General features: G+C 37.2%; 202 protein-coding genes, 4 tRNA genes and 2 riboswitches (2 of these 208 running past the window's edge). Of the genes, 110 read left to right on the top strand and 96 right to left on the bottom strand.

The window, feature by feature from the left end; translation table 11 throughout:
* Window positions 1-18: the start of a 30S ribosomal protein S12 gene (gene rpsL, locus AC3FI7_RS18480; protein ID WP_002983146.1), read on the bottom strand. Its footprint begins 396 nt before the window's first position; only the first 18 of its 414 coding nucleotides appear in the window; its start codon is at window positions 16-18; the stop codon falls past the left edge of the window.
* A gap of 450 nt (window positions 19-468) precedes the next feature.
* Between rpsL and AC3FI7_RS18475 the strand changes: the two genes are divergently transcribed.
* The 6 genes from AC3FI7_RS18475 (at window position 469) to AC3FI7_RS18450 (ending at window position 4,752) form a co-directional block, all read left to right on the top strand.
* A complete protein-coding gene (locus AC3FI7_RS18475; RefSeq protein ID WP_079240229.1) occupies window positions 469-945 on the top strand; it encodes a Dps family protein in 477 nt (158 codons plus the stop codon).
* Between the two features lie 95 nt (window positions 946-1,040).
* Complete coding sequence (gene pncB, locus AC3FI7_RS18470; protein ID WP_343660144.1) at window positions 1,041-2,219, top strand: nicotinate phosphoribosyltransferase; 1,179 nt, start codon at window positions 1,041-1,043, stop codon at window positions 2,217-2,219.
* Window positions 2,220-2,222: 3 nt separating this feature from the next.
* Window positions 2,223-2,690, top strand: a complete 468-nt coding sequence (locus tag AC3FI7_RS18465) for a YciI family protein (protein ID WP_343660146.1) — start codon at window positions 2,223-2,225, stop codon at window positions 2,688-2,690.
* A 46-nt stretch (window positions 2,691-2,736) separates the two neighbouring features.
* Window positions 2,737-3,438, top strand: coding sequence for a hypothetical protein (locus tag AC3FI7_RS18460; protein WP_491460663.1), 702 nt, complete (start codon window positions 2,737-2,739; stop codon window positions 3,436-3,438).
* A gap of 230 nt (window positions 3,439-3,668) precedes the next feature.
* Window positions 3,669-3,923 (top strand): hypothetical protein, encoded by a 255-nt coding sequence (locus tag AC3FI7_RS18455; protein WP_142725322.1) that lies wholly within the window; start codon window positions 3,669-3,671, stop codon window positions 3,921-3,923.
* A 73-nt stretch (window positions 3,924-3,996) separates the two neighbouring features.
* Window positions 3,997-4,752, top strand: coding sequence for a DUF5995 family protein (locus AC3FI7_RS18450; RefSeq protein ID WP_491460662.1), 756 nt, complete (start codon window positions 3,997-3,999; stop codon window positions 4,750-4,752).
* A 74-nt stretch (window positions 4,753-4,826) separates the two neighbouring features.
* Here AC3FI7_RS18450 and AC3FI7_RS18445 read toward each other — a convergent pair whose 3' ends face one another.
* The 5 genes from AC3FI7_RS18445 to AC3FI7_RS18425 form a co-directional block, all read right to left on the bottom strand.
* Window positions 4,827-7,913: an efflux RND transporter permease subunit gene (locus tag AC3FI7_RS18445; protein WP_142725320.1), complete on the bottom strand. Its 3,087-nt coding sequence runs from the start codon at window positions 7,911-7,913 to the stop codon at window positions 4,827-4,829.
* Window positions 7,913-9,028 (bottom strand): efflux RND transporter periplasmic adaptor subunit, encoded by a 1,116-nt coding sequence (locus AC3FI7_RS18440; RefSeq protein WP_491460661.1) that lies wholly within the window; start codon window positions 9,026-9,028, stop codon window positions 7,913-7,915. The genes AC3FI7_RS18445 and AC3FI7_RS18440 overlap by 1 nt, the downstream gene beginning before the upstream one ends.
* A 3-nt stretch (window positions 9,029-9,031) precedes the next feature.
* Complete coding sequence (locus AC3FI7_RS18435) at window positions 9,032-10,306, bottom strand: TolC family protein (RefSeq protein ID WP_491460660.1); 1,275 nt, start codon at window positions 10,304-10,306, stop codon at window positions 9,032-9,034.
* Between the two features lie 146 nt (window positions 10,307-10,452).
* A complete protein-coding gene (locus AC3FI7_RS18430) occupies window positions 10,453-11,814 on the bottom strand; it encodes a sensor histidine kinase (protein ID WP_491460659.1) in 1,362 nt (453 codons plus the stop codon).
* A 2-nt stretch (window positions 11,815-11,816) separates the two neighbouring features.
* Window positions 11,817-12,491 (bottom strand): response regulator transcription factor, encoded by a 675-nt coding sequence (locus AC3FI7_RS18425; protein WP_142725316.1) that lies wholly within the window; start codon window positions 12,489-12,491, stop codon window positions 11,817-11,819.
* A gap of 224 nt (window positions 12,492-12,715) precedes the next feature.
* Here AC3FI7_RS18425 and AC3FI7_RS18420 point away from each other — a divergent pair, with 224 nt between their 5' ends.
* The 4 genes from AC3FI7_RS18420 (at window position 12,716) to AC3FI7_RS18405 (ending at window position 16,744) form a co-directional block, all read left to right on the top strand.
* Window positions 12,716-14,221 carry a DNA recombination protein RmuC gene (locus tag AC3FI7_RS18420; RefSeq protein WP_491460658.1) on the top strand — a complete coding sequence of 502 codons (1,506 nt, stop codon included), beginning with the start codon at window positions 12,716-12,718 and terminating at the stop codon, window positions 14,219-14,221.
* Between the two features lie 12 nt (window positions 14,222-14,233).
* Entirely contained in the window at window positions 14,234-15,073 is an 840-nt protein-coding gene (locus AC3FI7_RS18415) for a LytTR family transcriptional regulator DNA-binding domain-containing protein (RefSeq protein ID WP_491460657.1), read from the top strand.
* A 91-nt stretch (window positions 15,074-15,164) separates the two neighbouring features.
* On the top strand, window positions 15,165-15,956 hold the full coding sequence (locus tag AC3FI7_RS18410) for a CPBP family intramembrane glutamic endopeptidase (protein WP_491460656.1): 792 nt from the start codon (window positions 15,165-15,167) through the stop codon (window positions 15,954-15,956).
* Between the two features lie 20 nt (window positions 15,957-15,976).
* Entirely contained in the window at window positions 15,977-16,744 is a 768-nt protein-coding gene (locus AC3FI7_RS18405) for a TrmH family RNA methyltransferase (protein WP_491460655.1), read from the top strand.
* Between the two features lie 111 nt (window positions 16,745-16,855).
* Here the strand turns inward: AC3FI7_RS18405 and AC3FI7_RS18400 are convergent, their stop codons facing one another.
* Complete coding sequence (locus tag AC3FI7_RS18400) at window positions 16,856-17,197, bottom strand: hypothetical protein (protein ID WP_142725311.1); 342 nt, start codon at window positions 17,195-17,197, stop codon at window positions 16,856-16,858.
* A gap of 183 nt (window positions 17,198-17,380) precedes the next feature.
* Here AC3FI7_RS18400 and AC3FI7_RS18395 point away from each other — a divergent pair, with 183 nt between their 5' ends.
* The gene (locus AC3FI7_RS18395) at window positions 17,381-18,562 is read left to right on the top strand and encodes a hypothetical protein (protein ID WP_491460654.1); all 1,182 of its coding nucleotides are present in this window, start codon (window positions 17,381-17,383) and stop codon (window positions 18,560-18,562) included.
* Complete coding sequence (locus tag AC3FI7_RS18390; protein WP_142725309.1) at window positions 18,546-19,127, top strand: hypothetical protein; 582 nt, start codon at window positions 18,546-18,548, stop codon at window positions 19,125-19,127. The genes AC3FI7_RS18395 and AC3FI7_RS18390 overlap by 17 nt, the downstream gene beginning before the upstream one ends.
* On the opposite strand, the gene AC3FI7_RS18385 is transcribed toward AC3FI7_RS18390, so the two are convergent.
* Both AC3FI7_RS18385 and trhO read right to left on the bottom strand, forming a co-directional pair.
* Window positions 19,076-19,654: a 5-formyltetrahydrofolate cyclo-ligase gene (locus tag AC3FI7_RS18385; protein WP_491460653.1), complete on the bottom strand. Its 579-nt coding sequence runs from the start codon at window positions 19,652-19,654 to the stop codon at window positions 19,076-19,078. The genes AC3FI7_RS18390 and AC3FI7_RS18385 overlap by 52 nt on opposite strands.
* A 47-nt stretch (window positions 19,655-19,701) precedes the next feature.
* Entirely contained in the window at window positions 19,702-21,063 is a 1,362-nt protein-coding gene (gene trhO, locus AC3FI7_RS18380; RefSeq protein WP_491460652.1) for an oxygen-dependent tRNA uridine(34) hydroxylase TrhO, read from the bottom strand.
* A gap of 341 nt (window positions 21,064-21,404) precedes the next feature.
* On the opposite strand from trhO, the gene AC3FI7_RS18375 reads away from it, so the two are divergent.
* Window positions 21,405-22,937: a trypsin-like peptidase domain-containing protein gene (locus AC3FI7_RS18375; RefSeq protein ID WP_142725307.1), complete on the top strand. Its 1,533-nt coding sequence runs from the start codon at window positions 21,405-21,407 to the stop codon at window positions 22,935-22,937.
* A gap of 63 nt (window positions 22,938-23,000) precedes the next feature.
* Here the strand turns inward: AC3FI7_RS18375 and AC3FI7_RS18370 are convergent, their stop codons facing one another.
* From AC3FI7_RS18370 to AC3FI7_RS18360, 3 genes are all read right to left on the bottom strand, one after another.
* Window positions 23,001-23,453, bottom strand: coding sequence for a hypothetical protein (locus AC3FI7_RS18370; RefSeq protein ID WP_142725306.1), 453 nt, complete (start codon window positions 23,451-23,453; stop codon window positions 23,001-23,003).
* Entirely contained in the window at window positions 23,453-23,833 is a 381-nt protein-coding gene (locus tag AC3FI7_RS18365) for a RidA family protein (RefSeq protein ID WP_027380362.1), read from the bottom strand. The genes AC3FI7_RS18370 and AC3FI7_RS18365 overlap by 1 nt, the downstream gene beginning before the upstream one ends.
* A gap of 142 nt (window positions 23,834-23,975) precedes the next feature.
* Complete coding sequence (locus AC3FI7_RS18360; protein ID WP_291904566.1) at window positions 23,976-26,561, bottom strand: putative LPS assembly protein LptD; 2,586 nt, start codon at window positions 26,559-26,561, stop codon at window positions 23,976-23,978.
* Window positions 26,562-26,614: 53 nt separating this feature from the next.
* On the opposite strand from AC3FI7_RS18360, the gene AC3FI7_RS18355 reads away from it, so the two are divergent.
* The 9 genes from AC3FI7_RS18355 to AC3FI7_RS18315 all read left to right on the top strand — a co-directional run bounded on the left by AC3FI7_RS18355 (window position 26,615) and on the right by AC3FI7_RS18315 (window position 31,693).
* Window positions 26,615-27,901 carry an N-acetylmuramoyl-L-alanine amidase family protein gene (locus tag AC3FI7_RS18355; RefSeq protein ID WP_172617103.1) on the top strand — a complete coding sequence of 429 codons (1,287 nt, stop codon included), beginning with the start codon at window positions 26,615-26,617 and terminating at the stop codon, window positions 27,899-27,901.
* Between the two features lie 58 nt (window positions 27,902-27,959).
* Window positions 27,960-28,031, top strand: a tRNA-Glu gene (locus tag AC3FI7_RS18350).
* Window positions 28,032-28,384: 353 nt separating this feature from the next.
* Window positions 28,385-28,705 carry a hypothetical protein gene (locus tag AC3FI7_RS18345; RefSeq protein WP_047380487.1) on the top strand — a complete coding sequence of 107 codons (321 nt, stop codon included), beginning with the start codon at window positions 28,385-28,387 and terminating at the stop codon, window positions 28,703-28,705.
* Between the two features lie 66 nt (window positions 28,706-28,771).
* Window positions 28,772-29,026, top strand: coding sequence for a 30S ribosomal protein S20 (gene rpsT, locus AC3FI7_RS18340; protein ID WP_002983073.1), 255 nt, complete (start codon window positions 28,772-28,774; stop codon window positions 29,024-29,026).
* Window positions 29,027-29,036: 10 nt separating this feature from the next.
* Window positions 29,037-29,108: transfer RNA gene (locus AC3FI7_RS18335), tRNA-Glu, on the top strand.
* Between the two features lie 76 nt (window positions 29,109-29,184).
* A tRNA-Glu gene (locus AC3FI7_RS18330) sits at window positions 29,185-29,256 on the top strand.
* A gap of 63 nt (window positions 29,257-29,319) precedes the next feature.
* Window positions 29,320-29,391, top strand: a tRNA-Glu gene (locus AC3FI7_RS18325).
* 520 nt (window positions 29,392-29,911) lie between these two features.
* Window positions 29,912-30,685, top strand: a complete 774-nt coding sequence (locus tag AC3FI7_RS18320; RefSeq protein ID WP_142725304.1) for a T9SS type A sorting domain-containing protein — start codon at window positions 29,912-29,914, stop codon at window positions 30,683-30,685.
* Between the two features lie 219 nt (window positions 30,686-30,904).
* A complete protein-coding gene (locus tag AC3FI7_RS18315) occupies window positions 30,905-31,693 on the top strand; it encodes a T9SS type A sorting domain-containing protein (RefSeq protein ID WP_142725303.1) in 789 nt (262 codons plus the stop codon).
* A gap of 159 nt (window positions 31,694-31,852) precedes the next feature.
* On the opposite strand, the gene AC3FI7_RS18310 is transcribed toward AC3FI7_RS18315, so the two are convergent.
* The 19 genes from AC3FI7_RS18310 to AC3FI7_RS18220 form a co-directional block, all read right to left on the bottom strand.
* Complete coding sequence (locus AC3FI7_RS18310; RefSeq protein ID WP_491460651.1) at window positions 31,853-34,111, bottom strand: DUF5074 domain-containing protein; 2,259 nt, start codon at window positions 34,109-34,111, stop codon at window positions 31,853-31,855.
* 32 nt (window positions 34,112-34,143) lie between these two features.
* A complete protein-coding gene (locus AC3FI7_RS18305; protein WP_491460650.1) occupies window positions 34,144-35,337 on the bottom strand; it encodes a cell surface protein in 1,194 nt (397 codons plus the stop codon).
* 14 nt (window positions 35,338-35,351) lie between these two features.
* Window positions 35,352-36,485 carry a YncE family protein gene (locus tag AC3FI7_RS18300; protein ID WP_142725300.1) on the bottom strand — a complete coding sequence of 378 codons (1,134 nt, stop codon included), beginning with the start codon at window positions 36,483-36,485 and terminating at the stop codon, window positions 35,352-35,354.
* A complete protein-coding gene (locus AC3FI7_RS18295; RefSeq protein WP_343660197.1) occupies window positions 36,482-38,515 on the bottom strand; it encodes a TonB-dependent receptor plug domain-containing protein in 2,034 nt (677 codons plus the stop codon). The genes AC3FI7_RS18300 and AC3FI7_RS18295 overlap by 4 nt, the downstream gene beginning before the upstream one ends.
* 109 nt (window positions 38,516-38,624) lie before the next feature.
* Window positions 38,625-38,810, bottom strand: a riboswitch (cobalamin riboswitch).
* A 91-nt stretch (window positions 38,811-38,901) separates the two neighbouring features.
* On the bottom strand, window positions 38,902-39,849 hold the full coding sequence (locus AC3FI7_RS18290; protein ID WP_142725298.1) for a transporter: 948 nt from the start codon (window positions 39,847-39,849) through the stop codon (window positions 38,902-38,904).
* Window positions 39,850-39,861: 12 nt separating this feature from the next.
* Complete coding sequence (locus AC3FI7_RS18285; RefSeq protein WP_491460649.1) at window positions 39,862-40,911, bottom strand: cytochrome-c peroxidase; 1,050 nt, start codon at window positions 40,909-40,911, stop codon at window positions 39,862-39,864.
* The gene (locus AC3FI7_RS18280) at window positions 40,904-41,734 is read right to left on the bottom strand and encodes an MbnP family protein (RefSeq protein ID WP_343660202.1); all 831 of its coding nucleotides are present in this window, start codon (window positions 41,732-41,734) and stop codon (window positions 40,904-40,906) included. The genes AC3FI7_RS18285 and AC3FI7_RS18280 overlap by 8 nt, the downstream gene beginning before the upstream one ends.
* A gap of 202 nt (window positions 41,735-41,936) precedes the next feature.
* The gene (locus AC3FI7_RS18275) at window positions 41,937-42,305 is read right to left on the bottom strand and encodes a hypothetical protein (RefSeq protein WP_343660203.1); all 369 of its coding nucleotides are present in this window, start codon (window positions 42,303-42,305) and stop codon (window positions 41,937-41,939) included.
* Window positions 42,306-42,309: 4 nt separating this feature from the next.
* Complete coding sequence (locus AC3FI7_RS18270; protein WP_142725295.1) at window positions 42,310-42,984, bottom strand: superoxide dismutase; 675 nt, start codon at window positions 42,982-42,984, stop codon at window positions 42,310-42,312.
* 180 nt (window positions 42,985-43,164) lie between these two features.
* On the bottom strand, window positions 43,165-43,842 hold the full coding sequence (locus AC3FI7_RS18265) for an SCO family protein (RefSeq protein ID WP_172617102.1): 678 nt from the start codon (window positions 43,840-43,842) through the stop codon (window positions 43,165-43,167).
* Window positions 43,829-44,104: a YHS domain-containing protein gene (locus AC3FI7_RS18260; protein ID WP_343660206.1), complete on the bottom strand. Its 276-nt coding sequence runs from the start codon at window positions 44,102-44,104 to the stop codon at window positions 43,829-43,831. The genes AC3FI7_RS18265 and AC3FI7_RS18260 overlap by 14 nt, the downstream gene beginning before the upstream one ends.
* Before the next feature lie 201 nt (window positions 44,105-44,305).
* Window positions 44,306-44,668, bottom strand: a complete 363-nt coding sequence (locus tag AC3FI7_RS18255) for a hypothetical protein (RefSeq protein WP_142725293.1) — start codon at window positions 44,666-44,668, stop codon at window positions 44,306-44,308.
* A 506-nt stretch (window positions 44,669-45,174) separates the two neighbouring features.
* Complete coding sequence (locus tag AC3FI7_RS18250) at window positions 45,175-46,824, bottom strand: heavy metal translocating P-type ATPase (RefSeq protein WP_373995767.1); 1,650 nt, start codon at window positions 46,822-46,824, stop codon at window positions 45,175-45,177.
* A gap of 377 nt (window positions 46,825-47,201) precedes the next feature.
* Window positions 47,202-47,621, bottom strand: coding sequence for a Fur family transcriptional regulator (locus AC3FI7_RS18245; protein ID WP_142725291.1), 420 nt, complete (start codon window positions 47,619-47,621; stop codon window positions 47,202-47,204).
* A 17-nt stretch (window positions 47,622-47,638) separates the two neighbouring features.
* Window positions 47,639-48,535 carry a cation diffusion facilitator family transporter gene (locus AC3FI7_RS18240; RefSeq protein WP_491460648.1) on the bottom strand — a complete coding sequence of 299 codons (897 nt, stop codon included), beginning with the start codon at window positions 48,533-48,535 and terminating at the stop codon, window positions 47,639-47,641.
* 16 nt (window positions 48,536-48,551) lie between these two features.
* Window positions 48,552-49,433 (bottom strand): bestrophin family protein, encoded by an 882-nt coding sequence (locus AC3FI7_RS18235; RefSeq protein ID WP_142725289.1) that lies wholly within the window; start codon window positions 49,431-49,433, stop codon window positions 48,552-48,554.
* A 132-nt stretch (window positions 49,434-49,565) separates the two neighbouring features.
* Entirely contained in the window at window positions 49,566-50,795 is a 1,230-nt protein-coding gene (locus tag AC3FI7_RS18230) for an efflux RND transporter periplasmic adaptor subunit (RefSeq protein ID WP_142725288.1), read from the bottom strand.
* Window position 50,796: 1 nt separating this feature from the next.
* A complete protein-coding gene (locus tag AC3FI7_RS18225) occupies window positions 50,797-55,158 on the bottom strand; it encodes a CusA/CzcA family heavy metal efflux RND transporter (protein ID WP_491460647.1) in 4,362 nt (1,453 codons plus the stop codon).
* 148 nt (window positions 55,159-55,306) lie between these two features.
* Window positions 55,307-55,630 carry a DUF6660 family protein gene (locus tag AC3FI7_RS18220; RefSeq protein ID WP_306596389.1) on the bottom strand — a complete coding sequence of 108 codons (324 nt, stop codon included), beginning with the start codon at window positions 55,628-55,630 and terminating at the stop codon, window positions 55,307-55,309.
* Between the two features lie 149 nt (window positions 55,631-55,779).
* Here AC3FI7_RS18220 and AC3FI7_RS18215 point away from each other — a divergent pair, with 149 nt between their 5' ends.
* Together AC3FI7_RS18215 and AC3FI7_RS18210 are read left to right on the top strand one after the other, a co-directional pair.
* The gene (locus AC3FI7_RS18215) at window positions 55,780-56,154 is read left to right on the top strand and encodes a hypothetical protein (protein WP_491460646.1); all 375 of its coding nucleotides are present in this window, start codon (window positions 55,780-55,782) and stop codon (window positions 56,152-56,154) included.
* Window positions 56,155-56,264: 110 nt separating this feature from the next.
* A complete protein-coding gene (locus tag AC3FI7_RS18210) occupies window positions 56,265-56,597 on the top strand; it encodes a hypothetical protein (RefSeq protein ID WP_142725285.1) in 333 nt (110 codons plus the stop codon).
* A 114-nt stretch (window positions 56,598-56,711) separates the two neighbouring features.
* Here AC3FI7_RS18210 and AC3FI7_RS18205 read toward each other — a convergent pair whose 3' ends face one another.
* Together AC3FI7_RS18205 and AC3FI7_RS18200 are read right to left on the bottom strand one after the other, a co-directional pair.
* Complete coding sequence (locus tag AC3FI7_RS18205; RefSeq protein WP_491460645.1) at window positions 56,712-58,205, bottom strand: RagB/SusD family nutrient uptake outer membrane protein; 1,494 nt, start codon at window positions 58,203-58,205, stop codon at window positions 56,712-56,714.
* A 17-nt stretch (window positions 58,206-58,222) separates the two neighbouring features.
* Window positions 58,223-61,156 carry a SusC/RagA family TonB-linked outer membrane protein gene (locus tag AC3FI7_RS18200; RefSeq protein WP_491460644.1) on the bottom strand — a complete coding sequence of 978 codons (2,934 nt, stop codon included), beginning with the start codon at window positions 61,154-61,156 and terminating at the stop codon, window positions 58,223-58,225.
* Between the two features lie 82 nt (window positions 61,157-61,238).
* Window positions 61,239-61,338, bottom strand: a riboswitch (SAM riboswitch).
* Window positions 61,339-61,583: 245 nt separating this feature from the next.
* Here AC3FI7_RS18200 and AC3FI7_RS18195 point away from each other — a divergent pair.
* Together AC3FI7_RS18195 and AC3FI7_RS18190 are read left to right on the top strand one after the other, a co-directional pair.
* On the top strand, window positions 61,584-61,991 hold the full coding sequence (locus tag AC3FI7_RS18195; protein ID WP_142725282.1) for a type II 3-dehydroquinate dehydratase: 408 nt from the start codon (window positions 61,584-61,586) through the stop codon (window positions 61,989-61,991).
* Window positions 61,992-62,059: 68 nt separating this feature from the next.
* Window positions 62,060-62,497: a hypothetical protein gene (locus AC3FI7_RS18190; protein ID WP_142725281.1), complete on the top strand. Its 438-nt coding sequence runs from the start codon at window positions 62,060-62,062 to the stop codon at window positions 62,495-62,497.
* 50 nt (window positions 62,498-62,547) lie between these two features.
* Here AC3FI7_RS18190 and pckA read toward each other — a convergent pair whose 3' ends face one another.
* From pckA to rimP, 12 genes are all read right to left on the bottom strand, one after another.
* Window positions 62,548-64,164 (bottom strand): phosphoenolpyruvate carboxykinase (ATP), encoded by a 1,617-nt coding sequence (gene pckA / locus AC3FI7_RS18185; protein ID WP_491460643.1) that lies wholly within the window; start codon window positions 64,162-64,164, stop codon window positions 62,548-62,550.
* A 127-nt stretch (window positions 64,165-64,291) separates the two neighbouring features.
* A complete protein-coding gene (locus AC3FI7_RS18180) occupies window positions 64,292-65,197 on the bottom strand; it encodes a GYDIA family GHMP kinase (RefSeq protein WP_142725279.1) in 906 nt (301 codons plus the stop codon).
* Window positions 65,198-65,207: 10 nt separating this feature from the next.
* Complete coding sequence (gene fabD / locus AC3FI7_RS18175; RefSeq protein ID WP_089692754.1) at window positions 65,208-66,083, bottom strand: ACP S-malonyltransferase; 876 nt, start codon at window positions 66,081-66,083, stop codon at window positions 65,208-65,210.
* A 70-nt stretch (window positions 66,084-66,153) separates the two neighbouring features.
* Window positions 66,154-68,124, bottom strand: a complete 1,971-nt coding sequence (locus AC3FI7_RS18170; RefSeq protein WP_491460642.1) for an amino acid ABC transporter substrate-binding protein — start codon at window positions 68,122-68,124, stop codon at window positions 66,154-66,156.
* Between the two features lie 38 nt (window positions 68,125-68,162).
* Window positions 68,163-69,749 carry a bacillithiol biosynthesis cysteine-adding enzyme BshC gene (gene bshC, locus AC3FI7_RS18165; protein WP_491460641.1) on the bottom strand — a complete coding sequence of 529 codons (1,587 nt, stop codon included), beginning with the start codon at window positions 69,747-69,749 and terminating at the stop codon, window positions 68,163-68,165.
* 12 nt (window positions 69,750-69,761) lie between these two features.
* Entirely contained in the window at window positions 69,762-71,702 is a 1,941-nt protein-coding gene (locus tag AC3FI7_RS18160; RefSeq protein WP_491460640.1) for a putative porin, read from the bottom strand.
* A gap of 87 nt (window positions 71,703-71,789) precedes the next feature.
* Window positions 71,790-72,602, bottom strand: a complete 813-nt coding sequence (locus AC3FI7_RS18155; protein WP_491460639.1) for a hypothetical protein — start codon at window positions 72,600-72,602, stop codon at window positions 71,790-71,792.
* Between the two features lie 19 nt (window positions 72,603-72,621).
* Window positions 72,622-74,151: a RagB/SusD family nutrient uptake outer membrane protein gene (locus AC3FI7_RS18150; protein WP_491460638.1), complete on the bottom strand. Its 1,530-nt coding sequence runs from the start codon at window positions 74,149-74,151 to the stop codon at window positions 72,622-72,624.
* A 28-nt stretch (window positions 74,152-74,179) separates the two neighbouring features.
* On the bottom strand, window positions 74,180-77,092 hold the full coding sequence (locus AC3FI7_RS18145) for a SusC/RagA family TonB-linked outer membrane protein (protein WP_491460637.1): 2,913 nt from the start codon (window positions 77,090-77,092) through the stop codon (window positions 74,180-74,182).
* Window positions 77,093-77,396: 304 nt separating this feature from the next.
* Window positions 77,397-80,363 (bottom strand): translation initiation factor IF-2, encoded by a 2,967-nt coding sequence (gene infB, locus AC3FI7_RS18140; protein WP_343660231.1) that lies wholly within the window; start codon window positions 80,361-80,363, stop codon window positions 77,397-77,399.
* 78 nt (window positions 80,364-80,441) lie between these two features.
* Window positions 80,442-81,677, bottom strand: a complete 1,236-nt coding sequence (gene nusA, locus AC3FI7_RS18135) for a transcription termination factor NusA (protein WP_066691517.1) — start codon at window positions 81,675-81,677, stop codon at window positions 80,442-80,444.
* 17 nt (window positions 81,678-81,694) lie between these two features.
* Entirely contained in the window at window positions 81,695-82,162 is a 468-nt protein-coding gene (gene rimP / locus AC3FI7_RS18130; RefSeq protein ID WP_142725273.1) for a ribosome assembly cofactor RimP, read from the bottom strand.
* Between the two features lie 214 nt (window positions 82,163-82,376).
* Between rimP and AC3FI7_RS18125 the strand changes: the two genes are divergently transcribed.
* The 18 genes from AC3FI7_RS18125 (at window position 82,377) to AC3FI7_RS18040 (ending at window position 99,114) form a co-directional block, all read left to right on the top strand.
* A complete protein-coding gene (locus tag AC3FI7_RS18125) occupies window positions 82,377-83,690 on the top strand; it encodes a UDP-glucose dehydrogenase family protein (RefSeq protein WP_491460636.1) in 1,314 nt (437 codons plus the stop codon).
* Window positions 83,691-83,694: 4 nt separating this feature from the next.
* Window positions 83,695-84,774 carry a dTDP-glucose 4,6-dehydratase gene (rfbB, locus tag AC3FI7_RS18120; RefSeq protein WP_343660236.1) on the top strand — a complete coding sequence of 360 codons (1,080 nt, stop codon included), beginning with the start codon at window positions 83,695-83,697 and terminating at the stop codon, window positions 84,772-84,774.
* 1 nt (window position 84,775) lies between these two features.
* Window positions 84,776-85,237: a DUF2059 domain-containing protein gene (locus tag AC3FI7_RS18115; RefSeq protein ID WP_343660237.1), complete on the top strand. Its 462-nt coding sequence runs from the start codon at window positions 84,776-84,778 to the stop codon at window positions 85,235-85,237.
* A 1-nt stretch (window position 85,238) separates the two neighbouring features.
* Window positions 85,239-86,102, top strand: a complete 864-nt coding sequence (rfbA, locus tag AC3FI7_RS18110; RefSeq protein WP_142725269.1) for a glucose-1-phosphate thymidylyltransferase RfbA — start codon at window positions 85,239-85,241, stop codon at window positions 86,100-86,102.
* A 174-nt stretch (window positions 86,103-86,276) separates the two neighbouring features.
* Entirely contained in the window at window positions 86,277-87,125 is an 849-nt protein-coding gene (locus tag AC3FI7_RS18105; RefSeq protein WP_142725268.1) for an ABC transporter permease, read from the top strand.
* Window positions 87,126-87,170: 45 nt separating this feature from the next.
* Window positions 87,171-88,427 (top strand): ABC transporter ATP-binding protein, encoded by a 1,257-nt coding sequence (locus AC3FI7_RS18100; protein ID WP_142725267.1) that lies wholly within the window; start codon window positions 87,171-87,173, stop codon window positions 88,425-88,427.
* Between the two features lie 75 nt (window positions 88,428-88,502).
* Entirely contained in the window at window positions 88,503-88,904 is a 402-nt protein-coding gene (locus tag AC3FI7_RS18095) for a sugar 3,4-ketoisomerase (RefSeq protein WP_291901778.1), read from the top strand.
* Window positions 88,901-89,362 (top strand): acyltransferase, encoded by a 462-nt coding sequence (locus AC3FI7_RS18090; protein WP_142725265.1) that lies wholly within the window; start codon window positions 88,901-88,903, stop codon window positions 89,360-89,362. Before AC3FI7_RS18095 ends, AC3FI7_RS18090 begins: the two co-directional genes overlap by 4 nt.
* Entirely contained in the window at window positions 89,355-90,461 is a 1,107-nt protein-coding gene (locus tag AC3FI7_RS18085; RefSeq protein WP_142725264.1) for a DegT/DnrJ/EryC1/StrS family aminotransferase, read from the top strand. The genes AC3FI7_RS18090 and AC3FI7_RS18085 overlap by 8 nt, the downstream gene beginning before the upstream one ends.
* Window positions 90,458-91,432 (top strand): hypothetical protein, encoded by a 975-nt coding sequence (locus AC3FI7_RS18080; RefSeq protein ID WP_343660244.1) that lies wholly within the window; start codon window positions 90,458-90,460, stop codon window positions 91,430-91,432. Before AC3FI7_RS18085 ends, AC3FI7_RS18080 begins: the two co-directional genes overlap by 4 nt.
* A gap of 88 nt (window positions 91,433-91,520) precedes the next feature.
* Window positions 91,521-92,441 carry a glycosyltransferase gene (locus AC3FI7_RS18075; RefSeq protein ID WP_491460635.1) on the top strand — a complete coding sequence of 307 codons (921 nt, stop codon included), beginning with the start codon at window positions 91,521-91,523 and terminating at the stop codon, window positions 92,439-92,441.
* A 19-nt stretch (window positions 92,442-92,460) separates the two neighbouring features.
* The gene (locus tag AC3FI7_RS18070; protein ID WP_142725261.1) at window positions 92,461-93,585 is read left to right on the top strand and encodes a glycosyltransferase WbsX family protein; all 1,125 of its coding nucleotides are present in this window, start codon (window positions 92,461-92,463) and stop codon (window positions 93,583-93,585) included.
* Window positions 93,578-94,423 (top strand): glycosyltransferase family 2 protein, encoded by an 846-nt coding sequence (locus AC3FI7_RS18065; RefSeq protein WP_343660248.1) that lies wholly within the window; start codon window positions 93,578-93,580, stop codon window positions 94,421-94,423. Before AC3FI7_RS18070 ends, AC3FI7_RS18065 begins: the two co-directional genes overlap by 8 nt.
* A gap of 60 nt (window positions 94,424-94,483) precedes the next feature.
* Window positions 94,484-95,152 carry an NAD-dependent epimerase/dehydratase family protein gene (locus AC3FI7_RS18060; RefSeq protein ID WP_142725259.1) on the top strand — a complete coding sequence of 223 codons (669 nt, stop codon included), beginning with the start codon at window positions 94,484-94,486 and terminating at the stop codon, window positions 95,150-95,152.
* Between the two features lie 182 nt (window positions 95,153-95,334).
* The gene (locus AC3FI7_RS18055; protein ID WP_142725258.1) at window positions 95,335-96,201 is read left to right on the top strand and encodes a glycosyltransferase family 2 protein; all 867 of its coding nucleotides are present in this window, start codon (window positions 95,335-95,337) and stop codon (window positions 96,199-96,201) included.
* 124 nt (window positions 96,202-96,325) lie between these two features.
* Complete coding sequence (locus AC3FI7_RS18050; RefSeq protein ID WP_142725257.1) at window positions 96,326-97,153, top strand: glycosyltransferase; 828 nt, start codon at window positions 96,326-96,328, stop codon at window positions 97,151-97,153.
* A gap of 15 nt (window positions 97,154-97,168) precedes the next feature.
* Window positions 97,169-98,167, top strand: coding sequence for an acyltransferase family protein (locus AC3FI7_RS18045; RefSeq protein WP_491460634.1), 999 nt, complete (start codon window positions 97,169-97,171; stop codon window positions 98,165-98,167).
* Between the two features lie 8 nt (window positions 98,168-98,175).
* Window positions 98,176-99,114, top strand: coding sequence for a glycosyltransferase family 2 protein (locus AC3FI7_RS18040; protein WP_142725255.1), 939 nt, complete (start codon window positions 98,176-98,178; stop codon window positions 99,112-99,114).
* Window positions 99,115-99,148: 34 nt separating this feature from the next.
* On the opposite strand, the gene AC3FI7_RS18035 is transcribed toward AC3FI7_RS18040, so the two are convergent.
* Window positions 99,149-100,183 (bottom strand): acyltransferase family protein, encoded by a 1,035-nt coding sequence (locus AC3FI7_RS18035; protein ID WP_491460633.1) that lies wholly within the window; start codon window positions 100,181-100,183, stop codon window positions 99,149-99,151.
* Between the two features lie 167 nt (window positions 100,184-100,350).
* Between AC3FI7_RS18035 and AC3FI7_RS18030 the strand changes: the two genes are divergently transcribed.
* From AC3FI7_RS18030 to AC3FI7_RS18020, 3 genes are read left to right on the top strand one after another with little or no spacing between them, the layout of a single operon-like run.
* Window positions 100,351-100,893: an acyltransferase gene (locus AC3FI7_RS18030; RefSeq protein WP_142725253.1), complete on the top strand. Its 543-nt coding sequence runs from the start codon at window positions 100,351-100,353 to the stop codon at window positions 100,891-100,893.
* Window positions 100,893-101,732 (top strand): glycosyltransferase family 2 protein, encoded by an 840-nt coding sequence (locus AC3FI7_RS18025; RefSeq protein ID WP_343660257.1) that lies wholly within the window; start codon window positions 100,893-100,895, stop codon window positions 101,730-101,732. Before AC3FI7_RS18030 ends, AC3FI7_RS18025 begins: the two co-directional genes overlap by 1 nt.
* Complete coding sequence (locus AC3FI7_RS18020; protein ID WP_172617100.1) at window positions 101,732-102,886, top strand: glycosyltransferase; 1,155 nt, start codon at window positions 101,732-101,734, stop codon at window positions 102,884-102,886. Before AC3FI7_RS18025 ends, AC3FI7_RS18020 begins: the two co-directional genes overlap by 1 nt.
* Window position 102,887: 1 nt before the next feature.
* On the opposite strand, the gene AC3FI7_RS18015 is transcribed toward AC3FI7_RS18020, so the two are convergent.
* From AC3FI7_RS18015 to AC3FI7_RS18005, 3 genes are read right to left on the bottom strand one after another with little or no spacing between them, the layout of a single operon-like run.
* Window positions 102,888-103,646: an SDR family NAD(P)-dependent oxidoreductase gene (locus tag AC3FI7_RS18015; RefSeq protein ID WP_491460632.1), complete on the bottom strand. Its 759-nt coding sequence runs from the start codon at window positions 103,644-103,646 to the stop codon at window positions 102,888-102,890.
* Entirely contained in the window at window positions 103,646-103,879 is a 234-nt protein-coding gene (locus AC3FI7_RS18010; protein WP_047422304.1) for a phosphopantetheine-binding protein, read from the bottom strand. The genes AC3FI7_RS18015 and AC3FI7_RS18010 overlap by 1 nt, the downstream gene beginning before the upstream one ends.
* Window positions 103,880-103,905: 26 nt before the next feature.
* Window positions 103,906-104,877 (bottom strand): 3-oxoacyl-ACP synthase III family protein, encoded by a 972-nt coding sequence (locus AC3FI7_RS18005; RefSeq protein ID WP_142725249.1) that lies wholly within the window; start codon window positions 104,875-104,877, stop codon window positions 103,906-103,908.
* A 53-nt stretch (window positions 104,878-104,930) separates the two neighbouring features.
* Here AC3FI7_RS18005 and AC3FI7_RS18000 point away from each other — a divergent pair, with 53 nt between their 5' ends.
* The 4 genes from AC3FI7_RS18000 (at window position 104,931) to AC3FI7_RS17985 (ending at window position 109,232) form a co-directional block, all read left to right on the top strand.
* Window positions 104,931-105,500, top strand: coding sequence for an acyltransferase (locus AC3FI7_RS18000; protein WP_142725248.1), 570 nt, complete (start codon window positions 104,931-104,933; stop codon window positions 105,498-105,500).
* 38 nt (window positions 105,501-105,538) lie between these two features.
* Window positions 105,539-106,687 carry a glycosyltransferase gene (locus AC3FI7_RS17995; protein ID WP_491460631.1) on the top strand — a complete coding sequence of 383 codons (1,149 nt, stop codon included), beginning with the start codon at window positions 105,539-105,541 and terminating at the stop codon, window positions 106,685-106,687.
* Between the two features lie 12 nt (window positions 106,688-106,699).
* A complete protein-coding gene (locus AC3FI7_RS17990; RefSeq protein ID WP_142725246.1) occupies window positions 106,700-107,254 on the top strand; it encodes a serine O-acetyltransferase in 555 nt (184 codons plus the stop codon).
* A gap of 484 nt (window positions 107,255-107,738) precedes the next feature.
* Window positions 107,739-109,232 carry a phosphoethanolamine transferase gene (locus AC3FI7_RS17985; RefSeq protein ID WP_491460630.1) on the top strand — a complete coding sequence of 498 codons (1,494 nt, stop codon included), beginning with the start codon at window positions 107,739-107,741 and terminating at the stop codon, window positions 109,230-109,232.
* Here AC3FI7_RS17985 and AC3FI7_RS17980 read toward each other — a convergent pair whose 3' ends face one another.
* Both AC3FI7_RS17980 and AC3FI7_RS17975 read right to left on the bottom strand, forming a co-directional pair.
* The gene (locus tag AC3FI7_RS17980; RefSeq protein ID WP_142725244.1) at window positions 109,233-109,844 is read right to left on the bottom strand and encodes a DUF2306 domain-containing protein; all 612 of its coding nucleotides are present in this window, start codon (window positions 109,842-109,844) and stop codon (window positions 109,233-109,235) included.
* A 135-nt stretch (window positions 109,845-109,979) separates the two neighbouring features.
* Window positions 109,980-111,104 (bottom strand): helix-turn-helix domain-containing protein, encoded by a 1,125-nt coding sequence (locus tag AC3FI7_RS17975; RefSeq protein ID WP_491460629.1) that lies wholly within the window; start codon window positions 111,102-111,104, stop codon window positions 109,980-109,982.
* A 387-nt stretch (window positions 111,105-111,491) separates the two neighbouring features.
* Here AC3FI7_RS17975 and AC3FI7_RS17970 point away from each other — a divergent pair, with 387 nt between their 5' ends.
* The 5 genes from AC3FI7_RS17970 (at window position 111,492) to AC3FI7_RS17950 (ending at window position 115,670) form a co-directional block, all read left to right on the top strand.
* On the top strand, window positions 111,492-112,160 hold the full coding sequence (locus AC3FI7_RS17970) for a carbonic anhydrase (RefSeq protein ID WP_142725242.1): 669 nt from the start codon (window positions 111,492-111,494) through the stop codon (window positions 112,158-112,160).
* A 21-nt stretch (window positions 112,161-112,181) separates the two neighbouring features.
* Window positions 112,182-112,481 (top strand): hypothetical protein, encoded by a 300-nt coding sequence (locus AC3FI7_RS17965; protein WP_047427346.1) that lies wholly within the window; start codon window positions 112,182-112,184, stop codon window positions 112,479-112,481.
* 141 nt (window positions 112,482-112,622) lie between these two features.
* Window positions 112,623-114,215: a SulP family inorganic anion transporter gene (locus tag AC3FI7_RS17960; RefSeq protein WP_142725241.1), complete on the top strand. Its 1,593-nt coding sequence runs from the start codon at window positions 112,623-112,625 to the stop codon at window positions 114,213-114,215.
* 55 nt (window positions 114,216-114,270) lie between these two features.
* Window positions 114,271-114,906: a carbonic anhydrase gene (locus AC3FI7_RS17955; RefSeq protein ID WP_142725240.1), complete on the top strand. Its 636-nt coding sequence runs from the start codon at window positions 114,271-114,273 to the stop codon at window positions 114,904-114,906.
* Between the two features lie 419 nt (window positions 114,907-115,325).
* On the top strand, window positions 115,326-115,670 hold the full coding sequence (locus tag AC3FI7_RS17950; RefSeq protein WP_343660271.1) for a hypothetical protein: 345 nt from the start codon (window positions 115,326-115,328) through the stop codon (window positions 115,668-115,670).
* A gap of 257 nt (window positions 115,671-115,927) precedes the next feature.
* On the opposite strand, the gene pth is transcribed toward AC3FI7_RS17950, so the two are convergent.
* The 7 genes from pth to mfd all read right to left on the bottom strand — a co-directional run bounded on the left by pth (window position 115,928) and on the right by mfd (window position 124,773).
* A complete protein-coding gene (gene pth / locus AC3FI7_RS17945) occupies window positions 115,928-116,491 on the bottom strand; it encodes an aminoacyl-tRNA hydrolase (protein ID WP_142725238.1) in 564 nt (187 codons plus the stop codon).
* A gap of 87 nt (window positions 116,492-116,578) precedes the next feature.
* Window positions 116,579-117,511, bottom strand: a complete 933-nt coding sequence (locus AC3FI7_RS17940) for a hypothetical protein (protein ID WP_142725237.1) — start codon at window positions 117,509-117,511, stop codon at window positions 116,579-116,581.
* A 99-nt stretch (window positions 117,512-117,610) separates the two neighbouring features.
* Complete coding sequence (locus tag AC3FI7_RS17935; RefSeq protein ID WP_142725236.1) at window positions 117,611-118,486, bottom strand: hypothetical protein; 876 nt, start codon at window positions 118,484-118,486, stop codon at window positions 117,611-117,613.
* Window positions 118,487-118,638: 152 nt separating this feature from the next.
* Complete coding sequence (locus tag AC3FI7_RS17930; protein ID WP_142725235.1) at window positions 118,639-119,376, bottom strand: hypothetical protein; 738 nt, start codon at window positions 119,374-119,376, stop codon at window positions 118,639-118,641.
* A gap of 7 nt (window positions 119,377-119,383) precedes the next feature.
* On the bottom strand, window positions 119,384-120,208 hold the full coding sequence (locus AC3FI7_RS17925) for a hypothetical protein (RefSeq protein ID WP_491460628.1): 825 nt from the start codon (window positions 120,206-120,208) through the stop codon (window positions 119,384-119,386).
* Between the two features lie 2 nt (window positions 120,209-120,210).
* Entirely contained in the window at window positions 120,211-121,032 is an 822-nt protein-coding gene (locus tag AC3FI7_RS17920; protein ID WP_142725233.1) for a hypothetical protein, read from the bottom strand.
* Window positions 121,033-121,404: 372 nt separating this feature from the next.
* Complete coding sequence (gene mfd / locus AC3FI7_RS17915) at window positions 121,405-124,773, bottom strand: transcription-repair coupling factor (protein WP_491460627.1); 3,369 nt, start codon at window positions 124,771-124,773, stop codon at window positions 121,405-121,407.
* 252 nt (window positions 124,774-125,025) lie between these two features.
* Here mfd and AC3FI7_RS17910 point away from each other — a divergent pair, with 252 nt between their 5' ends.
* The 20 genes from AC3FI7_RS17910 (at window position 125,026) to AC3FI7_RS17815 (ending at window position 151,026) form a co-directional block, all read left to right on the top strand.
* Entirely contained in the window at window positions 125,026-125,421 is a 396-nt protein-coding gene (locus AC3FI7_RS17910; protein ID WP_142725231.1) for a hypothetical protein, read from the top strand.
* 181 nt (window positions 125,422-125,602) lie between these two features.
* Window positions 125,603-125,899 (top strand): hypothetical protein, encoded by a 297-nt coding sequence (locus AC3FI7_RS17905; protein ID WP_142725230.1) that lies wholly within the window; start codon window positions 125,603-125,605, stop codon window positions 125,897-125,899.
* A 135-nt stretch (window positions 125,900-126,034) separates the two neighbouring features.
* Entirely contained in the window at window positions 126,035-127,534 is a 1,500-nt protein-coding gene (locus AC3FI7_RS17900) for a GH3 auxin-responsive promoter family protein (RefSeq protein ID WP_343660276.1), read from the top strand.
* A gap of 69 nt (window positions 127,535-127,603) precedes the next feature.
* The gene (locus AC3FI7_RS17895) at window positions 127,604-127,966 is read left to right on the top strand and encodes a hypothetical protein (RefSeq protein WP_142725228.1); all 363 of its coding nucleotides are present in this window, start codon (window positions 127,604-127,606) and stop codon (window positions 127,964-127,966) included.
* 92 nt (window positions 127,967-128,058) lie between these two features.
* Window positions 128,059-129,294 (top strand): MFS transporter, encoded by a 1,236-nt coding sequence (locus AC3FI7_RS17890; RefSeq protein ID WP_142725227.1) that lies wholly within the window; start codon window positions 128,059-128,061, stop codon window positions 129,292-129,294.
* A gap of 303 nt (window positions 129,295-129,597) precedes the next feature.
* Window positions 129,598-130,209 carry a hypothetical protein gene (locus tag AC3FI7_RS17885; protein ID WP_142725226.1) on the top strand — a complete coding sequence of 204 codons (612 nt, stop codon included), beginning with the start codon at window positions 129,598-129,600 and terminating at the stop codon, window positions 130,207-130,209.
* Between the two features lie 27 nt (window positions 130,210-130,236).
* Window positions 130,237-132,333: an FIDD domain-containing protein gene (locus AC3FI7_RS17880; RefSeq protein WP_343660281.1), complete on the top strand. Its 2,097-nt coding sequence runs from the start codon at window positions 130,237-130,239 to the stop codon at window positions 132,331-132,333.
* Between the two features lie 101 nt (window positions 132,334-132,434).
* Entirely contained in the window at window positions 132,435-134,582 is a 2,148-nt protein-coding gene (locus AC3FI7_RS17875; RefSeq protein WP_142725224.1) for an FIDD domain-containing protein, read from the top strand.
* 153 nt (window positions 134,583-134,735) lie between these two features.
* Window positions 134,736-136,322: a replicative DNA helicase gene (dnaB, locus tag AC3FI7_RS17870; protein ID WP_142726442.1), complete on the top strand. Its 1,587-nt coding sequence runs from the start codon at window positions 134,736-134,738 to the stop codon at window positions 136,320-136,322.
* Window positions 136,323-136,390: 68 nt separating this feature from the next.
* Window positions 136,391-136,867 carry a ribonuclease HI gene (rnhA, locus tag AC3FI7_RS17865; RefSeq protein ID WP_491460626.1) on the top strand — a complete coding sequence of 159 codons (477 nt, stop codon included), beginning with the start codon at window positions 136,391-136,393 and terminating at the stop codon, window positions 136,865-136,867.
* Window positions 136,868-137,031: 164 nt separating this feature from the next.
* Window positions 137,032-139,290 (top strand): FIDD domain-containing protein, encoded by a 2,259-nt coding sequence (locus AC3FI7_RS17860; protein WP_142726440.1) that lies wholly within the window; start codon window positions 137,032-137,034, stop codon window positions 139,288-139,290.
* A 146-nt stretch (window positions 139,291-139,436) separates the two neighbouring features.
* Window positions 139,437-141,695, top strand: a complete 2,259-nt coding sequence (locus tag AC3FI7_RS17855) for an FIDD domain-containing protein (RefSeq protein WP_343660285.1) — start codon at window positions 139,437-139,439, stop codon at window positions 141,693-141,695.
* 121 nt (window positions 141,696-141,816) lie between these two features.
* Window positions 141,817-142,443: an NAD(P)H-dependent oxidoreductase gene (locus AC3FI7_RS17850; protein ID WP_343660286.1), complete on the top strand. Its 627-nt coding sequence runs from the start codon at window positions 141,817-141,819 to the stop codon at window positions 142,441-142,443.
* A gap of 31 nt (window positions 142,444-142,474) precedes the next feature.
* Window positions 142,475-144,046 carry an L-aspartate oxidase gene (gene nadB, locus AC3FI7_RS17845; RefSeq protein WP_343660288.1) on the top strand — a complete coding sequence of 524 codons (1,572 nt, stop codon included), beginning with the start codon at window positions 142,475-142,477 and terminating at the stop codon, window positions 144,044-144,046.
* A 10-nt stretch (window positions 144,047-144,056) separates the two neighbouring features.
* Window positions 144,057-144,689 carry a hypothetical protein gene (locus AC3FI7_RS17840; RefSeq protein WP_491460625.1) on the top strand — a complete coding sequence of 211 codons (633 nt, stop codon included), beginning with the start codon at window positions 144,057-144,059 and terminating at the stop codon, window positions 144,687-144,689.
* Window positions 144,690-144,699: 10 nt separating this feature from the next.
* Entirely contained in the window at window positions 144,700-145,560 is an 861-nt protein-coding gene (gene nadC / locus AC3FI7_RS17835) for a carboxylating nicotinate-nucleotide diphosphorylase (RefSeq protein ID WP_343660291.1), read from the top strand.
* 208 nt (window positions 145,561-145,768) lie between these two features.
* Window positions 145,769-148,369 (top strand): TonB-dependent receptor, encoded by a 2,601-nt coding sequence (locus AC3FI7_RS17830; RefSeq protein ID WP_343660292.1) that lies wholly within the window; start codon window positions 145,769-145,771, stop codon window positions 148,367-148,369.
* An 87-nt stretch (window positions 148,370-148,456) separates the two neighbouring features.
* Complete coding sequence (locus AC3FI7_RS17825) at window positions 148,457-148,894, top strand: hypothetical protein (RefSeq protein WP_291901646.1); 438 nt, start codon at window positions 148,457-148,459, stop codon at window positions 148,892-148,894.
* Window positions 148,895-148,960: 66 nt separating this feature from the next.
* A complete protein-coding gene (locus AC3FI7_RS17820) occupies window positions 148,961-149,953 on the top strand; it encodes an aspartate-semialdehyde dehydrogenase (RefSeq protein ID WP_343660293.1) in 993 nt (330 codons plus the stop codon).
* A gap of 56 nt (window positions 149,954-150,009) precedes the next feature.
* A complete protein-coding gene (locus AC3FI7_RS17815; protein WP_491460624.1) occupies window positions 150,010-151,026 on the top strand; it encodes a cation diffusion facilitator family transporter in 1,017 nt (338 codons plus the stop codon).
* Window positions 151,027-151,036: 10 nt separating this feature from the next.
* Here AC3FI7_RS17815 and AC3FI7_RS17810 read toward each other — a convergent pair whose 3' ends face one another.
* A complete protein-coding gene (locus AC3FI7_RS17810) occupies window positions 151,037-151,474 on the bottom strand; it encodes an exosortase F system-associated membrane protein (protein WP_142726432.1) in 438 nt (145 codons plus the stop codon).
* Window positions 151,461-151,991, bottom strand: coding sequence for an exosortase family protein XrtF (xrtF, locus tag AC3FI7_RS17805; RefSeq protein WP_343660297.1), 531 nt, complete (start codon window positions 151,989-151,991; stop codon window positions 151,461-151,463). The genes AC3FI7_RS17810 and xrtF overlap by 14 nt, the downstream gene beginning before the upstream one ends.
* A 229-nt stretch (window positions 151,992-152,220) precedes the next feature.
* Here xrtF and AC3FI7_RS17800 point away from each other — a divergent pair, with 229 nt between their 5' ends.
* The 7 genes from AC3FI7_RS17800 to AC3FI7_RS17770 all read left to right on the top strand — a co-directional run bounded on the left by AC3FI7_RS17800 (window position 152,221) and on the right by AC3FI7_RS17770 (window position 157,579).
* Complete coding sequence (locus AC3FI7_RS17800) at window positions 152,221-153,246, top strand: aminoglycoside phosphotransferase family protein (protein WP_142726430.1); 1,026 nt, start codon at window positions 152,221-152,223, stop codon at window positions 153,244-153,246.
* A 226-nt stretch (window positions 153,247-153,472) separates the two neighbouring features.
* Entirely contained in the window at window positions 153,473-153,880 is a 408-nt protein-coding gene (locus AC3FI7_RS17795) for a RapZ C-terminal domain-containing protein (protein ID WP_491460623.1), read from the top strand.
* 110 nt (window positions 153,881-153,990) lie between these two features.
* Entirely contained in the window at window positions 153,991-154,704 is a 714-nt protein-coding gene (locus AC3FI7_RS17790) for a nucleotidyltransferase family protein (RefSeq protein ID WP_343660302.1), read from the top strand.
* A gap of 8 nt (window positions 154,705-154,712) precedes the next feature.
* A complete protein-coding gene (locus AC3FI7_RS17785; protein WP_373995774.1) occupies window positions 154,713-155,465 on the top strand; it encodes an LOG family protein in 753 nt (250 codons plus the stop codon).
* A gap of 58 nt (window positions 155,466-155,523) precedes the next feature.
* The gene (locus AC3FI7_RS17780; RefSeq protein ID WP_291901580.1) at window positions 155,524-155,994 is read left to right on the top strand and encodes a DUF6702 family protein; all 471 of its coding nucleotides are present in this window, start codon (window positions 155,524-155,526) and stop codon (window positions 155,992-155,994) included.
* 274 nt (window positions 155,995-156,268) lie between these two features.
* Window positions 156,269-156,820 carry an inclusion body family protein gene (locus AC3FI7_RS17775; protein WP_343660303.1) on the top strand — a complete coding sequence of 184 codons (552 nt, stop codon included), beginning with the start codon at window positions 156,269-156,271 and terminating at the stop codon, window positions 156,818-156,820.
* Window positions 156,821-157,120: 300 nt separating this feature from the next.
* Window positions 157,121-157,579: a hypothetical protein gene (locus tag AC3FI7_RS17770; RefSeq protein WP_491460622.1), complete on the top strand. Its 459-nt coding sequence runs from the start codon at window positions 157,121-157,123 to the stop codon at window positions 157,577-157,579.
* A 120-nt stretch (window positions 157,580-157,699) separates the two neighbouring features.
* Here the strand turns inward: AC3FI7_RS17770 and AC3FI7_RS17765 are convergent, their stop codons facing one another.
* The gene (locus tag AC3FI7_RS17765) at window positions 157,700-159,112 is read right to left on the bottom strand and encodes a DUF5689 domain-containing protein (RefSeq protein WP_491460621.1); all 1,413 of its coding nucleotides are present in this window, start codon (window positions 159,110-159,112) and stop codon (window positions 157,700-157,702) included.
* A gap of 23 nt (window positions 159,113-159,135) precedes the next feature.
* Window positions 159,136-162,012 carry a carboxypeptidase regulatory-like domain-containing protein gene (locus tag AC3FI7_RS17760; RefSeq protein WP_343660307.1) on the bottom strand — a complete coding sequence of 959 codons (2,877 nt, stop codon included), beginning with the start codon at window positions 162,010-162,012 and terminating at the stop codon, window positions 159,136-159,138.
* Window positions 162,013-162,263: 251 nt separating this feature from the next.
* Between AC3FI7_RS17760 and AC3FI7_RS17755 the strand changes: the two genes are divergently transcribed.
* Both AC3FI7_RS17755 and AC3FI7_RS17750 read left to right on the top strand, forming a co-directional pair.
* Window positions 162,264-163,454, top strand: coding sequence for an endonuclease/exonuclease/phosphatase family protein (locus AC3FI7_RS17755; protein ID WP_142726422.1), 1,191 nt, complete (start codon window positions 162,264-162,266; stop codon window positions 163,452-163,454).
* A 51-nt stretch (window positions 163,455-163,505) separates the two neighbouring features.
* Window positions 163,506-163,925, top strand: coding sequence for a DUF6146 family protein (locus AC3FI7_RS17750; RefSeq protein WP_142726421.1), 420 nt, complete (start codon window positions 163,506-163,508; stop codon window positions 163,923-163,925).
* Between the two features lie 67 nt (window positions 163,926-163,992).
* Here the strand turns inward: AC3FI7_RS17750 and AC3FI7_RS17745 are convergent, their stop codons facing one another.
* Window positions 163,993-164,589, bottom strand: a complete 597-nt coding sequence (locus tag AC3FI7_RS17745) for a superoxide dismutase (RefSeq protein ID WP_142726420.1) — start codon at window positions 164,587-164,589, stop codon at window positions 163,993-163,995.
* Window positions 164,590-164,848: 259 nt separating this feature from the next.
* Window positions 164,849-166,681 (bottom strand): transcription termination factor Rho, encoded by a 1,833-nt coding sequence (rho, locus tag AC3FI7_RS17740; protein WP_491460620.1) that lies wholly within the window; start codon window positions 166,679-166,681, stop codon window positions 164,849-164,851.
* A gap of 144 nt (window positions 166,682-166,825) precedes the next feature.
* Between rho and AC3FI7_RS17735 the strand changes: the two genes are divergently transcribed.
* From AC3FI7_RS17735 to AC3FI7_RS17720, 4 genes are all read left to right on the top strand, one after another.
* The gene (locus AC3FI7_RS17735) at window positions 166,826-167,215 is read left to right on the top strand and encodes a DUF4293 family protein (protein ID WP_142726418.1); all 390 of its coding nucleotides are present in this window, start codon (window positions 166,826-166,828) and stop codon (window positions 167,213-167,215) included.
* A 174-nt stretch (window positions 167,216-167,389) separates the two neighbouring features.
* Window positions 167,390-168,310, top strand: coding sequence for a M28 family peptidase (locus tag AC3FI7_RS17730; protein ID WP_343660313.1), 921 nt, complete (start codon window positions 167,390-167,392; stop codon window positions 168,308-168,310).
* Between the two features lie 232 nt (window positions 168,311-168,542).
* On the top strand, window positions 168,543-170,381 hold the full coding sequence (locus tag AC3FI7_RS17725) for an ABC transporter ATP-binding protein (RefSeq protein ID WP_142726416.1): 1,839 nt from the start codon (window positions 168,543-168,545) through the stop codon (window positions 170,379-170,381).
* Between the two features lie 17 nt (window positions 170,382-170,398).
* Complete coding sequence (locus tag AC3FI7_RS17720) at window positions 170,399-170,746, top strand: DUF1801 domain-containing protein (protein WP_343660314.1); 348 nt, start codon at window positions 170,399-170,401, stop codon at window positions 170,744-170,746.
* 48 nt (window positions 170,747-170,794) lie between these two features.
* Here AC3FI7_RS17720 and AC3FI7_RS17715 read toward each other — a convergent pair whose 3' ends face one another.
* The 9 genes from AC3FI7_RS17715 to rsfS all read right to left on the bottom strand — a co-directional run bounded on the left by AC3FI7_RS17715 (window position 170,795) and on the right by rsfS (window position 179,804).
* Entirely contained in the window at window positions 170,795-172,597 is a 1,803-nt protein-coding gene (locus tag AC3FI7_RS17715) for a phage tail-like protein (protein WP_491460619.1), read from the bottom strand.
* Window positions 172,598-172,847: 250 nt separating this feature from the next.
* Window positions 172,848-173,168 carry a helix-turn-helix domain-containing protein gene (locus AC3FI7_RS17710; protein WP_142726413.1) on the bottom strand — a complete coding sequence of 107 codons (321 nt, stop codon included), beginning with the start codon at window positions 173,166-173,168 and terminating at the stop codon, window positions 172,848-172,850.
* A 1-nt stretch (window position 173,169) separates the two neighbouring features.
* The gene (locus AC3FI7_RS17705) at window positions 173,170-173,586 is read right to left on the bottom strand and encodes a transposase (protein WP_142726412.1); all 417 of its coding nucleotides are present in this window, start codon (window positions 173,584-173,586) and stop codon (window positions 173,170-173,172) included.
* Window positions 173,587-173,683: 97 nt separating this feature from the next.
* Window positions 173,684-174,676, bottom strand: coding sequence for a helix-turn-helix transcriptional regulator (locus tag AC3FI7_RS17700; protein WP_142726411.1), 993 nt, complete (start codon window positions 174,674-174,676; stop codon window positions 173,684-173,686).
* A gap of 447 nt (window positions 174,677-175,123) precedes the next feature.
* Window positions 175,124-175,780, bottom strand: coding sequence for a phosphatidylserine decarboxylase family protein (locus AC3FI7_RS17695; protein ID WP_343660318.1), 657 nt, complete (start codon window positions 175,778-175,780; stop codon window positions 175,124-175,126).
* A gap of 4 nt (window positions 175,781-175,784) precedes the next feature.
* Window positions 175,785-176,657: a phosphatidate cytidylyltransferase gene (locus AC3FI7_RS17690; protein WP_142726409.1), complete on the bottom strand. Its 873-nt coding sequence runs from the start codon at window positions 176,655-176,657 to the stop codon at window positions 175,785-175,787.
* 23 nt (window positions 176,658-176,680) lie between these two features.
* Complete coding sequence (locus tag AC3FI7_RS17685) at window positions 176,681-177,262, bottom strand: LUD domain-containing protein (RefSeq protein ID WP_291901531.1); 582 nt, start codon at window positions 177,260-177,262, stop codon at window positions 176,681-176,683.
* Window positions 177,263-177,396: 134 nt separating this feature from the next.
* Window positions 177,397-179,418, bottom strand: coding sequence for an ATP-dependent zinc metalloprotease FtsH (gene ftsH / locus AC3FI7_RS17680; RefSeq protein WP_291901528.1), 2,022 nt, complete (start codon window positions 179,416-179,418; stop codon window positions 177,397-177,399).
* A gap of 20 nt (window positions 179,419-179,438) precedes the next feature.
* A complete protein-coding gene (gene rsfS, locus AC3FI7_RS17675) occupies window positions 179,439-179,804 on the bottom strand; it encodes a ribosome silencing factor (RefSeq protein WP_142726406.1) in 366 nt (121 codons plus the stop codon).
* A gap of 87 nt (window positions 179,805-179,891) precedes the next feature.
* Between rsfS and AC3FI7_RS17670 the strand changes: the two genes are divergently transcribed.
* On the top strand, window positions 179,892-180,605 hold the full coding sequence (locus AC3FI7_RS17670) for a biotin--[acetyl-CoA-carboxylase] ligase (RefSeq protein ID WP_491460618.1): 714 nt from the start codon (window positions 179,892-179,894) through the stop codon (window positions 180,603-180,605).
* Here AC3FI7_RS17670 and AC3FI7_RS17665 read toward each other — a convergent pair.
* The 4 genes from AC3FI7_RS17665 to AC3FI7_RS17650 all read right to left on the bottom strand — a co-directional run bounded on the left by AC3FI7_RS17665 (window position 180,599) and on the right by AC3FI7_RS17650 (window position 184,006).
* A complete protein-coding gene (locus AC3FI7_RS17665; RefSeq protein WP_142726404.1) occupies window positions 180,599-181,711 on the bottom strand; it encodes an LptF/LptG family permease in 1,113 nt (370 codons plus the stop codon). The genes AC3FI7_RS17670 and AC3FI7_RS17665 overlap by 7 nt on opposite strands.
* A 6-nt stretch (window positions 181,712-181,717) precedes the next feature.
* Entirely contained in the window at window positions 181,718-182,848 is a 1,131-nt protein-coding gene (gene tgt, locus AC3FI7_RS17660) for a tRNA guanosine(34) transglycosylase Tgt (protein ID WP_491460617.1), read from the bottom strand.
* 67 nt (window positions 182,849-182,915) lie between these two features.
* Complete coding sequence (locus AC3FI7_RS17655; protein WP_228451338.1) at window positions 182,916-183,284, bottom strand: DUF4296 domain-containing protein; 369 nt, start codon at window positions 183,282-183,284, stop codon at window positions 182,916-182,918.
* A 5-nt stretch (window positions 183,285-183,289) separates the two neighbouring features.
* Complete coding sequence (locus AC3FI7_RS17650) at window positions 183,290-184,006, bottom strand: polyprenol monophosphomannose synthase (RefSeq protein WP_142726401.1); 717 nt, start codon at window positions 184,004-184,006, stop codon at window positions 183,290-183,292.
* Between the two features lie 238 nt (window positions 184,007-184,244).
* Between AC3FI7_RS17650 and AC3FI7_RS17645 the strand changes: the two genes are divergently transcribed.
* The 5 genes from AC3FI7_RS17645 (at window position 184,245) to AC3FI7_RS17625 (ending at window position 188,642) form a co-directional block, all read left to right on the top strand.
* Window positions 184,245-184,913, top strand: a complete 669-nt coding sequence (locus AC3FI7_RS17645) for a DUF4271 domain-containing protein (protein ID WP_142726400.1) — start codon at window positions 184,245-184,247, stop codon at window positions 184,911-184,913.
* Between the two features lie 12 nt (window positions 184,914-184,925).
* The gene (locus AC3FI7_RS17640; protein ID WP_041461971.1) at window positions 184,926-185,666 is read left to right on the top strand and encodes a uroporphyrinogen-III synthase; all 741 of its coding nucleotides are present in this window, start codon (window positions 184,926-184,928) and stop codon (window positions 185,664-185,666) included.
* A gap of 170 nt (window positions 185,667-185,836) precedes the next feature.
* Window positions 185,837-187,879 (top strand): S9 family peptidase, encoded by a 2,043-nt coding sequence (locus tag AC3FI7_RS17635; protein WP_491460616.1) that lies wholly within the window; start codon window positions 185,837-185,839, stop codon window positions 187,877-187,879.
* Window positions 187,880-187,894: 15 nt separating this feature from the next.
* Window positions 187,895-188,269 carry a four helix bundle protein gene (locus AC3FI7_RS17630; protein WP_491460615.1) on the top strand — a complete coding sequence of 125 codons (375 nt, stop codon included), beginning with the start codon at window positions 187,895-187,897 and terminating at the stop codon, window positions 188,267-188,269.
* 34 nt (window positions 188,270-188,303) lie between these two features.
* Window positions 188,304-188,642, top strand: a complete 339-nt coding sequence (locus AC3FI7_RS17625) for a hypothetical protein (protein WP_142726397.1) — start codon at window positions 188,304-188,306, stop codon at window positions 188,640-188,642.
* A gap of 109 nt (window positions 188,643-188,751) precedes the next feature.
* Here AC3FI7_RS17625 and AC3FI7_RS17620 read toward each other — a convergent pair whose 3' ends face one another.
* Window positions 188,752-189,237: an SRPBCC family protein gene (locus tag AC3FI7_RS17620; protein ID WP_142726396.1), complete on the bottom strand. Its 486-nt coding sequence runs from the start codon at window positions 189,235-189,237 to the stop codon at window positions 188,752-188,754.
* A gap of 201 nt (window positions 189,238-189,438) precedes the next feature.
* On the opposite strand from AC3FI7_RS17620, the gene AC3FI7_RS17615 reads away from it, so the two are divergent.
* The 5 genes from AC3FI7_RS17615 (at window position 189,439) to AC3FI7_RS17595 (ending at window position 195,704) form a co-directional block, all read left to right on the top strand.
* The gene (locus tag AC3FI7_RS17615) at window positions 189,439-190,983 is read left to right on the top strand and encodes a sensor histidine kinase (RefSeq protein WP_131437199.1); all 1,545 of its coding nucleotides are present in this window, start codon (window positions 189,439-189,441) and stop codon (window positions 190,981-190,983) included.
* A 154-nt stretch (window positions 190,984-191,137) separates the two neighbouring features.
* Complete coding sequence (locus AC3FI7_RS17610) at window positions 191,138-191,824, top strand: response regulator transcription factor (protein WP_002982671.1); 687 nt, start codon at window positions 191,138-191,140, stop codon at window positions 191,822-191,824.
* 79 nt (window positions 191,825-191,903) lie between these two features.
* Window positions 191,904-192,548 carry a hypothetical protein gene (locus AC3FI7_RS17605; protein WP_491460614.1) on the top strand — a complete coding sequence of 215 codons (645 nt, stop codon included), beginning with the start codon at window positions 191,904-191,906 and terminating at the stop codon, window positions 192,546-192,548.
* Window positions 192,549-192,567: 19 nt separating this feature from the next.
* Window positions 192,568-192,930, top strand: a complete 363-nt coding sequence (locus AC3FI7_RS17600) for a hypothetical protein (RefSeq protein ID WP_202841787.1) — start codon at window positions 192,568-192,570, stop codon at window positions 192,928-192,930.
* 68 nt (window positions 192,931-192,998) lie between these two features.
* Window positions 192,999-195,704 carry a TonB-dependent receptor domain-containing protein gene (locus AC3FI7_RS17595; protein ID WP_491460613.1) on the top strand — a complete coding sequence of 902 codons (2,706 nt, stop codon included), beginning with the start codon at window positions 192,999-193,001 and terminating at the stop codon, window positions 195,702-195,704.
* Between the two features lie 288 nt (window positions 195,705-195,992).
* Here the strand turns inward: AC3FI7_RS17595 and AC3FI7_RS17590 are convergent, their stop codons facing one another.
* From AC3FI7_RS17590 to AC3FI7_RS17535, 12 genes are all read right to left on the bottom strand, one after another.
* On the bottom strand, window positions 195,993-196,490 hold the full coding sequence (locus AC3FI7_RS17590; protein WP_120232480.1) for a cupin domain-containing protein: 498 nt from the start codon (window positions 196,488-196,490) through the stop codon (window positions 195,993-195,995).
* Window positions 196,491-196,514: 24 nt separating this feature from the next.
* A complete protein-coding gene (locus AC3FI7_RS17585; RefSeq protein WP_491460612.1) occupies window positions 196,515-198,797 on the bottom strand; it encodes a GH92 family glycosyl hydrolase in 2,283 nt (760 codons plus the stop codon).
* A 21-nt stretch (window positions 198,798-198,818) separates the two neighbouring features.
* Window positions 198,819-199,679 (bottom strand): ROK family protein, encoded by an 861-nt coding sequence (locus tag AC3FI7_RS17580; RefSeq protein ID WP_491460611.1) that lies wholly within the window; start codon window positions 199,677-199,679, stop codon window positions 198,819-198,821.
* A gap of 123 nt (window positions 199,680-199,802) precedes the next feature.
* Window positions 199,803-202,211, bottom strand: a complete 2,409-nt coding sequence (locus tag AC3FI7_RS17575) for an endo-beta-N-acetylglucosaminidase H (RefSeq protein WP_491460610.1) — start codon at window positions 202,209-202,211, stop codon at window positions 199,803-199,805.
* Between the two features lie 57 nt (window positions 202,212-202,268).
* Window positions 202,269-204,422, bottom strand: a complete 2,154-nt coding sequence (locus AC3FI7_RS17570; RefSeq protein WP_491460609.1) for an endo-beta-N-acetylglucosaminidase H — start codon at window positions 204,420-204,422, stop codon at window positions 202,269-202,271.
* A 108-nt stretch (window positions 204,423-204,530) separates the two neighbouring features.
* The gene (locus AC3FI7_RS17565) at window positions 204,531-205,958 is read right to left on the bottom strand and encodes a glycoside hydrolase family 125 protein (RefSeq protein ID WP_491460608.1); all 1,428 of its coding nucleotides are present in this window, start codon (window positions 205,956-205,958) and stop codon (window positions 204,531-204,533) included.
* A gap of 31 nt (window positions 205,959-205,989) precedes the next feature.
* Complete coding sequence (locus AC3FI7_RS17560; protein WP_491460607.1) at window positions 205,990-208,221, bottom strand: GH92 family glycosyl hydrolase; 2,232 nt, start codon at window positions 208,219-208,221, stop codon at window positions 205,990-205,992.
* Between the two features lie 127 nt (window positions 208,222-208,348).
* Window positions 208,349-209,320: a glycoside hydrolase family 130 protein gene (locus tag AC3FI7_RS17555; protein ID WP_142726383.1), complete on the bottom strand. Its 972-nt coding sequence runs from the start codon at window positions 209,318-209,320 to the stop codon at window positions 208,349-208,351.
* A gap of 33 nt (window positions 209,321-209,353) precedes the next feature.
* Complete coding sequence (locus AC3FI7_RS17550; RefSeq protein WP_343660342.1) at window positions 209,354-210,652, bottom strand: MFS transporter; 1,299 nt, start codon at window positions 210,650-210,652, stop codon at window positions 209,354-209,356.
* A 174-nt stretch (window positions 210,653-210,826) separates the two neighbouring features.
* Window positions 210,827-212,452: a SusD/RagB family nutrient-binding outer membrane lipoprotein gene (locus tag AC3FI7_RS17545; RefSeq protein WP_142726381.1), complete on the bottom strand. Its 1,626-nt coding sequence runs from the start codon at window positions 212,450-212,452 to the stop codon at window positions 210,827-210,829.
* A 17-nt stretch (window positions 212,453-212,469) separates the two neighbouring features.
* A complete protein-coding gene (locus AC3FI7_RS17540) occupies window positions 212,470-215,430 on the bottom strand; it encodes a SusC/RagA family TonB-linked outer membrane protein (RefSeq protein WP_142726380.1) in 2,961 nt (986 codons plus the stop codon).
* A gap of 378 nt (window positions 215,431-215,808) precedes the next feature.
* Entirely contained in the window at window positions 215,809-216,687 is an 879-nt protein-coding gene (locus AC3FI7_RS17535) for an AraC family transcriptional regulator (RefSeq protein WP_142726379.1), read from the bottom strand.
* 202 nt (window positions 216,688-216,889) lie between these two features.
* On the opposite strand from AC3FI7_RS17535, the gene AC3FI7_RS17530 reads away from it, so the two are divergent.
* The 6 genes from AC3FI7_RS17530 (at window position 216,890) to fabF (ending at window position 222,004) form a co-directional block, all read left to right on the top strand.
* A complete protein-coding gene (locus AC3FI7_RS17530; protein ID WP_142726378.1) occupies window positions 216,890-217,756 on the top strand; it encodes a helix-turn-helix domain-containing protein in 867 nt (288 codons plus the stop codon).
* Window positions 217,757-217,842: 86 nt separating this feature from the next.
* Entirely contained in the window at window positions 217,843-218,262 is a 420-nt protein-coding gene (locus AC3FI7_RS17525; RefSeq protein ID WP_142726377.1) for an OsmC family protein, read from the top strand.
* Window positions 218,263-218,440: 178 nt separating this feature from the next.
* Entirely contained in the window at window positions 218,441-219,046 is a 606-nt protein-coding gene (locus AC3FI7_RS17520; RefSeq protein ID WP_142726376.1) for a TetR/AcrR family transcriptional regulator, read from the top strand.
* Between the two features lie 10 nt (window positions 219,047-219,056).
* Window positions 219,057-220,325, top strand: coding sequence for an acetyl-CoA C-acetyltransferase (locus tag AC3FI7_RS17515; RefSeq protein ID WP_142726375.1), 1,269 nt, complete (start codon window positions 219,057-219,059; stop codon window positions 220,323-220,325).
* 9 nt (window positions 220,326-220,334) lie between these two features.
* On the top strand, window positions 220,335-220,760 hold the full coding sequence (locus tag AC3FI7_RS17510) for a PaaI family thioesterase (protein ID WP_142726374.1): 426 nt from the start codon (window positions 220,335-220,337) through the stop codon (window positions 220,758-220,760).
* 2 nt (window positions 220,761-220,762) lie between these two features.
* Window positions 220,763-222,004 (top strand): beta-ketoacyl-ACP synthase II, encoded by a 1,242-nt coding sequence (gene fabF, locus AC3FI7_RS17505; protein ID WP_491460606.1) that lies wholly within the window; start codon window positions 220,763-220,765, stop codon window positions 222,002-222,004.
* A 146-nt stretch (window positions 222,005-222,150) separates the two neighbouring features.
* Here fabF and AC3FI7_RS17500 read toward each other — a convergent pair whose 3' ends face one another.
* Genes AC3FI7_RS17500 through AC3FI7_RS17490 form a run of 3 tightly spaced genes read right to left on the bottom strand, consistent with a single transcriptional unit; the run spans window position 222,151 to window position 224,411 of the window.
* A complete protein-coding gene (locus AC3FI7_RS17500; RefSeq protein ID WP_491460605.1) occupies window positions 222,151-222,630 on the bottom strand; it encodes a cupin domain-containing protein in 480 nt (159 codons plus the stop codon).
* Window positions 222,631-222,651: 21 nt separating this feature from the next.
* A complete protein-coding gene (locus tag AC3FI7_RS17495) occupies window positions 222,652-223,071 on the bottom strand; it encodes a Dabb family protein (protein WP_343660350.1) in 420 nt (139 codons plus the stop codon).
* 11 nt (window positions 223,072-223,082) lie between these two features.
* Window positions 223,083-224,411, bottom strand: coding sequence for a hypothetical protein (locus AC3FI7_RS17490; protein ID WP_491460604.1), 1,329 nt, complete (start codon window positions 224,409-224,411; stop codon window positions 223,083-223,085).
* Window positions 224,412-224,650: 239 nt separating this feature from the next.
* On the opposite strand from AC3FI7_RS17490, the gene AC3FI7_RS17485 reads away from it, so the two are divergent.
* Together AC3FI7_RS17485 and AC3FI7_RS17480 are read left to right on the top strand one after the other, a co-directional pair.
* The gene (locus AC3FI7_RS17485; protein ID WP_142726369.1) at window positions 224,651-225,337 is read left to right on the top strand and encodes a response regulator transcription factor; all 687 of its coding nucleotides are present in this window, start codon (window positions 224,651-224,653) and stop codon (window positions 225,335-225,337) included.
* The gene (locus AC3FI7_RS17480; RefSeq protein WP_343660352.1) at window positions 225,334-226,707 is read left to right on the top strand and encodes a HAMP domain-containing sensor histidine kinase; all 1,374 of its coding nucleotides are present in this window, start codon (window positions 225,334-225,336) and stop codon (window positions 226,705-226,707) included. Before AC3FI7_RS17485 ends, AC3FI7_RS17480 begins: the two co-directional genes overlap by 4 nt.
* A gap of 28 nt (window positions 226,708-226,735) precedes the next feature.
* Here AC3FI7_RS17480 and AC3FI7_RS17475 read toward each other — a convergent pair whose 3' ends face one another.
* Window positions 226,736-227,485: a murein L,D-transpeptidase catalytic domain family protein gene (locus tag AC3FI7_RS17475; RefSeq protein WP_142726367.1), complete on the bottom strand. Its 750-nt coding sequence runs from the start codon at window positions 227,483-227,485 to the stop codon at window positions 226,736-226,738.
* A 127-nt stretch (window positions 227,486-227,612) separates the two neighbouring features.
* On the bottom strand, window positions 227,613-228,092 hold the full coding sequence (gene msrB / locus AC3FI7_RS17470) for a peptide-methionine (R)-S-oxide reductase MsrB (RefSeq protein ID WP_142726366.1): 480 nt from the start codon (window positions 228,090-228,092) through the stop codon (window positions 227,613-227,615).
* A 169-nt stretch (window positions 228,093-228,261) separates the two neighbouring features.
* On the opposite strand from msrB, the gene AC3FI7_RS17465 reads away from it, so the two are divergent.
* Both AC3FI7_RS17465 and AC3FI7_RS17460 read left to right on the top strand, forming a co-directional pair.
* Window positions 228,262-229,506 (top strand): DUF445 domain-containing protein, encoded by a 1,245-nt coding sequence (locus AC3FI7_RS17465; RefSeq protein ID WP_142726365.1) that lies wholly within the window; start codon window positions 228,262-228,264, stop codon window positions 229,504-229,506.
* A 28-nt stretch (window positions 229,507-229,534) separates the two neighbouring features.
* A complete protein-coding gene (locus AC3FI7_RS17460; RefSeq protein WP_142726364.1) occupies window positions 229,535-230,425 on the top strand; it encodes a hypothetical protein in 891 nt (296 codons plus the stop codon).
* 30 nt (window positions 230,426-230,455) lie between these two features.
* Here AC3FI7_RS17460 and AC3FI7_RS17455 read toward each other — a convergent pair whose 3' ends face one another.
* Window positions 230,456-230,686, bottom strand: partial view of a quinone-dependent dihydroorotate dehydrogenase gene (locus AC3FI7_RS17455; protein WP_491460603.1) — the final stretch only. It continues 807 nt past the right edge of the window; only the last 231 of its 1,038 coding nucleotides appear in the window; its start codon lies off the right edge, out of view; it ends in the stop codon at window positions 230,456-230,458.

The raw sequence follows: 230,686 nt of genomic DNA, 5'->3' as shown, positions 1-230,686 counted from the left end.
TTGTTGAATAGTAGGCATTTAATTGCTTTTTATTTTAGGGTGCAAAAATAGGAATATTTTTTTAATCTGCAAATACTTATATAAAAATTAAAATCAAATACTTACATCAAAAATAGAAGACATTTCAGTATGACAATCGGTGAAGCATAATATATAGGCGAAAAATCCAAAGAAGTACATCTGTTTTGACACTTAAAAAATGAATATTAAATAATTATGAAATTTATCCCGGGAAAGATTTTTCATAATTTTTTAGTTCTCAAACAGATTTCAGGAGTAAATTCGATACATCCAAACTCTTTTAAAAAACTTTCTTATAGTTATCATCTATTAATAATCAACCGTGTTCGGCATGATATTTCGTAAATTTGAAAGACAAATGATAAACGCATTGAATCACCACACACTTTTCGCTTTTAACTGAAGCCGGTGATTGAATTTAACTTTAAAAAATAAATATATACACATATGAAAAATGCTAGTATTATCGGTCTTAAAGAAGCCGACTGCAAAAAGATCTCAGAAAAATTAAATGTACTGTTAGCCAACTACTCTGTATTTTATCAGAATACAAGAGGTTCACACTGGAACATCAAAGGAGAGCAGTTCTTTACCCTTCATCCCAAATTCGAAGAATTATACAACAGTCTTGTATTAAAAATTGACGAAATTGCAGAAAGAATTCTGACATTAGGAGCAACACCGGCTCATAACTATTCAGATTATTTAAAGGTAGCAACCATCAAAGAAAGCAAAGAAGTAACAGATGGCACCAAAAGTGTTGAGCAGATTTTAAGCTCATTTAAAGTAGTGATTGATCTGCAGAGAGAACTTTTGGATATTACCGATGAAGCAGGAGATGAAGGTACCAACTCTCAGATGAGCGACTATATTACAGAACAGGAGAAAGAAGTTTGGATGTACAATTCTTATCTTGGAAAATAACTCCATCAAAAGCATGGAAATATTTCAAAAAAATCGCCTTACATTTAGGCGATTTTATTTTTTATTTTTATATTTGCGTTAAAATTACACATATTATGAACGACGTAAGACTGAATTCTATCCTGGATAATGATTTTTATAAAATAACGATGCAGAATGCTGTGGTAAAATTATTTCCCAGCTCTATTGTAAAGTACGAATTCATCAATAGAGGAAAACATCACTTCCCGGAAGGATTTGACGTTGCTTTAAGAGAAGCTGTGAATAAAATGGCCGAACTTAAACTTACGAAAGATGAAAAAAAGTTCATGGCAAGAACATGTCCTTATATAGATCTACCCTACCTTGATTTTTTGGAAGGCTATCATTACGACCCGTCTGAAGTGAAAATTCATCAGGAGGGAGGTGATCTTTCTGTTATTGTTGAAGGACTGTGGTACAGAACCATCCTTTGGGAAGTTCCGCTGCTCGCCTTGATCAGTGAGCTGCATTATGAAATGAACCACATGGAAAGAGATTCTAATGATGTGGTCATGAGCAAAACACTGGAAAAAGCAGACTCATTGGGCAGATTGGGCGTTACTTTTGCAGAGTTCGGAACGAGAAGAAGACATTCTTATAAGGTGCAGAATCTTGTAATGGAAGCCTTGACTCAGAAAAAGGATTCTACTTTTATCGGAAGCTCAAATGTTCATTTTGCAATGAAATATGGGGTAAAACCCATTGGAACGCATGCTCACGAATGGTTTATGTTTCATGCTGCTGAATACGGATTCAAAATGGCTAACGAAATGGCCCTGGAACATTGGGTAGATGTCTACAGAGGAGATCTTGGAGTGGCTTTGTCCGATACTTATACTACCGATGTTTTCTTCCAGCAGTTCGATAAAAAATTTGCAAAGCTTTTTGATGGCGTACGTCACGACAGTGGAGATGCCCTTGAATTTGCAGATAAGACCATTGCCCACTATCAAAGAAACGGTATTAATCCTATGTTTAAATACATTATTTTTTCGGATGCATTGAATCTTGAAAAGGTAGAAGAAATTACTAACTATTGCAGAGGAAAAATCGGTATTTCATTTGGAATAGGGACCAATCTTACTAACGATGTAGGACTGAAACCAATGAATATTGTCATGAAGCTGATCGGTGTGCAGGCCCCTAATAAAGAATGGATCCCTACGGTAAAGCTTTCCGATGAGCATGGCAAATATACGGGGGATCCTAAAATGATCGAACTGGCTAAAGAGTTTTTAAGAATTAAAAACTAAATTATGAAACTAAAAATTTTCCTCATCCTTCCCGTTCTGGCTACAGGACTAATTTTTGCCCAGCAGAAAACTGAAAAGCCAAAATTCAATCAGACCCTTGCAGATTCTTTAGGTGCAGATAAGTATGGAATGAGGCCCTATACAGTGGTCATGTTGACAACAGGCACTGCCAAGATTGAAGACAAAGCCCAAATGAGCGAACTGATGAAAGGCCATATGACCAATATCGGCAAACTGGCCAATGAAGGTAAAATTGTTGTAGCCGGACCTTTTCTTGAAAAGAATAAAGAGAATTACCGCGGTATGTTTATCTTCAATACAAAATCTAAGGAAGAAGCCGAACAGTGGGTAAAAACAGATCCGGCAGTTCAGGCCGGTGTGTTCAATTACGAAATCTTTCCTTGGTATGGCTCAGCTGCTCTGCCTTTGTACCTTAAACATCATGGTGAAATTGCAAAAGAAAATCCTTAAAAAAAATAAAGCACAAATACTTTTCGTACTTATCTCATTATTATTTATGCAAAGCTGTAGTAAACAGCCAGCTATTTTTGAGTTTACCACTGAGAAGGCTGACATAGACATTTTTGATGATCTTAAAAAATTAAAAGATTTACCTCCCGCCGGATTTCTTTATAGCGATACCCAATATGAAATATGGAAAACCTGCTCGGGAGAATGGGGAGGAACTGTTTATTTTAAAAATAAAAAATCAGGAAAAATATATTACGCAAAAGCCAACTGCCCTGTTTCTGTAAATAAAATTAATAATAAGTATTATATATCAAGTTCCATGTCACATCTTTTTGGCAGTTCAGATATTCTAGAAATTACTGATCCTGAAAAAATGGAACAGACTACTAAAATTCCTCTTTATCATCCTAGTATTATTACAAGGGAATACGAATCCCACTCCTCACAAGGAACAAAAGCATTGATAGATACTGCTGGAGTCATTATAATGTCAAGCTTTGTATATAAACAAAAATTATATTCAATTCTATCAAATTCTCACAATACACGAGCTACAATTTCAGAGCTTCGAAATAACAAATTCTATACAATACAGGAAATTGATAAGGACTTTTTTTCTGATGAGCCCATCATTATAAAGGAATCAGAAACTCATCAGAAAATTTATGTTCAGCATCCCCAGCCCTGTATTCTTGAAATTAAGGAAAATAAAATCAAGTTTATTTCTTATACAAAAAGTAAAAAATAAAGAGATAACCTTTCATATAATCTTCACGTCCCTTTCACACCTCTCTTTACTGGAAATCAAACACTCAACCCACACATTAAAGCATTATATTTCAAATAATTACTAATAAACACATATAAATATTTCTTGCATCAATGAATTAATTTAATTACTTTAGCTATTGAGTGATTCAACTTACTTATTTAATTGTGAGCGAGTTACCAACCAAACTATAATTAAAAATTAATCTCATGAAAAAAATGAATTTTACAAAACTTTTGAGAGCAGAACTGAAAGATGTGTTCGGAGGAACGCTGTATCCGGCAGAATGTCCCGGAGGGTGTCATGGTGAAGGCATGATCAGATGTCCTGACGGTACTACCACAATGACCAATTTTATATGCATGGGGGGAACCTGTCAACCGGCTGCCATGTGCAAACCCCTGGTTCTTGAGCCTTTTCCTGATCCGATAATCATCACTGATCCGTTGATCATTACCCCATAATCAGAATGAACAATACATAAAGTGAGCTTACCCGCTCACTTTTTTAGTATCTTTAAATCAACAAAAAACCATCATGAAAACCATTGAGGAAGTTCTGAAAAAACTGGATAAGATTATTATCTGGTGCAAGGAAAATAAAAGTACTGCAGGATATTTTGCATGCACTTACCGAATTATGACAGCACAGGTTCTGAAAGGAATTCAGCAGAAAAAATTTGAAGACAATCCGAGGATGACTTCGCTTGATATTGCTTTTGCACAGAGGTATCTTCAGGCATGGGACAGTTACAGCAAGGGAGAGAAATGTACCAATTCATGGTACATCGCCTTCGAAGCCACAAAGAATAAAGATCTTCTGATCTTACAGCATATTTTTTTGGGAATGAATGCACATATCAATCTGGATCTGGGTATTTCCGCTGCATCTATTATGCCTTACCGAAAGATAAACCCATTGAAAAGAGATTTTGAAAATATTAACAGCGTCATTGCTTCCATTAATCAGAACGTACAGGATTCACTGAATAAAATCTGCTATCCTGTAGATCTTATTGATAAACTTTCGAATGGGAAAGATAATGCCGTACTTGATTTTGCTATTTCCAAAGCAAGAGATACTTCCTGGGCTACCGCTGTGATTGCCTCCAATACTCCGAATTTCTTAAGAGAATCAGTAACCGGTATTGTTGATTATGCAGCCGCCAGAGTTGCCACTCAAATTCTGAATCCAAAAATCCTCACTCCTACTCTTCTAAAAGAGCTTAAAAAATGTGAGAGCAATGATATAGTGAAGAATATTGAAATATTGGAATTTACAAAGAATTCATAACAAAAAAAGGCCGGGATCTTCCTCACGGATCCCGACCTCATAATGAACAAAATAAAAGAAACTATAGTACTTCCTTATGCCTTTTTACGGTAGGCATAATGGAAAATAATAGGCAATATTGTGAATGACAGCAGCATACAGACAATCAATCCTCCTACAATCATAATGGCTAAAGGCTTCTGAATTTCGGAACCCATCCCGTTTGACATAGCGGCAGGAAGAAGTCCCATAGATCCCATCAGGGCGATCATCACCACAGGACGAATTCTGCTCTTTACTCCTTCTGCAATGGATTCTTTAAGAGACATTCTGTTTTGCAGGTTCTCTTTCATCACCCCAATCAGAACAATTCCGTCAATAGTTGCCACTCCGAAAAGAATGATAAAACCGATTCCTGCTGAAATTCCGAAGATAGTTCCCGTAAACCAAAGGGATAAAAATCCTCCGATAAATGCAAATGCCAGTGTAATGGACGAAATCAATGTGTCTTTTATATTTCCGAAGTTGAAATACAGCAGCATCAGAATAAGAACTAAAGAAATCGGTACAACCATAGCCAGCTGTTTTGCTGCTCTTTCCTTGCTCTCAAATTCACCGGCCCACGTCATCTTATGATTTTTCGGAAGCTTCACTTCTTTCTCTACTTTTTCTTTTGCTTCTTTGATGGTACTTCCGAGATCACGCCCTTCAATATTAAATCCTACTCCGATATATCTGCTGTTTCCTTCCCGGTAAATAAATGACGGTCCGGTATGATAATCAATGGTGGCGATTTCCTTCAGTGGAACCTTTTTGTTATCCTGAGTCGGGATAAGGATATTTCCCATCTTTTCAGGTGTATCCCGATATTGTTTTTCAAATCTCAGCATTACATCAAACATTCTTTCCTCTTCGTAGAATTTGGTAGCAGCCTGCCCGCCAATTGTCATTTCAATAACAGCCTGAGCATCCGCAGTAGAAACCCCGTATTTTGCCATTTTGGAATCATGAAGCTGTATTCTCAATTCCGGAAGTCCGATATTTTTGAAAACATTTACATCTGATATTCCGGAAACTGTTCTGATGGAACCGGCCACTTTATTGGCATAATTTTCAAGTTCGAAAAGATCATTTCCAAAAATTTTAATGACCAGCGGAGCTTTTACCCCTGCCACATATTCTTCTACATTATCCTGTATCGGCTGACTGAATCCAAAGTTGATTCCCGGATACTTTTCAAGTGAAACTCTCATTTCTTCAAGAAGTTCTTCCTTGGATATTTTTTTCTTCCATTCATTTTCAGGTTTCAGCTGGATATTAAATTCAATATTAAAGAAACCGGTGGGATCTGTTCCGTCGTTGGGACGGCCGGTCTGCGTCATAACAAATTTTACTTCATCATATTTCATTAAAATCTCTTTCATCTCTTTAGTTAACCGTACTGACTCGTCCAGATTGACACTGTTGGGAAGGGTTGCCCTTACATAAATGGCTCCTTCGTTCAGTTTGGGTAAAAACTCAGACCCGTAATTTGAAAATCTCCAGCCGCAAATGGCAAGCAAAGCAACAAAACCAATGATGAAACCTTTTTTGTGACGGTCGCTGAATTCATAGATTCTATAGATATTGACTCTGAAAAATCTTGAAATAAAATTTTCTTTCTCTTCAATATTTTTAGTCAGTAAAAGTTTACACATTGCCGGAACGTAAGTCAAACTCAGGATCAAGGATCCTAACAGTGCATATCCCAGAGTAAATGCCAGAGGAGAGAACATCTTACCTTCTACTTTCTGGAAAGAGAAAATCGGCATCAGGGCAACAATAAGAATCAACAGAGCGAAGAAAATATAGCCTGCCACACTTCCTGCACTTTTCTTGATGATTCCCAGCTTCGAAATTTTATTGAATCTCCGCAGTCCTATCTTTTTCGCTTTGAGCTCGAGGGCAACAAAGACATGTTCCACAATCACCAGTGTTCCTTCCAGAAGCAATCCGAAATCTAATGCTCCCATGGAAATCAGGTTGGCTGGCAACCCCTGAATTTTAAGCATAATAATAGCAAACAGGAAAGCCAGAGGAATCACTGAAGCTACAATGAAAGTCGTTCTCCAGTTATAAAGGAAAATAAATACAATGACAGAAACGAGAATAACTCCTTCAACAAGATTTTTGGAAACAGTATGAACCGTAGTGTTTACAAGTTCTGTACGGTCGATGATGGGAACAATCTGAACATCACCGGGAAGCTCTCCCCCGTTCAGCTGTTCAATTCTGTCTTTCAGTTTTGCGATCACTTCACTTGGGTTTTCACCACGAAGCATAATCACGATTCCTTCTACAACATCATTTTCTTTGTTATACCCTACCTGTCCTAATCTCGGTTTTGCAGAAACTTTTACCTCTGCAACATGTTTCACCAAAATAGGGGTAGAACCCTTAACCTCTATCTGAATATTCTCAATATCCTCTTTTCTCTCCAAAAGACCAATCCCCCGCACTACATAGGCCTGATCTCCTTTTGCCACTACATCTCCTCCTACATTGATATTACTTTTCGAAACCGCTTCATACACATCCAGGGGGGAAAGGTCATAATTGTGTAACTCCGTAGGATTAATTTTTATTTCATAGGTTTTCTCTTCTCCACCAAAACTTACTACATCAGCTACCCCGGGAACGGCAAGCAATTCTCTTTCAACCACCCAATCCTGAATGGCAGTCACTTCTTTAATAGGAAGTTTACTCTTGATGATATACCGGTAAATTTCACCGGTTGCCCCGGAAGGCGGTTCAATGCTGTATTCTGCTCCGGCAGGAAGATTTACGTTTCCGAGTTTATTGGAAGCGTACTGCTGTGCATAAAAATCATTGACATGATCATCAAAAATAACCGTTACCACAGATAACCCGAACAGGGAAATAGAGCGTACCGATGTTTTATTCGGAATAGCGTTCATTTCCTTTGATATAGGTAAGGTGACAAATTTTTCTATTTCTTCAGCGCTTCTTCCCGGCCATTGGGTAATAACCCTCACCCTGGTATTGGTAACATCAGGAAATGCTTCAATAGGTGTATGCATATAGGAATAGATTCCTCCGGCCAGCAAAAGAAAAGTTCCCAAAAGAACGATCAGTGAGTTTTTTAAAGAGAAGGAAACTATATTCTGTACAAATTTTCGCATTACTTCGTGGAGTTATTTAATTGGTTTTTCAGGTTTTCATAGATCAGCAGCCCATTGGAAGCGATGATATTTTCACCTGGCTTTAAATTTCCTTCTATATAAATATACCGGCTGTTGGAAGCAATTTCAGTGACAGATCTGATTTCAAGCTCACAGTCTTTTTTATACACGACTACATAGCTTTGATTGTTATCGAAGATCAAAGCCTTTGCAGGAATAGCCAATGCGCTTTTATTCTGTGAATTAATTGGCAGTACAACATCTGCAGACATTCCGGGTCTCAGCTTCATTCCGTTATTATCCATAATGATTTTGGCTTTAAGCACTCTTTCATTCTCATTAAAGACCTGGGAAATATTGTTGATTTTACCAGAGAAACTGTCATCCGGATAAGCCAGTGTTTTTACCACTACAGGCTGATCTACATAAACATGCCTCATATTGGTAGCGTATACATTCGCCATTACCCAGACTTTGTCCAGATTGGAAATGGTAAACAGCTGCTCTCCCCCAGCGGTAACAGGCATTCCTTTGGAAATATTCTTTGAAATAACATATCCGTCTGCCGGAGCTTTTATCTGAATGGTATTTCCTCCTGCTGAGTACAGCTGCATATTTTTCTGCGTTTTGGAAATATTAGATTGCAATATGGCGACTTCAGAACGTGCTTCCTGTAAATCTTTCTGAGAGGCAATATCATCTTTATACATCGCTTCTACAGAAGACAGCTTTCTTTTCGCAACCGCCAGCTGAGCCTGAAGAGTCTGGGTATCATCCTGCATTTCGTTTACAGCGGTACTCTTTACGCTCGCCAGTGTCTGCCCCTTTTTCACATAATCTCCAAGGGAGAAATAAGTATCAATCACCACTCCGTCCACGAGACTTACAAAAGGAACTGTTTTGTCCGAATTACTTTCCACTTCTCCGGTAAGCGTAATACTTTCTTCTATGGGAAGCATTTCTGCTTTAGCCAGTTTAATATCTTTCTTAAGCTCTTTGCTGATGCAATAGCCTTTTTCAGCTTCTTTATTTTCTTTTTCTCCGGTACAACCTGTAAAGATTACTAAGGCAGACAGGTAGATGGCAGCAATGTATTGAGTAGTATTCTTGTTCATATCTTATAAGTCTTGTCCTACAGCATACTGCAGGTTTTCGTAGTATTGATTAAGTTCTTTTTTAGTATCCAGTATGATCATTTTGTTTCCTATGTAAGTATCCAGAAAATCCATATACTCCAGCATGCTGATATTTCTTAGTCTGAAGTTTTTCTCATGGCTTACCAGCAAACCGTCCAGTGTAGACTCGTAATTTTCATCGATCTCTTCTGAAACTTTCTGCGTCCGGATATAGTTCCTGAAAACAGAGATAATTTCATTCTCTGATTTCAGCATATTTTTACGGGTCTCCAATTTGCTTTTCTCAATCTCCAGTTTGGCTTCCTGGATATTTCCTTTATTTCGGTCGAAAATGGGCAGATCCATAGAAATTCCTAATCCTATAAAGTCTTTCATGATATTTCCTCCCCGGTCGTATCCTATAGAAAGGGCAACATCCGGAGTTTTCATGGCATTTTGAATTTCCAGGTTTTTGGCAGCGTGCTTTTCATTATTCTTTGCGATCAGAATATCAGGACGGTTTTCTTTAGCTTTTTCCATCCATTGGGTCACTTCCAGCTCTGAAAGTTGTTTTTCAGGCATGATGAATGGATCAGAAATAATCAGATAAGACTGTGACGGCAGCATCAATAAGGCTTTAAGCTCAACCTGCTGGTCCTCAATTTCCTGTTTTAATGAAATCAGTTTCTTTTTGAATTCAATTTCCTGTGCTTTCAGACGGACATATTCAGCTTTACTGATGTTTCCAAGGCTTAGTTGGTTATTGTATGATTTCGTTAATTTTTCAATGGAAGCAATCTGTCCCTGATAGATCTTCTGCTGTTCCTGGTTGTAAAGAATTTCGGTAATGGTATTTCTCAGTGTTTTCTTAAGCTCCCGTAAGACTTCCTGCAGCTCATACTTCTCTCCTTCCACTTCTATTTTCTGCAGTTCAATATTTTTCCGTCTTTTACCCGCAGTCTGAATCACCTGTTCTATCTCAGCAGAAATCTGGCTGTTTTTCCCCCAGTTTCCAATCAATGCGGGTTGTTCTTCAATATCATAGGTCCTCCAAAGATTGACTTCGCTGATACTTAATTTGGGATTGGGCCAGTATTTAGCCTGAACAGCTCTTGCTTCAGCTTGTGAAATGTCAAGCTTTTGTGCAATCAGATCCAGGTTTTTAGTCAAAAAAAGCGTTTCAGCCTCTTTTCTGCTGATCTTCATGGTATCTGAAATCTGCGCTAAAAAGAAACTGAAACAATGAATATAAAATAGGGTAAAAAATAGCTTCTTCAAGGTCTCTTATTTTAAGACCACAAAGCTATTTGTCTAAGATTAGACGGAATTTTAAACAAAATTAAAATTCGGTTAGTTCAACATTAGAGTTTGATTAGAACTTTTTTAAAACATGAAAAACATGAACATTTTCACGAATAGCACAATCAAAAATGAACAGGAAATTTAAGAAGAACGCTTGTTCCAACATTGACAATAGAATCAATTTCCATCTGAATATTATGGTGATCAAAGATGCTTTTTGAAAGAGAAAGGCCAATTCCACTTCCTTTCACCGTATCTACATTTTTCCCTCTGTAAAAAGTTTCAGATATTTTGTCAAGATCTTCAGAAGGAATTCCTCTTCCTTCATCTTTTACCCGGATATGCAGCTGGCTGTCTTTTTCTGATAATGTAATCACGACAGGTTTATCAAAAGAATATTTGATGGCATTTTCTACAATATTATACAATGCCAGATACAACAGGGTCTCATTTCCCGGAAATTCCAGCAAAGCGGGTTTTGTTACCTTAAGCTCTATTTTAATGGATGAATTGTTTTCTTTTGCTTTGGGTTCCAGTTTTTCATAGATTTTCCAGATCAGCTCATCCACTCTCATTGGTTGATGAGAAGATTCAAGTTTTGTCATTCCGGACATCAGCAAAAGATTGTTAAGAATATTTTCAATCTCATATACATTTTCCAATGACTCTTTTGCCACCTCTCTGTATTCTTCAGGAGTCCGGTCCTTTTGGGCGAAAACTTCAAGATTTCCAGAGATAGCTGCTAAGGGAGTTTTAAATTCATGAGAAACATAATTGATAAAGTTCTGCTGTAAGAGTACATTTTCAGAAATTCTTCCCAGCAGTTTATTATAAGATTTAATAAGCTCTTCGACTTCATCATTGGTATTGGTAGAAGTAATTGCGGTAGAAATATTATTATAATCCACTTTATTAATGCGTTCCACTACATTCGAAATAGGCTTATAAACGACCTTCGAAAGATATCTGCTCAGGAAATAGATCACTAAGAGTCCCACTATCAGCACAGAAAGCATAATGATTGCCAGTCTCAGGATCTGCGACTGAAAAGAATCATTCGGGGACTTTACAAAAACGACAAAGTCACCCTGATTGTCCGGATAAAAAATACCATAATAGAATTGGTTATCAGACATAAACTGCAGACCTTTATTATTTCTTACAGCCTTCAAATGAGAAAGTTTTATATTCTTATCATTCAGATTATGTCCAAAAGTTACCTCGTTATTCTGATTGTAAACCGCAACCCTGTTGTTCTGAATCAGATGATTGTATTCTTTTTTGATCTGGGCATGCCGATCTTTAGGAAGCTCATCTTTTTCCAGATAATAAATAGCAGAAATAAGGGCCGTATTTCTCAGTTTTTCAAAATAAAAAATCTTGGTACTGTCATAATAGGCAAAGAATATCACCGCAGATGTGATGATAGAGACAATGCCAAATGAAAGGCTTGAAATAAGGGTAAACCTGTTTCTGAGAGTCATTTTCAGTCTTTAATCAAGTATCCTGTTCCTTTTACGGTATGAATAATTTTCTGCTCTGTTTCATCAATTTTATTACGCACATAGGAAATATAGACATCCACTACATTCGTCGTATTATCAAAATCAATTCCCCATACTTTATGTAAAATCTGGGTTCTGCTCAGCACCTTATTTTTATTCTCCATCAGGAAAGTAAAAAGCTTGTATTCTGTAGGCGAGAATTCTATTTCCTTATCATTCTGTGTCACTTTATGAAGATCTGTATCAATAGTAATATTTCCACATGATAAACACTGATCTTCTTTCTGGTAGCTCAGTTTATTTCTCCTGGTTAGCGCTTTGATTCTTGAAATCAATTCTTCAAAATGAAATGGTTTTGACAGATAATCATCAGCGCCCATGTCCAGCATTTTGATTTTATCATCCGGGCTGTTCAAAGCACTTAATACGAGAATTGGAGTATAATTTCCTTTAAACCTTATCACTTGTGTAAGCTGCATCCCATCCAAACCTGGAAGCATGATATCCATTAATATAATATCAAAATCATAGCTGTGAAGAAGTTCGCGTGCCTTTTCTCCTGAATCTGCAAGGGTCATATTGTAACCGGCCTCTGAAAGGCCTTTTATCAGAAAATTGCTGATTCTTTGATCATCTTCTACCAACAAAATATTCATAAGTTTCTGAAATTTCCTATAAATATAGGTATTCTAATTAAGAAAGGAGGCCGGAGGATGGAAGAGGGAGATAATGGAATCTTATATAAAACAATTGTTCTTCATTTTATACACCTTTAAAAAAACATTGACATTACTTAAAAAAACAGTCAGTTCTTACCTGCACAGAAGTAACTTCCAACATCCTTCTTCCAGCTTCCAGCCTTTTTTCATAATTTTGGAAGATGGAGATGATATATTTAATTATTGGGTTAATTGCCGGTGGTATACTAGGCGCAGTAATATTGTATTTTGTGTTGAAATCATCTATGGTTTCAAGAAGTTCTTATGATACGCTGAATAGCTTATCGATTAAAACCCAGTCTGATCTTGAAAATTCAAACCTGAAAATTCAGGAACTTCTTCAGAATATTAGCAAAGAGAAAGAGACCAATATCTTGCAGCAGGATTTACTGGATGATCTGAAAAATGAATTTTCTAAAGTCTCCGCCGAATATTCTGCTTTAAATATTCAGTTTCAGGAATTAAAACAAATCAATCAGAGACAGACTTCTCAGATAGAAAACCATATCCTGGAAAAGCAGACCCTTTTTGCTAAAAACTCTGAACTTTCTGCCAAAAATGAAGGTCTGCAACAGTCTCTCGACACTCAGAAAGAAGAAATTATCAAGATCCAGGAAGATTCTAAACTCCAGTTTGAGAACCTTGCCAATAAAATTTTAGAAGAGAAAACTGAAAAGTTTACTACTTTAAATCAAAATAACTTAAAAAATATCCTTGGGCCTTTTCAGGAGAAAATTGCTGACTTAAAAAACAAAGTCAATGAAGCCTATGAAAAGGAAAATAAAGAACGTTTCTCTCTTGCAGAAAAAGTGAAAGAGCTGGCAGAACTGAACCAGCAGATTTCTGAAGATGCTAAAAAACTTACCCGGGCTCTGAAAGGAGAAAGTAAAACCCAGGGAAACTGGGGGGAGATGATTCTGGAAAGTATTCTGGAAAAATCCGGACTGGTAAAAGGAAGAGAATATTTCCTGGAACATGAATTACGTGATGAAGACAATAAAGCTTTATTCTCAGAATTCTCCGGGAAGAAAATGCGTCCTGATGCCGTGGTCAAATATCCTGATGAAAGAAACGTGATTATTGACTCTAAAGTTTCTCTTACGGCTTTCACAGAATTGGTAGATGAAACTGACGCTGATATATATGCTATCAAACTGAACCAGCACCTTGGATCTATCAAGAACCATATTAACCAGCTAAGTCAGAAAGCATATGATGATTATGGAAAATCACTGGATTTCGTGATGATGTTCATTCCTAGTGAGCCGGCTTATATCGCAGCAATGCAGGCAGATCAGAATCTTTGGAATTATGCTTATGAAAGAAGAATCCTGCTTCTTAATCCAAGCAATCTGATCACTTCCCTGAAGCTGATTGCCGATCTGTGGAAACGTGAATATCAAAACCGAAACTCCATAGAAATTGCCGAACGCGGCGCCAGGCTTTATGACAAATTCGTAGGCTTTGTAGAAAATCTGGAAAAAGTAGGGCGAAATCTGGATCAGGCTAAAAATGTTTATAATGATGCTTACAAACAGCTCTACACCGGAAATGACAACCTTGTGGTCCAGACCCAAAAACTGAAATCATTAGGAATTAAAAATAAAAAAGATCTGCCGCAAAGTCTCATTGACAATAGTAATCTTATTGAACCATCAGAAAGCTAAATCCCGGTTTGTATGTTTTCTTTTGCATCATATCCTTACCCCAAATCCGAATCTTTCAAAGAAATTTTAGTTTCTTCGCTGGGAGCAGGAGTTTCTGTGTATTTGTTTCTGATTATTTTTCAGCCTTTTGGCACGGAAAACTTTCAACACCGTTACAAATTCTTACTACTTTTTCCCTATTGCGTAATCTTTGGAACAGTATTTTTAATGGCCAATCTTATAACTTTCCGTTTTACCCACTGGAATATTGGTGCAGAGCTTTTAAAAATAATTTTCATCTTATTTTTCGGTTCAGTTCTATCCTACTTTTACAATTCATTATTCTTAAGCCACGTAGAACTTGACCTGGGCAATTATTTTTATATGTTCCTATATTCCCTTGCCGTTGGAATACCAATTTCAATCATCTATATTTTATCCCGGTACATCTATTTAAAGAATATTCACGAAAAGAAAGCACACACTATTTCTCAACATCTTCCCGTTCCAGCTCCTGAACAACAACAGAATCTGTTAAAAATATCAGCCCAGAATACAGAGCTTAGGATCAATGAAAAAGATTTTCTTTGCGCACAGTCCATGGAAAACTACTGTACGTTTTACTTTTTGGAGAATAACAGCTTAAAAAAAACATTGATCAGAATAAGCTTTTCTAATGCTTTACAACAAATCGAAACTGATTCTGTCAAAAAATGCCACCGTTCCTATATTGTCAATCTTAGAAGAGTAAAAAATCTCAAAGGAAATGCTCAGGGTTACAAATTAATTCTTCCGGAAATTGACTTTGAAATTCCGGTTTCCAGAAGTTTTATTTCTTCAATTATTCCTCAATTACAACAGCAGAATCCATAATTTTTGTCATTCGTCACTCTTCTTTGTTATTCATCACATTAAAATGAAAGCATAGATTTAAAGCCACATTTTTGCTCAAAATTTAACAGACATGAGTAAAAACATCCGCTTCTTTTTCATCTTTATTCTAGGTTTTACAATCTATTATTTCTTCGATTTTTTCTTTTTTAAAAACATTCAGACGTTTTCAAAAAATTGGTTTCATAGCAAAGCCATTGCCCATATAATAGCTTATTCAGTAACTTTAATTCCACTGATGGCTACATTAAAAATTTTGTTACCCAAAAGAAATATTTCAGATCTGCTTTCATTAAACAGGCCTGTTATCAAAGGATTTTCTTTTGCGGTTATCGGAACGCTTCCTATGCTTATCGGATATATGATTCATTTTAAAGCAGTCAGTAAAATAAATTTGGAAACCTTGTTTATCAATACCTTTTCATCAGCATTTTTTGAAGAGATCATTTTTAGAGCTTTTCTTATTGGAGCATTATATCGTTTTACCCGACTTGGTTTTTTATCATCTGCCTTATTCGGTTCACTGCTATTTGCGCAGGTGCATTTATACCAAAGTCAAAATATAAAAGAGCTTATTGAGATATTTACCATTACGTTCTTAGGATCAATATTCTTCGCATGGGCCTATTTTGAGTCGGAATTCAACTTATGGACCGCCATATTTCTTCATTTCTTTATGAATCTGTACTGGGAAATCTTTAATGTATCGGAAAATGTTTCAGGAAATCTCTATGGAAATCTGTATAAACTGATATCAATTGTAGTCCTGATTGTAGTTATCATCTGGTTTAAAAGAAAAAATAAAATCCCGTTTAAGGTCACCTGGAAAAGCCTTTTTATCAAAACCAGAGAAATTCAATCATAAATTTTGCATAATTTTGCGGAATGTTGATAGAAAGTTTTCAAAACGATAAAATAAAAAATGTCACTAAGCTCCTTACTGACAACAGGTTTCGTAAAAAATCAAAAGTTTTTGTAGTAGAGGGCCAGCAGGAAAATGAAAGGGCAATGCAGTATAATTTTGAGCCTCTGGAGTTTTTTATCTGCGAAAATATCTTTAAAGGGAGCCTTCCCGGTGGAAAAATCCATTATGTAAGCGAGAAAGTATATGAAAAAATTGCTTACAGAGGAAGTTCAGAAGGTATTATCGGGATCTACCAGACAAAAGACATTCCACTTTCTTCATTTAACCCTAAAGAAAATTCTACGGTGATTATTGTGGAAGGGGTCGAAAAACCAGGAAATCTTGGAGCCATTTTAAGAAGCTGTGAAGCTTTTGGAATTGATGCGTTAATTGTCGCTGACGGAAAAACCGACTTCTATAATCCTAATGTGATCAGATCCAGTGTAGGCTGCCTTTTCGGGATGGAAGTATACCAGGCTGAAAATGAAGAGACATTTGAATTCCTTCAAAAAAACAGTTTCAATATTTACACAACGCTTATGGATGAAAGTGCCGAAGATCTTTACAAAAGAGACTTCAGACAACGTTCTGCCGTATTATTCGGTACAGAACATTCCGGATTAAGTGATTTCTGGATTGGGAAAGGAAAAAACACTTTGATTCCTATGGCAGGAAGTATTGATTCTTTAAATCTGAGTAATGCAGTAGCGATTACCTGCTATGAATCTTTGAAACAGAAAAAAGGATAAACAGTTGGTGTAATTGTATAAATTGCTTCGCCTTAGACTCACAATGACAAAACATAAAAAAACCGTTTCACTGGGTGAAACGGTTCTTTTATTGTTAAGCGTATGCTAGAATTATTTCTTAGCAGCGTCTTTTGCAGCATCTTTAGCAGCGTCAGCAGCACCTTTAGCAGCATCAGCAGCTCCTTTAGCAGCTTCTCCAGCTCCTTTAGCAGCATCTTTAGCAACTTCAGCACCAGCAGCAGTTGTAGCAGCAGCAGCATCTTTAGTAGCTTCTACAGCAGTAGTTGCAGCAGAATCAACAACTTTAGCAGCAGAATCAGAAACTACAGCAGCAGAATCAGCTACGTTAGCAGCAGCAGAATCAGTTGCTCCTTCAGTAGAAGTAGCTTCAGTTTTTTTACAAGCAACTAGAGAGATTGCAGCGATAGCAGCTACGAATAATGACTTTTTCATAATAAATTAAATTTAATTTTGTTAATATTGTTTTATAAAATTTTCTTCTGTTCTGTTATTTGAACAAGACAAAGGTAGAGCAGTTAGAAAATTTGTCTATGAAAAATAATTGTAATACCTTTGTAAAATAGTTTTACAAAAAAACATAACTGATAATCAACAATTTAATTATTTAAAAAAAAATTGACAGACTTAGATCTACTTCACTTTGAACAGCTAAAAAAGGATGTCCAGGGTCAATACTTAAAAGAACACACCCCTTCACAGGATGATATTTCCAAGTGGAAGGGTATTGATATCATATATTTCCAGGAAGACCTTCGCAAAAAAGCGAAAGGCAACATCAGTGAAAAGTCATTTTATACCTATTTCAAAACTTCACCGGTCACTAAATTACCAAGAATAGACATGCTCAATTTATTGAGTATTTATGCGGGGTACGGCTCATGGTATGATTTCAAGAAACAGCATCTTTTTGCCGGAGAATTATTACTGGAAAATGAAAACCTTGAGGAAGAAGAAATCAAAGAACTGGAAAAAACAGTATCTGCTGCTCTTGAACTTCCAAAAGAGGAATTTCAGCCTAAAAAAACCGACGCACACACTGCCGAAATTTCCGATTTACAAAAATCAAATACTGATAATCAATACATTAAACAAAAAACACCAGCTACCAATGAAATAACAATTTCATCCGTTGCACCTAAGAAAAACTTTTTCAAAAAGAACGCCTGGGCACTTGTCACTTCAGTTCTTATTGCCATCACAGGTCTTTTAGGATTCAAAGATGTACTTTTTTCAAAAACATATAAATATTGTTTCATCGATAAAGACAGAGGAGTTTCTGTAATCAATACCTTAGAAATAATGGTGGTCAAAGAAAATGAATCTCCATTAATGTATAAAATAAAACCAGGAGAGTGTTTTTACTATTCTACCAAAGATAAAAATCTGAAAATGCGCATCAGCGCTCCTTTTTATGAGCCGCTTGAAGTAAACAGAAATCTTGAAAACGCCCCCGAGGAGGAAAAAATAGAGCTGAAACCGGACGATTATAAGATGGCGGTCTATTATTTCTCCATAAAAGACATCAAAGGAGGAAATCCTGATGAACAGGTGGCTCTTATAAAGCAAAAAAGAAATCAGCTGGAAAACCTTATCAGCAGCAATGCGGTTATCTATCAGGTATATGACAATGATACCTATGGAATAGAAAGGCTGGATAAACAGAAATACATTACGCTGGTAACCACTCCGACAACCTCTCTGAAAAACCTGAATGTAATAGAAATGAAAAAGGATATCAAAGGTAAGATTGTATCCATTAAATTTAAAATTGCTACCACAGATGAAAAGAATAAATAATTTTTTAATTTTCACCGTGCTTCTGACTTTATTTATTGCCTGTAACAATAAAACTTCAGAGGTAAGCGACCTCGATAAACTACGAAACAGCAACAATGAAAAAAGCTATCCTGCTGTACAGATGGATAGCATGCAGGCCATTAACTCCATCACCAAACAGAAAGTTCAGGAACTTCTTGACCTGTCAACTCTTTATCTGACCGGAAATCGAAATACGGAAATAGATACTGTCATTTACTCACAAATGGAAAGCTATTTCCACAAACCGGATTCGTTGACATTCAAAAAACTGCTGAAAGAGCTGGACAGCATGAAAGTAAAGACGGCAAAAGTAAGTAACCTGAATGTTTATAAAGAATTTTACAAAAAGGATACTTTGGATTACGCCAAGTTCAATGTTGAGTATTTTGACAATAAAAACAAGTCTCTGGGAAGCTTTGAAAAGAATGCACAATACATTCTGCTGTCAACTTCAAAACTTAAAAAAGAATTTAAATTTTATTTTCTGGATTTTTATTCCAAACCGCTTAAGAAAGACAGCACTTCTGTAGGAGTGACCAAATAGTCAAGGGGAATATCATTCTCCCAGACATCATCCACATATTCATCGGGGTCAAAATAATTGACTCCGATTTTTTTGGTGTCCGGAGATATACTTTGAAACAAAACATCATAAAATCCTTTCCCGTATCCTACGCGATTTCCTTTCCTGTCACAATACAGCAATGGGGTAATGACATAATGAAAGTCATTTTCAACGGAATCTTCATTGGAAACCGGTTCTGAAATTCCCCAGCTGTTAGTTTCAAAAACAGTGTCTTTAAAGATCTCAATATTAATCAGTTGATCAGCAACAATCTTAGGTACATAAACCCGGATATTCTGCGCTAAAAAATACTGAATGAAGATTTGGGTATCAATTTCCTTTCTTGCCGAAATAGGGATGAAAATATGTACTTTTTCCCCTTCTTTCGGATTGAAATACTGAATAAAATTTTCAAAAATCTTCTGTGATAACAAGAAAGCCTCATCATCAGACAAGGCTTTTCTTTTTTGGGTATATTTTTTTCTAAGCTCAGCTTTCAGCATCATTATCAAGTTGTTTTAACTGACATAATTTTTACCCGAGAGGTTTTGGATTATGCGTTATCCAAAATTCTATACAGCTTATCAGACAAACGAACTCTGAAAGGAAGCTCGAAAGTGATTTGATCTCCAGGCTTCGCGGTTTCACAAGGACCACCATTTGCATAGATTTGAGTAATGGTAACTTCCTGCTCTCCAGTTGTCGGACCTGAAATCAATATTTTATCTCCTACAGACAGTTCTTTATTCTCAATTAAGAACTGTGCAATTTTTGATTTTGAGTAGTAATGTTCAGCCTTTCCAATCAGCTCTTTTTTCACAGCAATCTTCTGGCGGATATTCTTTGTTTCAGCTTTTGCCAGAGGTTGGTCAGGTAAATCACCAGACTTTTTAAATTTCAAGGCATCTGATTTTCCTTTTCTGAAGACTTTATTTCCGACCTGCAAGCCTTTTCTTAGTTTCACCTGTTCGTCCCAGGGCAGATGTATGGTATCCAGACATTCTGCAGAACAGCAGTTTTCCATTGCAGCTTTACATTCGTCACATTGGATGAATAATAAATGACAAGCGTCATTGGCACAATTCGTGTGGTTATCACAAGGCTTACCGCACTGGTGGCACTGTGCAATAATATCGTCTGTAATCCTCTCCCCTAAACGGTGGTCAAATACAAAGTTTTTACCAATGAACTTACTTTTTATTCCTTCTTCTTTAATCTGGCGTGTATATTCAATGATTCCTCCTTCCAGCTGGTATACATTTTTAAAACCCTGATGTTTGAAGTAAGCACTTGCTTTTTCACATCGGATTCCACCGGTGCAATACATCAATAGGTTTTTATCTTCCTTAAAGTCCTGTAACTGCTCATTGATAATCGGTAAACTTTCTCTGAAGTTTTCCACGTCCGGAGTAATCGCTCCTTCGAAATGTCCTACTTCACTTTCGTAGTGATTTCTGAAATCCACTACAATGGTATTCGGATCTTCAAGAAGATTATTGAACTCCTGAGCTTTTAGGTGAATCCCTTTATTGGTAACATCAAACGTTTCATCATTAAGACCATCAGCAACAATTTTGTTTCTGACCTTAATGGTTAGTTTTAAGAAAGAATAATTGTCCTGATCTACCGCTACATTCAAACGGATTCCTTTCATAAAGTCATAAACTTCCAGCGTATTACGAAAAGTCTCAAACTGGTCTGCAGGAACACTCATCTGAGCATTGATTCCTTCAGTAGCAACATAAATACGGCCAAGAGCATCCAGTGCATTCCAGGCTATAAATAATTCGTCGCGAAATTTTTTGGGATCTTCAATTTTGGCATACGCATAGAAAGACAAAGTAAGGCGGTCTTTACCGGCTTCATCAATAAGTTTAGCTCTTTCTTCTGCGCTTAAGGTGTTATACAGTTGCATGCTATAAACGTTTTAAGTGAGAATAAAATTTTTGCAAAGATAATCATTTTTGAATTAAGTATATTTATGACACCAATCAATGCCATAAGAAATGAATGATCAGCATGAATATTATATGATGTCCTATCTTGTGAAAGTCTGACATATTTTCCTTAATTTTTTTTTAAGTTTTGTTAACTGTGACATTAACAATTATGATTTAAGACACAAAATGATATAATAGCCGTTAAATTTTAGTTAAAATTGAAACATAGCATACTAATTGCTTACTTATTTAACATTAAATTTGTTTACTCAAAAACATAAAAAAGAAATTAATTAATAAACAAGAAAGATATACAATGAAGAGTACTTTAAAAAAACTATTACCATTTGCAGTAGTTGGAGTCATTTCCGGAGCTACTACCGTTGGAGCTCTACAATATTTCGGACACAACTCCAACAATGGAGATCAATCTTATTTTACAACATCAGCACCAAACACCTCATTCGCAGGAATGAATACGGGAGCAGTAGGTGATGATTTTGTAAAAGCGGCTAAAACAACCGTTCCAGCTGTAGTTACCATTAAAAATTACCAAAGCAGAACTTCAAGCAGAGCTTCAGAGCAAGACCTGTTCGACTTTTTCTTTGGAGATCCTTTCGGTGGAGGAAGAGGCCAGCAGAGACAAAAGCAGCAACAGGCCCCTGACAACATGCCATCAGGAATGGGTTCTGGTGTCATCATCTCTCCGGACGGATATATTATCTCTAATAACCACGTAGTAGCAGGCGCTAATAAGCTAGAAGTCGTATTAAGCAACAAGAAGTCTTACATTGCTACTTTGGTTGGAACAGACCCTAATACAGACATTTCTTTATTAAAGATTGAAGAGAAAGGACTTCCTTATTTAAATTTTGCAAATTCTGACAATATTGAAGTAGGACAATGGGTTCTTGCAGTAGGAAACCCACTTGGGTTAAATTCTACAGTTACAGCAGGTATTGTTTCTGCAAAAGGAAGAGGTATTGGAATCCTTGGAAGCCAGGGAAAAGCCGCTAATCCTATTGAAAGCTTCATCCAGACGGATGCTGCGATCAACCCGGGTAACTCAGGTGGTGCATTGGTGAACACCAATGGTGAACTTATTGGGATCAACTCGGCAATTCAATCTACTACAGGATACTATCAGGGATATGGATTTGCAGTTCCGTCCAACCTTGCCAGAAAAATTGTTGAGGATATCAAGAAATTCGGAATTGTACAGCGAGGATTCTTAGGAGTACAGTCTCTGGATCTTTCAAATGATCAATTGGTAAGCTCCTACAATCAGCAATATAAAACGAACCTAAAAGTAGGGTCCGGAATCTATATTACAGGATTTGGTGAAAACAGTGGTGCTGAAGATGCAGGCCTGAAAAAAGGTGATATTATTACCAAAGTAGATACCTATGACATTACTGATTTTGCAGATCTTTCTATGTCTATCGGAAGCAAACGTCCGGGTGATAAAGTACAGGTAACTTATCTGAGAAATGGTAAAGAAGGAACAACGAACGTAACGCTTAGAGACCAAAAAGGCGGGACTTCCACAAGAACAAAAGCAGATCTTAGCGTGACGGAAAAAATCGGAGCAGAATTCCAAAGCATTGATGACAGAACAAAAGCTTATTACGGCTTAAATAGCGGAGTTGTTGCTAAAAACGTTATAGAAGGAAGTGAGATGGCCAAAGCAGGAATTGTAGACGGTTATATCATTACAGAGATCAATGGAAAACCTGTCAACTCACAGAAAGACGTAGAAAACTTACTGACTAAGTTCTCCGGAACCGCTCAAATAAAATACATGGACGACTACGGAAGAAATTACCAGAGAGGATTCAAAATGCCTTAATTAAGAAAACAAAATTAGTTTTTCATATCAACAAAAAAACGCTGCAAAAACCTGCAGCGTTTTTTATTTATTATTCATTTTTTCGGCAATCCTCTTTTTCTTATTCCGTTCATAGATCACTTCTACAATCTTACCGCCAATCCAGGAAAAAGGGAAAAAGGTAAGGAAAATAGAAATTTTATAAAATGTAGGATGATAAGGAAAAATAATAACATCCAGCATAGCAATAAAGAGCATGATAAACCCTATCAGAATAGCATAAGCCACTTTAGCATATTTGACAATAATGGCTGTAGCGACTCCTCCAATAGTAGTTCCCAGTCCGGAAATGAATAAAAGGAAGCCAAAAAATGCCTTATCATCTTTCATGCTGAAAAGAAATCTCTGCCAATGCTCAAACGGAGCGAAAGCCTCAAAAGTTACCCATTGCGGAAAAGCCCTTATACCAAGAGTGATAATAAGTCCTGCAATACCAAGACCTATCAGAACCGCAACTGTATTTCTTATAAAGTTCATTAATCCTGATGTGCGATCATAGAAATTTCAATATCCACATTTTTAGGCAAACATGAAACCTGTACTGTTTCACGGGCAGGATAGCTTTCTGAATCTAAGTAAGATGCATAGATATCATTCATTACCGCAAAATCATCCATATTCTTAAGGAAGATGGTAGCTTTTACAACATTTTTAAAAGTCATTCCAGCCTCTGTAAGGATCGCCTCAAGGTTTTTCATTACCTGATGCGTTTCTTTCTCAATTCCCTCTACCAATTTACCCGTTGCAGGATCTACAGGAATCTGTCCGGAGATGTATAAAACCCCATTGGCCATATTAGCTTGTGAATAAGGTCCGATAGCTGCAGGTGCATTCACGGTGTTGATTATTTGTTTCATATGTGGATATTTAATTTTTTTAAGCTCATATACTGTCACTGCCCACTCTATTCTTTATAAAAAAATCTGTCTTGCAGTGATCTCATTAGAATTTATTTTGGTTGCAAATATAAAATTTATATTTACAAATGCCAATCTGATATTAGAAAGGCGCATTAGGCTGGGTAAAGCTTCTGTCTTTGTACTTTAAGGCATCACTTAAGATATTGGCTTTGATGCCAATAAAGAAGTCATACACCTTATATTGACCGAAAGGCACCCAGTTGAAGTTGATTGTAAAGCTTCGCTGATCTCTCGAAAAACCGATCCTTGTATATGCCAATTCTTTAGTCACCATATCATAATGGGTACTTCCGTTGATATTCCAGTAAGGAGTAAGCTTGATGCTGCCATCTAGTCCGATAGATGCAATTTTATTGGCAAATCTGCTCAGTCCTTTGGAGTAAGCATAGTTAGCGCTGATATTTAAAGTCCAGGCCTGATCAAAATGAGCATAATGATCATCATCAAAATAATAATTTTCATTTCGAACCTCTCCTTTTGATGAATATTTTTTAGCATAATCTGTTTTCTCTCCAAAAATCTCGCTGCTTAAAGGATATGATAACTGAACATTGAATCCCTGAACACTGAAGTGACCGAACTGTTCTGTTCTTATTCCGGTGTCCTGACCTGATGAAAAATCAATTTTATAAGGCTCCAGCGCAAGACTGGTATTTACGGTAAGCTTATTATTGAAGAAAGACGACTGTCCGTTGATGGAGAATACAGACCAAGGATGATCTTTAGCAGCAAAGTTATAGCTTCCGGCAAGGTTTAAAGATTCAAAGATTTTAATCTTTTTCACTCCTGTAGAATCACTCTTAGACTTTATTTTCATTTCAATATTGTTCCCAATGTTGAAACCTAATGCCCCCTGCATCCCACTGGAAGGACTTCCAATAATCCCTTTTTCAAAAATCGAATAAGGGGTTAAAGCTCCGGTAGCATTATAATAGTTCCTGTAGTATCCGAAATTAGGACTTGAAAAATCCGGAGAATATGTGAAGCTAACGCTTGGTGTCATCATATGTCTTACGGCCTCCACTGCGGATCCTTTTTTGAATTTCAGCATCCCGTACAATGTAGTCTGAAGGCTGGCAGAAGTAGAGAAGGTAGAGTATCCGCTGAAATTTTTCTTAATCTCATCAACTGTTACATTTTTTACAGGATCATAATATCTGTTCAGTGTTTTTGTAGTGAGGGCATTATCAATATTGGCACTTAAGCTGAATGTAAAGTATTTGGCTACTGTTGTGTTGGTTGCCAATGCGATATTATTTTTAAGACCGGTCTGCATCTTATCCCACATTTCTTTTTTAAACAGCTCATTTTCCTGAGTATTTACAAAATTGGTAAGATTGAAGCCTGTGTTCACTGTAATATTTTCAAGAAGCCCCTGTCTGATGCCTGTTCTTGATTTAAACAGATAAAACTGATTGATTGCTACGTTCATCTGCGGAAGACGCAGATCTGCCAGTCCTGTTGCAAAGTTCTGGGAATAAGAGGCCGTTCCGGTAATGGTCATCGGAAGCTTCAGGAATCTTTTGGTAAGGGTTACCGTAGAATTCTGTTGGGTATTCAGTACATTTTGGTTGAAAATGTAGTTATTGTTAAGTGGGTTATTATAAAACTTTGTACTTACAATATCCACAGAAGCACTGAACGTAAGAAAAGGATTGGCCTTGGAATCCTGGGAGTGAGTCCAGTTGATTCTATAGGTACTGTTCTTGGTATAATCGTCCAAACCTTTGATTCCTCTTACCATAGTACCGATATCTGCAGTAAAGTTACCTGAGTACCGGTATTTTTTCTGATAGTTTACCTGAGGGCGCAAGTTCCAGCTTCCTTTTGTATAAATATCCGCTAAAACCTTAAGATCAAAGTGTTCTCCAATAGGCTGGTAATACCCTATCCCGTTCAGAAAGAAACCCACATCTTCTCTTTCCCCGAAACTCGGGATCAGAATTCCGGCAGCTCTTTTATCGGAAAACGGTAAAATGGCAAACGGAAGATACAGAGGGGTAGGCACCTGTTCGATAAACATCTGGATAGGACCTGTAACGATCTGGGATTTTGTTTTGGTTTTAATCAGCTTAATATTATAAGCTCTCATAAAATAATCCGCAGCCGTATCTTTTTTCTTAATGAAATAATCATCCGTTGTATAATCCGCTTTTCTCATTGCGAATACCGAATCATTATATTTTTTGGTCTTCTGGGCTATAATTACCCCTTCGCTTTCTTCTGTACGGGCATTGAAAGCAATAGCCTGTTTCGTCTTTGTATTATAGCTGAATTCGTTGGTCTCGTATTTTTTTCCGGCCTGGGTCGTGATTACGGGCTCAATTATTTTCCCTAAAGAATCCTGTTTTCCTCTGGCATAGATAAGATTTTTATTATCATCTATTGAGATATAATCTGCATCAATCTGCATATCCTGATATTTCACCTGTGCGTTTTTATTCAGGAATGTCATTTTTTTCGGAACATCTCTTCTCTGATCGTCTGCCTTTGTTCGAAGAACATCATTTAAAGATTCTTTTTTTACAACTATGGTATCCTTTTTGGAAATAGTATCATTAACCGCATTTTTAGGCAATTTTTCAGGAGTTTTCTGTGCTAAAAAATTGTTAAAAATTAGGATAATTAAAATTTGTAATATATTTTTGAAGACGGTTTTGGCCAATTTTATACTATATAATTAAGGCCCAAAATTAATATAATTTTTATAACTGTAAGATGCACAAACAAAATTTTAAAATAATTTTATCATTTCTCCTTATCCTTGCCAGTAACTTTATTTTCTCTCAGAAGAAGTTCACTATCGTTTTGGATGCCGGACACGGAGGAAGTGATCACGGGGCCAACAGGACCTACGCAGACATCGGAAGAGTCGCAGAAAAAGACATTACCCTTGCTATTACCTTAAAGATAGGTGCGATGTTAGAAAAAAACAGGGATTTCAAAGTAATATATACCCGTAAAATCGATGAATATCCATCTCTATCCGACAGAACGAATCTTGCCAACAGAAGCAAGGCAGACCTTTTTGTTTCCATTCACTGTAATTCTTCACAAAGACCTACAGCGTATGGTACCGAAACTTATGTACAGGGACCTAACCAGAATAATGAAAACCTTGAGGTAGCCAAAAGAGAAAATGATGTGATCTTTCTGGACGAAAAAGATAAGCAGACCTTTGGATCTTACAACCCGGATTCACCGGAATCTTTAATTGCTTTGAAACTTCAGCAGAGTAAATATCTTGAATCCAGCCTTCTTTTAGGAGGATTGGTTGAAGATAATTTTGTCAATAAAGATAAAAGGTCTTCCAGAGGAGTATTTCAGAAAAACCTTCACGTTCTCCGTATGAATGCCATGCCATCTGTACTGATTGAAACAGGTTTTATCAATCATCCTGAGGAAAGCCATTATATAGCATCCGACAAAGGGCAGACTGAAATTGCAGAAAGTATTTATAATGCAATTATCGATTATAAGAAAGCGATTGACAGAAAATCAGGAGGTTCTGTTGCGGTTAGAAAACCTGAACCTGAAAAACCGGCAGAGGTTCCTCTGAAAAATGATTTCAGAATTTTACTGATGAGCTCACCTACAAAGTATAATGAGAACGACCCTGCTCTTAAAGGATTGAATTATATCCTGACTCTTAAAGAAAACGGACAATATAAATATTACTATGCTGTAACAAATATGGCCTCTGTAAAGGATATTAATCTTAAAACGGCCAAGGACGCAGGATTTAGAAATGCTTTTGCCGTAGGATTCATGCCTAACCAGAGAATCAGCATGGGATATTATACAATAGAAGTCTATTCCGGTGATAAACTGAATGGCAATTCTTATATTCTTCAGAACCTGAAAGATGTGGAAAGAGAAAAAGACAGCGGTGTATTCTATTATACCTATGGAAAAGTATACACACTGGAAGATGCTGTAAAACTTCAAAAGGAACTTGAAGCTAAAGGCATCAAAAATACAGTGATACAAAAAGTATATAAATAATTTCTAAATAAATTTTGAAGTTTAAAAGTTAATTTTTACTTTTGCAACCTCAAAATTTGGCCTATTCGTCTAGTGGTCAGGACTCAAGATTTTCATTCTTGCAACAGGGGTTCGATTCCCCTATAGGCTACAGTTAAAAACCTTTAACAGATTTGTTAAAGGTTTTTTAATTGCTTCAACAGCTAATTGATTAGATTATATTTACTTTTGATCTTGAAAAAGAATTTTTTCCCGATTAGTGGCAAATACATATAAATAATGCATAACATATCATTATAATATACTGAAGAAGAATCATATTCGATAAAAAAGACAATTGCTTTTATTTTAAAAAGAGATTCTGTTTACATTATATCTGACAAAAGCATTATATTTGCAAAAAATTTTTAACCATAATGGGTCACACCATATGGTGACACAGGTGAAAAAAAATTATTTATAAATCATGTTTGTAGCTGGCTGCAGACTATCAAATTTTATATCATGCCGGATTTAAAAATACAAGAAGCGAAATTGCTTTTTAAGAAAATCCACTCTAACCCAAAAAGTTATGATTTACAAATCAATGAAGACGGGATTACAGGCAGAGATGATAAAATCAGTTTCAGACTTTACAGGACTGGAGAAAGGGTTGCTTTTGAAGTAACAATTGACGGACTTACTTTCACCAATACCACTGGAGAATGGAACAATGCACTGATCATGCTGGGAAATACGATCAAAAAATTAGAAAAAGAACAGGAAAATTTAAAAATAGAACAGGCAATAAATAAACTTAGAAAGTACCTCTCAGAAGAAAATTAATTTTTTTAAAAAATAATTTGGTAGTTTAAAAAAAAGTTTATAGTTTTGCACTCACATTTAAACGATATGGCAAATCATAAATCAGCACTAAAGAGAATCAGACAAAACGAAACTAGAAGACTTCGTAACAGATATTATCACAAGACTGCTAGAACAGCTTTAAAAGCTTTAAGAAATGAAGAGAACAAAGCTGCTGCTACAGAACAATTGCCAAAAGTTATCGCTTTATTGGATAAATTAGCTAAGAAAAACATTATCCACAAAAACAAAGCGGCTAACTTAAAAAGCAAATTAACAAAGCACGTTAATAAATTAGCGTAATAATATAGCCGGCCCGTTCGTCTATCGGTTAGGACCTCAGATTTTCATTCTGGTAAGAGGGGTTCGATTCCCCTACGGGCTACTTACATTTTAAAAAAACACTGTATAACATCAGTGTTTTTTTAAAGAGCGTATTAAAGCTATAAATATAACTAACCGGCCCGTTCGTCTATCGGTTAGGACCTCAGATTTTCATTCTGGTAAGAGGGGTTCGATTCCCCTACGGGCTACAATAAGAGTTGATACTTATCAAAACAAAAGCTAACACATTGCCTTGGCAATGGAAGATAGAGGGCCCGTTCGTCTATCGGTTAGGACCTCAGATTTTCATTCTGGTAAGAGGGGTTCGATTCCCCTACGGGCTACAAAAGGACTTTTTCGAAAGTCCTTTTTTCGTTTCTTACTATTCTTTTTGGTGATTCTTGAATCAAGCGCAAAAGTTGGGGGCTAGTACAAAATCTATACTTTTATTGAACCGACAGGTCATTTTTTAATCGCAAAGAAAAATGATTCAAATGTTTTATTTTAGAAAGCTAAGAAGTGCGACTTTGTCGCTGAAGGAGCTTAGTGGATATGTATTTGCTTAGAAAGAATCAATGAAATTGATCCCATCCTTTGCTTCCTTGAAAATATGAGATAAGAGGCTAAAAACTTTGCGTTAGTTTAAATTCCATAAATACAATATCCCCCCAGCTTTTGAGACTGACCCCTAATAACCTTCTCAATTATAATTCCATTAATCAAAACGATAATGCTATTTTCATTTTCAACGAGAAAGCTGTATTAAATTTCATTAAAAATATCACTAATATTGGAAATATTATTTCCTATTTCTTCCATTAATCCTTACATTTGAATAAAACTATTCATTTTAAAATATATAACATGAAATTCAATCTACTTTTGAGAAACAAATTCTCCTTTAAAGCCGGTTTGATGGCTTTATTTTTCTTTTCAACCGGTACAATGTCTCTGGCTCAGAACAGAATTTACGCCCATGCACAAAATTCAGGCGTATTTGGAGTAGCATGTCTCGGATGTCGTGTAGACAATCCTTTGAATGCTATCGGAGACAACGAAGATGATTATTCAACAATGGTATTGGGTACTGCTCTTTTAGGTGGTATTCAGCAGACTTTGACCTTTCCTGATCTCAGGTCAGATACAAGATTGGTAGTAGGAATCGGAACAGACAATATTCCTTTATCTGTGCAATTACTGAGCGGGGTAACCCTTGAGACGATGAACGGCGGCACTTCAAATGAAGACCGCAGAACAATAGATGTAAGCCTGCTTAAACTGGGAGCAACTCCCAACAGAGGTACGGTTGAATTTAAACCGACAAAACCTTATGATGGAGTAAGAATAGGCTTAACCGGCGGTGTCCTGAGCCTTGGTGGAGGATTCAGAATTTATTATGCTTACCAGGATCCTTTAATCAATATTATGGCGCACAGTCAGAACGGACAGACTACTCTTAGCGGAAACGTCTCTTTAGAGGGATCCGAGATCACTTTGTTCAATACTTCAGGAAAGGAAGTATTCCGCTCTGCACTGAAATCAAATACATTTGAGTCAAGACAGTCTGAAGGTGTCTATATAATGAACATACAGACTAAAGAAGGAAAAACATATTCCAAAAAAATTATAATCAAATAATTTGGCAGGAAACAAAAAAATGCGGCGGGCTTATAGCCTGCCGTAGTTTTTCGTATTGGTATTTATAGAAATATTAAAAAAAAAATTAAATAAAACAAATCCATAATTACTAATATCAACAAACAATTAACAAATCACATAAATATGAAATAAAATAAACAACATAATCATTTTATTTATAAATTTACAAAAAAGCTAAAACCCAAAATTTTTCTACATATGAAAACTTATTTATTACTTGGCCGCCGCACTGTGAAAGCTGCAATGCTGGCATCATTCCTATTTTTAACAAGTGCAGTATCTTATGCACAGATTGTAAAAACCTATGCAAGCAGTCAGACCAATCAGGTACTTGGAGTATGTCTTGGTTGTGGTGTGTTGAATCCACAGAATGCTGTAGGGAGCAATGAGAATGACTACTCTACTTTACAAGTTTCAGTAGGGCTTCTGGCGAGAACAGAGCAGACATTGATCTTCCCTACTACCAATATCGCAAACAATACCAACAAGCTTGTTCTTGCCATTGGTTCAAACGGAACTCCTCTGTCTGCTCAGGTATTGGGCGGTGTTTCTATTGAAACATTTAATGGAGATGTTTCCAACAACGATTACACAAGTCTTGCCACAAAACTGATCAACATTGGAGCCGGCGACCCAAGCAAAGGAGAAATTGAACTGACAATGAATATTCCTTTTGACCGTATCAAGATTAATGTTAACTCAGGGTTATTGAATATTGGTGGTGAGCTTAGAGTATACTACGCTTATCAGTACAAAGATCCATTCATCAATTTCATGGCTCACAGTCAAAACGGACAGTTTACTCTTGACAAAAATGTTTCAGCAGAAGGTTCAGAGGTAACACTCACCAATACTTCAGGAAAAGAAGTATTCCGTTCCAAGCTGACCTCAAATACATTTGAATCCAAACAGCCACAAGGAGTATACATCTTGAACATTACCACAAAAGAAGGAAAAACATATTCTAAAAAGGTGATCATCAAGTAAAACAAGATGCATTATAAATCAGACCCGGCAAGCCTAAAGGCTTGCCGGGTTTTATATACCAAACTGTTATCATATCTGCAGTATTTTCCAAGTCCAATAAAAAACCCTGGCCAATTACGGCCAGGGTCAGACTAACAAGATTAACTATCTGCGATAGTATTAGTTTTTAATCAGTTTTTGCTGATATACTGCTTTATCTGTCACAGCTTTCAAAATATAAATCCCTTTCGGAAGCGTACTTACATTAATTTGTCCATTATTCAACTGTGTGTTGATTACTCTTCCTGAAGTATCGTAAATAGAAACATTCTGGATTTTCTCCTGTGTTTTAAGAGTAAGGATATCAGTAACCGGATTCGGATAAATACTGAATTCAAGCTTTTTCACCTCAGCAGTAGCTAAAGTTGATGTTGTACTGGTTACCGCAAGCGCTTTCTCCACTAACTTACCGTTTGAGTTAAAGCGGATCACAATATCAGAAGTTCCTGAAGCAAGCGGCGTCAAAACAAGCTCATCATTATTATTAATAACAGCAGAGACAACCATAGGACTGCTGTTTGATTTTATAGATTTTACAACGGATACTGTCATGTTGTCTGCATCAGAAATTACTGATTTCAGATCGATCGAAGTTGTATTTCCTACTGTAACCTGTGAAGGTAAAATATTACTTACAGCAGGAACTGAATTATTGGTAAACACCGTCAGTGCAGGAAACCAATAGTAGTCATTCAATGTTTTGGTATTGATAAGAGCCCCGGTCATATCATAGGTATGAATCCAGTTTTTCTGATAATGTGCTCCGTAGCCGCTTTCTGTTGTATTCAGAACCAATTCTCCGGTAATTGGGTTGACACGAAGAGCTGCACCGTAAGGAATTTGTTTAAACTGCCCTGTCTGACCGGGAATTGCAGCAAAATTTTCGTTAAATGTCTTGGTGGTAACATCAAATCTCACAATCTGTGTTCCTGAACTCCAGCTGCTGATGGAATTGATCCAATATAATGCATTTTCTTTGTTGCTTGCTGTAAATCTGCCGGCGTTCCATGCTCCCCAGTCACCAATATATTTAGTAGTAGGGATATTATAAACCTGTGTCGCAAAAGTGACAGGGTTGATGCTGATCAGTTTCTGATCCTGAATTCCCCATACACTTCCGTCTTTAGCCTGAACCACTGAATAAAACCCACCTGCAATAGTACTCACTACCGTATCTGTATTCGGATCAATGACTAAAATTCCTGCACCTTGTTTCACTGCAAAAACATATTGTGAAGTACGGATCATATTTCCAATCTGTCCGTTACCTCCGGTTCCGGTAATCAGAGAACCTACCTGCAAATTGTCGATATTAAACAGAACAATCCCTGTAGAAGTTCCTATATACCCTTTATGTTCGTTTACCCCTACAAATGATCTTCCGTCACCTCCTCCGATGTTATTAAAACCGGCAAGTTTCTGCATAGTCTGTGCATTGGCAACAACCAGCCTTCCTCCCGGAGTATATTGAGTATCTCCACCGTCAGCAGCCTGCTTTGACACAAAGTAAAATTTATCCCCGTAGATCGTTCCATATTGTGTAGTCGCACCGAAAGCCTGATTATTATTTACATTACTGTACACACGGTAATTGATCTGACCGTTATTATCAATAAAATTTACAGAACCATTGGTATGACCAAACCATTCTTCGTTCACCATGAAATAGCCATTGGTAAAGTTATTAGAGGCTACATACGGAGAAACCGGAGTCATGGTAGAGGAAATTGGAGTATCATTAAATCCTACATTAAAATTCCAGACATCCCATGAACCATTTACCAAAGTCCGTGAAGAGGCTCCAACACTGGAATATCCGAAATCCGCATCCGTCGGGTTCTTTACCCAATAAGCCCAGTATCCGTTAACCGTCCATCCGGACTGCCAGTGATCATTAGCTGCGTCTACAATAGTATAGCTGTCAAAATCGTAAGCTGTCGTATTGACAAAACCATTCACCGGATATAATGGATACGTGGTATTTCCACTTTTGATCAGAGCATTGGTACCCTGGCCGTTAAGATCAAAACCTATCCCTCCGACTGCAGATCCAAACTGCGTTCCCTGATATAGCAGTGTATACAGTCTGTGGTCTGCTTTAGCAATAGCTTTCAACATATCCTCCCCTGTAGCATTTCCATCCCACTTATACCCCCAGACCATGGTATCAGGATTTTTACTGTCATTCCACTGTACTACAAAAGCAGCCTGGTTGGTTCCTGATCCTACCCAATACTGAATATCAGAAAAACTGATCGTGGTGGTATTAAGTTTACTGATCCCTGAAATGTCATTTCGGGGTACACCCTGAACTTTTATCTGTGCATTCGATACGCATGCGAACAGAAAAAGCATCATAAAAAGATAAAACTTTTTCATTTTTATTAATTTAAATAGATTGTATTATTGACTTATTTGAAGTGTAAATCGTAGGCTCCTGCCACTTCTGTAGAAATCTCTCCCAGCCAGCCGGCTTCCTGATTGACCCCTGTATATATTTTCATAAAATCAACTCCCGGAAGTTTTACGTATTTTCCGCTTCTGTCTACTGCCCATGAAATATCAATATTGGAAGCATCATCATTATTCGGCGCATTATCTGCATATCCAAACTCATATGATCTTCCTACCCAATAGGATCCGTCTCCGCTCTGATCAAAGAAATTATTAGCAAGCCTGGTTCCTGAAAAACTGTAAGAAGATTCTGTAAACCATAAAGGATAATAGCTTTGTACGTGAAACGTATTTTTCGTTTTAAATCCCTGGTTTCCCAGATTGTCATTCCATTTGATATATTGTATATCTGTCTGCCAGAATTCCGTTCCGGGTATGGGTATTTTATTCTCATCAGGCTTATAGTAAGTGATGCTGTAGTCTTTTACTGTTGTATTTTTAAAGTATTCACTGCCTGCAATTTCGTACCATTCATCGTTATCCGGTTTTCCATTTTTATTCCTGTCGTAGGCTACCATAATAATTCCCGGCTCACAAGATCCTGAGCGAGGTTCACTGGCATCATTCCCAAAAAAAGCATTGCCAAGCACCTTAAAATCTCTTCCATTCAAATTGGGAATCGTATGATCAAAACCGAAAACTACATATCCGCCATATCCGCCCAGGCTGATCATGGTAGAATTACCTCCTACCAAAGATTCATTTGCTTTCTGAAGCATATTTGCTGCTGTATTTCCGGGTAAGTATTCCGGGATCTCATTCATAAACTGTCCTACAGCAGGACGAAATTCCAATACTTTGGCAATATATTTACTATATGGTATTTTTTCTTTGGTAACGATTATTTTAGAATGATAAACCTGCTCATTTCCTTTACTGTTAATCTTTAAAGTCAAAGGATAAGCATCTGCCTTCGGACTGATAAATTCGAGTTCTGAGTTTTGAGAAATAATAGAATCATTGATACTCCATGTAACCGATCCTGATGCGTGGGTCGGAATACTCAACACTTTAAAACGCTCTATGGAATAAGAATCATCAAGACCGTTAAATGTAAATTCGTCTTCATCATCGTGCTTACAGGCTACTACTCCTGTAAGGAAACATGATAAAAATCCGATTTTTAAATAAGTAAAGCTATTTCTGTTCATTTCTTAACATTTGGTTATTTATATAAAAAAGCAAAGTGGGCAGGGATATTTCCACCTTCCGTTTTCCATTTAAAATGTCCGTTTTTATCAAAACAGTACACAAATCCCATCGAAACATAATTTCTTGCGTCTGTCATATAGATATCTTCTGTGATAGGGTTTACTGCAATTCCGTAAGGCGTTTTAATGGCATCTTCATACTCTTTGTCAAAAATTCTGTTGGCGATTATTTCTTCTGTTTTCACGTCAATGATTCCGAATGATTTTTTATAGCTGTGGGTATTGTAATTGAATTCATTGCCATAGAAATAGAGTTTATCATTAACAATTGTCATTTCACTGACTGAGAGATGAAAGTTTTTCTTGACAGTTCCTGTTGCTGCATCCACTATATAAAGATTGGAAGGAACATTATAATAATCTCCTCTGGAGCTTACATACAGATCGCCATAATTGTCTTTTTTAATGTGATGAAGGTTAATGGCAACATTTATTTTTTTGAGTTCTGTAAAAGTGTTCAGATCGATTACGGAAACCGTATTGTCATAATCGGGAGCTTTGTATCCTCCGGAATTGGCTACAAATAATGTATTCCCTACAATTTCCAGTTCTTCGGGCTGGTATCCTACCACCACTTCGCGCTGGATGGAAAGAGAAGTAGTATCAATTTCCACCACTTTTCCTTTCGGTGCTTTCGGGTTAATCGCTACAGGGCCGGCATAGCTGCTGGCATAAGCTTTTCCATTTTTGAAGGCAAGATATCTGCAGTTCTGCAAGGGAATAGACGTAATACGTTTAGCCGTTTTGGCATCCAGAACTTCAATTTTGTTGGAAACATTCACAACAATATAGAGTTTGCTTCCGTAGATTTTAATATCGTTTCCTACATCTCCAAGCTCTTTTACCACATTGGGATTGATTTCTGCGTAGATATTTCTGTAATAGGTTCCTTTGGTATAATCAAAAAAATCCAGGGTACATTTATTACTTCCCATATTCCCTTCATTGAGCATATAAAACCCCTTTATTGCAGTATTTTCTGAAGGAAGTCCTTCTACCACTTCCTGGCGGACGATGATATCATCTGTACGGCATGAGGTAAGAAAAGCTAATACCAGAAATAAAAAGTAAAAGTTTATTTTTCTCATAAAGTGAAGTTTAGAATAAGTTTAAAGTTTCTTCCGGGCATAGGGTAATTGATAACAACATCATAGTATTGATTGAAAATATTATTCATCTCAAGGCTTACTTTAAATTGATGATTCGCCCAGTTGAATTTTTTCTGAACTGACAGATCGTGAGTATACCAGGGCTGCACATAATTGTACTGAATATTGTCCTGATTCACATCATATCTTTCTCCTACGTACATCGCACTGTAATTGAAGCTCCAGTCTTTGTAATCTGCCATAAGGCTGAAAGATCCGCTGTGCCATGGTGTATAAGGAATCTGATTGCGATAAAAGGTATCTTCCGGATCACTCATATCTCTTGCGCTTTGGTAAGTGTAGGAAAGTAAAGGTCTAAAGGTTACTTTTCCCAGCTGAAGTTCGGTCTGTACATTGACATCAGCTCCTATGATTTCCACCATTCCAAGGTTCATCATCAGCCATCGGAACATGCTTCCGTTAGGAGCGGCTACAATTTTATCCTGTACTTTGTTGTAGTAGCCGTCTGCTTTAGCATAAAAGGTTTTAAAGAAACGGTTGTTATAATTCTTCTGATAGGTAAATCCGAGGTCATACTGGTTGGTAAACTCCGGTTTCAGGTAAGTGTTTCCGATATTGGTATAATACAGATCATTAAAGGTTGGAAGCCTGAAAATTCTTTTATAGAATGCCCTTAGGGTAAGCTCAGGAATTTTTTCAGGCTGATAGCTCATAAAAACGGCAGGTGTCCACTCTCTGGCATCTCCCGGTCTTTTGTTTTTTCTTACTTCTTCAAACGTAAAAGTTCCTAAAAGACTTCCCAGGATTTTGAGCCTGTTCCACTGATACGTTGTCGCCAATGCTACCAATGTGGTGTAACGTGTAGGATAAGAGAAGTTATCCAGATTAGCATCGAGATTATTATACTGGAAATCTCCACTCAGACTGACATCCCAATTGGGTGTAATTGAATAGATATTCGATGAGGAAAGGTAAAGTTCTCTTTGGATATAGGTATTATCGGTATGAATAATAGACTGCGAACGAACTGTATCCATAAAATGGGTATAATCGTAAGCGAATTTTGCTTTCAGCTGTGTTTCAAATTTCGGGAACAGTTTTTTTCTCAGGTTGGCTTGCACAAAATAATTTTCATCGTAAAGTCTTGCCCCTCTTCCTCCAAAACGACCATTGACAATAGGAGCCGGCATCCCACGGTCCGAAATATAACCATATCCCCTGATATTCCAGCTTCCGTTATTTAAAGCTCCGTTGAAAGAGGTTTCAAAGCGTTTTGCTTTAATATCTGAATCCTGTCTCTTTGCAATAGTATCATACGCCTGCTGGCCGTCAGGATATTTCTTTGCATACCTAAATCTGTAAATCCCGTCACTCTGCATAAATTCTCCACTGAAACTGGCAGAAATCCTGTCTGAAATTTTCTGCTCCAACCGGAATGACGGATTAAAGAGATCAATGGAAGCACTTTTTGTCCTTATCACGAGATTGGTCTTTCTCGTTCCTTTAAATACAGGAGTTTTTGGCTGTAAATAGATGGATCCTGAGGATCCGAAATCTTTTGCTGGCTGAAAAATTTCACTTTTCTGTCCATTATATAATGATATTTCTTCCAGATCATCCAATGAATATCTTCCAAGATCCACCAGTCCGTTTTGCGCATTCCCCAATTGAATTCCATCATAGAAAACTCCCACATGCTGGCTTCCCATACTTCGGATATTAATGGTTTTCAAACCTCCTATCCCACCATAATCCTTGATCTGAACCCCTGAAAAATACCGGAGTGCATCAGCTACAGAATGACTGTTCAGTCTCTCAAGCACTTCCCCCTGCATGGTTTGTGCCGGAATGATTTCTTTAAAATTCTTTTTATAAAGATTGATTCCTTTAATGGTCTCTTCCTGAAGACTGTCTTTTTTCCTGGTTTGAGAAGACAAAAGTTGAGATGTGATCACCAATATTGTGAAAACAGCTTTATGAATTGCAGAAGTAGTTAGTTTTGCCGCCATTAGCTCATTTAGTATCATGAAGACGCTAATGGATATAAGAATACAACGACAAAGCACAGCTGTCACTGCACAGAATCATTGATGTCCTAAGCTTTATTCCACGAAAGCGTCAAACGATTATTGTCTGGCAGGTCTTCTGACTTACTCCATTTTTGAAATCCTTCCCATTAAAAAAACAGTGGATATATTTTTCAAAAACTTTGGTGTGGAGCTTACAGCAGCGGGTCTGTTCCGGATTTTCACCGGATTCCCTTTTAAGAGCTTTTTACGGCTCACCAAATTCCGGCAAAGATAAATAATTATTCCTAATACCCAACTAAAATCATGATTGATAAACAATTAAAGCTCCCGGAGGAGCTTTAACATGATTTTATTGAGGGTACACTTTAAATTCCAATATTCAGGAAAATACTGAATCTTGATTTTGCTTCAATATCTCCTCCTGCAAGATGGGTGTACATGGGAAGCATCATTTCACTTCCCAGACTCAGCTTTTTATAAGAAGCTTCAAATCCTAATTTCCCATACAAAGCACTTCCCGCAGTATTGGGCAATGCTTCGTCAAACTGTTTGTTCTGAGCATACACTTCTCCCTGAACTCCTGTTTTTACAGAAAAAATAGATTTTTCATTTCCTGCGACCTGATAAAAGCCCGTTGCAGCGTAGTTCCACTGATTTCCAAATCGGTAGTTTTTCTTATTCTCTGTTTTGACGGTATAATCCGTATTGACCAATACTGCCACTTTATTTTTCTGAAATTTATAATTCAAAGCGGCCTGATAATCCCAGCTTCCTGTTCCCAGCTGAAAACTTGGGTTAACTCCGGATGCTCCTTTTTCATCAAACTTTCCCAGAGGAATTTTCACGCCCAAGCCTCCGCTCAGATGATGGAAATTATCTTTAGAACTCATCAGCTGATAAATTCCCATCAGGTTCAGGTCTCCTATCCCATTTATTTTGATATCTCCCTGCATCGTTTTCTTCTCATGAAAATGGAAGGGCAGGCTTGCATAAACACTCAGTTTTTTCGTCACCGGAATCTTTCCCCAAAGCTGCAGGGTATTGAAATACTGATCCTGCGTAAGATCTTTTACAAATAAGTTTTCTTTGGCTTTGTAATGCTGGGCAAAGTATTTGATTCCAACAAACTGTGGATTCAGCAAAGATTCAAAGCCGGAAGATCCGTTTCCTGCCGCACAGCCACAGGCATCACAATCATCATCAAAATTGAATCTGCCAAAGGTTTCCGGGGCAATGTATGCACTGTCTCTAATGGTCTTCGCCTGATACTGACTCAACAGGATCAAACTTATGATTACTATAATCTTCTTCATGTTTTCTATAAATTATTCTGCAAATTTTGGATTGGATATAAAACTTTTATCCGATAGTGTTTTCAGGAATGCAATGATCGATTGTTTTTCCTGATTGTTCATCGCAATTCCTGTATGACCGTTCTGCTTCAGCTGCAGATCAAGATTCGGATTATCTTCCACCTGGTCCGAATAGAAATTAAGTACTGCCTCCAAGGTGTAAAATCTTCCGTCATGCATATAAGGTGCTGTATATTCTACATTTCTTAAGCTAGGAACCCGAAATTTCATCCAGTCTCCCTGGTTAAGAGTAACTCTGTAGCGTCCGGCATCTTTGAATTCCGTATTGTAATACATTCCTGTATTTCTGAAATTTTCATCAGTAAACAGTTCTCCACTATGACAGGAAGCACATTTCTGTCCAAACAAAGCCATTCCCTGAGATTCTGCCGAAGTCAGCTGCTCTTTTCCCTGTCTGAATCTGTCATATTTTGAATCTGCTGAGATCAGGGAAGCCATAAACTGTGACAATGCCTTTAGGATTCTTTCTCCGGTAATCGTTTCATCACCATAAGCTTCCCTGAACAGTTTTTTATACTTCTGGTCATCTTTTATTTTTGAAATAGCCTCCGGTATGGAACTGTCCATTTCATTGACATCTGTAATCGGGCTGATTGGCTGTTCATTCAGGTTGTGAATCACCCCGTCCCACATATATCTTTTCAAAAAAGCCATATTCTGAATGGGTGGCGCATTCCTTATTCCGATTCTGTCGTCCACACCATGGCTTACGGTATGGCCGTGATGGGTAAAGGCATTTTCCTGTATATGACAGAAACCGCATGAAATGGTATTATTTCTGGAAAGCCTGCCTTCATAGAATAATTTTCGTCCCAGTTCCACTCCGTTTTTTGTCACGGGATTCATTGATTGATCGAAAGTCATTTCCGGAAAATAAGACGGAAACCGGAGGTTATAGGCTTCATCCTTCTCAAGTGGCTGAATAACCTCATCAGAGCATGAAACGAAACTTAATACCAATACAAGCAGAACGAGTATCGTTTTGATAAAAAAATTAATCATTGTGAACATGGTCTACTTTAAACATCTTTGTAAGATTATTGGTAACATCTGCCAGATGCTGGTTGGACCCCATCAGCATATCATTGGATGTGGTAAGAGTAAGTGCTTTTTCTCCGCTCAGAAACTGGTTCAGGTCTGCCAGAATATGAACAGAAGGGCGGATTTGCCCTGTTACCCTGGCCGTTGTTGGAAGACTCAATGTGATTTCCCGATAAAGATCCGGTGTATTGTTGGCTGCAGTATTACCCATATTTCCAGTGTGGTTCATGAATTCCTGAGACGGAGCATCTGCGCCATATTTCCCTTCCAGCTTTACAAAAACATAGCCGGCAGCCCATGACCATGACATTCCTTTCTGCTTGGCCTTAGTCCAGAATTCAGCCTGTCCGTCCTGCCCTAATAAGTAGGCTTTCTGGCTGATTCCCAATCCGAATCTTATTTTTTTATAATTATTTTTCGGAACCCCATCCAGGTTAAGATAGATAATTCCTGCTACCGCATCTGCCTGATCAACGATAAAAGCACCTTTATCAGGGTTATTTTCATTGTATTTAAACTCGTTCCCGTTCTCGTCTATCAGTGCGATATTACTGATGACGTATTTCAAAGCAGAGAAATTATGTTTCTGACCATTAGAAGAAGTCTGAACCGTCTGATTCAGAACAATATCTCCAACATTATTGAACCCGTTTTCAAATTTGATCTGAAGCTTTCCGGGGGTGGTATCCTGTGGATTATCATCGTCTCTGCTGCTTTCGCAGGCTACAAAAGAGAATACAGTAAAGGCAATAAAGAATAGTGATAAAAATTGAGAAATTTTCATTGTTGATTTTTTAAGTTGAATTACAATTTTTGAATGCAAAAACATTCTTTTTTTGCCACAAAAGACACAAGAATTTTTCCACTTAAGTTTATTAAGTGATAAGCTTTATGTATAATAAGAACACTTAAGCTTTTAAAAATCTTTGATTCTTAATTGATGTAAGCTTTTGTGACTTTTGTGGTTGAATATTGATAGTTTTAACTTAAAAAAGCGGCGGTTTGAAAATGTGGGTAAGAAACAGAAAAGAATAAGCTCTTTCGTAGGTAAAACTGAAATTGAGAAACATCCTTTTTTCAGCAGTAATGATCTCTGTAATTTCGGGCAGAATATAGGTATCTAGAATTTTCTGTCCTGAGTTTTTGAGTTTCTGAAAGGGTGAAGATTCCGGATCACTGGTCTTGGCGAGTTCTTTACTCAGGTAACATTTTCCGTTACAGTGAATCTCCGGCCTGTTTTTATTGATACAGAGAACTTTTACAATATAATCATAATTTACAGCATACTCCATCAATGGCACCAAAGGTCTCAGTACCATATAAAAAGTAAAAAGTATGCTGTAAAATAATTTCATCAGATTATTTCTTGCTTAAAGCTTCGTCATATCTTCTGCTGATCTCCTTCCAGTTGGTAACATTCCAGATAGCACTAAGATAATCTGCTCTTTTATTCTGATATTTTAAATAATAAGCATGTTCCCAGACATCAATTCCGAAAATAGGAGTTCCCTTCTCTTCCACAACATCCATTAAAGGATTGTCCTGATTAGGAGTTGAAGAAACGAACAATTTTCCGTTTTTATCTACAGAAAGCCACGCCCATCCTGATCCGAAGCGGTCTGCTCCTGCCTTAGACATCTTTTCTTTAAAAGCATCCATACTTCCGAAAGTTTCAGTAATGGCTTTTGCCAACTTTGCTGAAGGCTGTGTATTTTTCTGAGGCGTAAGAACCGTCCAGAACAATTCGTGGTTGTAATGACCTCCTGCATTATTTCTCACGGCTGCCGGCAGTTTTGAAACATTGGAAAGAATCTGAAACAGGGTTTCTTTTTCCTGTGGAGTTCCTGCAATCGCTTTATTCAGGTTAGCTACATAGGCTGCAGCATGTTTTGAATAATGAATTTCCATGGTCTGGGCATCAATATTCCCTTCCAAAGCATTGTAGGCATATGGCAGAGGTGTCTGCTTAAACTGAGCCAGTGCAAACTGGGCTGCGAAAACTGCACTTAAAGCAGCTATTTTCATAATCTTCATAACGTTTTTGTTTATGGTTGAACAATGTTTTTTATTAAGATGGGAGATGGAGGCTGGAAGTAATGAATGTGGTAACATAACTCCTTCAACTTCTATTTACCTTTACAGCCTTCTCAAAATCGCCAGAGCTGCATCGTCTGGAATAACTTCCGGCTTCAAATATCCAGCTTCCCTCTTTCTCTATTTCAATAATTTCTTAATATCCTCGATCAGAATTTCTCTGTCAGGATGGTATTTTCCTGTCAGCATAGGTGTTTTACCTTCCGGATCTCCGTAATTCAATCCTGAATAATAAAGAATAGGCATATTTTCTTTGTTGTATCTGCATCGGATATTTCCATCCTGATCTACCAGGGCAATCATTCCGCTATGATTCAGACTTTCCCCTTCATCTTCTTTGTCTCCTACGTAGATATTAAATTTATCAGCAAGATCTCCTATGTATGTACGGTCTCCTGTCAGAAAATGCCAATTGGGAGATTTTGCACCTATTCTTTGAGCATGTTCTTTCAATGCTGATGGAGTATCGTTTTCCGGATCAATGCTGATGGAGATAATACCGAAGTCCGGATCATTAATCTGGTTCTGGATCGCCTTCATATTGGTATTCATCACGGGACATATCGTAGGACATTTGCTGAAGAAAAACTCAACGAGATATACTTTTCCCAGCATATCTTTATTGGTGATTTTTTTATTGTTCTGATCCGTCAGTTCAAAATCGGGAACTTTCATTACGGTATAAAGATTTTTTTTAAAATATCCCATTCCTACGCCGATTCCCAGAAAAAGCAATGCAAATACCGCAATTGGTATGATTACTTTACTTTTATTATTGGTCTTCTTATTTTTGGGCATATTTCTCAGGGCTTTTTTTAAATTCATCTTTGCAGTACACACTGCAAAAACCATACGTTTTATTTTTATATACCATGGTATCTTTAATAGATCCGGAAGTTTTCATGTGGCAGATAGGGTCTTCTTCATTCACTACCTGTACATTTTCTATTTTCTTTCCGGAAGAGTCCATATGGCTTGCATGCTTTACCTGAGGTGTTTCTTTAGCACACGCCAGTAATGATATTGACAGCACAGCAGTCAAAATAATAAGAGATTTCATTTTAATGTTAAATTGAAATTAATAATGTTAAATGATGTTATGATACAATACAAAAGTCTAAAAAAGCACAGTATTTTCTTTTGAAAACAGTACCTTCCTCACTTCTCACAAGGATGAATTGCAAAGTGTATCTTTAGGGGCCTGTTGACAAAAGCTGCAAGAACTTTCATCATTCGACTAAAAATGTAGTTGATAATAAAATTAAGCCAATGGAGGATGGAATATCCTTGAAAAGTATTCTGAGGAATGAGAATTAAAATAACTGGAATCTGGAATTTCAGTAAGTAATTCTGCGTTTAACTGAGAGGGAAATGAAAGGATATCATAAGAAATAAAAACATCTAATCCTGCGATCTTTATGGTTTGAGGGCTATTGGACTGTTTTTCTGTTTTTGCCAGCTCTTTTTCCACATAACATTTTCCCTTACAGGTTGATTGTGGTACATTTCTGTTTTCACAAAGGTTTTTCACAATATAATCATAGTTCACCACATAGTTTACCAGTGGCAAAACAGGACGTAATGCGACGGTAAAAATGATGAATATGGAAAGTATTAACCTCAACGATTTATTCTGTGTTACAAATATACTACTTCAAAACTGTTTTATAATAGATTTATGATGAATGTCATTATGCTTATCTACTGTTACCTATAAAAATCACAAAACTGTGCCTGTTTTCAGGCTCAGTTTATCCCGAACTTTGAATAAAACTTGAGATCTAAACAAAATTTAGTTCTTTATATCAAATTTAATCTTGTTGATAAAAGCTTTGCTGATGTTTTTGGCAGAGCTTTTTTATTACATGTCTTTTATTGTTGGAAATCGCAAAGACGAAAGTTTTTTTAAATACTTACTGTTTTAAGGCACAAAGATTTTATCTCAGATAAAATTTAACATATCTAATATAGAAAGTAAAAACAATCCCTTTGTCACTCTGTAGGAGTCTCAGCAGCATAATACGGATTTATACAGAATGGCTGCATGATGTATAATTTAAAACAAAAGCCCCACTGAAATTCAGCAGAGCTTTTATTGAATATAATTGAGTTGTGTTTATTATTTGCTTCCTAAAATTTCATTCTCTGAATCCTCACCGCATTTAAAATAGCAAGCAATGCTACTCCTACATCAGCAAATACAGCTTCCCACATCGTTGCGAGCCCTCCGGCCCCGAGGATAAGAACAACAGCTTTTACAGCGAAGGCAAGGACAATATTCTGCCAAACGATCTTTTTCGTTTGTTTACCGATGTTGATCGCCATTGGAATCTTACTTGGTTTATCATCCTGTATCACGACGTCTGCTGTTTCAATAGTGGCATCACTTCCCAATCCTCCCATTGCGATTCCCACATCACTTAAAGCAACTACCGGAGCATCATTTACTCCATCTCCTACGAAAGCGACGGTCTGGTTTCCGGCTTTAATTTCTTTAACCTTGTTTACTTTATCCTCAGGCAAAAGATCCCCGAATGCATTGTCTATTCCCAACTGATCTGCCACATATTTCACAACGGTACTTTTATCACCGCTCAGCATTGTAGCCTTAACATTCATTTTATGCAGTTTGTCTACGGTTTCTTTGGCATCTTCTTTTATACTGTCTGCAATCGTGATATATCCTGCAAATTTTTTATCATAAGCTACCGCAATGACTGTATAGACAATATTGGCATGGTTAAGATCATAAGTGATGCTGAATTTATCCATCAACTTAAAGTTTCCTACCAGAAGCTCTTTTCCATTAACCGCGGCTTTCAGCCCATGACCGGCAATTTCTTCTACATTTTCTAAAAGAATGGAATGATTGATATCTCCCACATAATTGTGGATCGCTGTAGCTACGGGGTGGGTACTTTTACTTTCAAGAGCATTAACGAGCTGAAGGACTTCCTCTTTGTTAAATTCAGGGCTTATGCTTACTTCCTGAACTTTGAATACACCTTCTGTCATGGTTCCTGTTTTATCCATCACTACATTCTGGATCTCTGCAATACTGTCCAGAAAATTACTTCCTTTGAACAGAATTCCGTTTCTACTTGCTGCCCCAATTCCTCCGAAATATCCTAACGGAATTGAGATCACAAGGGCACAAGGGCAAGAAATCACAAGGAATATCAATGCTCTGTACAGCCAGTCTCTGAACTGATAATCATTCACAAAAAAATAGGGAAGCAAACAGATTCCTATGGCAAGAAATACCACGATAGGTGTGTATACTTTTGCAAATTTTCTGATGAACAATTCTGTCGGTGCTTTCTGAGCGGTGGCATTCTGAACCAATTCGAGAATTTTACTCAGCTTACTGTCTTCATAAGCGGTATTTACTTTTACCAGAGCAATACTGTTCATATTGATCATCCCAGCAAGAACCACCTCTCCTTTATTTTTGGTATCAGGTTTACTTTCTCCTGTTAAAGCTGCGGTGTTGAATGAAGCAGAATCTGAAAGCAACTCCCCATCCAGCGCCAGTTTTTCACCGGGTTTAAGCTGTATGACGTCTCCAATTTTAGCTTCTTTGGCCTTCATGGTCTTTGGCTGATTATTTTCCATAACCGTTACCTCATCAGGACGCTGATCCAATAATGCTTTTATATTTCCTTTCGCTCTGGTAACCGCCATTGACTGGAATACCTCTCCTACCGCATAAAAAAGCATTACTGCTACTCCTTCAGGATATTCTCCGATGGCGAAAGCACCAATGGTTGCAATACTCATCAGAAAGAATTCTGAAAACACGTCTCCCTTGATGATACTTTTATAAGCATCTTTCAATACTGGAAATCCTACAGGAATGTAGGCCGCCAGATACCAGACCAGACGTATCCAGCCTGTAAACCATGTGGGTTTTATATAGTTGTCAAAGGCAATTCCCAATAATAAAATTACAAAAGAGATAATAGCTGGCAGAAACATCTGAAAGACCGTTTGATCTCCGGAGTCATGAGAGTGATCATGTCCGTCATGGTCATGTCCGTCTCCTTCCGCATGATGATGTTGGTGTCCTTTTGTATCTGGTTTTTCCGGGGTTGTACTACAGCATTTTTCCATAACTGATATTTTTATACAAATGTAAAGATGAGACTGATGCAATGCTATTGCAAACTTTCAAGACAGTTTTCGCAGATACCTTTGGCAAAGAGTCTAATTTCATCAATCCTGAAATTGGTCTGGATATTTTCAGGAAAAGAAATATCTTCCTTACAGGTGGTCTGTTTGCATATTTTACAGTAGAAATGCAGGTGCCAGTCTTTATGTGTTTTTTCATCACAATCGTCTTCGCATAATTTGTATTTCGTGGTTGTGTTTTCCTGAATGCTGTGAACAATACCCTTTTCTTCAAAGGTTTTCAATGTTCTGTAGATGGTAATCCTGTCAGCATTTTCAAAATGATTTTCTATTTCAGAAAGAGATAAAGCCGCATCCTGAGAACTTAAGAAATCATATACCAAAATCCTCATACTGGTGGGCTTGGTATTTTTATCAATGAGTTTGTGTTCTATGTCTTTTTTCATTGTACGCTTTTAAAATTTTACAGATGGACTTCATTTTCTTCATAACCTTCCTCTTCTATCTGAAAAGTGGTGTGACTGATCTTAAATTTATTCACAGTAGTATCTGTCAATGTTTTTAATAATTGGTTTTGAGAAGATCCCGCTTCTTTTACCACATGAGCACTCATTGCATTGACACTGGATGTCAGTGACCAGACATGCAGATCATGAACATTTTTCACGCCGGGAGTTTTCTCCAATGATTGGCGAAGTGCATGAATATCTACATCTTTAGGGGTTCCTTCCAGCAGAACATTAATGGCTTCTTTCAGGAGTCTCCATGTTCTTGGAAAGATCAACAGTCCGATGGCAGCTGAAATCAACGGATCGGCATAGTACCAGCCTGTTGTGAGCATAACCACTCCTGCGATCATGACTCCTACAGAGGTCAGCATATCCGAAAGGACTTCAAAATAGGCGCCTTTCATATTCAAACTTCCTTCTGAGTCTTTTCTCAGGATCATCATTCCGGCAATATTGACGATCAACCCTATTCCTGCGACAATCAGCATTGATTTGCTCTGTACTTCCGGCGGATTCTGAAACCGCTGATAGGCTTCAAACAAAACATAGATCGAGATGCCCAGTAAAACCACCGCATTAATCACGGCTGCCAATATTTCTGTTCTGTAATAACCGTATGTTCTGGCAGGATCTGCTTTTCTTTCTCCAATTTTGATGGCAATAAATGCCAATAACAATCCTACAACATCTGTCAGCATATGGGCTGCATCGGCTAATAATGCAAGACTGTTGGTCAGGATACCCCCTATTACCTCAGCGATAAGATAAGTTCCGCTGAGGCAGAGTACAATCAGGAGGCTCTTTTTATGTCTGCTTCCTGCAGAAACTGTTTGTGTTGGTGTGTTTTCCATAGGATGTATGGTTTATTTACATTTCGTAATAGGATGTATTTTCTTTCTTAGGGGGAACATTCTGCTCACCCGTCATCTGTCTGATATTGATCTCTATGGTCTGTGCCAGTGAAGTCATCGGTGTATCTACAGGTCCATTTTCAAAAGGATCCTGCATAATGATAGATGTTTTTTCAATGGCAATGAATGTCACCGGAACCAGGAAAGTAATGGCAATTTCTACCAACAGCTGCGAATCATCAAGCCCAAACGGAAGGATGGCCGCAAAAACATAGATCAGTATATGAACTAAAACACTGTAAGACCGTGGGAAAACGGTATTCTTCAGTCTTTCGCATTTTCCCATACTATCACAAAGCCTTGTAATGATGTCGTTCAACTGCATCTGCTGGAAATCTGTCAGCCCTTTGGCAGCTGCAATTTCTTTCAGCTGTCTGGAATGCCCGTCCAGAATTGCGTTGGGAATATTTGCTGCTTTGATCTGATGTTGATCCAGATAATGCTGAACTTTTTCAGAAAAAGGTAACTTTCTCAAAGATTCTCCAAGTGCATACGTCCAGATGATCTGCCTTTCTGCAAAATCTTTTATTATTTTGCCTTCTCCTGATGGCATAAACTGAATGATAAGCCTTACAAAAGTCCGGGAATCATTTACGATTGCACCCCAGACAGTCCTGGCTTCCCACCATCTTTCGTAAGACTGGGAAGTACGGAATGCCAATAGCAGTGATACCGCTGTTCCAAGCAATGCAGGAATATTCAAAGGCAATGATATCTTTCGAAACCATGGCAGCTCATCCAGAAGGCCAATGGCTATGGCAAACATTCCGATCAAAAGAATTTGAGTTTTTATTTCACGGATGAAATACCAGACTGATATTTTTTTGTTTAATAACATAATCAGGTCATTTATTAAAAATTCGGTGAGATACTCTTTACTTTTTTTCTGCCGCTTTCATCAATAAAAACTCTATAAACAGCTCTAATTTAAGGATAAAAATCGACATTTTACAGGTCCCGGCTACTTTCATTAATGCTCGTGTTCCCCTGAATTCACCAGTTTTGCATTCACAAAAAAGGCTCCTTTCACGACAATCTTCGCCCTGTCCGGAATATTTCCTACCGGCGTTATCGCAGTATATCCCATATCTGATGTTCCTTTTATCACTTCTATTTTCTCGAAGTTTAAGGTTTTCGGATGCGGTTTTCCTTGTTCATCGTGTTCTTCTTCAGCTTTTTTATCAGTCTGAATGAATACGTAATATTTACCGTCTGCTTCTACAATGGCTTCTGTAGGTACTGCCGGTGTTGTGCTTTTATCCAGGCTAACAATTCCGGTAATGTTCATTCCGTCAATCAGCCCGGATTTGTTCCCTATCACTTCACAATGCATAGAGATGGTTTTACTTTCGTTTTCAAAAGAAGATCCTATGCTGTAAATTCTTGCATCATATTCGGTTTCCGGATTGTTGGTTAATTTAAAATGAACAATCTGCCCTACTCTCATTTTAGGAAGATCTTTTTCAAATACCTGAAGATCTAAATGGATGGAACCGTTATCAATTACCGTAGCCACAGGAGAAGATATGTCTACATAGCTTCCGATCTGGGCTGTAATACTGCTGATTGTTCCGCTGATAGGTGAAGTGATGACCAAACCGGATTTCATATTTCCATTACTGACTTTTCCCGGGCTTATTCCCATCATCTGAAGCTGTTTTAAAAGGGATGCTCTTTTTGTTCTTAATGTTTTCAGTTCAGCATCGGCACTCTGAAGGTTTTTCTTTGCTCCTGCATCATTATCAAAAAGCTCTCTCTGTCTTCTGTATTCCTGTTCCGCATAGGTAATTCTGCTGTTGGTAGTCAGATAATCTTCCTGAAGCTGGATATATTCCGGATTGGCAATGGTGGCGATCACCTGTCCTTTTTTCACAATACTTCCTACCTGAATATTGATGGTTTTGATGATTCCTCCATACAGGGAAGTAATGGTCGCTTTATTGCTGTTGGGAACACTCAGCAAACCGTTGGCTTTTATCGTTGATGTCAGTTCTTTCATTTCTACTTTTCCCAAAGCTACTCCTACAGATTTCATCTGATCTTCTGTAAGAGAAGCTATAGTTTGAGGATCCTCGTCATGGCCTTTTCCTGACTGTTCAGTTTTAACATCAGCATTTTCCGTTACCTTTTCCTGTTTTCCGCAGCTTATGATAGAAAGGGCCGTGACTGTAAGGTATATGATATTGTGTTTTAGTTTCATGTTATTTATTGATGATTGAATTAATAGTAACGACAGATTGATTCACCTGCTGGATAGATTCCAGGTATTTTAACTGAATATTTGTAGCAGTCTGCAAGGCAAAAAGATATTCTACATAGGAAATTTCCCCTGTTTTATATCCTAGTTGAGCTGCTTTTACAATTTTTTCAGCATTCGGCAGTGCCTGATTTGTGTAATATTCATACTGCTGTAAGTCCTGCTGATATTGGCTGAATGCATTTTCCAACTGAGCAGAAAGCTGTTTTTGCTGCATTTTAGCATTGGTTTCAGCGACCTGTTTTTCATATTCCAGTGCCTGAATTCTTGCTTTTGTAGCTCCAAATGTTAATGGAATGGCTAATCCTACTGTTGCTGACTGAAAACGTTTTCCCGAATTATAAAAATTTTCCTGTCCGTTGATGGTATGAAGACCTATCAAAGACTGGTTGGTATATCCTAAACTGAAATCGGGAAGTCCAAGGGATTTTTCAACTTTTTTATTTTTCTCAGCAATTTCCATTTCCTGATAAAAAGCTTTTACCGTGGGATTATTGGCTACTACAGTACTGTCGAGCACACTTTCTGCTTTCAGAGGAATATAGTCTTTATTAAATGGGACTTCAATATCTTCTGAAGTGTTCATAAGGGTTTTTAAATTCTTATAAGCATTGTTCAGAAAGACTTCATTTTGTCTTAGCAGCAGATCAATTTCTCCTTTCTGGGTTTCCGCAGTACTTATTTCTATCTTCTTAATATCACCTGCTTTGAATCTTACGGTTGCAATTCTGATGAATTCCTCATAATATTGATCCAGACTGGTCAGCTGGGCCTTGTTATACTGAAGGTATTCAATCTGATAATAGTAGGTACGCACCTGTTTTATCAGCTCATTGGCTGTAATCTCCCTATCAATCTGTTTGCTTTTAATATTCTCATTGATTAAGTCTTTTCTCGCTTTAAAAAGTGTCGGAAAAGGAATACTTTGTGAGATGGCAAACGACTGGTCAAACTTTGGGCTATTATACTGTCCAAGCTGAGCTTCAAAGCTTAATTTCGGAAGCTCTTTTGCCGTGGGCCTTAATGCTTCGGCGGATTTAATGCTTAAATCTTTTGACTGCAGGGTTAAATTATTATTCACAGCCTGCTCTACCGCCTGTTCCACAGAGATCGGTCTGGACTGTGCTTTAAAAGTCTGCCCCAGCATCATGAATCCTGCAACAAGAACTGCAGTATACATTCCGGTACTATTATTTTTCTTTTTCAAAATCTTTGTGTTAAAAATGATATACAGCATTGGCAAAACAAATAGCGTAAGGAATGTTGCTGTTACCAGACCTCCAATCACTACTGTCGCCAAAGGTTTCTGTACCTCTGCCCCTGCTCCGGTGGAAATAGCCATTGGCAAAAAGCCTAATGAAGCCACTGTAGCGGTCATCAATACGGGTCTTAATCTGGTTTTTGTCCCTTCGAACACTCTTTTCAGGATATCCGTTTCACCATCTTTTTCCAGTTGGTTAAAGGTTCCTATCAAAACAATACCGTTCAATACGGCCACTCCAAAAAGAGCAATAAATCCTATTCCGGCACTGATACTGAACGGCATATCTCTTACTAAAAGCGCAAACACCCCTCCAATAGCACTCATAGGAATCGCAGTAAAGATCAATGTTGCCTGTTTAAATGAGCGGAATGTGAAATACAGCAGCATAAAAATAAGAAGCAATGATACCGGAACAGCGATCATTAAACGCTTGCTTGCCTCCTGCAGATTTTCAAACTGTCCTCCGTAGGTAAAATAGTATCCGGAAGGAAGTTTCACTTTATCAAGTTTTGCCTGAATATCTTTCACCACACTTTCCACATCACGATCTTTTACGTTGAAGCCAATCACAATTCTACGTTTTCCCTGTTCACGGCTGATCTGTGCCGGTCCCAATTTATAACTGATATTAGCTACCTGCGACAAGGGAATCTGAGCTCCGCTGGCGGATGTAATCATCAGGTTATTCACATCTGAAATGTCTGTTCTGTGAAGGCTGTCCAGACGGACCACCAGATCAAAACGCCTTTCATTTTCAAAAACCTGCCCGGCAGCTTTTCCGGCAAAGGCTGTACTTACCGCATTATTGACATCTTCGATATTCAATCCGTAATTGGCGATTCTTGTTCTGTCATACTCTACATTGATTTGCGGAAGACCACTTACTCTCTCAATCTGAGGCGCTGTAGCCCCATCTACGGTCTGAATAATTTTCCCAACTTTATCTGCATATATGGCAAGAGAGTCTAGGTTTTCTCCAAAAATCTTTACGGCAACATCCTGTCTGATCCCGGTCATCAGCTCATTGAAACGCATCTGAATAGGCTGGTTCTTCTCAAAGAATACTCCAGGGATTGTTTCCAGCTTTTCACTGATCTCATCGGCCAGTTCGTTATAGGATTTCTTGGTTTTCCATTCGCTTTGTGGTTTCAATACAACGATCATATCTGTGGCTTCAGGTGGCATTGGGTCAGTAGGAACTTCAGCGGAACCGGTTTTCCCAACTACCATTTTCACCTCATCAAACCGCTTGATAATCCTCGAGGCCTGCATGGAGGTTTCTATACTTTGGCTCAGTGAGCTTCCCTGCGGTAAAATACAGTGGAAAGCAAAATCTCCTTCCTGCAGCTGTGGGATAAACTCCCCACCCATATTTTTAAAGATAAAAACAGAGATAAGAAAGACTACAGCTGTTGCGGAAACAATCACATATTTTACTTTGATTGCTTTCTGCAATAACGGCTGATATATCTTTTGAAGGCGGTTCATCATTTTATCAGAGAAAGTTTCTTTGTGGGATATTTTCTTAGATAAAAACAGGGCGCTCATCATTGGGATGTAGGTCAGCGATAAAATCAATGCACCAAGAATGGCAAATCCTACTGTTTTGGCCATAGGGGTAAACATTTTTCCTTCTACACCAGCCAAGGTAAGAATCGGGATGTAGACAATAAGGATGATGATTTCTCCGAAGGCGGCACTGCTTCTGATCTTTGATGCAGAAAGGAAAACTTCTTCATCCATTTCAGACTGTGTCAAAGCACGGACAGATTTTCTTACACCTAAATGATGTAATGTGGCTTCCACAATGATAACCGCACCATCTACAATCAGTCCGAAGTCTATAGCTCCCAGGCTCATCAGATTGGCACTTACCCCGAAAACGTTCATCATTCCCAAAGCAAACAACAAGGAAAGCGGAATGGCAGAGGCTACAATAAGTCCTGCTCTCAGATTTCCTAAGAAAATAACAAGAACAAAAATAACGATCAGGGCTCCTTCGATAAGGTTTTTCTCTACGGTATTGATCGCCCTGTCTACAAGGTCTGTCCTATCCAGAAATGGTTCTATAACGACATCATTAGGAAGAGATTTCTGAATGGTTGGGATTTTTGCTTTGATATTGCTGACTACTTCATTACTGTTGGCTCCTTTAAGCATCATTACAACTCCACCTACCGCATCCACTTTTCCGTCATACGTTAATGCTCCGTAACGAACAGCACTGCCTAAACGGACATCGGCAACATCTTTTATGAAGATTGGAACGCTTCCTGTTTCGTTTTTAACAGCAATGTTTTTGATATCCTCAAGCGAAGTTACCAGACCAATTCCACGGATAAAATAAGCGTTGGGCTTTTTATCAATATAAGCTCCTCCTGTATTCTGATTGTTTTTTTCAAGCGCTGTAAATATTTCAGTGATGCTGGTTCCCATTGCTTTCAGACGATTGGGATCAATAGCCACTTCATACTGTTTTAATTCACCTCCGAAACTGTTGATTTCCGCCACTCCCGGCGTTCCGTTCAGCTGTCTTCGGACAATCCAGTCCTGCATGGTACGGAGTTCTTTGGCATTGTATTTCTTTTCACTTCCTTTTTTAGGGTGAAGAATATACTGATAGACTTCTCCCAGACCTGTACTCACGGGAGCAAGTTCAGGAGTTCCTACTCCTTTAGGGATTTCTTCCACCGCATTTTTCAGCTGTTCATTGATGAGCTGCCTGGCAAAGTACACATCTACATTTTCTTTGAACACGACTGTAATCACAGAGAGACCGAATCTTGAAATACTTCTTGTTTCCTGAATGTCAGGAACATTAGCAATGCTCTGTTCAATAGGAAAGGTAACCAGCTGTTCCACTTCCTGCCCTGCCAATGTAGGACATACAGTAATAATCTGCACCTGGTTATTGGTAATATCCGGTACAGCATCTATCGGTAATCTGGTGGCACTCCAGGTACCCCAGATGATCAGCACCAGAGTCATTAAGCCAATGACAATCTTGTTTTTGATACTGAATTTTATGATTTTATCTAACACGATTTGTATTTAATTTTTATTGAAAGATGAATGCATACAGCGTATAATGCTGCAGCAAAAATATCCTGAAAACCCCTGCAATGGTATTGCAAAGTTTCAAGCACAGTTTAAAATCAGAAAGCATAGGCTTTCTAAAAGTCAATAAAAATTAAATTTTAGGAGGCTGCCAGATAGGGTCATAAACCTGGTAAGCAAAGTCGTTTTTGTGAAATAAGATCTTCTTTGAAAAGTAAGCAGGAATCTGCTCAGGAATCTCCAGTAATGGATCCATTTTAAATGCTGAAACTGTGATCTGACAGCAGCTGCATGCACAAAGCGGAGAACAGATGTCTCCTTTTTCTTTTGAATGATTTTCCTGAACACTCAGGGAAACTATTTTGTTTCCGGAATTCTGCGGATGAGACACGTCAGCACATGGCATTAGTGATAACGCCATAAAGTAAATTGCCAGTATCCATCTTAAGATATTCATTGTTACAAAGGTAGAGATTTTTTGTAAATTGCAGGATAATTCATTTCAAAGTTCAAAAACCGAATTATAAGTTTTCATTATTTATTAATTTGTATAGTGCAGAATTCAAAATTGATAACAAATACTCTAATGATATAGAAATTATAATCATGATTAAATATATATTTTTTTTCTTTACATTATGCACAATTACAAGCTGTGTATCCACCAATTTTGAAAGTTATCGATCAATTGACAATTTAAAAAAAGATAAGAAGCATTATGAAATCATAGATGCAAATGGTAAAGTTAGTTATGTAGAAGTAGGTCTAAGTACTCTTTACAATATACAAAACCACTATTCTATATATATTTCTTTTAAAGGTAAAGATATGGCTGCTACAAGTATTCGATCTTCTACTTTTGGAGAGATTCCTCCCTCTTCTCATGAGAAGATCTATCTCAAAAAAATTGATGGAAAACCAATTTCAGACACGGTATACATTAGCTTTCCAAATAAAGTTTATACATTTTATTACAAATAATACTTATGTAATCTTCCCAAAATCCGGAACATTTAAAAACAATATCTTTATAATGTTTCAAAGTCGGGGCCTTCGAAAAGCGGGAGATTAACCAATTATTTAATAATCCAATGGAAAATAATAAACCCGAATTAAAAAAAGCAGACATTAAAAAACTTATTGAGGCTTTGCTTAATAAGTTAGAAAAATTAAATGATTCAACCTCTTTTACTTTTAATAATGACTTGTATTGGAATATTACTGATGAAGAATTATATGATCCATATAAGGATCCCAAAGAATTAACAATGGGAAGTTTAATTGAGGATTGGGAATTTTTGCAAAATTTTTTAGATGGAAAACGAGAGATAATAGATTATGATTTATATAAAATTGCATCTCTTATAAGATTTCTAGGGAAAAGTATGATTATTACAGAAGCTCAGAATATAAGTAATCCTTAAATAGTAAAAAATAATTTAAAATAAAACCGTTGCTCTTTTAGCAACGGTTTTTTAATTAAAAAACCACCGCAAAAGCAGTGGCTAAAAAAAATCAATCTAATTATGGACTATACCTCATAAATTCGGGTTATTCTCAAACTCTCTCTGCGGAATACTGAATAAATAATAAGTACTGTTTGGGGTGAAAGCAGATTTATCCGGGAAATCAAGAACAGAATGCCCTCTTCCATCTACTGTTTTTACCGTTCCGTCTGGTGTAATGACCTGAACTTTTACCGGTTTGCCGTCAGCATCCACAAACGGTTTTCTCACTACTGTTCCCTGCGTTCTGATAATATCTGAAAGGGAGAAGCCTTCTCCAAACAATTCTTTTCTTCTCTCGATCAACACTGCATCTACCACAGCATTTTGTGATAACGAGCCATTATAAATATTGGCATTTCTTGCTGATTTCAATTGGTTCAATACGGCTACTGCCTGAGATACATTTCCGCTTCTTGCTTCAGCTTCCGCTTCGATCAGGTACATTTCAGCAGCTCTCATATACACAATATCTGCAATAAGGGTGGGTTTGAATTTAAACTTGGCATATCTCAGCAATCCTTCCCTACCTTTCTGTCCGTCCCATGAAAATAACTGGTATCTGATATCATTGGTATCAAAAAGGTCCTTAAAATAAGGGTCTGCCATAAAGCTGTAATAATAGCTCCCTGAGGAAGAAACATCCAGATAATGGAAGGCATAACTTTCATCAGACTGTTCCTGGGTCTGCGCATGTCCCCAGATCCATTCTGCATTGTTGATGTCATTAAAGCCATCTTTATATTTTTCCGGAGCCATCAGCGGGAAACCTTCCCTTGCAATTTTTGCTGATGCTGAAGCTTTACTCCACTCGCCCGTATTCAGGTAAGTTCTTGCTAAAAGTCCGTTCACTACAGAACGGTTGATCTTATCTTTATTATTTCTTGTATAATTTTTCAACAGGTTATCAGCATCGGCAAGATCACTTTTAATCAAAGTATAGATTTCTTCCAGACTTGCTCTTTTCTTCCCTACCGTACTGGTTGTTGAAGGCTCCGTATAAATGGGAGCCGTTAATGCTGACTTGTCTTTCAGGTAACTAAACTGATAAAAACTCGCCAGATTCAGATAACAGAAGGCGCGTAATGCCTTTGCCTGTCCTTTTACCTGGTCTTTTTTCTCCTGGCTGCCTTCTGTACCATCAATTCTTGTAATGACATTATTCATATTATTGATAGTGGAATACAACAGAGACCAGATAAATAACGGCCGGCTTGCTGTATTATTCACCATTTCTGTAAAAGCATAAGTAGAAGCAAAACCGTATTTATTCGTCAATACTGCCACATCACTTCCCATCGCATCGCTGGCTCTTAACACTGTGGAATACCCAATATTGGCATACGTTGTCCCATCATTATTAAATTTTGCCCAGGTACCGTTCACTACTGTTTCAGCACTTTCAGCGGTTTTGAAAACCTCCACGCTGTTGGCCTGATCAGTCGGAGCTGTGTCCAGGTCATTTTCACAGCTTGTCAGCGACAAAAATCCAATGAACACAAACGATAAGTATTTTAATTTTTTCATTTTTCAATTTTAAAAGGTTAAAGCGTTGCCTGAAGACCAAAAGTGATCGTTCTCATAGCAGGATATCTGTAATAAGTTGTTCCATCCAAAGCCTGTTCAGGATCCATTCCTTTATGTTTATAGAAGGTCAGAAGATTTTCTGCCTGGATATAAATTCTGAATTTTTTAAGTCCAATTTTCTCAAAATAATCTTCAGGAAGTGTGTATCCTAAACTGACATTTTTCAGTCTTGCGTAAGTGCCGGAATACAGGAATCTTGAAGAGGTTGATGTCCAGTTATTCGTTGTTGTACTTAATGCAGGAACATCTGTGTAAGGATTATCAGGCGTCCACCTGTTCAGTATTTCGGAACTCCATGCTCGTCCTCCCGAACTTCCGTTATGCATGATGGAGGTATAATCGGTATCTAAAACTTTTCCGCCGATTTTGAATGTCAGTAATCCTGAAAAATCAAAATTCTTATAAGTAATACTGGTACTGATTCCCCCTGTCAGTTTAGGCAATGCAGAGCCTTGTAGCAGTTTTGTTGCTTTAGAATATTCTGAAGTAGTTCCTTCCACTGAATTCCCGTTAGCATCGGTAGTAACTGTTTTCCACAAAGGCTTTCCATTGCTCGGATCTACTCCTACCCATTCCGGAATAAAGAAATCATATACTGAGCCTCCTACTGTCAGCAACTTAGTTCCTACAACCAAAGAACCTCCGGGTAACTTGGTCACTTTATTATTTAAAGTACTCAGATTCACATCTACATTCCACTGGAAATCATCATTTTTAACTGGCGTTGTAAATAATGAAAATTCAAACCCTGTATTCTGAATTGTTCCGATATTCGCAGGATAATCACTGATTCCCAGCGATGGCGCCACCGGCATATTGAACAGAAGATCCTGGCTTTTTCTTTTGAAGTATTCGATATTTCCTTTAATTCTGTTATTCAGAATCGCGAACTCCAATCCAACATTTAAATTAAGATTGGTTTCCCATTTCACATTATTGGTAAATGTCTTTTCCAGCGTTGTGCCCGGCTCTCCGCCAAGGCTGATAAATCGATATAATTCCTGATATGCATAGTAAAGCGGCTGTCCGTTAGGTCTAAGCAATTTGTCATTTCCCTGACCTCCATAGCTGGCACGTAATGTCAACTGATTGAAGACGTTCAAGCTCTTAACAAATTCTTCATTGGATATTTTCCATGAACCTCCTACTGACCAGAATCTCCCCCATCTGTTATCTTTCGCAAATCTTGAAGAGCTGTCTGCCCTTCCTGATGCAGATAGGAAATAGGTATTGTTATAATCATATTCAACTTTTCCCAGGAAACTCAACAGGCTTAATTTATTGCTGTTTCCACTGAAACTTCCCAGCAGAGAAGCAGCGTCCGGCTCATAATAGTATGGCAGAGAAAATTGGCTTCTGGTCCCGGAAATCGTCTGATAATCGTACTTATAGAATTCATGTCCTGCTAATGCATTAATGTGATTTTTTCCAAACTTTTTATCATACGTCAGAATATTACTGGTTGTATACGAAAGCGTTCTGGTATTCGTTTTCGTCACCGAACCCCCAATTTCAGCCCCTTGTCCAAGCAGTGGATTTGAATAATAATGTCCGTTATAATTCACCAGATCAACAGAAAAACTCGTTTTGAATTTGAGTTCCGGCAGGAAAGTAAATTCCATGAATCCTTTTCCTGAGAAGTTATCTTCTTTATTTTCGTTTTTATCTAATGGCAGGGTCGCAGCGGCATTCTGATTCTGAAGAGCATTGGTAGGCCTGTATTTTCCAAAATCATAAACCGGATTTCCATCTGCGCCCAAAACATAAGCTCCATCTGCATTTCTTTCATAATAAGGATAGAATGAAGGAATGAATCTTGCCGCATTGATGATATTACTGGCCTTTGAATCCGAGGAAGTCGGCGCCTGCTGAATACTGTTAGTATAGCTTAAGTTTACCCCAACATTCAACCATTTTTTAACTTCAGAATTGACCTTTAATCGGGTATTATACCTTTTAAAACCAGATTCAATAGCCATCCCTTTGTCATCCAGATAACCAAGGGAAAAGAAGTAGTTACTTTTCTCACTTCCCCCGCTGATATCGAGATCTACCTGATTTCTTGATGCCACTCTCTGTAAAATATCTCTCCAGTCATCATTCCAGAGTGGTGAAGCGCCGGGCAATAGCTTTCCATCTGTTCCTACCGGTTTTGGATAGGCCGTTCCATAAGGATTGATACCAAGTGTTGAAACAAGATTGTCAGTAGCCATCTGAGCAGCTTGCTGAGCATTCACTTTACCAGACTGATATCCGTTTCTCAATGCCTCCCAGTATAATTGGAAATACTGATCCGTACTGACCTGTTGATAATCTTTTACTGCTCTTCCGGAGAATCCCTGACTGATGTTAAAATTAACTTTTGATTCTCCTTTTTTACCAGATTTTGTAGTAATAATGATAATCCCGTTTGCTCCTCTTGAACCATACAAAGCACTTGCTGTAGCATCTTTCAGCACACTGATAGATTCTATATCGCTTGGGCTTATAGAATTCAGGTTACCGTCAAAAGGAATCCCATCCACTACATATAAAGGATCACTGGAAGCGCTTATTGAGCCAATTCCTCTGATCCGTATGGTAGAAACGGCTCCTGGCTGGCCCGATGCACTTGTCGTCTGAATTCCTGCAACCTGCCCTTCTAATGCTTTGGTAATATTGGTTACAGGTCTGTTATTGATCTTATCGCTGGAAATCGTAGCCAAAGAACCGGTATAGCTGTTTCTTTTTGCTTTTCCGTAGGCTACCACCACTACTTCATCAATTTCTTTTTCATGAAGACTATCTTGTTTCAGCCTGGAATTCTGTGCCTGTACGCTGGCAATTCCAAGAAAAAATGCAGCAACCGGAGGGATCCACACTTTAGAATTAAATGAATTTTTATTAATCATAATCAATTTTATTTATCATATATTAAAATTTAGCCCTTTGCCGAATATTCAGCAAAGGGCATCGATAAATACGAAAACCAAATGCTTATTTTCCCTTAAAAGGCTGAATGTAACACCTTGCCTCCACAGGTAGGTTGTTAAGATTTCACAGGGTCAGTTCCCTCCATCTTTCTTTATAAGCCGATCGAAATATGTCTGCAAAGCTAAAAACTTTTAGTCTACAAAACAAGTAGACTTATTTATTTTTCATGATAAATTTTCAGAAATTAACTTAATTTTTGAATAAACTCCATGACATTAACGAGTTAAGCACATTATCATTTTCTTAAACATGATAAATATCATTATCAATAATTCAATTAAAAAAAAGCAGATTCCCTAGAGTTTTTTTTGAGACTTAATGGAAAAAAGTTTTTAATTTTATGGTATGAAAGTTTTGATCATCAATGGCCCTAACCTCAATCTGTTAGGCACAAGAGAACCGGAAATCTATGGTAACGTCTCCATGGAAAGCTATTTGGAAGTTTTAAGATCCGAGTTTACCTCTTATGAATTAAAATATTACCAGTCAAATATTGAAGGAGAGCTTATCAACAGACTTCAGGAAGATGACTTTGATGCAGTTGTGATCAATCCTGGGGCTTATACTCATTATTCGTATGCGATTGCAGACTGTTTAAAAAATATCAGAAAACCCAAGGTTGAGGTTCACATCAGCAATATCTACAAAAGAGAAGAGTTCAGGCAGAAATCTGTAACAGCGGCAAATAGTGATGCTGTTTTATCCGGCTTTGGGATGGCTGGATATCGATTAGCTTTACTAAGTTTAAAATAATTTACATTTTTTTATTTGCTCCTGGATTGCACAGGCTCTCACAGATGTTTATGGTTATAAAATAATTAATGAAGATAAAGGATCAAATTTACTGTAATGCTATTGGAAACTACTCCAATCAATTAACAAAGAGAAAATCTTATGTTATTGAGGAAACAAATCCGAGAAATATAAAAATCTGTAATGATGAAGGAAAACTCAGATGGTATCCTAAGTTTTATTTCAGCTTGGAGAAAGAGCCGAAAATTGTATCCATCCATATTGATGATGAAATAGAGAATACCGAATCTGATGCGATAGAAGTCACTATTGAACTTTCCAATAAAGAAAAATATTGGCTGACATTTACCACTCCAAAATATCTGGATAAAATATTGAATGAAGAATCCTATTTTTCTTCAAAACATTTTATGATCATAAAACATCTAACTGAAGCATCAATCAAATCAACAGTCCTAAAACTGGATGAACAGAATGAGTTGATTAAGAACTGTAAAAAATATTAATAAAAGAAAGCCCCATCAGTGATGAGGCTTTTTATGCTTATTGATAACTATTAGATAGTCTGTTCCTGTAACTGAGGCCCCGAAGCAACTAACTTCTTACCTTCTTCAGTATCACAGTACTGCTCAAAATTTTTGATGTATCTTGAAGCAAGATCTTTTGCTTTTTCTTCCCATTCTGAAGCATTTTCATATGTATCTCTTGGATCTAAGATCCCCGTAGAAACATTAGGTAATTCAGTAGGAATTTCCAGGTTCATGATCGGAACCTGAGTTTTAGGAGCGTTTTCAATAGAACCGTCAATGATTGCATCGATGATTGCTCTCGTATCTTTTAGAGAAATTCTTTTCCCGGTACCATTCCAACCAGTGTTCACCAGATAGGCTTTAGCACCATGTTCTTGCATTTTACCAATCAGTGTTTTAGAATACATTGTTGGGTGCAGTGTAAGGAATGCTTCACCAAATGCAGGTGAGAAAGAAGGTTCCGGCTCCGTAATTCCTCTTTCTGTTCCGGCTAATTTTGATGTATATCCGCAAAGGAAGTGGTATTGAGCCTGATCTTCGTTCAGGATAGAAACCGGAGGAAGTACACCGAATGCATCTGCTGAAAGATAAACAATCTTCTTAGCATGACCTGCTTTAGAAGGCAATACAATTTTATTGATATGATAGATTGGATAAGAAACCCTTGTATTTTCTGTGATTGATCCATCTGTGTAATCAGCTACTCCATTGTTTACCACAACGTTTTCAAGAAGTGCATCTCTCTTGATAGCCCTGAAAATATCCGGTTCCTTTTCTTCCGATAAGTCAATTACTTTGGCATAACATCCCCCTTCATAGTTGAATACTCCGTTATTATCCCATCCATGCTCATCATCACCGATAAGATACCTCTTAGGATCTGCTGATAAGGTAGTTTTACCAGTTCCTGAAAGGCCAAAGAATAAAGCCACATCACCTTTTTCTCCTACGTTTGCAGAACAGTGCATTGAGGCCATACCTTTTAACGGCAGGTAATAGTTCATCATGGCAAACATTCCTTTCTTCATTTCACCTCCGTACCATGTACCTCCGATGATCTGTAACCTTTCAGTAAGGTTGAACATAATGAAGTTTTCAGAGTTCAGTCCCTGAGCCTCCCAGTTAGGATTTGTTGTTTTTGATCCGTTGATTACGGTGAAATCCGGCTCACCGAAGTTTTCAAGTTCATAGTGAGAAGGGCGAATGAACATGTTGGTAACGAAATGCGCCTGCCATGCTACTTCAACAATAAATCTTACTTTAAGTCTTGTATCTGCATTCGTACCACAGAAAGCATCCACAACATAAATTTTCTTAGCTTCAGAAAGCTGATTCATCACTAGTTCTTTACAAGACCCGAAAATTTCCGCAGTAGTAGGTAAATTTACTTTACCATCCCAGAAAATTGTATCTCTTGTAACATCATCCTGAACAATATATCTGTCTTTAGGTGAACGACCTGTGAAAATTCCTGTTTTTACTGATACCGCGCCAGATTCTGTAAGCTCAGCTTTCTCAAATCCTTGATTTTCAGGAGAAACTTCAGCCTGATATAATTCTTCATAAGAAGGATTATACACTACTTCATAGTTTCCTTTAATCCCTAATTTTTCTAAATCATGGATGATTTTAGTGTTTTTCATTTTACTTATATTTTCTATTTCTTTATTGCTTTCAACAAAAATAATATTAATTATTTGTTAAAGGTGGTTTAAATATACTGATATAAGTCAGAATGGCAAACAAAAAAACGGTTTTGTAAATTACTGATTATAAATTAATTATATCTGACCATTCAAAAACTGCAGGAAAACCTTTCTCCCAAAAATAGTTCTTATAGCCCCCAAATTTTGCACTCATTACAAAATCTCCACCCCATGCGCCCAAACTTTTGACAAATGAGGGACAATCTGGGAATAATCTCTCTTTAACTGTGAGAATTTCAAGAAAATCAGCTATTTTTCGCTCATGAATCATCATTAATTCGGAAAAATTTTCCAATTCATCGCATAACATTATTTTCTTTGTGATTTCCGAAAATTGATTAACCAGTTCCTGGGACTTCTTCTTTGACTTGTAAAAACGGATTCCTTCCCTGCTGTCCTGTTTCTGATTCAGGTGAATAAAAATCAGTTCATTTTTAAAAGAAGGATTGAAATTGACCTTTTCATATTTAATCTCAGGTTTACTCTGGAAAAGGACAGCAGATTTTTCTTTTGCCACAGCTATATCATAACCGCTTCCTCCCAGGCTGATGGTATTAAGATGAAAAGGATCAATCTCTGCCCATTCCGCAAGGTTGGTCATCAGTGTGGAGCTGCTCCCTAAACCATAGTCTGCAGGAAACTGAAGATTCGTTTTTAAGTGATAAGTAAGATCGGTTTTGAATTTAATGTGAGAAAGCTGCTGAACATTCTTTAAGGTTTGAGTGATAAATTCAGCGCTTGATGGAATATTGGTTTCCAGAACCTGCCAGGTTTTATAATCAATGACAGCCTTCAACCATAATATGTTCTGATGATAGGCTTCCCAGATAATCAGAGAATTTTTATCATCCGTTTCTTCAAAAAAAAACTCTTGTCCGAGCCTGGTAGGTACCGCTAAGACAAGAGCTCCATCGATTGCGAAATATTCTGAAGTAAGCATAAGCTTGCCCGGTGAAAATATCGCACTCATATATTTTAAATTAGATGGCAGAAGCAGCTTCTACTGATCCGTCAATTTTTTTGATCAATCCCTGAAGGGTTTTTCCCGGCCCTACTTCTACAAAGTTAGAAGCACCGTCTTTAATCATATTCTGAACAGATTGTGTCCATTTTACAGGACCGGTAAGCTGTGCAATCAGGTTTTGTTTGATCTCATCAGGATTGGTTACCGCTGTAGTCGTAATATTCTGATATACAGGAATCGTTGCTTTTCTGAATTTCGTTTTTTCGATAGCTGCAGCCAATCTCTCCTGTGCAGGCTGCATCAATGGTGAGTGGAAAGCGCCATTTACAGGTAATAATAAAGCTCTTTTAGCTCCTGCTTCTTTCAGCTTTACGCAAGCTTCTTCTACAGCTGGTGTTTCTCCTGAGATTACCAACTGGCCTGGACAGTTATAGTTTGCCGGAACCACTATTCCACTGATCTGCGCACAGATCTCTTCTACTTTCGCATCATCTAACCCTAAGATCGCAGCCATAGAACTTGGATTCGCATCACAAGCCTCCTGCATTGCCTTAGCTCTTTCAGAAACCAATTTCAAGCCGTCATCAAAGGATAAAACTCCGTTGGCAACCAAAGCTGAAAACTCTCCTAAAGAGTGTCCTGCTACCATTTCAGCACCAAGACCATTTACTGCTTTTAATGCTGCTACTGAATGTATAAATATTGAAGGCTGGGTAACCTCTGTTTTCTTAAGATCCGCATCTGTTCCGTTAAACATAATAGAAAGGATGTCGAAACCTAAAATTTCATTGGCAGATTCCATCAGATCTTTAATATCTTTTCTTGAATCATACAATTCTTTTCCCATTCCTACGAACTGAGAACCCTGCCCTGGAAATACAAGTGCTTTCATGTATTGAATTAAATATTATGCAAATATAACTATAATGTTAACAATATTCTTTTAAAGAGCTATAAATCATTTAAGGTACTAACCTGATTACTCTGTAACCGGTATTTACATAAGCACCATTAGCTTTAGATTTTACAAACTCAAATTTGGTAGCAAGCTGAGTCTGAACTTTATTCATCTGCCTAAAGATCTCTCCCTTTTTATTTTCTCTGGTTAACATATCGTTGACTACATCAAAACCTACGATTGCATATTTCGGCGGAGTTTTACAGTATTTACTCTTATAGGCTGCCAGAATTTCTTTTTCAAAACTACCGTCTGTATTAATCTTTCTATCCATCAGATATACCAGATTTGCCTGGCTCAGTTCATCTACTTTCTTCTCAAAAGTAGGAGAATAGAACATACTGAATGCTTTTACCCCCTGTACTTCTTTGGAAATAGCAATGATTCTGTTGGCAAAAGCATCTCCTGCTGCATTATCATCATTTGCCAAAATAGCAATAACCGGTGCAGACTGACCTGTCATCATATTCTGATCCAACTGAATATCCGCTGGAGAGTTAACAATAATGATATTAGGATTTTTTACTGCTTTTTCAAGTCCTGCTTTGATGTAGTTGGCATTCTCTTTCTTAGCATCTGCTACCACATATATTTTCTGGTCCGAATAAATTCCTTTTACTTCTTCTACAATCTTATCAGCATAAGTCTGATTGTTTGTTTCAACAATAATAAGGTTACTGTAGTTATAGAGTTCCGGAGTATTGGCAAATGGTGCTACAACCGGAATTTTTTGATTTTTGGTAAAATCAAGAACATCAATTACGTTTGATTTAAAGAATGGCCCGATAATAAGATCTGTATTATCAGGATTGATCTGTGTCAGAGAATTTTTGAATGACGCTTCATTTCCTGAATCTACAATTTTAATATCCAGCTTCTGTCCTCCTCTGGCATTTCTTTCAATAGCAAGTTTAGCTCCTGTTAAAAAGTCAAGCGCCATTGTTCTGTACTGGGTTTCGTTGGTACTATACCCAAAAGGAAGCATCAGGATAACGCTCAATGCATCTCCATTTTTCTTTACGTAGGCAGCATCCTGCTTTTTGATTTTTAAAACCATTCCGGTTTTCAAACCGCGTGAAAGGTCCGGATTAAGAGCAATAAGCTCATCTATAGATACACCGAATTTATTAACAATCGAGAATACAGTATCTCCCTGCTGCACGGTATAAGTAACATAATCATCACCCACAGCAACACTGGAGGAAGCAGATGATTTTTCATTTCCAGAATCCATTTTTGCTTTTGGATTCGATGGTTCAGCAGCGGTGTCGGTGCTGGTATTATTTGTATTGGATGTTTTTACTTTAATGGTATCACCAGGTTTAAGTCCTTTTTCTTCCAAACCAGGATTCAAAGCAAAAAGTTCCTGTTGGCTGATGCCAAACTGTTTGGTAATTCTGTAATAATTATCTTTAGCCTGAATTACATAAGATTCTCCTTCTGCTGCATTCGCAACAACAGTAGGAGTATTAGTTGTTACTGCTTTTTCTACAGGAGGTTCAGCATGTTTTTCTGCTGTTACAGTCTGTTGGGTACCCCCATATTTTTTGATGCTGGCAAGAGGTAAGGTGATTTCATCTCCGATTTTCATGTGAGAATCCAGTTCAGGATTCAGTTTTCTCAAATCCGTTTCAGAAATTCTGTACTGTTTTGTAATACCGTAGATGGTTTGTTTTGGCTGTAAAACAATTTTACCCAGAGAAGATGTACCGGTGGCTGAAGTTACTTTTTCTGCCGGAGCTGATTTTGTAACAGCCGGAGCCGCTGGCTTGTCTGATTTTATCGTTAAAACATCTCCGATCGCCAGTTTGCCATCTTTATGTTTAGGGTTTAGCTTCAGCAATTCATCTACAGTCATTCCATACTTTTTGGCAATGTTGTAAGGATTGTCACCTTGCACAACCGTATGTGATTTCTGGGCTGAAACTCCCAAAACCATACATAAACTGGATAGAATAAAAAACCTCTTTATCATATTCGATAATTATAATTTACAAAAATACTTCTTTAAAATTAAATGGCAACAATTATTAATTTGGAATCTTGAACCACCATTTCTTCCAAACAATTTTCAAGCCATGAATAGCCATAATCTGAAAAGAATACACTAAAGTTATACACTCTTTCCTGCCATGTTTTGCCGGGATGAACATCTAAAAACAGGTTTTCAAGCCTTTCCAGCAGTTCATTCTGTTTTATTTTTTCAGCATGAAGCAAACGTTTTTTCATTCTTTTAAATGACTTTAACTGTCTCACCTCTTCTGCCTTCACCATATTTCCGAAAGATTTTTCAGTAGTTTCTGCAGAAGCTTTCAATACTGAAAAGTTGCTAACCAGCAATTCTTCTTTTTCTTCCAGTAATTGTAAAATAGGATTATCTTTTAAAATCTTCTGATTGGTAAGTACTGTAAAATTCTTGAAGAAATCTTCTATTTTAAGATTCAGCTTCTCAATTTTCCCCAGCGTTTTTTCTTTCAGGAAAAGTATAGAGTTTCTTGGGATCAGGACAGGAAAAGGAATATTAATCTTTGAGAAATAATCTTTCAATTCAAGCCAGTACATAATTTCGGCATTTCCTCCAATATAAGCCAGATTCGGAAGTACATTTTCCTGATATACCGGACGCATTAAAGCATTTGGGCTGAATCTTTCAGGATGATTTTCCAGTTCGGCAAGAATTTCTTCTTCTGTAAACTGAATATTTTTATCTACGATAATATATTTCTGGCCATTGAATTCGATCCTGTCTCTGGTTTCAGAAAGATAGAAAAGATTAATTTCACGGGGATTCACCTGGACCTTTCCATATTTTTCCGTCAGAAAATCTACTTTGTCTTTGGAGGCTTTGTGTAAACTGAAATGCAGAATCTCATCTTTAAAAACCTCCTTTATCTGATTTTTCAGTTCCTTAGAGTCTCCGTCCAGAATCAAAAGTCCGAATTCCGAAAAAAGACGGTTGACAAGAATCTTAATCGCTTCTGTCAAAGTATTTCCAGGTTTATAGGCTTCCTTCATCATTAGGATCAGTTCTGTTCCAAAAATAGAATCTTTGAATTCTTTTTCAAATTCAGTAATAAAATAGGTATCACTGATTTCAATACGCCCTACCGGTCCACCGGACTTTTCATTGGTTTCGTAATAATTATTTTCGGTTTTAAAATGATTGATCTCTACAAAATCATGGTCCTCCGAAGCCATCCAATATATCGGGACAAAATTAAAATCCGGAAAATTTTCTTTCAGATAGGCACATGTTTTTATGGTCTGAAGAATTTTATACACAAAGAATACCGGCCCGGAGAAGAGATTCAGCTGATGCCCAGTTGTAATGGTAAATGTATTAGGCAGTGTAAGGTTTTCAAGATTATCTCTCTGCTTAGAGGAAAGAGAAAGACCTGAAAGCTGGCCTTCGAGCACCTCAGATAAAATATTTCTTTTTTCCGGGATGAATGAATCTTTTTTAAGATGAATCTGCTGTCTGAAATGATCTAAGGAAAATGTATTATTTTTAAAACCCTCAATTTTCTGATGTAAAAAATCTTTTACCAGCTGAGGAATACTTTCTATATCGTTAAATGATATTTTATTAATTGTTTTCAACCTGTACAGTTTTTAGTTGAACAAATACCACACAATTCCGATGTTTAATCTGAAATCATATACCGGATAGTGTGGAAATGCGTATGCTTTGTTATTGGAGATAACAGTTCCTATCTGCTGGCCTTCTATGAAAAAGAACATCTTTTTCACTTTCATATTGATATAGATATCGGCGATGGGCTGCCCTCCAATTGAAAATGAATCTGCTCTCGGAAGAATATATTCATTAAGAACGGGGAAATAATCCCTCGAAGCAAATTTAGAGAAATAGTATACTTTAACTCCCGCCTGAATTTCTGCTGCTTTTTTGAAAGCCTGCGTCTGATAGAAGAAATTGGCTCTACCGATAAAACCTGGTAAAGGAAGCAATTCTTTATTGGTTAGAGTATTCTGGAAATGTAGTCTTGTATTCAGATGGAATTTGCTGAAGCTGAATGTTGCATCTCCTCCGATCTGAGAAATATTCACAGAGTTATCACTCTGCTTTGGATTTCCATTGCTGTCGAAGTAGGTATAATTATCAATTCTGAAGTAATTGGCAAAAATTTCTGTCTTGAACCATTTCAGATTGATACTTCCTCCCAGCTCCATTACTGATTGGTTCTTTGCATTTTCAAGATAATAATTGAAGTTATTATAAACGGAAGTATTCAACAGGTAATTGAATGACGGATATGCACTCTGGAAGTTCACTTTTGCATTAACAAAATAGTCTTTGATAGGTTCAAATTTCAGATTATTAGTTGTTTTAAGGTAGCTCTTAAACTGGCTCCCGTTTGAAAATTCAAGGAACGAATTCAACTGAATTTTATCCCAAAGTTTTACCTGTAAGTTTCCTACGGCTCCGATTCTGTTTTCTTTGAGTTCATTCGGAAAAGGAAATCCATTATTAATAGCTGCAATATCTGTTACTCCAAACTTAATAATCTGATAGCGTACCCCTGCATCCAGTTTAAATTTTTCATTATTAAAGATCAGGCTTACCGTATTGCTGAAATTTTCAGAATATTTTTTTGTTGTCAGTGGAAAGCCATTCACCAAATCTGTAGGAGCATTATACCAATATGTTTCAGGAGTTGTCTGATTATAATAATACTTATTTCCCTGATGAGAAATAATATGTCTGATACTGAAAGGAAATTTTTCAGCATTGAATGGAGTAAACTGGTGACTCAGGTAGTATCTTCGGTAAGCAAACTGAGAGCTTGAAGAGGCCAGATTTACCTGAGCGTTCTGTCTGTTGCTATAATTGCTGTCACCACTCTGAAACAGATTGTCTTCAGTAATCCCACCACTTTCCTGATTATTTACATTCTGGTGGAGATAGTGAGCAAAAATTTCATAATTCCCACTCTTTGAAATATAATGTCCCGAGAATATGGTATTGTTATTCGCAGCTAATGAATTTCTGTAAAGTCCTTGAGAACGCAGCCCCATATATTCAAGGGCAAAGTTGAATCTTTTCCCGATGTTCTGGGTATAGGTAGATCTTAAAGCAGCTCCGTTTCTCATTGCATTATGGTAAATGAATGAGGCTGTAGGAGTCTTTACATCATAGTATTTCACATCATTGGCACCAATAATCATATAAGATTTATTGGACGGCAGTAAGGAAAGGTTTTCCTCCGCATTTACTTCGAATACAAGAGGGTTGAATCCCGAACCAATATTGGCAGGCTGTACTCTCCCAAAGTTATCTTTATTATTTTGCTGTGAAAAGATGTATGTTTTGTCAAAAGTCATTACGGTATCAAAAACTTTCTTTTCAGAAAACTGAGTCTGAAACTGGTAATCATTAATAGTAGGCTTAAAAATTTTCAGGGAGTCTTTTTTCCCGGAGTCGATCACCAGTGTATCTTCTTTTTTGGGTTGAGGCTTGTTATCAGCTTTATTAACAATCTGAGCTTGGGCTACAAAACCTAAAGAGAAGAGTATGAAAAGGATGTACTTCATTATTCATTATTGTACAGCAAAAATAAGAAATAAAAGGACATAAAAAACCCCACAAAAATGTGGGGTTAATTTATCAATATATTTTACTTATTGACCTATAAAATATTCCTCCTGATCTCCGTAACTACCTACACCAGGTATGGAATAAGTAATAAACAAAGTTAATTCTCTAGTACAAGGATTAAAGCTAGACTTTTGAGCAGTTGAAGTCTGCCCCCAAATATATCCCTTATATTGTGTAATATATTCTCCTGTATTAGTAGAAGGCATTGTTACAACAAATGTTTTAGGATCATAAGTTAAGATCATATCTTTTTGAGTCGTACTGTTCATAAAGAAATTCTTAATAACTAATTTATTATCTGGCATTTCTTGTATCACATAATTACCTGGATTGTCGTGAAGCCATCCTTCATTATAGAATGTTCCTGAACCTAAAAACACTGACATTGAACAGGTTAGTGACATTTTTAATTGAAAAGCCTGATAATCTAAATTATTTGCCAATGTAGGAGACTTAATAGTAAAGTTAGCAATCTTACCAGATTCAAGAGCAGAAGCTTTGAATATTCTAACTTTAAATACTCCTCTTGCAGTACCATTTTGTATAATTCCTTTTCCACCGTTGAGGATTTCAAAATCCACACCTTTTACGGCGGTAGAATTTGTAGGATTGAAAACAAGCTCAGCACTTGGATCACTATCTATGTTTTGAACTGTCCCAAAAGCCAATTCATAGTCATTATATTCCTGATCTTTAAACACATAAGCCTGATCAGAAGCGGTTACAAAATGAACAAAGGCATCTCCATGGTAGTTCAATTCTTCGCTAGGAGAACATGCTGTACCTATAATTGACGTAGCAAATAATATACTGAATAAATATAATATACGTTTCATTTTCTAAATATTTATAAGATTAATATCCAGGATTTTGTTCAATACCTGGGTTACCATTAAGTTCAGATGAAGGAATTGGAAGGGTCCATCTATGGTCAGTTAAACTTAAAGTCAGAGGAGTTCCTGTAAGGAAATCATCAGTAGCATTTCTATCAATACTTACACCAGCCTCTGCACCAAGTCTTTTTAAATCGATAAATCTGTGTCCTTCAAAAGCGAGTTCAATTCTTCTCTCTCTTAAGATATCCACTAAAGCTGCCGCAAGGTTACCATAAGTTGGTGTAGCTGCAGTACCTGTCCATTTTCTTGCATCTCTTATTTGTTTGATGTATGTAGCTGCAGTTGCAAAGTCATTAGATCTCGCAGCACATTCAGCCAAGATAAAATACATTTCAGAAATTCTGAAAATTTTAACGTCGTTTTTAAGTGGTGTTGCATTTTTTCCAGGATATTTATCAATTACATAATTTTGCTTGGTAGCATCACTTGTTGGGTCAACATAAGCATATCTTCTGATATCACTAGATGTATAAGCATAAGAATTAAATAAGTTTAACCCTGTAACCCACCATGGAGATCCACTTAATGTAGTATTATTTGTAGTATACATCCCAGCAATATTTCCACCACTTCCTCCTACAGAAGGTCTACTTAATTTGAAAATATTTTCTCCAACGATATCATCAAACAACATTTTTCTGTATGGTGTTGGTGTAGAACTTTGTGTATAGAAAGCTGTGTTCCAAGCTGAAGATCCTACAGTACCCGTTGGTATTGGTGATCCCACTGTCAAAGACAACCCACTACCGGTAATAGCAGCTTGTGCATATTGCTTAGCCAATGTATAATTCCCTCTATACAAATACATTCTTGCTCTTAAAGCACTTACTACATTTTTGTTAATGAAATAAGGAGCTGGGTGATTAGCTGCTGCAGTTGCATTGATATTTGTATCAGCATATGCTAAATCTGCCTCAACAAAATTCCAGATATCACTATTTTTAGAACGTGGAAGTTTTGTTTCAAAAGGATAGATTTTATCTGCAAGGATAACCCCTGTTGCATTATCATTCTTCATATCTGTAGAATAATAAGTCATCAGGTTGAGATAAGCAAATGCTCTTAACACTCTTGCTTCCGCTAAAGTGTTATTATATAATGCAATATCTGTTGCACTTGAAGGAGTAATTAGAGCAGATTTTTCAATAAGTTGATTTACTCTGTTAATTAATAGATATTGCCCACTCCAAATTCCTTCAACAAAAGGATCATTTGGTATAATAACAAACCTAAAAGTACTTTGATCCTGCCCCGCATTGGCAGGTCCAACTTTTAGTTCATCTGTGAATAAAGAACTAAATTTTATTTGGCTTGTAATATCTGCACTAGTATAAACAGACCCTACTAAAAATTTCTCTAAATCTGAAGCAGATTGAAATGCTTGCTGATCTTGCGCTTCTCCCGCCTGTCGTATATCAAGAGCATCATTACAAGAATATATCAACATGGATGCGGCTGCAACTAATATATATTTTTTAACTTTTTTCATTTTATAAATTTTCTAAATAATTTAATTATTAAAAATCAAGCGTTGCTCCTATCGAGAATGTTTTCAAGTTAGGGTAAACTGATGAAGAGTAAGCAAACGTTGGCTCAGGATCATAACCTTTCCATTTAGTAAATGTCAGCAAGTTTTCTCCTGATAAGAATATCTTAGCATTTTTAACAAACATTGAATTTCCTAATAAACTTTTAGGTATGTTATAACCTAATGTTATAGTTTTTAATCTAATAAATGAAGCATCTTTTAGATATCTATCTGAGTTATCAGCTAGAGATTTATTACTTGCGTTAAAAGATGGAATATTTGTATTCATATTTGTAGGAGTCCAGGCATTTAACAAGTCTGAGCTAACATTAAAATTACCTGCTGAAGAACTATCATAAACATAAGTTAGCTGATTATCCCACTTCCATACATCTGCCTGATAAGAAAAGTGAGCATCAAGGAATATTCCTTTATATTCTGCATTAAGACCAAACCCTCCTGACCATTTTGGCAAATAACTTTTTCCTGTTTTAACTTGGTCTGATACAGCATTAGGATTTTCTGTAACGTGACCATCTTTATCATAAAACAACATGTTTCCGTTATCTTTATTTACTCCAGCATAGCTAATTAAATACCATTCACCCAACATTCCTCCAGTTACATTTCTTAGGTCACCAGCAGTTGCATCTTGAGCAAGGCTTAAGAATTTACTTTTGTTATAAGCTGTATTTGCATAGATTGAAAGTTTAGCATCTTGCTTGTTGATAATATTATATCTTAACAAGACTTCAATACCTTTGTTCTGAAGTTTACCATTGTTATAACTAATAGTTGACTGTCCATTGATATTAGAGATTGGCAAAGAGTTAAACAATTTATCTGTGCGCTTATCATAAACATCAACAGATCCTTCTAACTTTCTGTTTAACAATCTAAAATCCAAACCAAGATCTAACTGTCCAATAACTTCCCATTGAATACCTGGATTCTGAAGTGCACTTGGATACAATGCTCCTTGTTGTGTATCATAACCCGCAGACTGAGTAATAAAAGGTCTTACAACATTCGCTGCAGGAAGTAATGGGTTAGCCCCACTAGCAGCAGCAATAATATTTTGGTTACCATTTGTACCATAAGAAGCTCTAAGTTTTAACATGTCAAAAGTAGATCCTTCCATGAAACTTTCCTTATCAATGTTCCATCTACCAGCTATACTCCAGAAAGTAGCCCATTGGTTATCTCCTGTAAATCTATAACTTCCATCTCTTCTTATTACCCCACTCACACCATATTTGCTATCATAATCATAATCTAATGTCGCAAAGTAAGCTAAAGTTCCTGCTTTGATTTTAGAGGCGGAAAGTGTAGGAACATAATAAACAATCGGAGGAAGGTTTCCGTTAGCAAAATATGCTGGTGGAACGTACCCAGTTCCTGCTCCAAACTGCCATGTCAAAGGATATAATCCATTTTGAGTTTGTGAAGAAGCATTATAATGAGACTTCATATAATCCAAATATACCGCTGCATCGAAGGTATGCTTTTCATTAATAACTTTATGATATGCTAAACTGGTAACGGAGTTGAATGTAAAATCATTTGTTTTAAGAATACTTTCACTACCACCAAATGGATTTGGATTTTGAGTAGTTGCTGCTCCTTTAGCTACAACAATTGCTAAATATGAATAAGGAGCTCGTGCAAACATTCTTTCTGAATATTTATAATCTACCCCAGATTTATTTGAAACTGTCAAATCATCAGTAAGTTTATAAGAGGCAGCAAAGTTAGAAACAATGCTAGTTTCATTAAGCTGATTTGGAAGCGTTCCTCTTAAGATGTCTTGTAACACCCACACGCTATTCCCTCCACCTGTTGATGATCCAATAGCATTATATAAAGCTTGACCAGTTGTGTATTTGTTTGACTGCATTGTAGGTAGTGCCGTAATACCAACAAGCAAAGGATTCTGTACTACATTTGAAGTAATATTTCCATTCGTTTCTTCATCCAGCTGATGTCTTTTAGAATATCCTAAACCAATATTTGCATTATAAGTAAATCTTCCATTACTAGACTTTCCATTTAAGTTATTTCTTAAAGTAAATCTCTTAAAATCGGTTGTAGGAACGGTACCTGTCTGCTCCATATAACCAATCGAAGTATAATTGTTTACGTTTTGAGCCCCAAATGACATTCCGACATCATGAGTTTGTGTAAAACCTGTTTTAAATAAGACTTTACTCCAGTCTGTATCTGGTCCTGAATAAGCAGCAATTTGGTCAAGGCTCATTTGTGATCCCTGCCCTAGCCCTAATCTATTTTGGATTGTCAAGAGCTCTTTGGCATTAGCCATATTATAATGAGTGCTTGGCAATAGCCCTATACCTGTGGTACCAGTATATGTTAAACCAAAACGATTTGTACCATACTTTCCTTGCTTTGTTCTAATAACAATAACTCCATTCCCTCCTCTGTTACCATAAATTGAAGTAGCCGCTGCATCTTTCAAAATAGATATTGATTCAATATCATTTGCATTTAAATTTCTAAACTGAGTGGAATTCGAAATCATCCCATCAATTACATAAAGAGGATCAGAACTCGCACTAATTGAACTAACCCCTCTAATAATAACATCAATTTTTGCTGAACCAGGAGAACCAGAAGCTGAATTAATAGTCAATCCAGGAGCTTCTCCTTGTAGAGAGTTCAAAAAAGAAACGTTCGGTCTGTTCTCAAGTTTTTCTGCTGTTACCGTTGTAGAAGCAGTAACATCTTTTGGTTTAGTTTGTGTTTTATTATACCCTAATACAACAACTTCATCAATCTGTTTTGTATTTTTTGTAGAGTCATTTGCTGCTTTGTTTTGAGCAAACACAGCCTGGCCTGTAAAAAACAGGACACCAGCTGTCAATACACGTAATTTAACATTCATATTAACAAATTTTAATATATTTAATGGGCAAATATGTTAATAAATATTAACACTCACAAATTAAACCAATGTTTAAATACCTCTTTTTTTTAATATTATATTTAAATTTTTCTCAAATTAAATAGGATTCATTAATGATAGATAGCTTTTATTAAATAAATAATAATTTTCATGCAAATCAAATTCGCTTTAACAAATTATTAATAATTTAAAAAAAATTATTTAGAACCATTATAAATTGTGGGTTTTTAAAAATAAAAAAACCACTTTATAAAAAAGTGGTTTTCACATATTTAGGATATAATTATTTCAGTTTTTTCTTAACCGCTACTTCTTCGTAAACTTCAAGAATATCTCCGATTTCGATGTCATTGTAACCTTTCAGGTTCAGACCACATTCGTAACCTTTTGTGACTTCTTTAACATCATCTTTGAAACGTTTTAAGCTTTCAAGCTCCCCGTCAAATTTAACAATACCGTCTCTTAATAAACGTACTTTAGATTGTCTTGTTACTTTTCCTGTAAGAACCATACAACCTGCAATTGTTCCTACTTTAGAAATCTTGAATACTTCACGGATCTCAACATTACCAATCACCTGCTCCTGAATTTCCGGAGAAAGCATTCCCTCCATCGCTTCTTTTACCTCATCGATTGCTTTATAGATTACAGAATACGTTCTGATTTCAATTTCTTCACGGTCTGCAAGCTCTTTTGCATTAGCTCCTGCTCTTACATTAAATCCAATGATAATAGCATCTGATGCTGCAGCCAGGTTGATATCGGACTCAGTGATCTGCCCAACACCTGAGTGAAGGATTTTCACACTGATTTCTTCAGTTGATAATCTTTGTAACTGATCAGAAAGTGCTTCCACAGAACCATCCACATCACCTTTAAGAATAATATTCAATTCTTTGAATTCTCCTAAAGCAATACGTCTTCCTAATTCTTCAAGTGTTGTATGTTTTTTCGTTCTGATAGAAAGTTCTCTCTGAAGCTGTTCTCTCTTGTTTGCAATAGCCTTACCTTCACTTTCGTCAGCATATACGCGGAATTTATCTCCCGCTGTAGGTGCTCCATCCAGACCTAAAATTGTTGCAGGAATAGAAGGACCTGCTTCTGCAAGGTTTTTTCCTCTTTCATCAAGCAAAGCTTTTACTTTACCGTGATTTTTACCTGCTACCACATAATCTCCTACCCTTAAGGTTCCGGCCTGTACCAGCATAGTAGCAACATATCCTCTACCTTTATCTAATGAAGCTTCAATAACAACTCCGTTTGCTGAACGTTCTGGATTTGCTTTTAATTCAAGCATTTCTGCCTGCAGTAAAACCTTTTCCAACAATACATCTACGTTATTACCAAATTTAGCTGAAATTTCTTGAGCCTGAACATTACCACCCCATTCTTCTACAAGAACTGGAGGGTTCAAGCCAGAAAGCTGTTGACGGATATTATCCGGATTTGCATTAGGCTTATCAACTTTATTGATTGCAATAATCATTGGGACTTGTGCAGCCTGAGCGTGAGCAATAGCTTCTTTTGTCTGTGGCATTACATCATCATCGGCAGCAATTACAATAATGGCAATATCCGTAATCTGTGCACCCCTTGCTCTCATCGCTGTAAAGGCTTCGTGACCAGGAGTATCTAAGAAAGTAATTCTCTGACCATTTTCCAGTTTTACGTTATAAGCACCGATGTGCTGGGTAATACCCCCAGATTCACCCGCAATTACGTTAGTTTTTCTGATGTAATCCAATAATGAAGTTTTACCGTGGTCAACGTGTCCCATTACAGTAACAACAGGCGCTCTTGATACCAGGCTTTCTTCTGTATCGATTTCATCTTCAGTATTATTATCTTCAAGATCAGCATCTGAGAATTCAATTTTATAACCAAACTCATCTGCTACCAGTAGTAAAGTATCTGCTTCAAGTCTCTGGTTCATGGTAACCATAACCCCTAATGAGAAACAGGCAGAAATTACTTCAGTCGGAGAAACATTCATCAAACTTGCCAATTCACCTACTGTGATGAACTCGGTTACTTTAAGAGTTCTATCCTGCGCCTCAAGTTCCTGCTGACGTTCATCCTGCTCTCTACGGAAAGTTCTTTTGTCTTTTCTGTGTTTTGCAGATTTAGATTTCCCACCTTTATTGGTAAGTTTCTCTAAAGTTTCTTTGATCTGATTTTTAACCTGTTCGTCAGTCAGCTCAACTGGCATAACTCTTTGTCCAGGTCTGTTATTCTGGCCTCCTTTTTTGAAGCCGCCACCTTGACCCTGACGGTTTCCACCACCCTGATTATTATTTCCGAAACGGTTTCCACCCTGGCCACCCTGACCTTGGGGACGATTACCCTGTCCTCCCTGACCCTGGCGGTTTCCACCTTGTCCACCGTTATTCTGCTGACGATTTCCCTGGCCCTGTCCACCCTGGTTATTATTTCCTGAGTTTTGATTATTTCCCTGACCTTGCTGATTATTCTGCCCACCAGGTTTTTCAATTCTCTTTCTTTTCTTTTTTGCCCCAGCTCCCGGCTTTGGTGCAAATTGAGTCAGGTCTATCTTTTCTCCAACGATCTTAGGACCATCAAGCTTTTGATATACCGTCTCAATTTTCTGTGGTTCCTGAGATTCAGGCTCAGCTTCCTCTTTTGGAGCTTCCACTTTTTTCTCCTCTACAACCACAGGCTTTGGAGTTTCCTTTACTGCTTCCACAGGTTTTACTTCTTCTTTTTTCTCCTCCATTCTTGGTTTGTCTTTTTTTACAGGTCTGTTTCTAGATTCTATTTGAGACAAATCAATTTTATCCAAAACCTTAAATTCCTGTTTTTCTGGAGCTGTTTTAACCTCCGGCTGTTCTTCTTTCACGATTTCTTCTTTCTTTTCTTCAACCGGTGTTGCAACAGGAGCCACAGGAGCTGCAGAAACTTCTTCTGTATCAGGTTTTTTAGATTCCAAATCTATTTTACCCAAAATTCTGGTTTCTGGTTTATTTGCTTTAGCTCTTATCACTTCAGGGGTTTTCTTTTCTTCAATTTCCAGCTTTTCTTCCGGAACTTTAGTAATTACCACCTCATGGGAAGCCTTTCGCTGTTCGCCGTCTTTAGCAAACTCAGCCTCCAATGCAGAATATGCCGCTTCTTCCAATTGAGCGTTAGGATTGCTTTCAACTTCAAATCCCCTTGATTGTAAAAACTCTACTAATCTGGACATTGAAATGTTGAATTCCTTAACCGCTTTATTTAATCTAATTTTTGGCATCTATATTATTTACTGTTTTTTAATTTTTAAAATTAAAGTATTTCCTTTTTACTGTTTATTAAAATTTATTTTAAAATCTTAATCTTCAAATTCTTCTCTCAGAATACGTTTAACCTCTTCGATTGTTTCTTCTTCAAGGTCTACCATATTTAAAAGACTCTCAGTTTCTTTATCCAATACTGATTTTGCAGTCGTAAGTCCTACTTTCTTAAACTCATCCAAAATCCACTGCTCGATATCATCGTTAAATTCTTTCAATTCAACATCATCATCCTCGCTGGACTCTCTGTACACATCAATCTCATATCCTGTCAACCAAGAAGCCAGTCTGATATTCTGTCCTTGTTTTCCGATCACTTTGGAAATTTCTTCAACCGGAGTATACACCAACGCATAGCTGGTCTCCTCATTGATTTCAATTTTGTTGATAGTAACATTTCCCAATGCTCTCTTCACCAAGATTTCAGGGTTTTTAGACCACTGAATAACATCGATGTTTTCATTTCTCAACTCTCTTACAACGCCATGAATTCTGGATCCTTTAACCCCAACACAAGCGCCTACAGGATCAATCCTGTCATCGTAAGCGTCTACTGCGATCTTCGCCTTTTCACCAGGAATTCTCACTACCTTTTTCAGGATAATGGTTCCGTCCTGGATCTCAGGAATTTCCAGCTCTAATAACTTCTCCAGGAATTTAGGTGCAGTTCTGGAAATAATAATCTGCGGTTTAGAACCTTTAAAATCTACTGTCTCAACAATAGCTCTGATATTCTCACCCTTTTTAAAGAAATCGGATGGGATCTGGTTTTCTTTCGGTAAAATGAATTCATTTCCTTCATCATCCAGCAGGATCACATGTTTATGACGGATGTGATGAATTTCCCCTACAACTATTTCTCCAATTTTATCTCTGAACTGTTCATACAGCATTGCATTATTGTGTTCCTGAAGTTTGGTCGCCAGAATCTGCTTAAGGGTAAGAATATTTCTTCTTCCCAACTGTGCCACAGGAATTTCCATTGTAAAGTCTTCCCCTACTTCGAAGGTAGGATCAATCTTCTTCGCTTCAGAGATTTCAATTTCCAGATCATCATCTTCAGACATTTCGTCCTCTACAATTGTTTTATTTAAAAATATCTGAAAATCTCCTTTATCCGGGTTTACAATCACATCAAAATGGTCATCTGAATCGAATCTCTTTCTCAAAAGAGTCTTCAGTGAATCTTCAATAATTGCCATAAGATCAATCTTACTGATCCCTTTTTCGTCTTTAAAATCACCAAAGGATTCAATCAACGCTATATTATCCATCTATTCTTTTTTCTTTTTTAAAATTTAATTACTACTAATGCTTTTTTGATCTCAGAGTAAGAAATCTCTTTCTCCTCCTCTACATCCACTTTTCCTTTTCCGATATCTTTCGGCTTACGGTAACGCAAAATAAGTGTGATCTTTTCCTCATCTACTTTTGACAATTCCCCTTCAATTTTAGAAGAATCTTCCAGCATTACCTCAATCTCTCTTCCAATATTCTTGCTGAACTGTCTTGGTGTGGATAACGGCTCGCTCAGTCCGGCAGACATCACCTGAAGGCTAAAGTCATGCTCTTCACGATCCATATTGAATTCTATGGCACGGCTTGCATCAAGACAATCCTGCAAAGAAACGCCATTATCACCATCTAAAATCACTGTAATATCATCCCCTGCAGAAATTTTAAGATCAATAAGAAACAGATCTTTTCTGGTCTCAAGGAATTCATTTAATAATTCTTCAATTCTTTTTCTAAACTCCATATATTTTTATCTTGATTTACAGTACGAAAAAAGGCTTTCTTCCGAAGCCTTCCCATTTTTTCCGTAAATCCAATGCAAATATACGCTTTTTTTCTAAAAATGCAAAATTATCTTAAGTATCAAGCAAATAGAGTCAGATTCATTTACCATAAATTAAAAGAGCATGTCACAGTATTTTTATTATTTTTGTCTTTAGAATTTTAAAACAAACATTTTGAATATAACGATTGTAGGAACAGGTTATGTAGGATTAGTCACAGGAACTACTCTGGCAGAACTTGGCAATTCAGTATACTGTGTTGATATTGATGAAAAAAAAGTAGAAGGTATGAAAAACGGCATTGTTCCCATCTATGAGCCGAACCTTGAAGAAATGTTTTTAAGAAACATACAGTCTGAAAGATTATTTTTCACCACCAACCTTAAAGAGGCTTTAGATAAAAGCGAAGTAATATATCTGGCCCTACCCACCCCCCCAGGTGAGGATGGTTCAGCAGACCTGTCCTATGTATTGAAGGTGGCCAATAATATTGGTGAGCTAATGACAGAATACAAGGTCATTGTTAATAAAAGTACTGTTCCTGTAGGAACTGCCGACAGGGTAAGAGAAACGATTGCCGCCAAAACAAATATTCTGTTTGATGTTGTATCAAATCCAGAGTTTTTAAGGGAAGGCTTTGCTGTGGAAGACTCGATGAATCCTTCGAGAGTAGTTGTCGGAGCAAGCTCTGAAAGAGCCCAAAACATTATGTCTAAAATCTACCAGCCTTTCACCAATACAGGAATCCCGATTATTTTCATGGATGAGAAATCATCGGAACTTACCAAATATGCTGCCAACTCATTTTTGGCGGTGAAAATTACCTTTATGAACGAAATAGCGAACTATTGCGAAAAAGTAGGAGCCGATGTAGACAAGGTAAGACTGGGAATGGGAAGTGATGACAGAATCGGGCACAGATTCTTATTTCCTGGCATCGGATATGGAGGAAGCTGCTTTCCTAAAGATGTAAAAGCTCTTATTAAGTCTGGGAAACAGGAAGATTTTAATTTTCAGATCCTTGAAGCTACTGAAAAAGTAAATACAACCCAGAAAGTAATTTTAGTTTCTGAAATTGAAAAGTATTTTGGCGGAAATATCGAAGGAAAAAAAATTGCCATGTGGGGACTGGCATTTAAAGCAAATACCGATGATATCAGAGAAGCATCCTCCTTAGACAACATCGCTCTTCTGCTGGATAAAGGTGCAAAAATTGTAGCATATGACACTATTGCAGAAAACAATGTTAAGAAAATTCTGGGTGACAAAATACAATATGCTAAAGGAATGTATGATGCACTGGAAGAAGTAGACGCTCTGTTTATCGCCACAGAATGGCCTGAATTCAAAAATCCGAATTTTGAACTTATGGCCAAAAAAATGAAAAACAAGGTCATTTTTGACGGTAGAAACATGTATCCGCTGGAAATCCCGGAACAAAACGGATTCCATTATAAAAGTATAGGAAGAAAGACCATCTCAAAATAAATCAATGAAAAACATTATCATCACAGGAGGCGCAGGATTTATCGGCTCTCATGTTGTAAGAGAATTTGTAAAAAACAATCCGGAAAGCACTATCATTAATCTTGATGCTCTTACTTATGCCGGAAATTTAGAAAATCTTAAAGACATTGAAAACGAGCCCAATTATGTTTTCGAAAAAGCAGATATCACAAAACCGGAAGAACTCCGAAAGGTGTTTGAAAAATACAATCCCGACGCTGTTGTACATTTAGCTGCAGAAAGTCATGTAGACAGAAGTATCACTGATCCTATGGCATTCATCAATACCAATGTGAACGGAACAGCCAATCTTCTCAACCTTTGTAAAGAATTCTGGACATTAAATCCGGACCATACCCACGGCAGATTCCCGGATGAAAAAAGAACAAATCTTTTCTATCATATTTCAACTGATGAAGTATACGGAAGTCTAGGAGAAACAGGATTCTTTTTAGAAACAACTCCTTACGATCCACAATCTCCATATTCTGCCTCAAAAGCCGCTTCTGATCATTTGGTGAGAGCATATGGAAACACTTACGGAATGCCGTTCATCGTATCCAACTGTTCCAACAACTATGGACCGAATCATTTCCCGGAAAAGCTGATCCCTCTGTGCATTTCAAATATTATCAATGAAAGGCCCCTTCCCATTTATGGTGACGGAAAATATACAAGAGACTGGTTATTTGTCATTGATCATGCCAGAGCCATTCACCAGATCTTTAAAGAAGCTAAAACCGGTGAAACATATAATATCGGCGGATTCAATGAATGGCAGAATATTGATCTTGTAAAAGAACTGATCAGGCAAATGGATACCAAACTGGAAAGACCGGAAGGTTATTCTGAAAAACTGATCACTTTTGTAAAAGACAGGCCGGGCCATGATAAACGTTATGCTATTGATGCAACCAAGCTCAATAAAGATTTGGGCTGGAAACCATCCGTAACCTTTGAAGAAGGATTGGCAAAAACCATTGACTGGTATCTTGAAAATAAAGAATGGCTGGAGAATGTAACCAGTGGAGATTATCAAAAATATTACGAAAATCAATATTCGTAGAATGAAAAAGTATTTTTTTTTATTTTTCGTAATCTTATCAGTTTCGTCATATTCACAATCTGTCATCCAGACCAAGTTTCCCACTGAAACCCAAAAGAAACTTATTGATGAACTTATTGAAGTTTCTGGGTATAATGACTCATTGATGAAAACAGCAAACTTACTATTGTTCAGAAAGTCTATGCAATATGAAAATGGTAAAAATTTCGAAATTTTAAATAAAGAAGAAAAGAAAATCATCCTCGACAGAATAAGACATAGTTATTCAAGAAAAGATAAACTCTATTTTGATTTCATGAATCTGACTGAAAAGAATCTGATCAATTTGATTAAATTTTATAATGAAAATCCAAATTTAAAATCCAGCAATTATATATTTTCCTCAGATATTATAATTCATAATCTGGACAATGAAATCAGCCTTGAAGTCAATAAGATTTTAAAAGACAAATCCACAAAATAAAATGAAAGGAATAATATTAGCCGGAGGATCCGGAACACGACTTTACCCTCTAACCATTGCTGTAAGCAAGCAGCTGATGCCTGTTTACGACAAACCCATGATTTATTATCCGCTTTCCACGCTTCTTTTAGCAGGAATTAAGGATATCCTGATCATCACCACTCCACATGACCAGGCCGGTTTCATCAAACTTCTGGGTGACGGTTCCCAAATCGGCTGCAATATAGAATACGTTGTACAGCCAAGCCCTGACGGCCTGGCACAGGCATTCATTCTGGGAGACCGGTTTATTGGAGATGATTCTGCCGCACTGGTACTGGGAGATAATATTTTCTACGGTTCTGAAATGGGAACTTTACTGAAAAATAAAACCAACCCAAATGGAGGTGTTGTTTTTGCCTACCACGTAGCTGACCCCGAAAGATATGGTGTTGTAGAATTTGATAAAGACCTTAAGGCTGTTTCTATTGAAGAAAAACCTCTGAGTCCAAAATCAAATTATGCCGTACCCGGTCTTTATTTTTATGACAATAGCGTAGTCGATATCGCCAAAAATATCAAACCTTCCGCAAGAGGCGAACTGGAAATCACCGATATCAACAATGTTTATCTTAGCAAAGGAAAGCTTGAAGTAGCCGTTCTTGACAGAGGTACAGCCTGGCTGGATACCGGAACATTCGACTCTCTTCACGATGCATCAGAATTTGTAAGTGTGATTGAAAAAAGGCAGGGGTTTAAAATCGGCTGCATTGAAGAAATTGCATTCAGAAATAAATTCATCAATGAAGAAAAGCTGCTGGAAACGGCTACCAAATATGGCAAAAGCGGCTATGGTGAATACCTGAAACAACTTATTGGAAAATAACAATTATAATTTATAAAAACTACAGACTATTGGCTTTATGGCCAATAGTTTTTGTTCATACCGTCAAATATCAATATATTAGTTGTTGATTTTTAGTTTTATGGGCAATGAAAATTCATAAACTGAGCGATACGGTAAGAATTAATTATTATAAATTTGCAAAAACTTACACAGATGAATGAACCACAACAGAAGTGGACTGAAACGATTGATGCTGATCATTCGTTATTTGACTTGAAGCTGAAAGAAGTCTGGAGATACAAAGATCTTGTTTATATGTTTGTAAAAAGAGATTTTGTATCCAGTTTTAAACAGACTATTTTAGGACCAATCTGGTTTTTTATTAATCCCATTTTAACCACTATTGTCTATCTGGTTATTTTTGGAAGAATCGCCAAGCTTCCAACAGACGGAGCACCGCCACTTCTTTTCTATCTGGCCGGGGTTACTCTATGGAATTATTTTTCTTCGTCATTACTGGCGACATCCTCTACCTTTACTGGCAATGCCGGGATTTTTGGAAAAGTTTATTTTCCAAGACTGGTCACTCCACTCTCCATTGTCATCTCCAATCTTATGAGATTTGGAGTTCAGTTTCTGTTATTCATTCTTGCATGGGCATATTATTTCAATAAAGGAGAAGCACATCCCAATATCTGGGTTCTTGCAACACCTTTCCTTATATTGTTAATGGCTCTTTTTGCATTGGGAGTAGGAATGATATTTTCTTCACTTACTACAAAATATAAGGACCTGGCAATGCTGTTAGGTTTTGGGGTTAGCTTATATATGTACGCTACTCCTGTCATTTATCCTGTGTCTTCATTACCGGGATTTTTTAAAAAACTGGCATATTATAATCCGTTAACAGGTATTTTTGAATGCTTTAAATATGCGTGGATCGGGGTAGGAGACTTTTCTCCTGCCATGCTTGGAATCAGTACGGTTATTATTCTCATTCTTTTAATGATAGGGATTGTCGTATTCAATAAGGTTGAAAAAAGCTTTATGGATACTGTATAGTATTTATTGAGAAACTTTCTTATTAATTTTAAATCATTTAAAAATATGCTGGCTTTAAAAGCAGAAAATATATCAAAACAATACCGTCTGGGGCAAGTCGGGACAGGTACTCTTTCCCATGATCTTAACAGGTTCTGGCATAAAGTAAGAGGAAAGGAAGATCCTTATCTGAAAATTGGAGAAGCCAATGACAGAGCCACAAAGGGAGATTCTGAATACGTATGGTCTCTTCAGGACATCAACTTTGAAATCCAGCAAGGAGACGCTGTAGGAATCATCGGAAGGAATGGTGCCGGAAAATCTACATTACTGAAACTGCTGAGTAAAGTTACAAAACCTACGACCGGTAAAATATACAGCCAGGGAAGAATTGCCTCATTGCTTGAAGTAGGAACAGGTTTTCATCCCGAAATGACGGGACGAGAAAATGTCTTTCTTAACGGGGCTATCCTTGGAATGACAAGAAAGGAAATCACCAGGAAATTTGATGAGATTGTCGATTTCTCAGGAGTAGAAAGATATATTGACACTCCTGTGAAAAGGTATTCTTCCGGAATGTATGTGCGGCTTGCGTTTGCTGTAGCAGCTCATTTGGAATCTGAAATCCTTATTGTGGATGAAGTGTTGGCAGTAGGTGATGCTGAATTTCAGAAAAAATGCCTGGGGAAAATGGGAGATGTTACCAAAGGAGAAGGAAGAACCATTCTTTTTGTAAGCCATAATATTACTGCAATTAAAGAGCTTTGCAATTATGGTATTTTACTGGATAAAGGAACTCTCGTAACTCAGGGTGATATCAATAAATGTATTATTGAATATCAAAAAAATAATGATATTAAATTCTTTTATGACTATTCAAATGACAATACAAAAGTTGAAAATCATAAGATTCTGGTAAAGTCATATAAAGCAGAGCCAATCAATGGAGATATGATCAATATTAAATCAGGAATTAAAGTAACTGTTACTTTCATGAGTAAGCTGGAAAATGTTGATATTGATCTGTCATTCTTTTTAAAAAACAGTCATGATCTTACTGTAATGAGTACAGGAATTATGGTAAGTCAAAATAAAAATTCGGAAAAAGGAGATTACACTGTCAGTTTTGAAATTCCGCCGTACACAATTAATGAAGATTCATATCATTTCGATTTCTTTTGGGGAGTAAACAGGTCGGATATAGCCTTCAGAACAGAATTGTTCGGATTTGAAGTACATGGAATGCAGAATCAGTTTGGTGAAATCATAAAATCACCGGGCATTTTGTTTCCACGCATCACACACACAGTTGAAAGAGCCTGATAAAAATCAAAATTAATCCATAGCCAATAGTTTTATACATTTATTAATTAGGCTATTAAACAATATTCACAATACATGGACAGTCCTCATATTATAAACTTTTCGAAAATAGGATCTCAGGATTTGGGATATATTACCGTTGCCGAAACTCAAAAAAATGTCCCTTTTGAAATCAAAAGAGTATACTGGACTTACTACACCCCTCAGGATGTCATCCGAGGCGGCCATGCCCATAAAGAACTTCAGCAAATCATATTCGCAGTTTCCGGAAGTATTGAGTTTAATACTTTAGACCTGGAAGGGAATGAAGAAACTTTCATTTTAGACTCACCTTCAAAAGGACTTTATATTCCGAAACTCATATGGAGAGATATAAAATTCAGCCACAGTGCAGTATTGCTGTGTCTTGCTTCAGAATTATATAATGAAAAGGATTATTTCAGGGATTTTGATGAATTTAAAAATTATAAAAAATGATACATCCTTTAGCTGACGTACAATCTCAGAATATAGGTGAAGGCACTACTATATGGCAGTTTTGTGTAATATTAAAAAATGCAACTATTGGTAAAAATTGCAATATCAACTGCCAGGTGTTGATTGAAAGTGGAGCTGTAATCGGTAATAACGTAACGGTAAAACCCGGAGTACAGATCTGGGATGGGGTTACAGTTGAAGATGATGTTTTTATCGGCCCGAATGTTACTTTTACAAATGATTTGTTTCCGAAGTCAAAAAATAAGGATTTTAAATTAATAAAAACTTTAATAAAAAAGGGAGCTTCTATTGGGGCAAATACCACAGTATTAGCAGGGGTAACGATAGGAGAAAACGCTCTTGTCGGGGCAGGAAGTGTCGTTACAAAGGATATCCCTAAAGATGAAATATGGGTAGGAAACCCTGCAAAATTTTTAAAGAAAAACAACAATGATTAAATTCCTAGATTTACAAAAAGTAAACCTCTCTCACCAGCAGGAGATTGAGGATGCTATATTACAGACTTTCCGTTCTGGATGGTATTTATTAGGTGATAAAGTAAAGACTTTTGAAAAACAGCTCTCTGCTTATTGTAATGTCCCTCACGCAATTGGAGTTGCCAATGGCCTTGATGCCTTAAGACTGATTTTCAGAGCCTATATTGAACTGGGAATCATGAAAGAAGGAGACGAGGTTTTGGTTCCGGCCAATACCTATATAGCCTCTATTCTTGCTATTACAGATAACAGATTAGTGCCCGTTTTAATAGAACCTGACATCAAAACTTATAATATTGATGTCACCCGGTTAGAAGAAAAAATATCCTCCAAAACCAAAGCTATTTTTTTGGTTCATTTATATGGAAGTATTGTTTTTTCAGATGAAATTAAAACGCTTGCTGAAAGATATAATTTAAAAATAGTCGAAGATAATGCCCAGGCTATTGGTGCTGTCTGGAAGAATAAAAAATCCGGAAGTTTGGGTGATGCTGCAGGATTCAGCTTCTATCCTGGAAAAAATTTAGGGGCATTAGGTGATGCCGGCGCCGTTTGCTGTAAAGAAGAAACGCTTGCAGAATGTATCAGAGCTTTAGCCAACTATGGTTCTCAGAAGAAATATGTGAATCAATATCAGGGATATAATTCTCGTTTAGACGAAATTCAGGCAGCTGTACTTTCTGTAAAATTTAAATATCTGGATAAGGAGAACAGCAGAAGAAAAGAAATTGCTGACCGTTATCTTACAGAAATAATAAATCCCGAAATAATACTTCCACAGCATAAAATTGAAGAAAACAGTCATGTTTATCATCTGTTTGTAGTCAGAACAGAGAATAGGGATCATCTGCAAAAATATCTTGAAGAAAATGGGATACAAACTTTAATTCACTACCCTATTCCTCCTCATCATCAGGTAGCGTATGCACATCTGAAGGAATTGCAGCTGCCCATTACAGAGAAAATTCATAATGAAGTATTGAGTTTACCAATTTCTCCGGTAATGAATGACAATGAAGTAACAAAGATCATCGAAACTTTAAATTCTTACAGCTCATGATACTCAATATAATTTTTTCTTATAATCGTGCAGTTCAGCTGGATTATCTTATTCAGTCTATTTTGGAACGTTTTAAAACTGATTCCAAAGTGGTCATTCTTTATCATACCACAGGAGCTCACAAAGATGGCTACGAACTTTTAAAAAGGAAGTATGAAGACAAAGGCATTTCCTTTGTTGAAAGAAAACCTGTATTTTTTGATTCTTCCTACATTAAAGCCTTAAATTCTAAAAAGGACTGGAAGTTTTTTAAAGAAAAAAATTTATTCAATAAAAAGAGTGACAATTTTAAAGGACTCCTTCAAAAAATAATCCGTGAAAGCGATTGTGAATTTGTTATGTTCAATACAGATGATGGTGTTTTTTATGAAGATGTAAATATTCCTGAAGAAGTTTTTACTATTATCAGAAACAATCCGGAAAATGCATCTTATAGGATGTATGTTGGAGAAAATCTCGAAGGACATCCAAGCTATGTAGAGAAGAAAGATGGATATTATCAATGGGATTATTATTCTGACACTGAATTCCATCACTGGACATTTCCATTTTCTGTTGATGCAACAGTTTACCATTCCAAAGGACTTTTAAAACATCTTGAAAAGATGGTATATCATAACCCGGTCACATTAGAAGAAAACGGATATCATTATATCACCAGAAAAAAATTGTTCCGCATTGGTTTAAGTCCAATACATTCACAGCTGGTAGCAACAAAATTAAACAGGGTATCCGTTGACAGCTTAAATCCAACAATACATATCAAACCAGAATTTTTGAACGAAAAATTCTTAGATGGGTATACATTAGAATTGGTTATTCCTGAGTTTATCGACAACGCCAATATTGTTCCATCTGAAATTTATTTGGTAAAGGGAGATAAAAAAGAGTTAATTTATTCTTTAGATGACCAAGGGAAAAAAGTTCAGAGTTTATTAGGTATTGAAGGTGCAAAAGAGCAATTAGAGTAAAATTAACACCATGGAAAAACTTTTCAATTGAATTTTTCTGTCCAACATTTAGAACTTAATAGCTTATTAATAACTCCAAACAAAAAATATGTCTGAATTACCATTGGTATCGATATTATGTCTAAGTTATAATCAATCACGGTTTGTAATTGAATCTTTAGAAAGTTTCAAATCTCAGAGCTACAGCAATATTGAGATCCTGATTTGTGACGATTGTTCTAAAGACAATTCTGTAGAAGTTATCAATAATTGGATTAAAAATAATCCTCAGCTGGATATCCAGTTTATTCCTCATTCTCAGAATAAAGGAATCTGTAAGTCATTGAATGAACTGCTGAATATATCAAAAGGTAAATATATAATTACCATAGCTCTTGATGACCTTATGGAGCCGGATAAAATAGAAAGGCACGTAGCTATTCTTGAAAATTCATCTCCTAATGAAGCTTTAGTATTTTCAAATGCTCATATAATAGATGATCATTCTGTACGTTTTCAAAATACGTTCATCCCTTACTTTCACAGGTATCTGAACATTGAATCAGGAAACTTTTATAAAACATTGCTTAATGATAATTTCATTCCCGCAATGTCATGTGTCACGAAATCCTCCCTGGTCAAAGAGATTGGAGGCTGGGATGAGACCTTAACTTTTGAAGATTATGATATGTGGTTGAGATTGAGTCAGAAATATGACTTTATCTATGATGAGTACAAATCCTGCAGCTACAGGATGCATGCTACCAACTCTCATAAAAAGAAAAACTTTTTAGATGTATCCTTTTTTGATATTTACCTGAAACACAAAGAGCAGCCCGAAATGAAAAAGAAAATCCTAAAACTTATTCATGAGGCCTATAAAGAAAACAGACTGACTGAAAACCATAAAAAATACCTTAGAGAACTTGATAATAAAACACTTACCGAGAAGTTAATCCTGAAGAATGTAGGAAAGTTTACCTTTAACACTCTTCATTATCTTCAAAAAGTGTATCATAAAAGTTGGTAATATTATTCTTAAATCAATTATGAAAAAAATAAAGCCCTTAGCATTCTACCTCCCTCAATACCACCCTGTCCCCGAAAATGATGAGTGGTGGGGAAAAGGATTTACAGAATGGACCAATGTAGGAAAAGCTAAACCTTTGTTTGAAGGTCACGAACAGCCTATATATCCTGCAGATCTGGGATATTATGACCTACGGGTTCCCGAAGTAAGGGAACAGCAGGCTGAGATGGCAAAAGACTATGGCGTGCATGGTTTTATCTATTATCATTACTGGTTTGGTAGTGGAAAACAACTATTAGAGCGTGTAGCCAACGATGTCCTAAAGTCGGGGAAACCGGATTTCCCTTTTTGCTTCTGCTGGGCCAATGAAACATGGTCCGGAATATGGCATGGGTTGTCAGAAAAAATCCTGGCAAAACAGACTTATCCTGATGAGCAGGACTTAATAGCTCATTTCGAGTACCTTCTTCCTTTCTTCAAAGATAAAAGGTATATCAAAGTGGACAATAAACCTCTTTTCATCATCTATGACCCCAATCATTTGAATGACGGAGATCCCCATTATATCTCAAAATTCAGAGAACTCGCCAAAAAAAACGGATTTGATGATTTATATGTCATGGCTTCCAATAAACTTCGTGATGATCTTGATTTTCAATCGATGGGATATGACAGTAAAATTTCCAATGCTTTTCAGAAAGCCTGGGTTCCTCATATTGATAAAAAAGAATATATCTCTCATTCTCAATATTATAAAAACAGAATAAAAGGATTAATCGGGATTAAGAAAAAAGAACAGCCTAAAGTCAGAATTCAGGATGCACAGGCAGTTGTGAATGACTTACAATTTGAAGAAAGTAACGTTCCTACCTATCCATGCATTCTGCCCAACTGGGACAATACCCCAAGAAGCGGCTACAGAGGAATCATACTGGCCAACAATTCACCGGAACTCTTCGAAGTGCAGGTAGAAAAAGCAGTACAATATCTTGATGACAAAACAGACTACCCGGAACAGTTTTTAATTGTTAAATCCTGGAACGAATGGGCAGAAGGCAATATCCTGGAACCAGATAGAAAAAATGGTTTCGGATATTTAAATGCACTAAAAAAAATTCTGAATAAACATAGCCGAAATGAGTAAATTCAGTGTACTTATTGCTAACTATAATAATGGCCATTTTTTTGCAGAATGCTACAAAAGTTTAGTTGCCCAGACCGAAACAGACTGGGAAGCTGTAATTCTGGATGATGGCTCTACAGACAATTCCCTGGAAGTCATCAAAAAAATAACAGATGGTGACCATCGTGTTAAAATCAATCAGAATGATCAAAACAGAGGAATCGGATATACGAAAAGAAGGTTAATAGATCTTGCTGAAGCAGAAATTTGCGGCTTTTTGGATCCTGATGATGCCCTGGCTCCTCATGCTCTGGCAACTGTTTTAAAGACACATTCGGAATATCTTGAAGCTGGTTTGGTGTATTCCAATTTTGTACGATGTGATGAACACCTTACTCCGGTGTCTGTTCACAAGGCAAAACAAATCACAGAACTGGATCAGTCCTATTATAATTTCAACGCAGAGATATCACATTTCGTTACTTTTAAAAAGCAGATTTACAAGAAAACATCAGGCATTGATCCTTTCCTGAAAATTGCTGAAGATAAAGACTGGTACATGAAAATGTGCGAAACAGCACCCGTCAGGTATATTGACGAGGATTTATATTTATACAGAATCCACGATACTGGCATTTCTACAACAAAAAATGCGGAAAAGGCATTATTTTGGCACTGGGTAGCACTTATCAAAATGGCAGAAAGACGAAACATCAGTGTCGAAGATCTTTTTCTTCAAAGCTATGTCCCAAAAAATAAATATGACCACGCCCTCAGCAAACTGAACCATGTGAAAAATTCAAGATGGGCAAAACTGGGTAATACACTTGGTCTTTTTAAAATATTTAAAAAGCTTTAGTCCTTTTGATGTACTTAAAAAAATTAAAATTAACATCTTTAACTAGATAAAAAAGCACCTATGATTATTGGCAATGGAATTCTGGCAAATGCCGTAAGATTTTACGATAAAGAAGATGTTATTTTTTTTGCGTCAGGGGTTTCCAATTCGCTGGAAAAAGATCCTTTTCAATTTGAAAGGGAAATATCCCTTCTAAAATCGGTGATCAGCCAATTTCCAGATAAAAAACTGATTTATTTCTCCACATGCAGTATTTACGATCCCAGTAAGACAGACAGTCCTTATGTAATACATAAACTTGCCATTGAAAAAATAATTGCAGAGCAGTGCCCCAACTTTATTATTTTCAGGGTAGGAAATGCTGTAGGCCGTGGAGGAAATCCCAATACTCTCATCAATTTTCTGAAAAATTCAATCGTGTCTGAAAATAAACTGACGATCCACAGCAATGCAAGAAGAATCCTGATCGGAACAGATGATATTGCCTCATTTGTAGGAAAATACATCAATGATTTTAATAATGAGATTATTAATCTTGCGTACCCCTATCAGTATTCATTGCCAGAGATTCTGTCCCAGCTTGAAGATCATCTTGGCAAAAAGGCAGATTATGAAAGTATAAATGAAGGTTCTTTCTACAACATAGAATTCAACAGACTTACAGAAGATTTTTTTACAGAACTGTCACCTGATGAATATTTAAAAAAACTTTACTTATCCTATTTATAAATCATCTTACAGCCAGATACAACAGATGCTGAAGCCTTTTACTCCGGTATAGGAAAATAATTTTGTAACTTCGAACGGAAAACTTCAGCAATCGTAAGCATAGCAGAAATATTTTATAAAGCTGTACCTTATTATCAAGTGAAGCATAAAAACACATTAAACCCATTGAATAAAAAATGAAAATGAATCCCAAAGTATCCGTAATTGTCCCCTGCTATAAACAGGCTCAGTTTTTAGATGAATGTCTGCAATCCGTACTGGATCAAACCTATGAAAACTGGGAATGTATCATTGTCAATGACGGGTCTCCTGATAACACTGATGAAGTTGCCGATAAATGGGTAAAAAAAGACAACCGCTTCAAATATCTTTACAAAGAAAACGGCGGTTTATCCTCTGCAAGAAATGCGGCTCTGGAAGTCGTTACAGGGGATTATATTCAGTTTTTAGATTCTGACGACCTGATCCATCGTGAAAAATTCTCAAAAAGCCTTTCCGGAGATAAAGAATATCCATTGGTTGTAAGTCAGTATACGATCTATAGAAACCAGGCTCATCTTCCGGGATATAAAGATGTTGAGCAGAGCTTCCTGACATTTGACGGAATTGTATACGGTTGGGATCTGAAATTCTCCATCCCCATCCATTGTGCCTTGATTCATAAAAAACTTCTTGAAGGTTTTCTTTTTGACACCACCCTTACCAGTTGTGAAGATTGGGTAATGTGGATCTATATCACCAAAGACAATCCTGATGCATTATTGGTCAATGAACCCCTCGCTCATTACAGAAAAGATGTTAATGACAATATGTCTGCTGACCCGCTTAAAATTATGAAGCAACGTCTTAAAATCTTACCAACATTGAAAAAACTCTATGGAGAAGAGGTTCATGACAAGCTTGCTTATCATATTATAGAAGTCCGTACTACCCAGCTTATCCAGCAAAGAAAAGAATTCCAGAAAATGATTCCTCTGGCAGTAGTCTCAAGATATCTTTCATTTAAGAAATTTTACTACAAACTTTTCAGAAAAAAGGTAAACGGTTAAACTCCCGGTTTCAATGCATATCGGAAAGCTAAATTCCATAAAAACTACACAAGTAAGCGGTTACTGCATAAAATATGAGCAGAACCCTTTATAAAATGATATAACTTTTAATAAATTTATTTAGATGAGTCAGTTTGTACACGTGATAATGACAAGATTCAATGTTCCTACAAAAGGCTGGAATGAAACACGCTCCGGATTTAAACCTCTGACAGAAGAATGGCTGGATGACCGGTTCAAATTATTCAGAACCTATGTACTTCCTTCTTATAAAAACCAGACCAACCAAAACTATGTCTGGCTTACCTTTTTCGATAGTAATACATCTGATAAGTTTAGAAAAATCATCAAAGAAATTGAAGCAGAATATCCTGTATTCAGAGCCGTTTTTGTAGAGGATTTTGATGTGATGAAAATGAAAGCGGTAGAAATAATTCCACAGTTCTTCACTGCTGATACAAAATTTGTAATTACCAGTGAACTGGATAATGATGATATGCTTCATCAGGACTATATAAAAACCGTACAGGAACACTTCAAACCCATTCATGACCTTGTCATCGATTTAAGAAGAGGTTACCAGCTTACCATGTTTCCTAACCGAAAGGCAGTTGTAAATGTCTACAATGAGGCGGTCAACCCTTTTGTAAGCTTAGCAGAAAGTGTAGACCATTTCAAAACCATGCTTAAGGAAAGAGCTCATAACAGCTACCGTCATTATCCGGATTTTTCCGTGGAGGATAGCAAGGAAATGTACATCCAGATCATTCATCAGTACAATCTGATGAATATTACCTTTAAGCATAAAGCAATTCCTGAGGTCGACTTTTCAGAATACGGAATGACTGAAAATACGCGATTTACAATAGATCGTTTCAGAACTCTTAAGCATAATCTTGCCAGAGTACCTTTTGTAATGGGACTTATCCTGAAGAAGATTTTTAAAAGATAAGGCTCATTCTTAGTTATGAAGCTTAATAACCTCCAGATATTAAGAGGGATTTCAGCATTATTGGTCTGCTGCTTTCACTTTCGTGAAACGATCAATTTACCGGGGCTGAATCTTGGCGATATTCTTTTTAAAAAAGGAAGTATCGGTGTTCCCGTTTTCTTTATTATCAGCGGATTTATTATGGCTTTTACTACCCAGAAGATCAATTTCAGTAAAGATTCATTTCAGCAGATCACTCTCTTTTATAAAAGAAGGATAATCAGGATTGTTCCGCTGTATTATCTTCTGACGCTCGTTGCGATGATACCCGGCGGAGGTTTCTTATTATATTTTTACGGACAGGGTCTTCATGAGCTTGTTCATTCTTTATTATTTCTACCGACCCAAAAAGAATTCCCTGTACTTTTTCTGGGCTGGTCATTAAATTTTGAAATGTTCTTTTATCTTATATTCGGGCTTTCATTACTTTTTAAAGAGAAAAGATATTATTTCATCACAACCTTTTTCATCCTGACAACTCTCTTAGGATATTTTATTCATTTTGAAAATCCTTATCTCCGAATGGTAACCCATTCCCTGAATCTTTATTTTGTGGTAGGAATTCTTTTTTCACTTTTACTGAACAGATTTACAATTCCAAGAAATTGGGCGGCAATTTGTGCTGTGATAGGAATCATATCATTTATCCTGGTCTTGCTTAGCATTATCCCAGTAGATAATGACTGGATAAAGCTGGCAATTATATCCCTGTTTGTCTTTTCTTTTTTAACTTTTGACTATGTATTCCATTGGAAAGGAAACAAGTTTTTAGTATTTCTGGGGGATATTTCCTATTCTTTATATTTGTCCCATCCTTTTGTAGAACTTATATTTAAGAGGTTTAAAGTTGAAGGTTATCTTAATATTCCTCTTTTTCTTCTTAAAATTATGATAGCTGTTACAGTAGCTTCGCTGCTGTATTATATTGTAGAGAAAAGGGTAACTCAGTATTTAAAAATTAAATTAAAAGCATAATTGATAAAATGAAAATTTCAGTAATCATTCCGGTCTATAACGCCGAAAAATATATTACTCAGGCTGTAGAATCAGCCCTTCAGTTTGAAGATGTATATGAAGTAATATTGGTGGAGGACCAATCTCCGGACAATGCGTTGCAGGTATGCCAGGAGCTTTCTGTACAGTATGATAGGGTAAAGCTTTATCAGCATCCTGATAAGGGGAATCATGGTGCAGGAGCAACCAGAAATTTAGGGATTGAAAAAGCAGAAGGAGATTTTATTGCTTTCCTTGATGCTGATGATTACTATCTTCCAAACCGCTTTGATGCGGAGAAAGAATTGTTTATCAATAAAGATGTTGATGGAGTTTATGGAGCTATAGGTGTCCATTATTATTCTCAAAAGGCAAAAGAGCAGTATTATAAAGTTTTCGGTGACCGCCTGACTACAGTTTATAAAAAGCATCCTCCTAAAGATGTCTTTCCGGGACAGCTTAATATGATAGGAACTTTTGGACTTTTTAGTATTGATGCTTTGACGGTCCGTAAAAGTTCTTTACAGAATATGGAATATTTCTTTAAGACTCATTTAAAGCTTCATCAGGACACAGAATTTTTATTCAGACTTTCTTACTACCTGAATCTGTATCCTGGAATTCTCGATAAAGCAGTGGCTGTAAGAGGGGTTCATGAGAACAACAGAATTACAAAAGTAGATTCCAGACAAATAAAACCGGCTTCTACACGCGTTGTACTGTGGAAAGAAGTCAACCACTGGGCAGAGAATGAAAATACCATTCCCGAAGATATTAAGCTCCATATCAAAAGGGTATACAGAAGTTTTCAGATTGCCAACGCTCCATTCCTGAAAAAATGGGGAATGATTACAAAGTATTTTTTTACGGATTATAAAAGCATACGATCAGGGCTGTATAATATTAATTTCAGAAATGACCTGTTTTAAACTAAGTTCTTAGTTGGTAATAATTCCTTAATTTTCAATGTTTTGCAAAATGAATCTTTCTTAAAAGATTCCGCATCGGCTTTTCAATGAGCTGATAAAAAACTGCGGAGCTGAGCAGCATAACGATAATGTAAATCACAAATACCATATCAATTCCGAATGTGTATTGCTGCGATTTTATCAATTCCCTTACCAGATAAAGGACAGGAATATGAGTGATGTATATACCATAGCTTATTTCCCCCAGATACTCCAGCGGTTTCAGTGAAAAAAATCTGGTAATCCAACCGTTATTGGCAGAAATCATAAGAATAGCCGGAACAAAAAGTAAGGCCATAAGACCGTTGTGATAGAAAAGAGGAACAAACATCAAAGACACAAGAATCAATAAAAATACGACAATAACTTGGCGGTCATAATTTTTCTGTCTGTAATTTTTTACAAAAAATATCCCTGCAAGATTACCGATAAGAAATTCATTAAGATGCCAGAAAGGAAAATAGTAAAGAAACTCATGGCTTTTCGTATGAGGACCTTCATAAGCCCCATATACAGGATAAAGATTAGAAAACACCTGAGTAATCAGCCATAGACCAATGGCAAACACCCAGATCATTTTATTTTTCTTTGCATACAAATAATTATATAAAAACGGAAAAAGCAGATAGAAGAAGAACTCTACGGAAATCGACCATCCCGGAAAATTCAGGATCATGGCTTCACCTGGTATCCAGCTCTGAATACCCAATGCATATAAAATCAGCTTATACCAGTCAAACATTTCATATCTGGTGATAAAATACAGCAGAAGCCCTAACATATAAAGCGGATAGATCCTGGCAAACCTGTTTTTATAAAATTCAAGGTAATCAATTTTATCTTTCTTATGATAGGCAATGATCATGATAAATCCTGAAAGAATAAAAAAGTAGCTTACTCCCACATTAGCCCTCAGAAAAAGATTGGAAATATAATCTATTTTATATAAAAACAGACCTTTATTGAAATGGGAAATGACAATTGCCATCGCAGCAACAAACCGGGTAAATGTAATCTGACTTATTTTCACAGAACTGCACAATGCTATACTTTATCAAAACATTGCGACCTCAATGCCGAAGGCTGTTTTTATTTGAGATAAAGTATTAATTTTAAGGCACAAAAATAAGATTTATTCTTATAATTATATAAAACAAATTATATTTGTAAGCTACAAATGTGAAAATAAATCCAGGTATGCTATATGAAATTTTAGCAAAAATTCAACGGAAAAGCCAGATTTCTCGTCTCAAAAAACACCCTAATGTTTCTTTTAAAGGGATTAAGCTTGGGACCAGTAATCATTTTGTTCTGCATGAAAGCTTAAAGAAAATTACAATCGGGAATTCTGTGAGTTTCAGAAATTATGTGCACATTCTGGTACAGCAAAATGCGACTTTAGAAATCGGGAATCATTTTTTCATGAATAACTTCTGTTCTATCAATTGTCTTGACCGTATTTCAATAGGTGACAATACACTTTTCGGGGAAAATGTAAAGCTGTATGACCACAATCATGCTTATCATACCCATCCGGAATTTAAGCTGTTCTCCTCCGAATTTACCACAGCCCCGATCAGAATAGGGAGTAATTGCTGGCTTGGAAGCAATGTGACCGTTTTAAAAGGTGTTACCATCGGAGATAACTGTATTATCGGAGCAGGATGTACCATTTACAAAGACATTCCTCCTAACACCACCGTAATCAATCGTCAAGATTTAATATTCAAGGAACAATAATGAAGTTTTCGATCCTTATTGCACACTACAACAACGCTATTTTCTTCAAAGACTGTTTTGAAAGTATACTTCAGCAAACCTATACAGACTGGGAAGCTATTATTTTAGATGATGCCTCTTCTGAAAGCGAGAAGAAAATGATACAGGAAATGATTTCAAATGACAAAAGATTTAAATTTTTTGAAAATGAAATAAATTCCGGTGTAGGAGTTACAAAAAGCAAGCTGATTGAACTGGCAGATGGAGATATCTGCGGGTTTCTGGATCCTGATGATGCCATTGCCCCTACTGCTATTCAAAAATGTATGGAAGTATTTCAGGCTAAAAAAAATACAGTTCTTACCTATTCAAGGTTTATGACTTGTGATCAGAACCTGAAGCCAATTTCACCATTCAGGTCTGCTATGCAGGTTCCAAATGATGATCCTTATTTTTTCAATTTCCCAATTCAGATTGCTCATTTTGTGACCTTCAGAAAAGCTGTTTATGAACAGACAGAAAAAATGAATCCCAATTTAAAAATAGGGGAAGATCAGGATCTGTATCTTAAAATGTATGAAAAAGGAAAAGTTCATTTCATTGATGATACCAATTATTTTTACAGAACACATCAGGGAGGAATCTCCCAGAATGACAATAAAAAGAAATCCCACGAGTATTTTGCCCAGGTGATTTTCAATACGATGAAACGAAGAGGACTTACAAGGATCAATGGTCAAAAAGTTCCTGAACAGTATACAAGTGCCGATGAAATATTCGGGCTGCTGCAATATCAACACCAGCTTCCTTTCCGCATCAAGAAAAAAATAAAAATTACGTTACAATCAATCTTCGGATAATGTTAGATAAAAAAATAAAAATTCTGTTCAGGCATCGCTCTATGGAAATGGGAGGTGTGGAGAAAGTTCTGCTGGGACTTCTCAACAACCTTGATCCTGACAAATTTGAGATGACAGTATGTCTGACCCTCAACCAGGGGAAATTGCGTGATGAGTTTCCGAAACATATCAGAAAAGTATATCTTACCGATGGGAAAGAAGATTTTTCCGGCAATTCTCTTTTACAGAAGTTCCAGCTTGTTAAAAGAAGACTGAAGCTAAGAAAACTGAAAAATAATCCTGCCATTGCAGACCGCCTGATCAATGATACTTTTGATATAGAAATCGGTATGGATTACAGGGATTATGATGCTATTCTTAATTCCACCAATAAGAATTCAAAAAAAATAGGATGGTTTCATTCCGAAATTAATGTTCCTAAATTTCAGCCGTTGGTTCCGGATATTTTAAAGAGCTTTCCTCAGTTTGATTATATGGTATATTGCTCTCACAAGATAAAAGATATGATGCATCAGCATTACCCGGATCTCAGGTATCCAGAAGAAAATGTTATCATCAATCCTATTCCTATTGAAGAGATTAAGCGTAAAGCAGAAGAAAAACTGGAGAACTTTCCTGAAGGACCGGTTTTTGTCTCGATAGGAAGACTACATTCGAGAAAAGGATATCATAAACTTATTGAAGCCCATACAAGACTTATCAATGACGGATTCCATCATACTATTATTGTTATAGGTGACGGGGGTGAAATGAAAAATCTTAAGGAACAGACAGCCGCCAATAATGTGGAAAAGACATTTATTCTGGCCGGTAATCAGATGAACCCTTATCCTTATATCAAAAAAGCGGATTATTTTGTTCTTTCGTCAGAATCTGAAGCATGGCCACTGGTAATTGCAGAAGCATTAATTCTTCAGAAACCTATTATTGCGACCAATGTGGGAGATGTAGGACTGATGATCAAAGACAGAGAAACAGGATACCTCATCAGCTACGATACAGATGAAATGTATAATGGATTGAAAGCATTCCTTACAGATCCTGCTTTAGTTCTTCATATCAGAGAAAATCTCAGGAATATTGAAAGTCAGTTTGACAATAAGAAAATATTCGACAGCGTGGAAAATATGATAGAAACACTGCACAAAAAATAAGTTACTGTGCAGAATATCCTCCGTCGATCACCAGGTTGGTACCCGTGACCCATCTTGATGCATCAGACAGCAGAAAAATACAGGCATTCGCTACATCTTTAGGTTCACCTATTCCCAGCGGATGCTTTTTTATAATTTCTGACGAAGCTTCTTCACCAATATCCTCAAACATCTTTTCTAAAATCGGGGTATTGACCATCGCAGGGCTTATGCTGTTGACACGGATATTACTTCTTGAAAGTTCCACCGCTAAGGAGCGCGCTCCCGAGATTACCGCTCCTTTACTGGCAGAATAAGCCGCTTTTCCAGCCTCTCCTACCATCCCTGCAACAGAAGATATAAATACAAAACTGGAGGTTTCGTCTTTATATTTTTTTAAAGATAAAATTTTAGCAATCTCAAGTCCTGCAATGACATTCACAGCAAATATATCCTGATACAGCTTAGGATTATGCTTCTTTAGCGGTAATGTTTTTTCGATACCGGCACAGTGGATAAAGCCTGATATCTTCCCTAGAGCAGCTACCTTATCTGCAATGACTGCTTCAAGATCCTCAGAATGAGTTATATCTTCGGTGATTGTCTCCACTTTAGTTTCAGGGTGCAGCATAGAAACGGTTTTCATCAGTTCTTCCTGATTTCTTCCTACAAGAATCAGATCAGCGCCGCTTTTGCTGCATTCTACAGAACAGCTTCTCCCGATTCCGGAAGAAGCGCCTGTAATGAGAATAATTTTATTTTTTAATGAGAAAGCATCCATTAATCTTCAAAATTTTCTTTCCCTATAACATCCATTAAATCTGATACGGTTTCAATATCTTTAAAATGCTTGGTATCAATTTTCTTGCTGAAATTTTCGTCTACAAATGCAATAACAGAAAGTAAGCTGATAGAATCATAGCTTTCCAGAGATTTTAAATTCGTTTCAGTAGTTAATGTTTCATCTTCTTCTAATTCCTCTTGTAGTTTTTCTAAAAAAACGGATGTTTTCATATTTTATAATTTTAAATGTTTGTTTTTTACATTTCCATAATGGTAGCACCCCATGAGTACCCTACTCCGAATCCTGCCATTAAAACTTTATCCCCTTCTTTCAGTATTCCCTTATCCATCATATTTTTAAGTGCAATAGGAATCGTTGCAGAAACGGTATTGCCGGTTTTTTCCATATCAATATAGAACTTTTCCGCCGGTATTTTCGTTTTCTTTCTTAAATAATTCAACATAAAAGAATTGGCCTGATGAAAAACAAAATGGTCAATATCATCCATGGTCATTCCATTCACTTCCAGGGTTTCTTTTACCAGACCGGGAATATTTTCAATCGTAAAATTAAAGATTTCAGGGCCATTCATATAAATATTTTCAGGACTGAATTCATGTTCAGGATTCAGTTCAAAATCCTTTTTAAAAGCACCTTTCTTAACGATAAGGTTTTCTGCACCACTTCCGTCTGTTCCCAGGCAGAACTGATAATCGTTACCTTCCGCTTTTTCAATAATAGCAGAGGCAGAGGCATCGCCGAATATACTTCGGTTTCCTTTATCATCAGGATGGATATGTTTGGTATATGTTTCTGAAGTAACCAAGAGAACACTTTTTGCAATTCCTGAAGAAATCAATCCCTTCGCGAAAGCAAGTCCGTAAACAAATCCTGAACAGCCAAGATTAAAATCTATGGCTCCGATATTTTTTCTAAGTCCCAGTCTATCCTGCAAAATACAGGCCGTTGTAGGCAGAAAATACTCCGGACTTTGAGTGCAGAACAAAATAAAATCTACTTTGTTTCTGTCATAGCTTTCGAAAATTTTTTCCGAAGATTGTACGGCCATATCCAGTACAGTTTCATTGTCAGAAGAAATGTGACGTTGGGAAATGCCTACTTTCTCCTGGATACGGTCGGAACTCCATTCGGGAAACAACTTTTCAAGATCGTTGTTAGTTAGCACCTGCTGAGGCAGATAATATTCTATTTTTGAAATTTTCATCATATTAATAAATTCTCTTTCTTTGCAAAAATAACGAAAACAAATTTACACTTGTGATGATTTTTATATTCAGAATCCTATTAAAAGTAGACGCTCTCTATCACTCTTTTTTGAATAGGGCCAGTCTTGAAGTGGCTAAATATAGAGGGATGAAGGTAGGTAAGAACTTCAACATGCCTGACAAAGTGTATTTCGGAACAGAACCTTACCTTATCGAAATTGGTGACCATGTGAATATTGCAGGAGATGTGCGGTTTGTAAACCACGGGGGAACCACTACCCTGCTAAGAAGACTTCCGGGATATGAAGATGCCAGAATTCTAGGGAGAATAAAGATCGGCAATAACTGTACTATTGGGCTCAACTGTGTAATCATGCAGGATGTGCAGATTGGAAACAACTGTATTTTAGGGGCTAATTCTGTATTGTCACAATCTATGCCAGACAATACGGTCTTTATAGGAAACCCGGCACAGTTTCTCTGCACCATTGAAGATTATGGTGATATTGTCCTTAAAAACAACCCTGAATATCCACGTGAACTGGAAAAAGACAGAAAAAAACTGGATGCCTATATCAAAGAAAATCTTCCCCACAAGTATAAAAAAGCAAGAAAAATTAAATAAATTTAATCTTGTAAATCCATAAAAAAGAAAAAAACAAATTGAAAAAGAAAAAACTCCTCATTCGTATAGGTTCATTACGTCACGGTGGTGCTGAGAAAGTACTGATCAACTTTCTGAAAAATCTTCCGCCTGATAAATATGAGGTCGACCTTTTACTCAATCTCTACTCCGGAATATACATTAAAGAGGTTCCGTCATGGGTGACGCTGTACTATCTGACAAAAGGAGAAATGATAACGACCAACAGACCGCAGGATATTCCTGTGAAAGCCTACAGGGTTCTTTATCAGAAAATGTTTCTTTGGTTCCCTTTCCTTCTTTATAAATTTGTTTTAAAGAATAAAAAATATGATGTAGAGATTGCTGCCATCCATGCCATGCATCAGGAAATTCTTTCCAGCCCTCAAAAAGATTCAAAAAAGATCATTTGGGTGCAGAATGATATTTTCAATTTAAAAGAATATACCCCTGAAGTGATCAGACAGTTTTTTAAGTTTGACAGAATACTGGTTATTTCCAATAAACTGCAGGAAGGCATGTATCAACTCGCTAAAAACGAGACTGAAAAAGCATCTGTGATTAAGATTTTTAATCCGATCGACAAAGATGATACTTTAAGAAAGGCAGATGTCGAAATTAATGATTATCCTTTCAGCAGTGATCTTCCCACTTTTGTAACGGTAGGCACTGTATATCCTCAGAAAGGCTATGACAGGCTGTTGAATGTTCACAAAAAACTGATTGATGAAGGACTGAAACATCAGCTTCTGATCATTGGTGACGGATATGATTTCAATAACATTCAGGACCAGCTCCATACACTCGGACTTCAGGATACTGCAAAAATGCTTGGCTTCAGCAGCAATCCATATCCTTATATGAAAAAAGCTGATTTCTACATCATGTCTTCAAGACATGAAGGATTCCCCACGATCATAGCCGAAGCTCTTATCCTCAATAAGCCTATTTCTGCAACCGATATTTCCGGCATCAGGGATCTTCTGCAGGATGGAAAACTGGGCAATATCACCCCGAATTCAGAAGAAGGAATATATGAAGGAATGAAAAAGTTCCTTACCGATAAAACGTTACCCGAAGAATATAAAAAGCAGATCTCACAAACTGAGCTTCCTTTTGTTTTGGAAAAATCTGTAGAGCACCTCCAGAAAATCATTGATGAAATATAAAACCTTTTTACAATGGCCGATTATTCAATCATTCAAAAAGACTTTTACCGGGAAAGCGGAAAATGGCTTTCAACCATCCAGATATGGAAAAAATGCATCAACCCCAATCTTCATTTTATCTATATCCTGAGGAAAGCCCAGAAATACCAGAAAACACCCGTTCTGAATATCTTATGGAGAATTATACTGAGACATTATCAGATCAAATACGGATTTCAGATTTATCCTGAAACTCAGATTGGAGAGGGATTTTATTTAGGCCATTATGGAAGTCTTGTTATTAATCCGAAAACGGTTATTGGTAAAAACTGTAATATTGCCCATGGAGTTACCATTGGCCAGCAGAACCGTGGAAAAAATGAAGGCTCACCTGTTATTGGTGATGAGGTCTGGATAGGCACCAATGCCGTCATTGTAGGAGGTATTTCTATTGGCAATAATGTATTGATTGTTCCTAATGCCTATGTCAACTTTGATGTTCCTTCCAATTCTGTTGTCATAGGAAATCCGGCAAAAATTGTTCCTACGTCCAATGCCACCAGAGATTATATCAACCGTAAAGTATAGTAATTCCACCAGTTATAGTAAAAATTCTACTTGCAACTATTAGTATTTTCGTGTACATTTGTAAAAGAGGTATTGTTTGATGATGTAAAAAACAACATATTCATCCCGTTTTAAAACCCGCATGAATTGATTCATCAATATCACTCGTTCAGAAAAATCACTTAATATTAAAAACACAACCCCGACTTATTATTAATTAAAAATAATTTTTGATGAAAAAATACAGCCCCATTATTCCCATTCCCTATCTGTATAATCAATCTTAAGGTTATCTTTTCCCATAACCGGAAATAATAAAAGCAATAACATCCGATCTTTCAAAAGGTTCTTTATAAGCTTATATCATCTCTGCTGCATTTGAAATGGATAATCTGATACAATATTTTTGCAGAATACATGATGCGCAGCAGGATGTCATCCTGAAAACTCTTAAGAAAGATGATTAAAAATTTATCTTAACAGCAAAGAAAACATATATACAGCCATGTTCAAAAAAACAGTTCCTATTCTTCTTATTATAATATACCTTACCGGTTTTCTAATCTCTTTTCCCTATATCTATGACAATTTGTTCGGTGCAGAAAAATGGGAAAGTATCAGGAATATCTTTGAATACGGAATTATGTTTTGTTCATTCCTTGTATTCAATGCTTTGTTGCTCAAAAACAAATATACGTCTGTAATTGCTGTTATCCTCTGCTTATTATTGAGTGTTAACTTTCTGATATCAGCATCCTGCTTTTTCATTTACCATTCAGGATTTAATGTGGGAATGGCTATAAGTATTCTGGAATCAAACATGAATGAGGCCATGAGTATGTCTTATATGTTTATTCTGCCAGGCATTCTTTTCTTTGTATTTTTGGGACTACTGCTGTTTTCCGTCAATTATCTGAAAAAAAATGCAGTTGCATTCAATACTAAGTTTGTAATCATTGCCTTATTATGGCTTCTCATGCCGTTTACCTTTTATCTTAAACATCGGTATGTAAGCAATAAAGGAGGCGGAAAGATGATCAAAAGCGTATATTATCATTTATCTGACTTCACTACAGCACTGAAAATTCAGGAAGACATCAACACCATTAAAAAGAATATCCCGGTTTTCAATATCAAAAAAATACAGCCTGGTATAGAAAATGTGATCCTTATCATCGGAGAATCAGAAAGAAAGCAAAACATGTCATTATATGGCTATGCAAAGAAAACCACTCCTTATACAGATCAGCAGGCAGAAAATATGATGATTTTTGACCATGCCGTCTCTCCAGCCGGAATCACCAATCTGAGTGTCCCACTGATGCTGTCCAGCATTCATCCGGATGAATTCAGATATCGTTATGATAAACTGTCCTATAATATCATCAATATGGCCAATCAAAGTGGTTACAATTCTTTCTGGCTCAGCACACAGGCGAGTGCAAGAGGTATCACCGCTATAGCTTCCATGTCTAAGAATAAAAAATGGGTAAACGGCTATGACGAAGTAATTGTCCCTGAGCTGAAGAAAGTCATTCAGAAGAAGGAGGATAAATTTATTGTACTTCATATTATGGGAAGCCACCCTAATCCATGCAACAGGCTCCCTCCCAATTGGAATTCCGGAGACCTGAATTGCTATGACAGCTCCATCAAGTACACCGATTATGTTTTCAAAAATATTTTCAGCACCCTGAAAAACACCAATTCAGTGGTTATTTATGCTTCAGATCACGGCCTTAAAATTCAGGGGGATAAGCTACTGCACATAGACTCCAAAGAATCTACCCAGGTTCCGTTTTTTGTTTGGTTCGGGGATAAAGTACCTGCACCTTACAGAATTACAGGACACGAAGTAAGGCAGACCCAAACTACCTATATCTATCCGCTGATCATGAAATATATGGGGCTTGAGCCTCCTCAGCATTATAAAAATGAAGAGAACAAATATTTAAACTTAGAAATGAAGAGTATGGAGTATGGCAAACTGCCAGAATAATTAAGCCTCAGGCAGATGCTGATTTCTGTTAATCCAATAGGCCAACAGCACATTGGGAACCCAGCAGAGCCATGCCACAGCAATATAAGAATTAACAGGATCCTGTGTTATATTTTTAAGTAAAGGGTACCATATTCTCAGAGTTACAGCAGCGAAAGTACAGGCATAACTGTAAGTCATCAGCTGCTGATGCTGAATAATATTTCTCTTTCTAATCTTGACAATGGATACAAGCGTTGTGATAAGCCATGTCACTCCTAAACAAATGAATCCCGCGGCTGAAATCAGTCCTCCATTTGCATAAAAGCCCATATAAATTGCAGATATGGAGCTGATAACTACAGATATCATATAAAGATGTCCAATAATCCTATGTATTCTCAGGTGTTTAATCCTAAAAGAATTTCCAAACTGACGCCAGCCAATCAACAATGCGAGTCCACCGAAAGTAATATGTGCAAAAAATGCCGTTTTCCAGATATTGTCATGAAGAACTTCAGGGGATTTGGATCCCAAAAAAGTATGCTGATGTTCAACGAAAACATAAATAACAGGATATATTCCGATAAGCAATGCCAAAACACACATTATTACAAACAGTAATTTTTTCATATTCTCAATTTAAATTTCTGTAAAAATGAGAATTACAAAAGCTTCAGTTGTTCCAAAATGAAAGGTGGAACCTATTTGTAACTCATTAAAAATAAACCTCATGCAATAAAAGCCGTTAAAAATAACGGGATTCAGCTATTCTATTTGTATGTTCCGGCTTTTCAGAAATTCTCTTGGGGAGCAGTTCATATATTTTTTAAAATTCCTGTTAAATGAGGTTTTCGAATTAAAGCCACTCTCAAATGCCAATGAAAGAATGGTGAACTTTTCATTTTCAGGAAGCATAGCTATCCTTTTAAATTCTTCAATCCTCTGACGGTTAATATAATCATAAAAGTTTTTGTTCTCCATTGAATTAATAGTCTGGGACAGGATGTTTGGATGAATGTCCAGAAGTAATGCAATATGGTTCAGATTCAGTTCCGGGTCTTTATAAAGCTTTTCTTTTTCCATCTTATCTGTAAGTTTCTTATAAATGATCTTTATAGCATCCTCTCCGGGTGAACTTTTCTGATACTTCACCATTGCTTCATCAGCTTCTTTTTCATGTACAGTAAATTCCGCAGCTAAATCCAGAATCCCGACACGGCTGATTCCAAAATAAGCAGCTGCGATGATAAACAGGACTACGATGAAAAAAATAAGAATATCATTTCTAATCATTACAGCAACCCATATCAAGGCTATTCCGGTAATAAGATAATACAACCAGCTAAGGTTAATCTTCTCAGTATTGGAATATTGATCAGAAATTTCTTTCGTATATTTTCTAACCACAATAAGACTTAAAACAACATAGACTACTCCTGATAAAATCATCATATATTTGAGCAGTCGGCTGATCAACTCGTACTGTCTTCCTCCGCTCTGATAAACAGCAAGCCTCTCCCAGGGACTTAGCATCAACAGTTTCAGCAATAATAAACAGACTATTAAAACAGGAATAAAATGCAGCCACCACGTCTTTTTGTCCGGTCCTTTTCCTGTAACACACAGAACATACCAATACAACATTGGCCCATGAATAAAAGGAAAGATAACTTCGTATCCCAGAAAATAAGGAAACCTCACATAGTATTCTGAAAAAAGTAAAACAAATAAGATAAGATGTATTCCTATAATCAGGAACCACGCTGCCAATACATAATCAGCCATTCCCTTTTTACGTTTCCCGACAATCAGAAATGAAGAGAAACAGGCAATAAAAACTCCTGCCAGATAATATACCGATGGTAAAGATTGCAGACTAAAATCAGACATCAGGTTGATCAATTAATCAAAGCTTCAAGTTATTTATTTTTTTTGATACCTGTGAAGTCATTTTTATTAGCTATTTGACAGTGACAATTCCGACCCAATAAATAATTAAAAATATTTTAATCCACAAATCACAAATTTTGATTTATACTTCGTAATTTTATCCTAGTTTTTAAACGTTTGGATTACCAGATAGACTTCATTGGCTGTAATACGAAACATATCGGGATATCAGATATGATTTTAAGCATATTTTAATATTAAACTTTGTTAAAAGTGATTGATTCTTTAACAAAAATTATATTTTTGTATAATTATTGATTTAGTCTATTGAATTTGAAAATAATTTAAACGAAATAAATAATTATAAACTTCAAAAAATTTAGAATTATGTCACCATCGTACGAGGTTATTTTCGAAAACAACAAAAAATGGGTAGAGTCCAAAGTAGCTGAAGATCCGAATTTCTTCCATGAACTTGCAAAAACTCAGCATCCTGAATACCTCTACATCGGATGTTCAGACAGCAGAGCTACCGCAGAGGAACTGATGGGAGCAAAACCTGGAGAAGTCTTTGTCTACAGAAACATAGCCAATGTGGTCAATACTTTAGACATGAGTTCCACAGCGGTTATCCAATACGCTGTAGAGCATTTGAAAGTAAAACACATTATTGTTTGTGGTCATTACAATTGTGGCGGTGTAAAAGCAGCGATGACTCCTCAGGATCTAGGATTACTGAATCCATGGCTGAGAACCATCCGCGATGTTTACAGGCTGCATCAGGCTGAGCTGGATTCTATTGAGGACGAAAACAAACGTTATGACAGACTTGTAGAACTTAATGTTCAGGAGCAATGCATCAACGTGATTAAAATGGCCTGCGTACAGGAACGATACATTTTAGAAGAGTATCCTATTGTACACGGCTGGGTATTTGACCTCAGAACAGGTAAAATCATTGATCTTGAAATTGATTTTGAGAAAATCTTAAAAGACATCCAAAAGATCTACAATCTTACAAGTTCTGATTGGGTAATGAGCAGAAAGACCAAATAGTTTTTCTAAAAAGAATGTAAAATGAAATTCTGGAGTATTATTGTATTAACGTTTTTTCTGAATTTTACGGCGCTGCCAGGCATTGCTGCGGTAGCGGGCTGGGATATTGCAAGAACGAATATAATAATCAATGAAGAAGAACCACACTCTCACCCATCCTCATTTATTGTTTACGAAAAGACAATTCCGAAACCTTTGGATGTTTTCGATTATCTGAAGTTTTCCGAACCTGATGTTCAGGGTGTGTCTTTTGTTCTGATTGATGATTCTTTTCATCTTTCACCACTACTTACTATATTTTCTCCTCCTCCGGAAGCGTAACCCCTATAGTTAGATTTTTTTGATACTACTCCATATCATTTTTGATATCGGATACGCATGTATTATAAAATTATTTTTCCAACTTTTTATAATTGACTTATTTACAACCAATAAGTCGGTTATCCCTTACAGCTTCACATTATGAAAAAGACATCATTAATAGGAGGAATCAAGGAAAATTTTCCTTCAGGACTCGTGGTATTTTTAGTAGCACTTCCGTTGTGTTTAGGAATTGCTTTAGCATCAGGTGCTCCACCATTATCCGGTATTATCTCCGGTATCATAGGCGGCCTGGTAGTAGGAACAATCAGTAATTCAAATATATCTGTTTCCGGACCTGCAGCAGGCCTTACAGCTATCGTTTTAACAGCAATAACAGATCTTGGTGCATTTGAACTCTTTCTTTGCGCAGGGATTATTGCGGGGCTTATTCAATTGGTTTTAGGGTTTGTAAGAGCTGGAAGTATTTCCAACTATTTCCCGAATAACGTTATTGAAGGTATGCTTGCTGCCATAGGAATTATTATTATATTAAAACAGATTCCGCATGCCCTAGGATTTGATAAAGATTATGAAGGGCACGAGTCGATTTTTGACAATGGACTGAATTTCGGGTATTTTACAGAATTGCTGGAAGCCATCCATCCGGGGGCTATTGTTATTACTTTAATATCTGTGGCAATTCTTATCGCATGGGACAAAATCCATGTGCTGAAAAGAATGAAAATGCTTCCCGGCGCATTAGTTGCGGTTATTGTAAGTATCCTTTTGAATCAGCTCTTTAAAATGTCCGGAAGCTCCCTGGCTGTGCAGACACAGCATTTGGTTTCCTTACCGGTTCCACAGACTCTGGATGATTTTAAAAACCTGATTACCACTCCTGATCTTAATGGTTTCACCAATCCCAAAGTATGGATCGTAGGAGCAACGATTGCTATTGTTGCCTCTATTGAAACTTTACTTTGTATAGAGGCTTCTGACCGGCTGGACAGACAGAAAAGAATTACAGATACGAATCTCGAGCTTAAAGCCCAGGGAATAGGAAATCTTATAAGTTCTTTTATTGGAGGTCTGCCAATGACTTCTGTAGTAGTAAGAAGTTCTGCCAATGCCAATGCAGGAGCTACATCTAAGATGTCTACCATTATTCATGGTGTATTTTTATTAATCTGTGTCCTGTCTATTCCTGTTGTTTTAAATTTAATTCCATTGGCAACATTAGCTGCGGTATTAATTTTAGTCGGATATAAATTGGCAAAGCCAGCTACGTTTAAACATTTCTGGCATTTGGGAAAATTCCAGTTTATTCCGTTTGTAGCAACCGTTGTAGCAGTAGTCGCAACAGATTTATTAAAGGGAGTTGGAATTGGTCTGGCGATTTCAGTATTCTATATTCTTCAGGGAAATATGAAAAGAGCATATTACTTAAGCAGAGAGAGACTGGATGACGCAGATGGAATCAATATCAAACTGGCTGAAGAAGTATCCTTTCTAAATAAGGCAGCCATTAAAAAAACACTTAAAAACATAAAACCAAGCTCTACAGTAATCATTGATGCAAGAAACACTTCATACATCGCAACAGATGTACTGGAAATGATCCAGGATTTTGCCAATATCCGCGCCAAGGAACAGGATATCAATGTTGAACTGCTAGGCTTTAAAACTTCATACAGAGATTACGAAAGAAGTGAGGATTCCCATATTTTGGTTACTCACAAAAGAGCAATGTAATCTCATCCCTCAATTAATTAATTTTTTTAACTTTAAATTTGAAAACAATAAAAATATGAAAGCACATACATACGAAACCCAATCTACAATTACTCCTGAAAAAGCATTAGAATTCTTAAAAGAAGGAAACCAGAGGTTTGTCAATAACCTTAAAGCAAACAGAGACCTTCTTGAACAGGTAAATGCTACACGTGAAGGACAATGGCCTTTTGCCGTTGTTTTAAGCTGTATCGATAGCCGTACTTCCGCAGAGCTTATCTTTGACCAGGGGCTTGGAGATATTTTCAGTATCAGAATTGCCGGTAACTTTGTGAATCAGGACATTCTGGGATCTATGGAATTTGGGTGTAATGTTGCCGGTTCTAAGCTCATTGTCGTATTAGGACACACCAAGTGCGGGGCATTGAAAGGAGGTCTTGACGCCGCAAAAATTGAAGGCCTGGGAATGGATAACCTGAACCATCTTATCAATCACTTCAATCCTATTATCAATGAAATTATCGAAGAGAATGAAGAGCGTTCATCCAGTAACAGCTCTCTTCTTGAAAGGCTTAATCAGCAAAATGTAAGAAGCGCGATTGAAGATATCCGTAAGCAAAGTTCAACCCTTAAAAATCTTGAAGCTGAAGGTAAAATTAAAATCGTTGGCGCCAACTACGATGTTGAAACAGGTGCTGTAACGTGGTTATAAGATTTAAATTCATTACATTTCAATTATAATTTACAGGAATGCCATCGAAATTCGATGGCATTTATTTTATTGAATTTCATTATAAAACAAGTGAATAGTAAACCATAAAATGCATTAAAATGGTAAAATCAACAATATATTTCAAAGAGATTTGGTTTAAATTAATGGAGATTAATTATATATATTGCGATTACCTAATTGGAGATAATGATGAGAATACTGATGAGCTTTTTAGAATACAATGTATGAATGACCAAATGGTTGGATGCTTCGTGAAATGAATTCGAAAAGCACTGATGTTACAGATAAAATGATACAATATCATCCTGGTGCTCCGAGGCACTTTAATGGTAAGCCATATTGGAAAGCACTATCAGAAGGAAATAGAAACCCTGTAATAACACCATAAATCCATAATTATGATACATCAATATAAAAAGATAACAGAAAGTTTAAAATTACTGGCCTCATCGTTAGAGGAACAGGAAAAATACTTGCCCGATTTCGCAGATGTCCCAGATGAGGTCACATCAACTTTTGAAAATGCTTTTTTATTATTACCTGCTCTTATAGAAAGTAATCAATTTTCCAACGCTTCAATAGCTTCGATTTTACGTTTGAATAATAAAGTACAATGGTGTTTAAGAAATGTAGATTTGGATGACTTTTCAAATTCAGAGTGGAATAAAGTAAGAGAAATGGCAAAAAATACTCTTCAAATAATGGGAGAACCCTTTGGAAAACCCGATCTCCATTATATATGAAAAAGCTTATAAAAAATTCACAAGCTTAGCAAAATAATATATTATAAATGATTTGAAAAGGCAAACATTTTGGCAAAGTGGAAAAATTGAAATTTCTAAATCAGAAGAATTTATCCCTAAGATTTTGGATAAATCCAGTATAGATTTAGCTAATAAATCACTCTTAAAATGATTATAGATGACTACCTCTTTTTTGAGGTAGTCATTCTTTTAAATAAATATTATTATATTTAGATCCTCTTGATTCTAATTACGAATTATTTCCCGTTAAAAGCAGACATCGTATTATTCAACCCTGCAAAAACGAAAGAAAGAGCGGCCTTGGAAAAGGTTTCAATTCTTTCGGTAAGCTTTTCAGCTTCTTCTTCATTCCAGGTTCCCAATACATAGTCTACCTGTCGCCCGGCAGCAAAATCAGCAGAGATCCCGAAACGCAGTCTTGCGTAATTTTGAGTCTGCAGTACTTCATTAATATTTTTAAGCCCGTTGTGCCCTGCATCGGAACCTTTTCCTTTCAATCTTAAAGTTCCGAAAGGAAGAGCCAGGTCATCGGTAACGATCAGTACATTTTCCAAAGGAATATTTTCTTTCTGCATCCAGTATTTCACGGCATTACCGGAAAGGTTCATATAAGTATCAGGTTTAAGGATAAAAACCTTTCTGCCTTTATGCTTTCCTTCTGCAAGCCAGCCAAAATTGGAGGTATTGAATGATACCTCAAGCGTTTCAGCTATTTTCTCCGCTACTTTAAAGCCTATATTATGCCGTGTATTTTCATATTCTGAGCCTTTATTACCAAGCCCTACGATTAAATATTTCATCAGAAATTTTTTGCAAAATTAAGAGATAAAAAATAAAAAAACTCAATCTTAGGAAAGATTGAGTTTGAATATTATTAAAAAAATTTTTTACTGTGGCTTGTAAATATAGTTAACCCCATATCCTTTTGTCATGTATGTCTGAGGATCATAAACGTAATTGGTACTCTTCACAATTGGTGTTGGAATTGGAGGCGTAAGATCTGTTACTGACCATCTCTTAGGATTGTTTGGAGATAAGATAAGACTTTCTTTATCATTGATCACTGTAGATAATAATCTTGAAATCTTATATACGTGCGGCAATAATGTGAATGGACTTACCTGCTCATCATAGGCATAATATTCATAGCTGTATTTTCCTGTAACAGTACCGAATGCTCCTCCTGACATTGTCCCGTAGTATCTTACTACTTTTGATACATTATCTCCCACATAAGTATAAGCTGTTTTAGAATAATCTGTAAAATTAAGAGGAGCTCCCGGAACGTCCGGTCCGTTCTTCATAATGATAGAATCCAGTTTCCCCGTAGAAGTGCTGTACTTGATAGCATAAAGGCTCTTCTCTTTTTTCAGTAATGTCTGTGGTCCAGGAGGATTTCCAGGAATTATAGGAGGAGGTCTTCTGAAAATCGAACGGTTTTCAGAAATCGACTGAAGTTTGTTATTGTTTGCATAAGAGAATAATTGTGTGTATGAAACACTGTCTTTATCCAGCTTTCCGTTTCCGTCAAGATCAAGGAAACCGTTAAAGTTGATCTGACTGATTTTATCACCACTGTACATGATATCTGTGATTGAGGCACTGTCTGTAATTACTTTAGTCACAAGAAGTCCGCTGTAGCGATATTCTGCAATAGTATCTTTATCTGTAATTTCTCTGTATAATGCTCTTGGCCCGCTTAAACCTCCTGTATTGTTAAGATCCAGCAACGGGTTTCCATCCTCATCTAATAAACTCTTGCAGGAATGTATTGAGGAAAAACCTGCGATTAATAAAATAAAATAGAAAATTTGTTTCATTTCCTTGTAATTGATTATTTTTTTGACAAATATAATTTTTTTTTGCCTAAAAATTGTATTATTATTTATATTCCGGTAAGATTAATAACTATATTTCTCCTATAAATTTTTATAGGTAAAAGTTAGGTTCTGATTTTTTTCAACAGTTACATACCCCTGATTATCATAAGAATAACTTTGAGCTGTATTAACAGGAGTAGCTGGTGATGGCAATTCTATAAACATCGAAGTAGGATTGTTTGGAGATATTTTATAGAAGTTAGCCGGATTCATAAGGCTTCGTGTGATAAAATAAACCGAAGGAAGCGTAGAATAAGGGCTTTTCTGAGCATCATAATTTTGAAAGCTGTATTTGCTTACTACCGCTGTAGTCATATTCGGGTTTCCATTGATATCCAGAATACCCTTGGAACAAACTACCTGAATAACATTATCACCGTTATACACAAAACTATAGTCTATAAATCTGTTGTAGGCACTTATTCCTCCTTCTTTTCTCTTTTCAAGAATTTTGGTAAGCTTATTGGTCGTTGCATTATAGGTAAATGCATAATCACTTACCACTGAGACGGATGGAGTTGCACCGGTTGCAGTAGAACTTGCATTATAAATTCTTTTGCCTGTGGCATCAGGGACAATATTAAATTCATATACGAGACTGGAAGATGCTGAACTCACATATTTTACTTTCGTAATATTATTGTTGGTATATGTTACTGTTCCAGTAAAATAAGCACTTCCGGAAGCGAATTCATCTTTAGATACAGCAGTTTGCAAATCTCCTGATCCTGCTGCAGTAATATACTCTTCCTGAGAAACATTATTGGAACTCACCTTTGTCAAAACTTTTTTAGGTGGTGGACCATCATCCGGATTAGGAATGGATTCTGTAGGGTCTGAGGTTGTATTACATGCTGTCAGCAGCCCAAGAAAAGCAATACCGGCAAACATTTTTAAAAAATAGTTTTTTACCATATAGAATTTTTTTAGCTTGTCCAAATATAATTCAATTTTCAATAATACACTTCACTTTATCTGAACAAATTCACAAGAAATAGACTTAATAAACAAAAAAAATCTAAAAACATAACGTTTTTAGATTTCCAATTATTGTATTATTATGAAAATTAATAAGGTTGCAATATAGAAGTGGTCAAAACCGACTGTGACATATCACTGTTCAGATTATCTGTATTAACCGCTCTTCCAACACCAAGCGTGTTACTTGAAATTGCTCTTTTAATACAGGCTACTTTTACACTGTAATTGTTTTTAGGCGTAAGATTCGCCAGTGTGGCATTAAGATTAAAAATCTTGTAAGTTCCGGCATCTCCAAGCAATACATCTGTTCTTACTGCTCTCAGCTTGTCATCCACAAATACCCCACAGGCAAAACTCGCAGAATTTGTTCCTGTTTTCTGTACGGTAGTCTGAAATGAGAAGGTCGCTTTATTATTACTGTTGGTGATAGAAAATAAATCAACCGCACCAGGAATTACAGTCCAGCCACCTGTCAGTGCCTCTCCTTCAGTATAGGGATTTGTTGATCCGTTAGCTCCTGAAAAGCTCACTCCGGTCTGGTCTGCCACTGTATTAATTGAAAATACAGACATACTTCCCTGGCCGTCTGCAATTTTGATTGCTTTCCAGTCGTTCGTACCCAGATCTGTATTATTATGCAGAATATCTCCTGCTGCGCCGGCAGATCCTTTCAACAGATCAGTACCTCCTGTTCTTAATTCTTTTGCGATATTAAGATCTCCATTTACATCCAGCATATTGCTGGGCGTTGGAGTATTAATACCCACCTGAGCATTGGCGATACCTGCTACCAGCAGAGAGGTTATCAATATTATTTTTTTCATGATCTGCTTAATTTATAATTGGGTTAAACACCTCCGGAACTTCATATACATCCACCTTAAGAGATGACTGTGAAATGAAGCTGTTGATATTGGTATATACATTGGTCCCTATTGTCAGCGCATTTCCTGATCCTGTAGCTCCATAAGAGCCTAATCTTGTACACGCTACACTTACTGTATGATCTCCTTTCGCAAGATTCTCTACAATTCCTATCTGGGTATGGGTAAGGAAAGGATATGAAGTGGTAATTGCCTTTAAGTTTCTCTGTCTCAGATTCACCAGCTTATTATCCACAAAAATACCACACGCATAGTCTATTGAATTATCTGTTCCTCCCGCTGCTCCAAAATCTGCCTGTACCACTGTTTCAAACTGGAAGTAAGCTTTACTCTGAGTACTGAATACTTTGATCACCTGTGAAAGCCCATCTATTTTTTTGAAATTGGTAAGACTGCTGAGATCTTTTCCTTTGGTAAAAGTGGCACCTCTTGAAGTGAAGCCCACCGTAGAATTCTCGGAAGAGCTGAATGTAACTCCAACTTTATCAGAAAAAGAATTGTTATATATCAGGTAAAACTTATTGGGCTCATATTCCGGAATACGCAGTGATTTCCAGATTGGAGCATATCCCTCTCCCTGAGAAACCAGAAGTTGGTCGTTATTTCCCTGAAATACAGAATTGTCAGTAGCATTAAGAACCGCAATTTTACCTCTGAAATTGACATCTCCGTTGACGTCCAGTTTTGCATTAGGGGTATCTGTTTTTATTCCCACCTGAGCCGCTGCCCAAAGTCCCGTGGTACAAAGCAGCGTTGATAATAGTTTTTTCATCATTAGTTGTTTTTATAGCTCACGTATTCGATAAGGTCCATTTTCATGGTAGATTCTAAAGTAAATGCACTGGAAGTTCCGTTTGAACCTTGTGCATTACGCCCGATAGCAAATTGCGAGCCGGCATTTGAGGTATCAATCTTTCTGCATGCAATTTCAATTGTATGCACTCCAATCGGAACATTTTGTTCGGTATAGTTAAGAGTAAAAATATAATCCTGGAGACCATTTTTCCCGCTATTATTGTTAGAAGCAATTCTATCCGGGCGTACCGCTACCAGCAGACCGTTTCTGAAAACGCCACATGCAAATCTGACACTTTCAGAAGTAGTGGCAACAGGTGCTTTAATCTCAACCCCTGTCTGAAACTGATAAGTAAGTCTGTTTTTTCCGTTTTTAACAGTAAAACTATTTTGAAGGCCATCGATCTTCACCCATTTGCCTTTGGTAAGATCGATAAGCTTATCACCAACACTGTTTACAAGAATACCATCTCCTGCAACATTATCAGAAAGTGATATAATACCCGTTTGATCCGACGACAGATAAGAATTGATCAGCTTATACTGTCCCTCTTCCATAAAGGAAACATTCAATGATTTCCACACAGGAGGCAATCCCTCACCCTGAGAAACCAAAACCTGGCCGTTCAACCCGGCATCTCCAGCCTGCGTTGAAGTTCCGCCTACTCTAAGTTCTTTTCTTAAGGTGGTCTTTCCATTCACATCAAGAACAGATTTAGGTTTTGCAGTACCTATTCCCACCTGTGCGTTGGCATAGAATGAAAGAAGTCCAGCCGCGCAGCAATATATAATTTTTTTCATAATAAGGACTGCAAAGGTACACAATGAAGTCCAAAAAATTCCAGTTATACATCCATAAACCTATAGAAATAAACACATTACAATATAGAATTAATCACATCTAAAAGTAGAATTATTTCTACATAACTCCACTTTTCATTTACTAAATAAAACATATTATGCTCCAAACCCTTACTGTACGGGAACTTACAAGTTTTTATTACTCATCAGAATGTGATTTTAACACCACAAAAAGGGCCTTAATTCTCCCCGAGAGGAATATTCCAAAATAAAAACATGATAACAATCACAAAAAAACGTATAAAAATTTAAGGCTTTTATACGTTTTTCACGATTTTTATAAAGTTGTCCCTAAAGAACAAAAAGTAAAATTTAATTATGTTCAATAATGGCTTTCAGCAGTAGATTTACCTCATCAACATTTTTAACCTTTTCCTTCCTCATCATCAGCTGGTTGCCTTCTTTTCCTGACTTCTCTTTCAGCTGAGCCTCAGCAGGATTGCGGGTCAGATAATTGATAATATGTCTGAATCTATCGGTCTGATAGAATTTATCCTGAGGATTCCCCGGAAAGTATCCTAAAAAGACGCCGTTTTTCATTACAATCTTCTCAAAACCAATATCAGCAGCCAGCCATTTCAGGGACACACTCTTCAGAAGATTAACAGCTTCTTTCGGCAGTGCCCCAAAACGGTCGATCAATTCCAGCTCAAACTGATGAAGATCTGCTTCATTGTTGATCTCTGCAATTTTCTGATACAGCAGCAGCCTTTCTTCCGTATTGGAGATATATGAATCCGGCAGCATCAGTTCCAAATCCGTATCGATATTAACCTCTTTCACGGATTTAAAAAGCTTCTGACGATCTTCTTCATTTTCAAAAAGGTTTTCAAAATCAGCATCATCTTTTAATTCTTCCAATGCTTCCTGCATCAGTTTCTGATACGTTTCAAAACCCATCTCATTGATAAATCCACTCTGCTCAGCTCCCAGAAGATCACCTGCTCCCCTTATCTCAAGATCTTTCATTGCAATCTGGAATCCACTTCCCAGATCTGAAAACTGTTCAATAGCCTCCAAACGTTTTCTGGCATCCGAAGTCATCATATCATAAGGAGGTGTGATCAGATAACAAAACGCTTTCCGGTTGCTTCGTCCCACCCTTCCTCTCATCTGGTGAAGGTCTGCCATTCCGAACCGATGTGCATCATTGATAAAAATAGTATTCGCATTCGGCAGATCTACACCACTTTCCACAATGGTGGTAGATACAAGGACATCATATTTTCCTTCCATAAAATCCAGGACATTCTTTTCCAGCTGTTTTCCCTCCATCTGTCCATGTCCCGTAATCACTCTTGCATCGGGAACCAGTCTCTGAATAAGCCCTGCAATATCTTTCAGATTCTCAATTCTGTTATTGATAAAATATACCTGCCCATCTCTCTGAAGCTCGTATGAAACAGCATCACGAAGAATTTCTTCATTGAATCCTATCAACTGCGTATCCACAGGCTGTCTGTTAGGAGGTGGTGTTTTGATTACAGACAAATCCCTGGCAGCCATCAATGAAAACTGCAGGGTTCTTGGAATAGGAGTAGCTGTAAGAGTAAGGGTATCTACATTATTTTTTAAGGTCTTCAACTTATCCTTTACTGAAACTCCGAATTTATGCTCTTCATCAATAATAAGCAATCCAAGGTCTTTAAATTTCACAGAGCTGCTTACCAACTGATGTGTTCCAATGATAATATCTACTTTTCCATTCTTCAGATCTTCTAAAGTCTCTGATTTTTGTTTGGCCGTCCTGAATCTGTTGACATAAGAGACATTTACCGGAAAATCTTTAAGCCTTTCCTTAAAACTTCTGTAATGCTGAAAAGCCAGAATAGTTGTAGGCACTAATACGGCAACCTGCTTGCCATCAGTAGCCGCTTTGAATGCAGCCCTGATTGCAACTTCTGTTTTTCCGAAACCTACATCACCACAAACCAGCCTGTCCATCACTGTATCAGCTTCCATATCTTTTTTTACATCTATGGTAGCCTTTTCCTGATCCGGAGTATCTTCATAAATAAAGCTGGCTTCCAATTCGTTCTGCAGATAGGAATCCGGTGTATACGCAAAACCTTTTGCCGTTTTTCTCTGGGCATACAGTTTAATAAGGTCAAAAGCAATCTGCTTAACTTTAGCTTTTGTTTTCTGCTTTAAAGATTTCCAGGTTGGAGATCCGAGTTTACTCAAAACAACTTCTTTTCCATCCGGGCCGTTGTATTTTGAAATCTTATGTAAAGAGTGAATACTCACATACAGCAGGTCACCGTTTTTATAAGTCAATTTGAAACATTCCTGGATTTTGCCATCATTATTTACCTTTACCAGGCCCATAAACTTCCCAATTCCATGATCGATATGAGCGATATAGTCACCGATCTTCAGAGACATCAGATCTTTCAGGGTAAGCTGTTCAGATTTTGCAAAAGTATTTTTAGCTTTATATCTCTGATAACGGTCAAAAATCTGGTGATCTGTATAGACCATCAGTTTGTGACCATGATCTACAAACCCTTCGTGAAGTTCAGATTTAAAGCTTTTAAAGGGAAGTTCATGCTCAAGTTCTTCAAAAATAGACTCCAGCCTTTCTTTCTGTTTTTCTGTTGAAAAGGAAATCCAGGTATCAAATCCATTATTCTGTTTTTCCTCAATATCTTCGATCAGCAGTTCAAAGTTTTTATGAAAAGAAGGCTGTGGGAGCTGGTCCATTCTGACCTCAGTAAATTCCTTCAATCCTTCAATCATTACTCCTCCAAAATCAACTGTCCTGAATTTTTTATAATCGAACAGAAACTCCTGATCAGAAATAAAAAGTTCCTGTGGAGTCCTGTGTGCAATATCCTTACTTAACGTTTCATATTTCTCCAGAGACTTTTCATAAAAAGTCCTTATTTTCTGCATTCCCACCATTCCGTTTTTTGAAACTACAAAGCTTTCATTAGACAGTAACTGCAGCAGTGACACCCTGGTTCCTGTCACTGAAAAATTCATATTGGAAACCAACTGAAAATCCTTTACCTTATCTACCGAAAGCTGGGTTTCAATATCAAATGTTTTGATGCTTTCCACTTCATTTCCGAAGAACGTAATCCTGTATGGTTTTTCATATGAATAGGAAAACAAATCTACAATTCCTCCTCTTACAGAAAATTCGCCTGGCTCAGAAACGAAATCAGCCTGTTGGAAATGATAATGATTAAGCAGCTCATCTACAAAATCAAAATCCAGCTGATCACCTACTTTAATATGATGAGAAATCGCCTTAAAATCTTCTTTTTTTAAAACCTTTTCAGATAGAGCGCCGGCATAGGCAACTATCACTCTGGGAGACCTTCCGGAATTGATTTTATTTAAAACCTCCGTTCTTAAAACCAAGTTTGCATTCTGTGTTTTCTCGACCTGATACGGCTCAAGATGGGTTGCCGGAAAGTACAGCACTTTATCTTTACCAAGAAGGTCTTCCATCTCAGTATTGGCATATAATGCATCTTCCTTATCATCTACGAGATAAAGAATATTTTTCTTCTGAACCAAAAAAAGTTCAGCCACAAAAATAGAGACTGAAGATCCGGCACTTCCTTTTACAGCAATATGCTGATTATTTTCTAGCTGAGTAAAAATTTCTTTTCCAAACTCTTTCTGCAACAGGTCTGGAAGAAACTTTTCATTGATGGATTTTAACTGCATATAGTAGTGGTATAAACGAGAGAAGCGATTTCGGGAGTTTTCCGAAACCGTTTAGGAGATACAAAGATACTGATATTTTTTTCTCTGCTTATATAATATGATCCTTTCAGATTTAGAAATGAAATACTTAGCCAAAAAAATAAATCTTAATTTTTTACAATTTTATTTAATAACCCGTTAAAAAAAAATTAATTATTCCCACATGGCACAGTGTTTGGGATCCTTATGTTACCAAACATTAAGAATAGTATTATGAAAAAAGCAATTAAAATTTTAGGACTTATGATGCTGTTGGTATTTACAGCATTATCTTTTTCGTCGTGCAGCAAAGATGATGATCCTGTAAACAATGAATTTTTTGCAGGAACTTACAAGGGAAGTGTTTCTTATAATGACGGAGGCTCCACCAATATCAGCACAGATAACGGAAGTGTATTTGTGACAAAGATCGCCAGCGGCACCAAGTATAATTTTGCCTTCTCAAACAGTATTCCCGATCTTAACGGAATAGAGTTTAATCAGGAAGGGGATCATACGCTTGTAATGATTGGTTCTACAGCAACCTCTTATATCAGAATTGATAACAACACGTTAAAAATCTTATTTGCAAAAGACGGCAAAACGTGGACAGCCAACTGTACACGTTAGATGTGTCTATTTATATATTATGCAAGCCTGTCTTCATCCTTTGAAGGCAGGCTTTTTAACTGTAAATGAAAAGCTTTAATCTTTTTTTAAGCTGTAATAAACTTTAGTTAAGTTTGAAAATACCATTTTTTTAGCCTGCTTTTTGTATATCTTTATTCAACAAAAACAAACAATCATTCTTATGAAAAAATTATTATCTGCAATGTCATTAATCTTAGGGTTAGGACTTGCCACTGCACAGCAGACTGCTCCCGCTAAAAGCACAACAGCACATCCACCTGTAAAAGCAACTACTGCAAAGGCTGCTAAACCGGCAGAAGTAAAAGCTGCCAAACCGGCAATGGATGCAAAAGCAGCGAAGCCTGCACAACCGGCTGCCAAAATGAAAAAAGACGGAACTCCGGATAAAAGATATAAAGAAAACAAACACCTGAAAAAAGACGGGACTCCTGATAAAAGGTACAAGGAGAATAAATAAGCACAACATTAACATATAGTTGTTATTTTCATAATCAAATTTCGAAAAGCCGGTGGAACATGTTCCATCGGTTTTTTTATGTGAAGCCTTGTAAAAAATGATTCCAGATTCTGTACTTATTTATAAATTTGACCCATGTTAAACTTCTTCAAGAAAAATGCAGCACTGATCTGGGCAAAAAAGCATGTCCAAAAAGCGGAAGACTTCAAAAAAAATGCAGGAAAAGACCAGGAAGACCTTTTACTTTCTCTGGTAAATACCGCTCAAAAAACACTTTTCGGGCGTGAGCATGATTTTGAAAACATCCATTCTGTAAAAGAATTTCAGGACAGAGTTCCTGTAGCCGACTATGAAGATCTGAAACCTTATATTGAAAGAGTAAAAAAAGGACAGGCTAATATTCTCTGGACAGAAACCCCGGAATATTTTGCCAAAACTTCAGGAACGACTTCCGGATCCAAATACATCCCTATCTCTAAAGAAGGAATGCCTTTTCAGGTTGCCGGAGCTCAAAGTGCCCTTTTCCATTATATCAGCAAAAAGAACAATGCTGATTTCGTAAACGGGAAAATGATTTTTCTGCAGGGCAGCCCTGAACTGGAAGAAATATTTGGAATAAAAACAGGGCGATTGTCCGGTATTGTAGCCCATCATATCCCTAACTATCTTCAAAAAAACCGCCTGCCAAGCTGGGAAACCAATATCATAGAGGATTGGGAAACCAAAGTTGACAAGATCATTGAAGAAACAGAACGTGAAAATATGACGTTGATCTCCGGGATTCCTCCATGGCTTATCATGTATTTTGAGAAGTTAACGGAAAAACATGGTAAAAAGATCAAGCAGCTCTTCCCTAATCTTCAGCTTATCGTCACCGGTGGAGTCAATTATGAACCGTACCGTGATAAGATGGAAGAACTATTGGGCGGCAAGGTCGATATTATTCAGACTTTCCCTGCCTCTGAAGGTTTTTTTGCTTTTCAGGATGATTACACCAAAGAAGGACTCCTGCTGCTGACCAATCACGGGATTTTCTATGAATTCATTCCTTTGGAAGAATATGGCAAACCAGGAGCAAGAAGATTAACATTAAAAGACATTGAACTTCATAAAGATTACGCGCTGATCCTTACCACCAACTCCGGATTGTGGGCTTATTCCATTGGAGATGTTGTAAGGTTTATCAGCAAGGATCCTTACAGGATTTTGGTAAGTGGCAGAACAAAACATTTTACTTCAGCTTTTGGAGAACACGTGATTGCTTTTGAGGTGGAAGAAGCGATGAAAGCTGCCATTGAAAAATATCCGGCACAGATTACAGAATTTCATCTTGCACCACAGGTAAACCCATCTGAAGGACTTCCTTATCATGAATGGCTGATTGAGTTTGAAAAAGAACCGGAGCATCTGGAAGCATTCAGAGAAGAGCTGGATCAGCAGCTTCGGGCGAGAAATACGTATTATAACGATCTGATTTCGGGAAATATCCTCCAGAAACTGCAGATCACAAGACTGAAAAAGAATGCTTTTCACGAATATGCCAAATCCCAGGGAAAACTGGGAGGCCAAAATAAGACTCCAAGATTGGCGAATGACAGAAAGATTGCAGATCTCTTAGAAATTTACAAACTTTAATCATATTTTTTCAATTCCAAAAACGTATATTCGAAAAAAATTATAAATTTGAAAAACTAAAAGAAAATAATGAAAGCATCTGTACTGTTGAAATCATCTTTATTAACATCTTTATTTGTTATTACGTCTTGCGCTACGACAAAATACAGCGAGGATATTTCAAAAAACAACTACTCCAATCTTGAAGCCGGAAAAATCTACAAAGTAACAATGAGAGACGGATCTCCGAAGCAGACCATCTTATTCAGAAATATCGTTGGAGACAACCTTGTAGGTACAGCTGGTAAAAAAGACAGCACAGAAGTCATTATCCCTAAAGCAAAAGTAGCCGCTGTGAAAGACAGGAGGAAGGCAAGGATTGCTGCAGGAGCTACTATCATTGGAGCAGCAGGAGTTGCTGCCATCGTATTGAGTTCTACCAGAGCTGACTAAAATAGATTTTATCTTTCGGGATATATTTACGATATCTTTTAAAAATCAACATATGAATAGTCCTAAATAAATTTTTAGGACTATTTTTGTTCATGATTTCCTTTACCCCGTTACAGACATTACAAAATGTTGAGTTCAGAAATCTTCTCACCGGGAGATTTTTTATTGTTTTAGCTTTCAGAATGCTTGCCACATTATTAGGATGGTGGGTGTACCAGTTAACAAAAGATCCTTTTTCAATAGGTCTTATTGGCCTTTCAGAAGTAATTCCTGCGGTAAGCTGTGCCCTGTATGCAGGACACGTTATTGATATGAATGAAAAAAAGAAACTGCTTCTTACCTGCAATTATGCTTATATTTTTCTGATCGGACTGTTACTGATTCCCGCTTTCTTTAATGTGGAAATGCATTTTACAGGTCATCAGATCACTTATTTTATTTATGGGGTGATATTTTTCACAGGAATAGCAAGAGCTTTTATCGGCCCTATTGTTCCTTCCATGATTCCTAAAATTGTAAAGAAAGAGAACCTCCCCAATGCAGTAACTCTCAATCAGGCTACATTTCTTATTTCTTCTGTGTGCGGACACGCTATAGGCGGACTCCTCATAGGATACATTGGAGTAAAATGGACCCTAGTTGTTATTCTATCTTTGATATTCGTTGCTTCTTTATTTTTCTGGCAACTCAACAAGCAGTATTCGGAATACAAAAAGGAAACGGTGAATGTCGTTGAAAGCATGCGTGAAGGAATTTCCTATATTTTTAAGACCAAAGAAATTTTAGGTGCTTTATGCCTTGACATGTTTGCGGTACTCTTTGGTGGTGCTGTAGCCATGATTCCTGTTTTTGCCACAGATATTTTAAATTCAGGAGCTGAAGGTTTTGGCCTGCTCAATGCAGCCTCTGATATCGGATCCATGTGCATCATTACGGTTTTATCAATTGTTCCTCTTCGGAAAAATCAAGGGAAAATACTTCTTGCTGTGGTAACCGGATTCGGGCTTTGCATCATAGGCTTTGGCTTATCCAAAATTTATTGGCTTTCTTTTATGTTCCTTGTGATGAGCGGGATGCTTGACGGAATCTCTGTGGTAATACGCGGAACGATTGTACAGCTGAAAACACCTGATCATATAAGAGGGAGGGTTCTCAGTGTGAATTCAATATTTATCATGTCCAGCAACGAAATGGGACAGTTCGAAAGCGGACTCATGGCTAAATTACTTGGAGTAGTACGATCTGTAGTCTTTGGAGGATGCATGACTGTATTAGTAGCATTACTGGTGGGAAGCACCAATCCTAAGCTGAGAAAAATGCAATATTAACTTATTATTTATCAGTTCATTTAAATTTAACACGAAACAAATCGTAATTCGAAATACTTAAAATCAGAATAGATCATTTTCTATTCTGATTTTTCTTTTATACCTGCTTTTTATAACAAAAAAAGAGAATTAAATTCTAAATATTCAGACAAATAAACAATATCTTTACCATCTTCATATAATCGCACATGAAAAATAAAATACATTATTAAAAACCAATACATTAGTTTCATTAAATATATCTTAAAATCTTTAATTTAACGTTAATAATTTTTTATATTTGCTTCTATAAAATATCTCCCTATGACTAAACTTTTACTAATTTTAAGCTTTTTCATTGTAAACTGCTGGGTTTCGGCCCAAGCCTTCACTGACAAAGTGCTAACCCAAGCCGTACTGCAGCTTAATGCATCCAAAACAGCTAGTGATTACGACAATGTCTTCAGTAAATTTTCAGGAGCAAAAACTTCAGAAACCTGGCAGGCCAATTATTATGCCGCTGTTGCATTATACCTTAAAAATGAAACCCTGCTAAAGAAAGCACCCGGAGCCAGCCTTACGGATGACAATGCTTTAGCCAGAAAAATAGCAGCGGGAGCATGGACCGCACAAAGAGATAACGCTGAGATCAACATATTATTAGGTTTACTGTATGTTCAGAAAATGCAGATTGACGGTTCTCAAAGCAGCCAGCCGGATCAGAATGTCATCTCTCAAAGTATAGCTAAGGCTGAAACCAGTGCTGTTAACAACCCGAGACTGGCGATTCTTCAGGCAAAGATCAAAGAAAAATCAGGTGATAAAACTAATGCTGACATTTTATACCGTAAAGCTTTAAGCGAATTTTCCAACCCAAACGCTTCAGACAGCAAATCTCCAACTTGGGGAAAGCAATTGATCCCTTCTGTTCAATAATCTGAAGATAAAATTAAAATGATCAACATGAAAAAATATCTACTCGTTTTTCTATTTTTCGTAGCTCAAATGGTTTCTGCACAGCAGGACTGTGCTACTGCCATACCGATATGCAGCGATGCAGCGATTTCTCTTACACCTAACGGATGGGGAAATATTAAAGAAGGCCAGGTAGGCTGCCTTGGCCCTAATGGGGAGAGTAATTCCATATGGCTTACTTTCAGCATAGAAACAGCCGGAACACTGACTTTTGTAGTAACTCCCACAGGCCCCACTGCTGTAGGTATTGACTACGACTTCGCCCTGTATGGCCCCAATCACAACTGCGCCAATACAACAGCCTCTCCATTGAGATGTTCTTATGCCGGTGTTAATGTAAGCATCATCAACCCTACCGGGCTTAATATGACTTCTACGGATACAAGTGAAGGATCAACTGGTGATGGCTTTGTAAAATATATTGATGTTCTTCCCGGACAAGTTTATCATCTTCTTTTAAATAATTACTCTATAGACATTGCTCCATTTACCTTAACGTTTGGCGGAACAGCTAAGCTTCTTACTCCGTTTGACCACAATTCGGCACAGGTTTATCAACCTCATCCGTTTTTACAGCCTGGCCCTACCCAAAACGGGGAGATCCCGGTATGTGGTAAAATTGTTAACTATGATTTCTCTACATTTTCCTCACAGATTTTAAATGGCAACTCTAATTTTATAGTAAAATACTATGCTTCAGCAACAGATGCACTGGATGATAATAATCCTATTACCGCACCTACGAATATCAATGTAGCTACAACTTATACATATGCAATCAGCTATGTTGATCCCAACAGCCCGACCAGCTTCTTAAATCAGTGCAGAGAATATGGACAGATAAAATTTCTTGATAAATCTTTCACGCTAAACCCTGCTACCCTTACCTCTTGCAGCAATAACAATTCAGGCACTGCAATGTATGATCTATCTACAGCAACTGTAGGGGCGGCTCCCAATCATATATTAAAGTATTATCCTTCAATGTATGACCTTAATAACGGAACCAACGAGATTACCAATCCTTACATGTATGTTTCTGCAGAAGGCTCAGTTTTTGTAAAAGCGACCAACGAATTTGGATGTACAGCGTCAGCTGAAATTACACTTAAATTCTACCCTTTGGTTACAGCAACAGACGCTTCATTAAGATCCTGCTTTATAGAATCAAACCCGTCTACAGCTTTATTCAATCTGGCAAATGCTCCGGTCACGAGTCCTACAGGAACGACAACCAAAAGATATTTCCCATCGCTGACAGATGCAATAGATGCAACAAATGAAATTTTAGGATTTAATAATTATATTGCACCCAATGGATTTGTATACGTTAGAGTATCAGACACCCGCGGATGCTATACTGTTGCAAAAATTACTTTAACAGTAATTCCACCTGTGACATCAAGTGTACTGAAAGACAAGGTCATCTGCATGGAGGACACCACAACTCTTGATGCCGGAGCAGGTTTCAGCAGTTACGAGTGGAGCACAGGAGCAACTACCCAGTCAATCAAAAATGTAGGGGTAGGAGTCTACTGGGTAAAACTGAAAACAGGAGAGTGTATCGCAACACAGAAAGTTACCGTATATCCTTCTGAACAGCCTGTAGTAACCAATATTGATGTTTCCAACACAACGCTTACGATAAATGTTATAGGAGGAACACCGGATTATCAGTACTCAATGGACAAAATCACATGGCAGAACTCCAATACATTTACCAATATTGCCAGAGGCACTTATAAAGTATATGTAAAAGATGCATATGACTGTGATCCTATTGAAGTTACTGTAGTAGTTCCAAATCTTATAAATATGATTACTCCGAATGGAGATGGTGTAAACGATGTTGTAGATTATTCTGCAATGGCAGACAAACAAAATCTGGTATTAAGTATCTTTGACAGATATGGAACAAAAATCCATCAGGGAGATAAATCAAACGGATATAAATGGGACGGAACCATTGCCGGCAAGAAGATCCCTACAGGTACTTACTGGTACTCTGTAACATGGAATGAAAACGACAAAAAGAATACTCCTTTCAAGTTTTCAGGATGGATTGTTGTAAAAAACAGAGAATAAACCCTTATTATAAGAAAAGCCGCTTTGGCGGCTTTTTCTTTTACAAATTATGATAAAAATTTATTGATCTTTAATTTTGTTTAACGAAAATAGTTTTAACAATGAAAAAAATATTACTTCTTTTTATTTTATTGATAACGCAAATGGCCTATTCACAGTCAGACTGTGTCACAGCAATCCCTATCTGTGGTAACTCTGACATCTCTTACACCCCTTCAGGCCCGGGGAATATTATAGAAATTCTTAATCAAAACGGGGGATGCCTCAGCACCAATGAAAGATATACTGTATGGTATACTTTCACCATATCTACACCAGGCACCCTTGCATTTAAAATAAAACCAAATGACCAGGGTGATGATTATGATTTTGCAGTTTATGGTCCCACAACAAACGGATGTACTTCTTTACAGAATTCAGCTCACGTCTTTGTACAGCCAATAAGATGTAACTATAGCGGAACTCCCGGAGACACAGGATTGGATCTTACTCTTGCCCCGCCTGCAGTATTTCCTACCAACCCTCCAGGCACTACAGCCAGTATGAACAATGGCAAATGGAGTCCTTATATGGATGTATTGGTAGGTCAAACGTATTATCTGGTTATTGACAACTTCAGTAGATCGGTTAATGGATTTTCCTTAGAATGGTCTGGTACTGCAAGCTTAAGCTCAGCATTCAACGATCCAACTCTGGCTCCATATCCATTCATTACTCCAGGAATTCCAGGTACTAATCCAAATGATCCAAGCCAGGTAATGGTTTGCTCATTACCTACCCAGTTTGATTTTACAACACTTACTGCCTCTATCATCAATGGAAACAGCTCGAACTTCAAGGTTACTTACCACAAAACAACCAATGATGCCCTTACAGGCGCAAGCCCTCTTACCGTAGCAACAGTAGACGGAACCACTACATACTATTACAGAATTGTATATCAGGATCCTACTAATCCAAGTAATCCTAACAACGGATGTTTCATAACCGGGAAATTTAAGTTTGTCAATGTAGGTATTTCAGCAAATACCGCCACTTTATATTCTTGTAACAACAACGGAGCCGGTACGGCAAAATATAACCTAACAACAGCCAACGTATTTGGACCAGGCGGAGCAACAATCAAGTATTATGCTACCGCTGCGGATATGAATGCAGACATCAATGAAATCACTGACCCTGCTAACTATATTTCTCAGGAAGCAACGGTCTATGTAAAAGTGATTTCTTCTTTTGGATGTATCGCAACGACTACAATCAAACTGCTATTCTATCCTGCAGTAGTTTTAAAAGATGCTGTTATTCAGAACTGCTATATTGACAATGATGTAAACCGTTCAACCTTTGATCTTTCTAAAGCTGATATCGGAGTACCTGTTCCTACCCCTACCGGAACTATTATTAAATATTACACTACTGTAGCTGATGCCAAAGCTCAGACCAATCCTATTGCTACACCACTAAATTATCTTTCAGAAAGCAAAACGGTATTTGCAAGAGTAGACAATGACAAGCAGTGTTATTCCATTGCCAAGATAGATCTGAAAGTATTACCTCCTGTAAAATCAGCTGTATTGAAAGATAAAACGATTTGTGCTGAAGCCAAAACGACATTGGATGCCGGACCTGGTTTTGTCAGCTACGAATGGAGTACTGGTGAAACTACACAATCTATCAGCAACGTAGGAGTTGGGGCATATTGGGTAAAACTTCAGACAGGAAAATGCTTCACTCTTCAGGAGGTACGCGTACATGCGAGTGTTCAGCCGGTAATATCAGGAATAGAAATAACAAACAATACTATCGCTGTTACCGCTACAGGAGGAGTTCCTCCTTACAAATATTCTGTAGACGGTGTCAACTGGCAGGATTCAAATACATTCACAGGACTTCCGAGAGGTGAAAATACAGTATATGTAAAAGATACTTACAACTGTACACCGACTCAGGTAATCATTACGGTTCCGAACCTTATTAATGCCATCACTCCGAACGGGGATAATGTAAATGACGTTATCGATTACTCTGCGCTGGCATACAAGAAAAATCTAGTCTTTATAGTATATGACAGATATGGAAACAAACTTCATGAAGCCAAAAGAATAAACAACTTTACATGGGACGGAACTGCATTTGGAAAGAAAATTCCAACAGGAACCTACTGGTATACCATCTCATGGAATGAAAACAATAAAAACAGTACTGAAACCAAATATTCAGGATGGGTATTAGTAAAAAATAAAGAATAAGCTTTATCCGACCTTCTAAAAAAATCACCCCAGACCGGGGTGATTTTTTTATCAACATACCTGATCTCCTGTTTACAGTATTTTCAGAAGATCTGCTAATAATTTGTTGAATACTATTTTTTTATTATTTTTTAAATAAACTATCTTTGCACCATGGCGCAGAAAGAAACATTATCATCCCTGACACACGGAAACTTTGCAAAAGAATTGTCTATTGCGGATGGAAAAATGCCTCCCAATGCAGTGGACTTTGAAAGACTTGTTATCGGAACTTTTTTGATCGACAAAAAAGGTCTTGATCATTCTATTGACCTTCTTACCCCAGAGGTATTCTATGACCCCAGACATCAGGTTATTTTTTCTACCATTTTAAAGCTTTATGAAGGCAACCATCCGGTAGACTTAATGACCATTATTCAGGATTTAAAAAAAGAAGACAAACTTAGCCAGGCAGGCGGAGATCATTATATCATTGATCTGACTATGGGAGTAAGTTCATCCGCCCATATAGAATATCATGTACGTGTTATTCTTGAAAAATATATTTTAAGAAGCCTTATCAATGTTTCTGCAAACGTTATTGATTCTTCATACAAAGAATCAACCGATGTTTTTGAACTTCTGGATAAAGCAGAACAATCTTTCTTTGAGATTACCAACGGAACAATTAAAAAAGGATTCGATACTGCCAACTCATTGGTAAAGCAAGCGATTGACACGATTAAATCTTTAAAAGATAAACAAGGACTCTCCGGAGTTCCTTCAGGATTCAGAGATGTTGATAAGGAAACCGGTGGATGGCAGAATTCTGACCTCATCATTATTGCAGCCCGTCCGGCGATGGGTAAAACAGCATTCCTTCTTTCCATGGCAAGAAACATTGCAGTAGGACACAAAATTCCTATGGCTCTTTTCTCTCTTGAAATGGCATCTGTACAGCTGATCACCAGAATGATTGCTTCTGAAACAAGAATCTCGTCCGAAAAACTAAGAAAAGGAACCCTGGATGATGAAGAGTGGCAAAGACTGTTTTCCAATGTATCGGAATTGGAAAATGCCCCTTTATATATTGATGAAACCCCTTCCCTTTCGATATTTGACTTCCGTGCAAAATGCCGAAGACTTGTCATGCAGCACGGGGTAAGACTGATCATGGTTGACTACCTCCAGCTGATGACCGCAGGAGGCGGAGGAAAAGGAGTCGGAAACCGTGAACAGGAGATCTCTATGATTTCACGTTCATTAAAAGCGATTGCAAAAGAGCTTAATGTACCTGTAATTGCTCTTTCTCAGCTTTCAAGAAGTGTGGAAGCCCGACCGGGAAAAAGACCTCAGCTTTCAGATCTGAGGGAATCAGGAGCTATTGAGCAGGATGCGGATATTGTATCTTTTATTTTCAGACCGGAATATTATAAAATTACCGTTTGGGATAATGATGAAGAAGGACAGGAAACTTCTACAGAAAACCAGGCCGAGCTGATCATTGCCAAGCATAGGAATGGTGCAACGGCAGATGTAAGGTTATCTTTCTTAAAACATTTTGCCAAATTCGGCGATATTGAAGCGGCATTTGACGGAGGCTCAGGCGGAGGATATCCTTCTAACTTCGGGGAACCGAGCGGCTTTGACAAAATCAAAACAACCATTCAGCCAGGAGCAGCATTTGACCTTCCGGACAGTTCAAAACTTTCTGGCTCTTCAATGAATGATTTTGATGACGATGATGATTTCCCGTTCTAAGGAAAGATCAGAGTTTTAGGCCAATTCAGTAATTGTACAGTGAATATTCATTTTTTTTTAAAACAGATTTGAAAATCGAAATTTATACCGACGGAGCTTGTAGCGGAAATCCCGGAAAAGGCGGATATGGAATTCTCATGCGCGTTCCTGAAAAAAACTACCAGAAAACATTTTCAAAAGGATTCAGAAAGACCACCAATAACAGAATGGAACTTCTGGCTGTCATCACAGCTTTGGAAAAGTTGAAATCAACAGAGAATGATATTCACATTTATACCGACAGCAAGTATGTATCTGACGCTATTAACCAAAACTGGATCGCCGGATGGATCAAAAGAGGCTGGAAAAATGTAAAAAATCCGGACCTCTGGAAAAAATTTGTTGAACTACATCAAAAACACGCCCCAAAAATGCATTGGATAAAGGGACATGCCGGTCATTTTGAAAATGAATTATGCGACAAGTTAGCCGTTGCGGCCGCTAATTCTTCTGATCTTGATATCGATGTGTATTTTGAAAATCAGGAAAACAGCTCCTTATTTTAATACAATTGAGATAAATCCACAATTCATCCGTTAACATTCACTATTCCATCACAAGTCATATTATTTATTAAAAAATAATTAAAAAATTCAGTAAAATTAACATTAAATACACATTAATTGATCGGGATTTAATATCTTTACACATTAATCTAAGTCCCCTTTAAATGAATAAAAATCTATTACTGTATTTATATGTTTTTTTGCTCTGTTTAGCCGGGAAATCTTTTGCTCAGACTTATCAGCTTGTCGGAAACCCAGTGACAACTACCGGATGGACAATGGTTTCACCTACTCAGGTCAACACAGATTTCATTCAGCTTACTCCGGATACCAATAATCAATCCGGTTCTATCAGACTGAATGATCCGATCAATTTAAAATATTGCGATAAATGGAGGGTGGAATTTGATTTCAGAATGGATTCCAACCAGACCTCAAACGGAGACGGAATTGCATTCTGGTACCTTGCCAACCCACCTGTTGCGAGTGTATTGGGATCTGGCCTTGGAGTATCTCAGAATGCAGTAGGTCTTGTGGTAGGGTTTGATACATACAACAACACCACTACCGCTACCATGAGTAAGGTTCATGTTGCCTACGGACAGGTTCAGAACACCACAGATACCAATAATGTTGAATTCTTCAATGTTCCGGGCAGCTCCTTTCACTCCCCTGACATGAATACAACTCTGCCTTTTCAGGGAACCACCTTTAAACATGTTGAAGTAACAGCACAGGTAGATCCTGCTGTACCTACCAGCTGGATTATCAAAATAACCATAGACGGTAATGTAATTTGTAACCAGTCTTTTGCTCCTTCAGGTACTGCTGCAGCAATGACCGTTGGATATTTTGGATTTTCCGCTTCCACAGGAGGTGCAAGATCAAGACATTCCATTAAAAATGTGAAAATCTATACAGATAAAGTTCCTATTTTACAGAATTCAGCCACACAGTCTTTTTGCCCAAACCCTTCTACAGGATACGGATCTGTGAATCTGACTACTTTCAACTCACAATTTGTCAGCAACCCTTCCAATTATACATTTACCTATTATCCGCTGGGAAGCTCAACACCTATAGCGAATCCGGCCAATTATCAATTCAATGCCAATACAACAGTTACTGTGGTTATTAAAGATAATGCAGGACTGCTTTGCGACAACCCGGACGGCAAGATTTTACTGGTGCTTGCACCATTCAAAGCAGAGGACAGAACAATCCTGGCATGTAATAACAATAAAGCAGGAACCGCAACCTTTAATCTCAACACAGCAAATGTAACAGATGTATTAGGGGTTACTAAAAAATATTATAAAACATTAGCAGATCTTAATGCCGACATTAATGAAATCCAGAATCCAACCAATTATTTATCGGCTCCAGGTGTCGTGTATGTAAAAGTGACCACTCCACAGGGATGTACAGGTTCTGCAAAAATCACATTAGCATTCTACCCTGATACTCCTGTGAAGGAAGCCACTTTAAGGTCATGCTTTATTGAAAACAATATCACTAGTGCTATATTTGACTTGACCACAGCTGACGTCACTACCTTAAGCAGCGGTTTTACAAAAAAATACTTTACATCAATAGCCAATGCTGTGGACGGCACCAATGAGATCATGAATCCTCTTCAGTACTTATCAACAAGTACAGCTGTATATGCCAAAGTAACGGATGCTAACGGATGTTTTAATATTGCTAAAATCAATCTTATTGTATTACCACCTGTACCCTCTTCTGTTCTGAAAGATAAAATCATTTGTATTGGTGAAAAAACAGACCTGGATGCAGGACCTGGATTCAATGGGTACGAATGGAGTACGGGAGCAACAACCTCATCTATTAAAGATGTAGGAGTAGGTTCTTATTGGGTAAAACTCAAAACAGGCAACTGTATCACCACACAGATTGTCAATGTAAAAGCATCTGCAAATCCTGTGATTTCCAGCATTAATATTGACAACAACACAATAACCGTAAATGTGGCAGGAGGAACTCCTCCATACCAATATTCTTTGGATGGAATGAACTGGCAGACCAGCAATATATTCACAGGACTAGCAAGAGGAGAGGTAAGAGTTTATGTAAAAGATTTTTACAACTGTACCCCTGTTGAGGTTCAGATCACTGTTCCTAACCTTATCAACGCCATCACTCCGAACGGCGACCATGTAAATGACTTTATTGACTACTCTGCACTGGCATACAAGAAAAACCTGGTATTTATTGTCTACGACAGATATGGCAACAAACTTTACGAGGCCGGAAAAATGAGAAACTTCACATGGGACGGAACCGCTTCCGGCAAAAAAGTACTTACAGGAACTTACTGGTACACCATCTCATGGAACGAAAACAACAAAGACAATACTGAAACCAAATATTCAGGATGGGTATTGGTAAAAAACAGAGAATAATTTAATATCAGAAACTACCTCTTTTGGGGTAGTTTCGGTATTAATACCCTTTACTGTCCGCCCCCCTGCAATATGGCGTTGTCATTAATTAACAGCTAAAAAACAATTTTATATCCAAGAACAAATAACATCATAATCCATCCACTATGAAAAAAGATATACTCATTTTTTTACTGACTATCTTACTATGCTTACCGGGAAGGTTATTTTCACAAACATATCAACTCACCGGAAACCCTGTAAATACAACAGGCTGGGATCTTGTCTCCGATGCTGTAGTAAGCGGAGATTTTGTAAGGCTGACAACTGATCAGACCAGCAAATACGGAGCTATAAAACTATCCACCCCGATCACCTTGAGCTATTGTGATAAATGGAAAGTGGAATTTGATTTCAGAATTGACGGAAACGGAACCACACAATATGGAAGAGGAGATGGCTTTACGTTCTGGTATCTTGCCAATCCGCCTACGGGATTCGTATCAGGAGGAGGACTAGGTATTCCAGCTAACGCTTCAGGACTAATGGTTGGTTTTGATATTTTCAATAATACCACAGAAGGTCAGATGAGTAAAGTTCATATCCTTTACGGAACCAATAATACAGCAGGTAATAATATCGAATTCAACAACACTGCCGGAAGTACATTTCATTCTCCGGATCTTAATGCCACCCAGCCATTTGTAGGAGACACCTACAGACACGTTGAAGTAAATGGGGAAACAGACCTTACCAATCCTACGAACTGGATCATCAAAGTAAGAATAAATGGTGTTCTTATCGTAGATCAGTCATTTGCTCCTTCAGGAGGTGCAGTGGGAATGTCACAAGGCTATTTCGGATTTTCTGCAGCAACTGGGGGAGCCAGCGCAAGACACTCTATTAAAAATGCTAAAGTCTTTGTAGACAAAGTTCCGATCTTAAGCAATACCATAACTCCATTTGTGTGCACCAATCCAGCTACCGGAAATGGCGTGGTAGATCTCACTTCTTATAATTCCCAATTTGTCAATAATCCCGGAAATTATATTTTCACCTATTATCTATTAGGAAGCTCTACCCCTATCGCCAACCCTTCAAGTTTTCAATATTCGGGAAATACAACAATTAAAGTGGTTGTCAAAGATCCCTCTTCTACTCTTTGTGATAATGGCGACGGCATCATTCAGCTCAATCCTACTCCGTTTGCAGCAACAGATGCAACCCTTAGCGGATGTAATAACAACAATGCAGGGACTGCAACCTTTGATCTTAACACGGCTGCTGTGACAACCGTCACGGGGGCTACCAAAGAATTCTATCCTACCTTATACGACATGAACAATGGTACAAACCAGATTACCAACCCTTCTGCATATGTATCTGCTGCTGCAACCATATATGTAAAGGTAACGACCCCTCAGGGTTGTGTAAGCACAGCGAAAATTACGCTGAACATTTATCCTGTCGTTGTGGTCAATGATACTGAAATAAAATCCTGTTTTATTGAAGCCAATCCTTCTACGGCATCCTTTAATCTTTTAGGAGCTATTGTTTCTCAAGGCGGGCTTACAAAAGAATATTACCCATCATTGACTGACGCGATCAGTGGAACTAACGCAATCTCTACTCCGGCAGCCTACATCGCTCCTAATGGAGTCGCTTATATTAAAGTATTCAGTGCAGACGGATGTTACTCTATTGCTAAAGTTACATTAACTGTAATCCCTCCTGTTTTTTCAAGAACTCTCCACGATCAGACCATCTGTATTGAAAACACAACAACATTAGATGCAGGAGCCGGTTTCAAAAGCTACGAATGGAGCACCGGTGCTACAACCCAATCTATCAAGAATGTAGGAGTAGGAACCTATTGGGTAAAACTTAAAACCGGAGACTGTATTGCAACACAAAAAGTAACCGTATACCCTTCTGACAATCCGGTTATCACCACCATTGATATCTCCGGAAGTACCGTGACAGTATATGCCAACGGGGGAACTCCTCCATATCAGTATTCAATGGATAATATCAACTGGCAGGATACCAATGTTTTCACCAATATTGCCAGAGGAGAAGCTAAGGTATACGTAAGAGACGGTTACAATTGTGTTCCTGTTGAAGTTAATATTACCGTTCCTAATCTGATCAATATTATCACACCAAATGATGATGGTATTAATGATTTTGTTGATTATTCGGCGCTGGCCAATAAACAGAATCTGGAGATCGCTATTTTCGACAGATATGGTTACAAAATGTTCCAGGCAGACAAAACCAACGGTTACAAATGGGCAGGAACCACTAATGGAAGCAAAAAAGTTCCTACCGGAAATTATTGGTATTCTATTTCATGGAATGAAAATAATAAAAACAGTACTCCGATAAAATTCTCAGGATGGATTGTTGTAAAAAACAGAGAATAATTACACTTTCCTTCCCATCAAAAAAATCACCCCGCTGACCGGGGTGATTTTTTGCATTTACAGGGAGGAGATATTTCATTTAAAAGACGCTTTATTCATATTCAATTCTTAAATTTGTCATATGAATTATTTGGAAGCTTTAAGCAGAAGATATTCTGTAAAAAAATTCAATCATCAGATTATTCCTCAGGAAACTCTTCACAACATTCTTGAGTCAGGGAAGCTGTCTGCCAGTTCGCTTGGGCTTCAACCCTATAAGATTATCGTTGTTGAGAGTGAGGAGATGAAGCAGAAACTGATCCCGGCTTTCTATAATCCATCGCAAATCTCCACCTGTTCTCATCTTATTGTTATTATTTCAAAAAAAGTTATTGAAGAGAACTATATCCGTGGCTATTTTAATCATATTTCTGAAGTACGGAACACCCCCATTGAAAAACTGGATCCATTCAGAAACAGCATTAATCAGCACATCAACCAAAAAACACATGATGAAATTTTCAACTGGGCAGAAAAACAGTCCTATATAGTATTGGCTAATCTTATGTACGCCGCTGCTATTGAAAATATAGACTCCTGCCCTATGGAGGGTTTCCGTCAGGACCTTATAGAAAATATTCTGAATATCAATCCTGAAACAGAAAAAGTAACCGTTACCCTCGCTTTAGGCTACCGTTCTGAAGAAGACCATTTCCAGCACATGAAAAAAGTAAGAAAACCAAACGAAAAATTGTTTAAATTTATTTAATATTTTAAACGATTGTACCTAAAGCCAGCATATGATAAAAGCGGATGTATTAGTAATCGGTTCCGGTATTTCCGGACTTTCCTATGCCATTAAAGTTTCTGAACAGCTCCCTGATGCCAAAATCATTATTGTAACCAAATCTGACGAAGACGAAAGCAACACCAAGTATGCACAGGGCGGCCTCGCTGTCGTTACAGATTTTCAGAATGACAATTTTCAAAAACATATCGATGACACCATGCGTGCCGGCGACGGAGAAAATAAACGTGATGTCGTAGAAATGGTGGTAAGAGAAGCACCTGCAAGATTCAATGAAATTGTAGAATGGGGCGCACAGTTTGATATGAAGAATGGTAAATTCGCTTTAGGGAGAGAAGGAGGCCATACTGAAAACAGAATCGTCCATCATAAAGATATCACAGGTTTTGAAATTGAAAGAGCTCTTTTGGAAACAGCCAATAACAGCCCGAATATAGAAATTCTTGATCATCATTATGTCATTGATATCATCACACAGCACCATGTTCCGGGAAAAGAACTCAACGAGGGAGATATCCATTGCTATGGAGCCTACATTCTGGATGAAAAATCCAAAACCATCAAAAAGATCACTTCCAAAATAACACTGGTGGCCACGGGAGGTGCCGGACATGTTTATAAAAACACAACCAACCCTACGATTGCCACAGGAGACGGAATTGCTTTCGTTGCCCGCGCAAAAGGTAAGGTTTCCAATATGCAGTATTACCAGTTCCACCCAACAGCTTTATACAGCAAAATGGACGGAATGCTGTTTTTAATATCAGAAGCCGTTCGTGGAGACGGAGCAAAACTAAGAACCAAAAGGGGCGAAAAATTCATGTACAAATATGATGAACGCGAAGAATTAGCTTCCAGAGACATCGTTGCAAGAGCCATCGACGCTGAAATGAAAATTACCGGAGACGAATTTGTTGGACTAGACTGCAAGGAAATGAACCATGAAAAATTCCTGGAGCATTTCCCCAATATTTATAAAAAATGCAAAGACGAAGGAATTGATCCCTTCACACAATTAATTCCTGTTGTACCTGCCTGCCACTATTTAATGGGTGGTATTGAAGTTGACCGAGACGGGCAGTCCTCCATCAGAAATCTTTTTGCCGTGGGAGAATGTACCAACTCCGGACTTCACGGAGCCAACAGGCTTGCTTCCAACTCTCTTCTTGAAGGCTTGGTTTTCGGGCACAATGCTGCTATGAAAACAGTAGAACTTCTGAATGAAAACAATTTCAACTTTGACGACCTGAAAGCAGTGCCAGAATGGAATGAAGAAGGAATGAAAATCATGGACGAAATGGTAATTGTAAGCTATCTCAGAAAACAGCTTCAGGAAATGATGAGTGACCTGGTAGGTATTGTAAGAAGCAACAGACGTTTAAATATGGCATTGCAGAAACACCAGGAGATTGCCGCTGCCGTAGATGAGATCTACCACTACTCTATTCTTTCTCCGCAATTATCGGAATTAAGAAACCTTACAACCGTTGCCCACCTCATCATTACCCAATCCATGGAAATGACAGAGAATAAGGGAGCATTTTATAATAAAGATTTGGTTTAATTTTAAACAAATGAAAACCCTGAATTTAAATATTCTTACAACAGTCCATATCTTATTCTATTCAAGAATGATAATTTCATTGGTTTGTTGTTTAGTATTATTAATTTTTTGGGAGCAAAATAGAAAAATTGATACTTTTTCAAATACAGCCATCCTTGCAGGAATAATGCTTTTTGGAATTTTTTTCGGTGTATATGGAGTGACATTATTAAAAAAAATTATTGTTCCCAGATCCAAATACCCTTTAGCTTTAAATCTTTTATGCAACATACAAGGGTTAGGAAAACCTGATTATTATGGAAGTTTAAAATTTGATTTAAATAATATAATTAAAGATAATAAGTTACGCTTAACGCTATACTATATCAATAATCCTCAATATCCGATTTTAGCATTCAATAGAGAAAAAATCATTTACTACACTCAAGAATATAATTGGGATAATTTTAAATGGAACTATAAAATCATACCACAAGGACGAAACGGAAAACAGGTATTGGAGTTTCAAGGCATTAATCAAAATAATATAAAAATAAAAGACAATATAGATTTTGAAAAAATAGATGCAAAGGAAAATGAAGTTCTTTTGCTCTTCATTATTCACGATTTATTATTCGGAAAAAGATCTTCTTTTTATTACTAAAATCAAAATTATGAAAAGACCAGCATACGTAACAGACAAAGCATTAAAGACATTTATAAAAAGTGCTCTTGAAGAAGATATTCAGGATGGTGATCACTCTACCCTTTCTACCATTCCGCAGGATCTTATACAAAGTGCAAAACTTTTGGTAAAACAGAACTGTATTCTTGCAGGTGTTGAGCTGGCAGAAATCATTTTCAACACTTTTGACAAAAACCTAAAAGTTGAAGTTTTTATTAAAGACGGAACTCCCTGTAAAGTCGGCGATGTAGCTCTTATTGTAACCGGAAGCGCCAGATCTATCCTTTCTACTGAAAGATTTGTTCTTAACTGTATGCAGAGAATGAGTGGTATTGCTACGCTTACCCACGATTGGGACTCAAGACTGGTAGGTACAAAAACTAAACTTTTAGATACCAGAAAAACTACTCCCAACTTCAGAATGTGTGAAAAATGGGCAGTGGCCATTGGTGGCGGAACCAATCACAGATATGGTCTTTATGACATGATTATGCTGAAGGACAATCACATTGATTACAACGGAAGTATTACCAATGCTGTGGCAATGGCCAAGGATTACGTTAAAAAGAATAAGAAAAAGTTAAAAATAGAGGTTGAAACAAGAAATCTTGAAGAAGTACAGGAAGCCATCAACGCTAAGGTTGACAGAATTATGCTTGACAACATGGATGTAAACACGATGAAGGAAGCTGTAAAAATGATCAACGGTTCATGTGAGTCTGAAGCATCAGGTGGGATTACCCGTGATATGCTGAAAGAAATTGCAGCAACAGGCGTTACTTACATCTCTGTAGGGGCTCTTACGCACTCCGCTGAGAATATAGATTTGAGTCTCAAAGCAGTGAAATAGCGTTGAATTTTTAACAAAAACACACCCCCTTTGTTAAAAATTCAATAACATGACTTTTTTCATACAAAAATTCAATTTTTAGCCATAATACTGATTTTTAACACGTTAACATTATTAAGACTGATTAAAAATTAACATTGAGTTAATAATAGTTAAATTTTATTTTGCGAATTTTGCAGAAAATTAAATCTAATTATTACTAACGATTATGAAATTAATCAACAAATCAATACTAACTGCGGTAATTACATTATCTACAGCTAGTGTTTATTACGCTCAACAAGTTCAGGACACTGCTCAGGCAAAGTCCAAAGATATTGAAGAGGTAATCTTAAGAGGTGTTACGGATATCGCTAAAGATAGAAAGACACCTGTTGCTGCATCTACCATTAAAGCAGCACAAATTCTTGAAAGACAAGGAAACCAGGAACTTGTTGAGGTTCTGAATGTTACCCCATCTGTTTACGCAACGAAAGGTGGTGGAGGATTTGGGGATTCACAGATCACTATTCGTGGGTTTGAATCCAGAAACATTGCAGTAATGGTAAATGGTATGCCTGTAAACGATATGGAGGGTGGTACTGTTTATTTTTCAAACTGGACTGGATTATCTGACGTAACAAGTACATTGCAGGTTCAAAGAGGTTTAGGTTCTTCTAAATTAGCAATTGCTTCTGTAGGAGGTACTATGAACTTCATCACCAAGTCTGCAGATATGAAAAGAGGAGGGGTTATTAGATTAGGAGTTGGTAACAATGACTATTTAAAAACATCTTTTGCTTACAACACTGGAAAATCTAAGGATGGTGTTTCTGCATCATTCCTAATGAGCAGACAAGCGGGAGGTACTTATATTGAAAATACTGATTACGAATCTTATGCATATTTCTTTGCATTAGGTTATGAGATCAATAAAAAACATAACTTACAGTTTACAATAACTTCTGCTCCTCAGTGGCACGATCAGAGAACTTTTGCTCCAACAATCCAAAACTATATCAATTATAATCCTGACCACGATGGAAATCCTTATAGAAGATATAATTCAGATTATGGTTACTATACTGATGCCAACGGAAATAAAGTAGCTTTAGCCAACAGAGCCAACTACTATTCTAAGCCGGTAATGATGCTAAACTGGGACTGGACAATGAACGAAAAGTCTAAGTTAAGTACAGTTTTATATATGTCTAATGGTAGAGGTGGTGGAACCGGTGACTTAGGTAAACTTGGAACTAAGACAATCAATGATGCTAGTTTTACTGATGCTGCAGGACACATTAACTATGATGCTCTTTTTGCTGCCAATGCAGCAGTTAATTTGAATACTGCAGGTGCAGGAAGCACAATTGTTCGTCGATCAAGTATCAATTCACACAACTGGTACGGTATCTTAGCAAACTTCCAACATAAAGTTAACGATAACTGGAATTTCTCAATCGGTACGGATGACAGATATTACTATGGTTATCACTATCAGGTTCTTACAGATCTTTATGGTGCTGCAGGATACAAAGATAATGCTAACAAGAATGTTGCTCCTAGAATTGTAAATGCACTTTACGATTACAAGAAACTTTCTTGGAATCCTTTTGGAGGTAAATTAGCTCCGGCTGAAGATCAGGTAGGATATAGCAACGATGGTGAAGTTATTTGGTACAGTGGATTTGCACAGGTAGAATATACCAAAGATAAATTATCTGCATTCTTACAAGGTTCCGTATCTAATCAAGGTTACCAAAGAATTGATAACTTCATAGTAGACGGAAGCACATTAAGAGGTCAGACCATCAACACGAAAACAGGATTTAAAAATATTTTCGGATATAATATTAAAGGGGGAGCTAACTATAACATTAATGAGCAGCATAACGTTTTTGCTAACATAGGTTATTATAGCAAGCAGCCATTCCTTAACACAGTATATCCAAGTAACCAACAGCTTGTTAACCCTTACTTAACGAACGAGAAGATCTCTTCTGCTGAAGTTGGTTACGGATTCAGATCTGCAAAATTCACTGCAAATGTTAACGTATACAGAACACAGTGGAAAGACAGATGGTTGAGAAAAACCAGCCAGACTTTCAATTTAGCTGATGGTTCAACAACTACAGGTTATTCTGAAATCAATGGTATTACAGAAGTTCACCAGGGAGTTGAATTTGATGGAGTATACAAACCGAACCGTTTCCTAGAAGTTCAGGGGATGTTCTCTTGGGGAGATTACTATTATAAAGGAAATGCTAATGTAGCTTCATTCGACGATAATAACAATCCGGTTACTTTAGCTAATTCTTCTGGAAATACATTATACTTAGATAAAGTAAAAGTAGGAGGATCAAGCAACAACAGTATTCCTCAGATGACTGCATCATTAGGATTAACTGTGAAACCAGTAAAAGATCTTAATATCTTCGGAACATGGAGATATGTAGGTAAACTTTACTCTACTATTGACGCCGGAACATTCACCAATGTTGCAGCTCAGGACAGAGGAGTATTGAAATTACCTGATTTCAACTTGTTTGATATAGGTTTCTCTTACAAAATCAGATTACAAAACGAAGCTCAATATTTCACAATCGGGGCTAACGTTTACAACCTATTTGATAAAACTTACATCTCTGACTCTGCTACAAGTGTATTTGCTGATGACAAACCAAAATACTTGGCTGATGGAAAAACACTTAACACAGCGAATCAGACTTACCAACAATTGGGTATGATGTACAATGGTATTGCAACAGGTAACCGTGCTTATTTCGGTTTCGGAACTACTTGGGCAGCAACATTATCATTCAACTTCTAATAATATCACAATATTAGATTTTATAAATATCAATCCCGGCTTTGAGCCGGGATTTTTGTTATCTTTGTGTACAAAAAAAATAGGATTATGGATTTTTACAAGATTTTACTTAATGCCCACAAAGGATTCGGATATCTGGAATTACTTTTGGTTGCATTATTTATCATTGCACTTTTGGCTACCATGTTTGGTTTCAGTGGAAAAGTGAACAAGTTTTTGAAGAAGACTACACTTTTTACAATGATTTTCTTTCACGTTCAATTTCTAGCAGGGCTTTTCTTATTATTTGTTTCACCTGGTGTGAAAGCAGCTTTAGCTTCCGGAACACTAATGAGTGATGCATATGCAAGATTCCAATATGTTGAACATCCATTTTCTATGCTTATTGCAGCTGTTTTGATGACTATTGTCAACAAAAAAGTAAAATCCAATGATACCATTTCTTTAGGAGTAGTGATCATGGGGCTGATTGCAGTAGGTTTATTTGCATTCGCCTTCCCTTGGGCAAGAGTCTTTGGGGCTTAAAAAGATAAAGAAATTATATGCGTTATAATTTATAAATAGTTTAATCTTAAATTTTTAATTAAATCAATGAAAGTAGCTGTAGTAGGTTCAACAGGAATGGTTGGACAAGTCATGCTTAAAGTTTTGGAGGAGAGAAACTTCCCTGTAACAGAATTAATTCCGGTAGCATCCGAAAAATCTGTAGGTAAGAAGGTGAAGTATAAACAGAAGGAATTTACGATTGTAAGCATGAAGGACGCTATAGCTGCCAAACCGGATATTGCCATCTTCTCTGCAGGAGGTTCTACTTCCCTTGAATTCGCTCCTCTGTTTGCAGAAGCAGGAACAACAGTAATCGATAATTCTTCTGCATGGAGAATGGATCCTGATAAAAAATTAGTCGTTCCTGAGATCAATGCTGATGTTTTAACGAAAGAAGATAAAATCATCGCCAATCCGAATTGTTCCACCATCCAATTGGTAATGGTTCTTGGACCATTGAACAAGAAATATGATTTAAAAAGAGTAATCGTTTCTACTTATCAGTCTGTAACAGGTACAGGTAAAGCTGCTGTAGACCAGTTAAACGGTGAGATTAGTGGAGATGAATCTACTGAAAAAGTATATCCTTATCAGATTTTCAAAAATGCTTTGCCACACTGTGATGTATTTGCTGATGATGATTACACGAAAGAAGAGATCAAACTGATGAAAGAGCCTAAGAAAATTTTAGGAGATGATACTTTCAACCTGACAGCAACTGCCGTAAGAGTACCCGTTCAGGGAGGACACTCAGAAAGTGTGAATATCGAATTCGAAAATGAATTTGAACTGGATGAAGTAAGAAAAATCTTATCTGAAACACCTGGTGTAATCGTAATGGATGATGTGAAAAACAACCATTACCCAATGCCGCTGTACTCGGAAGGAAAAGACGAAGTTTTCGTGGGAAGGATCAGAAGGGATCTGTCACAGCCCAAAACGCTCAACCTGTGGATCGTGGCAGACAATCTGAGGAAAGGAGCAGCAACAAACGCTGTACAGATCGCAGAATACCTTGTAGCAAACAACTTAGTATAAACTAACAAAATAAAAAAGAGTCTCAGAATTGAGATTCTTTTTTTTATCAAACTCATATGAATACCCAGAAAAATACCCACAAAGAGAAAATAGGATTTCAAAAACTTATTGCCATATTTGGGATCATTCTTTTCATCGGAAAGATTATTGCCTGGAAGCTGACCAGCTCAGACGCTGTCTTTTCTGATGCCATGGAAAGTATTGTCAATGTCATCAGCGCATTCATGGGACTTTATTCATTGCACCTCGCAGCCAAACCCAAAGATGAAGACCATCCGTATGGCCATGGAAAAGTTGAATTCGTGACCTCCGGTATTGAAGGAGCCCTTATCGCTATTGCCGGTGTTATGATTATCTATGAAGGGATTCACAGCCTTATTGTAGGAAAAACACTGAGTAAAATTGATCTGGGAATCTGGATTATTGCTGCAACTGCAATCATTAACTATTTATTGGGGTATATCTCTATCAAGAAAGGAGAAAGAGAAAATTCTCTGGTTCTTATTTCATCTGGTAAACATCTTCAGTCCGATACCATTACAACCCTTGGCGTGGTTGCCAGTTTAGTCATTGTTTATTTCACCAAAATCTATTGGCTGGATTCCGCTGTAGCATTAAGTTTTGGTGTATACATCATATTCGTAGGCTATAAAATCGTCCGAAAGTCATTAAGCGGTATTATGGACGAACAGGATCCTGAGATATTAAACCAGATCATTAAAATTCTCGAAGAAAACAGGCATACAGAGTGGATTGATGTACACAATATGAAAATCCAGCAGTTTGGTTCTTCTCTGCATATTGATGCACATATTACCCTTCCCTGGTATTATGATCTGCGTGATGCACACAGTGAAATGGAAAACGTTATTCTCCTTCTTGCCGGAAACATCAAACGCAGTATTGAGTTCAACTTCCATATGGATGACTGCAAACCGATCTCATGCCCTATCTGCCAGATCAAAGACTGTCCTGTCCGTGAAAAAGACTTCATTAAACGTGTAGAATGGACCCCGGAAAATGTAACCAGTGTGGATAAACATACGATCCATGGGGAAGAGGAAAAAAATTAGATTTGATTTTTCAAATTTCCTTGTCAGTCATCTGTTTTCTGTAATAGAACATCGGTACAATCAGTAATATAATCAGTGGCTGGATTACAAACCTCCGCATGTAAAAAGAGAAAAGATACCCTATTTCAAATTTATCATGAATGCAATACAGGTAAATTGGCAGTGTAATGGCAAACACAACAATCATTAATACGGCACCCTGCAAAGTCCATTCTTTATTTTTAAATAAGCCATACATTATCAGGCAGGAAAAAAGAAGATTTAAAATAAATCTGAATACATGTCCGGCAATCAGTTTTCCCCATTCAAATGCAGGGAACTCAATATTTTTATTGGCTTCATGAAAATAGTCTAAAAAAGGGTCATAGAAAATAGTGTCTTCCAGAACCCTTACACCTATCAATCCGCATATTCCCGCGATAACCAGGAGCCAATTAAGAATTTTCATGTTTTAAAGCAAAAAATTTAATCCAGATCAGCCAAAGCACAACAACAGTTCCGTAAATGACAGCAGGGAAAATAAAATCGTGAAACATCTTTCCATAGTCAGGATAATCAGACATCACAATGTTTAATCCTACAATTCTCAAAAGATTCATAAGATACAGAATCAGCAATCCTGCGCCCACAAAAACAAAAGTTTTTATCCCTTTATAAAACGCAAAAACAAAGGACACAAATAAAATAATGACAGAAACAGCATTACATCCCTCCACCATTCTCGTCACATAGTTTTGTTTTACATAGAACCAAACCTGTTCATTCCTGACATCATCATATAATTCCGTAGGATAGCCTATCGCATTCTGAAGAGAAGTTACCTGATTGGCAATAATTCTGGAAAAGGCATCCAATCCGGAATCTTTACCACTATTCAGATAGAACTGATAGGCAAAAAGCAATACCAGATAGATAATAATAAAACGCAGTAAAATACCTAATACAGGTTTAAAGTCTTTCAGCATAATGCAAAGATAAAAATTAGACTGTAATATCCTGAATTTGAATCAGGAAAGTTAAAAACATGATACAAAACTCAACAACCATGTGATATATAACGAAAAAATTTTCTCTAAATCCTCCAATACAGCCTATATTCTACAACTTAAATGTAATACACCTGAACCTTCATATATTACTTCCTTAAACAATAATTCAACTCACGTTAATTTAGTATATTTGTTTCATATTATTATGACTTCTGAAAACGCAAAACGATTTTTTGAAAACCATTTAGGTAAAAAATCTTCTGAATTTGTTACATTAGCTCAAAGCGGTTCTGCAAGGGTAAATTTTCTGGCCACTGCCGGTACCGAAAAATATATTATCACATACAATGAAAATATTCCGGAAAATGAGAGTTTCCTTTACTATTCTGAAATATTTTCAAACTTAAACCTGAATACTCCTTCCATTATTGCAGTTTCTGATGACAGAACAATGTATATCCAGGAATTTTTAGGGCAGCATACCCTTTCTGAGATCATCACAAAAGAGCAATTATCTCCTGAAGTACGATCTTTAGTACGACAGACTTTAGAAAAGCTTTTCCAAATGCAAATACAAACGCTCGATAAAATTGATTATTCCAGAACGTTTGAATATGAAAGCTATGATGAGCTCCCGGTGATTCATGATCTTTATTATTTTAAAAATTTCATAGCCGATTTTCTGGAGCTTGAATACAACAAGTCTACCCTGCTTAAAGAATTCAAAAAAATTGCAGTACTCATTGAAAGCCTTGAACCTAAAGGAATTATGATCCGCGATTTTCAGGCAAGGAATATTATGGTCAATGAAAAGAATGAAGTATCATTCATTGATTATCAGTCTGCAATGAAAGGACCGTTCATGTATGATGTTATTTCTTTTCTTTTTCAGGCTAAAGCAAATTTTCCCGAAGATTTCAAACAGGAAATGCTTGAATTTTATATTCGGCAGTTCGAAGATTCTGAAACAAAAATGCAGCTGAAAAATGCTGTAATGCCTATTCAGATGATGAGATATCTACAGGTATTAGGGGCTTATGGATTCCGTGGATTGATCCAGAGGAAACAGCATTTCATCGCCAGCCTGGAAAAGGGAATCCAGAACATTATACAGTTTTCAGATTCCTGGGAACAAATGAAGAATTATCCTGAACTCTATAAAGTCATTCAGCAATTGGAATCAGAAAAAACAAAACAAAAAATTGAAGAAATTATAAATTTAAACCATTAAGAATATTTTAAGTCATTAAGAACATTAAGGTTATGACCAAAAAAGAAATTACTCAACTGTCATATGAAAAATTACTGGCTTTAACTAACAATGATACAAAGTCAATGAAACCCTTTATTAATGAATTTTTCAAAGAGCTTCCTGACTCAATTTTGATTTATCAGAGTCTTAACTTACCTTAAAAACTAAATAAGCCTTAATGGTTTAAAAATTTAAAAGAAAGAATATGCTACACATCGATATACACAGCTTTTCATATAAGAAAGGAGGAATTCCTAAAGACGATTCAGGAAACGGAGGTGGTTTTGCCTTTGACTGCCGTGGAATTTTAAATCCAGGAAGAATCGAAGAATATAAAAGCCAAACCGGAAATGACATTGGAGTCCAGGAATATCTGGAAACAAAAACAGAAATGCCGAAATTCTTAGAACTGGTAAAATCTCTGGTTTCCATCAATATTGATAATTACCTGGAAAGAGGCTTCGAACATCTGCAAATTAATTTCGGATGTACAGGAGGGCAACACAGATCAGTATATTGTGCCATAAAAATTGCCGAATTTATCCGGGAAAAATATCCCGAAGGAACTGAGGTTACTCTTCATCACGATGAACAGCCGCAACTGAATTCATAAAAGATAAGCGATGATTGATAAATGATTATTTTTCCACTGTTATTTTAATGATCATTTATTAATTATAAAAGTTTTATCACTCATCAACTATCATTTATCAATTATAAGAAATGAAAGCTCTAATTTTCGCAGCTGGAAAAGGAACCAGACTTAAACCGTTCACAGATCACCATCCGAAAGCACTGGCAAAAGTAAATGGTATTCCACTACTGGAAAGAAATATCAACTATCTGAAAAGTTTTGGAATAAAGGATTTTGTAATCAATATTCATCATTTTGGGAACCAGATTGTTGATTTTTTACATAAAAACAATAATTTCGGATGTAAAATTGAGATCTCTGATGAAACCAATGCACTTCTTGAAACAGGGGGCGGCTTGGTTTTTGCAAGAAAATTTCTTGATCACGGAGAAGATTTTCTGATCATGAACGCTGATATTCTCACCGACCTGAACATCAATGCACTGGTAGAATACCACAAAAAGATAAAAGATTTTGCTACTTTAGCAGTTTCGGACAGAGAAAGTTCGAGAAAACTCCTTTTCAATGATGATATGGTTTTGAGAGGCTGGCTGAATGTACAGACCGGTGAACAGAGACTGGCTGAGTTCAACAAAGGCTTTAAAGCTCTTGCTTTCAGCGGAATACACTGTATCAACCCTATTATCTTTGAAAAAATAAAAAGAACAGGCAAATTTTCTGTAATGGAAGAATATCTGGATCTGATGCAGACCGAGCATATCCATGGTTTTGTACATGACAGTATTCTTATTGATGTCGGGAGACCTTCATCCGTAACAGAAGCCGAAAAACATTTTAAATAAATCTTGCAATGGAAATGGATGGAACCCGAGATGAAAGCTTAGTAAATCCGGAATTTGACATTAACGAAACGAAACTTCACAACAGTTTCAGGCAGAAAACCTGGGACGAGACGATCACCAAAGACAGCTGGATGGTCTTCAAAGTCATGGCTGAATTTGTAGATGGCTATGAAAAGCTGGCCAAGATTGGCCCGTGTGTTTCTATATTTGGCTCTGCCCGTCTGAAGCCGGAAAGCAAATATTATGAAATGGCAGTGGACATTGCTGAAAAGATTACCAGATTAGGCTTCGGAATTATTACCGGAGGCGGTCCAGGAATCATGGAAGCAGGAAACAAAGGGGCTTTCAACGCCAAAGGAAGATCTATCGGTCTTAATATTGATCTCCCTTTTGAACAGCATTTTAATCCTTATATCAATAAATCCTACTCCATGAATTTTGATTACTTTTTTGTGAGAAAAGTAATGTTTGTAAAATATTCTCAAGGATTTGTCGTAATGCCCGGCGGTTTTGGTACTTTGGATGAACTCACTGAAGCAATGACCCTGATTCAAACCAACAAAATAGGGAAATTCCCTATTGTACTGGTAGGAAGTGATTTCTGGGGCGGACTGCTGGATTGGTTCAAAGACACACTGTTAAAAGAAGGAATGATTGCTGAAGATGATCTTGATCTTTATCGTGTGGTAGATAGTGCTGACGAGGCTGTAGCACATATTAAGGCCTTTTATGATAAATATTCTGTGAATGTAAATTTTTAATTGGCATATTATTTGTGACTTATAACGAACAAGTATGATTGTAAATCTATTAATTAAGATGAAAAAACTTTTATATATATCAGGTATTTTAACATTTTTTGTGTTAATGAGTTTTATGTATGCAGACTTTTTCTCTTCAATGACCAAAGTTGACTATATAGATGGAAGCAAAACGTTGAAGTTTACCACAAAAATGAATACAAGCCATATCTCAGATGCTATTAAAATCAACCCTAATACAGCAGGATTTGAAGCAGAGGTAAAAAAATATGTGAACAATAATTTTGATGTATTTGTCAATGGAGCTCCAAAAACGATTACCTTCACAGGAAGTCAGGTCAGCGGAGAAACTGTATGGGTGTATTTTGAAACCGGAGGAGTTTCAGATATCAACACCTTAAAGATTAAAAATACGATTCTTTTAAGCGCTTTTCCTAAGCAGATTAATATTGTTAACATTGCCTACAAAGGCAGCCAGAAAACAATGAACTTCCAAAGAGGAAAAGAAGTGAACGAGGTTTCTTTTTAAATGTAAATTAGATTTAACCATTATAAATGGGTACCCTGGAGAATAAATTTTCCAGGGTATTTTTTTGGAGAACAGCAAAAATCACATGCAAGAGAGTAATTAAGTACAAATACTTAATTTCAAATTGCAGCATTTACACGCTACCATTTTCATTTTCAGCACTGTACATTTGTATTGTAATTACAGCCAAAAGGTGAAGCCGCATCACTTAAATAACGGGGCGGAATCTGAAAAGCCAGACGAGTAGGAATACACCAAACAAAAACTAAATATCATGGAAGATGTACAACTTAACGCATCCAGTCAGGAAATAGACGTCCTGATTGTAATAGACACGGATTATGTAAGATCACATTATAAAAGCCCAAGTACAGATCCTAATAATCCGGTAGGAATTGATCATAACAGCCAGCATATGATCGTTTCCAATGCCAATGCTATTTCCGGACAGGGTACTGCTGACCTCAACTTCAGCGCAAGGGCCGGAGATATAGTTTCTTTCAGAGGAACTTCAATTTATCAGAATTCGGATGATGCAGTCATCATCTATAATATTAAATATTGGTCCGGAGATCAGGTTTTTAATAATTTTGTATACAATTCTGTTGAAAGAAGAAAGGCAGCGGTTCCTAACGTAAATTCCCAAAACGGCCTTCCTGCCACTACTGCAGATATTACTTTTGCAAGTATAGACGCTAGAGTAAGAGCTACAGGAAAAGAGAATTTCTATGTACAGTTCGGACTTTACATTTTAGACCCTAATGACAGTAATAAACAAATCTTATACGGTTACTTTTACTGGGATCCAACCATTACAGTTAAATAATCAGAAATAACAAAAGCCACTGCAGTCTAAAGATGCGGTGGTTTTTGTTATTTGGGCCGAGTTCTGCCTCATTTTTCAAATCACTGCTTAACGCCAAACCAAATGCATAAATAACTGAACTTGAAAATAAAAACGTATGAAACAAAAAGACCAGAGCAAAAATAAATTTGCTTTGGTTATTATTTATTTTTATCATTTAATTTGTATCAATATTTCAGGACTAGCCAGCCCAAATACACCAATGGCTTACAAACTATTCTGAAAGTATTGTCAATCAGGAAATGAAATAATTTTTAATCAATGAAGAGAGAAAATAAAATTTTATTAATCATCATCATCTGTGGTATAGGCTGGATCATCTATTTTTTAAAGTATAAGGCTATAAGCCCACCAACAGCATTAATACTTAGAAATGCCAAATATACTGTAGGAGAAATTACTTCTGTTTATTATGGAGACAGAGCACGTGAAAAGGGAAATGATTTTACATTTAGTTACAAGGAAGGAGTTATTAGAAATGCTCATCAAGACGGAGAATTCATCTATGGGCGAAAATATCTTGTTATTTATGATTCTGTGAATATCAGAAATGGATATTTGATATTAGACAAATTTGATATTACTGATTCTTTAAATAAATATCATATCTATAAAAATTATGATCATTATAATGTTGGATGGCCATTATCCGGAATACCATTTAAATATGATAAAAGTGACATTGAGCAAGAAGTAAATATGCATCTCAGAAGTGAATAAGTCTATGGTTTAATAAAAATCAAAAATCCTCAAAACATTAAAAAGGCTGTCTTCAATTGTGAAAACAGCCTTTTTATTTAGTACGAATCAGTCGTCTTTAATAAAAAAATATCTAATGGACTACTCAATTTTGATGTTATCAATCTGAACATCATACACCCCACCAGTTCCGGTTTTGATTGCAAACATATCTTTTCCGGCTGTTGTATTGATATCAGCAATACCTGTCAGAGTAAGCTCAACTAATCTCCACTGTCCGTTTGTATTGATAGATCCTGTGTAAGAGTTAGCACTTTCTACGCCTAAGGTAGCTCCTGTAGAGAATGTTCCTAAATTAAATACATAGAAACCTCCACCTGCTTTATATACGTTGAAAGAAAGTGTTTTTCCGGTTGCAGTACCTTTGATGTACATGGTAATTCTCTTCGGTACAGCTGGTATTCCTGTAGTAGCAATAGATGTAAATACATAATCATTAGCTGTAGGTGTACCTTTGATCTGAAGTGAATTGGTATTGTTGTATCCTAAGCCAACCCCTTGTGTAGCATAAGGCTTAAGGCCGAAGCTGTTTACACTTGATAGGAAAGTTGCCCAGTTCTCAAAGTCAGATCCCGCGAAAAGATTTACAGCAGAAGCAGAAGGAGCTTCCGGCTCACCTGGGTTGAATCTGTCATTCGGGAAGTTTATATCATAAAGATCTCTGATATAAGCCTGCTCTGTGAAAGTAGTCGCAGTTGGGTTACTTGGACTTGTATAACGGCTTAGAAGAAGAACAATATCTCCACTTTTTGCATATTTAGGAGAAATCGGAGATTTAGCAAATGTGGCAAAGTTACTGAAACGAAGATCCAGTCTCGCCGCTTTTTTATCTACAATATAACGGTCTCCTGTTCCTGAATCATCAGCAAAGTTTTTAGTCAGCTCAGGATCTTCAAACTGAACATTTTTAATTTTTACAAGCTGATTGATGTGTGCTCCGTTTTTAAGGGCATCAGCAATAGAGTTAAATTCCAATGGCTTAATAGCAGCCACTACAGGTTTCTGTCCGTCACAAACTCTCGCTATATAATTTGAAACTTTATTCGGGTTGATTCTTCCTACGGAGTAGTTTGGATCATAAGAACCTACTTTGATGTTTCCGTTGGAAGCCTGAACGATTAATCCTTTTAAGTTGATTCTAACCAGGGCTCCTGTTGGAAAATCAAGATATTGGTTTCCTCCGTCGATATCAATCTCAATACCCTGTGTAGGGTTTTCAGGTTTATCCTGAAGGAACATCATTTTATAAATATTCCCAGACTCATCACTTGAAGTAACGTAAGCTTCAACGATGTAATCATCTTTAATAATATCAGCTTCCACAGGTTTTGGTTTTGCAATCGTTGCAAGTTCTGACAACTGGTGATTAGCTGCTGCAAATTTATTGGTACATTTAATTTCCGGTACTTCATAATCATCAGTTTTTACACAAGACGAGAATGTCAGCATGGAAATGGCACTGAATACCGCCGCTTTAAAATATATATTTTTCATTGTTTCGATTTTTAGTTTAATTTTTAGAATCTGAATTGAAGGTTAACAAAATAAGATCTACCCTGGTTATACCAATATTTAGGAGCGAACACCATGTTTCCGCTGTCATAATCATTCGTATAGTCAGTATAGTTAACGTTTCTGGTCTGCTCAAATCCACCAGTAATGTAATTTCTGTTATTTAAAATGTTATTGACAGATGCAGACACCAATACATAATATTTACCGATCATCCATGATTTACCTGCATTCACGTTGAAGAAGAATGCTGAAGGTAATTTTGTAGGGGCCAGAACTCTTGCAAGTTCTTCTTCCGTTACGTTGTCATAAGGAACTCCAGGTGTATTAGGATTTGTATAGAATCTCGCTGTTCTGGTTACAGGAGACGGATCAAGGAATGAGTGTCCGAAATAATTCCATGTTGCTCCCAGCCACCAGTATTTAGGGCTGCTGTAACGTAGACCTAAAGTATAGGCTTCCTGAGGGGTTCCCCCCTGTCTGTAATTCTTAAGAGTAGCCTCTCCCATATTGGTATATGACCTAGATACAATATTCCCGTTTCCATCAAGCTCTCTGAACGTTCCCACCGCATCAGATGCGAAATACACCGTAGGATTATTAGTATAAGTGTACTGTCCTAAGCTTAATAGTCCACTGGCGGTTAAAGTAGGAGTCACTTTCACCTGAGCACCCAGTTCAATACCCATATTTCTCTTGTTAGCTCCCGCCAGCACCTGTGTAATGAAAGCTCCATCCTGAATCGGGGCCTGATCTCCACTTTCTGTCAGAGTTGTCAGCTTAACCCCTTGTGCAAAGTATCTTTGTACACTTGTTTCATTTTGAGTATTAACAAGATATCCTGTCAGTCTAACTTTTAGAATCGGAGTAGAGATTACATAGCTCAAATCGTTTGCATCAATAACAACGTTCTTGATACCCGGAGTCGTAACACCACTTACTCTTGTATTAAAATAGATATCATTTAAGAAAGGAGACTGTGAAAAATAAGCTCCGTTATAAACCAGGAAGTTTCTGCCGTTGATCTTATAAGTAACCTGTCCTTTGACACCAGCATTCCAGAAATTCTGATCTGCTCCTTTTCCATAAGACGATTCATACAGATAATGCTGGAATAATCCTTCTCTGCTGTTGGTCGTATAACCGAATAATCCGGAAACAAAAACATCAAATTTACCTGTTGAGAATTTGAAAGCTGGATTTATTTTGAATTCCTGTCTTCTGAAAATATAGCTGTATCCGATTCTATCCCCTTCTCTTTTGGCAACATCAGTATCACTTTCTCTTGTATTGAATTTCCCCCAAGTATTTCCAGCCGTTGTATTGGATGCAAACGGGTCCATATTAAGAGCAAAATCAGCTCCCAAAAGATCATTTACCTCTCTATACTGTTCAGATCTGTAATTCTGATATGATAAATTTAAAATAAAACGGGAGGTATCATTAAAATTATAAGTATAGTGAGTTGCTACATTCCATACTTTATCATCTTTTACATCATCCACCAGATAATAAGCAGCTCTTCTGCCTCCAAGAAAAGCATTGTATTGTACGTTTCTGTTGGCATTATAAAGATTATCCCAGTTGATCTGAGTATGTGACTGGTCATCATTGGTCCACCAGTCTCTTGTAATTCCGATGTTGGCTGCCTGCTCCGGAGCAGGGTTTTTATAGTTTAACCAATAGCTTGGTAAATTACGGTAATAGGTTGGAGACGGGTTATTGGCTCTGTACCAGTCTAGTCTTGAACTGTATTCTTTACCGAACTGATAAGATACAGACGTCCACAATTGAGAGTTTTTATTGATTTTCCAGAAATCCTGCAACTGGATCATTGGCTGGAAGCCTCTTTTCACTCTTTCGTTTCTTTTATCCCCGTTTTGCCATCCCCAGTAAGAATTATAATGAACTCCTCTGAAATCATATACTTCCTGAGTACTTGGACTTGAAGAACTTCTTGCATATTTAGAACCAATCGCGTTTAGGGTCATGGTATGGCTGTCGCTGAATTTCTTCTCAATACCAATATATCCACTGTACGCATCATAGGCAGTACCATCCTGAATTCCTTCCTGTGCCCATCTTCTGGCAATCATCCCTGTAAATGCCCATCCGTTCTTGTTCATCCCGGAAGAAAATCTGTAAGATAATCTGTTGGTATAGTTTCTGTTGGTCAGAGAGTAAGTAAGCTGACTTCCTTTTCTGTACTCGCTGGCTTTAGTATTCTTATAAAATACTCCGGTAGTTCCTCCGAAAGCATATTCGGAAGGTGCATGATTGGCTGAAATTTCCGGATAACGGGTAATTTCGTTCAAACCTCCCCATGTGCTGAAGTCTACATCTCCATTATCTGCAGCAGCCATAGAAACCCCGTTGATCATATTCTCCCCTGTTCTGCTATCAATTCCTCTCGGTCGGAACCAGTATGGTCCTAAATCGAAACTTGCAATTCTGTTGAAAACATCCTGGGAAGACTGTAGCAATCCTACAGTTGCAGTCTGCTGTGCACCACCGCTGTCACTTTCTCCAGAGTCCTCTACAATGGCTAAACCCTGATCTGCACCATTCAATGCAGAATAAAGAGTAATTACTCCAAGATCTTTTCTTTTCTCATCACTGGTTACATCAAATTCAAAAATTTTAGTTTCAAAATTTGGTTTTGTAACCATAATTTGATAATGTCCAGGCATCAAATCAGTAAATTGGAAATAACCGATTTTGTCTGCCTTTGCATCATTTCCTGCTCCTTTTAAATCTACATTTGCTTGCTCAACAGGCTTTCCGTCCGCATCCTTAAGATATGCAAACACTGTTGTCTGCGCATAGTAATATGAAGCAGGCAGCAAAGTAAATAAAGAGATTAATGATAGTTTTTTAATCATGAGTATATTTATTTTTTTAAATACTTTTCTTGTTAATTTTCAACGGTTTAAAAGTTGGGGGCACAAATTTAATCAAATTTTACAATTCACAACTTTTTTAACATTATTTTTTCTTAACATTGCAAACTTTTAAGAATCATTATATAAGAGTGTTTCAATTTACTGCTTTTAAATTTACAAATATTTAAAAGGCAGTGAATTAAAAAAAAGTAAATTTGTAAATTAAACAGTATTAATAATAACTAAAAGAGATGAAAAGATTTTCGACTCTGTTGGCCATTTTTATTTCGATCATGGCATTCTCGCAACAACAAGGGAAACTGAGAAAAGTGGCTACCGTAGGTTTTTTAAATGTAGAAAACCTTTGGGACACCATCCGCTCTGCAGATTATATTGACGGGACTAAAGACATCAGAAACCCTGCATTTCACAGAAGTATTCCTATGGATTCTATCAAGTTCCTGGAAGCTGAAAAATATGATGGTCCATGGAGTGACAGTGCTTTAAAAGGGAAAAAAGTAGTAAGAGAGCAAAGTGGTTCTGATGAATTCACTCCTAAAAGTGCCAAAAACTACGGAACAAAAATTTATAAGGCAAAACTGGCCAACGAAGCCAAGGTAATTTCTGAAATGGGAGCACAATATACCAAAACAGCTCCTGCGGTAGTGGGTTTAATAGAGGTTGAAAACAGACAGGTTATTCAGGATCTGATCAATGAGCCTGCTTTAAAGAAATATGATTACGGAATTATTCATTACAATTCATATGATTACAGAGGAATTGATGTTGCCCTGATCTATCAGAAAAGAAGATTCACCCCCACCAATTCATTAAAAAAGGAACTGGTCATTTATGGTGACAACGGCAAAAGAGAATATACGAGAGATATTCTTGTCGTAACAGGATTTTTAGATAATGAAAAAGTAGCATTTTTCATGAACCACTGGCCTTCAAGAAGGGGCGGTGAAGCGATTTCTTTACCTAAAAGAAATGCCGCAGCTGCATTATTAAAACAACAGATGGACAGTGTAAGGGCTGCAGACCCGACAACAAAGCTTTTTGCAATGGGTGACTTCAATGATGATCCTGTAAGTCCAAGTTTAAAAAATCATCTGAAAGCTCAGGCAAGCCCTAAAGATTTAAGTGAAGAAACCCCATATCTTAACCTGATGTACCCTTTATATAAGAAAGGAGTTGCTTCTTTGGCATATCAGGATGCACCCAACCTCTTTGATCAGATTATCGTTTCTAAAAATGTAATCTCAGATCAGGTAACCAAAGAATACTCAGTATATAAAGCAGAAATCTTTGCCCCTGCTTATCTTGTAAACAAGGAAGGAAACTATAAAGGCTATCCGTTCAGATCCTGGAACGGAGACCAGTTTACAGGAGGCTACAGTGACCACTTCCCGGCATTTGTAGTTCTTCAGAAAGAACCATAAAAAAGTTAGGCACTCTTATTGGAGTGCTTTTTTTATATAAATACCTTAATCATGAAAAATATTATTCTATTAGTATTGTTCGCATTGGTCCCTTTCAGCTGTTTTTCTCAGGAAACACCAAAGAAAGATAAAGAGCAGCATGAAATGAAACCATCCAAAAATGAAGACGGGGAATGGGATCTTACCGTCATCGATACCCAGTTTGATTATTTTCTGAGCGCTGTGGCCAAACCCATCAGTCAGTACTCAGAATCCTATCTGAAGGCAAAAAACACATTTCTGGTCAACGAATGGAACAGCTATTATAATTCCGGCAGGTATAGAAATATTATTGAATCCGGAATAGATTATGATCCAAAGGAAAATTATGGGATCAAGTTTGAATATAAACTATACCAGGTTTTTGCATATGTAAACTGGAAATACAAGCTAAAAATGAACGGACTATCCGGAGCTGATGCCATAAGGTAAAATGTAAACTTAATAAAAAAGGTTCAGAGCAATTTCTGAACCTTTTCATTTTTATAATAGCTGAAAATTATTTATTGAATAATTCCTCTACTTTATCCCAGTTTACCACATCGAAGAATGCAGAAACATAGTCAGGTCTTCTGTTTTGGTAGTTTAAATAATAAGCATGCTCCCAAACGTCCAATCCTAAAACCGGAGTTCCTTTAACGTCTGCTACAGGCATTAATGGATTGTCCTGGTTTGGTGTAGAAGATACAGATACAGAACCGTCAGCATTTTTTACTAACCAAGCCCATCCTGAACCGAATCTTGTTTTGGCAGCATCAGAAAAATCAGTTTTGAACTTATCAAAACCACCGTAATTTTCGATAGCAGCTTTTACATTTCCTACCGGCTCCTTGCTTCCTCCAGGAGTTAAAATTTCCCAGAATAAAGAGTGGTTGAAGTGTCCACCTCCATTATTTCTTACTGCAGGCTTATCTGTTCCTGTCTGGCAGATCTCCTCAATTGTTTTTCCCGCCAGTTCAGTTCCCTCAATTGCTTTATTTAAATTGTCAATGTATGCCTGGTGATGTTTTGTATAGTGGATCTCCATAGTTCTTGCATCAATAGTTGGCTCTAATGCATCATATGCATATCCTAATTTTGGTAATTCAAATGACATAATCTTTATTTTTAATGTTATATCCAAAAATAGCCAATATTTAAGGTATTATCAAAGATTGGGGATTACTTTAATAAATCTTTAACATTGATATATTGATTTAGAATGAATTAAATTTTCAGGTAAGGAAGTTTTGAAGATGCTAATTGGGACTAAAAACAGTTTTAATTTTAAATATGGCTATTGTTAGAATTTCAGATTTCAGCAAAAAAAAGCACAAACCCAACGGTTCATGCTTTTTAATTAACAATAATTAAATTTATTTATTCATAGACATCAGGAATTCTTCATTATTAAGTGTTCCTTTGATGTTTTTATCAACAAATTCCATAGCTTCTACAGGATTCATCTCAGAAAGATATTTTCTCAGAATCCACATTCTCTGTGAAGTTACTTCATCAAGCAGAAGATCATCTCTACGGGTACTTGATGCTACAAGATCAATAGCAGGATAAATCCTTCTGTTAGCGATTTTTCTATCCAGCTGAAGTTCCATGTTACCTGTACCTTTGAATTCTTCAAAGATTACTTCATCCATTTTAGATCCTGTATCAATCAATGCAGTGGCAATGATTGTAAGAGATCCTCCTCCTTCAATTTTTCTTGCTGCTCCGAAGAATCTTTTCGGTTTGTGAAGAGCATTAGCATCCACCCCACCGGAAAGCACTTTTCCTGATGCAGGGGTTACGGTGTTGTATGCTCTCGCCAATCTGGTGATAGAATCCAGTAAGATGACTACATCATGACCACATTCTACCATTCTTTGTGCTTTTGCAAGAACAAGGTTGGCTACTTTCACATGCTTTTCTGCTGCTTCGTCAAACGTAGAAGCAATAACTTCTGCATTTACACTTCTTTCCATATCGGTAACCTCTTCCGGACGTTCATCGATCAGAAGAACCATCATGTATACTTCCGGGTGATTCGCGGCAATAGAATTCGCGATATCTTTAAGCAACATCGTTTTACCTGTTTTAGGCTGCGCAACAATCATCGCTCTCTGCCCTTTTCCGATAGGTGCAAATAAATCCACAATTCTTGTGGACACTGTAGATCCGCTTCCTGCAAGATTGAATTTTTCTTCCGGGAAAAGAGGTGTCAGATATTCAAACGCTACACGGTCTTTGATAAATGCCAGATCACGTCCGTTAACCTCTGTAGGTCTTAACAGTGAAAAGTATTTTTCTCCTTCTTTCGGAAGCCTTACAATTCCTTTTACCGTGTCTCCCGTTTTTAAACCAAAATTTCTGATCTGGGCTGTAGAAACATATACATCATCAGGAGAAGAGATATAACTGAAATCTGATGAGCGTAAGAATCCGTAGTTGTCAGGTAAAATTTCCAGAACACCTTCAATGCTTACCAATCCATCAAAATTAAATTCTTTTTTATGGTCATTCTGCTCCTCTGCCTTGTCAGAATGCCTGTTTTGATTCTGATTCTGGTTTTGGTGCTGCTGATGTTGGTTCTGGTTTTGATTTTTATGTTGATTTCCACTGTTCTGTGGATGGTTGTGTCCTTTTTGAGGTCTGTTAGCCTGTTGTTGAGGGAGATTGTTAGGCTTTTCTTCAGCCTGTGCAGGCTCTTGAGATTCTGTGTTTTTTGGAGTTTCTGTTTTTTCCTGGGATACTTCTGTATTACCTGTATTGGTAGAAACTCTTTTTCTTTTCTTTTTTGCCTGAGCCGTTTGTGCTGACTCTTCTGTTGTTGCAGCTACAGCGGTTTCAACTTTTGGCTCTTCTGGTTTTATTTCTTCAGAAGCCGGTATCTTTTCTTCTGTTTTTTCCTCTGCTTTAGGTTCTACCGGAGCTTTTGTATTTGTTTTTGGCTTGGCTGCTGTTTTTTTGGGGGCAGCTTTTTTTGCCGGGGCTTTAGCAGGTTTTTCTGCTGGAGCCTCTTCAGTATTTACACTGGCAGGTTCTGTGGCGTTGAAATAATCTTTTGCAACTTTAGGATTAGAAGCCTGAAAGTCAAGAATAGCAAAGATTTTGTCATTTTCATTGCTGTTTCTTGCAACTTTAACGCCCAAATCTTTTAAGATTTTAGTCAGTTCCGTTACGGATTTTGACCTTAACGTTTCTATGTTAAACATATTTAATGTAAAAATGTAATTAATTGTGAGTAAGAAAAGTAAGTCCGGTGACTTTTGTTTTCAAGTACATTGTATAATGCAAATCTACACTTATTTTTGAATTGTGCAAAATTTATATTATTTTTGCCAAGAATTTAATATTCAATGCTACAGAGAATACAAACTATATGGACATTATTAGCAGTTTTAGCTGCTGTTTTCCTTTTTATAACAGGACAGGATGCTGTCATTTCAGACCGTATTCCGTTAGTTAATATCGGCTGTATAATACTTGTTATTACTGGAGCATTAAGTATTTTCAGTTTCAAAAACAGGAAAAGACAAATTTTGCTGAATACCATCAGCATCATTATAAACGCTTTGTTGATTGGTGTATTGGCGTACTGGTTACTAAATTTATCCGGAGGAATTCAGTTTCCTGAGAAGGGTATTGAGCCGGTTTTCCCATTGATCGCGGTGATATGTCTGCTTATTGCAAACATTTACATCCGTAAAGATGAGAGGCTCGTAAAATCTGTAGACAGACTTCGATAGCCTTACAACGATTTTTTGAGTGAGAACAGCTTCTTTTAAGGAGCTGTTTTTTATTTTTCTGATATTCTATATACACATCCAGTTCGTACAGATCAATTAATTTATGTAAATTCATTGCAACTTTTTAGTCCAATATGCGACAGATCATATAACTTTTAATTTTAATAAAAGACAATGAAAAAGCTAACGTATCTTACATTATCTCTATTTTCCATGGCCACCTTTGCACAGGCAGTTTCCAAAGACAGAGTAAAAACAGTGCTTTCCACTCTCGCATCAGATGAAATGAGAGGCCGTGAAATCGGCACTCAGGAAAATGAAAATGCAGCGAATTATATTGCTAAACTTTTTAAAGAAAATAATCTGGAATACTGTACCGGAACATCCTATCTGATTCCTTTTGACTATAATGGAAAAACAGCGTACAATGTCTGCGGGATCAAAAAGGGAAAAACAGATCAATACCTGGGGTTTTCAGGACATTTTGATCATATAGGGACCAGTGATAAAAGCGGAGACAATATTTATAACGGAGCGGATGATGATGCCAGCGGAATCACCACCCTTGTAGGCATTGCCGATTATTTTAAAAATAAGAAACCTGAATTCTCTATGGTTTTCATGGCATTTAATGGCGAGGAGAAGGGCATGTTGGGATCAAGGGCCATTTCAACAGATAAAAATTTAGATCCTATTTACAATAAGATGACAGCACTTTTCAACTTTGAAATGGTAGCTACAGAATCTCAGTGGGGGAAAAACGCATTATACATGACGGGTGACGGATTCTCTGATCTTGATGAACTGTTTAATAAAAACGCAGTCAATGGATTAAAAATCAATGCAGATCCTTATGCCAAACAACAGCTTTTCTACCGCTCAGACAATGTCAGCTTTGTAAAAAAGAAAATTATCGCCCATTCATTCTCTACGGTTGATATGACGAAAGCATCCCATTATCATCACGAAAATGATGATATCAACATTGTTGATTTTGATAATATGACACAGATTATCAATAATTTTGGAAAAACACTGGAGAAACTGAGTCCTAAAAATTTTGCTCCGAAGTATAACGACCAGGTAAAATTTTAATGGGATCATCATACAAAACCGCTTTTCAGCGGTTTTTATTATTAATCTCTCATCCTTCTTATCCCTGTCTTGACAGAATACTCAATGGTATCTGTCAAAAAAAAACAAAGCCCAATAGTACCGAATTGTAACAAAAAGACATTTTTTGGAACTTATCCATTAAAGTAAAACAAGATTAAGAACGTCTTATCTTTTAATTTTACGTAATTTTGCTATCCAATTTTTTCATTGAATGAACGAATACAAAAAAATCTTAAAGTTCGCGAAACCACATCAGAAATATATATACGGAAGTTTATTTTTCAATATCCTGTATTCTGTATTTCAGATTGCTTCCTTAGGGACCATCCTGCCCGTTTTGGGAATGCTCTTTGGCACTATAAAGCCTGAGAAGTATGAAAAAGCTCCGGTGTATTCTGGTGAGATTGTTGATTTTTTCTCTTATTTAAAAGAATATTCCAACTATTATGTACAGACGTTGGTAAGTGAACATGGTGCTCTTACCGTTCTTGCCTGGCTGTGTATAATTACTGCATTTATGTTCTTTTTAAGAAATGCATTCCGGTATTTCGGTTCTTTATTATTGATCAATTACCGCGTGGGCGTAACCAAAGACTTGCGTGGAGCGATGTATAGAAAAATACTTTCTCTTCCTGTTTCATTCTTTACGGAGAGCAGAAAGGGAGATATGATGTCCCGTATGTCTAATGACGTAGGAGAAGTAGAGGGAAATATTTTAGGAAGCTTAATTGAACTGATCAACGCCCCTTTTATGCTGATCAGCACCTTAGTCACTTTATTTTTCCTGAGCCCGGAAATGACTCTTTTCTCTTTACTGGTTCTTCCTGTAATGGGAACAATGATTGCACTGATCGGAAAAAGCCTTAAAAAAGATTCACATGAAGCACAAAGTGAGCTGGGAACCATTTTCTCCATTGTGGATGAAACATTGAAATCTTCAAAAGTCATTAAAATATTTAATGGTGAGAAAATCATGAATAACAGATTCATGCATTCTATGAACAAATGGATTTCAAGCTCTATTAATTTGGGTAAAAAGAAAGAACTGGCTTCTCCAATGAGCGAATTCTTAGGCTCTATTACCTTCCTGATCATTGCCTGGTATGGAGGAAAACAAATTATTGTTGAGCAAAGTATTTCTCCGGCAGACTTCCTTGTATTTTTAGGAATGTTCTTCCAGATTTTACCTCCTGCAAAAAGTTTATCTACTTCTATTTCTAACGTTCAAAAGGGAGAAGCTTCCCTGAAGAGAGTATTGGAAATCCTTGAAGCCGATGTAAAGATTGAAGAAATTGCAGAGCCTGTATCTATCACAACGCTTCAGAATAGTATTGAATTTAAAGATATTGGATTCTATTATGATAAAGCGAATCTTATTCTTAAAAACTTCAATTTAACCATTCCTAAGGGAAAAACGGTGGCTTTGGTAGGACAAAGCGGAAGTGGTAAAACAACCATTGCCAATCTTTTAGCAAGATTCTATGATGTTTCGGAAGGGGAAATCCTGATAGACGGTACAGACATCAAACATCTAAAATTACAGGAGTACCGACAGCTCCTGGGAATGGTAACACAGGAATCAGTATTATTCAATGATTCTGTTTATAATAATATCCTGATGGGTAAACCTGATGCTACCAAAGATGAAGTAATTGCAGCAGCTAAAATCGCCAATGCAGATTCTTTCATCTCCAATCTTTCCGAGGGATATGATACCAACATCGGGGATGACGGAAACAAGCTTTCCGGAGGTCAGAAACAGAGGGTTTCTATAGCAAGAGCCGTATTGAAAAACCCACCAATCATGATTCTGGATGAAGCCACGTCCGCGCTGGATACGGAATCTGAAAGATTTGTACAGGATGCTCTTGAAAAAATGATGGAGAACAGAACTTCTTTGGTCATTGCTCACCGTCTTTCAACCATTCAGAAAGCAGACTGGATTGTAGTAATGGAAAAAGGCGATATTGTAGAACAGGGAACCCACCATGACCTGATTGCAAAAAGAGGAATGTATCACAAGCTTGTCGAACTTCAAAATTTTGATTAATCCTTAACTGAATTAAAATGAACCCTATACAGGAGTATTTCTACAGAATCGAAGAGCCTGAAAGAAGTACTCTTTTATTTTTGCGTGATAAGATTCTGGCTTCAGATCCCGAGAATATTTCAGAAACATTCAGTTTTGGGCTTCCATTTATCAAATATAAAAAGAAAATGCTGTGCTATTTTTATTACAGCAAAAAATATAAGAAACACTATATCAGCTTTTACCATGGAGATAAGCTGGATTATCCTGAACTGATACAGGACGGCAGAAAGAAGTTCAAGATCCTTCTTATTGATATGGAAAAAGATCTTTCTGTAGAATTTATCATCAATCTGACAGAAGAAATTAAAAGATATATAAAATAAAAAACTCCGGTACGAATAATCGTACCGGAGCCTTCTTTAAAAACGTCATCATTGTGTGTTTATGCCGTTGAATTCTGCCTGTTGAATTGCCCAGGCGAGCATATTGGCAAAAAGTATTGAATTTTGAACCTGCATTGAGCCTGCAGTATATCCATTTCCTGCATATCCGTAGGCAGATTTCTGAACAGGTAAATATCCCCCCGAGCTTGGTGCTACAAACGGTTCAATAGTATTACTTGTATATTGATTTCCGTTGGCGTTTTCATTACTTAAGAATCCTCCGTCTCCAAACCAGATAAAGTTTAGATTAGTACTTCTTAATCCTGAAATCCCTGTTCTGCTCGTAGTACTGTTGATAGGCTGGGCAAAACTATAAGGAGTAAAACCGCTTGTCAATCCTGAAACATTTACTGTTGTAGAAGCATCTTCACCCCAGTTTTTTCCTCTTACATCTCCAAAAGGACCGTTAAGGACCGGATCATCAGAATTGCTAAGTGCATAGACAGAACCCGCTCCGGCTCCGTTGGCCGCTGAAATTGTAGGATCAGAAAAAATTCCCCTAAGTAAATTTTGTGAAGTAGTTACATCGTCTACAAAAGCAATTACAACTCCTTTTTTATTTAAGTAGGAAGCTATATTACCAGCATCCGTCGTATTAGGTGTATAGCTGTATCCAATTACAACAATATCCGGTTTATTATTAAGCGCTGTCTGAAGAGCAGCTGATGAAGGTGCATTGCCTAAAGATATATGGTTAAAGCCTTCAGATTTAATAATACTTGAAGCAGTAACTCCAAAGTTTGTCGGGGAATCCATAAGGCTTCGCGAAGGACCAGTATAAGCACTATAACCATAGACTGTTTCCAGTCCGATATGTAAAACTGTTTTTTTAGGAATGACAACAATTACATTGACAGAACAAGTTGTAGACACTCCTCCCTGACTATCAGAAGTAATTGTAATTGTTTTCACAGATGTAGAAGACGGAGTTCCCGATCCGTTTAAGGTAATATTCTGATTTCCCGTAGAGGTAAATGTTCCGGAGCCACTGAAAGAGATACCATCTACCGTATTCGTGGTAATGGTGTAACTACCCAATGCTGAGACATTGACAGGTAAAGTAATCGTATTGGAAGACGTAAGAGCCGTTCCCACTTTGTACACTCCGTTTACGGTTGCACTTCCACAACTCATGGTATACGTTCCTGAAGGGCTAAGAACAGTAACAGAGACCGCTGGAGTACATGTTACTTCGGTACCATTGGCATCAATTGCAATATTATCGGTCTGGATATTCTGAGGATTACCCTGGCCCGGGACCTGTACCGTTTGTGTTCCTGTATTAAGGAACACCCCGGTTCCGTAAAAATTATATCCGTTTGAAGTAGTCCCGGTAATTGTATAATTTCCAATCTTTGTTACATTAACCGCAATGCTCAGATAATTGGAATTGGTAAGATCTTTACCTTTCACATAGCTTCCCATTGCTTTGGAATTTGGGCAGTCTACCGTAAAAACAGATTTTCCCATCTGTCCGCAGACACTTTTCCATTCATTATCAGCAAGGCTCCAGTAATTAAGGCAGTCTTCTGTCGTATTGTAAACCGTCAACCCATCATCCTGAGATGTGTTGATTACAATTGCATTTCGCTGGGCCTCAGTTAAACGGGGAATAAATATTCCTTTGTTATTATTACCCGAAACGATATCCAATACAGAATTGGCATTGGGTGTTGTGGTATTAATTCCTACAGCACCATTGGTGCCTTGAGAATAGTATTTTCCAAAGGCAAAGATCAGCGTTATAAGCAGGGCTTTGATCGGAGGCATAGTAAATTTTGTGCTCATCATTGTATAAGTTGTATAAGTTATAATTGTTTAATACATAAGATTTAAATAAGTCATTTAATTGGGACAAAAATATCATCAACCTACAATTATCAAATCACCTCACAATACGCAATACTACTCACACGTAGTAAAACTCACAAACAGCTATAATTTTAAATAAACAAACCCACAAATAAAGAAATTCAGTTATTCCATCAAACCTTATTTAATTAAAAAAAACATACTTCAACTTAAACAGATTTCATATCCTTCATATTTTAAAAATAGCCTTCCACCGGGCAATTGTATTCCGGCTTATTTTAAAATGGCTGCTAAGCTGAAGATTGGTAAGTTTATTTTTCTGCTGATATCTGAGAATTTTCAAAACAGACTCTTTATCATAAGAACGCAGTTGTTGATTATTAATCCCGGTTGTATAGTCAGGTTCCCCAAAAATCAACTGATTAAATTTCAGAACGTCAATAGCAGAATACAGTGATTCAAGTTGATATCTGACGTGAGCATCTGTTAATTTTTCAGGAAATTTCTCCTCAAGAATGTCAGTATAAATCTGTTTGTAATCAGGCATCATTTTATATTTTTTTCATCCATTTATATAAGGTTGTCTTGGGAATCTTATATCGTTCAACCGCTTCACCGGCGGTCATTGTTCCCGTCTCTATCTTCTCAAGTATAAAATCCTTTATTTCCTTTGTATAGATATTCTTCCTGAAGATGATTGTATTTTCCTTATCCTTTCCCGCCTTTTGAATTCTTACAAGCGGTGGAGCATACAAAATCAAATGCCCTGTATAAAACCTGAAAAAATCAAATTTCAAAAGTTTACACCATTTCAACAGAACTTCAGTATCAATGCTTTTGGCATTATACATTTTTTCTATGTCATCTTCTGTTTTGTCTAAAAAGCGGCAGATTCTTTCTATGGGAAGCCCATATTCTTCCACTTTAGATCTGATCAGTGGTCCGATATGAATGTTCTTAATATTCATCACAACATTTTTATTTAAAAATATTGACAAGAAAAACAATAAAAACCATCAGACACTACTTAAGACTACGTATGAGTAATAAAAATCGGAATTCTGTTTAAATTTTAATAAGGTAACTATTGATATTGATCTCAGAAGGAATATTGAGTTTTTTTCGTATTCTGTATTTTTTGCTTTCTACTGCGCGAATGCTGTTATTGGTACATTGTGCGATCTTCTTCGTATCAAAATCAAGTTTCATTAAAGCACAGAAATATAATTCAGAATGGATCAGATTAGGGTTTATTTTTAGAATTTCCGGAATAAAATAAGGAAAAAACACTTGAAATTTTTCAAAAAAGACCGGAGAGTTAGTTTCTGCCAGATTCAGTATCTCCTGAATATTTTCTTCTGAAAGATGATTGATAAGCATCTGATGCTTCATCAGTTCTGTATTTGTTTTGACAAGATCTTTGATGGTAGAGTCTTTTACTTTTTTATCGGTTATCAAACCGTTAATAAGTTCATCTTTCTGTGTAATAAAGACAATATCCATCAGAAAAGAGGCAATAGAGAACAAAATATTCAATGATTTTATTATTTTAAAATCCTTTTTTTCTAAAAACCGGCTTTTAGGCAGGAAGTCAAAATCAAAGTACAGACATATAATAAAGTTAATACTGATCATTAAAGTAATAAAAAAAATAGAATAGGCATCTTTTTTATAGTTTAAAAAAAACGGGACAGCAAACAGAAGACAAAAATAAAAATACTCTACACCAGCATTTTTGTAAGTATAAATATTAAAGAAGTTGACTATAAACGTAAGTAAAACAAATATCCCGATAATGAAAGGTTTCAAAATTGTTTTAAATCGTTTTGTCTTTCCTTTTACAGCCATTAAAAACAACCAGAAAAAAGTAATAACCGTAAGAAATGTTGAGATCAGCTTATCTCCGAAAAAAGTAATAATAAAAATGGAATAAAATAGAAATATGAAAAATAACAAAAGCAGATACCGGTTAATAAGATTCAGATAGCTGCTTTCAAAACCATCATCCATTTTCTCTGCTTCATCGTTGATCACTTTAAAGAAAAACTTATAAATCATCCTGTTGTTTTTTTATGTTTTCACAAGCTCAAATTGGCATTTGCACTACTGAAAGCATAAATTTTCCAATGTTAATAGCTTTTAAACGACATAAAAACTGACCAAGCAAAACAGCTGTCTGTAATTTCAGTGATAAAAGAATATGATTCGTGTTTTTCCATTCTAATTTAGTAAAAATCTGATTAGTTTATTCAACAAACCTGATCAATATTAAAAAAATCAGCACTTAAAATCATATGTCATATTCAGTCATTTTCTGTATGGGTATAAAAGCGTTTATAACCTGTGTTTGTGTAGCTGCAAAATTATTGATCTGTACAAATAAGCTTTAATCCCTCAGTACTCAATATCACTCATGCGTAGTTAAACTCAACAAAATATACCCCCTATAAAGCAAAAAAGAGAGCCTTAATGACCCTCTTTTTGCGTTTATATTTAATAAGAATTTTAATTTTCCTTCAGTTTGGCAATTACATCCAAACCTCCTTTCGTGACATCTCCGATCTTACAGATAATCTCAGTATCCAAAGGCAGGAAAACATCCATTCTGGAGCCGAATTTGATAAACCCGAACTCGTGTCCTGCTTTTGCTTTATCACCTTCATTACAGTAGAATACTATCCTTCTGGCTACATATCCGGCAATCTGTCTGAAAACTACTTTATGGTTGGTGAAAGTTTGTACTGCTACTGTAGTTCTTTCATTTTCCGTAGAAGACTTTTCATGCCATGCCACCAGATATTTCCCCGGGTGATATTTCTTATAGATAACTTCTCCCGAAACCGGATATCTACAGATGTGAACATTCAATGGAGACATAAAAATAGAAACCTGAATTGCTTTCCCTTTTATAAATTCATCCTCTTCTACTTCTTTGATCATTACCACTTTTCCGTCCACCGGAGCGATCACATTTTCTCTGTGGTCAAGAATATTACGGTTTGGAACTCTGAAAAACCAGAAGACTAAACTGTAAATAACCAACAAAGGCATGATGATCAACAGTGACCATATTTTAAGGAAATAAATCGCTAAAGCGCTTACAATAATAAAAAGTATAGTCGCAACGGTAATCGTTCCTTTTGATTCTCTATGTAATTTCATGAGATTAAATAAATTTTTCTAAAATAAAGTACAAATATACGACAGGAACGCAGATAATAAAACTATCCAGCCTGTCTAAAACTCCTCCATGTCCCGGAATGATGTTTCCACTGTCTTTCACACCGAAATTTCTTTTCAATTGACTCTCTACCAAATCTCCTAATGGAGCAAAGGCTGCAACCAAAAATCCTACAATCATCCAGTTTCCTCTCAATTCAGGCTGATAATGTTCAATAAAATAAGATAAAATCAATGTTAAAACAACTCCTCCGGCATATCCTTCCCATGTTTTTTTGGGAGAAATTTTAGGAGCCATTTTATGTTTACCAAAAAACTTCCCTACCAGATAAGCAAAGGTATCACTACTCCAGATCAGAATAAACAGGAACAGAACCTCAAGAGAAAAATGGTCACTATAACTGGAGAACTTAGGTAAGCCTAATGCAAAACTGAACGGCAGAGCTACGTAAATAACGGTAAAAATAAGTTTTCCGCTGTCGAAATATAATTCGTTAGGATATTTGAATAAAGTCACCACAGCAATGCCAATCAGAGCCAGGGCTAATATTTCACTGAGTCTGAAATCAAAAAAGAAATCATGGTTAAAATATCTTTTGGAAAAAATATAAAATATAAAAATGACCAATGGGTATACCACCCATTTTTCGTACCCATTTCCAAATTTCATGATTTTGACACATTCCCATGTTCCGACGATCAGCAACAAGCTCATTAACCCATAATAAAGATATTGCTGTTTGATAAGTCCCGGGGCAATGCTGTTCAGCAGTTGTGCTCCAAGCGGAGTAGAACAAAGAATAATGATGGCTACATAAACGATACCTGATACGGTTCTTTGAATGAGATTTTTATCCAAAATTTAAAATTTAGAAGTGGTTGCTAATCTTCAAGCAGCAATAAAAACAGTTTTGTATTGGCGTTGGAAGAACTGTCCATTTTGGATTGGCTTCCGCTGATAGAAGTAAGGTTTTTGATATTTCCGTTTCTTTTTATTTTCCCCATAGCATCATTCAGGTTGTTTACAATCTGAGAAACATTGGCAATGATGATAATTTTATCGGGAAGCCTTGAGGAATGATAATGAAGAATATTGTTATGCGAAAGCATAATTCTTCCGTCATAGGCGATCAGGTATTCACAGGTGATGAATGCTGCATCATTTGACTGCTGCAGTTCTGAGGTATAAGAAGTTTTCACCACGTTCAAAAAGTTCTGAAGTTCTTTATCCCAGCAGAAGAGGTTGTGGATACCTTCTATTTTGATAATTTGATTTAAAGTTTGTAGAGCCTCCGCTTCATCTGCACAATAATTAAAAAATCCTCCCGAATGCGTAAATAATTGGGCAAACTTATAGTCGAGATCCGCATTTTTCAGCGAATCTCCAAGCTTCTCCAGGCTCTGTTTTTCATCTTCTTCAGGCTGGTTGGTAAGTTTGCTTACAATCCTCTTGAATAAATTCAACTTAATCTATTTTTAGTCAACTTTATACAAAAATAGAAAATAAATTACAATAGTGTCCAAAATATCTCTTTAAATATGAAAAAACCTGACAATTTCAAAGTTGTCAGGTTGTATTCATTCTATTTTTAAGAGCTTTAAAGCTGTGTTGGGCTTTCGGGAGCCTGTATTTCGCTTTCCTCTTCTTTTTCTTTGATCTGAGGAGCATCCTCTACTACCGGCTGATCTTTTACAGGAATAGTATTGGTTACCGGTTTCTCTGTCAATTCCGGATCCCATGCTCTTTTTCCGAATATTTCTTCTAAATCTTCACGGAAGATCACTTCTTTTTCTAATAATTTACTTGCTAAAGCGTCAAGCTTGTCTTTATTCTCAGCAAGAATTCTTACCGCTCTCTCGTATTGATTTTCAATGATTGACTTGATTTCTGCATCAATCTTTGTAGCAGTTTCTTCAGAATATGGCTTTCCGAAGTTATATTCAGACTGGCCTGAACTGTCATAGTAAGAAATATTACCGATATTCGGACTTAAACCATAGATGGTAACCATTGCCTGAGCTCTCTTGGTGACCGTTTCCAGATCAGAAAGCGCTCCTGTTGAAATATTATTGAAAATCACCTGCTCTGCCGCTCTACCTCCTAACGTTGCACACATTTCGTCCAGCATTTGCTCAGTAGTCGTAAGCTGTCTTTCTTCAGGAAGATACCATGCTGCTCCTAATGAACGTCCCCTTGGTACAATCGTCACTTTTAAAAGCGGTGATGCGTGCTCTACCAGCCAGGAAATAGTAGCATGTCCAGCCTCGTGGTAAGCCACTCTTCTTTTTTCAGAAGGTTTGATGGCTTTGTTTTTCTTCTCAAGACCTCCGATGATTCTGTCCACAGCATCAAGAAAATCCTGCTTTGTAACTGATGTATGGTTATTTCTTGCGGCGATAAGTGCTGCTTCATTACAAACGTTGGCAATATCTGCACCACTGAATCCAGGGGTCTGTTTTGCAAGGAATTCTCTGTCTACATTGTCATCAAGCTTAATCTTTTTCAAGTGAACGTCAAAGATCTGTCTTCTTTCATGAAGCTCCGGCAGGTCTACATAAATAGAACGGTCAAAACGTCCTGCTCTCATCAAAGCTTTATCAAGGATATCGGCTCTGTTGGTTGCAGCCATTACGATAACATTCGTATCGGTTCCGAAACCATCCATCTCTGTAAGAAGCTGGTTCAATGTATTTTCTCTTTCGTCGTTTCCGCCGGAGAAATTATTCTTTCCTCTTGCACGTCCGATAGCATCAATCTCATCGATAAAGATGATCGCCGGAGATTTTGCTTTGGCCTGGGCAAAAAGATCTCTCACTCTTGAAGCGCCTACCCCCACAAACATTTCAACAAAATCAGAACCCGACAGTGAGAAAAACGGAACTTTAGCTTCCCCTGCAACAGCTTTTGCCAATAAGGTTTTACCTGTTCCCGGAGGGCCTACCAAAAGGACTCCCTTAGGAATTTTACCTCCCAGTTTTGTATATTTCTCAGAGTTTTTAAGAAAATCCACAACTTCCTGAACCTCTTCTTTTGCTCCTTCAAGTCCTGCAACATCTTTGAATGTTACCTGAATCCTTTCTTTTTCGTCAAAAAGTTTCGCTTTAGATTTTCCAATAGAGAAGATTTGTCCGCCAGGGCCTCCTCCTCCACCCATCTTCCTGAAAAGAAGAAAGTAGAATAACCCTAGAATTGAAATCCAAACCAGTGCAGGAACTAAAATATCCATTAAGGCACTTTTACCTGTTCCGTAATCTTTAGTTGTTTTGATTGCCGGATTGGTCGCTTTGATCTGTTCAAATTTCTGAAGGAAAAGCTGAAGATCTCCGTATTTCACAGAAAAATCTGCTTTAGGAGTCATATCTAACGCCGAAAAAGGGTTGTTTTCCTTTCCTGTTTTGGAAACCATTGCTGATTTTGCCTCTTTTGTAAGGAAAACATCAGCTTTCTCTATGTCTTTGTATATAATTATATTCTGGACTTTCCCCGCCTGCATTTCTCTAAAGAAACCATCCTCATCAATAGATTTTGCACTATCACCTCCAAGGAAATTGGAGCCAAAAAATAGCAAAAGAGCTATGATTGCAATGGGAAAGAACCAGTTGAATCCTTTATTATTCATTTAAACTTTTTAAAATTTTATTACTCATTTTCAATTTTGGTAATGACGGCGTCACCCCAAAGCTCTTCTATATCATAGTACTCACGTACCTGTTTTTGAAATATATGAACCACCACTGAAACATAATCTACCAATACCCACATTGCATTTTCCGTACCTTCTACATGCCAAGGTCTGTCCTTCAGTTCGTTTCTCACTTTTTTCTCTACACTCCCTGCCAATGCAGAAACCTGTGTATTTGAGTTTCCACTACATATCACGAACGTCTCTGCTACGGAGTTTTCGATATTGGAAAGATCAAAGATCATAATGTCCTCTCCTTTTACATCCTGGATAGCTTCAACGATTTTATCTATTAACGCTTGTTTTTCTGCTGTTTTATTCATTAAAAAAATACTATAATCTGCAAATTTATTGTTTTTTCTTTACTTTAACCTTACTTTTACCCTCTTAATGTCTTAAAGTTTTCTTAAATGAGCCAACTCTTCTACCTGAAAGAATGTTCTTCTACTAATGACGAAATATCAAAGTTTTTACTTTACGGAGATTCAAATTTTATAGGGCTTCATACTTTTAATCAAACTAAAGGCCGTGGTCAGTATGGAAATATCTGGACTCAGACTGCCGGAAAAAATCTGGCTTATACGCTGGCAGTGAATACTCAGAACATCTTGTGCTCCGACTTTATATTCAATTATTATACCGCAATGGTTATCCGGGATTTCCTTGCCAAATTGTCTGACTCTGAGGTAAAGATCAAGTGGCCGAATGATATCATCCTTAAAGGTAAAAAAATCGTTGGAATTTTAATAGAAAAGAAAAAAATTAATCAAAATAATTATTTCATCATAGGAGCCGGGATTAACATTCTTCAGGAAAATTTTGACGAAATATCTCATGCAGGATCACTCCTGACGCAGACAGGCATTCATTTTGATCTGGAAGAGCTTGCTTTGAATCTGCATGAATATCTGTGCGAAAAACTAAAAAATATCCCTCCCGACCGGAAAATACTGGATGGATTTAACAAAAACCTTTTCAGAAAAGATCAGATATCAGTCTTTGAAATTGAAAAAGAACGACAAAATGGCATCATCCGTAATGCAGACGAAAAAGGTGAACTTTGGATCGAGCTGGAAGACGGAATGCGCTCCTTTTATCATAAGGAAGTAAAACTCCTTTACTGATTGGCTCTTTTAATGTAAAGATAAAGCGTAAGCGGCAAAAACACCATATTGGGCAGCCACATCGCTACAGCCGGAGACAAGCTTTTGTTTTCAGAAACCACTTTTAGGGCTTCAAATGAAAACACGAAAATAAAAGCCAATGAAATCCCTATGGCAAGGTTGATACCCAATCCCCCTCTTTTCTTTTGTGATGACAGGGAAAGTGCCAGGAATGTCAGAATAATGATCGAAACAGGCATAGATGTTCTTTGGTGAAGCTCATTCAGGTAAGAATTCAGGTTACTGTTTCCTCTTGCCTTTTCTCTTTCAATAAATTTTAAGAGTTCGGGGGTGGTTTTATTTTGTCCCAGAAGCTCATTAGGAAAAAGTTCTTCCGGTGAATGTCCATAATTTTTTCTTAATTCGATTCCGTTATTCAGCTTTTCGGTATTGTCCCTGTTGATTGTTTTTTCTAAATAATTATTTAAAACAAACTGTTTTTTTTCTTTGTCCCAATATACTTCGCTCGCTTTCAGCTCATAAGTCATTTTTCTGTCTTTATCATATTTCTGATAAACGAAACTTGATCCTCTTTTCTCTCTCTTATTCCAGGAATCAACAAAAATGTATTCTGTTTTGCTCAGCTGTGAGGAGGCCGGAGCCGTTCCCAAAATCTTTTCTTTATTGGCTGCATTATATGTATAGGCCTCCAGCTCATTTTTCTTGATATTAGCCCATGGCAGCACCATATGATATACCACCAGAGCAATCAGACCGATAAAAATGGAGGTAAGGAGGTAAGGTTTGGAAAACCTGTGAAAGCTTGCTCCACTACTGATAATGGCAACAATTTCGGTATTATTTGCCATTCTGGAAGTAAAATAGATCACCGAAATAAAAACCAGAATGGAAAGAAAGGTCACCACAAGATTGATAATCCAGAACGGATAAAAATGAACAAGGAAATACATCAGATCCAGCTTCGGATCAATGGCTTTCGCATTTTCTATCCTTGGAATCTTCTGCTGAACATCAATTACCAATACGACTATAGACAACAATACCAACATGAAACTGAACGTTCCAAGGTATTTTTTAATGATATATCTGTCTACAATTTTAAGCATACTCTCTTACAGTCTTTGTCTAAGAACCGGCACCACTAAGTTTTTCCATTCATAGAAATCTCCGGCAATAATATGTTCTCTTGCTACTTTTACCAAATCCAGGTAGAATGCAAGATTATGAATTGAAGCAATCTGTTTTGCCAGGTATTCTTTAGATACAAACAGGTGACGAAGATACGCTTTTGAATATTCACGATCTACAAAACTGGTCCCAAATTCATCCAGAGGCGAAAAATCACGCTTCCATTTTTCATTTTTAAGATTCATCACCCCCTGCCATGTGAAAAGCATTGCATTTCTTGCATTTCTTGTCGGCATTACACAATCCATCATATCAATTCCCAGCCCGATAGACTCCAGGATATTCCATGGAGTACCCACTCCCATCAGGTATCTTGGTTTTTCTTTCGGAAGGATATCTGTCACTTCATCTGTAATTCTGTACATTTCTTCTTCAGGCTCTCCAACGGAAAGTCCTCCAATGGCGTTTCCTTCTGCTCCTGCTTCAGAAATCACTTCTGCAGAGATTTTTCTGAGATCGGAGTAAGTAGATCCCTGAACAATCGGGAAAAGTCTTTGCTTGTGTCCGTATAATTCGGGATTATTATCTGTCCATTCAATACATCTTTTCAGCCAGCGATGGGTGAGCTCCATAGATGATTTTGCCTGGTTATATTCGCATGGATAAGGAGTACATTCATCGAAAGCCATAAAAATATCGGCTCCGATCTGTCTTTGAATTTCCATTGATCTCTCAGGAGAAAACATGTGATAACTTCCATCGATATGAGATTTGAATCTTGCCCCTTCTTCCGTCATCTTTCTGTTACTGGCCAGAGAAAAAACCTGAAAACCTCCGGAATCGGTAAGAATAGGAAGGTCCCAGTTCATGAATTTGTGTAAACCACCTGCATCCTGCATCGTTTCCATTCCAGGACGAAGATAAAGGTGATAGGTATTTCCCAGAATGATCTGGGCTTTAATGTCTTCTTTTAATTCTCTCTGATGAACTGTTTTCACACTTGCAACAGTTCCCACAGGCATAAAAATAGGCGTTTGAACCTTCCCGTGATCTGTGGTAATTTCCCCTGCTCTGGCTTTTCCTTCAGAGGTTTTTTCTATATTAAAAAATTTCATTTCTATACTTTTTTGATACACTGTTTTTCTCAGTGACTTTCTGCAGGACAGAAACTCCGGTGACACTTTACCTTACCAAAGGTGTTACAGGACCACTTTCTTTCTGTTTATCCTTTACATATTTTTCTGCTTTGGGATCTTTCTTCAGCAATTTTTCCTGAGCATCATTGGCAATCCCATCCATTTCTTCTTTAATTACATAGTATTTGAAACTGTCTACAAAGTCATCAGGTTTTACGTTATGTGACTTCAGGACAGCTCTTGTACCTGCTTCCATGTTTTTGTCAGGGTATACAAAGATAGCCTGATCATTGATCGCAAGATCGGCAATGATTTCTGCCATCATATCTTTATCGATCAGGTTTTTAGGCTTATCAATATAATCACCACACGAAAACAGGCTCAGTAAAACGAAAATAAAGATTAGCTTTTTCATCAGTTTCATAATCTGTTGATGATTGATTTCCATTTTAAGTTCAATACTCCAAAAACAGCTTCATGGATTATTCCGCCGTTCATTTTGCTTTCTCCTAAAATTCTGTTGGTAAATATAATAGGAACTTCCACAATTCTGAAACCTTTTTTAAATGCTCTGAATTTCATTTCTATCTGAAATCCATATCCTTTCAGTTTTACATTGTCCAGCCCTATTTCCTCCAACACTTTTCTTGAAAAACAGACAAAGCCTGCTGTGGTATCATGAATAGGCAGTCCCAATACAAACCTTACATATTTTGATGCGAAGTAAGAGAGCAATACCCTTCCCATAGGCCAGTTCACTACGTTCACTCCTTTTGAGTAACGGGAACCGATTGCCATATCAGCATTGATACATGCTTCAAACAGCTTAGGCAGATCATTTGGATTATGTGAAAAATCGGCATCCATTTCAAAAATATAGTCGTACTTATTTTCAATAGCCCATTTAAATCCGTGAATATATGCCTTTCCCAACCCATCTTTCACATGCCTTACCGACAGGTGGAGATAATGTGGATATTGCTTCTGTAATTCTTTTACAACCTCTGCTGTTCCATCTGGAGAAGTATCATCCACCACTAAGATATGAAAGTCATCCTCCAATGCAAAAACTGCGGAAATAATATTTTCAATATTTTCCTTTTCGTTATACGTTGGGATGATGACGAGTTTTTTCATTTCAGTTTGCAAAGATAGTTTATTTAACCTTTTTATTTTATACAAAATAATCTATAATTTTGCAAAAATATTTCTCAGGGATTGAGCGGATGAAACAGAAACTTTTATTCAACAGATCTGAACAGTACGTAAAATCGGTGAGAGCAAATATTTTAACTGCAAATTCATGGATCTGACAGGAAAATCTGTGCCGGGCTGTGTTATATTGAAGTTAAATAATAAATAAAAAACTTAAATTTTGCCATCATCACAACACTTCATCAATCACGTAAGAATACCTGAGAACAATGATTGGGTAATCTTTATTCTTGTAGGCTGTATATTTTTATACGTTTTTATGATGAACGTTATAGAGAGAGATGCCAGTCTCAAAGATTTTCTGCTTCAGAAATATTTTGATGCAAGTAACAACCTTCCCAGCTGGATTATCACTTCCTGTGTCACTACCCTTACTCTTTCTGTACTAATTTCACAGTATATCCCTATTGTGCCTAAATTTATTGCCGATCTTCAGCTTTTAGGCTATCAGCTTAATAAATTCGGATATACTTTGCTGGCAGTGCTATTTTTTTATCTCATAAAATCAACATTAGGTTTTTTATTTTATCAAAGTATAGGGGATGGAAAAAAATGGACTATTTTTTATTTTACCTCCACAAAGTTTTATTTCATTCTTTCATTTTTACTGATCATTCTTTGTGTAGCCCATTATTACTTCCCGATAGACAGAAATAAAATGTTTTTATATTATTTCTGCTTCTTTTCTTTTGTATTCATTTTCAAAGTTTTTTTCTATTTATTTCACAAGAACAAGATTCTTCCAGAGAAATGGTATTATAAATTTTTGTATATTTGCACCCTCCAAATCGCACCATTATTATTGCTTTGGAAGTTGTTATTTTTTTAATAAAAGTCAATGATGAGAATAAAGTCTATATTGGTTTCTCAACCAGCGCCTAGTGAGTCTTCTCCATATCTGGATATAGCGAAGAAGGAAAAAATAAAGATTGATTTCCGTCCATTTATCCACGTCGAAGGAGTTGACAATAAAGAGCTCAGAACACAGAAAATAGATCTGACGCAGTATACCGGTATTATTTTTACCAGTAAAAATGCGATTGACCATTACTTCAGACTAGCAGAGGAATTGCGTTTTGCTGTTCCGGATACGATGAGATACATCTGCCAGTCGGAAGCAATTGCCAACTATCTTCAAAAGCATATTGTGTACAGGAAAAGAAAAATCAGCTTTGGGGAGAAAAATTTCTCAGACCTGCTTCCTCTTTTCAAAAAGTTTCCAACTGAAAAATATCTGTTGCCATCTTCAGATGTTTTAAGCCCGGATATTGTAAAAACCATGGATGCATCTAATGTAGACTGGACAAGAGCAATCATGTACCGTACCGTATGCAGCGACCTTACGGATATCAATGTCAAAGATTATGACATGTTGATATTCTTCAGCCCGCAGGGGATCAAATCACTGCAACAAAATTTCCCTGACTTCAAGCAGGAAGAAACCAAAATCGGAGTTTTTGGAAACACGACTTTGGCAGCTGCAGAAGAAGCGGGATTAAAAGTAGATTTAATGGCGCCTACGAAGGAAACTCCTTCAATGACAATGGCCCTGGAAAAGTATATTAAAGCACTTCACAAATAGTCTTTACTATAAAAATACAATCAACCATCTTTTCAATAAAGGGAAGATGGTTTTTTTTTACCTAAATTTGAACAAAAATTAACATTGAACAAGACATCTGCGTAAACCGCTTACTTTCAGAAGAAAAGTGCAGACAGATGCTGCTCTATAAAAAAAACCAAAATATCCGGATGAAAGTTCCACAGGCAAAAAAAATAGAAAAAATATTAGAAACCCACGGCGATAAAAGGATTGATAATTACTTCTGGCTGAATGAAAGGGAAAACCCTGAAGTCATCCAATATATTGAAGAAGAAAATGCTTACGAGGAGTTCATCATGAAAGATACTGAAGCTCTTCAGGAAGAGCTGTTCGAAGAGATGAAAGCACGGTATAAAAAGGATGACGAATCCCTTCCTTATTTCTTTAATGAGTACTGGTATATTGTGCGTTATGAAGAAGGCAAGGAATATCCTATTTTCTGCAGAAAGCATAAGAGCCTCGACAACGAAGAGGAAATCGTACTTGACGTTAATACTCTGGCAGAAGGCAAAGATTTTTTTGAAGTAGGAAGTGTAGCCGTAAGCCCAAACAACGAACTGGCATCTTTTTCGTCGGATGACGTGGGAAGAAGAATTTACACCCTTAATTTTAAAAACTTAAAGACCGGTGAAATCTTTCCCGATACTATCCTGAACACAACAGGAAAAGCAGTATGGGCGAATGACAACCAGCATGTTTTTTATATCAGAAAAGATAAAAGCCTTCGTGCATTCCAGGTGTACAGACATCAATTGGGAACAGATTCAGCAGAAGATACCCTGATCTTCCACGAAGAAGATGACACGTTTGACGTCAATGTATTTAAGACAAAATCTTTAGAGTATATTTTCATTGCCAGCTCAAGTACTATTTCTGATGAGCACCGTTTTATCCCTTCTGATAATGTATTTGCTGAATGGACAGTGATCCAGCCAAGAATAGATGACCTTGAATATTCAGTAGAGCATTACGAGGACGAATTTTACATCATTACCAATGCTGATGATGCGATCAACTTCAAGATTGTAAAAACAAAAATAGATAACTGTGGGATGGAAAACTGGATAGACGTTATTCCGCACCGCGCAGAAGTTTTACTGGAAGGTTTTGAAATTTTTAAGGACTACCTGGTTCTTGAAGAAAGAGAAAAAGGACTGCTTCAGATCAAAATCATTGATGAGAAAACTAAGGAGTCTTACTATCTACCTTTTTCAGATCCAACTTATACCGCTTATATTGGGATCAATCTGGAATTTGATACAGAGATCTTACGTTATGGCTATACGTCTCTTACACAGCCAAGCTCTACCTATGAGTATAACATGAAGGAAAAGACCACAAAACTACTGAAACAGCAGGAAGTTCTGGGTGGAAAATTCATCCCTGAAAATTATATTTCAGAAAGAATATGGGCAGATTCCAGAGACGGAAAAGTAAAAGTTCCTATTTCATTAGTCTACCATAAAGACACCAAAAAATCAGCTGACACTCCACTTCTTCTGTATGGATATGGAAGTTATGGACATACTGTAGATGCCAGCTTTTCCAATGTAAGATTATCTATTCTTGACAGAGGCTTTATTTATGCCATTGCTCACATCCGTGGTGGAGAGTATTTGGGAAGAGAATGGTATGAGGACGGAAAAATGTTATTCAAGAAAAATACATTCTTTGATTTTATAGATGCAGGGAAACATTTAATCAAAGAAAATTATACTTCATCGAGACATATGTACGCGATGGGAGGAAGTGCCGGAGGTCTGTTGGTAGGTGCCGTGGTCAACTATGAGCCTCAGCTATTCAACGGAATTGTAGCACAGGTTCCATTCGTAGATGTTGTTACGACCATGTTAGATGATACCATCCCTTTGACTACCGGAGAATATGATGAATGGGGAAATCCGAATGATGAGGAATATTACCATTACATGAAAGATTACTCTCCCTATGATAATGTAGAAGCTAAAGACTATCCACATATGCTTATCACAACAGGATTCCACGATTCACAGGTGCAGTATTGGGAACCTGCCAAATGGACGGCAAAACTTAGAGAACTAAAGACAGACAATAATATTTTAGTCTTTAAAACCGACATGAGTTCCGGACATGGAGGAGCAAGCGGAAGATTTGAATCTCTGAAAGAAGACGCATTGGAGTATGCGTTTCTGTTAAAGATAAATGATAATTGATAAAAGATAATTGATATGATTACGGACAACAACTACAACCAGATGTTTGCACAAAAGACTAAATCTTTAACCATTGCAATCATTAATGAGTTGTCTGATATTTCATATTCTGATAAAATATCAAATATAAGGAAACAAGTTTTCAGATCTGCTTCATCCACAGCAAGCAACTATAGAGCAATGTGCAGAGCCAGATCTACCAAAGAAAAATATTCCAAAATATGCATTGTTGTAGAAGAAGCTGACGAAACTTTATTCTGGCTGGAGTTAATAGATGAACTCCATATACTAAAAAAAGAAAATTTAGATATTCTTATTAACGAAGCCAGTGAAATTTTGAAAGTAACCTCTGCTTATAAAAGGAAATTAGGTGAAGAATTAAAACGTTAACAAGATCAATTATTAATCATCATTTATCAATTATATGAACGAGTCCGAATATTGGAAAAAAATAGAACAGTTCTTCGAAGACAACTTTCAGACAGAGAAGAACCCTCCTATTGAAACTCTTTTGTTTCTGATAGGATTACAGGAGTTGGGAAGTGGCCAGCAGAAATATACCAAAGACGACAAGGTAAACCTTATTCACATTGCTGTATGCAGGCTGCTTGAGCCTTTTGGATATTATAAATTTACACACTATGAAGACGGGTGGCCGCAGTTTGAAAAACTGGAAGAACTTCCTGAATTAAAGCCAAACGAGCAGACTCTGCTTATGAAAAAGGCTATTATTCAGTATTTCCAGGAAGAAGAGCTTTTATAAAGGCTGGAAAATGGAAGTTAAGTTATAACTTAACTTCCAGTACATACAAAGAGGATTTTCTATGGAAAATCCTCTTTTTTATAAATAATTATTTTTAACATGTTCAAATTTATCCAATCAGTTCCTCCAGCTGGTTCAATCCCATGGTAAACCCTTGTTCGAACCCCATATCCATCATCTTCTTCATTACATCCTGAGACTGGTAATGAATATTAATAGTGACTTTGGTACCTTCTTCCACTCCTGTAAAGCCGATCAGCCATTTTGACATTGGAAAATCTTCATTGATATTTCCTTTTTCATCACAAAAAGCACTCATCCAGTCAAAACTTCTGTGTTCTGTAATTTCTCCATATTCTGACTGGGAATACCCTTTTTCTCCATTAGGCCCTACCATGGCATAAAACCAAACTCCTCCTTCTCTGAAATCCTGGCTTACCGTTTCGCACTTCCATGGCTTAGGTCCCCACCATTTATCCAACAGTTCGGCCTTGGTAAAATAGTTCCATACTGTCAAAACATCAGCCTTATACATCTTCATGACATAAGTGCTGAGTTCGTCAAAATCTTTGTTGAAAGTGATATTAGATTCCATAAATATTTATTTTTAATAAAGTTAGCACTTTATTTACTGAAAGGGACTTTTCATATGGCAAGTAAAATATAATTCATAAATAATTGTTAAAAAACACTCTTTTAAGAAAAAAAAAACAATTTTTTGGCTCGTTTTTTGTTTATGTAGTCTTAAAACAATTAATTTTAACATTCATCTTTCCAAAACATATATAATTAAATAATGAATAACAAATTCATCCCAATAATTTCGGTGTTTATGACGATCTCACTGATTGTCTTTGTGACGCTCCAATTTTATTGGTTGAAAGGCTATTACGGCGTACTGGAACAGGATTTTTCGAATAAAGTGTATGCGGTTTTGGAAAGTACTTCAAAAAGTATTGAAGAGATTGAAGCTGACAAGTACCTGAATCAGGATTACAAAGATTTCAGAAAAAATATTATTGCCAACAGTAAGCAGCCATCCTTAACTACGATTCAGCAGGTGGAAGATTCCGGCACCCAGAGACAGATCATCTATTCCAAAAACATTATTGAAAAAACGCAGCTTCCGATTTCTCAAAAAGGAGATTCTATTAAGCTGACAACGCTATATACAGACGAGGCAGCCTACAAAATAAAGAGAGATACGACCAATCGCGAACTTCTTACCACGGATATTAACCAGGAAATCGAAACCGGTGATTATTCCATGAAGGAGTTTGTGAAGGTATACGGAAATAATCTTCCCATTACCAAAAGAGTTGATTCAAAAACGCTTGATTCCGTTATTGCGAAAGAGCTTAAAATAAGAGGAATTACGGCTAAATTCGGATACGGAGTTCTTGACCGTAACAACAAACTTACAAGTATAGCAAACAAAGCTTACAAAGAGAAAAAAGACAGCAATACCTACAGCTTCCCTTTATTTGCAGATAAGAAAAATACCTTATACAGCCTTGCATTGGTATTCCCTAAAAAAGAATATTCCCTGGCGATGAACAACTGGCCAATGCTGCTCGGAACATTCCTTTCTCTTCTTACCATTCTTGGGATTTACATTATTTCCATCAATTATATGATGAGACAGAAGAAGCTTGCTGAAGTAAAAACCGACTTCATCAACAATATGTCCCATGAGTTTAAAACACCATTGGCAACCATTTCTGTCGCAACAGATTCATTGGCTAATGACAAAATTGCTACCAATCCGGATAAGGTGAAATATTATTCCGAACTGATCAAGCAAGAGAACCTGAGGATGAAAAAGCAGGTGGAAAACGTCCTTAATATGTCGAAGCTTGAAAGAAATGAAGTAGAGCTTTTCCTAAAAGAAACCAATGTCAGGGAACTTATCAAAAAAACTACAGAATCTTTCAATCTGATTGTACAGCAAAGAAACGGAACCCTTACACAGGAGTTCAATGCCACTCATTATAATTTTAAAATAGACGAATTCCATATCTCAAACATGCTGGTCAACTTACTGGATAATGCCAATAAATATTCTCCTGAAGCACCGGAAATACATGTGAAAACAAGAAATGAAGGACACTGGTATGTGATTGAAATTTCTGATAAAGGAATGGGAATGGATACTCAGAATAAAACTAAAATTTTCGAGAAATTCTTCAGGGAAGAAACCGGAAATATACACAACGTAAAGGGACAGGGATTAGGACTTTCCTACGTTAAAAAAATTGTGGAACTGCACAAAGGACAGATTATCGTGGACTCTCATAAAGGAAAAGGAAGTACGTTTACGATCAAGCTGCCGATGAGCTAGAAAGATAAATGACAGATGATAAGCGATAAATGATAAAAATCTCTTTTACATCAATGATCATTCATCAATTATAAAAAGTAAAACCAAATATCAAAATATAGAAGATAGAGTGAGAAAGTTCATTCTTAATTGTTAATTTTTAATTATTAAAATTATGAGCAACAGAATATTATTAGTAGAGGACGATCAGAGTTTCGGGGCGGTGCTTAAAGATTATTTGACCATCAATAATTTTGAAGTAACTCTTGCCACTGATGGAGAGCAGGGACTTAAAGAATTTACAGAAAATGAATTCGACATCTGCATATTTGACGTAATGATGCCTAAAAAAGACGGGTTTTCATTAGCGGAAGACGTAAAAAAGATTGATAAAAATACACCGATCATATTCCTTACCGCAAGAAATATGAGAGAAGATATCTTAAAGGGATACCAGTTAGGCGCTGATGATTATATCACAAAACCTTTCGATACTGAGCTTCTTTTATACAAAATCAAGGCAATTCTTCAGAGAAGTTCCACTTTGGAAAATGAAGAACAGGAGCAGTTCAAGATCAGCAATATCTTCTTTGATTCTATGCTGAGACAGCTGAAAGTAGGTGATAAGGAATACAAGCTTTCTCCTAAAGAAAATGAATTATTGAAGCTTCTTTGCATTCACAGAAATGATTTCATGCCGAGAGATCTTGCTTTAAGAAAGATCTGGAAAAAAGAAAATTATTTTACGGCAAGAAGTATGGACGTATATATTGCAAAACTTCGTAAGCTGTTAAAAGATGACGAGGGCTTGGAAATCATCAATGTTCATGGAGAAGGATTTAGACTTTTGGTAAAAAATTAATCCAAAAATCAAATTATAAGTATAAAATTAGCAAAACAATTGAAAATGTTTTGCTAATTTTGTTTTCATACCCATGGATATGAAGAATACATTTATTGGTTTGATCGCCGTATCACTATTAGCTGCATCCTGTAAAAAGGATGAAAGAGCTACCTATTTAAAAGAAGAAGCTAGCGCCGGACAACCGAACGTTGCCTTTAATACCACCTCAAAAACAGCGCTGATGGATCAGGCAGGCATTCAGTCTAATCCAACCCCCGCTCCTATGACAACCGCTCCGGGGATGAATCCTCCACACGGACAGCCTGGACATCGATGTGATATTCCTGTAGGACAGCCTTTGAATGGGCGACCTGCTGCAGCTGCTCCTTCAACACAAAATGTAAATGTGAACGGAGGCAACACCATACAGATTGACCCGAATGCTGTATCACCTGGAAAAATTACCCTTGATAACAACGGAAAGCAGGTAAAAACGGCTCCGGGAATGAATCCGCCCCACGGGCAGCCCGGACATCGATGTGATATTCCTGTAGGACAGCCATTAAACAGCAAGCCTGCTCCGGCTCCTCAATCCGTTCAAAATGCAGTACAGACAACTCCGACCCCGTCTCCTGCACCTGCAGCACAGAACCTCGCAATGGGAGAAAAACCGAAACTTAATCCCGCTCATGGTGAGCCATGGCACAGCTGCTCTCTAAAAGTTGGTGATCCTTTACCATAAATTTTGTATTTTTGCAGAGATGAAGCTGTTTCACATACTTGCCATAGTTTTTTGTCTGGGAGTCTTTCTGATTCCCAAGGACTATTTCTATGCACAGGAAATGCAGGAAACATGCTGTAAAGCAGAATCTTCCAAGAAAATGGACTGCTGTAAAAATCATTCTTCAAAAAAAGACAGCAAACATGATAACACAAAATCATGTAATGACGACTGCTGCTCATCATGCATTGCCTGTTATACTTTTATTGAAACCCCTTTTTCAAAAAATCTACGTCTGGAACTGTCTTATTACAAAGCGAATAAGAATCCTCAGTTCCAATATTCAGATCCTTATCTTTCAGACCGTTTAAAGGAGATCTGGCAGCCGCCCAAGATAGGTTAATTAAATACCATGGGTTCATTATGCCTTATAATGAACTGTTTTTTTAATTAATTAAAACTTTAAACAAAATGAAATTATATATTTCCAGGTTCATACTTGGTGCATTATTCCTATTTACACAATGTATATCTGCTCAGACACTTTCAAAAAATCAGTTCAAGGTAAAAGGGAACTGTGAAATGTGCAAAACAAGAATTGAGAGTGCAGCTAAAAAAGCAGGTGCCAAAACAGCAGTTTACTCCATTGATCTGCAAACCTTAACGTTAGAAACAGATAAGGTATCTTCTGATGATATTCTGAAAAAGGTAGCAGAAGCAGGACATGACAATGAGAAATTCAAAACGTCTGATGCAACGTACGAAGGGCTTCCGGGATGTTGCCATTACGACAGAGATGCACAACCTTCTAAAGCGGAAACACATCATGAACATCATGCAGATGCTAATGCTTCCGCTAAAAAAGAAAATGAGTTCTACGTAAGAGGAAACTGTGCTTCTTGTAAAGCCAGAATTGAAAAAGCATCCAAAGATGCCGGAGCCGATACTGCAGAATGGAATGCAGAGAAACAAACGGTTACTTTAAATTTTAATCCTTCAAAAACATCATCAGATAAGATTTTAAAGGCTATTGCTGATGCAGGTCATGATAATGAAAAATATAAAGCGTCTGATGCTGTTTACAATGGCCTTCCGGGATGCTGCCTGTATGACAGGGATTTTACCTTTGGTGAACCTAATCCAAAGGTCCATTACGAAGAAGGAGCAAAGCATGAAGATCATAAAGACAATGAAACCTCTGCAACTAAAGAAGATCATTCTCAGCATGAAAAAAGTATTGATGGTGTTGTGGTAACAGGCTCCAAAGCAGCGACAGCTTTAAGCAAAAAAGAAACCGGACTTGTTTTTAATATAGATAAAAAAGAACTGTTAAAGGCTGCCTGTTGTAATCTTTCTGAGAGCTTCGAAACCAATGCAACAGTAGATGTTTCTTTCAGCAATGCGGTTACGGGAACAAAACAGCTGAAAATGCTTGGTTTGGATCAGAAATATACCAGCTTAACAAAAGAGCAGTTGCCAGAAATCAGAGGCCTGGCATCCGCTTATGGATTAAATTTTATCCCGGGAAGATGGATTGAAAGCATCCAGCTTACCAAAGGAGGAAGTACCGTAACGAATGGGTATGAAAGTATTACAGGACAGATCAATACTGAACTTTTGAAGAATGCAAAAACTCCTGAAACATCATTAAATCTCTTTTCTGACTTCAATGGAAGAGCTGAAATCAATATTACCAATGTTTCTCCTGTCAACGATAAATGGTCACAAACATTCCTCCTGCACGGAAACGGAACTTTCGGAAATACGGATATGAATCATGACGGCTTTCTGGACAGACCAAAAGGAACGCAGATCAACGCAGCATATCTGCTGAATTATAACGATCTTGAAAAGTCGGGATTCGGGTCTCACTTCGGAATTAATTTTATCAGAGATGAGAGAACAGCCGGAGAAATTGGTTTTGATAAAAAAATGGGGCAGGACAAACAGCCTTTTTATGGGGTAGGAATCGATATTTCAAGGTTCCAGGTCTGGAATAAAACAGGATATATTTTTAAAGGAAAACCTTATCAGAGTATCGGCTGGATGAATCAGTACGTTTATCATCAACAGGACAGCTTTTTCGGATTGAGAAATTATGCGGGACAACAGCATACGTATTATTCTAATCTAATCTTTGAAAGCATCATTGGAAATACCAACCATAAGTATAAAGCAGGGGCAAGTTTCTTATATGACGGTTATAAAGAAACGTATTTGCTGGATGACATCAGAAGAAATGAAATTGTACCCGGTATTTTTGCTGAATATACTTTAACAGGTTTAAAATATACTTTAGTAGCAGGGTCCAGAGTAGATTTTCATAATCTGGCAGGAACTCAGTTTACACCAAGGCTTAATTTCAAATATGACTTCACACCTCAGACAATTTTAAGACTTTCTGCGGGAAGAGGTTTCAGAACAGCAAATGTATTTGCGGAAAGCCAGCAGTACTTTGCATCAAACAGGGCTATCAATATTTTACCTAACGGAGGAAATATTTATGGATTAAAGCCTGAAATTGCATGGAACTACGGAGCAAGTTTACAGCAGGAATTTAAGTTGTTCGGAAGGAAATCAAGCATTATTGCTGACTTCTTCAGAACAGACTTCCAGGATCAGGTATTGGTAGACCTGGATCAATCTCCTCAACAACTGACATTCTATAATCTGGATGGGAAATCTTTTGCGAATTCATTCCAGACCCAATGGGATTTCATGCCTGTAAAAAATCTAGAGGTAAGACTGGCTTATAAATATTATGATGTACAGGCAGATTATATCGGTGGAAGAAGAGAAGTTCCTTTTATGGCGAAGCACAGAGGATTTGTGAACCTGGCGTATTCAACCAATAAAAATAATAATGGAGGATTCTGGAGCTTTGATACTACTTTAAACTGGGTAGGAAAACAGAGACTTCCGGATACATCAACGAATCCGGCAGAGTTTCAGCTGCCAGCCTATTCTGAATCTTACGCTGTGCTGAATGCTCAGATTTCAAGAAATTTCAATAAAAAGATCAGAGCTTATGTAGGTGGCGAAAACCTTACTTCTTACTATCAGAAAAATGCGATTGTAGATTTTAAAAATCCTTTCGGAAGTTATTTTGACGGCGGAATGGTATACGCTCCTATTATGAAGGCGAACTTCTATGTAGGATTGGATGTGACGTTTTAAAGGCTGGAAGCTGGAAGAATGATACTGGGAGTATCTACAACCTAATAAAGTTTTATCTTATTGCAGATAAAATCTGAATACCCAAAAACCTTATAGGTTTCAGAAACCTATAAGGTTTGATTTTTACCATAAGCAGTTAAAATTGCCTCTAATAACAAAAGAAATCCAAGAGTTATAAAATATCAGATAAATCCCTTCTTCCATTCTCAAGCTTCCTGACTCAATAAAAAAATGCCCCTAAAAAGTGTCTAACTTTTTGGGGGCAGTCCAATCGAGCGGATTTTTTATTTATCTTCCAAAGTCGTCCTGTACTCTTACGATATCATCTTCATCTGAAGGATTGGAAGCATCGGTATGCTGCCAGATTTCAGCTACAATTCCCCAGCCTTCAAGACCGATTAATCTGTGTCTTTCGCCCTGCTGAAGTTTCACCTGATCTTTTGGGCCATATTCTTTCAATTCTCCCTCTTCATCGGTATTGCTTCTTTTGATGCCTACCGTTCCTTCTACCACTTGCCAGATTTCGGCTCTTCTGTGGTGATACTGCCAGCTTAATCTTGCTTCCGGAGCCACGATAAGAATTTTAGGGCTTAGCTTCCCTCCTATTCTCAAACTGTCTACATCAATCCCGTCAAAATACTGGTTGGCAAAATCCTGCGCCTGTGTTTCATCGATCACAAAGAAACCACCCCATGGTCTTGTATCATCTTTTGCAGCGATAGTAAAACCTTGTGTCTGCAGCATATTCTCTACTCTCTCGAATATTTCTTTTTTTTCTGTACTCATACAGCTATATTTTTAATTTTAAAATTATTTATTTGATTCTTCTTTTGACATTGAATACGGAAAGTCTTTTTCCTGTGAACCTCTTTCTTTGTTGGGCTTACTGTCCATTTTAAAATCTAAAATGGCACCTTTTATCAGTTCTTTATGGCTCAGCCAGTTTTTGGAATAAGGCTGCTGATTTACATTCAATGATTTTACATATAGATTTTCAGTGTTGTTTTCCGGAGCTTTTATTTCAATTTTCTTACCATTTTCCAAGTGGATGGTAGCTTCTTTAAATAATGGTGCCCCCAACACGTATTGATCCGTTGCTGGTGTTACCGGATAAAAACCTAGAGCTGAGAAAATATACCACGCAGAAGTCTGCCCGTTATCTTCATCACCACAATATCCATCTGGCGTTGCATGATACAATTTATTCATCACCTGTCTCGCCCAATATTGAGTTTTGTAAGGAGCTCCTGCATAGTTGTACAGATAAATCATGTGCTGAATAGGCTGGTTTCCGTGGGCGTACTGCCCCATATTCATGATCTGCATTTCTCTGATCTCGTGGATCACACCTCCATAATAGCTGTCGTCAAAAACCGGAGGCAATGAAAAAACTTCATCCAATTTGGCTTCAAATTTCTTTTTTCCACCCATCAGCTCTGCCAGTCCATTAATATCCTGGAAAACTGACCATGTATAATGCCAGCTGTTCCCTTCTGTAAACGCATCTCCCCATTTGAAAGGATTGAAAGGCTTCTGGAAATTACCGTCTTTATTTTTACCACGCATCAAGCCTGTCTCCTTGTCGAATACATTTTTATAATTATAAGCTCTTTTCTTATAGATATCAATTTCAGAAGCGGGTTTCCCTAATGCTTTTCCTAACTGGTAAATCGAAAAATCATCATACGCGTACTCTAATGTTCTGGCTGCATTTTCATTGATATTTACATCGTAAGGGACATAACCCAGTTCATTATAATACTTTACTCCTGCACGTCCTACAGCTTCTATAGGTCCTTCATTATTCGCTCCGTGCTTTACGGCCTGCCAAAGCGCTTCAACATCATACCCACGAAGTCCTTTGATATAAGCATCTGCCACTACGGATGCAGAATTATTTCCAATCATAATATCAGAATATCCCGGACTGCTCCACTCTGGTAAGAAGCCACCTTCTTTGTAAGCATTGGCCAGTCCTTCCTGCATTTCCACATTAATGCTTGGGTAAACAAGGTTCAGAAAAGGATATAAAGCACGGAACGTATCCCAGAAACCGGTTCCGGCAAACATTCTACCGTCTACAATTTTACCGTTGTAAGGACTCCAGTGCTTTATTTTATTCTGGGTATCTATTTCATATAACTTTTGCGGGAAGAATAAAGTTCTGTATAAAGAAGAGTAAAAGGTTCTCATCTGCTGATCTGTTCCTCCTTTTACGTCTATTTTCCCTAATGTTTTGTTCCAGATATTTTTAGCATCGGTTTTTACCTGTTCAAAGTTTCTGTTTCCGATTTCTCTTTTAAGGTTAAGTTCTGCCTGTTCAAAGCTGATGAAAGAAGAGGCTACTTTTGCATAAACTGTTTCTTTATTTTTAAGCTTAAATCCTACTACAGCACCGGTGTGATCGCTGGTAATTTCTAACTGATCATTGACCAGCTTATCGTCTTTCCAGGTTTTTGTCAGTTCAAAGTCTTTATCAAACTGAATGACAAAATAGTTTTTAAAGTTCTCATATTTCCCGGTAGAATATCTTGTGGTATATCCCAGGATTTTTCTTTCTTTCGGTAAAATTTTGATATAAGAGCCTTTATTCAGAGCATCAACCACTACGTAAGCACTGTCTGTTTTGGGAAAATCAAATTTAAAATAAGATGCTCTTTCTGTAGGAGTGAACTCTGTAGTAACATTAATATCCGCCAGATAAACACTATAAAAGTATGGAGTAGCCACCTCAGCTTTATGACTGAACCAGCTTGCTCTTTCCTCTTCTTTAAATTTCACTTTTCCTACTCCCGGCATGATGGCAAATGCGCCATAATCGTTCATCCATGGAGAAGGTTGGTGGGTTTGTTTAAATCCTTTTATTTTATCTGCATCGTAGGTATATGCCCATCCATCGCCCATTTTACCGGTCTGGGGTGTCCAGATATTCATTCCCCAAGGAAGTCCGACTGCCGGATAGGTATTTCCATTGGATAATGATGGTTTGGATTGTGTTCCCATCAAAGGATTCACATAATCTACGGGAGATACGTTCTGACCTAAAGCCCAGGCCTGTAATAACAGTAAGCAAGTAGAAAATATAAACTTCATTGTATCTTTTCGTTTGTTAATTTATATACGCTTTTTTAATGCATAGCTGGCAGCTCCAAGAATGGCCGCATCTTCAAATATAGCAGAAATTTTAACCTGCAAGTTAATATTATTCTTTGTTAAATTCTGAATAAATCTTTGTTCAAAATGAGGATAAGCCTTGGCAATATTTCCCCCTATAACTAAAACTTCCGGTTTGTAATGATCTACATATTTTACGATAAATTCTGAAAAAGAATCTGCATATTCATCAAATATTCTGTTCTGTATTTCTAATGGTTTATCCAGAAGGTCTTTTGTTCCTGAAATTTCTTCCCCAGTCAGTTCTTTATAATGATTAACGAACCAGCGCGTCGCCAGATATTCTTCACTGATAGAGTTTTTAAAAGGAGAATCCCACAGGTCTTCATCGGTAGCCAATTCTCCGTTATAGAAAGTTGTTCCCAATCCTGTCCCGAGAGTGACACCAAAAATCCTGCTGAATCCCTGAGCACATCCTCCGAATACTTCACCTTCCATAAAGGCTGCTGCATCGTTTACAAAATGAATCTGTTTCTGGGAAATACCCAGTCTTTTTGCCAGTTCTTCTTTAATATTTACCTGATAGATATCAATAAATTTTCCATGCTGCATAAGGGATATTCCGTTCTCATAATCGAAAGGTCCGGGCATTGCAATACCAATCAGAAGATTTTCTTTTTCCAGATCATGAGCCACTTTATGAATGGTTGAAATCCATGCATCAAAAATAACTTCTTTATTTTCGAAAGCATCTACATGTTCTCTTACATAAGTGGAAGAAATGATTTCACGTTTCTCCGGATCTACCTGAGCCAGCGTAATGTGCGACCCTCCAATATCAATTCCTACTATATTCTGCATTATTTTTTATTTTTAATTTCCTGTGACTGAAAAAACAGACAAACAGAAGCATACCCCTGTCTGTCTGCTTTGTATTTCAGACTTTATATTTTCAATTCTGATAACTACATCATTATCTGAATCTTACTTTATAATTACTTTACCGGTTGATAGTACTTTACTGTTTGACGATGTAACCTTGTAAATATAAGTACCACTGATTAAATCCTGCGTATTCACTGCATTATTATTTTGATTAATATTCTGTTTTTTAAATAATTTTCCTGAAACATCATACAAGGCCACTTCAGTCGCAGCGTTGTCGTTAATGACAAAATGAATATCATTTCCGCGTTTGACAGGATTCGGATAGACCGCACTGTTCTCTTTTGCAGATTCAAGATCTTTTACCGCAAGAGATGAAGTACAGGCAACGTCTGTTCTCCAGTTCGCATCTGTCATATTGATCAGGGTTGCAAAATGGGTATTTGCCGTAGCATCCAAAGCTCCTATTCCACTGCCTTCATCCATTTTCCAGTTGGCTTCAAGCCCCGTGGAATTGGCAGGAACATTACAGCTGTTACTTAAAATTTCCTGTGGGGTCAGTGCTCGTTTCCAAACTCTGAATTCATCAAGGAAACCATTAAGTGTACGGGAATTATCATAATTTCTTCCCAGATAAAGGATTCCGTTTGCCGTAAAGTTACCTGTCACTGCAAAACTTGCATCAAGATTACCATTGACATAAATTTTCATGGCCGCACCATCATAAGTGGCTGCTATATGATACCATGTATTGGTGTTGAATGCTGTATTCGTATTCAGTTTCACCTGTGACGGACCAAAGCTCAATATAAACTGAAGCTTATTATTGGCCAGGTTTCCGTCTCCGAAACGAAGCATTGCAGAATTATTATCTCCAACTTCTACTCCCAGTACTGATGAAATGTAAGGGAAAGCTGTTTTAAAGGAATTCACTTTCACCCAGCCTTCAAAGCTGACTGCATTTCCGCTCAGGTTAAATTGTCCTGCATTAAGATAGTGTGTGCTTCCGTTGAAAGAAAGCGATCTTGCTCCGGGACTTGTAACCGGTGCGAAACCACTATTAAATGATCCTTCTCCTGAATAGGTACTTGCAGTTCCTCCCGCACATGAAGCCTGTACTTTCCATACATAGTTTGTATTAGGTGTTAAATTCTGTAATGCGTAGGAATTGGTTGTAATATTCGGAATTTCAGACCAGGTTGTTGCAGAAGCTGTTTTGTATTGAAGCGTATATGAAGTAGCGTTCCCTGCATCCCATGACAGCTGGGTGGTATTACCAAGGAAACCTCCGGAAGTTAATCCTGAAGGTGTAGTGCAACCACTTCCGGAGTTAAACCTTGGTGCAAAAATATAAGTACTTGTTAATGTCGGTGAGCAATTGGACTGAATTCTCCAGTCATAATCTGTATTCAGGGTAAGATTATTGATCACAATATTATTTCCTGAATAATTGCTGGCTACATTCGTCCATACTGTTGAATTGACCGGCTTGTAATCAATATTATAAGATTGGGAAGCATTGGAAGTCCAGTTCAGTTTTGCTGAAGTTCCTGTTACATTGGAAACATCAAGTCCCAATGGCGGATCACAGGTTTGCCCCTGAGACCACGAATATAACTGACCGCTTAAGAGCGTATTTTCGCTGTAAAGGATATTGGAACCTGTGCTCAGATAACTGGCTACATTGGTTCCCGGCAAATCATACCACATAAATACTCCATATTGGTCATTCTTGGTGCTGGTCGCTAAGCTTGCCAATGTTGTTGCAGATGTAGAACTTGGATTCGAGTTTTGGATCCATGTTGCTACAGCAGAAATTTTAGATTTATCGAGAGGCGGAACAACCGGAGCATTGTAGGTGCTGTACATCGCGTTCCATGTATAATTGATATGATTTCCTGCTAAATCTCCGTTATAACTCTGCCTTGTTGTAGCCGGACCATAGTAATAAAATGTAATCAGTTTATCCGGCATTGCGGCTTTAAGCTCCTGTAATAACATCACAAAAGAGCTGTTGTTAGGCTGTCCTGTTCCGTTATTTCCGTATCCTGCGTATTCATCATCAAGGTCCACCCCATCCAGTCCGTAGGTATAAACAGTATGAGCCACCTGCATTGCGAAATCTTTTGCCGCCGCACGGTCAGGAAAATTAGAAATTCCGGCTCCCTGATGATTCCCTAAAATATCCAGCAATACTTTTATCCCTTTTTGCTGTAAAGGTTTTACATAGGTATTGACATCATTCAGAACTTTGGTAACATTATTATTGTTTGAGATGTAAGCTCTGTTTTTAGAAACATCATAGTTGATATTGGCTGCAAAAATAATCGCAACATCAAAAAGCTGTCTGTTAGTGTTCTGCAAAGTGTATGAACCTGCGTTCAGCATATTGTTGTTGTTCACTTCCACATAGCAGACTCCCAAAGGATTGAGCTGCTGCGCTTTGAGCATAGGAACTGATTGAAGCATCAGAGCCATTAAGGGAATAAAAAAGGATTTTTTTCTCATAGTATATCAATTTTGTTATAGAAAAATCATTGGGCCAAAGCCCAATGACTGAGTTTATTATTTTACAATTAGTTTTTCTGACTGTTTCAGGCTTCCGTCATGAGATTCAAACTGAACAATGTAGTTTCCTGCTGAAATTCTGTTCAATTCATATTGATGATCCCCGGAATTCAATGATTGTGTATCTACGATTCTTCCATTATAATCATAAACCGTTAATTTTCCTTTACTATATTCATCCGGAACAGAAACTGTCAGTGATGAAGATTTGCTTACCGGATTAGGATATAATTTGATTTGATTTTTACTATTTACCTGTCCTTCACTTATTGCCTTTTGGCTCGAAGCATTTCTTGCCAATAGTGAACTTCCTGTTGCACATGGCAGATCTGTTCCCCAATTGGAAGAGTCAACCCCTGTTAAGGTTAAAGTGACTCCATTGCCTGAAGTATCCTGAACAGTAGAACCACTGCCTTCATTAAACTTCCAGTAAGCAGCCAGTGAAGTAGCAGGAACCGATACATTACACATATTCTGACTGATTTCCGTTTGGCTTAGTGCACGTTTCCATACTCTTACCTCATCTATTTTTCCATTGAAGTTCCTTGACGTGTTGTATAAATATCCTACATTGAATGCTCCTGTTGAATTTACACTTCCGGTTTGTGCTTTGGTGGCATCCAGAACACCGTTAATATAGATTTTCATATTGGCTCCATCATAAGTAGCTGCCACATGATACCAGGTATTGGCGCTCAAAGCTGTTGCAGAAGCCAGTTTTTGCTGTACATTATTGATACTTATTACAAACTGAAGTTTATTATTGGCCAGACTGGCGTCTCCTAATCGTAAGAATGCAGAATTGCTGTCACTTACTTCCGTTCCCATAATTGAGGAAATGTATGGCGATGCAGATTTGAATGACGAAGGTTTTATCCACCCTTCAAAAGATAATGCAGAACCACTTAAATTCATACTTCCGGCAGCGCCTGATTCTGTACTTCCGTCCAGAGACAAAGCATAAGAACCTGTAGGAGCGGTCCCTGAGGCACTGGTAAATCTTGGTGCAAACATATAGGCGCTTTTCACGCTGCAGTTGGTTCTTATTCTCCAGTCATATTCGGTGTTAGCGGTTAAACCTGAAATGGTTACCGAAGTGGAGCTTGTAGCTGAAACTGCATTCGTCCAGGTTGTTGAAGAAGCAGGCTTATAATCAATATCATAAGTATTGGTTCCTACGGCTGTCCAATTCAGTTTTGCACTTGTTCCTGTAAGGTTGCTTGTGTACAATCCGATTGGTGCGTCACAATTGGTTCCTTGCGTCCAGGATTGTAAAGTACCGCTCAAAACAGTTGGCTCTCCGTATAAGGTCTGAGTTCCTGCTGAAAGCTGTGATGTTTCATTGGTTCCATGCAAATCATACCACATGAATACTCCGTAACCTCCATTTTTAGTTTGGGTAGCCAGGCTTGTTGTGGTAGAATTGGAAGTATTCCCCATCCAAACGGCAGCAGGAGAAATTTGTGCTTTGGTAAGAGGAGGCACATTGGGAGCGGAGAATGTTCCATACATGGCATTCCAGCTGTAATTGACATTGTCTCCTACTCTGGCTCCGTTCCAGGAAAGTCTTGAAGCTGCGGGACCATAATAGTAGAATGAAATAATCTTATTCGGTAATAATGCTCTGAGTTCCTGAACAAGCATTACAAAGGAACTGTCATTAGGCTGCCCTGTTCCGTTATTTCCATATTCTGAGTATTCATCATCAAAATCAATTCCATCAAGACCGTAGGTATTCACTGTATTGGCAAGCTGTAATGCAAAGTCTTTTGCTGCTTCACGGGTAGGAAAATTACAGATTCCCGCTCCCTGATGGTTCCCCAAAATAGTGAGTACTACTTTCATTCCTTTCTGCTGAAGGGGCTTTATGTAGGTATCTGCATTGGTAAGAACCTTGGTAACATTATTATTGGAATAGAGATAGGCTCTTCCACGGCTGGTATCATAATTAATATTGGCCGCAAAGATATTCACAACATTAAACAGGTAGCTGTTTGATGTCTGCAGTTTGTACGCTCCTGCATTCAGGAGGTTGTTGTTATTCACTTCCACATAGCATATTCCGGTAGGATTAAGCTGCTGTGCGTTGATCAGAGAAGCTGACTGAAGCATCATGGCAATCAGTGCGGTAAAGATGGATTTTTTTTTCATTGTATAATTTTTTTAAGGTGTTTTGGTGTGTGATTTTTATATAGCAATCCCTGATACCTTCTTTTTTGGGAAGGAATCTCAGATGAAAAAGCCATATAAAAGGGTGTGCTATGTCAGTAGCTCTGGGTTTTCGTTAAAGGTTTTCCATAACAATTCTCCAAATAAAGTATTGGCCCATGCAAACCATTCTCTGGTGAATTTTTTGGTATCGTCTTTATGGAAGGATTCATGCATAAAGCCTGTCCCGCCGTGCGTTTTCTGTAGAGTATCAATACACCATCTGATCTCACTTTTATCTTTGGTAGTGAGTGCCTTCATGATGATACTCATTGGCCAGATCATATCCAGTCCGATATGCGGACCTCCTATCCCTTCTGCCAGCTTACCTTTGAAGAAGAACGGGTTGTTTTCTGACCACACAAATTTTCTTGTATTCAGATACACCGGGTCGTCAGCTTTCACCGCATCCAGATAAGGCAGTCCCAGTAAGCTTGGACAGTTCGCATCATCCATCAGGTTATAACTTCCAAAACCATTCACTTCAAAAGCATAGATTTTTCCAAATTCAGGATGATTATAAATTCCGTATTTTTTGATGGCTGCATCTACCTCATCAGCAAGGCTGTTCAGTTGCTGAGCCAACGTTTTTTCATTTTTAATCTGAGAAACCATTTCTGCAGCCTGACGTAAGCTTACCACCGCAAATAAGTTGGAAGGGATCAGAAATCCGTAAATGGTAGCATCATCACTTGGACGGAACATAGAGCTGATCAACCCCACAGGTTTTGTTGGGTAACCATATCCTCCCATAGGAACGCCATCTGTTGCCCAAGCCGTTGTACGCTCGAATTTGTAAGGTCCAAGATCATGTTTTCTCTGCTGTTCTGTGAAAGTCTGCAGGGTAAGTTTAATTCCTTTCAGCCAGTTAGCATCGAAAGGTTTTGTATCTCCTGTTGTTTTCCAGAAGTGGTAGGCCAGACGGATAGGATAGCAAAGGGAGTCGATTTCCCATTTTCTTTCATGGGTTCCCGGCTTCATATCGGTATGGTCATATTCTTTCCATTTACTGATCTTCTGATCATCGTTGTAGAAAGCGTTCGCATAAGGATCTTTCAGGATGAATGTAGTCTGTTTGTGGATGACCCCCGAGATCAGCTTGTGAAGTTTTTCATCTTTCTTAGAGAACTGCAGGTAAGGAAAAACCTGTGCCGAGCTATCACGAAGCCACATGGCATCAATGTCCCCAGTGATGACGTAAGTATCCGGAGCTCCGTTAGTTTCTGTGTAGTAAACGGTAGTATCTAATGTATTCGGGAAACAGTTTTCAAAAAGCCAGCTCAGCTCTTTGTTTTTTACTTTCTTCTTAAACGCAGCAATAGCACTTTCTACGGATTCACTAGTAAAATGTCTCTTATCTTTAGGAACACGGACAACAGGAAAATCGTCCAGCACTAAATTTTTAGCAAAAACATTTTGGGTAAACAGCAATCCGGCTCCCGCCAGTGCACTTGTTTTAATAAAATTTCTCCTTTCCATTGATACTTTTATTTCGTTTATTTTATGATACTTATTTTACCGGTTTGCTTCCCATGACGAATCTCAGTTCGCCACCGTTCATGATGTCACTGTGGTTCAGCTCCCAGCTTTTGTATTCTTTTCCGTTCAGGAACATTTTCTGTACATAGATATTCTTGTCGGAGATCTTATCTGCAATCACTGTGAACGTTTTTCCGTTTTCCAACTGTAAAGAAGCCTTCGGGAATTGTGGGGCTCCGATGGCATAAACAGGTTTTCCCGGTGTCACAGGATAGAATCCTAATGATGAGAAGATATACCACGCTGACATTTGACCGCAGTCTTCGTTATTTACTATTCCGTCCGGTTTTGCCGCGTACATATTGTCGCGGATATATTTTACCATTCTCTGAGTCTTGTAAGGGCTTCCCGCATAATTGTACAGGTACGGAACATGATGTCCCGGTTCATCCCCGAATCCTAAAGACCCGATGAATCCTGAGATATCTACGTGCTGCTCTCCTTCCATGTGAAGTGCTTCTGTGAAGGTTTTATCCAGCTTTTCTTCAAATCCTTTTTTCCCTCCGTACAGATTCATCATTTCATCAATCTGGTGTGGAACAAAGAAGTCATAGGCCCAGATATTTCCGGAAACCCAGTGTGGCTGAAGTTTTTTCCAGTCATTAAGAACAAAATCCGCTAAGAATTTTCCGTCTTTTTGTCTTGGCCAGAAGTGATTATTTTCTTTATTGAAAGTATTCAGGAAGTTCATAGAACGTTTTCTGTAAACTTCCGATTCTTCTTTTTTACCCAATTTTTCTGCCAGCTGTTGAATACACCAGTCATCATAGGCATATTCTAATGTTGCTGAAACTGAAGCTCCGTTTTCTGACGGTGTGTAGCCTAATCTGATATAATCATTAAGACCTCCACCTCCGTCGCTGCTGCTCATTTTATCCGTTAAAGAAGCATCTTTCATTGCAGCAAATGCTTTCTCTGCATCGATACCCGGAACTCCTTTTGAAATGGCATCCCAGATTACCGAAGCACTGTGATAGCCGAGCATACAGAAGTTATCATATCCGCAAAGCTCCCAGATGGGCATATGATCTTTACGGTCTGTATATCTGCTGATCAAAGAGTTGGCAAATTCTTTTGTATGTTTCTGATCCATGATGGTCAACAGCGGGTGAGTTGCTCTGAATCCATCCCAGTAAGAATATGTACTGTAATTCGTAAACCATTTCGTATTCATATTTTCCTGAGCAGCAACATAATCTCCATTGACATCCATGTAAAGATTGGGTGCAATGAATGTATGATAAACGCCCGTATAGAAAATTTTTCTCTGGCTGTCTGTACCTCCTGTCACCTGGAACCTTCCGATTAGATCTCTCCAGGTTTTTTGTGCTGTTTCTTTCGCTTTCGCAAAATCAATATTTTTTGCTTCGGTATCGAAATTTTCCTGTGCATTTTCTGTGCTTACCGGAGATAAAGATACTTTTACTTCAATACTTTCCTGGTCTTCTGTCGAAAATCTTACAAAAGCTTTAGCATCTTTGGCAAGAGCAATTTTTTCATCATTTTTAATTTTTCCTTCAGCATATACGCCGTAAGACTTAAACGGTTTGGAAAACTCCATCACAAAGTAAGCAAACCGTTTACCTCCCCAGCCGTTGCTGTAGCAGTATCCTTTGATTTTATTATTGCCTTCCACACTGACTAAAGTATGGTAGATATTTCCGAAGATTTTATTGGTAGGATCAATAATGATATTGGCTTCACTACTTTTCGGGAAAGTATATTTGTGAAATCCTACTCTTGGAGAGGCAGTGAGCTCTGCTTTAATTCCATAGCTGTCCAGCATTACGGAATAATATCCGGGAGAAGCCACTTCTTTATCATGGGTAAATTTTGAACGGTACCCTGTTTCCGGATTTTCTTCTGATCCGGGAATCATTTTTACCTGCCCCACAGTAGGCATTACCAGAATATCTCCAAGATCTGCCCATCCCGTTCCGCTCAAATGGTTATGGCTGAAGCCCATGATGGTCTTACTGCTGTAATGATATCCGGAGCACCAATCCCAGTCACCACTTTTGGTATTCTGATCCGGACTTAACTGAATCATGCCGAATGGTGTGGTTGCCCCGGGAAATGTATGTCCATGACCTCCTGTTCCTATGAAAGGATCTACCCAGGATAAAACATCATTTTTATTTTGCTGGGCATTAACCACAGACATCAGGGTGGTAAAAAAGCAGATAAGCAGTTCTTTTTTCATGATAAGAGGTATCGGAATTTTTTTTATTTTAAAGTTGGTTTAAAAATAGGAAAACCATTATACAATTCCCAGAAAACAAAGGAAAATTAAAATGATTAACCTATTTTCCTAAACTTATATTACTGTATTAAATTGAATTCTTTTTCATAAAATCAATGATTTCTGAGATATATCCAAAAGCAATAGCAACCACAGTATCAGCAGCACCGTAATATACCGTTACTTTATCTCCTTCTGTCAATGCGGCGCAAGGGAATACCACATTGGGTACATCTCCTGTCAGCTCATACAATTCTGCCGGCGCCAGCAAATAAGGTTTCGTCCTGTACAATACTTTTGTAGGATCTTCAAGATCAAGCAAAGCTGCTCCCATTGAATATCTGAATCCCCTGCAGGTATTGATCACTCCATGATAGAAAAGCAGCCATCCTTCTTCTGTTTTGATAGGAACCGGTCCACCTCCGATTTTGGTACACTGCCATGCGCTGTCTTCAAAAGGCGTTACTTTCATTACGCAGCGGTGTTCTCCCCAGTACTTCATATCAGGGCTGTAGCTGATATAAATATCTCCGAAAGGTGTATGCCCGTTATCACTAGGACGGCTCAGCATGGCATATTTACCATTGATTTTTTCAGGGAACAAAACCCCGTTTCTGTTGAATGGAAGAAAGGCATTTTCGCACTGGAAAAATTCTTTAAAATCAAAAGTATATCCGATTCCGATGGTAGGACCATTGTATCCGTTGCACCATGTGATCCAGTAACGGTCTTCAATAAAGGTTACACGGGGATCATATTTGTAATCGGATTCAATCATATCCGTATTTCCTGCCTGCATTTCAATAGGGTCATGATTGATATCCCAATTGATTCCATCCTTACTGAAACCGGCAAAAATATTCATTTGTACTGCTTTGTTATCACAACGGAATACTCCGGCAAATCCATCTTCAAATGGAATTACCGCACTGTTGAATATACTGTTGGATGTTGGTATCGCGTATCTGTTAATGATCGGGTTTTCGGAAAACCTCCACATAATATCACTGCAACCTTCCGGGCGATCCTGCCAAGGGATCATTACTGATTGAGCTGTCATAAAGTTTTTAACTTTTTATTTAAAATTTGTTTATTAATTGTGTTCTTGTTCTTTCTGATTTTCAGGATAAGGGAAAGGAACAAATAAGGTGACCAAAAATGCTGGAATGGTAGCAATCAACACCCAGATAAAGAACATTTTATATCCGACCCAGTCACTGATCATTCCGCTAAACATTCCCGGAATCATCACGCCAAGGTTCATAATTCCTGTTGCAAATGCATAATGAGCTGTTTTGTGTTTTCCAGGAGCAATCTGCTGCATCATGTAAAGCATTAACCCTACAAAGCCAAATCCATATCCGAAATACTCCACGACTACAGCAATTCCTACAGGTAAAAGGTCGGCCGGCTGATAATAAGCCAGTAAAGCATATACCACAAACGGAATATTAAATGCACAGCAAAGCCATATCAAAGATCTTTTCAGTCCGCGTGCTGAGATAAAATATCCCGCCAGTACAGAACCTAAGATAAATGCTGCAGAACCATAAGTTCCATAGACAAGTCCTATATCCGATGTGGATAATCCTAATCCTCCTGACGATCTTGGAGCTTTAAAAAACAGAGGAGCAATTTTGATGGCAAATCCTTCTGCAAAACGGTACAGAATAATGAAAAGCACAGACCATACAATATTTTTTTTGGTAAAGAAAGAGGTAATAACTTCCAATAATTCTTTACGCACATTTCCGGCTGTTTTTTCCTTTTTCTGTTCTTCCCTGTTTTCTTTTGGCAGGATGAAATAGTGATAAATCGCTAATACAAAAAACAGCAATGCATAGATTACCATAATGATCATCCAGGCATGAGTAACACCTTTTGTCTTTTCTAAAACACCTGCAAAATAAACGAGCGCTCCGCTGCTGATAATCTTAGCCAGATTGTAAAAAGCACCCTGCCAGCCGATATATCTTGCCTGCTCTTTATTGGTAAGAAAGCCAATATACGTTCCGTCTGCTACCACATCATGGGTCGCTCCGCAAAATGCCACTACTGCAAAAAGAGCAATACTGTATTTGAAAAAATCATGCATCGGCAGGCTTAAAGCTACTAACGCAAACAGAATTCCTATGGCAAACTGGGTAAAAACAACAAAGAACTTTTTAGTTTTATAGATCTCCAGAAAAGGGCTCCAAAGCGGCTTCAATGTCCAGGCAAACAGGATAAGAGCTGTCCAGAATGTGATCTGCGAATCCGAAACACCCATATCTTTATACATGATTCCTGAAACCGCATTAATGGTTACAAAGGGAACTCCCATTGCAAAATATAATGTGGATATCCAGAGAATTGGCTGAATCCGACGGGCTCCGGAGTTGTTTTTTCCCATATTTAAAAATAAGATTCTAAAGAAAAAGAGAGCATCTCAAAAATTCATTCAGGCTTAAAAAACGAAACTATAAATTTTTTGGAGGCTCTACTCTATCCTCCTGCCTCAATGGTTGTTTCAGATAAAAACTGATTTTGAGATGTCTCTTTACTAACGAGTGATTCTGAATATTTATTATTTTTTATCCCACCATAGCTTAGTGCCTCCGGTATCAGGGCCGTTCAGCATTTGTGCAGCCTGCTGGTAATTATATAATGACGTTTTGGTATCAATAGTGAAAGGAATCCTTCTGATCATTGCCTCTGTACTGATGGCTCCTCCACTGTCATTTTTTCTTACCTTGAAAAGAACCGGATATCCTGTTCTTCTCTGCTCTGCCCAGGCTTCCGGTCCGTTCGGATAAAGGGAAAGCCATTTCTGAGTAATGATTCTTTCTAATTTTCTTTCGTTGGTATCCCCGTTATTCCATGCAATGGTGATGGTACTTAACTGAGGATTTCCAACAGGCACATTATTATCTGGATTTTTCGGATCAATATAAGGAGCCTCTGTGGAAGTTGTATCTGCAAGGTAAGTAGCAACACTTGCACTTTTCCCCCATTCCCCGAAAGACTGCTGAACCCCGGTAGTATAGTTGGTTTGAATATCACCTGCTCCGGCATATCCTCTCAAAGCAGCTTCTGCCTTCAGGAACCATGTTTCTGCAGCGGTGAATAATTTCATTTTACCGTCAGTGCCGGAAAAATAATCTCCGTTGGCAGATTTTGCCTGTGGCTGTGAGAATCCTCCGTATGTTGATTTACCATTTAATAAATCAATTCCCTGGCGTATTCCTATATATTTTCCCTGTAAGCTTGGATCAGATGCAGGAATAGCATAGGCAGGAAGTCTTGGATCATTGTATCCGTTCATATAAGCCATCAAAGGTGCTCCAATTAAACAATCTCCCCATGAATAGATAATAAAACTCAATTCTGACTGTCCCACACTGATCAGCGCATTATCGGCATTGTCAGTAATCAATCCTGCTGATGAAGCCAGAGCCTCCTCTGCATACTGTTTTGATTTTGCGGGATCTGCGTAGCTCATTCTCATCGCTAACCTAAGCTTTAATGAATTGGCAAATTTTGCCCACTGAGCCATATTTCCTCCGTAAACCAAATCCGCATTTTTCAGAGAAGATCTATCTTCTACATTCTTTGTTGCTGGCATGGCAATAACTTTCTGCAAATCGGCAATAGCTGCAGTAAGATCAGCGATAAAATAATTATAAGCATCCTGCTGAGAGTCAAAATCTGTAACTCCGTTAGCGTTTGGAGTTTCATACTTGCTGTACACTACAGGACCGTGGCTATCTGAAACTCTTGCTGCGGTAATCACTTTTAGGATTTTCTTCACAGCAAAAGTTCCTGTGAAATCTACTCCCTGATAGTTATTTTTAGCAGCATTGTCAATGATGATAGAATAGTTGAAGATATCCTGCTGTCTCGCAATAATTCTGTTGTTCCACCCATCCATCATAGAGTACGTAAGATTGTTTACCCCTCCGTTGAATGGCGTTGCTGTACTGAACATTCCACTGTACATATCTGCACTGAGGTTAGGATAAAGCTGATAATCTGACTGCAATCCTCTCTGAATAGATTTCATGGGGTTTACAACAGCAATAAAGTCAGCATAAAAGTTTTCAGGGCCTCCCAGCTTTTCCTGATTATATTGATCAAAGTCATTGGTACATCCTGATGCGGAAAGCAGCACTGCAGCTCCAAATACCAATGTTTTTATAGTATTGATTTTCATTTTCGTAATTGTAAAAGTTAGAAGTTAGCTTTTAATGATAATCCGATAGATCTTGTAACCGGCAGACCGAACGAGTCTACCCCAACCCCACCAGGTGTGTTTCCTGATACCTGTTCGGGATCAAATGGTGCTTTTTTGTAAAAGAAGAACAGGTTAGTTCCTACTAAACTTACCGTTGCATTTTTCAGGTACTTTGAATCCACATCAAAGGTATAAGAAACAGATGCCTGGCGTAAACGTACAGTTGTAGCACTATACAGATAGGCTTCGTCTACTCCTTTTCCGTAACCTTCAGTGGTTCCTACGCCTTTATAGTAATCCTTTGCATTGGTTAAGCCTGTATAAGCCTGCCCTGCATTTGGAGTTCCCGGTGCATATACTGCATTTGGAATCGCTACCCCGCCAGCATCTCTGGCATCAGCGGTAGCCTGGCTTACCCCATACAAATCATTGGCTTTTTCTGTAAGAGACAATACTTTGCCTCCAAATTTTCCATCAATAAGGAAAGAAATTCCCAGTTTACCGATATTGAACGCATTATTGAATCCAAGAATAAACTTAGGGTTTGGATTTCCTAAATAAGACGGTGTATTTTCAGCTAAAGGAACTCCTTTTTCATTCACTAAAATATGTCCCTGGTCATCTCTTTTGAATTTAATTCCGTAAAGATCTCCAAAAGAACCTCCAAGCTTAAGTCTTGTATAATCCCCTCCTCCTGTTAATGAGAAAAGTTGATTTTCCGGGATACTAAGGCTTGGCGGGAATAATTCAACAATTTTGTTCTTGTTAGCAGAAGCATTCAACGTAGTTGTCCATCCAAATTTTTCTGAACCAAAGATTTTATAAGAAAGAGAGGATTCAAAACCTGTATTTCTGATTTTCCCTGCATTTAGATAATAGGATCCCGGCGCTAAACCTCCTAAGTTTGAAAAGACTGTTGTTTCCAGTAACTGGTTACTTGTGTTCGAGTTATAATAAGTGATATCAAAGTTTAGTCTGTTATTTAACAATCTCAGCTCTGTACCTGCTTCAAATGTTTTATTCAGTTCCGGTCTTGGAAGCAGTGCTTCAAAACCTGCACCTGTAGCAAAAGAACTCTTAGGATATACAATAGTTCCTGCATCTACACCATAGGTATATCCTTTATTGTATTCAAGCATTGCATTGGAAATATTGGTAGGTAATCCTAATCCCACTGTTGCATAAGAACCTCTTACTTTCCAGAAATTAATCACTTCCGGAAGTTTGAAGATAGAAGATAATATAGCATTTGCTCCTACAGATTCATAATCAAATCCTGTTCTTCCTGTTAATGCTAACGTAGAATCCCAGTCATTTCTGAAAGTCATATCTACATAGAACATATTCTTATACCCTACAGAAGCACTTGCAAATACAGACTGTACCTGTTTTTTCATATTGGTATAGGTATTATGATAGCCATCTCCCGGTGATCTGTTGATATTCCACTGAAGGTTGTTCATGGTGAAAAGGTTCGGATTCGCCAGGTAAGCGTTATCAATCTGTCCTATTTTATTTCTTGTAGTATTGATACTTCCTCCTACAGTAAAATCTAATGAAATGGTCTCACTTATTTTAGGACTACCAATTAATAAAACATCTCCATAAGTAGAAGTGTTTTCGTAGGTATTTTTAAGCATTCTGCCATTTGTCCCGTTTGCCAGTAAGCTTGGTGCAGAGAAAGCAGCAATATCACGCTGGCTGTCTGAAATATTCCAGCTATAGTTTCCTCTCACTCTCGCCGTTAACCAAGGATTGATCTGGTAAGAAAGGGATAATGCTCCGTATGTATTTTTGTTACTTACTGTAACTGGGTTTCTGTTTAAGATCCAGTAAGGATTCTGTGTCACCGGATTTCCTTTGAAGCTTCCGTCTGGGTTTACTTCCCACCAGTTTTGAGCCGGCAAAAATCTTGTTTTATCTAAATAAGAATAGTTATTCTCTCCATACTGGTCAAAATCTACCCCTCTCGGCAGCCAGTACAAACTCGTTAAAGGTGAAAAAGAGGCTCCCGGAGTCTGTCTGTTCTTACTTTCCTGTAATGATCCGATGAAGTTGGCATCTAAAGTCAGTTTATCATCCAAAAACTTACTTGAATTTCTGAAAGAGACATTGTACTGATCAAAATACGACATCGGAACCACTCCTTTATTCGTGGTATTTCCGATAGAGAAATAGCTGGTTGATCTTTCGTTTCCTGACTGGAAAGAAAGACTGTTTACCCATGTCGTTCCAGTTTGCAGAAAATCTTTAAGATAATCTTTGGAAGATCCCTTTGCACCCCAGCTGTCTACAGATTGCCCTGGCTGTGATCCCGCTACAGATGGATCATAAGATAAATAACTGTGCTGCAGCTTTGGAAGACTATAGGCTCTGTCTACCGTAAAGCTGGAGCTATAGGTAATTGAGCTTTTCCCTGCACGTCCTTTTTTAGTCGTAATTAAAATAGCTCCGTTACCTCCGGCAGAGCCATATAATGCAGAAGCAGAAGCACCTTTCAGGAAGTTGATGCTTTCAATATCATCAGGGTTGATGGAGCTTAAAACGTCGCCCGGATCCGGCATATTGGAATACTGCCCAATATCTGCAGATTTTCCTGTTCCGTTGATAATAGGAATTCCGTCAATTACATATAATGGCTGCGTATTGTTTACAGACTTATTTCCTCTCATAATTACCCTTACAGAGCTTCCTACACCATTGGTTCTGTTGATCTGCACATTGGAAACTTTTCCGTTGATCGAATTTAATAGATTGGGAGTTTTCACTTCTGTAAGCTCATCTCCGCCAATCTGCTGACTGGAATACGTCAAAGAACGGGCCTGTCTTTTTATCCCCAAAGAGGTGACCACGACCTCCTCAATACTGGTTGTCTTCGTAGTGTCGGCTGATTTTTTCTCCTGTGCATTCGCAGTAAGTGAAAAAACGAACAGAACGGGTATAACTGCTTTTCTCATAAGGTATAGATTCGTTAGATTTAATTGAGAATCAATGACATTACTTTATTTTTCAATACAAAATAAATTATTGTTTTTTCAGCAAAATTTTGCTGTTTATGTATTAAATTATTTAAAGTTTCGTTAAGATTTAATTCACATTCACAAATCTAAATTTTGTAAATAGTCTGATATAATACTATTTTATCATAAAACGATATTATTTTTTCAGTAATTTTATTTTACAACCATTAATACGCTATATATCAAACAAATACAACCCATCAAAAACAATTAAAAAAAGAGGATTTATTTTTGGTTTTTCCTCAAAAATAAACCGGATATGAATACCCGGTTTTCTATTATATGCTGACATAATAATGTAAAAATACATTTAAATTATTCGATCTTTTTTACTCCTTTAAATTGTTCTTTAAATTCGGTTGGAGTCGTCTTTTTGATGGATTTAAATACCTTATTGAAATTAGCAATATTATTAAACCCGGCTTCAAAAGCAATCTCAAAAACGGTAAGATTTTTCTCCATCAGCCAACGTGCAGCATAACTGATTCTTATTTCATTCAGATAGTTGATAAAGGTTTTCCCTGTTCTTTTTTTAATAAACCTGTTGAACGTCACATTGCTCATATTCACCAATGAAGCTACCTTGTCCAACGTTATTTTGTTTTCAAAATTCTTATGCACAAAATCGTGTACCACCTTCATCTTATCATTATCATCAAAAGTCTCAAGCTCAATACTGTATGATGAAAGAAGCGTTTTATCTTCGGCAATAGCAAGTTCATTCAGAATTTTCATAATTTCTATAAAGGATTCAAAACTGTTCATCTTGGACAGGTTGAGAAACGAATCTTTTAGTTTTTCTGCTGTTTCCGAAGAAAAAAGGATACCCCTGATAGAGTCTTTCATCAGATTATTGATGGGTTTCAGGATATTTTTCTGCATCATGGACTGATTAAAGAAATCCTGATTAAACTGTATGGTAATTTCGTGGGTTTTTCTGTTTTTACAGCGGTAGTTTGCCCAGCAATGCGGCAAATTTGGTCCTACAAGCACTAATTCCAGATTACCAATCTCTCCGGTATGATCACCTATCATTCTGCGGTAGCCTTTTCCTTTGTAGACAAAATTAATTTCAATCTCCGGATGGTAATGATAGGGAAAGTCAAAAGAAGCCTTAATCCTGTCAAATACGAGAAAGCTATCCTCAGGAGACAGTGGAGTTATTTCTCTCAGAATGTTTTCTAATTCACTCATACAGGTGGTTTTGAAAAATAGTTTTACTAATATGGGTCGCAGGACAAATCTTTGTAAAAATGATAAAATAATATCAATGTAAAAACTTATTTCCAATTTATTTTATTCCAAATTCTGTAGGTCTGGCATCAGATTTTTGGGTTTCAATAATTAATACGGTGCAAAACACTGCTTTTTTGTATCTTTAGAGTAAAGTTAAAGTATGCTGCAACCGCTTATTTTTGAAGACCACTATAAAAGACTCGGACTGGAAACATATTCAGAGAAAAACCTGGAAAGTTTCAAGGGAGATCAGTTCAGAACAGATATTAAGGTACTTTTTGTTCCTTCAGGATATGAACTCACCATAGACTTTAACCATTACAAAATAAACAAACCGTCTTTATTCTTTCTTACCAATCAGCATCTAAACATACAGAAGGGAAAAGATGAATTGCTCTTTCTTTTCTACAACCGTGATTTCTATTGCATCCAGATCCATGATAAAGAAGTGGCCTGTGATGGTCTCCTTTTTCATAATGTATTTGAAATCCCTTTTGTAGAACTTGATCAATCTGAGACGGCCCTTATAAAAGATCTGTTTCAGAATATTAAGGATGAGCTGAAGTGGAAAGATTCGTCTGCCGAAGAAATGATAAGAACTTATGTAAAACAGATCATCATCCGGGCTACCCGAAAATGGAAAAAACAAAACCTGGATAATGATACCCTTAAAATACCAGGAAGCGAGCTTGATATTTTCAGGGATTTCAGCAGGCATCTGGAAATTCATTTCAGGGAAAAGCATCACGTAGCAGATTATGCAGAACTTCTTCACATGGCTCCGAAAACATTAACGCATAAATTTAAAAACTTAAATCTGGATTCTCCCAATCAGTTTATCATCAACAGAATTTTATTGGAAGCAAAACGATTGCTTTTTTATACAGATAAACCTGTAAAAGAAATTGCCTACGATCTGGGATATGAAGATCCGGCTTATTTCAACCGTCTTTTCACCAATAAAACAGGAAACACACCTGCTAATTTTAAAAAAAATTACATATCGGGAAAAAAGTACAACATTTAAGGCTTTTTATCTATTGAATACTCCCTTCCACTGACATACCTTTGTAACATCAAAATCAAACAACATTAAATACAAAAACAAACATTATGAGACGTAACGCAACAGCCGTTTGGAACGGTACCATCAAAGAAGGAAAAGGACATTTAACTACTCAGAGTACAACTTTAAACCAGACTCAATATTCTTTTAACAGCCGTTTTGCGGATGGTGTAGGTACAAACCCTGAAGAATTGCTGGCAGCAGCCCATGCAGGATGTTTCACCATGAAACTGGATGCAGAACTTTCACAAGCCGGATATAACCCCGAAGAATTAAAAACAACTTCTGTGATCACTTTAGATCCCAATATTGGAAAGATTACAAAATCAGAGCTGACTTTAACCGCTAAGGTTCCTGGAATTTCAGATGAGGAATTTCAGAAATTCGCCAAAATTGCTGAAGAAGGGTGCCCTGTAAGTGCCGCATTCAACTTTGAAATTACATTGAATGCAACTTTGGAAAACTAATACAGGTTTTTATTCAAAATCAATAGGAACGGGCTTTAGCCCGTTTTTTATTTTAAAACAAGAATCCATTGGCTTTAGCCAAAACTTAAAACAAAATATTTACCTCATTAAACTTTTTCAGATAAAATATACCATTCGGTATATTTTCGTATATTTGCATCATATTTAAACATTTACAATGTCGAAGGCCGAAAAAACAAAACAGCATATCATCGAGAAAACAGCAACTCTTTTTAATACTAAGGGTTATATTTCCACATCGCTGTCCGACATTACTCAGGCAACAGGTCTGACGAAAGGCAGTATTTATGGAAATTTTGAAAATAAAGATGAAGTAGCCATCGAGGTTTATAAATACAATGCCGGCATACTCAGTAAAACTCTCAGCCGTTCCTTTGGTGATGAATTCCCCACTTCTCTGGATAAACTTCATGCTTTTGTAGATTTCTACAGGAAGAACTGGAAGTTTGTCTTTGCAAACGGCGGATGCCCGTTAATGAATGCAGCAACAGAAGCGGATGATTCTTTTCCTGCCTTAAAGACTCATGTGAAAAAGTCTTTTGAAAAGTGGATGACAAAAATATCAGACACCATTGCCGAAGGACAAAGTAAAAGTGAAATTGATAAAAAAATCGATACTGAGCAATATGCATCACTATTCATCATGCTTATTGAAGGCGGCATTCTGCTTTCAAAAACAATGGGTGATCAAGGTTATCTCAACCATGCTTTGGATAAAGTTGCCCAAATGATTGATCATGAACTCAATATTCTTCCATCATAAATAATACCATATGGAAACAAAAAAAGTGGCTATTGTAGGATACAACAGAATTCCTTTTGCCAGAATGAATACCGCCTATTCAGAGCAGGGTAATCAGAACCTCCTGCTTGCTTCTCTGAACGGATTGATAGACCGTTATCGTCTTAAAGGAAAGCGACTCGGAGAAGTTGCCGGCGGAGCCGTAATTAAACACATTTCTGAAAGCAATCTCATCAGAGAAACCGTAATGAATACAACACTGGATCCTGCAACTCCGGCTTGTGATCTTCAGCAGGCATGCGATACAGGGATTGAAGCTGCTATTTATATCGGAAATAAAATTGCTCTGGGCCAGATAGACTGTGGTATTGCATGCGGTGTGGAAGCCATGAGCAATATTCCCTTTGAATCATCACCCCGACTAAGAAAAGCGCTGTTAAAAGCCAATAAAGAAAAGTCGGCTTTTGGTAAGCTCAAACAACTGTTGAACCCGAAACTGAAAGACTGGATGCCAATTCCTTACAAAGGACAGGAGCCTAAGACAGGTCTTGTGATGGGTGAGCATACTGAAATCACAGCAAAATATTACAACATATCAAGACAGGAACAGGATGAATTGGCATTAAAAAGCCACCAGAATATGGCAAAAGCTTATGATGAAGGGTTCTTTGATGATATGGTCACTCCAGCTTTCGGTCTGGATAAAGATAATAACCTAAGACGTGACAGCAGTATTGAAAAGCTTTCACAACTGAAGCCTGCTTTTGATAAGCAGAACGGAACTTTAACGGCTGGGAATTCAACCCCTTTTACAGACGGAGCTTCAGCTATTTTACTGGCCAGTGAAGAATGGGCAAAAGCCAATGACCTTCCTGTTTTAGCTTATATCAGCTTTTCAGAATTGGCCGGAATAGAATATGTTGAAAATAAACAGGATCTTCTTCTGGCGCCGGTTTTTGCTGCAGAAAGAATGCTTAAAAAAGCAGGAATGAATTTATCCGATTTCGATTATTATGAAATTCATGAAGCATTTGCAGCCCAGGTTTTAGCTACCATAAAAATCTGGGAAAATGATGAAGTGGCCAAAAAATTCGGATTGGAGAAAGCCCTGGGAAAAATAGACAGGAGTAAACTGAATGTAAAAGGAGGAAGTCTCGCAGCCGCACATCCTTTTGCAGCAACAGGAGGAAGGATTATTGCAACCCTTGCAAAATTGCTTCATGAAAAAGGCAGCGGTAAAGGATTTATATCTATCTGCGCAGCCCGTGGACAGGGAGTAACCATGATTTTAGAAAAATAAAAACTCAGTATGGATAGATTAGCACAATTAAAACAATTCATCGGAAAAGAATTTGACCAGTCACCCTCTCCTTTTATGAAATGGCTTAATCCCACTGTTATTTCTGCTGAAGAAGGCCACCTGGAGTTTCAATATACCATAAGACCGGAATGGCTGAACCCGATCGGAAATCTTCACGGTGGAGTTACCGCTGCTATTGTAGACGATATCATTGGTGCCACCATGTTTTCTTTAAATGAAAATTCTTTCATTACCACTATAAATAATGTCATTGATTATTTTTCAACTGCAAAAGAAAATGATAATATTGTAGCCGAAACTAAAATCATTAAAAGAGGTAAGCAATTCGTCAATGCACAATGCGAAATATGGAATGCAGACAAAACACGGTTAATCGCAAGAGGTACCTCGAATTTATTCAAAATCAATAACTAAGTATGAAGAGAGTTGTCATTACAGGTCTTGGCGCAGTGACGCCGTTGGGAAATAATGTCGAAGAATTTTGGCAAAACAGTATTAAAGGAGTCAGTGGCGCAGGGCTCATTACCCATTTCGATACAGAAAAGTTTAAAGTACATTTTGCCTGTGAGGTAAAAAACTTTGATCCTAAGGTGTATCTGAACCACAATGAAATCAAGAGAAGCGACCTGTTTACACAATATGCAATGTATGCTTCAGCAGAAGCAATCCAGGACTCAGGACTGGAACTTGAAAAGATGGATCCGTTTGATACCGGAGTAATCTGGGGAACAGGCCAGGGCGGAATGTGGACCTTTGAAAAAGAAGTGATGGATTTTGCCGCGGGTGATGGTACTCCACGTTTTAATCCTTTCTTTGTACCAAAGTTCATTGCCAATATGGCTTCAGGAATGATTTCTATGAAATATGGTCTTCAGGGAATCAATTATACTACGGTTTCTGCATGTGCAACAGGAAATACGGCATTGATGGATGCTTTCAATTATATCCGTCTCGGGAAAGCAAAAGTAATCATCAGTGGTGGTTCTGAAGCAGCTATTACACCGGCTTCCATCGGTGGATTCTCTATTATGAAGGCAATGTCTACAAGAAATGATGATTTTGCAACGGCCAGCCGCCCTTACGATACAGACAGAGACGGGTTTGTAATGGGTGAAGGTGCAGGTGCACTGGTTCTTGAAGAATATGAGCATGCTGTTGCCAGAGGAGCAAAAATCTATGCAGAATTAGCCGGAGCAGCCATGACTGCGGATGCTTACCATATGACAGCACCTCATCCTGATGGTGTTGGAGCCATTAAAGCAATGCAGCTGGCAGTGAAAGAAGCAGGAGCCAACATGGAAGATATTGATTACATTAATCCGCATGCTACTTCTACACCCATTGGAGATACAATTGAATTAGCCGCCATCAACAAAGCGTTTAAAGGAAGTAAAAATCTTGATATCAGTGCCACAAAGTCCATGACCGGGCACTTGCTGGGTGCTGCCGGCGCAGTGGAAGCTATTCTTTCCATTAAAGCTATTCAAAATGGGATTATTCCGCCAACTATTAATCTTCACAATATTGATGAGAGTATTCCTAAGGATATCAATATTGTATTTGGTGAGGCGAAAGAAAAGAACATTAATTTTGCACTGAGTAACGCCTTCGGATTCGGAGGACATAATGCGACTGTGGTATTTAAGAAATTCAGCTAATCCGATTAAATAATTATTCAAAATCCCTGTATGAAAACCATGCAGGGATTTTTTTGCAGTATAAAACTTAAAAAGCAGCCAAAAATGGCTGCTTCAAAACATAAAAGATTTATATATTCTCTTTGAAAAGAGTTTTATATCTGAGATTATTGAGCATCCGGGATAAAAAAATCCTCGGCATTTTCAGCAATCGGAATATAGAGTCTCTCCCACTCCTTGCTCTTCACCATGTCCCAGCTGTGACCGGTTCCTTTAAGGTCTTCAGCCAGAAGAACTACTCCCGGTTTAATCATAAAAGTGGAGCCATCCGTTACTTTAAATTTTATATTTCCTTTGATGGTAATCACATATTGTCGTCTGGGTGCCGGATGAGCATTTTTTTCCCACTCTTCTGTTTTATTGCTCATCCAGAAAGTTGTGGTATTCATATGTTTAAGAGTAGGGATTTTCCCTTTCTCAAAAGTACATGATCCGTCAGGATTATTAATTAATCTTATGGCAGGGATGAACTCAGTGGAGGTTTCCGCAGTGACGCTCACATGATTGTTCTTTTTATGTTGTGCATTCATAAATCCTACAGTACTTACTACTAAAGCAAGGCTAAAGCCCTTAATGATGTTTTTCATTATAAATTTAATTTTTTATTTTTAATTATAGACCGTATCGTAAACCTGCATTCTTTCAAAAAAAGGCTTATATTGCTGAACCAGTGCCAGATGTTCGGGAAGTTTCCCGTATGCTTCAAGCTCCTCCAGACTATCGAATTCCATAGAAGCATTATAGGTAAACGTGCTGTCTAAAACGCTTCTAGGGCTGGAAGCAGCAGGCTTTCCATAACGGAGATTTTTCTGGTAGGGAAGCTTTTTAAGGCCTTCAAAAAAATTTTCAAATTCTTTTACTTCAGACTCAGAAAGATCCTTTCTAAGCCAGAACAACAAATAATGGAAGTACATTTTTTTCTTTTTTATAGGGTTAAACACAGGTAAAGCAGAGGCAAATATATTTCCTGAAACCAGCAGCAGGGCAGAAGCCTGAACTGATCGGAATAAAAATTTTCTTCTTTCCATTGTTATGTAATTTAATTAAAATCTATTCTGTATTTAAGGACAAACTGCCATTTTCTATCAGAAACTACGGCATTGTTTGATGGATCATTAGTGTAAACCGGTCTGTTCTGGGCGTCAAAGGTTAAGCGCGAGGACATCCCGTTCATCAGCAGGGAAATTCCGGCATCATAGATCACTGCATTGTCATGAAGGCCTTTCAGATCTGACAGCTGCATTCCTACTGCAGGCTGAAGCTGAAGGCTTTTCTTTTCTTTATCCAGGTAAGGAAGTGTTCCTCCCAATTGCACATAATAGGTATTTCCGGTTCCGATAACAGGCATTGCATTTCCTGCTCCATTCAGACTCGCCTGGGTAATATCTGCAGAAGTCGCAGGATTATTGGTGCCCACATATCGGATATAATTGGGCCCATAGTCGTTATGCATCGCCATTCCATAAGCACTTATTGATGTTCCTTTTTCTTTGTTCAGCGGTGCATCATAAAACAAATCTACCGCAAAGTTTTTCATATCATCATTCACTGTATTTTTACCGGAATCCAGATGCCATAATGCGTTGTGAATATAATCGAATCCGGCTCCCAGACTCAGTACATTCTTCTTACCTACATAAGTTCCTGAATTAAAAGGAGTGGAAATATTTTCCTTGTCTAAAAAAGCATATCTGAAATATCCGGAGAAGTCTTTGCCAGGTGAGTTCTTACTAAAAGATGCTACATTCAGTTTCGGATCAGAAGTTGCCATGGTATAAGGATCGGCCACCACCAGACGGTAATCCAATCTTCCGAGCTGTCCTTTAATATAGGCACTCAATTCCCTTACCGTATAATCTGTTGTTCCCGCATTGGAGGTCGCGTAAGCAGGCAGGTCATACAACAGCGTATTTAAAGGCCCTGTAGTAAATCTTGAAAGGCCACGCCATGTAGAACGTCCTGCACCAAAAGCAATTTTATCATTAAAAGCATATTCAGCATAAGCATCCAAAAGATCAAAATAGTTGCTTCCTTTGGCATTGACGTTCACGTTCGTAGTTCCCCCCTGCAATACAAACATCAGTTTTTCTGTTGGCTTATAAGTCATTTTCACACGAACTCTTCGAAGGGAAAGATCAGACAGGTCTGATTTTGCCTCATTATTGACAAGGCTTCCAGGGTTAAGCTGTGTATATCTGGCCCACAATTCTGCATATCCGCTAAAGGAAATATATCTTGAGTGATCTTCATTGAAATAATGAGTCAATCCGGGATTATTAAAATCATTTTTTTTCTGGGCGTCTAATTTTCCCATCAGTCCCAATAAGGAAAACAAAGCAATTCCGGCTTTGAAAGAGGTAGTCTTCATAATTTTTCTATTCTTATCTTTTTGTTGATTTCAACAGGACAAAATTAGATTCCTAAAAGCCCGACAGGTATTAGAAATCTATTAGAAACTTTATAGAAAACTATTAAAAAGGTTAATCTATTCTGATAAAAGAAAAATATGAAATACCTTTGTACAGGGCTTTGAGGACCAATGAAAATCAAGCTTTTAAAATCAAAAAACAGTCTGTAAAACCAAGACATATTTCAAAATATTTCTTTATGAAAGTTTTAATTGTAGAAGATAATTCGCGTGTTTCAAGTCTTTTGAAAAGAGGGCTGGAAAGCCAGGAATATCAGGTGTATATTTCGGAAGATGCAGAAGATGCTATTGTCCTGCTGAATAAAATAACATTTGATCTGGCCATTACAGATATCATGCTCCCTAAAATGAGTGGTATTGATCTGTGTAAACTGATCAAACAGAAATATCCTGATCTTCCCATCATCATGCTTACTGCTCTGGGAACAATTGATGAAAAAATTGAAGGATTTGATGCCGGAGCGGATGATTATATGGTAAAACCATTTGAAATCAGAGAGCTGTATGTGAGAATAAAAGCTATTCTGCAGCGAAGGTCAGCCAGAAATAAGGAAGCATATCTGACCGACCTGGAGTACCATGACCTGAAAATTGACAAGAAATTCAACAGAGTTTTCAGAAATGGAGAAGAAATAGAACTCACTCCTAAAGAATTCAAGCTTCTGGTATTCCTGGTTAACAATGCTGAAAGAATTCTTACCCGTGAAGAAATTGCAGAAAATGTGTGGGGAAATCATTTTGACACCGGAACGAATTATATTGATGTTTATATTGCTTATCTGCGGAAAAAGATTGATAAAAATTTTGATCATAAACTGATCCACACCAAACCGGGAGTAGGATTTATTTTTGCTTCACAACTATGAAAATAGCAACCAGAACAGCACTCATTTATTCTATTCTTACGGCAGGCATTCTTTTTTTGTTTGCCTATGTTCTTTATTTTGTCTCCGAAAAAAACAGGGAGGATGAGTTTAACGACCGCCTGGGATATAAAGTCATCTGGCGGTCAGAGTTTATCTTTGATGTCAGGATCAGTGACGAAAAAATCCGCGAGCTTCACAAGCGCAACCAAAAACTACTGAACGAAGCAGATATCAGTGTTTATAACAGTAAAAAAGAACTTACCTTCACTGATGTACCTCCTCTTAAAAGCAATGAAAAGTATCTGGATAAAATTATCCGGTCCAATAAAAACAGAATATTCTGGCAGCAAGGCGACCGACAGTATATTGCCATTCAGTTCCAATCAAACGGAGAAAAATATTATATCATCGGAAGTGCAGTAGACGTCACAGGAAAAGCCCATATTTCAGAGTTTAAAAAAGATATTATTATCATTTACATCAGTTCGATTGTCATCATTTTTATCATAGGATTTCTTTTTTCCTATTATACCCTTAAGCCTTTAAAGGATATTATTCTCCAGATCCGCGATATTTCAGAGCACAATCTGAATAAACGGCTGGATATTCCCAAAGCAAAAGATGAGATTTATGAACTGACAGAAACCTTTAATTCGACCTTCAACAGGCTGGAAAAATCCTTCAACAGTCATAAGCAGTTTGTCACCACTATTTCCCATGAGTTCCGCACTCCTCTTTCTACATTAATTGCAGAGCTGGAGCTTGCCAAGGAGCTTAATGTAACCTTGGATGACTATAAACTTTCTATTGACAATGCCCTTCAGGATGCCAATGATGCATCGGAACTATCGTCTGCCCTTTTAGATTTTGCCAGAGCCAGCTATGATGTATCACAGATCAGTTTTACCAATCTCCGCCTGGACGAGATTTTGGCAGAAGCCAAGCTTGCATTGCTGCAGAAAAATGTCAGCTATAAAATCGGAATTAATTATATGGGTAATACTTCAGACGATGATGAAAACAATTATGATTTTTATGGCAATCCTTACCTTTTGCAGGTTGCTTTCTCGAATCTGATGGAAAATGCCTGTAAATACTCAGCAGACAAAAGCTGTCATATTGAAATAGAAACCAATCCGGAACATATAAAAATCCGTTTTATAGATCACGGTATTGGCATTTCAGAAAAGGATCTTTCAAAAATCTTTGATCTTTTTTACAGGGGTTCTAATAAGAATTTCGAAAAAGGAAACGGAATCGGTCTTTCCATTGTAAAAAGAATTGTCGAAATACATGAAGGTAAACTGATGATAGATTCTGAGGTATCAAAAGGAAGTGTATTCACGGTAAAATTTCTCTCCAAAAAATAAAAGCAGTCAAAATCTGACTGCTTTTATTTTATGCTTTCAACCATTCTGAAGAGGAAAGATAATTCTGATCAGGATAATAGATAAACAGACAGTTTCGTCCCTTAATGGTATTAATGATAGACTGCGTCAGTTCTCTTGGAACAGCAGGGCATCCCCAGCTTCTTCCGATTCTTTTATGCATGGCTGCAAATGCATCGCTTACATAATCCGCTCCATGAAGTACGATTGCTCTTCTGTAGGCAGCATCATTAAAGCCTTTATCCATTCCCAACAGCTTCAGAGAATATCCGTTGTCCCCCTGATAGGTTGCATCTGTGATATAAAATCCCAGGCTGCTCTGCAGCGAACTTTCCCTGTTGGAAAAATTCGTCGCAAATTCTTCGCCTGTATTTTTTCCGTGTGCTACCAATGAGTTAAACAGAACTTTCTTATCTTCCAGGTCAATTACCCAAAGTCTCTTTGTATTTGAAGACATAGAAAAATCGCAGATAGTTAATAAATGCGAATCCTGGGTAAGCAATCCTGCTTTTTTTAAATTTTCATAGCCAGTCAATGCTTTTGAGAACACTTCATAGTTCAGTTCATGTTCAGGGTCAAATGCAATAGAATGGTATAGTGCTTCTGATGAAGATACGGCTGTATTCTTCTCAGATTTCGTGTCAGCTACTTTTTCAGTTTTCGTTTTGACATTCTCACTTTTCACCACCACTTTCGGAGAAATGTAGAATGAAGTCGTCACCATGTAAACAAGGCCTAGTACGCTATAAAATCCTTTCATTCAATAATATATAAATCCAAATTAGTGGGGCAAAATTATAAAAACATAATTACCAGGAGGTTATAACTCTAAAAAGTTTAACGCTATTTAAGAAACTTTAACGTCCTGATTTTGTGAATTAAAGTGGCTATTTTTGAGAATCCGGAACAAATTCCAGACTTATAGAATTCATACAATATCTTAATCCTGTAGGCTTCGGGCCATCATCGAAAACATGTCCAAGATGGGAATCACATCTTTTGCAAAGCACCTCCACCCTATCCATTCCATAGGACTGATCTCTTTTGTAATAGACGCCTTCTTTATCTGCTTCAAAGAAACTTGGCCAGCCGCAGCTGCTAGAGAATTTTGAGGTAGAACGGAAGAGATGATTTCCACATACAGCACAATAATACTCTCCTATCTCATCAAATTCGTTATATTTTCCGGTAAAAGCCCTTTCAGTCGCAGCTTCTCTTGCGATGGCATACAGGTCCGGGGCCAGGAGCTTTTTCCACTCTTCATTGGAAACATTAAGTTTTGTGGTATCTGTTCTGGAGTAGTATGGATTATTTTTTGCTTCTGTATTTTCCATAGAGGATTTTTTAATAGGTTGATATTTCTGCATACAGGAATGCAGTATAATTAATATAATAGCTGAAACTAAAAATTTCATTTCTTAATTAAGACTCTCCGGTTTTACCTGAAAAGACATAAAAGTTTGTATCTTTTAGAAGTTAAAAGCGCTGGTTAAGATTAAAAATGATTTCGTAACCAAATTTAGTAAATTTGAGAATATGAATGACGAAGCAAAAAGAAAACAGCTCAGAAAATATAAAGCATTTGCCACAGGATTATTTGTCCTGATGGCCGTTATTTTCATCATTACCACTTTACTACAGAAATCCAACACTTCCCATTGGGTCGGATATGTACGGGCTTTTGCCGAAGCGGCCATGGTAGGTGCACTAGCAGATTGGTTTGCTGTAACGGCACTGTTCCGTCATCCTCTAGGCCTTCCGATTCCCCACACCAACCTTATTGAAAACAGCAAACAAAAATTAGGAGATAATCTGGGAAGTTTTGTGGTCAACAATTTTCTTTCTCCACGGAACATTCGCCCTTATATTCAAAAGCTTAAAGTATCCCATTTTGTCGGAGAATGGCTGGGAAAAGAAAAGAACCAGGAAATACTGCTTAAAAACTTATCTGATATTGTACTGGATGTCCTCAATAAGCTGGATGACTCTGCAGTAAGTCAGTTCATCAGCAAAAAGGTTTCTGAGATGACCGATGATATTAAGCTTAATAAAGTAGTAGGAAACGGAATTGGCTATATTCTTGAAAAGAATGATCATCAGAGAATCATCACCAATCTTTCGAAACAGATCAAAGAATATATTCTTGAAAACGATGAAATGATTCAGGAACGTGTAAAGAAAGGCAGTTACTCATTTATTCCTTCTTTTGTAGATAATAAAATTGCTGATAAGATTGCTGACGGGCTTTCTGACTTCTTTAAGGAAATAGAGGAAGATCCTCAACATGAAGTAAGATCATTAATCACTCAGAAGATTCATGAATTCTCCATTGATCTGAAAGAGGATCCAAAATGGGATGAAGAGTTTAAAACCATCAAAAACGGTCTTCTGAAAAATGATAAACTGGATGAATATTCGAATGACATCTGGGTTTCTGTGAAAAAAACACTGATGAAAGAACTTCAGGAAGAACGTTCCGCATTGAAGAACTATGTTTCTAAAAATCTGAATGAGTTTGCACAAAACTTAAAGACAGATGAAAACCTTCAGAACAAAATTGACCATTGGGTACGTGTGACAGCCTATAAATATATTCTTAAAAACACCCATCAGTTTGGGAATCTTATCAGCACAACTGTTGGCAACTGGCAGGGAAAAGAACTGAGCGAAAAGCTGGAACTGGAAGTGGGAAAAGATCTTCAGTTTATCCGGGTCAACGGAACACTGGTAGGAGGCCTGGTAGGGCTTATTATTTATACCATTGCCCATTTTTTCATTTAAAAAACTAAAACCACACCCCCAGCCAACCATGAGAAAAATTTTTTCTGTATTCTTTTTCTTTTTCCTCACATCCGTGCTGTGTCAGAATGTTGAATTAAAGAAAACCACAGATACTACGCAGACTTTTACCGGAGAGATCAGCGGGATTCCCATTACCATACACCTTAACTATACGGGAATAGTAGATTGTGACCAATATCAGCATTATGTTGACGGATGGTACTATTATGATAAATACAAAAAGAAAATTCCACTCACTGGAATTTATGATTATTATGGCAATCTCTCATTATATCATTTTGGAACAAAGCAAAAACAGAATTCTATGCTGCTGAAGGAGCAGATCACATCACTTCAGAAAGTAGAAAAGACAGATGAAATAGCACAGAAACTGGCTCCACAGGAGTCTATAATATTTGAAACCCTCAGCACGAACAGTAATCCGATTTCCGGGCATTTTTATAGGGGTAAAAAAGAACAGCCGGTAAAGTTATTTACAGGTAATGTCATGATCTATCGCCTCAATAATTATCTCTATTTACCCAATAATAAAAAGATCAATACATACGACTTTATCAGCAAAGCAGGCGGAAATGAATTGGTCTCTTATGCTTCAGGAGAAAATGGGAACAGGGTCCTGCTTTATTTTGAGCAAACGTCAAATTTTAATGCCTGTGGGCAATGTGGGGCAAGCGATGGTGAAAAAGGCTACAGAGTTCTCTATTTTACAAAAGACTGGAACTATAAAAACTATGAAGAATTCCTTACTGAAAGCTGCCGGGAAAATATTTACGATGTTACCAGAACAAAATCCAAAGACAAACAAACGATTACTTATAAAATAGGTAAATCTGAAAGTTCTCCTGCCCATACACTTACCGTTGATATTAAAAATGCGACCGTCATGAAGTCAAAATAAAAAAGAGAGTCATATCAACTCTCTTCTATATTATCTCGGTAATCTGCCTGCTCTTTTTAGTAATTCCTGATTGATATTGTTAATCAGCTCTGGTCCTTCATAAATAAATCCTGTATACAACTGGACAAGACTTGCTCCTGCATCCAGCTTTTCCATGGCATCTTTTGCAGAATGTATTCCTCCTACCCCAATGATAGGGAATGCCCTGTTGCTTTTATCAGAAAGGTATTTAATCATTTTTGTACTTCTTTCCCGGATCGG

The organism is Chryseobacterium sp. TQ-BC-N36, from assembly GCF_058382295.1.
This window is presented reverse-complemented; position numbering and strand designations above follow the sequence as displayed.

Bases quoted from the DNA above. Each gene is read 5' to 3' on its own strand.
- AC3FI7_RS18475 (WP_079240229.1), top strand. From the start codon at position 469: ATGAAAAATGCTAGTATTATCGGTCTTAAAGAAGCCGACTGCAAAAAG.
- pncB (WP_343660144.1), top strand. From the start codon at position 1,041: ATGAACGACGTAAGACTGAATTCTATCCTGGATAATGATTTTTATAAA.
- AC3FI7_RS18465 (WP_343660146.1), top strand. From the start codon at position 2,223: ATGAAACTAAAAATTTTCCTCATCCTTCCCGTTCTGGCTACAGGACTA.
- AC3FI7_RS18460 (WP_491460663.1), top strand. From the start codon at position 2,737: ATGCAAAGCTGTAGTAAACAGCCAGCTATTTTTGAGTTTACCACTGAG.
- AC3FI7_RS18455 (WP_142725322.1), top strand. From the start codon at position 3,669: ATGAAAAAAATGAATTTTACAAAACTTTTGAGAGCAGAACTGAAAGAT.
- AC3FI7_RS18450 (WP_491460662.1), top strand. From the start codon at position 3,997: ATGAAAACCATTGAGGAAGTTCTGAAAAAACTGGATAAGATTATTATC.
- AC3FI7_RS18445 (WP_142725320.1), bottom strand. From the start codon at position 7,913: ATGCGAAAATTTGTACAGAATATAGTTTCCTTCTCTTTAAAAAACTCA.
- AC3FI7_RS18440 (WP_491460661.1), bottom strand. From the start codon at position 9,028: ATGAACAAGAATACTACTCAATACATTGCTGCCATCTACCTGTCTGCC.
- AC3FI7_RS18430 (WP_491460659.1), bottom strand. From the start codon at position 11,814: ATGACTCTCAGAAACAGGTTTACCCTTATTTCAAGCCTTTCATTTGGC.
- AC3FI7_RS18425 (WP_142725316.1), bottom strand. From the start codon at position 12,491: ATGAATATTTTGTTGGTAGAAGATGATCAAAGAATCAGCAATTTTCTG.
- AC3FI7_RS18420 (WP_491460658.1), top strand. From the start codon at position 12,716: ATGGAGATGATATATTTAATTATTGGGTTAATTGCCGGTGGTATACTA.
- AC3FI7_RS18415 (WP_491460657.1), top strand. From the start codon at position 14,234: ATGTTTTCTTTTGCATCATATCCTTACCCCAAATCCGAATCTTTCAAA.
- AC3FI7_RS18410 (WP_491460656.1), top strand. From the start codon at position 15,165: ATGAGTAAAAACATCCGCTTCTTTTTCATCTTTATTCTAGGTTTTACA.
- AC3FI7_RS18405 (WP_491460655.1), top strand. From the start codon at position 15,977: ATGTTGATAGAAAGTTTTCAAAACGATAAAATAAAAAATGTCACTAAG.
- AC3FI7_RS18400 (WP_142725311.1), bottom strand. From the start codon at position 17,197: ATGAAAAAGTCATTATTCGTAGCTGCTATCGCTGCAATCTCTCTAGTT.
- AC3FI7_RS18390 (WP_142725309.1), top strand. From the start codon at position 18,546: ATGAAAAGAATAAATAATTTTTTAATTTTCACCGTGCTTCTGACTTTA.
- AC3FI7_RS18385 (WP_491460653.1), bottom strand. From the start codon at position 19,654: ATGATGCTGAAAGCTGAGCTTAGAAAAAAATATACCCAAAAAAGAAAA.
- trhO (WP_491460652.1), bottom strand. From the start codon at position 21,063: ATGCAACTGTATAACACCTTAAGCGCAGAAGAAAGAGCTAAACTTATT.
- AC3FI7_RS18375 (WP_142725307.1), top strand. From the start codon at position 21,405: ATGAAGAGTACTTTAAAAAAACTATTACCATTTGCAGTAGTTGGAGTC.
- AC3FI7_RS18370 (WP_142725306.1), bottom strand. From the start codon at position 23,453: ATGAACTTTATAAGAAATACAGTTGCGGTTCTGATAGGTCTTGGTATT.
- AC3FI7_RS18365 (WP_027380362.1), bottom strand. From the start codon at position 23,833: ATGAAACAAATAATCAACACCGTGAATGCACCTGCAGCTATCGGACCT.
- AC3FI7_RS18355 (WP_172617103.1), top strand. From the start codon at position 26,615: ATGCACAAACAAAATTTTAAAATAATTTTATCATTTCTCCTTATCCTT.
- AC3FI7_RS18345 (WP_047380487.1), top strand. From the start codon at position 28,385: ATGCCGGATTTAAAAATACAAGAAGCGAAATTGCTTTTTAAGAAAATC.
- rpsT (WP_002983073.1), top strand. From the start codon at position 28,772: ATGGCAAATCATAAATCAGCACTAAAGAGAATCAGACAAAACGAAACT.
- AC3FI7_RS18320 (WP_142725304.1), top strand. From the start codon at position 29,912: ATGAAATTCAATCTACTTTTGAGAAACAAATTCTCCTTTAAAGCCGGT.
- AC3FI7_RS18315 (WP_142725303.1), top strand. From the start codon at position 30,905: ATGAAAACTTATTTATTACTTGGCCGCCGCACTGTGAAAGCTGCAATG.
- AC3FI7_RS18310 (WP_491460651.1), bottom strand. From the start codon at position 34,111: ATGAAAAAGTTTTATCTTTTTATGATGCTTTTTCTGTTCGCATGCGTA.
- AC3FI7_RS18305 (WP_491460650.1), bottom strand. From the start codon at position 35,337: ATGAACAGAAATAGCTTTACTTATTTAAAAATCGGATTTTTATCATGT.
- AC3FI7_RS18300 (WP_142725300.1), bottom strand. From the start codon at position 36,485: ATGAGAAAAATAAACTTTTACTTTTTATTTCTGGTATTAGCTTTTCTT.
- AC3FI7_RS18295 (WP_343660197.1), bottom strand. From the start codon at position 38,515: ATGGCGGCAAAACTAACTACTTCTGCAATTCATAAAGCTGTTTTCACA.
- AC3FI7_RS18290 (WP_142725298.1), bottom strand. From the start codon at position 39,849: ATGAAGAAGATTATAGTAATCATAAGTTTGATCCTGTTGAGTCAGTAT.
- AC3FI7_RS18285 (WP_491460649.1), bottom strand. From the start codon at position 40,911: ATGATTAATTTTTTTATCAAAACGATACTCGTTCTGCTTGTATTGGTA.
- AC3FI7_RS18280 (WP_343660202.1), bottom strand. From the start codon at position 41,734: ATGAAAATTTCTCAATTTTTATCACTATTCTTTATTGCCTTTACTGTA.
- AC3FI7_RS18275 (WP_343660203.1), bottom strand. From the start codon at position 42,305: ATGAAATTATTTTACAGCATACTTTTTACTTTTTATATGGTACTGAGA.
- AC3FI7_RS18270 (WP_142725295.1), bottom strand. From the start codon at position 42,984: ATGAAGATTATGAAAATAGCTGCTTTAAGTGCAGTTTTCGCAGCCCAG.
- AC3FI7_RS18265 (WP_172617102.1), bottom strand. From the start codon at position 43,842: ATGCCCAAAAATAAGAAGACCAATAATAAAAGTAAAGTAATCATACCA.
- AC3FI7_RS18260 (WP_343660206.1), bottom strand. From the start codon at position 44,104: ATGAAATCTCTTATTATTTTGACTGCTGTGCTGTCAATATCATTACTG.
- AC3FI7_RS18250 (WP_373995767.1), bottom strand. From the start codon at position 46,824: ATGAGTATTGCAACCATTGGTGCTTTCGCCATCGGAGAATATCCTGAA.
- AC3FI7_RS18245 (WP_142725291.1), bottom strand. From the start codon at position 47,621: ATGAAAAAAGACATAGAACACAAACTCATTGATAAAAATACCAAGCCC.
- AC3FI7_RS18240 (WP_491460648.1), bottom strand. From the start codon at position 48,535: ATGGAAAACACACCAACACAAACAGTTTCTGCAGGAAGCAGACATAAA.
- AC3FI7_RS18235 (WP_142725289.1), bottom strand. From the start codon at position 49,433: ATGTTATTAAACAAAAAAATATCAGTCTGGTATTTCATCCGTGAAATA.
- AC3FI7_RS18230 (WP_142725288.1), bottom strand. From the start codon at position 50,795: ATGAAACTAAAACACAATATCATATACCTTACAGTCACGGCCCTTTCT.
- AC3FI7_RS18220 (WP_306596389.1), bottom strand. From the start codon at position 55,630: ATGAATATCTTAAGATGGATACTGGCAATTTACTTTATGGCGTTATCA.
- AC3FI7_RS18215 (WP_491460646.1), top strand. From the start codon at position 55,780: ATGATTAAATATATATTTTTTTTCTTTACATTATGCACAATTACAAGC.
- AC3FI7_RS18210 (WP_142725285.1), top strand. From the start codon at position 56,265: ATGGAAAATAATAAACCCGAATTAAAAAAAGCAGACATTAAAAAACTT.
- AC3FI7_RS18205 (WP_491460645.1), bottom strand. From the start codon at position 58,205: ATGAAAAAATTAAAATACTTATCGTTTGTGTTCATTGGATTTTTGTCG.
- AC3FI7_RS18200 (WP_491460644.1), bottom strand. From the start codon at position 61,156: ATGATTAATAAAAATTCATTTAATTCTAAAGTGTGGATCCCTCCGGTT.
- AC3FI7_RS18195 (WP_142725282.1), top strand. From the start codon at position 61,584: ATGAAAGTTTTGATCATCAATGGCCCTAACCTCAATCTGTTAGGCACA.
- AC3FI7_RS18190 (WP_142725281.1), top strand. From the start codon at position 62,060: ATGAAGATAAAGGATCAAATTTACTGTAATGCTATTGGAAACTACTCC.
- pckA (WP_491460643.1), bottom strand. From the start codon at position 64,164: ATGAAAAACACTAAAATCATCCATGATTTAGAAAAATTAGGGATTAAA.
- AC3FI7_RS18180 (WP_142725279.1), bottom strand. From the start codon at position 65,197: ATGAGTGCGATATTTTCACCGGGCAAGCTTATGCTTACTTCAGAATAT.
- fabD (WP_089692754.1), bottom strand. From the start codon at position 66,083: ATGAAAGCACTTGTATTTCCAGGGCAGGGTTCTCAGTTCGTAGGAATG.
- AC3FI7_RS18170 (WP_491460642.1), bottom strand. From the start codon at position 68,124: ATGATAAAGAGGTTTTTTATTCTATCCAGTTTATGTATGGTTTTGGGA.
- AC3FI7_RS18160 (WP_491460640.1), bottom strand. From the start codon at position 71,702: ATGAAGTACATCCTTTTCATACTCTTCTCTTTAGGTTTTGTAGCCCAA.
- AC3FI7_RS18155 (WP_491460639.1), bottom strand. From the start codon at position 72,602: ATGAAACGTATATTATATTTATTCAGTATATTATTTGCTACGTCAATT.
- AC3FI7_RS18150 (WP_491460638.1), bottom strand. From the start codon at position 74,151: ATGAAAAAAGTTAAAAAATATATATTAGTTGCAGCCGCATCCATGTTG.
- AC3FI7_RS18145 (WP_491460637.1), bottom strand. From the start codon at position 77,092: ATGAATGTTAAATTACGTGTATTGACAGCTGGTGTCCTGTTTTTTACA.
- infB (WP_343660231.1), bottom strand. From the start codon at position 80,363: ATGCCAAAAATTAGATTAAATAAAGCGGTTAAGGAATTCAACATTTCA.
- nusA (WP_066691517.1), bottom strand. From the start codon at position 81,677: ATGGATAATATAGCGTTGATTGAATCCTTTGGTGATTTTAAAGACGAA.
- rimP (WP_142725273.1), bottom strand. From the start codon at position 82,162: ATGGAGTTTAGAAAAAGAATTGAAGAATTATTAAATGAATTCCTTGAG.
- rfbB (WP_343660236.1), top strand. From the start codon at position 83,695: ATGAAAAACATTATCATCACAGGAGGCGCAGGATTTATCGGCTCTCAT.
- AC3FI7_RS18115 (WP_343660237.1), top strand. From the start codon at position 84,776: ATGAAAAAGTATTTTTTTTTATTTTTCGTAATCTTATCAGTTTCGTCA.
- rfbA (WP_142725269.1), top strand. From the start codon at position 85,239: ATGAAAGGAATAATATTAGCCGGAGGATCCGGAACACGACTTTACCCT.
- AC3FI7_RS18105 (WP_142725268.1), top strand. From the start codon at position 86,277: ATGAATGAACCACAACAGAAGTGGACTGAAACGATTGATGCTGATCAT.
- AC3FI7_RS18100 (WP_142725267.1), top strand. From the start codon at position 87,171: ATGCTGGCTTTAAAAGCAGAAAATATATCAAAACAATACCGTCTGGGG.
- AC3FI7_RS18095 (WP_291901778.1), top strand. From the start codon at position 88,503: ATGGACAGTCCTCATATTATAAACTTTTCGAAAATAGGATCTCAGGAT.
- AC3FI7_RS18090 (WP_142725265.1), top strand. From the start codon at position 88,901: ATGATACATCCTTTAGCTGACGTACAATCTCAGAATATAGGTGAAGGC.
- AC3FI7_RS18085 (WP_142725264.1), top strand. From the start codon at position 89,355: ATGATTAAATTCCTAGATTTACAAAAAGTAAACCTCTCTCACCAGCAG.
- AC3FI7_RS18080 (WP_343660244.1), top strand. From the start codon at position 90,458: ATGATACTCAATATAATTTTTTCTTATAATCGTGCAGTTCAGCTGGAT.
- AC3FI7_RS18075 (WP_491460635.1), top strand. From the start codon at position 91,521: ATGTCTGAATTACCATTGGTATCGATATTATGTCTAAGTTATAATCAA.
- AC3FI7_RS18070 (WP_142725261.1), top strand. From the start codon at position 92,461: ATGAAAAAAATAAAGCCCTTAGCATTCTACCTCCCTCAATACCACCCT.
- AC3FI7_RS18065 (WP_343660248.1), top strand. From the start codon at position 93,578: ATGAGTAAATTCAGTGTACTTATTGCTAACTATAATAATGGCCATTTT.
- AC3FI7_RS18060 (WP_142725259.1), top strand. From the start codon at position 94,484: ATGATTATTGGCAATGGAATTCTGGCAAATGCCGTAAGATTTTACGAT.
- AC3FI7_RS18055 (WP_142725258.1), top strand. From the start codon at position 95,335: ATGAATCCCAAAGTATCCGTAATTGTCCCCTGCTATAAACAGGCTCAG.
- AC3FI7_RS18050 (WP_142725257.1), top strand. From the start codon at position 96,326: ATGAGTCAGTTTGTACACGTGATAATGACAAGATTCAATGTTCCTACA.
- AC3FI7_RS18045 (WP_491460634.1), top strand. From the start codon at position 97,169: ATGAAGCTTAATAACCTCCAGATATTAAGAGGGATTTCAGCATTATTG.
- AC3FI7_RS18040 (WP_142725255.1), top strand. From the start codon at position 98,176: ATGAAAATTTCAGTAATCATTCCGGTCTATAACGCCGAAAAATATATT.
- AC3FI7_RS18030 (WP_142725253.1), top strand. From the start codon at position 100,351: ATGCTATATGAAATTTTAGCAAAAATTCAACGGAAAAGCCAGATTTCT.
- AC3FI7_RS18025 (WP_343660257.1), top strand. From the start codon at position 100,893: ATGAAGTTTTCGATCCTTATTGCACACTACAACAACGCTATTTTCTTC.
- AC3FI7_RS18020 (WP_172617100.1), top strand. From the start codon at position 101,732: ATGTTAGATAAAAAAATAAAAATTCTGTTCAGGCATCGCTCTATGGAA.
- AC3FI7_RS18015 (WP_491460632.1), bottom strand. From the start codon at position 103,646: ATGGATGCTTTCTCATTAAAAAATAAAATTATTCTCATTACAGGCGCT.
- AC3FI7_RS18010 (WP_047422304.1), bottom strand. From the start codon at position 103,879: ATGAAAACATCCGTTTTTTTAGAAAAACTACAAGAGGAATTAGAAGAA.
- AC3FI7_RS18005 (WP_142725249.1), bottom strand. From the start codon at position 104,877: ATGATGAAAATTTCAAAAATAGAATATTATCTGCCTCAGCAGGTGCTA.
- AC3FI7_RS18000 (WP_142725248.1), top strand. From the start codon at position 104,931: ATGATTTTTATATTCAGAATCCTATTAAAAGTAGACGCTCTCTATCAC.
- AC3FI7_RS17990 (WP_142725246.1), top strand. From the start codon at position 106,700: ATGGCCGATTATTCAATCATTCAAAAAGACTTTTACCGGGAAAGCGGA.
- AC3FI7_RS17985 (WP_491460630.1), top strand. From the start codon at position 107,739: ATGTTCAAAAAAACAGTTCCTATTCTTCTTATTATAATATACCTTACC.
- AC3FI7_RS17980 (WP_142725244.1), bottom strand. From the start codon at position 109,844: ATGAAAAAATTACTGTTTGTAATAATGTGTGTTTTGGCATTGCTTATC.
- AC3FI7_RS17975 (WP_491460629.1), bottom strand. From the start codon at position 111,104: ATGTCTGATTTTAGTCTGCAATCTTTACCATCGGTATATTATCTGGCA.
- AC3FI7_RS17970 (WP_142725242.1), top strand. From the start codon at position 111,492: ATGTCACCATCGTACGAGGTTATTTTCGAAAACAACAAAAAATGGGTA.
- AC3FI7_RS17965 (WP_047427346.1), top strand. From the start codon at position 112,182: ATGAAATTCTGGAGTATTATTGTATTAACGTTTTTTCTGAATTTTACG.
- AC3FI7_RS17960 (WP_142725241.1), top strand. From the start codon at position 112,623: ATGAAAAAGACATCATTAATAGGAGGAATCAAGGAAAATTTTCCTTCA.
- AC3FI7_RS17955 (WP_142725240.1), top strand. From the start codon at position 114,271: ATGAAAGCACATACATACGAAACCCAATCTACAATTACTCCTGAAAAA.
- AC3FI7_RS17950 (WP_343660271.1), top strand. From the start codon at position 115,326: ATGATACATCAATATAAAAAGATAACAGAAAGTTTAAAATTACTGGCC.
- pth (WP_142725238.1), bottom strand. From the start codon at position 116,491: ATGAAATATTTAATCGTAGGGCTTGGTAATAAAGGCTCAGAATATGAA.
- AC3FI7_RS17940 (WP_142725237.1), bottom strand. From the start codon at position 117,511: ATGAAACAAATTTTCTATTTTATTTTATTAATCGCAGGTTTTTCCTCA.
- AC3FI7_RS17935 (WP_142725236.1), bottom strand. From the start codon at position 118,486: ATGGTAAAAAACTATTTTTTAAAAATGTTTGCCGGTATTGCTTTTCTT.
- AC3FI7_RS17930 (WP_142725235.1), bottom strand. From the start codon at position 119,376: ATGAAAAAAATAATATTGATAACCTCTCTGCTGGTAGCAGGTATCGCC.
- AC3FI7_RS17925 (WP_491460628.1), bottom strand. From the start codon at position 120,208: ATGAAAAAACTATTATCAACGCTGCTTTGTACCACGGGACTTTGGGCA.
- AC3FI7_RS17920 (WP_142725233.1), bottom strand. From the start codon at position 121,032: ATGAAAAAAATTATATATTGCTGCGCGGCTGGACTTCTTTCATTCTAT.
- mfd (WP_491460627.1), bottom strand. From the start codon at position 124,773: ATGCAGTTAAAATCCATCAATGAAAAGTTTCTTCCAGACCTGTTGCAG.
- AC3FI7_RS17910 (WP_142725231.1), top strand. From the start codon at position 125,026: ATGAAAAAAGCAATTAAAATTTTAGGACTTATGATGCTGTTGGTATTT.
- AC3FI7_RS17905 (WP_142725230.1), top strand. From the start codon at position 125,603: ATGAAAAAATTATTATCTGCAATGTCATTAATCTTAGGGTTAGGACTT.
- AC3FI7_RS17900 (WP_343660276.1), top strand. From the start codon at position 126,035: ATGTTAAACTTCTTCAAGAAAAATGCAGCACTGATCTGGGCAAAAAAG.
- AC3FI7_RS17895 (WP_142725228.1), top strand. From the start codon at position 127,604: ATGAAAGCATCTGTACTGTTGAAATCATCTTTATTAACATCTTTATTT.
- AC3FI7_RS17890 (WP_142725227.1), top strand. From the start codon at position 128,059: ATGATTTCCTTTACCCCGTTACAGACATTACAAAATGTTGAGTTCAGA.
- AC3FI7_RS17885 (WP_142725226.1), top strand. From the start codon at position 129,598: ATGACTAAACTTTTACTAATTTTAAGCTTTTTCATTGTAAACTGCTGG.
- AC3FI7_RS17880 (WP_343660281.1), top strand. From the start codon at position 130,237: ATGAAAAAATATCTACTCGTTTTTCTATTTTTCGTAGCTCAAATGGTT.
- AC3FI7_RS17875 (WP_142725224.1), top strand. From the start codon at position 132,435: ATGAAAAAAATATTACTTCTTTTTATTTTATTGATAACGCAAATGGCC.
- dnaB (WP_142726442.1), top strand. From the start codon at position 134,736: ATGGCGCAGAAAGAAACATTATCATCCCTGACACACGGAAACTTTGCA.
- AC3FI7_RS17860 (WP_142726440.1), top strand. From the start codon at position 137,032: ATGAATAAAAATCTATTACTGTATTTATATGTTTTTTTGCTCTGTTTA.
- AC3FI7_RS17855 (WP_343660285.1), top strand. From the start codon at position 139,437: ATGAAAAAAGATATACTCATTTTTTTACTGACTATCTTACTATGCTTA.
- AC3FI7_RS17850 (WP_343660286.1), top strand. From the start codon at position 141,817: ATGAATTATTTGGAAGCTTTAAGCAGAAGATATTCTGTAAAAAAATTC.
- nadB (WP_343660288.1), top strand. From the start codon at position 142,475: ATGATAAAAGCGGATGTATTAGTAATCGGTTCCGGTATTTCCGGACTT.
- AC3FI7_RS17840 (WP_491460625.1), top strand. From the start codon at position 144,057: ATGAAAACCCTGAATTTAAATATTCTTACAACAGTCCATATCTTATTC.
- nadC (WP_343660291.1), top strand. From the start codon at position 144,700: ATGAAAAGACCAGCATACGTAACAGACAAAGCATTAAAGACATTTATA.
- AC3FI7_RS17830 (WP_343660292.1), top strand. From the start codon at position 145,769: ATGAAATTAATCAACAAATCAATACTAACTGCGGTAATTACATTATCT.
- AC3FI7_RS17825 (WP_291901646.1), top strand. From the start codon at position 148,457: ATGGATTTTTACAAGATTTTACTTAATGCCCACAAAGGATTCGGATAT.
- AC3FI7_RS17820 (WP_343660293.1), top strand. From the start codon at position 148,961: ATGAAAGTAGCTGTAGTAGGTTCAACAGGAATGGTTGGACAAGTCATG.
- AC3FI7_RS17815 (WP_491460624.1), top strand. From the start codon at position 150,010: ATGAATACCCAGAAAAATACCCACAAAGAGAAAATAGGATTTCAAAAA.
- AC3FI7_RS17810 (WP_142726432.1), bottom strand. From the start codon at position 151,474: ATGAAAATTCTTAATTGGCTCCTGGTTATCGCGGGAATATGCGGATTG.
- xrtF (WP_343660297.1), bottom strand. From the start codon at position 151,991: ATGCTGAAAGACTTTAAACCTGTATTAGGTATTTTACTGCGTTTTATT.
- AC3FI7_RS17800 (WP_142726430.1), top strand. From the start codon at position 152,221: ATGACTTCTGAAAACGCAAAACGATTTTTTGAAAACCATTTAGGTAAA.
- AC3FI7_RS17795 (WP_491460623.1), top strand. From the start codon at position 153,473: ATGCTACACATCGATATACACAGCTTTTCATATAAGAAAGGAGGAATT.
- AC3FI7_RS17790 (WP_343660302.1), top strand. From the start codon at position 153,991: ATGAAAGCTCTAATTTTCGCAGCTGGAAAAGGAACCAGACTTAAACCG.
- AC3FI7_RS17785 (WP_373995774.1), top strand. From the start codon at position 154,713: ATGGAAATGGATGGAACCCGAGATGAAAGCTTAGTAAATCCGGAATTT.
- AC3FI7_RS17780 (WP_291901580.1), top strand. From the start codon at position 155,524: ATGAAAAAACTTTTATATATATCAGGTATTTTAACATTTTTTGTGTTA.
- AC3FI7_RS17775 (WP_343660303.1), top strand. From the start codon at position 156,269: ATGGAAGATGTACAACTTAACGCATCCAGTCAGGAAATAGACGTCCTG.
- AC3FI7_RS17770 (WP_491460622.1), top strand. From the start codon at position 157,121: ATGAAGAGAGAAAATAAAATTTTATTAATCATCATCATCTGTGGTATA.
- AC3FI7_RS17765 (WP_491460621.1), bottom strand. From the start codon at position 159,112: ATGAAAAATATATATTTTAAAGCGGCGGTATTCAGTGCCATTTCCATG.
- AC3FI7_RS17760 (WP_343660307.1), bottom strand. From the start codon at position 162,012: ATGATTAAAAAACTATCATTAATCTCTTTATTTACTTTGCTGCCTGCT.
- AC3FI7_RS17755 (WP_142726422.1), top strand. From the start codon at position 162,264: ATGAAAAGATTTTCGACTCTGTTGGCCATTTTTATTTCGATCATGGCA.
- AC3FI7_RS17750 (WP_142726421.1), top strand. From the start codon at position 163,506: ATGAAAAATATTATTCTATTAGTATTGTTCGCATTGGTCCCTTTCAGC.
- AC3FI7_RS17745 (WP_142726420.1), bottom strand. From the start codon at position 164,589: ATGTCATTTGAATTACCAAAATTAGGATATGCATATGATGCATTAGAG.
- rho (WP_491460620.1), bottom strand. From the start codon at position 166,681: ATGTTTAACATAGAAACGTTAAGGTCAAAATCCGTAACGGAACTGACT.
- AC3FI7_RS17735 (WP_142726418.1), top strand. From the start codon at position 166,826: ATGCTACAGAGAATACAAACTATATGGACATTATTAGCAGTTTTAGCT.
- AC3FI7_RS17730 (WP_343660313.1), top strand. From the start codon at position 167,390: ATGAAAAAGCTAACGTATCTTACATTATCTCTATTTTCCATGGCCACC.
- AC3FI7_RS17725 (WP_142726416.1), top strand. From the start codon at position 168,543: ATGAACGAATACAAAAAAATCTTAAAGTTCGCGAAACCACATCAGAAA.
- AC3FI7_RS17720 (WP_343660314.1), top strand. From the start codon at position 170,399: ATGAACCCTATACAGGAGTATTTCTACAGAATCGAAGAGCCTGAAAGA.
- AC3FI7_RS17715 (WP_491460619.1), bottom strand. From the start codon at position 172,597: ATGATGAGCACAAAATTTACTATGCCTCCGATCAAAGCCCTGCTTATA.
- AC3FI7_RS17710 (WP_142726413.1), bottom strand. From the start codon at position 173,168: ATGATGCCTGATTACAAACAGATTTATACTGACATTCTTGAGGAGAAA.
- AC3FI7_RS17705 (WP_142726412.1), bottom strand. From the start codon at position 173,586: ATGAATATTAAGAACATTCATATCGGACCACTGATCAGATCTAAAGTG.
- AC3FI7_RS17700 (WP_142726411.1), bottom strand. From the start codon at position 174,676: ATGATTTATAAGTTTTTCTTTAAAGTGATCAACGATGAAGCAGAGAAA.
- AC3FI7_RS17695 (WP_343660318.1), bottom strand. From the start codon at position 175,780: ATGAAATTACATAGAGAATCAAAAGGAACGATTACCGTTGCGACTATA.
- ftsH (WP_291901528.1), bottom strand. From the start codon at position 179,418: ATGAATAATAAAGGATTCAACTGGTTCTTTCCCATTGCAATCATAGCT.
- rsfS (WP_142726406.1), bottom strand. From the start codon at position 179,804: ATGAATAAAACAGCAGAAAAACAAGCGTTAATAGATAAAATCGTTGAA.
- AC3FI7_RS17670 (WP_491460618.1), top strand. From the start codon at position 179,892: ATGAGCCAACTCTTCTACCTGAAAGAATGTTCTTCTACTAATGACGAA.
- AC3FI7_RS17665 (WP_142726404.1), bottom strand. From the start codon at position 181,711: ATGCTTAAAATTGTAGACAGATATATCATTAAAAAATACCTTGGAACG.
- tgt (WP_491460617.1), bottom strand. From the start codon at position 182,848: ATGAAATTTTTTAATATAGAAAAAACCTCTGAAGGAAAAGCCAGAGCA.
- AC3FI7_RS17655 (WP_228451338.1), bottom strand. From the start codon at position 183,284: ATGAAAAAGCTAATCTTTATTTTCGTTTTACTGAGCCTGTTTTCGTGT.
- AC3FI7_RS17650 (WP_142726401.1), bottom strand. From the start codon at position 184,006: ATGAAAAAACTCGTCATCATCCCAACGTATAACGAAAAGGAAAATATT.
- AC3FI7_RS17640 (WP_041461971.1), top strand. From the start codon at position 184,926: ATGAGAATAAAGTCTATATTGGTTTCTCAACCAGCGCCTAGTGAGTCT.
- AC3FI7_RS17635 (WP_491460616.1), top strand. From the start codon at position 185,837: ATGAAAGTTCCACAGGCAAAAAAAATAGAAAAAATATTAGAAACCCAC.
- AC3FI7_RS17630 (WP_491460615.1), top strand. From the start codon at position 187,895: ATGATTACGGACAACAACTACAACCAGATGTTTGCACAAAAGACTAAA.
- AC3FI7_RS17625 (WP_142726397.1), top strand. From the start codon at position 188,304: ATGAACGAGTCCGAATATTGGAAAAAAATAGAACAGTTCTTCGAAGAC.
- AC3FI7_RS17620 (WP_142726396.1), bottom strand. From the start codon at position 189,237: ATGGAATCTAATATCACTTTCAACAAAGATTTTGACGAACTCAGCACT.
- AC3FI7_RS17615 (WP_131437199.1), top strand. From the start codon at position 189,439: ATGAATAACAAATTCATCCCAATAATTTCGGTGTTTATGACGATCTCA.
- AC3FI7_RS17610 (WP_002982671.1), top strand. From the start codon at position 191,138: ATGAGCAACAGAATATTATTAGTAGAGGACGATCAGAGTTTCGGGGCG.
- AC3FI7_RS17605 (WP_491460614.1), top strand. From the start codon at position 191,904: ATGAAGAATACATTTATTGGTTTGATCGCCGTATCACTATTAGCTGCA.
- AC3FI7_RS17600 (WP_202841787.1), top strand. From the start codon at position 192,568: ATGAAGCTGTTTCACATACTTGCCATAGTTTTTTGTCTGGGAGTCTTT.
- AC3FI7_RS17595 (WP_491460613.1), top strand. From the start codon at position 192,999: ATGAAATTATATATTTCCAGGTTCATACTTGGTGCATTATTCCTATTT.
- AC3FI7_RS17590 (WP_120232480.1), bottom strand. From the start codon at position 196,490: ATGAGTACAGAAAAAAAAGAAATATTCGAGAGAGTAGAGAATATGCTG.
- AC3FI7_RS17585 (WP_491460612.1), bottom strand. From the start codon at position 198,797: ATGAAGTTTATATTTTCTACTTGCTTACTGTTATTACAGGCCTGGGCT.
- AC3FI7_RS17580 (WP_491460611.1), bottom strand. From the start codon at position 199,679: ATGCAGAATATAGTAGGAATTGATATTGGAGGGTCGCACATTACGCTG.
- AC3FI7_RS17575 (WP_491460610.1), bottom strand. From the start codon at position 202,211: ATGAGAAAAAAATCCTTTTTTATTCCCTTAATGGCTCTGATGCTTCAA.
- AC3FI7_RS17570 (WP_491460609.1), bottom strand. From the start codon at position 204,422: ATGAAAAAAAAATCCATCTTTACCGCACTGATTGCCATGATGCTTCAG.
- AC3FI7_RS17565 (WP_491460608.1), bottom strand. From the start codon at position 205,958: ATGGAAAGGAGAAATTTTATTAAAACAAGTGCACTGGCGGGAGCCGGA.
- AC3FI7_RS17560 (WP_491460607.1), bottom strand. From the start codon at position 208,221: ATGAAAAAAGAACTGCTTATCTGCTTTTTTACCACCCTGATGTCTGTG.
- AC3FI7_RS17555 (WP_142726383.1), bottom strand. From the start codon at position 209,320: ATGACAGCTCAATCAGTAATGATCCCTTGGCAGGATCGCCCGGAAGGT.
- AC3FI7_RS17550 (WP_343660342.1), bottom strand. From the start codon at position 210,652: ATGGGAAAAAACAACTCCGGAGCCCGTCGGATTCAGCCAATTCTCTGG.
- AC3FI7_RS17545 (WP_142726381.1), bottom strand. From the start codon at position 212,452: ATGAAAATCAATACTATAAAAACATTGGTATTTGGAGCTGCAGTGCTG.
- AC3FI7_RS17540 (WP_142726380.1), bottom strand. From the start codon at position 215,430: ATGAGAAAAGCAGTTATACCCGTTCTGTTCGTTTTTTCACTTACTGCG.
- AC3FI7_RS17535 (WP_142726379.1), bottom strand. From the start codon at position 216,687: ATGAGTGAATTAGAAAACATTCTGAGAGAAATAACTCCACTGTCTCCT.
- AC3FI7_RS17530 (WP_142726378.1), top strand. From the start codon at position 216,890: ATGCTGCAACCGCTTATTTTTGAAGACCACTATAAAAGACTCGGACTG.
- AC3FI7_RS17525 (WP_142726377.1), top strand. From the start codon at position 217,843: ATGAGACGTAACGCAACAGCCGTTTGGAACGGTACCATCAAAGAAGGA.
- AC3FI7_RS17520 (WP_142726376.1), top strand. From the start codon at position 218,441: ATGTCGAAGGCCGAAAAAACAAAACAGCATATCATCGAGAAAACAGCA.
- AC3FI7_RS17515 (WP_142726375.1), top strand. From the start codon at position 219,057: ATGGAAACAAAAAAAGTGGCTATTGTAGGATACAACAGAATTCCTTTT.
- AC3FI7_RS17510 (WP_142726374.1), top strand. From the start codon at position 220,335: ATGGATAGATTAGCACAATTAAAACAATTCATCGGAAAAGAATTTGAC.
- fabF (WP_491460606.1), top strand. From the start codon at position 220,763: ATGAAGAGAGTTGTCATTACAGGTCTTGGCGCAGTGACGCCGTTGGGA.
- AC3FI7_RS17500 (WP_491460605.1), bottom strand. From the start codon at position 222,630: ATGAAAAACATCATTAAGGGCTTTAGCCTTGCTTTAGTAGTAAGTACT.
- AC3FI7_RS17495 (WP_343660350.1), bottom strand. From the start codon at position 223,071: ATGGAAAGAAGAAAATTTTTATTCCGATCAGTTCAGGCTTCTGCCCTG.
- AC3FI7_RS17490 (WP_491460604.1), bottom strand. From the start codon at position 224,411: ATGAAGACTACCTCTTTCAAAGCCGGAATTGCTTTGTTTTCCTTATTG.
- AC3FI7_RS17485 (WP_142726369.1), top strand. From the start codon at position 224,651: ATGAAAGTTTTAATTGTAGAAGATAATTCGCGTGTTTCAAGTCTTTTG.
- AC3FI7_RS17480 (WP_343660352.1), top strand. From the start codon at position 225,334: ATGAAAATAGCAACCAGAACAGCACTCATTTATTCTATTCTTACGGCA.
- AC3FI7_RS17475 (WP_142726367.1), bottom strand. From the start codon at position 227,485: ATGAAAGGATTTTATAGCGTACTAGGCCTTGTTTACATGGTGACGACT.
- msrB (WP_142726366.1), bottom strand. From the start codon at position 228,092: ATGCAGAAATATCAACCTATTAAAAAATCCTCTATGGAAAATACAGAA.
- AC3FI7_RS17465 (WP_142726365.1), top strand. From the start codon at position 228,262: ATGAATGACGAAGCAAAAAGAAAACAGCTCAGAAAATATAAAGCATTT.
- AC3FI7_RS17460 (WP_142726364.1), top strand. From the start codon at position 229,535: ATGAGAAAAATTTTTTCTGTATTCTTTTTCTTTTTCCTCACATCCGTG.